Source organism: Pseudomonas sp. M5A4_2d, from assembly GCF_053345295.1.
Genome location: NZ_JBKEZW010000004.1, coordinates 57672 through 279700, shown reverse-complemented (window position 1 = coordinate 279700; position 222029 = coordinate 57672). Strand labels below are relative to the sequence as shown.

Genomic DNA, 222029 nt, shown 5'->3' with positions numbered 1-222029 from the left:
CATGGCTTCCGGCGTCAGCAGGATCTGGTAGCTGTAGCCGTTCCAGGTTTCCAGGCGAATGGCCGGGTCGGCGGCCACCGCCACTTGCAGGGCGCGGATGTACCACGGCCCTTGCATGGCCTGGAATTGCTTGTCCAACGCCACCTGGCGATCGAGCAAGGTGCCCAGGCTGTTGGCATCGCTCTGGAACACCGGGTCATCACTGGCGCGGTAATGCGCCACCAGCGCCTTCAAGTCACCATTGAAGAACTGCCGTGCGGTGCTTTCAAACCCGCTGAGGCCGGTCTGGGCCTCGATCAGGTGGGCCTCGACGCGTTTGGCATAGTCGTTGATAAACCCCGGCACCTGCACGCCGACCAACAAGCCAATCGCAAATAGCACCAACCGCAGATAACTCAGCAACATGGTCGATATCCTTACTCGGTGATGCCCTGGCTGACGCATTCACCGCGTCGCCACAGGCTCCATTGGCCCGGTTCGTAGCGGGTCCAGTTTTCATTGTCGGTCAACGGCTCGGTAGCAATGACCGTCACCACATCATTTGGCGTGGTTTCGGCCTGAAAATCGACGATCACGTCGACATCTTTCAAACGCGCCGGGCCAAAGGGTGCGCGCCGGGTAATCTGCGCCAATTTGGTGGAGCAGTAGCAAAACAGCCAGTCACCGTCGCTGAGCAGGCAGTTGAACACGCCTTTGCTGCGGTATTCGGCGCAGGCGGCGATCAAATCCGGCAGTACTTGTTCGATGTCCACCGGTTCCGGGAAGGCTTCGCGCACACGGTTGAGCAGGTCACAGAAGGCCGCTTCGCTGTCGGTGTCGCCTACCGGGCGGTAGAACGTGGCGCGGGGGTTGAAGTCCGCCAGTTGGCCGTTATGGGCGAAGCACCAATTGCGGCCCCACAGCTCGCGCACGAACGGGTGGGTATTGGCCAGGCTCACCTTGCCCACATTGGCCTGGCGGATATGGCCAATTACCACTTCACTTTTGATCGGGTAACGCTGCACCAGCAGCGCCACTTCCGACTCGCTGCTGGCGGCCGGGTCCTGGAACAGACGCAGGCCACGGCCTTCGTAAAAGGCGATGCCCCAACCGTCGCGGTGGGGGCCGGTACGCCCGCCCCGCTGCATCAGCCCGGTAAAGCTGAACACGATATCGGTGGGGACGTTGGCACTCATGCCCAATAATTCACACATGCCAGGGCTCTCGCTGCAGGGCGTACAACGTTAAAGGCGCGGTTCGACCCGCATACCGCCGACCGGCGCCGGGCGGCGGTAGGGCTCGTCGTCTTCGTCCACGGGCTCGGCGGCCAGCGCCGCATCGGCAGCGGCCTTGCGCTCACGGCGGGCGTTGGCGGCGCGCTCGATGGGCCAGCGGATCAACACAAAGACGATATACACGCCTAACGCGATCATCGTGTACATAAACAGGTCGGAGATGGCGCGCCAGGCGTTATTACCGACATGCAGCACCAGGTCCAGGGCGGTAATCGCCACCGCCGGTGCGAACTGGGTCTTGACCGGGTCGACGATGGTCGGGCTGAACAGCAGCACCGCCATCAGCAATTGCAGCGGCTCGCGCAGCCAGCGCCAGATCCAGCGGGTCATGCGCCACCATACCAACAGGCAGCCCAAAGCGGCGAAGGCGTAAAGGCCCCAAGCGGTCAGATAGTCGTTCTCGGTCATGGTGTCCATGGCAAGGTAGGCAAACAGGCGGCTATGATAACGGCTTTTGCGTGTCTCGGCTGCAATGCCTGCCACCATCCGCCAGACAGAGAGTAGTCCATGCCTTCATCGCCCCACATCACTGCCGCCCCGATTGCTCGCAAGGCCGAAGGCCAGGACCCGTACGCCTGGCTGCAGGCGCGTGACACGGCTGAAGTCCTCGATTACCTCAAAGCCGAAAACGCCTGGCAGGAAGCGCAGCTCGCCAACCAGGCAGACCTGCGCGAAAGCCTGTTCGAAGAGATCAAGGGGCGCATTCTCGAAACCGACTTGTCCCTGCCCTCGCCGTGGGGGCCGTACCTGTATTACACGCGCACCACTGCGGGTGACGAATATGCCCGCCACTACCGTTGCCGCCGCCCGGCGGATGACAGCAATGCGGTGGACGAAAGCAGCGAAGAACTGCTGCTCGACCCCAACGTGCTGGCCAATGGCGGCTTTTTCTCCCTCGGCGCGTTCAGCATCAGCCCCGACCACCAGCGCCTGGCCTACAGCCTCGACACCAGCGGTGAAGAGATTTACACCCTGTACGTGAAGGAACTGGCCACCGGTAAAGTCAGCGAACTGGAGTTTGAAGACTGCGACGGCAGCATGACGTGGGCCAATGACAGCCTGACCCTGTTCTTCGGCGAGCTGGACGACACCCACCGCCCGCACAAACTGTATCGCTACCGCCTGGACGGAACGGCGGCGCAGGAAGTGTTCCACGAGCCTGACGGACGCTTCTTCCTGCATTGCTACCGCTCCAGCTCCGAGCGCCAGTTGCTGCTGGCCCTGGGCAGCAAGACCACCAGCGAAATCTGGGCCCTGGACGCCGACCAGCCGCACCTGGACTTCACCTGCCTGGCACCACGGGTCGAGGACCATGAATACGATGTCGACCACGGCATGCGCGACGGCGAATGGACCTGGTTTATCCGCAGCAACCGTGACGGCATCAACTACGCGCTGTTCGTCGCCGCCGATACCGGCGGTGTGCCGACCGAAGACCAGTGGCAAAACCTGATCCCCCACAGCGATGACGTGATGCTCGATGGCGTGACCCTCAACGCCAGCGCCATGACCTTGAGCCTGCGCATCGGCGGCCTGCCGGTGATCGAAGTGCACCCACAGGGCCTGCCTACCTATCGGGTGGAATTGCCTGACGCCGCCTACAGCCTTTATGTACAGAACAGCCTGGAATTCCCGAGCGACAAGATCCGCCTGCGTTATGAAGCCCTGAACCGCCCGGCCCAGGTGCGTCAGCTTGAATTGGCGACAGGCGCGCAAGTCGTGCTCAAGGAAACCCCGGTGCTTGGCGTGTTCAACGCCGACGACTACGTCAGCCAGCGTCTGTGGGCCACGTCGGCCGATGGCACCCAAGTGCCGATCAGCCTGGTGGTCAAGCGCGACCAACTGGGCCAGCCGACGCCGCTGTACCTGTACGGCTACGGCGCCTACGGCCAAAGCCTCGACCCGTGGTTCTCGCATGCACGCCTGAGCCTGCTGGACCGGGGCGTGGCGTTTGCCATCGCGCATGTACGCGGTGGCGGTGAGCTGGGTGAAGCCTGGTACCGCAACGGCAAGCAGGAACACAAACAAAACACCTTCAGCGACTTTATCGCCTGCGCCGAGCACTTGATCGCCGAGGGGCTGACCACCTCCAAGCAACTGGCTATCAGCGGCGGCAGTGCGGGCGGCCTGTTGATCGGCGCGGTGCTCAATCAGCGCCCGGCGCTGTTCCAGGCGGCCATTGCGGAAGTGCCGTTCGTCGATGTGCTCAACACCATGCTCGACCCGGAACTGCCGCTGACCATCACCGAGTACGACGAGTGGGGCAACCCTGAAGAACCTGAGGTGTATGAGCGCATCAAGGCCTATGCGCCTTACGAAAACGTCAGTGCCCAGGCCTATCCGGCCCTGCTCGTGATCGCCGGGTACAACGACAGCCGCGTGCAGTACTGGGAAGCGGCCAAGTGGGTGGCCAGGTTGCGTGACACCAAGACGGACGACAACCTGCTGCTGCTCAAGACCGAATTGGGCGCCGGCCACGGCGGCATGAGCGGCCGTTACCAGGGATTACGTGACGTAGCGCTCGAATATGCATTTGTGTTCAAGGCGCTGGGGTTGATTTAGGAACTTAGCGCGGCGGTCCTGTCTGAACACAGGACCGCCTACTCGATTGATGGATCAAGATTAGTCATGCCCCAACCCACATTACTCAACAATGAAATCCGCGACATGCTTATGGACTGCGGCCTGTTCGACCCCTTGTTGCCGGAAGATTTTCACGTGGCGGCGGGCTACTTCAATATCAGCAGCATTGCCCAGGGCGAGGTGATTTTCCTTGAAGGCGATGCCGGCACCTTTATGTGCATCCTCCACAGTGGGCAGGTGGCCGTGCAGAAAACCAACCACGAAGGCCAGCGCCTCACCATCGCCACCCTGCGCAGTGGCCGGGCGTTTGGCGAGATGGCGGTGCTGGATGGCGAACGGCGTTCTGCCAGTTGCATCGCGGCAAGTGACAGCGTGTTGCTGAACCTGGGCAAGGATTCCCTGGAAAAAATGCTCAACGAAGCCCCCAGGGTGGCGGCCAAGATCATCCGCGCGATTGCCATTGCCTTGTCCAAGCGCCTGCGCATGGCCGACGGGCAATTACTGTCTCAACAGTTTTAACCGCCAGGGGTCTTTGGCTTGCTGTCGTTTTGCAGCAGGCCAGGCACCGTCTGATCTTTTGGCGGTGTCGGTAACACGATCGGCACCAATGCAGGTGAACCGTTCGCCGTGGCTTTGGGCGCGACAGGCGGGGTGACTTGCGGATACAGCGTCGGCGTTGGCGTGCCCGGCGCACCGGGGGTTGGCGCGGGTGCGACCGGCACGGTTTGCACCTCTTGCGCCTGCGCCGCGCCCAAGGTGAGCGCGCTCAACACAATGACCGTTAGAATGCTGCACTTCATCGATGGCTCCATGGCCTGACCGGAATATCGTAAGGCTACTCCCAACCGCGCAAGAATGCCCTTCCCAATGAGATTTCCATGAAACGTTTCGTTCTGCTGGACACCACTCCGATCCCCGACAACGGCGGCGCCTTGTGCCTGTTCGAATACGGCGAGGATTTTGTCATCAAGATCCAGGGCGGCGATGGCGGCCAGTTGATGAACACGCGCATGCACGGTTCCGAAGACGCGCTGGCGGAAATCCCCTGCCGTAAAGTCGCCGGGCGCCCGGGTTCGCGGGTGTTGATCGGCGGGTTAGGCATGGGTTTTACCCTGGCCTCGGCCCTCAAGCACTTGGGCAAGACCGCCGAAGTGGTCGTCGCCGAGTTGGTGCCCGGCGTAGTGGAATGGAACCGTGGGCCGCTGGGCGAAAAATCCGGCCGCCCGCTGCTCGACCCGCGCACGGTGATTCGCATGGAAGACGTGGCCAACGTGCTGCAGGCCGAGCCTCAGGGTTTTGACGCAATCATGCTCGACGTCGACAACGGCCCCGAAGGCCTCACGCAAAAAGCCAACAGCTGGCTCTACTCCGCCGGTGGCCTGGCTGCGTGCGCAAAGGCCCTGCGCCCCAAAGGCGTGCTCGCCGTATGGTCCGCCAGCGCCGACAAGCTGTTCAGCGACAAACTGCGCAAAGCCGGTTTCAAGGCCGAGGAAGTGCAGGTGTTTGCCCATGGCAACAAGGGCACCCGGCATACCATCTGGGTTGCCGAAAAGCTCAAGGGCTGAGCCGCGACTCCCCTGTGGGAGCTGGCGTGCCTGCGATGGCTTCAACTCGGTACGCCGGATACACCGAGGTGACAGCATTGCAGGCAAGCCAGCTCCCACATTTAGGGTCCCCGTCAGTTACGGGCTTTGCGATAATCAATCAAGTACGGCACTTTTTTGTCGAAGGTCTTTTCCAGCTCACGTTGGTCAAGCGTGGTCATGCCGCCCAATTGATGGGCGGTAAAACCGCTGTCACCGACCTGTGAGCCCGGTGCCAGGCTGACCATGCGCTTGGCCACGGCTTCAATTGCGTCCTTGTAGCCGCCCTTCTTGTTCAGGTTGAAAGCGCTCAAATCAATTTGCGTGCGTAGCCAGTTGCCCCAGTAAAACTCCAGGAATTCCGGTGCGATCGCGCCATCGTCCGGCTTGCCGTAGGCGGCCTTGCGCGTGAAATACACCAGGCTGCGGAAAGTGTCGTCCTGCAAGCTCTTGAAGCCCAAGTGCGCCGGCAACTGTGCAGGTGGCAGGGTGCGGCCCTGGTTGTCCTTGAGCCAGACTTTGCGGGCAGCCTCCATGCGTTGCCAGAACGTGGCCAGGTCAGGGCTGTTGCTGAAATCGTCGGTCACCTTGACCCACATTTTCAACTGAGGGCCACCGCCGGGCACTTCCCACAAGGTGGTGAAGCTGTGGTGACCGTCGGTCAGGTACAGCTGGCCTGCGGGGCCGACCACCACGGTTTTCATGTCCTCGGGGTGAGTGCCCACCGGGTCCTTGCAGGTGAAGCTCGCCGGTTGGTGCAAGTCGGCCTTTTTGGGTACGTTGTCGGCGGCGCCCTGCCCGTTGGTTTCACAGTATTCGTCGAACACCTTGGCGGGCTTGTCGGCGAACAGCCCCAGGCTGTAGTCAATCTGGTCGAACCCCACCACGGCCTGAGTCGGGTGCAGTTGTTCAAGGGACACCTCGATCACCTGGCCGGGCTTGGGCGTGGAGAACGCGTGGGCTTGAGCCGTCAAGGCGCAGAGCAGGAGTGCAACGGTCCATGTGTGCAGACGCATAAATTTCAGATCCCGGTGAATGGCGTGATCCGATACTACAAACGATTGCCGCTGCCAGGCTGTACCGTTGCTGAAAAAGCCAGCGGTGTTTTACAGCGCGAGCGGCTAGAATCTATGTTATCCGTGACCCACCAAATAGCCAGGAGCCATGATGAGCTCGACCAACCCGCCCTCCCACACCGCCAAGCTGGACCGCATCCTCGCCGATGCCCAGCGCGACCGGGAAATGGGCTACCGCGACAAAGCCTTGAAAATGTACCCGCACGTGTGCGGCCGCTGCGCCCGTGAATTCGCCGGCAAACGCTTGAGCGAGCTGACCGTGCACCACCGCAACCACAATCATGATGACAACCCCCAGGACGGCTCCAACTGGGAGCTGTTGTGCCTGTACTGCCACGATAACGAACACTCGCGCTACACCGACCAGCAGTATTTCGGCGAAGGCTCCACCAGCAGCCCGACCATTGCCAAGGCCACGCACAACCCGTTTGCGGCGTTGGCGGGGTTGATGAAGAAAGACGACTGACGTTCGTCGCTGCCTGTACGGCCACCATCGCAGACAAGCCAGCTCCCACAGGGGAACACATTCCAATGGTGGTAGCTGGCTTGCCTGCGATAGCGATGGCCCAAGCACGACATCGCTCCCAGGCCGTATAATCGCCGTTTTTCTCCAAGGCACCCTTCCCCGTGGGCAATAAACGCTACAGCTGCATCGGTCTGTATAACCCCAAATCCCCCGAAAACGTCGGTTCGGTGATGCGCGCCGCCGGTTGCTACGGCGTGGCCTCGGTGTTCTACACCGGCGTGCGTTACGAGCGCGCCCGGGACTTCATCACCGACACCAAGAAGGTCCACCACGATATTCCGTTGATCGGCATCGACGACCTGAAAAAAATCCTGCCGCTGGGCTGTATTCCGGTGGCTGTAGAACTGGTCGAGGGCGCCCGCCCACTGCCGGAATACACCCACCCCGACCGCGCGTTGTATATCTTCGGCCCCGAAGACGGCTCCCTCGACAAAGAGATCCGCGACTGGTGTGAAGACGTGGTGTACATCCCGACCACCGGCTGCATGAACCTCGCCGCCACCGTCAATGTGGTGCTCTACGACCGACTGGCCAAGGGCAACAACACCCGCTCGGGCCCCAAATACTGATTTTTCGGGAACATCCGGCGTCTGCAAACAGTCAGCTACTAACACTTGCCCTTGTTGGAGACAGATCATGAGCGACAGCAAAATCCTGCGACCTATCATCGAACACGCGCCCTTTGACACCCAGCCCACCCAAAATGTGCACGGTTGGGAACGCATCGGTTCGGTAGCCGGCGGCGTGATGATGGTCGGCAAAGGCCTGCGCCGTGGCGGGATCTTCGGCCTGATTCAGGTGGCGATTGGGGGTGTGGCGCTGGTGCGCGGCGTCACCGGGCACAGCTCGCTCAAAGACAAGCTGGAGCAGGGCCGCCAGGAAATGAACAGCGTGCGCACGAAGATCGAGCGGGCCGGGCAAGAGTTGAAAAACCTGAAGACCAAGGCGGAAGTGGCGGCTGAGAAGGCCACTAAAACGGCCGACTAGTACACTTCTGCGATCAGTTGGAGATCCAAATGTGGGAGCGGGCTTGCTCGCGAAAGCGGTGTATCAGTCAGTACATCTTTAACTGACAGACCGTATTCGCGAGCAAGCCCGCTCCCACATTTTTGATGGGTGTATGGCTTAAGCTCAGCGCAGTAGCTTGGTGTCCAGCACCACCGACGACTCGCCGATCACACTCTCCGCCAGCTGCACAAACTCCGCAGTGGTGATGCTGTTCGCACGCATCACCGCCTGCGCCAGGTCATCCAGCGAACGTTTGTTGTGGGTTTTCACCCGAATCTCGCGATCCAACTCCTGCAACACCACCACCGCCCGCGCCACGGTTGCCGCACTGACATGCTCGCCCCTGAGCGTGGTGACGTCTTTGCCTTCCTTGCTCAATCGCGCCTGGATCGCGGCGTAGCGCTCATCGGTGATGCCGCCGGCACGCCGCACCAGTTCAATGGCGTAATACTCCCCCAAGCCTTCGCCGATCCAGTCACTGCTGTGGTGGTCGTTGAAGCGGCCGATGGCTTGCACCACTTCGCGAATCAACGGGCTACTGCCATTTTCACTCACCAGCGGCGTGCGGCTGCTGAGGTAGATCGAGTCGCGGGACGAAAACACGCCACGGCGCATCGGGTCGCTGGCGCCCACCACCAGCAGTTTGGCCGGGTGGCGCGGGAACGCAGCGTCAACCTGGGGCCAGACAAAGGTCAGCAACGTCAACACATCCATGCGCCGCATGGCCTGGCCCTTGGGCGAGGCGACGGTGACTTCGGTCTCCCCCAGGCGCACGCGGCGGCTGCCCAGCGTGCCGGCGAGCATCCAGCCCGTAGGCCGGTCGAACAACCGGGAAACGTTGTCGATACGGAATTTGTTCTTGCCGATACGCGGCCAGGGCGTCTCGATGCTTTTCCAGCCTGCCGGCAACTCGAATATCAAGCGCGAGACCAGCTCCACGCCGTCCTGCTGGTCGAGCCGCGCCGTCGGCACCAGGTCTTCACCCCGAAACAGCGCCCAACTCGGCGTCATCCGCGCTTCATACATTCCCGGTTTGCGAGCGTGAGTGAGCCGTACACGGTAGGTCAGGCTGGCTTTGTCGGCGCTGGGTTGCCACAGGCCACGGTGCCCGCTGACGCGCCATTGGCCATCGGCCTTGAAGTCGCTGTAGTCGCCGTCGTGGCCCAGGTCGAAGTCAAGACTGCGCACCGCCGAGCCCTGGGACAGGCTCACGCGTACTTCGGCCTGATCGCTCTGGGGCAGCAGTTTGACGTGATAGTCGAGGTCGACTTTCTTCGCGCACCACGCGGGTAGGCTCAGCGCCAGCAACACGAAAGAGGCCGCCAGCTTGGTTGCCACTGTCATACACACTCCTTTTTCAGCCTGCGCGAAAGATCAGGTGATCCTCCCAGTCGTCTTCGGGCACGCTGCCTTCGGCGAGCATTCGGCCGGACTGGGAAATGCGTTCGTGGTGCACGGCATCACGGTCGCCGCAAACCAGGTGGTGCCACAGCGGCAGGTCTTTGCGTTCGCTGACCAAGCGGTAGCCGCAGGTCGGCGGCAGCCATTTGAACTGATCGGCCTGGCCCGGCGTGAGCTGGATGCAATCAGGCACCGAGGCGCGGCGGTTGGGGTAGTCGGTGCACTGGCAGGTGTTCAGGTCCAGCAGCTTGCAGGCGATGCGCGTGTAATAGACGCTGTTGTCGTCCTCATCCTCAAGCTTTTGCAGGCAGCACAGGCCACAGCCGTCGCACAACGACTCCCACTCCTCCTGGTCGAGGTGTTCAAGGGTTTTGCGTATCCAGAAAGGTTCGACTTTGGCGGCCATGGCTCTACATCAGTATCGGTCGGTGAAAAGGCCGCCAGTCTAGTGCCCAAGGCCCTTGGGGCCAAGCGCTTACGACTGCCGGTATGACAAGACTTGTCAGGCTTGGGGCGGCGCAGTAGCTTTGAGCCCCGGTTTTTCATCAGGATCTGTCCATGAGCAATAACCCACGCGTTGCCGATTACCCGATCCACACCCAGTTTACCGAGCGCTGGTCGCCCCGCGCCTTTACCGGCGAGAGCATCCCGCAGGAAACCCTGCTGAGCTTCTTCGAAGCCGCGCGTTGGGCGCCGTCGGCCTACAACTCGCAGCCATGGCGTTTTCTCTACGCGCGCCGTGACACGCCGAACTGGGAACGCTTCCTGGGCCTGCTCAATGAATTCAACCGTGGCTGGGCGCAACACGCGTCGGCGCTGGTGATCATCGCCTCGAAAACCGACTTCACCGCCCCCGGCGCCACCGAAGAAACCCCGGCGCTGTGGCACACCTTCGACACCGGCTCGGCCTGGGGCCACCTGGCGCTGCAAGCCAGCCTTAGCGGCTGGCATACCCATGGCATGGCCGGCTTCGATCAGGCGTTGACCCGCAAAGAGCTGAAGATTCCAGAAGGGTATGCGCTGCACGCGGCGGTGGCCGTCGGCAAGCTGGGCGACAAATCGAGCTTGCCTGAATACCTGCAAGGCCGTGAAGCGCCAAGCCCGCGTAGGCCGCTGAGCGAGCTGGTGTCGGAAGGTGACTTCAGCCTGTAAGCCTTGCCGATATCCCTGTGGGAGCGGGCTTGCCCGCGATAGCGATGGGTCAGTCACTGCATGGCAAGCTGATACACCGTCATCGCGAGCAAGCCCGCTCGCACATTTTGATTTGTGGTGATTTTAATAACCGCGCTCGAAATCCACTTCGCCGCGCAAGGCTTCCTTGGCCTCATACGCCCGCAGGTTCTGCACAAACAACTCCACCATCATCAGCGGCGAGGTCGGCGCCGAGCTGTGGCCGGTCAACAGCAGGCCCCAGGCGGTCCAGAACGGATGGCGTTGCGGCAGGGGTTCCTGGCGGCAGACGTCGATCACCGCGCCAGCCAGGTGCCCTTCTTTCAGGGCTTCGACCAGGTCGGCATCGACCACGGCCACGCCACGCCCGACATTGATAAACACCCCGGTCGGTTTGAATTGCTTGAACAGCGCAGCGTCGTACAAGTCATGGGTATTGGGCGTATTGGGCAGCAGGTTGATCACGTAGTCCACCTCCCCCACCAATCGGCCCAATTGATCCAGCGCGGCGACTTCGATAAACGGCGCCTGCTCACGCGCGGTGCTGGCGATGCCGTAGAGCTTGACGCCAAACGGCAGCAGAAAATCGGCAACACGCTGGCCAATATCGCCGGTGCCGACGATCAGCGCCTTGCGTCCCGCCAGGCTCTGGCCCAGGCGGTTGTCCCACTTGCGCTCGACCTGGCTGACCAACCGCGCGAGCACTTCCCGCTCGTGGCCGAGCATATAAGTGAGCACAAACTCGGCCATGACCTGGCCAAAGATACCGACCGCACGGGTCAGGCGGTAGTCGCGCGGCAAACCTTCGGCCAGCAGCGGCGTGACACCGGCCCAGGTCGATTGCAGCCACTGCGGCTGATGACCTTGGCGCAACAGGGTAGCAAGCAAATCCGGCTGGCCGAGCCATACCGGGCAATCGGCGGCCAGGCGCGACAGTTCGGCCGAGTCGCCGCTGGTCAGCACCTCGACGTCCGGTGCCGCTTCACTGAGCAATTGGGCGTAGAGCGGGTAATCCTGTTCAGCAATCAGAACACGCATGGTTCAAACCTTTCAAAAACACTGCAGACGGCCGCCCGCATCCATACGGCCACCACCCACTTATACGTTTGCGTTGAAGACGGTGCCCTGGACAGGGCACTGACTGATCACATCGGGTCGTTGCGGCGCAGCAGCTCTTCGGGCAAGTGTTCGATGTACTCGTCCTCGGCCGGTGGCATTTGCAGGTGATAGCCCTGCTTGTCGAGGTTTTCCAGGACCACGGTGATGTCCTCGCGGGACAGCTTGCGCTCCGGCGTCAGCACCATTTCGAACGCGAGATGGGCCTTGCCGAAGGCTTCCATCAACGGTTCCGGAACACGCTCCAGCGCATCACTTTTCAGCACGTAGAGGTACATCCCGTCTTTTTTCAAGCTGCGATAGATGGAGCAAATACGTTTCAAGGCTGTTCTCCGGCAGTGGCCAGGCTGTCGAGCAGCGCCTGGCCCATCAACTCGCGGCGCCAGCCACGCAGCGAGTCTGGCAATTTATAAGGCCCATCGGGGTAGCCACTTTTGACCAGGGCTTCGAGGGTTTTCTTGCGCAGCATCAGTTCCGGCGCCATGTCCAGGCGTTCGGCTTCGGCCTGGCCCAGGGCGCGCAGTTGCTTGATCAGCGTGGCGGCGTCCACCGGCAGCGGTTCAGCCACAGCGGGCGGCCATTGGTCCATGGACACACTGCCGGCACGCTTGATCAGGTCCAGCAGGAACTGGCCATCCTGACGCACGGTGCGCGGGTGCATGTCTTCGATTTTGCCCAGTGCGGCGAGGTTATCCGGCTGGGTTTTGGCCAGGGGCCACAACGAGTGTTCACGAATGATGCGGTTGCGCGGCAGGTCACGGGCACGGGCTTGCTGCTCGCGCCAGGCGCACAGTTCGCGCAGCACGGCGAGCTGGGCACGGGACAGCTTCCACGCCAGCTTGGCGTCGCGATACACCTCGTACGGGTCGACTTCACGGCGCAGGTTCGCTACCAGTTCGGCGCCGTCGTCCAGGACCCACGCATATTTGTCGTCTGACAGTCGCGGGCGAAGTCTGGTGTAGACCTCGGCCAGGTGCACCGCGTCTTCGGCGGCGTAGCTCACTTGCGTCTCGGACAATGGCCGCTGCAGCCAGTCCGAGCGGGTTTCACCCTTGGGCAGTTCGATATCCAGCACGGCTTGCACCAGGCGCGAGTAGCCCATGGAGAAGCCGAGGTTCAGGTACGCCGCCGCCAACTGCGTGTCGAACAACGGCACCGGCAGGCTGCCGGTCAGGCGCAACAACACTTCCAGGTCTTCGCTGCACGCGTGTACCACTTTGATCACCGCTGGGTTCTCCAGCAAGGCGGCCAAGGGTTGCCAGTTGTCGATGGTCAGGGGGTCGATCAGGTAAGCACGGATGCCATCGCCGATCTGGATCAGCCCGGCAATGGGATAAAAGGTGTCGACCCGCATGAATTCGGTGTCGAGGGCGACGAATGGCAACTGCTGCCATTCGGCGCAATGCTGGCCGAGGCTATCGTTGTCGCAGATCCAGTGAATATCGATGGCCACACGGCTCTCCCTTGAAGAATGGCGCGCAGTATATATCGCGAAAGGGACTTGCGAGCATCCGCAGTGCACACGCCATCATGAAAACCCCTACAAGAGGCGAAGAATAGTCCGATAGGAGGGAGTTAGCCTCTCTTACGCAGAACGTAAACGCGCCACAGCTTGGAGCCCGGCAGGAATTCCTGATGATTGAGGACTTTAAAACCCGCCAGGCGGAACTCATCCTCTACCGGCGTACGAGCGTTTACCGAGACAATCACCGTGTCACGGCTGACTCGGTGAAATTCGCGCAACAACGCCAATCGCACGTCACTGCTGGGTACATGGCGAAACAATTCAAGGCAGAAAATGCAGTCCACCGCATTCGCCGACAGGCCGATGGAAAACGCTGAGCCCTGGAACGTTTTGACACGTTTGAGCAACGCCGCCGGGTGATGCGTGCATGCGTGGTCGAGCATGTCCTGGGAGTTGTCCGAGGCCAGGATTACCCGGTTGATGTGTTCGGCCAATACGGGCCAGAACCGTCCCGAGCCACAGGCCAGATCAAGGATCAGCCCCGGTTCGCCCGCGACTTTCAACGCCTGGCGCACCAACCGGTCATCGCGCCACGCGGCCAGCCGCTTGAGCAGCGCGGGCGGGCGCGTGTCGCCGCAGACCCTGGCGTGCTCGCGGTCGCAGCGTTCGGCGAATTCAATCTCGATAGAAGATGGAGAGGGTGACGACATCACGGGCTCATGTGTGTGAAACGGTAGTGAATGACCTTGATTCGTAGCTTAACCAGCACAACGTGAAAAAAAGGTCGAAACCACCGTTGCCTTAAACCCGTCACGCCGAGTGCAGGTACCAACGCCAATCCTGCTCGCCCACTTCCCCCATGAACTGGCGGTATTCGGCGCGTTTTACCGCCAGGTACACACCCAGGAACTCGCTGCCGAACGCATCCCGTGCCCAGCTTGAACCTTCCAGTGCACGCAGCGTGGTGAGCCAGTCGGTGGGCAACCGTTCATTGGCCTGGGCGTAGCCGTTACCTTGCACGGGAGCGCCAGGATCGCGTTGTTCACGGATGCCACGATGGATACCGGCGAGGATCGCGGCAGCCGCCAGGTAAGGGTTGGCGTCGGCGCCGCAGATACGGTGTTCGATATGCCGCGAATTCGCCGGGCCACCGGGTACGCGCAGGCTGACCGTGCGGTTGTCCACGCCCCACGTGGCGGCCAGTGGCGCGTAGCTGTTGGCCTGGAAGCGGCGGTAGGAGTTGGCGTTGGGGCAGAACATCAGTAGCGAATCGAGCAAGGTACTGAGCATGCCGCCCACCGCCTGACGCAGCAACGGTGTGCCATCGGCGGCCTCACTGGCGAACAGGTTATGGCCGTGGGCATCGGCCAGGCTGACGTGCATGTGCATGCCGGTGCCGGCCAGGTCATCGAACGGTTTGGCCATGAAACAGGCCGTCATCCCGTGCTTATGGGCGACCCCCTTGACCAAGCGTTTATAACGCACGGCTTCGTCCATCGCTTGCAGCGCGTCGGCACGATGCTCCAGGGTTATTTCCACCTGGCCCGGGGCGTATTCGGAAATCGCCGTACGCGCCGGGATACCTTGCAGTTTGCAGGCGCTATAAAGGTCGGCAAGGAACGGCTCGATCTGCTCCAGCTCGCGCAAGCCATACACCTGGGTCGAGCGCGGGCGATTGCCGTCTACATCCCGCGCCGGTTGCGGGCGGCCGTTGCTGTCGGGCTTCTGGTCGAGCAGGTAAAACTCCAGCTCCGCCGCCATCACCGGGTAATAACCGTCGGCTTTCAGGCCGTCGATCACCCTGGCCAACACATGCCGCGGGTCGGCCACGGTAGCGGGCAGGCCTTCGGTGGGGTGCATGCTGACTTGCACCGCCGCCGTCGGGATCAGGCGCCACGGCATGCGCTGCAAACTGCCGCTGACCGGGTAGGCGCGGCAGTCGATATCGCCGACTTCCCACACCAGCCCGGAGTTTTCCACGTCATCGCCATTAATCGTCAGGCCAAGGATAGTGCTGGGTAACGGCCGACCACTTTCGTACACCGCCAGCAGCTCATCGCGGTGCAGCAACTTGCCGCGCGGTACGCCGTTGTTGTCGAGGATAAACAGCTCGAACATCTCGATGTCCGGGTTCTGCTCAAGGAAAGATCGGGCTTCGTGCAGGCTCGCAAAAACACTCATGGGAATTCTCATACGTTTGCGTCAGGCAGGCGCACAGGCGCTGCCGGGCAGATGCGCACAGGTGCGCGTCATCCATGGGGCGGATCAACGTAGGAGAAAAGTATCTGGTGGGCGTGCGTGTCGGCAGTGGAACAGGGCCCAGAAAGCCAGCTCGGAAGGTAGCGCCTCGACATCGGCCGGACGGCTCGGCGTAAAGGCGCCAGGCAATGTCGCGGGGTGAGTGTCGGGGGAATCGTCCATGCGCAAATCACAGTGAGCCAGATGCCCGGCAGCGTCACACGCCTGCACAGGCGGTTAAATTCAGGGTTGATGGAGTTTGGTTGCAACCTGGCTAAACATTCCGTAGCCCTTGCTACCTTGTCGCTCAGCTGGAAATAATGATCGCCCCGATCATGCCCCCAAGGATTCGACCGCATGAAAGCTTTTCTAGCCCTGTGCACACTGGCGAGTGTGGCAACCACCGCCCTGGCCGACACCCCCACCTCGCGCCTCGATGACGTGCTGCAGCGCGGCACGCTCACGGTCTGCACCACCGGCGACTACAAGCCCTACTCGTCACTGCGCGCCGATGGCCGTTATGAAGGCATCGACATTGCCATGGCCGAATCCCTGGCCAAGAGCTTGAATGCGAAAATCACCTGGGTGCCCAGCACCTGGAAAACCCTGATGCCGGACTTCCTGGCACAGCGCTGCGACATTGCCGTGGGCGGTATTTCGGTGTCCCTTGAGCGCCAGAAAAAAGCCTTCTTCAGCCAGGCCCTTGGCGTCGACGGCAAGATCCCGCTGGTGCGCTGCGCCGATGTGCAGCGTTACCAGACCGTCGAGCAGATCAACCAGCCGCAGGTGCGCGTGATTGAACCGGCGGGCGGCACCAATGAAGTGTTTGCGCGCGCACATCTGGGCCAGGCGCAAATCCGCCTGCACGATAACGTGACGATCTTCGACGAGCTGCTCGCAGGCAAGGCCGACGTGATGATCACCGACGCCAGCGAGGCGCGCTTCCAGCAGAAGCTCAAGCCCGGGCTGTGCGCGGTCAACCCCGAGCGGCAAATGCAGTACAGCGAAAAAGCCTTCCTGCTGCCCCGCGATGATGTGGCATGGAAAAGCTATGTCGACCAATGGCTGCATTTGAGCGTGGCCACCGGGGTGTACGACGGCATCGTCAACCAGTGGCTGGCGGCGCCCTGAGCGGGAGCGACTACGCTGTTGTCACACCAACAATAATGAGGGATGGGGAATGAAGGGACTCTTGCGAATCACCTGGCTGCTGCTGTTGTGTTTCAGCCAGGTGCACGCGGCGACTCAGAATGAGGACGCCCAGGCCGCCAAAGCCTTGCTGGAAAGGGCCTTGGCCTTTTACCAGAGCAATGGCGACAAGGCGTTCGCCGCGTTCAGCCGTCAGGGCGAGTTTGTCGACCATGACCGCTATGTGTTCGTGGTCGATACCCAGGGCGTGTTGCTGGCCAGCGGCGGGCCGTCCTCCGCCTTGATCGGCCGTGATGTGTTCGAGCAACTCGGGCCGGATTTGCAAGCCTCGTTCAAACAGGCACTGACCGTCCCCGAGGGCCAGGGCATCCAACAGGCCGACTACCGCTGGCAGAACTGGAACGATGGCAAGGTTGAGCACAAACACGTGTTCTATCAACGTGTGGGCGAACGCATCCTGGCGGTGGGTTACTACCTGCCACGGGCCACGCCGGAACATGCACGCGCGTTGCGCGACAAGGCGGTAACGGCGCTGGTCAAGGATGAAGCCGGCACGCTCAAGGCGATCAACTCATTGCAGGGTGGGTTCCTGCAGGATGACTTGTATGTGTTTGTGATCGACCTGAATACCGGGCGCTACGTAGCGCATGGCACGAACGTGCGGCTGGTCAATACCGACTTCGGCAAGATCAAGGACCCCGACGGCAAGCCGGTGGGTGAGCCGATCCTCAAGATAATGGCTGAGCAAGACCAGGGTGAGTACAAGTACCGCTGGAAAAACCCGGTGACCGACAAGGTCGAGAACAAGCACGCTTACCTGCGCAAGGCCGGGCATTTCATGGTGGCGGTCGGGTATTACAGCCCCTGATCTGCATTGAAAGGCGATTGACTGTGGGTGCCGGCAAGCCAGCGCCCACCGTTTGATCATGGTTGTATCAGTTACTTGGCTTTGTCTTCGCGGCCGCGCAGCACACGGTTCGGCATGGCAATCGCTGCCGCCAACCCCAACAGCGACACTGCCGCACTCACCATCAACAAATGCCGGAACGTCACTGCCAACTCCCCGCGTAGCGCATCTTGCGCTGGGCCTGGGGCGGCGTTCAGGCCGTCAAGCAGCACATTCCCGGAACTGCCTTCGGCCACCAACGCACCGCTGGCCAAATGCGCAAAACTCGAGTCCTGCAACAACGCCAGCAACAGCGCCGACATGCAGGCCACGCCCACTGCCCCACCCAACGAGCGGAACAGGTTGGTGGTACTGGTAGCGACGCCGATATCGCGCTGCTCCACCGAATTCTGCGTCCCGACCAACGACGTCGGAAACTGCATACCGGCAGCAATCCCACACAGCAGCATAAACACCGCCGTCAGCCCAACCGCCTGCGGCGCACTGTAGGCCATGCCGAGAATCGCGAAAGGACTCAACAGCGCCCCCGTGAGGATCATCGGTTTATAGCGCCCGGTCACCGAGGTCATCCGCCCGGCGAAATAAGCGCCCATCGGCAACCCCATGGCCAGCGGCAACAGGTGCAATGCGGCACTGTCGGCACCGGAGCCGGTCACCGTCTGATAACGCAAAGGCATCAACACTGTCAGGGAAATCGCCTGGAAGCTGGTGAAGAAAATCGTGCACCAGCACAGCACCGCGCTGCGGTTGGCGAACAGGTGCATCGGCAACAAGGGCTCGCGCGCACGGCGTTCGTGCCAGACAAACACGCTGAGCGCCACCAGGGCACACATCAGCAGCCCCAGCACTTGCTCGTCACGCCAATGATGGCCCTGGCCGATTTCAGTAATGCCCAACAGCAAGGCCGTCAGGCCAATGATCATCAGCACGGTGCCGAGGTAATCGATAACCGGTTTGCGCTGCGGCACCGGCAGCCCCACCAGGGTGCGATGGGCCACGTACCAGGCACCGGCACCCAGCGGCAGGTTGATCAAAAACACCCAGCGCCAGGACAGGTACTCGGTCATATACCCGCCCAGCACCGGCCCGGCCACGCTGGCCACCGCGTACATGCTGCTGAAGTAGCCTTGATAACGCCCGCGCTCACGGGGTGGAATAATGTCGCCGATGATCGCCTGGCTTACCGAGATCATGCCGCCGGCGCCAATGCCCTGGAGAATCCGCGCCAGCACCAGTTGTTCCATGCTCTGCGCCATACCGCAGAACAGTGACGCCAGGGTGAACACGCCCATGCCGATCAGCATCATCGGGCGACGCCCGTACAAATCACCCAGCTTGCCGTAGATCGGCACTGCCACCGTCATCGCCACCATGTAGCCGGAGATCACCCAGGCCAGCAGGTTGACGTCATGAAACTGCGCGGAAATAGCCGGCATGGACACGGCCACAATGGTCTGGTCCAGGGCGCCGAGAAAGATCGCCATCATCAAGGCGGCAAGGACGCTGCGTACGGCGGGAACGGGTTGAGCAGGCTGATTGAGATTGGTCACGGCATAACCTTCGAGCAGGGCCCGCTGGAAAAGGCAGCCAGCGGGAATGCTCGATACGATAGCAGGCTACTCGATAGCTTCGTAAGGAAGCCCGACGTAATTTTCTGCGATGGTTGTGCGACCCGCCTCGGAGCCGATGAAGTACGCGAGCTCACTCTCGGCAATGCGCTGGCTGAACCCGTCTGCCTCCGGGAATTGGTGCAACATCGAGGTCATCCACCAGGAAAACCGTTCGGCCTTCCATACCCGGCGCAGGCAGATCGCCGAGTACTTGTCCAACAGCTCCACCCGCCCCTCGCGATAGACCTTGAGCAAGATCCGAAACAGCGTACTCACGTCGCTGGCCGCCAGGTTCAAGCCCTTGGCCCCGGTGGGCGGCACGATATGCGCGGCGTCCCCCAGCAGGAACAGGCGCCCGTATTGCATCGGCTCCACCACGAAGCTGCGCAGCGGCGCGATGCTTTTCTCGATTGATGGCCCGGTAACCAGTTGGGCCGCCAGCGCACTGGGCAAACGGGTTTTCAGCTCATCCCAGAAGCGCTCATCCGACCATTCATCCAGCGCTTCTTCAACCGGCACTTGCAGGTAATACCGGCTGCGGGTCGGCGAGCGCATGCTGCACAGGGCAAAGCCACGCGCATGTTTGGCGTACACCAGCTCGTCATGCACCGGCGGTGTGTCGGCGAGGACGCCCAGCCAACCGAAGGGATAGACGCGCTCGAAGACGTTCAACGATTGCGCCGGAATCGACTGGCGCGCCACACCGTGAAAACCATCACAGCCAGCGATGTAATCGCACTCCAGGCGAAAAGCTTCACCCTGATGCTCGAAGGTCAGCCAGGGTCGATCACTTTTGAGGTCATGGGGCTGCACGTTCTGCGTTTCGTATAGAGTGATGGCACCGGCCGCTTCGCGGGCGGCCATCAGGTCGCGGGTGACTTCGGTCTGGCCGTAGATCATTACCGACTGGCCGCCGGTCAGCGCCTTGAGGTCGATATGGGTGAGCTCGCCATTGAGTGCCAGTTCGAAACCGTCATGCACCAGCCCTTCGGCGTCCATGCGTCGGCTGACGCCCGCCTCGCGCAGCAGGTCGACCATGCCTTGTTCCAGCACCCCGGCACGGATGCGGCCTTGCACGTAGTCGGCGCTCTGGCGCTCTAGAATGAGGGTCTGGATACCCGCGTTGTGCAGTAACTGGCCGAGCAGCAATCCGGAGGGACCGGCGCCAATAATGGCGACTTGGGTTTTTAGCGTTTTCATTATTTTTATGGCTCGCAAGCTTCACCCGAACGGATCAAGTGAAAGAGTTGTCATTGGTCTTGTGGCTGACATTTTTCACTTGAGCGGGCAGCATAAGAAGGTGAAAACTGCGCCAAAGCCTGCGCTTTTTGCCAATCGGGGCGATTACCGCACCACTATCCTGAGTATCGGATTGAAACCATGACCAAAACCGCGATTCCGGTCTTCAAGCTTTACGGGGAAAGCCAGCAATGGCCGACACCCGATTTGTTGCACTGCGAAACCATCTCCCGGCGGAGTCGGGAATACCAGTGGGAAATCCAGCCCCACCGGCACGCGGATCTGTGCCAGTTGTTGTACGTACACAAAGGCCAGGCACAACTGGAAATCGAAGGCCAGCGCACCACGCTGAGCGAGTCGACCTTGCAGGTGTTGCCGCCCCTGTGTGTGCATGGGTTTCGTTTTTCCGAGGATGTGGAAGGTTATGTAGTGACCCTGGCGGCGCCGCTGGTCAGCCACTTGCAGGCGCAACTGGGTGCAACGGTTGACGGTTTGCAGGCACTCGGCAATTACCCGGCCGGCAAGGACAACGACTACCTCAACAGCCTGTTCACCCGCCTGCAGAGCGAATACGCCGATGAGCAACCGGCGCGCGACATGATGATGCACGCGCTGGTCAGCGTGCTGCTGGTATGGATCAGCCGCCAGGCTATCCAGCGCCGCCACCCGCGAGCACCGCGTGGCCGTGAATATTTCCGGCGCTTTACCCAATTGGTCGAACAACACTACCGTGAACACCCGAAGATCGAGGACCTGGCCCACAAGCTGGGCATCTCGGTCTCACACCTGAACGGTACGTGTCGGGAATTGGGCGGGCAGCCGGCGCTGCAGATCATGCATGACCGCCAGCTCCTGGAAGCCAAGCGCCTGCTGACCTACACCAGCATGACGATCAATGAGATGTCGGAGGTGTTGGGGTTCTCCGACCCGACCAACTTCTCACGGCTGTTCCGCCGCCGGGTCGGGTTTTCGCCCAAGGCATTTCGCGAGCAACTGAAGGCCGAGCAGCCTACCTGAGCGCGCTGAAACTGCCGGTGCGCGGAACGCACAGGTCCTGATGGCAGCTGATCGCAAAGGTCGGCTGCATGCGGGTCTGTTCAACCCGGTAGGCCGCCGTGCCGTACAGCGCGGTCGCCAAGGCGGACAGGATGAAAATCATCAGGTACTTTCTGATTTTTAGAGTCATGGCACACCTCTGAATGAATCGACTCGGTGCTGTTTAAAGCATAGGTCAGTCAGGGCGAGTTGCCATTATTGGGCGCTATTCAAGATGTTTATGTCGGATCAGAGCCCAATGTCCCAGGTCGGTTCTTCCGGAAACCTGAGCACCAAAAAATCCAACAGGCTGCGCAGCGCCGAAGGCATGTGTTTGCGCGAGGCGTACACCGCGTAGATGTTCATCTGCCGAGGCTCGGCCTCGGGCAACAGGCGTACCAGTTCGCCACGGCGAATGTAGTCGCCCGCCTGGTAACTGGGAAGCATCGAAACCCCTGCCCCGGCCAGGGTCACGCGCAACAAGGTACTGGCCTCGTTGGAGGTGATATTGCCGGTTATCGGCACCGAGACGTGCTCGCCGTTTTCTTCGAAATGCCACAGGCTTTTGCCAAAGTAAGAGTGAGTCAGGCAGTTGTGCCGGGCAAGGTCTTCGACTTTCTGCGGGGCCGGGTGCTCCAGCAGATACGCAGGCGTCGCACAGACCACTGAACGACAGACGGTCAACCGCCGTGCGATGAGATTTGGGTCCAGGTCATTGCTGGTACGGATGGCCAGGTCGATGCGCTCGTCCACCAGGTTCACCGTGCGGTCAAGCATCTGCAAGTCGACCGTCACCAGGGGGTAGCGCTGGACGTACTCGGCAATCGCGTCGGCCAACTGCGCCTGGCCGAACGAGGTGCTGACGCTCAACCGCAACAGGCCACGGGGCGCGTCATCAGGCTCGCTGACTGCGGCTTGCATGTCGCAGCACAGTTCCAGCAACTGTCGGCAGCGCGGCAGGGTTTCACCACCGGCGGCGGTCAGACTGAGTTTGCGCGTGGTGCGGTGCAGCAGGCGCGCGCCGACCCAATCTTCCAGCTCGGCCAAGTAACGTGAGACCACCGGGCGCGACAGGTCCAGATGATCGGCAGCGGCCGATTGGCTGCCCAGGTCCACCACGGTCACAAACACCCGCATTGCTTGGAGACGATCCATGATTTGCACGCTTTTAGAAACAAACTATGTTCCAGCATCGCATTTTTTGTTGCGTTTAGTGCAACTAAGCTCTGTGCATCACTTAACGATTACTGGAGCTGCCCCCGATGCTATCCACTCTCAAGCGCCTGACCCTGACGACTGCCGCGCTGGCCTTCGCCGCCCACGCTTCGGCGGCAGAGCTGAAACTCGACGTGTATAACCCAGGTGAAGCAGCCATCTTCCCCGTCAGCTCTGTGCTGGTCAGCGGCGCGAAAGACGCGATTCTGGTGGACGCGCAATTCGGCAAAGGCCAGGCCGAGCAGCTTGTGCAAAAGATCCGCGCCAGCGGCAAGCACCTGACCACCATCTACATCAGCCATGGCGACCCGGACTACTACTTCGGCCTCGACACCCTGACCGCCGCCTTCCCCGACGCCAAGGTACTGGCACCGCAACCAGTGGTCGACCATATCAAGGCGACCGTGGCCGGCAAGCTGGAATTCTGGGGGCCGAAAATGGGGGCCGACAAACCGGCTAAAACCATCGTGCCACAGGTGCTTGAAGGCCATAGCCTGAGCCTGGAAGGCCAGCAGCTGGAAGTCATCGGGCTGGACGGCCCACAGCCGGATCGCAGCTTTGTATGGATTCCTTCGATCAAGGCCGTGGTTGGCGGTGTCGTGGTCGCCGAGAACATTCACCTGTGGATGGCCGACACCCAGAGCGCACAGTCGCACAAAGACTGGCTGGCTACGCTGCAACGTATTGAACAGTTGAAACCGAACACGGTGATTCCAGGCCATTACCTGGGTAACCCATCGCTGAAGTCTGTGGCTTTTACCGCCGACTACATCAAGGCGTTCGACATTGAGACCGCCAAGGCCAAGGACTCCGCTGCCCTGATCGCGGCCATGAAAAAGCGTTACCCCACCCTCGCCGACGAAAGCTCACTGGAACTGAGTGCCAAAGTCGCCAAGGGCGAAATGAAGTGGTGAATGGTTTTAACCCTTTAACGAACTGGAGAACGTCATGAGCAAGATTGCAATCATTGGGGCCACCGGCCGTGCCGGTAGCCAACTGCTGGAAGAAGCGTTGCGCCGTGGGCATACCGTCACCGCCCTCGCCCGTAATACCGACAAACTGGCCGCCCGCCCGGGTGTCACCGTTAAACAAGTCGATGCCCTGGATGCGCAAGCCTTGCAACAGGCCATTAGCGGCAACGATGTGGTGATCAGTGCGGCGCACTTTGCCACCCTGCCGGCCAGCGCCGTGATCGGCCCGGTGAAGAAAGCGGGTGTGAAACGCTTGCTGGTGGTGGGCGGTGCCGGTTCGCTGCTGTTGCCAGGCGGCAGCCGCGTGATCGACAGCCCGGGCTTCCCGGCAGAGTACAAGGCCGAAGCCAGCGCGGGGGCTGAGTTTCTGGCAACGCTGCGTGAGGAAAAGGAACTGGATTGGACCTTCCTGTCGCCGTCGGCAGAGTTCGTAGAAACCGAGCGCACCGGGAAATTCCGCCTGGGTCAGGATGATTTGCTGGTCAGTAGCGACGGCCGTAGCTGGATCAGCTTTGCCGACTACGCCATCGCGCTGATCGACGAAGTAGAAACGCCGAAGCACTCGCGCCAGCGTTTCACGGTCGGCTACTGACCGAGCGCGGTCAACACGATGGGAGCGGGCTTGCTCGCGAAGGCGCTGGTTCAGTTAGAGCATCGTTAACTGACACATCGCTTTCGCGAGCAAGCCCGCTCTCACATTTGGATCTTCAGTGCCAAGACTGTTGTGCCTGGCTCACCAACCAATCCATCAGTGCTTCCAGCCCAGCCGACGGCTCAGTCCCCGGCGGATACACCAGGTAATAGCCCATCCCCGTCGGCACCCGCAGTTCAAACGGCGTCGCCAACCGCCCGGCCTTCACATCCTCGCCAATCAACGCACTGTCGCCAATCGCCACCCCGGACCCTTGGGAGGCCACCGTCATTGCCAAATCCAATGTCTCGAAATGATGCCCCTGGGCCAGGTTGCTCAAGCGCGTATTGGCTGCCTTCAACCACAACGCCCAATCGCGCTCATCGCGTGTGGGGTGCAGCAGCACCTGTTGCTGCAAATCCGCCGCTGTGTGCAAACCATCGAGCAAAGCAGGCGCGCAAACCGGCGTGAGTTGCTCATCAAACAAGTGCCGCGCCTCGCTCGACTGCTCGGCGATGGGCGCATAGATCACTGCCGCGTCGAATTGCTCGCGGCGAAAGTCCACGGTGTAGGCCACGGTGGTGGTGAGTTCCACCGGCACATCCGGGCGCTCCTTTTGCCACTGCATCAAGCGCGGCAGCAGCCAGCGCATCACGCAAGTGGAGGCCTTGAGCTGCAGGGTCTGGCGGCGACGGCCGATTTGCTCCACGGCATCGCCGATCAGGCCGAACACCTGCTGTGCGCGTAACGACCATTCTCGGCCTTCTTCGGTCAGGCTCAAGCCCCGCGCCTGGCGCTGGAACAAGGCGTAGCCCAAATGGCGCTCCAACCCGGCAATCTGCCGGCTCACCGCACCTTGGGTGATGTGCAGGTGTTCGGCGGCGCGGGTGAAGTTGCAGCACTGGGCCGTGACCCAGAAGGTGTGCAACGCAGGCAGCGGCGGAAGGCGTTTCATCGGGCTCAGCCATGACGTGGAGACATGGCTAGTATGACTTTTTATCGATTGTTGCCGCTACGGGCCAACCGGTCCAATACCGCCTCGAATCCATCACAAGAGCGACATGTATGGCCACCTGCGGCGAAGTATTGGTCAACCTCCTGGAAAGCTACGGCGTGGACCAGGTGTTCGGCATCCCCGGCGTGCACACCGTGGAGCTGTACCGCGGCCTGGCGCGTTCGCGCATCCGGCACGTCACTCCGCGCCACGAGCAGGGCGCAGGCTTTATGGCCGACGGCTACGCGCGCACCAGCGGCAAGCCAGGGGTGTGTTTCATCATCACCGGCCCGGGCATGACCAACATCACCACCGCCATGGGCCAGGCCTATGCCGACTCGATCCCCATGCTGGTGATTTCCAGCGTGCAATCGCGCAGCCAATTGGGCGGCGGACGCGGCAAGTTGCACGAGCTGCCGAACCAGGGCGCGATGATCGCGGGCGTCGCCGCGTTCTCCCATACCTTGATGTCGGCAGCGGAGTTGCCTGGCGTATTGGCGCGCGCGTTTGCGCTGTTCCAGGCCGGTCGACCGCGCCCGGTGCATATCGAGATTCCACTGGATGTGCTGGTCGAAAACGCCGATGCACTGCTCGACATTATGCCTGTCAGCGTCGCGCGCGCCGGTGCGGCGCCGTCGGCGGTCAAGCAGATGAGCCAATTGCTCGCGGCCGCCAAACGCCCGTTGATCCTCGCCGGTGGCGGCGCCATTGATGCCGCCGCGCCACTGATGCACCTGGCCGAAACCCTCGGCGCACCGACGGCCCTGACCATCAATGCCAAGGGCATGCTGGCGTCCACACACCCATTGCTGATCGGCTCGACCCAAACGCTTGTCGCCACCCGCGCCCTCGTCGCCGAAGCCGATGTGGTGCTGGCCATCGGCACGGAGCTGGCGGAAACCGACTATGACGTGACCTTCGCCGGCGGCTTTGAGATTCCAGGTTTACTGCTGCGGATCGACATCGACCCCGACCAGACCGTGCGCAACTACCCGCCGCATGTCGCGCTGGTGGCCGATGCACAAATAGCCGCCGAAGCCTTGCTGGCGGAACTGACAACCGCGCCATTGCCCGCTCGCCACAGCGACTGGGGCACTCAGCGCGTCGCCCGTTTGTGGGCCGAATTGACGCCCGCCTGGGACGCCGCCACGCGCGCGCAAACCCTGTTCCTCAACACCGTCCTGGAGGAACTGCCCGATGCCGTGCTGGTGGGCGATTCCACCCAACCGGTGTACAGCGGCAACCTGACCCTGAACCTCGACCACCCACGCCGCTGGTTCAACTCATCCACCGGCTACGGCACCTTGGGTTACGCCCTGCCTGCGGCCATCGGCGCCTGGTTGGGGCGCGGCGACGGGCAGCCGGTGGTGTGCCTGATCGGCGACGGCGGCCTGCAGTTCACCCTGCCGGAACTGGCCAGCGCGGTGGAAGCGCGCGTGCCGGTGATCGTGCTGCTGTGGAATAACCAGGGCTACGAGGAGATCAAGAAATACATGGTTAACCGTTCCATCGAGCCGGTCGGCGTGGACATCTACACCCCGGACTTCATCGGCGTGGCCACGGCCTTGGGCTGCGCTGCCGAAAGCATCCAGGGCATCGAGCCACTGCGCACGGCATTGCGCGCCGCCGCCGATCGCCAGGGGCCGACGCTGATTGAAATCGACCAGGCGCTCTGGATGAAGGCGGTAGCGGTATGAGCACAGTATTGAACGGTGTGTTTATCGGTGGGGAATGGCGGACGGGCCATGAAGTGCTGGAGGTGATCAACCCGGCCACCGAGGCGACGTTGGCCCACGTCAGCGTGGGTGATGCGAGCGCCGTGAGCCAAGCGGTCGGCGCGGCCAGTGCGGCTTTCATCGACTGGTCGAAAAGCACCGGCAGTGATCGCGGCGCCCTGCTGCGCAAGGTCGCCCGGGGCGTGAGCGAGCAACGCGAACACTTGATGCGGCTGCAATCGAGCAACAGCGGCAAGCCTCTGTTTGAAGCGGGCATGGATGTGGATGACGTGGTCGCCACCTTCGACTACTACGCCGGCATCGCCGAAGAGATGGACGCCGGGCAAGACCGCCCGGTGGCACTGCCCGCCGATGATTTCTGCGCGCGCCTGCGACGAGAGCCGTGCGGCGTGGTGGGGCTGATCGTGCCGTGGAATTTCCCGATGGTCACCACCGCCTGGAAACTCGCCCCGGCGCTGGCTGCCGGCTGTTGCGTGGTGCTCAAGCCGTCGGAAGTTACGCCGCTCGCGGAGCTGCACCTGGCGCGGATTATTGCTGAGGCAGGGTTCCCGGCCGGGGTGTTCAATCTGGTCTGCGGCGCCGGCTTGGCAGTCGGTGCACCGCTGGCAGCGGACCGTCGAGTCGCGAAGATTTCCTTCACCGGCAGTAACGCCGTCGGCGTGCAGGTGATGCAACGTGCCGCTGAAACCATCAAGGGTGTAAGCCTGGAATTGGGGGGTAAATCCTCATTGCTGGTATTGGCCGATGCCGACCTCGACCTGGCAGTGGAACTGGCCTGTGGCGGCGGCTTTTTCAACGCCGGGCAGATCTGTTCCGCCACCAGCCGCGTGCTGGTAGCGGACAGCCTCGCGGATGAATTCCTGCAGCGTTTGCAGGCGCGGGCTGAAGGGATTCGTGTGGCGGACCCGTTTGTCGACGATGTGGAAATGGGCGCGTTGATTAACCGGGCGCAGTATCAGCGGGTGCTGGGGCACATTCAACGCGGCGTTCACGATGGCGCGCGGTTGTTGTGTGGCGGTGATCGCCCGGCGGACTTGGCGAAGGGCTATTTCATTCGCCCGACGGTATTCACCGATGTGCCGTTGGACAGTGCCTTGTGGAACGAAGAGATCTTCGGCCCGGTGCTGTGTGTACGCCGTTTTGCCTCCGAGGAAGAGGCCATTGCGTTGGCCAACGACAGCGATTTCGGCCTGGTGGCCAGTGTGGTGAGCACCGATGCCGAAACCGCCGACCGCGTGGCCAATGCCTTGCAGGCCGGGCTGGTATGGATCAACGCGCCGCAGGTAATCTTCCCGCAGACGGCATGGGGCGGTTACAAACAGAGCAGCATCGGCCGCGAGTTGGGCCCGTGGGGGCTGGCGGCGTTTCAGGAGATCAAGCATGTGATTCGCTCCCACTAACGACGAAGGTCCCCTGTGGGAGCGGGCTTGCCCGCGAATGCGGTGTATCAGGCAATGAATCTGTGACTGACACACCGCTTTCGCGAGCAAGCCCACCTTTCGATTGGCGGTGTCTCAGTCATCTGCAATTTTTAGATAGCCCCAACGACTTTCTGATTTGCCCCCCCCTCCCCGTGCGTGGCCTGATTCGCCCTTGTCTATTCAAGGCCCGCCCATGGAAAACGTTCACGCAAAACCCGCCACCGCTGTCTGGCTGATGATCAGCGTTGTACTGGTCGCCCTTAATCTGCGCCCGTCGATGGCCGCCATTGGCCCGCTGTTGTCGTCGATTCGCACGGATGTGCCGTTGAGTTTCAGCAGCGCGGCGTTGCTGACCATGCTGCCGGTCATGGCCATGGGCCTGGCGATGTTCTTTGGCATGGGCCTGGCCAAGCGTTTTGGCGAGCACCGCAGCATTGTGATGTCGCTGGCAGTCATTGGCCTCGCCACGCTCTCACGGCTGTTTCTGGATTCGGCGCTGGAGCTGATCGTCAGCGCAATCGCTGCCGGCGTGGGCATTGCGATGATCCAGGCCGTGATGCCGGCGCTGATCAAGTCGCGGTTCAGCGATAACGTTTCGCTGTTCATGGGCCTCTACGTCACCGCCATCATGGGCGGCGCGGCGCTGGCAGCTTCGTTCTCGCCATTCGTGCAAGTGCAGACCGGCAGCTGGCGCATCGGCCTGGCGATCTGGGCCGTGTTGGCGTTGTTGGCCCTAGTGTTCTGGTATGCCCAGCGCTCGGTGCTGCCGCCGTTGACGCACGCCGACGCCGGTGCGCAGGAATCGTTTTTGGGCAATCGCCGGGCCTGGTTGCTGGCGGTCTTTTTTGGTCTTGGTACCGCGTCCTACACCTGTGTACTGGCATGGCTGGCGCCGTATTACGTCGAGCAAGGCTGGAGCGAACAGAGCGCCGGTTTGCTGCTGGGGTTCTTGACCGCGATGGAAGTGGTGTCCGGGCTGATTACCCCGGCCATCGCCAACCGCCGCCAGGACAAACGCGGTGTGGTGGCGGTGCTGCTGGTGCTGATCATCGTGGGGTTCGGCGGCCTGATCCTGAGCCCGCAACACGTGAGCCTGTTGTGGCCATGCCTGCTGGGCCTGGGCATTGGCGGCCTGTTTCCGATGAGCCTGATCCTGTCCCTCGACCACCTCGACAACCCTCGCCGCGCCGGCGGCCTGACCGCGTTTGTGCAAGGCATCGGCTATCTGATCGCTGGCCTGTCACCCCTTATCGCCGGGATGATCCGCGACCAATTGGGCAGCTTCGAATGGGCATGGTGGTCGCTGACCGCGGTGATCGTCGTGATGCTGTTGATCGTCACGCAGTTCAACCCAAAGCATTACGCGCAACATATCCGCTGACGTCGTGTTGCCAACATTTTTTGTCCCAAGCCAAACATAGAAACGACCTACAGCACTTTCTATTGGCACGACCGTTCCGTTAAGCTTTTGCCCTTGTCGCGCGCTGCCTCAGTGCCAAGGCTTACCGGACGGAATGGATGCTAAACAGTAATTTGCTCAGAAAGCTCGATATGCAGGACTTGATGGTGTTTATCGCCGTCTACGACCAGAGCAGCGTTACCGAGGTGTCTGAAACGTTGTTCGTCAGCCAGTCCACCGTGAGCTACAGCCTGAAGAAACTGCGCACCAGTTTTGAAGATGAGCTGTTTATCAACACGCGGGCGGGCATGCGCCCTACGTACAAAGCCACCACCATGTACGAGCATGTGCAGAAGATCCTGGAAAGCATCAACCTGTGTCATGCCGGTGGCCAGGCCTTCGACCCGACGCAGAAGGCCGTGACCTTCAATGTGTGCGCCCCGGAATACTTCGAGCAGTTGATCCTGCCGCGCCTGTTGAAGAACTTCGACCACGCCGACCTGCCGGTGATCGTCAATGTGCAAAAGCTGGAAACCGAGATCCCCGCCGACGACCTGCGTGAAGGCCGCCTCGACCTGGTGATTTGCTTCGGCCCGCACTTTCACCGCGCCCACAAAGACTTCAAGACCCAGATGCTGCTGGAAGACGACCTGGTGTGCGTGTTCGATAAACGCTCGGCACCGCGCGAGCCGACGTTCAGCCTGCAATCGTTCGTCGAGCGGCGCCACGTGTTCCCCACGCCGTGGACGTCCGACACCAACATGATTGACGGCTGGCTTACACGCCAGGCCCACAAGCGCCAGGTCATCGCCCGGGCCAACAGCTACAGCGCGGCCTTGAAGATGATCACCGGCACTGACTTCATCGTTACCCTGCCGCGCCGCGTACAAAAGCTGCTGGCCCCGGCCACGGTGTTCGGCCATTGCGAAGCGCCCAACGGTTTACCGGGGTTCACACTGGACATGCAGTGGAACGAAACCAGTGAGCAGGACCGCGCCAACACATGGTTTCGCGAGCAGGTGGTGAAGGTGTGTGCGGACCAGGGGCTACTGTAACCCTTAGCCGATCGCTACCTTGCTGTAGGAATCGCGATCCATGTCCACCAGTTGGACACTGAGTTGAACCTGCGCATCCGCCGGCCAATCACCCAGGTCCTGCAATGCCGCCAACAGGCTTTGCGACAGCTGCTGCTTGACCTGCGGTGACCGCCCGCTGAGCAGCGACAGCTTCACCGCGATAAAGCCGCGCGGGCCGAGGGAGGTGCCGACCTGGAAACTCTCGACCTTCACGGCGCGGCTTTTGATATCGAACTCGGAACCGAACTGCCCGGATGCCATCAGCACGTTGTTGAGCCGCAGCAGCGTCTTCTCGACGGCAAGGCCTGTGAGGTTGGCGGTGTATTCCAGGTGCAGGTGCGGCATGAAAAGCTCCGAATGGTTGTAGGAAAAGAGTCATACGTATAGCACGCAGCCGAACTGATTCGGAGCGCTTTCAATGTGAAACTTCGGTCACGCTGCGCAACGAGCGGTTTTCCCAAAACGCTACGATCACCAATACAGCGGTGGTCAGCGCCCCCAGTGCCAAGGCCGAAAACACCTGCGATAACCCCAGCAGCAACAGCACCAGCAACATCAGCAACCCGCCCAGGTGAGAAAACGGCGGCAACGGCCGGTCACTCATCACCCACTTGAACAGCGCACTGCCCAACAGAAACACCCCGGGGCCGGCGATGATCGCCATGACACCCGCCTGGCTGGCATGCCCCGGATGCACCAGCACCAGCTCATCAGCCACTGCACTCACAATGATCCCGGCGACGATCAATACGTGCAGGTAGGTGTAGGCAATTCGTGCCTGGCGACCCGGGTCGGCAGAACTGGCGATACGGTGATGGGCGCGCTCGGCGCCGCTGTCAAAATAGATCCACCACAGGGCAATGCTGCCCACCACCGCCACCAGAAATGCGCCCAGGCCTTCCATGCTCCAGGGCAACTGCGCGAAGGTGGCGCCGGTCACCAGCAATGATTCGCCCAGGGCGATGATCACAAACAGGCCGCAACGTTCGGCCATGTGGTTGCCTTCCACATTCCAGTCCGCCAGTGTCGAACACCCGAGCCCCGGCACCCAGAAATACACCGACGGCGAGACCAGCTCAATCAACAGCGCCAGCGCCCAGAACGCCAGGCGCTGCTCACCTTCGAACAGCGCGCCAGTGACCCAGAACACCGCGGAACAGAGCATCCACGCCAGGATCCGCTGGAAATTACGGGTCATGTTGAGTGACTCGCCGCGCACGGCCCACAACGCGAACAGCGTGCGGCCTACTTGCATAAAGACGTAGGCACCGGCAAACAGCAAACCGCGGTCGGTAAATGCCTTGGGAATCGACGAGGACAACAGCAGGCCGGCCACCATCAAGCCGAACAGGCCGATGCGAATCGGGATTTTCTCCGGGTCGAGCCAGTTGGTGACCCATGAGGTGAAGATCCACACCCACCAGACCGCGACCATCATCAACGCCACCTGCACCGCGCCGCCGAGGGTCAGATGGGCCAGCAGCGAATGGGACAGTTGGGTCACGGCAAACACGAACACCAGGTCGAAAAACAGCTCGACCATGCCCACCTTGCCGCTGTCATGGCTGCCGCGTCCGCGCAGCAAGGAACGGGATAGGATCATCGGTGGCTCTCCCTGAAGGGCTTATCTCAAGATTTTGGCGCCAGCACCGGCAGCATGTCCCGCTCGCTCATAAATGCCTCCAGCCTTGAACGCATCCAACGTTCCGCCGGGTCGGTGTCGACATGGCTGAGCCAAACCATGGACAAGTCCAGGGTCGGGGTTTCGAATGGAAATGGCTCGCAAAACAGGTGCCCGCCGGCCGCCATGGCCTGGGCCGTGTAGTCCGGCAGGCTGGCGATCATGTCGGTGCCGGCGAGCAACGCCGGCAGCGCACTGTACTGCGGCACGGACAACACCACATGACGCTTGCGACCAATCTCCGCCAGCCATTCATCGGCAAACCCGGACACGTTGGCGGTGTGGGACACCAGTACATGCGGGCGGGCGCAATATTCGTCGAGCGTCAGCGGTTTGTCCGAGGCGTCGGCCCGCAACAGGCAGGGGCGGATATGCCGCAACAGTTTACGCTTGGCATTTGCCGGCAGGCCGCGTGTCTGGGTGATGCCAACGGTGATATCGCCTGAAGCCAGCAGGTCGGGGATACGCCAGTAATCCACGTGCTGCACCACAAATACCACCAGCGGCGCCTCCTGGCGCAAGGCCCGCAGCAAGGGCGGCAGCAGGCCGAACTCAACGTCATCGGACAGCCCGATGCGGAAGGTCATGGTGCTCTGGGTGGGGTCAAAATCGTGGGTCAGGCTCAAGGCCGATGACAGGGAATCGAGGGCCGGCGACAGGTGCTGGATGATCTCTTCGGCACGGGCGGTGGGCTCCATGCGGTGGCCGACGCGAATAAACAGCGGGTCATTGAACAAGGTGCGCAAACGGTTGAGGGCCGAGCTGATGGTGGGCTGGCCGAGAAACAGCTTCTCCGCCACACGCGTCACATTGCGCTCGAGCATCAGTGCTTCGAAGACCACCATCAGGTTGATGTCGGCCTTGCGTAATTCATTGCGATTCATCGGCGCCCGCCCCTTTCCCCAAGACAAGCCGCAGTTTAGAAAGGCCAGGGGGCTGCGTCTATGTGCGCACTGTTCATCGGGTGGCTTTGGCGCTATAAATCAGCGTTTGAAGGTCACAGGAACACACTCGTGCTGGTCATTCTCGCCTTGGCCATTGTCGTGGCCGGGTACTGCCTCTGGGTTGTCAGGTTTCTCGCACACCCCACCGAGAGGACGTTGCTGCGGGTGTTTATCGGCCTGTGCCTGGCGGCAGTGGTGGCCTATTGGGTACTGGCGCTGGGCTTTCCTGTTTCCGCGCTGGTTTCATAAGCCAATACCTGTCTTTTAATACGCTGACTCTCTGAGCAAGGACTGCTTAACCATGAAATTCGCCTACACCATCATCTATGTGCCGGACGTGGCCGCATCACTGGCATTCTTCGAAAAGACCTTCGGTTTCAGTCGCCGATTCCTGCATGAATCGGGCACCTATGGCGAATTGGAAACCGGCGACACCACCCTCTCGTTTGCCGCCCATGAATTGGGCGAACTGAATTTCGAGGGCGGGCACATAGCGGCGCATGCCTCTAAAAAGCCTTTGGGAATGGAGGTTGGGTTCGTGACCGAAGATGTGTTCGTCGCCCATGCCAAGGCGCTCATGCATGGCGCAAAGGAGCTGTCGCCGCCCAGCACCAAGCCTTGGGGGCAAGTGGTGTCGTATGTGCGTTGCCCGGATGGCACGTTGGTGGAGTTGTGTACGCCGATTCAAGGCTGAATATGGAATTAAAGTGGGAGCCGGCTTGCCAGCTCCCACCGTTTGATCATCATTGCCTGGATATTCAGGGTTTCAGCGGGCGCTCCTGATCCCGCTCGGAAAGCTCATGCCCGTCATCTGGATGCTTCCAGGTCTGCGGCTTTTCTTCCTCATGCCGTCGCTCGGGTTGCTCGCGCGCCGACTCATCCTGACGCTTCTGTTCGTTAGCCATTGCCACCTCCCATCCGTAAGAATTGGTCACACCTTAAGCATAGAACAGGGTGTGGATTTTTGACGCGACTGACGATTGATAGCCTTGGCGCATCAATACATCCAAATTACTCACTTATCATTTCTAAATGTGTCAGCCACTATCCGCGGTCTTAAGCGAAACAAGCACTTTAAAAAGAACGCTGGAGACACAAAATCATGACTAGCCCTTCCCGGCCCGACTCTGCCCGCTCGAAAGTTGGTGCGGTATTCCGCGTTACTTCGGGCAACTTCCTCGAACAGTTCGACTTCTTTCTGTTCGGCTTCTACGCCACCTATATCGCTGCCGCGTTCTTCCCCGCCGCCAATGAGTTTGCGTCATTAATGATGACCTTCGCCGTCTTCGGTGCAGGCTTCCTGATGCGTCCACTGGGCGCGATCATTTTGGGTGCCTATATCGACGACGTGGGTCGCCGCAAAGGGTTGATCGTGACGCTGTCGATCATGGCCAGCGGGACCTTGCTGATCGTGCTGGTGCCGGGTTATCAAACCATCGGTCTGTGGGCACCGTTGCTGGTGTTGCTGGGCCGCTTGCTGCAAGGCTTCTCTGCCGGTGCAGAACTGGGGGGTGTCTCGGTTTACCTCTCCGAAATGGCCACACCCGGGCGCAAAGGCTTCTACACCAGCTGGCAGTCGGGCAGCCAACAGATCTCCATCGTGGTCGCGGCCGCCTTGGGCTATGGCCTGAACGTCTGGATGCAACCGGCCGTGGTGGCCGATTGGGGCTGGCGCATTCCGTTCGCCATCGGCTGCGTGATCATCCCGTTCATCTTCGTGCTGCGCCGTAACCTGCAGGAAACCGAAGAGTTCGCCAATCGCAAGCATCGCCCGACCATGCGCGAAGTGCTGGCGACCCTGGTGAAAAACTGGACCATGGTCATCGGCGGCATGCTGATGGTGGCCATGACCACCACCGCGTTCTACCTGATTACCGTGTATGCGCCGACCTTCGGCAAGACCGTGCTGCAACTGAGCACCTCCGATGCACTGCTGGTGACGTTGCTGGTAGCCGTGTCGAACTTTGTCTGGCTGCCGATCGGCGGCACCCTGAGCGACCGCTTCGGCCGCAAGCCGGTGCTGGTGGCGATGACCGCCCTGACCGTTATCACCGCGTACCCGGCGCTGTCGTTCGTGGTGAACGCGCCAAGCTTCGCGCATATGCTGGAAACCCTGCTGTGGTTCTCGTTCCTGTACGGCATGTACAACGGCGCAATGATTCCGGCCCTGACCGAAATCATGCCGGTGGAAGTGCGCGTGGCGGGCTTCTCCCTGGCCTATAGCCTGGCGACGGCGATCTTCGGTGGGTTCACCCCGGCGATCTCCACCTGGTTCATTCACATCACCGAAGACAAGGCTTCGCCGGCCTACTGGATGATGTTTGCCGCGTTGTGCGCCTTGTGTTCGACCCTGGCGTTGTATCGTCGCGCCAATACCCGTGGGCAGGTGATGCAGGGGGCTGCGTGATGAAGCCGTTGTTCAAAACCCTGGCGGCCCTGGCCCTAGGCGCCCTGGCGCTGACGGCACAGGCCGAAGAACTCAAGGTGATGACCTCCGGTGGTTTCACCGCCGCGTATAAATTGCTGGGCCCGCAATACGCCCAGCAAAGCGGTGACACCCTCGACACTATCCTCGGCCCGTCGATGGGCAAGGCGCCGGAAGCGATTCCCAACCGCCTGGCCCGTGGCGAACATGCCGACGTGGTGATCATGGTCGGTTATGCCCTGGATGACTTGATCAAACAGGGCAAGGTCGACCCTGCGTCCCGCGTCGAACTGGCGGACTCGCGCATTGGCATGGTGGTGAAGGAAGGCGCGGCCAAGCCTGCAATCGGCACCGATGCCGAGTTGAAAGCAGTGCTGAGCAAGGCCAAGTCCGTGGCGTACTCGGACAGCGCCAGCGGTGTGTATGTCGAGAAGGAGCTGTTCAAGAAGCTCGGCATGCCGGCCAAAGGCACGATGATCGAACGCCTCCCGGTTGCCGAACAGGTCGCCAAGGGTGATTACGAGGTGGGCTTGCAGCAGGTGGCGGAATTGTTGCCGGTGCCGGGCGTGACCTACGTCGGCAAGATCCCGGAAGACGTGCAGTCGGTGACGCGCTTTGCCGCGGGCATACCGGTCAACGCCGACCACCCGGCCCAGGCCAAGGCGTTGCTGCATTACCTGGCCTCGCCCGAAGCGCAACCGGTGGTGCAATCCACCGGCCTGGACTCGGTATCACGCTGACCGAAACGGCATCTCCCGTACCAACCGTTCCAACTCCAGCGCCGCTGGCGGCAATGTCCGCCCGCGGCGTTTTATCAGGCCCACATGGCGCATCACCTGCGGCTCGACCAACGGCACACTCACCAGGATGGGATGGGTGCCCGCCGGCATCGCAATCGACGGCACCATCGCCACCCCCAACCCCGCCTCCACCAGCCCGATCATTGTGGTCACGTGGTGGGTCTCGCAAATACTCGGTTTTTTCACGCGCACGCCACGCAAGGCCTGGTCCAGCAGGAAGCGGTTGCCTGAGGTTTTGTCCACGGTGATGTAGTCGTGCTCATAAGCTTCGGCCCAGGTCACGCTCGCGCGCTCGGCCAACGGATGACCACGGCGACAGGCCAGCACATAGCGCTCCTGAAACAGCAGCTCGAACTCCACCTCGTCGGCCAGGCTGCCACTGAAACTCACGCCGAAATCTGCCTCGCCACTTTCCACCGCGTTGCACACCTCACCGGCACTGGCATCCAGCACCCGCAGGCGAATCTTCGGGTACAGCTTGTGGAATTCGGAGATTACGTGGGGCATGAAGTAGTAAGCGGTGGACGGCACACAGGCGATGGTGACGTTACCCATGCGCGTGGACGCCACGTTACTGATGCCCATCAAGGCGGTATCAAGGTCGTCGAGTATGCGCTCCACCTGGGGCAGGAACGCTCGCCCGACCATGGTCAGGCTGACCCGCCGCGTGGTGCGCTCGAACAACTTTACATCGAGGGCGGACTCAAGCTTTTCGATACGCCGGCTGAGAGCCGGCTGCGAGATACGGATGGCCTCGGCGGCACCCCGAAAACTGCCCTTGTCCACCACGGCGCGGAAGGCTTGGAGGTCGTTGAGGTCGAAGTTGATGTTCACGGGAAGGCCAGTGTGGTCGATTTGAGGGGCATTATCGTATGGGCGGTGATGGGGCGCCATGCGTGACGGGGCCGGTTTGTATTAATAACCCTGCTACAAATATGAAGTCATACATATCAGTGGGTTATTCGCCCGCCGGCGCCACACAGTCGGCAAAAAGCGTCAATACTTTCGACCTGACCTACTCAACGGGAGAGAAAGACGCTCATGGAAACCTGCCAGAACCCCCACCCTTTTTGGACCGACGACGAGACGCCATCGAGCGGTATCGGTCAGTTGCTTCTTGCAACACGCCAATGGACCAGCAGGATTGAATCCTACTCAACACCTGCGGACGTCGACATGCGCTCAACCCAGCAAATGAGCATCACCCTGCCACTCGAGATGGCCGCCCTGGTCAAAGCCAAGGTCGCTGCCGGTGAATACGCGACCGAGAGTGAAGTCATACGCGACGGCCTGAGGGTGCTGCTGGCGCGTGACCGCGCGATGGAGGACTGGTTGCGCGACCAGGTGATCCCTGCGGCTGCCGCTCTCACGGCCGACCCTGGCCGGGCACTGTCCGCCGAGCAGGTTCGCGAACACATGGCGACAAAACGTCAGCGAAAGAGTACCGAAAAACCGTGAGTCATTCGGTAGCCTTTGCGCCTGAGGCGTTAGCCCAGCTTGACGCCCTCGAAGACTACATCAGCGATACCGAATCCCCAGTGGTAGCGGGACGCTTTGTTGACAACCTCATCAGCTACTGCGAAAGCCTTTGCGTGTTGCCCTTGCGCGGCACCCGCCGTGACGATCTGCTACCCACGTTGCGCATCACCCATTACCGGCATACCACCGCCATCGCATTCAGGGTCGCCGCCGATACTCATGCGGTGTCGATCCTGGGAGTGTTTTACGGTGGCCAGGATTATGCCGCGCGGTTCCAGAGTCACGGCGCACACGCCCCCTCGGCAGACGCGTGAGATCTCAGCGACGCTGACCGACAGCTTGATCAATAAACAAGGAAGATAAAAATGACTGACACCGGATCCCTGCATCAATTTCTGCGATGGGGGTTAAGTCTGATCGGCTTGATGGGTAGTGCAACCTTGGGCTTTTTCGCCTGGCAAAGCTTCTACCCCGTGAGCGCGGCGGCCGGCTGGAGTGTTCAAACCGTGCACAGCGATGTGCCCAAAGCGGCCTCGCTGATGCCTATGCCTGACGGCTCGCTGATGGTCAGCCAGGAACTCAACGATGCGAAAGGCAGCATCGTGCGCATCCATCCCGACGGGCAACGCGAAGTGGTGGTCGGCAGCCTGTCCAAACCTGACGGCATGTTCGCAACCCACGGCGGCTGGGTGTTCAGCCAGGAAACCGGCGACGCCCCCGTCAGCTTTCTCAAGGAGGGTGTCGTCACTGAGCTGTTCCGGGGTGAAAACGTTCAAGGCCTGTGGGTCGAGGGTGATGACCTCTACGCCATCGAAGACCGCAAGGACAATGGGCGGCTATTGCGTTATCGCTGGAGCGACCAATCCCTGACCGTCGTGCGCGACCAGTTGCACGAAGGCGAATCCGTTACCCGTTGCACCGACGGCCGAATGCTCTACACGGAAAAGAAAAAAGGTGTGGTACGGGAGCTGACCGAAGACGGCAGCGACCCTGTGGTGATGGCGGGCCTGAACAAACCGACGTTTTTGATGTGCGATGAACGCGGGCTGTGGGTCAATGAAGACTCGACGCATCGGGCAAGGTTGCTGCTGATCGACAAACAGGGGCAGCAACAGACGATTCTGTCGTTCTTGAAGGCGCCGCAGTCGATTGTGCGAACGGGGGACGGTACTTATTTACTGGCAGAAGGTGGTCGTAACCGAGTATTGAAACTGGTGAGCACATCGCTGGCGATTGCCAGCGACAGCCTACAGCACTAGCCCAGCCCAAGCCCAAACAATGGCTACTGGCAAGTCCCACCCTTGTGGTGCGACCCAGTGCCACCCACCGGGTGCGTGCCTTTCGGGCACGCCACCGCGAACATCGGACTAACGGCCAATACCACCAGCAACCCTACCAACGACAACGTCTTCATAACATCCTCCGTGACGATCACAATGCGTGATGGCACAAGGATATCATACTGCTATTGCGCAGTCCTCGGCCGGGGGCTGTTGTCAGAACAACACGCTCTAGTCGCGACGAAATACAGCCATCACGGGTGATGGCTGTACCCTGCGAGTTCACTCATATGTTTCAAGCCTGTGGCGCGGCAGCAATGGCTTCGGCCAGGTCTTCGTACTCTTCGCAGGTGGTGCTGCACAAGGCTTTGATTTTCACCAATTGCTCTTGCGCCAAGTCGACGCGGCCCTTGATCACGTAGGCCTCACCCAAGTACTCGCGAACCTGGGCGTAGTTGGGGTCGAGCGCGACCGACTTCAGGTAATAACTGATGCCTTCATCGGTACGCCCCAGTTTGCGCGTGGCGTAGCCGCGGTAGTTGAGGGCCTTGGCGGTGTTCGGGTTTTGCAGGGTATCAAGCAAGGCCAGCGCCTCGTCATAGCGCCCATCTTTCGCCAGGCGGTAGGCATAGTCGGTACGGTCGGTGTCTGAGGTGGCTTTGCTGGTTTGCAGCACGCATTTTCCGGTCTTGGTGTCCCAGACCTGGCCTTTGGGGCAGTTGGGCTTGGGCGGTGCCGACTCATCACCGGAGGCATAGGCTTGGCCTGCGAGCAAAGCTGCGCCCAGGCAAGCCCCGAATAAAAGTGCAGTGCGGTATCCAACGGCGTGTTCGTGGCGGATCTTCATGGTGGTCATGCTCCGTAACGATAGGGAAGTACAGCAGCAGATAGCACAATGCGCCGTTTCCATCAGCAGGTTAAGCCTCGGGTGACTGCCGGCCTTTGGGCGATTCGCGCCGAGCAGCCGGACGCCATTCACTGAGACGCAAATAATAGAGGCGAGCCCGCCGAGAAAACCGGGACACCCGGCTACGAAAAAGCCCCATAGCTTATTTGGCTACGGGGCTTTTTCAGGTAATTGAGGAGCGTGTAATTCAGTTTCCCCGTTCTTTATTGGCTTGGGAGAGAACCGAGGCAGCAAGGGATTTTGTAGCGTCGCTGTATTTATCGCTTTGAAGCGCCTTCCCGGCTTTCTCCTCCATCTCTGCACTCGTCTGCTTATCGTTACCGCTCTGAGCCAACGCTGAAGCAGCAAGGCTTTTGGCAATGGCTGAGGAATTGGGGTTGCTGAGCGTTTCCGCGGCCAGACTGGCCATGTTATCGGAGGTTCTTTTGATGTTTTTGCTCATGCTGCATGTCCTTTGCGGTGTGGGATTTTCTACCTGAAAATGCCTCAAAACCAAGATAGGCAGTTACCGTGAGAGCCGCAACGCGCTGTTTGTAGGCAACATTGGAGAAACCGGTACGAAAAGCGCAATCGTCCCGTAGGGCGTCGAATCGATTGCACTGATGGTTATTATCGAAACGATCGCCTGTGTAATTAGCAAAACCAATTCCTATAATCGCCTCCACTTTTCCTGCCCGTGCATCGCTTGATTTCAAGCGACATTCCCCTATGGAACCCAACACCATGCCAAGCGTCAGCCAGGCCTCCAGCGGCCGCCCTGAACATAATCAACAGAGTGTCAAACAGCAGTGGCTGGCGATTCTCTCGGTTGCCGTGGGTGCCTTCGCCCTGGTGACCAGTGAGTTTCTGCCCGTGGGCGTACTCAACGACGTCGCCAGCGACCTCGGCATCAGTGCCGGTCATGCCGGCCTGATGGTCACCCTGCCCGGCATCATGGCCGCCCTCGCTGCGCCTTTGCTGTCGGTGAGCATTGGCGCCATGGACCGGCGTTACCTGCTGATTGGCCTGACGCTGATCATGATCATCGCCAACACGGTCGTGGCCTACGCCAGCGACTTCAACCTACTGCTGTTCGGCCGCGTGCTGCTGGGTATCAGCATCGGTGGTTTCTGGGCAACGGCCATCGCCCTCAGCGGCCGCCTGGCCCCCAAGGGCGTGGGCGTAGCGAAGGCGACCTCAATCATCATGATGGGGGTGACCCTGGCCACGGTACTGGGCGTGCCCGTGGGTACGTGGCTGAGTGGCCTGATGGGCTGGCGCATGACCTTTCTGGTCACCGCAATCGTGGGCGTACCGGTGCTGCTGGCGCAGGTATTCCTGCTACCGCGACTCACCCCGGAAAAGGCTATTCAGATCCGTGATCTGCCAGCCTTGTTTATCAACCCGCAAGCACGGGTCGGCTTGATCGCTGTCTTGCTGATCGGCCTGGCGCACTTTGCTGCATACACCTATGTTGCGCCCTTCTTCAAAAACAGTTCCGGCTTCGACGGCCCGACAATTGGCTCACTGCTACTGCTCTACGGCGTGGCCGGGGTGATGGGCAATGTCTTTGCCGGTTTCGCCGCCAACCGCAGCGTGCGTCACACCCTGCTGCTGGTCGCACTGATGATCGGCACCAGCACCGCCCTGCTCCCCTACTTCGCCACCGGCATGACCGGCGCCGCAATGCTGATCGCACTCTGGGGCTTCGCCTTCGGCGCCTTCCCGGCTTGCGCCAGTATTTGGATGTTTGTCGTCGCCCCCAAGGACGTCGAACGCGGCATGCCACTGTTCGTTGCCTTGTTCCAGGTGATCATCGCTTTGGGGTCGTTCTTCGGCGGCCAAATTGTCGATCAAATGGGTAGCGCGGTGTTGTTGAGCCTGGCGACAGCGTTGGTGGGCTGTGGCTTTGTAACGGTGCTGGTGCTGGGGCGTAATGTGAGCAATAGCTTGGTGGCCCAGCCTGGCTGACCGGACGACAGAAACGAAATAGCCCTACTCGAAGGCAAAGAAAAGCCCGGCACTTCTGCCGGGCTTTTTCGTACCGCTCTAAGCTCGCCGTTTGATTGCGACCTTCGACCACAGGGTAAAGGCGACGGGTGGTGTCCAGCCTGAGTTTGATGCGTGCTCTTGCAGGCACAAATACCTGTTGCCCTCGTAAGTCACGCCATCCCCCTTGCGATACCGATGGTCCAATTGCCATTCAGGATACTCGGGGTCGGTTACGTCTCCGGCGGTTCTAACGCTCAGGCTCATGCTGGGAAGCGACTCTTTTCCCAAAGAGTCGGTTGCCGTAACAAAGTAACTGTACTGCGTGTTCGGGGTTAGACCCGAGTCTTCCCGCGTCAAGTTCGCCGTCTGACCTATGGGGGTCCCGTTGCGGTACAGCGTGTATGTTTGAATTGGACGAGGGCCGGCTGCGGCCCCCCAACTCAAGGTCACGCGGGTTTCAGTCACGTCCTTGTAGGACAAATTGGCGGGAGCCGTTGGCCGGTCGCCGATACCTGTATCACCGTGAATCAACGGGGCATAGCGATTGTAGAACTCCCAATCGTAAGGGACATTGTCCCTGCTGACGCCATTGTCCCAGTTGATCGACCAGGTCATCAGTCCTTTGATGGAATGGCCGGCAGCATCGAGACGTTTAAACGCATTAACCACCGCAGCAGGCTCAATGACATAGCCTGTCGCCGCAGCGTCAATGTTGGTCGGTAAGCCAATGACGAACTTGTCCGCGGGGATGGCGATGTAGTCCCGAGTGCCGGTGACCAGGCTCTCGGTCAGGTAGTAAAGAAAGTCCTCCTTCATCGCATCATTGTTCTGCGCAATCCAGACGCCCTGACCGTTATTGAATTCTTGAACCCAGATCCCATCGCCACCTTGGTTGTAGTATTGAGGCGCAATGAAATCGTAGTAGCCCTCGAGCGCCTGAATGTAATCAACGTACTTGCCGCCCGCCCGGAGATAGGGAAACTCAGGCGCCATACTGATAATAAAATGCTTGCCCTCACCCTTGTAGTGATCCTTGACCAGTTTCAAGGCTGTCGGCAGCACCGTCTTGTTGTCAGCGAAATCAATGGCACTTTGCTCAAGGTCGATATCCAACCCATCGAAGCCGTATATTTCAACCAAGCGGATGATCTCATTGGCCAGAGGTTGTTCATCCCCTTTGTGCAACTCGATATGAGCGTCGGCACCGCCCAACGAGATCAAGACAGCCCTGCCCTGACTGTTCAGCACGCCCACCTGGCGGCGAAACTCGTCGTCCGAGAGGTTATAGGGTTTGAACGTAGGAATGCCCTGGCCTTTCATAAAAGCAACGGCAACAACGTTGTAGTCCTTGGGTATATCCACCAGTTCTAGATTAGCGAAATGCCCACCTTGATAACCGTCACTGTGGCCCGCTGGCCAGTTATGCCAAAAGCCCATCAGGATTTTTTTATTGGCGATGTCAGGCATCAAAGAAGCTGAATCATTTATGGTTGACTTCAGTAATGAAAAATTAATCTTAGACATTGTTCTATTCCTTCAGAACGATACTAGGAGCCGTACATGGCCCGAGATTATTGACACCTCATCTCTTTGATGAATTGGCGCCTCACGCTAGAGTGAGCCCCTAAGGCTAGCGCAAGCTTTTAGATTGTCCATCATAAAAAATAAATTCGACGACAAAAGAAGAAAACACAAGGCGGCGAACGCCGGCCGACACAGGCACCTCACCCTTCTCTACCGCCAAGAACACGGGCGAAACAGTAGTGCAAGACGTTAGCAACCGATTACATTTCGGATACCCATGTAAAAGTATTAGGCTAGGGGTTTTAGCTAGAAGCATGGACAGCGTGAAAATATAGACTAAGGTGAGATACGCCTAGTGAAACACGCACTTACATTCTGATTGAGCACTAACAGTCAGGACACTTGCGCAGCGCAGGGCACATATTTTTTTGCAAGGAGGCGCACAAATATGAGTACCCCAACAGGCAACTCTAGCTTTATTACAATAACGGAAGACAACAAGACATTTTCAACCTTACAGAAAGGCTTCAATCTCCGTTGGCCGCCAAGCCCCGGAACGGGAGCGAAACGAATCTACGTGTGCAAAACACCAGAAGAAGTAATGGACGCTGCAAATGAAGCCCTCTCACAAGGCTTTCGGATCACCGTAAGGAGCGGAGCACATTGCTATGAAGGCTTCGTGTCGAACCAATTAAACAACGAAAATCTAGCCATTATTGACGTGGGCGAACTTAAAGGTTTTTCTCATGATACGGATGGCAATATTCAACCGCTCTATAAACATGACAGTCATACCCCCACCCATTACCAATACGCTGCTTTCACAGGTAGCCAGAACTGGGATGGTTATGTGGCAATGTACAAACAGAGCGGCAAGACGATACCTGGCGGTTCGTGTTACTCCGTGGGGCTCGGAGGCCACATCAGCGGCGGTGGCTACGGTTTACTGTCGCGCCTTCAGGGGTTGACGGTCGACTGGGTAACCGGCGTGGACATCCTGATTCCGGACCCCGCCAATAGCGGCAGATCGTTAATCCCCGTCCATGTCACCCCCCATTCAAATCTCAAACTGCATCGAGAGCTTTTCAAGGCTTGCTGCGGAGCCGGTGGCGGAAATTTCGGCATCATTATTCGTTACTACTTCAACGACCTGCCCGAGGCGCCACAAAAAGCGTATTGGACAACGCTCTCCTGGGACTGGTCTGACTTTGACACCATCAGTTTTAGAACATTTTTGCGTGGCTATCACGACTGGTTCGCCAAAAACGATTCAGATGCAACCTCGCCTATTTTATCAAAAGCCAACGGTGGTCTATTCAGCCTGCTGAAACTGAATCACATCGACGCCAACCCCAAAATCATTCTTGCCATCCAATACACGGGATGCGATGGCCTGGTGGGCGATCATGAGCGAGATGCTCCCTTTAACGATTTTCTCTCGGCTATAAACAGTGCCGCACCGGGCCACGGTAAGTTCTACGACGGTTTTGTATTACCCAACATCGCGCCAAGACCGCATAGCATGGCTGGCAGAGCTATCAGCCAAGCGTCGCCTGGATTGCTCATGGATTGGTTCTATATCACCCAGATGATTAATGGATCAGGAAACAATCAAAGAGGAAAGTATAAGTCTGCCTACCAAGTCGATAACTTTACCGACGAAGAATGCGATGCATTTTATAACAATCTGAGCACCCCTTCCCAACATGGGACATTCAGCCAATCCCTTGTCCAAATTGATTCTTATGGTGGGAGAATCAATAGCCTGGGCCAAGGAAACACGGCTGTTCCACAGCGTAAGTCAATATTAAAGTCTCAATATCAAACCTACTGGACTGACCCCGCTCAAGACAACATTCAACTCGCATGGATCAATAAAATCTACGAAGACGTCCATGCCAGTCAACCCAATCAGCGACCGGGCGTCGAGGGGCGATATGAAGGCTGCTACATCAACTATCCGGATGTCGACATGCTAGTGGTAAACGGCAGGCCTGATGACAGTTGGCTGGAACTTTACTATGGAGACTCGGGATTGGTAGATGAGTTGATTTCCCTGAAAAACCAGGTAGACCCTAACAACCTTTTCAGGCACCAGATGTCGATACCGCTAACAAGAGACAGTCAAAGGCGATGAAGGCTGCCGACAGGCACAAGCGCCAGAAGCAGCCCCTTCTGCAGGCCTACTCCAACAGGGCTGCGCTCCCAGAGAACGACTGAAATGCGGCTTACGCAAGAAAACAGGGAGGCTGGAGTGGTAGAAACAAGTACGAGCATCTGAAAACAAAAAAGCCCCGTCGCTTATTCAGCGACGGGGCTTTTTCTATGTAATGGCGGAGAGATAGGGATTCGAACCCTAGGTACCGGTGAAGGTACAACGGATTTCGAATCCGTCCCATTCGGCCACTCTGGCATCTCTCCAACGGCGCGCATCATAACAGTGTGTTTCGCGGAAGCAAACCCCAAAAGCGATTTTTTTCCGTTCTATCAGATGCTTGCGTCGATTAAAGCGGTACGCCGAGGCGCTTGGCGACTTCTTCGTAGGCTTCGATAACGTCACCGAGGCCCTGGCGGAAGCGGTCTTTGTCCATCTTCTTCTTGGTGTCTTTGTCCCACAGACGGCAGCCGTCCGGGCTGAATTCGTCGCCCAGGACGATGGAGCCGTCGTGGAACACGCCGAATTCCAGTTTGAAGTCGACCAGCAGCAGGCCTGCGTCGTCGAACAGCTTGCTCAGCACGTCGTTGACCTTGAGGGACAACTCCTTCATGCGTACCAGCTGCTCAGCGGTGCCCCAGCCGAACGCCACGACGTGGGATTCGTTGATGAACGGGTCGCCCTTGGCGTCGTCCTTCAGGAACAGCTCGAAGGTGTAAGGGTTGAGCTTGAGGCCCTCTTCCACGCCCAGGCGCTTGACCAGGCTGCCGGCGGCGTAGTTACGCACGACGCATTCGACCGGGATCATGTCCAGCTTCTTCACCAGGCATTCGTTGTCGCCCAGCAGTTTGTCGAATTGGGTCGGAATGCCGGCCGCTTCGAGTTTCTGCATGATGAAGGCGTTGAACTTGTTGTTCACCATGCCTTTGCGATCAAGTTGTTCGATGCGCTTGCCGTCGAACGCCGAGGTGTCGTTACGAAACAGCAGGATCAGGCGGTTGGCGTCGTCGGTCTTGTACACCGACTTGGCTTTGCCGCGGTAGAGTTCTTCACGTTTTTCCATGATGGGCTCCGCTTGCTAAATGGTGGGCTAGGCGATGTGTCGCCAGTCGAGCCCTGAATCTTGATCGGCCAGTTGCAGCCAGTCCGGATCGCACCCGAGGGTGTCGACAAAACATTGCCGGGCCAGCTGCGGCAGGTTGTTCTTGCTGCTCAGGTGGGCCAGGACCAGGTGTTGCAAGTCTTGCCAGCCCAACTCATACACCAGGTACGCCGCCTGGTGGTTGTTCAAATGTCCAAGCTCGCCGCCCACCCGTTGCTTGAGAAAGTACGGGTAATGACCACGTGCCAGCAGGTCTCGGCAGTGGTTGGACTCGATCATCAATGCATCCAAGTCACGGTAACCGTCCAGTACCTTTGAGCAGTAGGAACCCAGGTCGGTGAGCACGCCGAAACGTCGCTCTCCGTCACTGAATACGTACTGCGTCGGCTCCTGGGCGTCGTGCGCTACGGCAACCACATTGATGCTCAACGCACCAATCTGCAGCGTCTCGCCACCGGCCAGGAAACCTGCGGGTTCTATGGGTTTGCGCATCCCGCGCAAGGTGCCGCGACTCAGGTACACCGGAAGATTGTAGCGCCGAGACAGCAAACCCACGCCATGCACGTGGTCGGCATGTTCGTGGGTCACCAGAATCGCGCTCAGCTGCGCGGGGTTTACCCCCAGGCGCAGCAGGCGCCGCTCGGTTTCCCGCAGGGAGAAACCACAATCCACCAGCACGTACGTGTCGTCATGAGCGACCAGCGTGCCGTTCCCTTGGCTACCGCTGCCGAGAACGGCAAAGCGCATCGGATCAGCCCAGGTTGTCCTGAATCACGCCCAACACTTTGCGTGCTGTTTCAGCAGGCGCAACGGTGTTGATGTTCTTCTCGACAGTAACTTGCACGCTCTCGCCAACCTTGCTCAGACGAACCTGGTAACGCTCGGCGCGGGTTTCGATCTCTTCCTTGGTCGGCTTGCTGCCGAATAACTTGCCGAAGAAGCCTGGCTCGTCGTCTTTCTTCTCGGCCTTTTCAGCCACGTTGATGTAGTACAGGCCCAGGCTGCGGTTGATGTCTTCAACGCGCCAAGGACCTTGCTCCAACGCACGGCCAACACTGGCCCAGGCGCGGTCGAGGTCTTCACCCAGGGTCAGCACCACGTTGCCGCTGCCGTCTTCGGTGAGGCTGACGCGGTTAGGCGTGTCGAAGTTACCGGCGGCGAGCAGGGAGACTGAACCACCCTTCTCGGAGATACGGCTCATGCTGGCCAGCATCTCGTCGACCAGCGCGGCGTCAACGCCCATGTTGACCGAACGCGGGGTGAAATCGACGTTGGCAGTGCTGCCGGCAGGACGCTCGGCGCTGACCACGTAGACTTCACTGGTATTGCGTTGCACGCCTGGCTCGATACGCACACGCACACGGGCTTCGCTGTCGGCGGCTACACCACCGGCCTGCAGGCGCTTGGCCATGTTGGCGGACAGTTCGCTGCCGTGCTGCCACGCCGTGGTGAACTCACCGGTTTGCGGACGCTGCTGATCAATGCGGAAACCGTTGTCCTGGAAAAACTGCACCGCCACCGGCCAGACTTCGGCAGGTGGGCGCTGAGCGATGATCCAGCGGTTGTCGCCGCTCTTCTGCAGGCTGTAGTCACTGGCGTCAGCCACGGCCGAGATCGGCTGTGGACGCGGCACCACGTACTCACCCTTGGTGGTGTCGTCGGCGACGTTGCGCGGGATCGGCAGCAACGGGTCAAGGCGCTTGGCGACATTGACGTCGGGCGGCAGTTGCATCGGTTTGGTTGCTTGTGCTTCCAGGTAATCGCTACCGCGGTCACGGAAGTAACCATCCGGGCCCCAAATCCAACCGCAGCCACTGGTGCTGGAGATAATCAAGGCAAGTGCGGAAAGTCCGGCCAATCGCTTCATGCGTAGTGCTTCCTCAATTAAACCAGGACGCCGGACTGGCGCAGGGCCTGTCGCAGCGGTTCGTGACAGGCTTCGCTGAGCCGGGTGAGCGGCAGACGGATACCGTCCGGCATCAAGCCCATCTCAAACAGCGCCCATTTCACAGGAATAGGGTTGGATTCGATAAAGAGTGTCTTGTTGAGCGGCATCAGTTGCTCGTGGATCGCACGCGCTTTCACGGCGTCACCGGCGATGGCAGCGGCGCACATGTCGCTCATGGCACGCGGGGCAACGTTGGCGGTCACCGAGATGTTGCCTTTGCCACCCAGCAGGATCAGTTCGACCGCCGTGGCGTCGTCACCGGAATACACCAGGAAGTCGCTGCTCACGCCGGCCAGGATGTCCTTGGCGCGTTGCAGGTCGCCGGTGGCTTCCTTGATACCGATGATGTTCGGTACGGTGGACAGGCGAATCACGGTCTCGGCCTTCATGTCGCAGGCAGTGCGGCCGGGCACGTTGTAAAGGATTTGCGGGATATCAACGGCTTCGGCAATGGTGCGGAAGTGCTGGTACAGGCCTTCCTGGGTCGGCTTGTTGTAGTACGGGGTCACCAGCAGGCAAGCATCGGCGCCGGCTTTCTTGGCGTTTTTTGTCAGCTCGATCGCTTCACGCGTCGAGTTGGCGCCCGTACCGGCGATCACGGCGATACGACCCGCGACGCGCTTGACCACGAATTCGATCACCTGAATGTGTTCTTCCACATCAAGGGTGGCCGATTCACCTGTGGTGCCGACCGCCACAATGGCGTTGGTGCCCTCTTGCAGGTGGAAGTCCACCAGTTTGCCCAGGCTATCCCAGTCGAGATGACCTTGTGCATCCATGGGTGTGACCAGTGCCACCATACTGCCCGCAATCATGCAACCGCTCCTGCCGGAAAAAGAGAGCCGTAATGGTACTGGCGCCAAGATGCTTGTACAAGCGAAGTACCGCCTGAGGATGCGTTCTGGATCAACTAAACGACGGGCAATGCCATCATTGGGCCGAAGCGTTGCTTGAAGCACGCTGAAATCAGACCGATCACGCAATGAAAACGCCACCTCCTATCCCTTGGCGACGCTTTTCGCTACCCTTCATGCTTTGATCGATACAGCCCTCACCGTATCGACCGCTCATCGTTTTAGGAAGGCTGCATGTCCACCCCCACAGTTCGCGAACAATTCCTTGTTATCAGTGCCCTCGGCGCCAACCCCATGGAGCTGACCAACGTCCTGTGCCGCGCCAGCCATGAAAACCGCTGCGCCGTTGTGACCTCCCGCCTGACCCGTCATGGCGAGTGCAGTGCGTTGGTGCTGCAGATTTCCGGCACCTGGGATGCCCTGGCGCGTCTGGAAACCGGCCTGCCGGGCTTGGCGAAGAAGCACGACTTCACGGTCAACGTGGTGCGCAGTGCGGCGTTGGAAAACCGCCCACAAGCCCTGCCTTATGTAGCGTACGTCAGCTCGGCCTACCGCTCGGACATCGTCAACGAGCTGTGCCAGTTCTTTATCGACCATAACGTCGAACTGGAAAACCTGACCTGCGACACTTACCAGGCGCCACAAACCGGCGGCACCATGCTCAACGCAACGTTCACCGTGACCTTGCCGGCCGGCGTGCAGATCAGCTGGCTGCGCGACCAGTTCCTGGATTTCGCCGATGCCCTGAACCTCGATGCGCTGATCGAGCCGTGGCGCCCACAAAACCCAATGTAAGGAAGAACTCATGCCGGTAGCCATCGACAAACCCGTGGCCGATTTCGAAGCCCAGGCCACCAGCGGCCAGACCTTCAGCCTCGCTGCACTCAAGGGCAAGCAGGTGGTGATCTACTTCTATCCGAAGGACAGCACCCCGGGCTGCACCACTGAAGGCCAGGGTTTTCGTGACCAGTACGCGGCGTTCAAGGCCGCCAACACCGAAGTGTTTGGCGTGTCGCGTGACAGCGTGAAATCCCACGAGAACTTCAAGAGCAAGCAGGCGTTTCCCTTTGAGCTGATCAGCGACAAGGACGAAGCGGTTTGCCAGTTGTTTGATGTGATCAAGCTGAAGAAGCTGTATGGCAAGGAATACCTGGGGGTTGATCGCAGCACTTTCCTGATCGACAAGGAGGGCGTGCTGCGTCAGGAATGGCGCGGTGTGAAAGTGCCGGGCCATGTGGACGCCGTTTTGGCGGCGGCACAGGCCCTGGACAAGGCCTGACGCGTGAGGGGCGAACACTGGATGTTCGCCCCAACCGTTACAACAAAGGCGCAACCACCGGCTCTTTTCGTGGCCAGGCATCCAGCACGGCTTTGAACAACGTCGCCAGTGGAATCGCGAAGAATACGCCCCAGAATCCCCACAACCCACCAAACAACAACACTGCACAGATGATCGCCACCGGGTGCAGGTTGACGGCCTCGGAAAACAGCAGCGGTACCAGTACGTTGCCATCCAGGGTCTGGATAATGCCGTACACCGCCATCAGGTAGATGAACTGGTCACTCCAGCCCCACTGAAACAATGCGATCAACATCACCGGCACCGTCACCACCACCGCGCCGACATACGGCACCACCACCGACACGCCCACCAGCAACGCCAGCAGCGCCGCATAGTTCAGCCCGAGCGCGACAAATGCGATGTAGGTGACGCCTCCACAGATAACAATCTCAATCACTTTGCCGCGAATGTAGTTGGCGATCTGCCGGTTCATCTCTTCGGCCACGCGGGTAATGAGCGCGCGTTCACGCGGCAGGTAACCGCTGACCCAGCGGCCGATCATCGCGCGGTCCTTGAGGAAGAAAAACACCAGGATCGGTACCAGCACCAGGTAGATCATGATGTTGACCAGCAGCGGCAGGCTGGACAGGGAAAACGTCAGCGCCCACTGCCCGAATTTTCCGATCTCGCCACGCGCCACTTCGATGGCTTGCAGCACTTGCTCATCCGACACCAGGTGCGGGTAGCGTTCCGGCAACAACAGCAACAGTGACTGCCACTTGGCGAGCATCCCCGGCAACTCGTTGAACAGGGTGATCAACTGATGCCACAGCAATGGCAAGACCACCACGATAAACACCACCAGCAACCCCATGAACAAGGCGAACACCAGGCCCACCGCAACGCCGCCCGGCAAGCGCAACCGCTCCAGGGTAGTGACCAGGCCTTGCATCAGGTAAGCCAGCACCATCCCTGCCAGCACTGGCGCGAGCATGCCGCCCAAGGTGAGCACGGCCGTGAAGGCCAGGAACAGCAGGACCGCCAGCACCACGGCTTCTTCGTCGGAGAAGTAGCGCTGAATCCAGTCTCGTAACACTTTGAACATCAATCAACCTCGGGTGAAGGGGCAAACGGCTCAGGCCTTGCGCAACCAGTAACGGTACACACCGGCGGCGTCTTCTTCGTGCAATAGAGTATGCCCGGCCAACCTCGCGAAGGTCCGGAAATCGCGCTGGGAGCCAGCGTCTGTGGCGATGACCTTAAGCACTGCACCGCTGGCCAACCGATTGAGTTCCAACTTGGCCTTGAGCAAAGGCAACGGGCAATTGAGGCCACTGGCATCGAGTTCGGCATCAAAGGCTACAGCGTCGGTCATGGTTTACTCCGGACAGGCGATTGGGGTGCTTAGAATATCTGGTCCGAAGCTCAGTGTCCGGCTACAGTAAGCTCTTTGTCGAAAGGCTCTGTGCATGACTTTTTTGCGCCCTACCCTGCTGACGCTGGCCTGCCTGCTGGCCTCTCCGGGCTTCGCTGACGACCTGCCGTCACTTGGCGACGCCAGTTCTGCCATTGTCTCTCCGCAACAGGAATTCCAACTGGGCCGTGCCTGGCTTGCCTACCTGCGGGGCCAGGTCTCGCAGCTCAATGATCCACAACTCAAGGATTACGTTGAAACCAGCGTGTACAAGCTGGTGGAAACCAGCCAGGTCAATGACCGACGCCTGGAATTCATCCTGATCAACAGCCCGCAACTCAACGCCTTTGCTGCGCCAGGCGGGATTGTCGGGGTCAACGGCGGCCTGTTCCTCAATGCCCAGACCGAAGGTGAATATGCCTCGGTGCTCGCCCACGAATTGGCTCACTTGTCCCAACGCCACTTTGCCCGTGGCGTGGAAGCTCAGTCGCGCATGCAGCTACCGATGATGGCGGCTTTGCTCGGCGGGATTATCGCTGCCGCAGCGGGTGCGGGCGATGCGGGGATTGCCGCGATTGCCGGCAGCCAGGCGGCGGCCATCCAGGAGCAGCGCCGGTTCTCCCGCCAGAACGAGCAGGAAGCTGACCGTATCGGCATTCTCAACCTGGAAAAAGCCGGTTACGACCCGCGCTCCATGCCCACCATGTTTGAACGCCTGATGCGCCAATACCGTTTCGACGCCAAGCCGCCGGAATTCCTGCTGACGCACCCGGTGACCGAGTCGCGGATCGCCGACACCCGCAACCGCGCCGAGCAAGCCAAACCCGGCGGCACGGAAGACAGTTTGCGCTATCAGCTGATTCGCGCACGGGTGCAGTTGCAATACGAAGACACCCCGGGCCTCGCCGCCAAACGCTTCCAGGCGCAGCTGGACGAGAACCCGAAAAACGATGTAGCGCGTTATGGCCTGGCAATAGCCCAGATCAAAGGCACTCAGTACAAAGAGGCACGGGAAAGCTTGCAGCCATTGTTGGCCAAGGCGCCCAACGACATCACCTACAACCTGGCGCAGATCGAGTTGGATATGGCCAATAACCGCTTGCCCGATGCCCAGCAACGCACTGATCGGATGCTCACCCAGTACCCCGGCAACTATCCGCTGAATCAGGTGCGGGTGGACTTGCTGATCAAGCAGAACCGTATCGCCGATGCGGAAAAGGCCTTGGACGGGCTACTCAAATCACGTCCGGATGATCCGGATGTGTGGTACCAGGTTGCCGAGACACGTGGCCTGTCCGGCAACATCATCGGCCTGCATCAGGCCCGCGCCGAGTACTTTGCATTGGTGGGTGACTTCAAGCAGGCCATTCAACAACTGGACTTCGCCAAGCGCCGCGCCGGCAGCAACTTCCCACTGTCCTCACGAATAGATGCCCGCCAGCGTGAGTTGATCGAGCAAGAACGCTTGGTAAAAGGGATGATGAGCTAAACCCATCGCCCACAAAAAAGCCCCGCCTTCGTTAACCGAAGACGGGGCTTTTTGTTGGGATGCAGGCTGGCGAGTTACTCGGTCAGCTTGAAGGTGATGAAGCTTGCACGCCCCTGACGCAGTACGCGCATCGACACCGAGCGATTCTTCGGCAACGCCTTGGCAATGTCGGCGAACTCCTTGGTGGAGTTGATCGCCTGGTTATTCAAGTGGGTAATCACGTCGCCCGGTTGCAGGCCGATCAAGGCGGCTGGGCCGTCCTGAACTTCCTTGATCACAACACCGCTCTTGAGGTCGAAGCTCTTCTTCTGCTCCTCGCTCAGCTCAACCACGGCAATGCCCAGGCGATTGCTGCTGCGCTCGGCGCCCGGTTTGGCGTTGCCCAGAGCATCCAGGGTTGCGCCCTCTTCCGGGATCGCGCCAACGGTCAGTTCAACGGTCTGGCGCTTGCCATCACGAATCACTTCCAGCTTGGCTTTGCTGCCCGCTTTCAGGGCACCGACCAGATGCGGCAAGTCGGCCGACATGATGATCGGCTGACCATTCATGCTCAGGATCACGTCGCCCACTTGCAGACCGCCTTTGGCAGCCGGGCCGTCGTCCTGGATTTGCGCGACCAGCGCACCGGCCGGTTTGTCGAGGCCGAACGATTCAGCCAAGTCTTTGTTCACTTCCTGGATCACTACGCCCAACCAGCCACGGCTGACCTTGCCACCGGCTTTGAGCTGATTGGAAACGTCCATGGCCACATCGATCGGAATGGCAAAGGACACGCCCATGAAGCCACCGGAGCGGGTGTAGATCTGCGAGTTGATCCCGACCACTTCGCCCGCCAGGTTGAACAGCGGACCACCGGAGTTACCCGGGTTGATCGGCACGTCGGTCTGGATGAACGGCACGTAGTTTTCGTTAGGCAGGCTACGACCGATAGCACTGACAATGCCCTGGGTAACGGTATGGTCGAAACCAAACGGAGAGCCGATAGCGACCACCCACTGCCCGGCTTTCAGATCCTGGGATTTGCCCAGTTTCAGCACCGGCAGGTCTTTACCATCGATTTTCAGCAAGGCTACGTCAGAACGCGGGTCAGTACCGACCAGCTTGGCTTTCAGCTCACTGCGATCAGCCAGGCGAACGAGGATCTCGTCAGCGTCGGCAATGACATGGTTGTTGGTGAGGATATAGCCATCAGGCGAAATGATAAAACCCGAGCCCAGGGACTGAGCTTCACGCTGGCCACCGCCACCGCCACCACGCGGGGAACGCTGTTGCGGCATGCCACGCTCGAAGAACTCGCGCAGCATTGGCGGCAAGCCTTCAAGGTCCGGCATCTGCTGGTTCGAGACTTTGCGCTCCGGCAGTTTCTGCGTGGTGCTGATGTTCACCACGGCAGGCGAAGCCTGCTCCACCAGTTGGGTGAAATCAGGCAGCTCGGCCGCTTGCGCGGACACGGCCTGACCCAGCACCAGCACCGTGGCGACTATGGATAGGTAAGACTTCAAACGTGGTATCGACATACAGCTCCCGTTACGACGAGCAGGGTTGAGCGACAGGGTTCAAGAAACGCCGAAAACTGCGACCGGCTTCCTTGTTCCGCGAACAAAATAAGGTCAGGACCTACAGGCCCTGACCTATAAAAAACATGTGGATTTTTTGCAAGTGAAAATACTGATCCAGAGATTTCATGCTCACAGCTCCCAACCAAGCATCGGCTCACATTGAAAGATCAGGATGAACATAAGATTAACGATTCACGGCTTGGCGGCGGTCTTTTCGCCGCGCACCGACAGCGCGATACGCTCAGCGGTGCCGATAGGGATTTCTCCGACAACCGTCACCATGACTTCGCCATCTACGGTGTTCAGGCGGCGAGACACGGCAACAGTCGGACCGAGTTGGGTGCGTGTTTCGCTCACGCTCGCACCATCGGTCGATTCAAGAAACACTGAAAAGCGCGCCAGCCCGTCGCCATACATCAGGCTGTCGACGGTGGTTTTGGTCTGGGTATCTTTTCGCGAGATGCTGTTAGTGAGCTGGAAGCCAGGGGGCAACCAGTCCAAGTGCCATGCCTGGGTGGCGGGTACTTCGGGCGCTTTACCGTTCGAAACGGCTACAGCCGTGCACTCGCCACTGGGCTGCAAATCGCGATCCGTTAGTGCTGGCGACGTGTTCAGCCGCGTGAACTGAAAGCGCTCCAACAACTGGCCCTGATCATTGAGCAACAAAGATTTAAGCGGCAGCCCGGTTTCACGATCCAGGTGCAACTCGAAGCCATAACGGTATTGATCGCGCGGAGTGATCGACACAATCACCGCATTACGACCAGCCACACGAGATTTGCCAATGACGGCCAGTTCGTAGAATTGGGTGAGTTTTAGCGGGTCGAGTGCGCGCGAAGGCGCGTCAGGCGAATTGCCAAGGCCGGCAACCAATGTGCCACTGACACATTGAGTTTTTCCATTTACCCGCACCAGTTCCTGGGCAGAACCATCGAGCTGCAACAGCCGCTCACGGACTTGACCGTCCTGGACACGATGCCAGATGTCATGGGTAGAAAAACTGCCGTTACGCTCGTAGACGAACGTACCTGCAAAGCTTTGCTGCTGCTCTGCACGCCCAAGTCGAGTCAGCCAGTCTTGGGCTTCGTCGGCATGGGCGGATAGTGCAAAACAACCACTGAGCAAAAGCGTAAGGAGCGGTATGGCGCGCATAGGGCCCCTTAGCGGTTTAGCGGTTTTCCAGGCTTGCTGCACGAGCGTATGGCAGAGCGCTTTCAGTGCCTTTCAGTGCCGATTCCTGTGCGTGTTGGCGCAGGTAGCCTGGAAGACGCTGGTCCTGCCAGCCGGATTGCCCTTGAAGTACACCATTGGCCATGGGACCTGTGGTATCAGAGCTTTCCTTGTAGCCGGCCAGTACCGCTGGGCCTTTGACTTGCGGACCGGCCATGACCGGTTGCTGAGTCTGCTGGGCCAGTTCGGCACCGGCGATTTCGTCCTGGTTGTACAGGCGAACACCGGCCAACACGGCAACAGTCACCGAGGCAGCAACTGCCAGGCGACCCAGGCTACGCCAAGGGCCACGAGCAGCTTTTGCCGGAACGGCTTCATCAGCCAGCGCGGCAGAAACGGCCGCAGCAATATCCAGACGAGGGATTAGAAGATCCTTGTGCATCACCGCCCGAGCGACTTGGTAACGAGACCAGGTATCACGGGTTTCGGCATCATCAAATGCATTGAGCACTCGACGAAGTTCCAGTTCATCCGCTTCGTTATCCATCACTGCGGACAGCGATTCCTGCAGGGCATCACGACTCATGGCGGTTCCTCTCTTGGCTGTCGCCGCTGTCTTTAGTTTTCCTGCAACAACGGTTGCAAGGCTTTATCGATGGCTTCCCGGGCCCGGAAAATCCGTGACCTTACAGTCCCCACCGGACACTGCATGACGCTCGCAATGTCTTCGTAACTCAGACCATCGAATTCGCGTAAAGTTAACGCCGTACGCAAATCTTCTGGCAGTTGCTGAATTGTGCGATGAACGGTGCCTTCGATCTCGTCGCGCAGCAACGCACGCTCCGGCGACTCGAGATCTTTGAGGCCGTGATCACCATCGTAAAATTCTGCATCTTCTGAACTTACATCGCTATCAGGTGGGCGGCGTCCGCGAGACACCAGATAGTTCTTCGCCGTGTTAATGGCGATACGGTATAGCCACGTGTAAAACGCACTATCACCGCGGAAATTGCCAAGTGCACGGTACGCCTTGATAAAGGCTTCCTGTGCAACGTCCTGCGCTTCATGGGTGTCGTGCACAAACCGCACGATCAACCCGAGAATTTTGTGCTGGTATTTCAGCACTAGCAGATCAAATGCGCGCTTGTCGCCGCGTTGAACGCGCTCGACCAGCTGCTGATCCTCTTCCTGGGTTAGCATGAACACTCCTCGTTGTACTTGAAGGAGGCTTGCATAACTAAACGATCAGGCTTGCAAACATAGACTAGGACTTTTCGCAAAAGTTCTCCCCCTCCAAGCAAGTTTCCGGCATGCACTGATTTGGCACACACGAAAAACGCAGCGCGGGCTAGGCCGGCTGCGCGAATAATCTTGTCGCCGGTCTTCTGACGCGTCCAATGCTCCCGACGGGCCAATAAACTCAACGTTTTCCCAGCTTTCGGGCAACCTGCTATTGAGTCGGGGCTTATGCAAAAAGTTCCCACCTCAATAACCAGTCAGTCAGCCCCTCGCCGTGCACCGTAATTTCACATTGCCACGAATGCCCGGCTATTGTGCCGATCCCCCCCTCTATATACTAGTGGCCCGTGTGACCCTTTGATTCGCCGATCCAGGCGTCCTGTTTGCGCCAACCCCTGTGGATCGCTTTTTGCGGAATCCTTCAAATGAGCCAACAGTTTCAACACGATGTTCTGGTGATTGGCAGCGGCGCGGCCGGCTTGAGCCTGGCACTGACCCTGCCCAGCCACCTGCGCATTGCCGTCCTGAGCAAGGGTGATCTGGCCAACGGCTCGACATTTTGGGCCCAAGGCGGTGTAGCGGCGGTACTGGACGACACCGATACAGTGCAATCCCACGTCGAGGACACCCTCAACGCCGGCGGCGGCCTGTGCAACGAAGACGCCGTGCGCTTCACCGTCGAGCACAGCCGCGAAGCCATCCAATGGCTGATCGACCAGGGCGTGCCGTTCACCCGCGACGAACACGCTGGCAGTGACGACGGCGGCTTCGAGTTTCACCTGACCCGTGAAGGCGGCCACAGCCATCGCCGCATCATCCATGCCGCCGACGCCACCGGCGCGGCGATCTTCAAGACCCTGCTCGACCAGGCCCGCCAACGCCCCAACATCGAATTGCTGGAGCAGCGTGTCGCCGTCGACCTGATCACGGAAAAACGCCTGGGCCTGGACGGCGAACGCTGCCTCGGCGCGTACGTACTCAATCGTGCCAGCGGCGAAGTCGACACCTACGGCGCACGCTTCACCATTCTCGCCTCGGGCGGCGCGGCCAAGGTCTACCTCTATACCAGCAACCCCGATGGCGCCTGCGGTGATGGCATCGCCATGGCGTGGCGTTCGGGCTGCCGGGTGGCCAATCTGGAATTCAATCAGTTCCACCCCACCTGCCTGTATCACCCGCAAGCCAAGAGTTTCCTGATCACCGAAGCCCTGCGCGGTGAAGGCGCACACCTGAAACTGCCGAATGGTGAGCGTTTCATGCAGCGCTTCGACCCACGCGCAGAATTAGCACCACGGGATATCGTCGCCCGCGCCATCGACCACGAAATGAAGCGCCTGGGCATCGACTGCGTCTACCTCGATATCAGCCACAAGCCCGAAGCCTTCATCAAGACTCACTTCCCCACCGTCTACGAGCGCTGCCTGGCGTTCAACATCGATATCACCAAAGGCCCGATCCCCGTGGTGCCGGCCGCGCACTACACCTGCGGCGGCGTGATGGTCGACCAGCATGGCCGCACCGACGTACCCGGCCTGTATGCGATTGGCGAAACCAGCTTTACCGGCCTGCATGGCGCCAACCGCATGGCGAGCAACTCACTGCTCGAATGTTTTGTCTACGCCCGCTCTGCGGCAGCCGACATCCTCGAGCAACTGCCACGCATCCCCGTGCCCGCCGCCTTGCCGCGCTGGGACGCCAGCCAGGTGACCGACTCGGACGAAGACGTGATCATCGCCCACAACTGGGACGAACTGCGCCGTTTCATGTGGGACTACGTCGGCATTGTGCGTACCAACAAGCGCCTGCAACGCGCTCAACACCGCGTGCGGTTGCTGCTGGATGAGATTGACGAGTTCTACAGCAACTATAAGGTCAGCCGCGACTTGATTGAGTTGCGCAACCTGGCCCAAGTCGCCGAACTGATGATCCGCTCAGCCATGGAGCGCAAGGAAAGTCGCGGCCTGCATTACACCCTCGACTACCCGCAGATGCTGCCTGAGGCCCGCGACACTATTCTGGTGCCAACCACCTACGGCGGCTGAACTTCAAGCGTACCCGCAGGCGCCGATGCACATCGGCGGCCTGCGAATCCATCGGCACACAGATCGAGCGCACCCGCCATTCGCCCTGCACCCGATAGCGCAGCACCACGATCAGCGGCAATGCCAGGCTATCTGGACGTAGCTGAACACTGTGCCAGCCTCGCTCATGGCTGAACAACTGCCAGCCATCTTCGTCGCGGCGCAGGCCACGAATCGACGAACGGTGGGTCAGCAGGATATGACGCGGTAAGACCCACGCAGCGTGAGCCAGGCACAACAAAATGCCAACGCTGGAGAAAGGTAAGTCAACAACAAGCAAGGCACCCAGCGCGAACACCTGGGCAAGCAGATACGCCGCCAGCAACAGCCGAGAGGCCTGCCAGCGGCATTCGAAGCGATTACTTGGGCTGGACACGGTCCAGAATCTTACGAACCATGCGCTGCAGCTCCGGATCTTCAGATTCGGCGCGCTCCATGAACCAGCCGAACATGTCCTGGTCTTCGCAAGTCAGCAGCCGCTCGTAGAGTTCGCGATCCACCTGATTGAGCGTCTTGTACACCTCTCTGGTGAAAGGCACCAACAACACATCCAACTCCAGCATGCCGCGACGGCTGTGCCAGTAGAGGCGATTGATTTCTACTTCTTCGACCATGGAGCGCTCCTCAAATAGGGCGCAAGTATACAGCCCCGACGGCAGCGGACCAGTCGGCTTTGGTCGCCTCATACGGAAACTATCCATTTACCGAACGCCCCTCTATGATGCACGCATGACTTTTTGACCTGCGATGACCCATGGCCGACTCTGCTTTTTTCTGCGCCCTGCACCACGAAGGCGTTCTCGCCGTCCGCGGCTCCGACGCTGCCAAGTTCCTGCAAGGGCAACTGACCTGCAACCTCAACTACCTGAGCGACACCCAGGCCAGCCTGGGCGCGCGCTGCACGCAAAAAGGCCGCATGCAGTCGAGTTTTCGCATCCTCCTGCAAGGTGATGGCGTGCTCATGGCCATGGCCACCGAACTGCTCGAACCGCAACTGGCCGATCTGAAAAAATACGCAGTGTTCTCCAAATCCAAGCTCACCGACGAAAGCGCCGCCTGGGTACGTTTCGGCCTGTCGAATGCGGACCAGGCCCTGGCCAGCCTCGGCCTTGAGCTGCCAGCCGAAACCGACAGCGTCGCCCGCACAGACACACTGATCGCCATTCGCGTCTCACCCGCCCGCGCTGAACTCTGGGTGCCGGCCGAGCAAGCGGAAACCGTACGCAATCAATTGGCCAGCCAACTGCAACATGCTGACTTGAATGAATGGCTGCTGGGCCAGATCCGCGCCGGCATTGGCCAGGTCATGCCGCAAACCCGCGAACTGTTCATCCCGCAGATGCTCAACCTGCAAGCCGTCGGCGGCGTCAGCTTCAAGAAAGGCTGCTACACCGGTCAGGAAATCGTCGCGCGCATGCAGTATTTGGGCAAGCTCAAGCGTCGCCTCTACCGCTTGAGCCTCAATGCGGCCGAACTGCCCGAGCCAGGCACTGCGCTGTTCTCGCCCAACCACAACAGCGCGATCGGGGAAGTCGTGATCGCGGCAAAAGCTGATCAATCGATTGAACTTCTGGCCGTGCTGCAAGCCGAAGCAGCCGAGAGCGGCGATGTGCACTTAGGCACCCTGGAAGGACCCGGTTTGCACCTGCTCGACGTGCCTTACCAACTGGATCGCGATAAAGAGATCCAGCGTTAATCGCCGTACCTTTTATGCAACACCCTAGAGAGCATGAATGAACAAGCTGGCGGAAAAAGTCCAACAGGCTTTGGTGATGGCCATCGACAACGATGACCTGGTTCTGCCGACATTACCGGAAGTGGCCCTGAAAATTCGTCAGGCCGCCGAAGACCCGGAGATCAGCATCAGCCACTTGAGCAAAGTGATCGGTCGCGATACCGCCCTGTCGGCGCGCCTGATCAAAGTGGTCAACAGCCCGCTGCTGCGCGCGACCCAGGAAGTCACCGACCTGCACACCGCCATCACCCGGCTGGGCACCAACTACAGCAGCAACCTGGCCATCGGCCTGGTGATGGAACAAATCTTCCACGCCCGCTCCGAAGTCGTTGAGCTGAAAATGCGCGAAGTGTGGCGCCGTAGCCTGGAAGTGGCCGGTGTGAGTTATGTCTTGTGCCGCAGCCACAGCCATCTCAAGCCGGACCAGGCGGCCCTCGGCGGGCTGGTGCATCAGATTGGCGTGCTGCCCATTCTCACGTACGCCGAAGATCATTACGAACTGCTCGCCGACCCTGTCAGCCTCAACCATGTTATCGAGAGCATCCACCCGTTGCTTGGGGACAAACTGCTCGGTGGCTGGGACTTCCCGGAGATGCTGGCGAAGCTGCCCGGGCAATACCTGGACCTGGAGCGCGACTCTGCGAGCCTGGACTACATCGATCTGGTGCAGGTCGCCGTGCTGTATTGCCACCGAGGCACCGATCATCCGCTGGCGAATGTGCCCGTTTCCAGCCTGCCGGCGATCAAGAAACTGCGGCTCGACCCCTACAGCGAGGCCCTGCGTGCCGAGTTGGATGAGGCGCGCTCGATGTTTTACTGATCAACCCGCGATAAAACTCACCCGCACCTTCAATCCCGCCAACTCACCATCATGCAGGCTGATCTGCGCCAGGTGCGCGCGGCAGATCTCCCCGACAATCGCCAGCCCCAAACCCGAGCCCATGCCCTGCTGGCTGCGGCGATAAAAACGTTCAAATACCCGGTCCCGCTCATCCAGCGGGATGCCTGGGCCATCATCTTCGACTTCCAGAATGGCTGGCGCCGAAACCCGCAGGATCACATTGCCGCCCGAGGGTGTGTGGGCCAGCGCGTTGTCGACCAGGTTGCTCAGTAACTCATTCAACAAGGTCGGCTCGCCGCGCAACCACACGGGTTCATCTGCCTCCAACGCCAGGGCGACGCCGCGTGCATGGGCCAACGGTGCCATGGCCATACCCAGCTCCCGCGCCAGTTGGCTGAGGTCGAGCAATTGCGCGCCACCTTCGGCAATCGCCCGCGCGCCATTTTCGATGCGCGCCAGCGATAACAATTGGTTGGCCAGGTGAGTCAAACGGTCGGTACCTTGGGCGGCGGTTTCCAGCGTACTGCGCCATGTCGCCGGATCGTCGCTGCGCAGGCCCAGCTCCAGCCGGGCCTTGAGCGCCGCCAGCGGGGTTCGCAGTTCGTGCGCGGCGTCGGCGATAAACTGCGCCTGTCGCTCAAACTGGCCGCGCAAACGCTCGGTGAAGTGGTTAAGGGAACGCACCAGTGGGCCGAACTCGTGTTGCACCTCCACCAGCGGTAACGGCCGCAAGTCGTCAGGCTGACGCTCTTCCACTGCCGTACGCAGACGCTCCAACGGCCGCAGCGCCGCACTCACGGCATACCACACCAGCAGCAACGCGCCGACGGCCAACATCCCCAAACGCAATAACGTGTCGGCCAACAGGCTGCGGGCCATGCTCTCGCGCGCCTCATCGGTTTCCGCGACACGAATTTCCGCCATGCCATTCATGTTCGGCTCGGAGACCGCTTTGAGCAGGCTGACCACGCGTACATGCTGGCCCTGGTACATGGCGTTATAGAACCGCGCCAACGCCGGGTAGTCGTCGGTGCGCGGCGTGCCGGGCGGCGGGCCCGGGAGGTTTTCGTAGCCCGAAATCAGCTTCTGATTGATGTCATTGACCTGATAATAAATGCGCCCGGCGCTGTCGTAGGCGAAGGTGTCCAGCGCCACATAAGGCACATTCGCGCTCAAGGTGCCGTCCACCTGGGTCAACCCGGCGGCGATGGTACGCGCCGAGGCCAGCAAGGTGCGGTCGTAGGCGGTGTCGGCGGCTTCGCGCCCATTCCAGTAGGCACTCATGCCGCTGGCCAGCATCAACACCACCAGCAACAGCGCCAGGTTCCACAGCAGGCGCCAGCGCAGGCTGCTGGGCTTATGCATCGCGCGCTTCCAGCAAATAGCCGAGGCCGCGGAACGTCACAATGGCGATGGGTTGGCCATCGAGCTTCTTGCGCAGGCGGTGCACATAGATTTCGATGGCGTCGGGGCTGGCTTCTTCATCCAGGCCGAAGACCTGAGAGGCCAGTTGCTCTTTGCTCATCACGCGGCCGGGCCGGGCGATCAGCGCTTCAAGCACCGCCTGCTCGCGGGAAGTAAATGTCATCAGTTCGCCGCCAACCGTGAAGCGCCGGGTATCCAGGTCGTAGACCAGCACGCCGCACGCCTGTTGGCGCTCCCCGCCCAACACACTGCGGCGCAACAGTGCCTTGACCCGTGCTTCCAGCTCGGTCAGTTCAAAGGGCTTGGCGAGATAATCATCGGCACCCAGGTTCAGGCCATGCACGCGGTCTTTCACATCACTGCGCGCCGTGAGCATCAGCACGGGCAGATTTTTCCCACGCGCCCGCAAACGCGCCAACACCTCAAAACCATCCATGCGCGGTAGCCCTACATCGAGGATCACCACCGCGTATTCCTCGCTGCTCAAGGCCAGGTCCGCGGCCACCCCATCGTGCAACACGTCGACGGTCAAACCCGTGCTCTTGAGCGCCTGGGCAACACTTTCGGCGAGTTGCAAATGGTCTTCAACCAAGAGGACACGCATGGCTATTCACCTCATTCGGGCATGGTCGACGCCACGCTTTGGCGGGCAGTTTACAGGCGCCGCCTGCCCTGTGAAGCCCGAAAACATTGAAAGACAGCTGAAAGGTTAGTGAAAGCTTCGCCCTTTAGCATCCAGCCACGGTGGGTAGTGCCCGCCGAGCTACCTGATCCGTAGCGCCAGAAAAACGCCTCGAAGCGTTTTCGCCAAAATAAGAATAATAACGGAGTGCACAACGATGCTGTCGACACAGCCCCAGGCTTGCCCGCCTGTTCGTTTTTCTCGCCTTGCCCACACCGCCCTTGCCAGTGCCACTGCCCTTGCCGGCTTCTCGCCGCTGAGTCAGGCTGCCTTCTTCGAAGACAGCAGCGGCACCCTGGAAACCCGCAACATGTACTTCAACCGCGACTTTCGCGACGGCACGAGTGCGCAGCAATCCAAGCGCGATGAATGGGCCCAGGGCTTCATGCTTAACCTGCAATCGGGCTACACCGACGGCACCGTCGGCTTCGGCGTGGATGCATTGGGCATGCTCGGCGTCAAGCTCGACTCCAGCCCCGACCGCACCGGCTCTGGCTTGCTGCCCACCGACAATGGTCGGGCTGTCGACGAATACTCCAAACTTGGCCTGACCGGTAAAGTGAAGATCTCCGCCACCGAGCTCAAAATCGGTGCGCTGATCCCCGAACTGCCGATCCTCAAGCCCAATGACGGGCGCATTCTGCCGCAGACCTTCAACGGCGGATTGCTCACGTCCAAAGAATTCAAGAACCTGGTGTTTACCGGTGGCCGCCTGGACAAAGCCAAGGACCGCGACTCCACCGACTACGAAGACATCGCCCTCAACAACAAGAACAGCCGCTTCGTCAGCGGCGCCACCGGCAAGCACTTCAACTTCGGTGGCGTGGACTACAAATTCGCCGACAAGATCACCGGCAGCTACCACTTCGCCCAACTCGACGACGTCTACCGCCAGCACTTCCTCGGCCTCGTGGCCTCACGCCCGATGGGGCCTGGCACCTTCGGCGCCGACCTGCGCCTGGCCATCAGCGATGACACCGGCAGCGCCCGTGGCGGCAAGATCGACAACAAATCCCTCAACGGCCTGTTCAGCTATGCCCTCAACGGCCACAAGCTCAGCGCCGGCTACCAGCACATGTCTGGCGATAGCGCCTTTCCCTACGTGGATGGGAGCGATCCGTACCTTGTCAACTTCGTGCAGATCAACGACTTTGCCGGCGCCGAAGAACGCTCCTGGCAAGCGCGCTACGACTACGATTTCGCCAAGCTCGGGATTCCCGGCCTGAGTTTCATGAGCCGTTACCTGTCGGGTGACAACATCAAGCTCAGGAACGGTGAGACCGGCAAAGAGTGGGAACGCAACAGCGAGATCCGCTACATCGTGCAAAGCGGCACATTCAAGGATGTCGCCCTGCGCCTGCGTAACGCCACGTACCGTTCCAACTATTCGGCCCGTGATGCGGATGAAGTGCGCGTGCTGGTGAGTTATAGCCTCGCACTTTGGTAAGTAGCCTCTAATAACAACAAAGACGGAGATAAAAATGACCTATTCACTGCGTAAATTGGCCCTCGCCGCCGGCTGCATGCTGTTTGCCGGCCAACTGCTGGCCACCGACGAACCCAAACGCCCGGAGTGCATCGCCCCGGCCTCACCCGGCGGTGGTTTTGACCTGACCTGCAAACTGGCGCAAAGCGCGCTGGTCAACGAGAAGTTGCTGAGCAAGCCGATGCGCGTCACCTACATGCCCGGCGGCGTGGGCGCGGTGGCCTATAACGCGGTGGTAGCACAGCGCCCGGCGGATGCGGGCACGCTGGTGGCCTGGTCCAGCGGTTCACTGTTGAACCTGGCCCAAGGCAAATTCGGTCGTTTCGATGAAAGCGCCGTGCGTTGGTTGGCGGCGGTGGGCACCAGTTACGGTGCCATTGCCGTCAAAAGCGATTCGCCCTACAAGACCCTCGACGATCTCGTAAAAGCCTTGAAGAAAGATCCAGGCAGCGTAGTGATCGGTTCCGGTGGCACCGTCGGCAGCCAGGACTGGATGCAAACTGCGCTGATCGCCAAGGCCGCCGGGATCAACCCGCGTGAGCTGCGCTATGTGGCCCTAGAAGGCGGCGGCGAAATCGCCACCGCCCTGCTCGGTGGCCATATCCAGGTGGGCAGTACCGACATTTCCGACTCCATGCCGCACATCCTCAGCGGCGACATGCGCCTGCTCGCCGTGTTCGCCGAAGAGCGCCTGGACGAACCGGAAATGAAGAATATTCCTACAGCCAAAGAGCAAGGCTACGACATCGTCTGGCCGGTAGTTCGCGGCTTCTACCTCGGGCCAAAAGTCAGCGACGCCGACTACGCGTGGTGGAAAGAGGCGTTCGACAAACTGCTGGCCTCCGAAGACTTCGCCAAGCTGCGTGACCAGCGCGAGCTGTTCCCGTTCGCCCTGACCGGCCCGGAGCTGGACACCTATGTGAAGAAACAGGTGGCGGACTACAAAGTGCTGGCCAAAGAGTTCGGCCTGATCCAGTAAACGCCCCTCCGTGGGAGCGGGCTTGCCCGCGAAAGACTTCAACGATGACGCGTGCTGCCTGGATACACGCGGCGTCCTTGCGTTCTTCGTGAGCAAGCTTGCGCCTACAAGAGTCTCCAAGGAGTTTCCTATGCTCTTACAACGCATTTTCGCCTCGGTGATGCTGCTGGCCTGCGCCGGTCTCGCGCTGATGGCCTGGCCGTATCAGGCGGCATTTTCCTACGAGCCGGTCGGGCCTCGTGCCTACCCACTGCTGATGCTCGGGCTGATGAGCCTGGGCCTGATCTACATGCTGTTCCGCCCACAACCGACCAAGCACACCGAGGAAGAACCCGCCCTGGACCGCGACACGCTGGTCAAGATCGGTATCTGCGTCACGTTGTTGATCGTGTTTGCCGCGACCTTCGAGTCCCTGGGTTTCATCCTCAGCAGCATGCTGATCGGCATCCCGATGGCACGCCTGTATGGCGGCCGCTGGTTGCCGAGCGTGGTGATCGTCACCTTGATGGCTATCGGCCTTTACCTGCTGTTCGATAAAGCCATGGATGTACCGCTGCCCCTCGGCCTGCTTGAAGTTCTGGAGAACTGATATGGATACGTTCAGCTATTTGGGCCAGGGCTTCGGCGTTGCACTGACCCCTTATAACCTGGTGACCGCCCTGTGCGGCACCTTGATCGGCACCGTGGTCGGCCTGCTGCCGGGCCTGGGCCCGATCAACGGCGTGGCCTTGTTGATCCCCATCGCGTTCGCCCTGGGCCTGCCGCCGGAATCGGCGTTGATCCTGCTGGCAGCGGTGTATCTGGGCTGCGAGTACGGCGGCCGTATCAGTTCGATCCTGTTGAACATCCCTGGCGAAGCCTCCACCGTGATGACCACCCTCGACGGCTACCCGATGGCCCGCAAAGGCCTGGCCGGTGTAGCGCTGTCGTTGTCGGCATGGAGTTCATTCATCGGCGCGTTCATCGCCACCTGCGGCATGGTGCTGTTTGCGCCTTTGTTGGCCAAATGGGCGATTGCCTTCGGCCCGGCGGAATATTTCGTACTGATGGTCTTCGCGATTGTCTGCCTCGGCGGCATGGCCGGTGACAAACCGCTGAAGACATTTGTTGCAGCGCTGATCGGCCTGTTCCTCTCGGCCGTCGGTATCGACGCCAACAGCGGCGTGTACCGCTTTACCGGCGACAACATCCACCTCACCGATGGCATTCAATTTGTGGTGTTGGTGCTGGGCCTGTTCTCCATCAGCGAGATTCTTTTGCTGCTGGAAAAAACCCACCGTGGCCAGGAAGCGGTGAAGGCCACCGGGCGGATGATGTTCAACCTGAAGGAAGCTTCCTCGGTGTTCGTGGTTAACATCCGCTGCGGCCTGCTGGGCTTCATCATGGGCGTATTGCCAGGTGCCGGTGCAACGCTGGCGTCAGCAGTTGCCTACATGACCGAGAAACGCCTGGCCGGTGCCAGCGGCAAATTCGGCCAGGGTGACATGCGCGGCCTCGCTGCGCCGGAAACCGCGATCGGCGCTTCCGCGTGCGGCGCGCTGGTGCCGATGCTGACCCTGGGCGTGCCAGGTTCGGGCACCACGGCGGTGATGATCGGCGCCCTGTCGCTGTACAACATCACCCCCGGCCCACTGCTGTTCCAACAACAGCCGGACATCGTCTGGGGCCTGATCGCGTCGTTGTTTGTCGCCAACATCATGCTGGTGATCCTCAACATCCCGATGATCCGCATCTTCACGCGCATCCTCGCCGTGCCGAACTGGGCGCTGGTGCCAGTGATCGCCATCATCACTGCAATCGGTGTGTACGCGGTTCACGCCACCACCTTCGACCTGTTCCTGATGGTCGGCATCGGCATCTTCGGCTACCTCCTGCGCAAGCTGGACTTCCCGCTGTCGCCGGTGCTGCTGGGCTTTATCCTCGGTGGCCTGATGGAGCAGAACCTGCGCCGCGCACTGTCGATCTCCAACGGTGCGCTGGACATCCTCTGGTCAAGCCCGATCACCTTCGGGGTGTGGGTGCTGACCGTGCTGATGCTGGCCTTCCCGCTGGTGCGTATCTACCGTAAACGTGCCCTGCAGCGTCGTGCCCTGGCCGATGTCTGAGGTCACCTTTAAACAATGGTGGGCAACACCGCTGGTCGGCCTGGCCGGCGGTTACCTGGCCAGCCTCGTCGGCTGGCCTTTGCCGTATATGGTCGGCTCGTTGCTGGCGATCATTCTGGTGCGCTGCCTGACGCCGTGGCAGTTGGCGGAGATTCCCGGCGGGCGCAAATGCGGCCAATGGGTGGTGGGCATCGGCATCGGCCTGCACTTCACCCCGGTGGTGATCGAGCAGGTGATGAGCCACTTCGGCCTGATTTTCTTCGGCGCGCTGATCACCAGCGTGTCGAGCATCGTCGGCGTGTGGTTGATGCGCCGCAGCGGTGAAGACCGCGCCACTGCGTTTTTCTCCAGCATGCCGGGCGGCTCCGGGGAGATGGTCAACCTCGGCGCACGCAACGGCGCGGTGCTCAGCCGTGTCGCGGCAGGGCAGAGTTTGCGCGTGCTGGTGGTGGTGCTGTGTGTGCCCGCGATCTTCAAGTATTTGCTGGAAGGCGGTGCGCCGCAGTTTCATCCGGCGCCCGTGAGCTGGACGTGGCTGGCGCTGCTGTTTCCGCTTGGCGCACTGGTGGCCTGGGGCTGGCAGCGTTTGCGCCAGCCCAACCCGTGGTTGTTCGGGCCGCTGCTGGTCAGCGCGACTGCCAGTGTTGTCTGGGACTTGCATATCGGCTTGCCCGACGGCGGCAGCCAGATCGGTCAATGGCTGATCGGCAGCGGTTTGGGCTGCCACTTCAACCGTCAGTTCTTTCGTCGGGCACCGTCGTTCATGGCGCGTACGCTGGTAGGTACGGCGTTGACCATGGCGCTGGCGACATTGGCGGCAGTGGGCTTGAGCGCCCTGACGCAATTGGACTTGCGCTCACTGACGCTGGGCATGATGCCGGGCGGCATTGCCGAAATGAGCCTCACCGCCGAGACCTTGCAACTGTCGGTGCCTTTGGTAACGGCGATGCAGGTCATGCGCTTGTTGTTTGTGCTGTTTCTGGCGGAGCCGCTGTTCCGGCACTGGAACCGCCAGCCGGAATAAGTTTAAAGCCTTCACTGAATTCCAAGGTGGGAGCTGGCTTGCCTGCGATGCAGGCACCTCGATGTTTCAGTCAGACCGAGGTGATGCCATCGCAGGCAAGCCAGCTCCTACATTGGACGGTGTTGAGCCTTAGAGTGACGGCAACCGCCACTCAATCGGCGCCTCACCATTCTGCTCAAGAAACTTGTTGGTCCGGCTGAAATGCCCGCACCCCAGAAACCCGCGATACGCCGAAAGCGGCGATGGATGCACCGACGTAAGCACCAGGTGTTTGGTCGCATCCACCAGCTTTTGTTTGCCCTGCGCGTGGGCGCCCCACAACAGGAACACCAGGTGCGGCTGATGCTCACTGACCACTTCGATAACTCGGTCGGTAAAGAACTGCCAGCCTTTACCCGCATGCGCGTTGGCATTGGCGCGCTCCACGGTCATGGTGGTGTTGAGCATCAGCACGCCCTGATCGGCCCAGCTTTGCAGGCAACCGTGGTTGGGAATGTCGATGTTCAGGTCGCGCTTGAGCTCTTTGTAAATATTCACCAGGGACGGCGGCGTCGGCACCCCCGGTTGCACCGAAAAACACAGACCATGGGCCTGGCCAGGGCCGTGGTACGGGTCTTGGCCGAGGATCACCACCTTGACCTTGTCCAGCGGCGTGGAGTTAAGCGCATTGAAAATCAGCGGGCCCGGCGGGTAAATCTCTTTGCCGGCGGCATGCTCCTGGCGCAGGAATTCGCGCAGTTCGGCCATGTAGGGCTTGTCGAACTCATCCCGCAGGGCATGTTTCCAGCTGGGTTCGAGTTTGATACGGTCGCCTTCGGTCATGGTGTGTTCATCGTGTAAAAAAGAATGGGCGAACCCTAGGAAAGCCGACCCCGCTTGTCAATTGATCTGATACACAACCGGCACTTTCCGTTGAAGCGATCATACTGAACCTTCACTTTCTCGATTGAGGTCACGATGAACCTGCACTTCGAAGAGCTGACCGGCAGCGACGGTGCCCGCCTCGGCATCGCCAGCCTGGACGCTGAAAAGTCTCTCAATGCGCTCTCCTTGCCCATGATCCTGGCCTTGAGCGATCGCCTGGATGCCTGGGCCAAAGACCCCAATATCGTCTGCGTGCTGCTACGCGGCAATGGGCCAAAAGCCTTTTGCGCCGGCGGTGAAGTCCGCAGCCTGGCCGAGGCCTGCCGTGAACTCCCCGGCGAAGTGCCTGCCCTGGCCGCGCAGTTCTTCGCTGCCGAATACCGCCTCGACTATCGCCTGCATACCTACCCAAAACCACTGATTTGCTGGGGCCACGGCTATGTATTGGGCGGCGGCATGGGCCTGCTGCAAAGCGCGTCGGTGCGTATCGTCACGCCGAGCAGTCGCTTGGCAATGCCCGAGATCAGCATCGGGCTGTACCCGGATGTAGGGGCCAGTTGGTTCCTGTCGCGGCTGCCGGGCAAACTCGGTTTATTCCTTGGCCTCACCGGTGCGCACATCAATGGCCGTGATGCGCTGGACCTGGGCCTGGCCGATCGTTTCCTGCGCGATGACCAACAAGAAGAATTGATAGAAGGCCTGCTGCAACTGAACTGGCAGGAACAAACCGCAGCGCAGCTCAACAGCCTGCTCAAGGCGCTGGCCCAGGAGGCCGTCAGCCAGCAACCCGAGGCGCAATGGCTACCACGCCGTGCGCAAATCGATGAATGGCTCGATGTGGGAGATGTGCGGTGTGCCTGGCGAGCCTTGAGCCCGTTGCGCGAGCATGCCGACCCTCTCTTCAGCCGCGCCGGCAAGACACTCAGTGAAGGTTGCCCGCTGACTGCGCACCTGGTGTGGGAACAGATCCAGCGGGCTCGGCACCTGTCTTTGGCCCAAGTGTTCCAGATGGAATACACCTTGAGTCTCAATTGCTGCCGTTACCCGGAGTTCAGCGAAGGCGTGCGGGCGCGTTTGATCGACAAGGACCAGCAGCCCCATTGGCATTGGCCCGATATCAACACAGTCCCGGACGCCGTAGTCCAGGCACACTTTACCAAGGCGTGGGAAGGCAGAAACCCCCTGGCCGACTTATCAGACTACTGACAGGTGATCAGTGCAGCCGCCTGACCGTGAATGAACAATTGTCCGGCTGGCTGTCCTGGCAGATGCAGACGTCCTGATTCAACGGATCAGTGGTGAGTTGCCAATGCAAAGTGGCGGTGAGCGACATGGTGTCGAGCTTCCCCGGCGTGTCATACCGCAAAGCCATAATCTGGCCGTTGCCCATGCGGTATAGGCACTTGTCCAGGTGGCCGTTTTCCCGCTCCTGCCCTTTGCCCGGCGTGAAGAGTGCGCCAATGAAACGATCGGAAAAATCATCCACGTCGACCTTGGGGCTTTGCCACAGCGACTGCCCACGGGTTCCCTGGACACGCACAACGGCGCTCCCACAGTGAACTGCATCTGAAACACTGACGATAGCTGTTAAAACTGACAGTACCGATAAACCGCAGCGCAAAAAAAGCGGCGCTTGATGCGCCGCCTCACGTCCAGACCTGCTACCGGTGGCCGCCGCGCCCCCCTCCATGATCAGATCCACGACCTCGGCCACCATTGCCCCAGTGACCGCCTCCCCAGCCCTGGTTCGGGTACGGCCGGTAAGCAGGCCTTGGGTAATAACGCGGCGCTGGCTGGTAGTAACGTGGCGCCGGCTGGTAGTAACGTGGCGGCGCGTAGTAACTGCGTCCATACGAGTAGGTGGGGCCACCGTAGTAATAGGCTGGGGCCGGTGCGGTATAGACCTCCGAGCGATAGTAAGTGGCGGCGCCATCGTAATAAGGCACACACGCAGAAAGGGTCAGGCCGAATAAAGCGCTAAGCAGCAGTCGTCGATACATGGCGGCCTCCTGGACCGCGGGAGAGCACCTCCAGCGACGCTGGAGGGCGGCATTCATCTTTCACTGAATGACAAAACATCTGACATCAAAAACCGAATCTGGTGCGTTTCTGTAACAACTTGGTACATCTGCGCTGCAGCCAGGTGTCGTCCGGCTCGCCAACGCCCTGGGACTGACCTTTTCCAACAACCGGGTTTCTGTCAGCACTACGGCATCCACGCTGAATGGCCTGGCGAGCAAGTTCCAGCGGTAATCGCCTCATTACTGTGCGCCGGCGCACCGACCTGACGCACAACCCTTCGCGCGCAAGCCCCACGGCGCCCCTGCCCGGCTGAAAAGCCGGGCGCTTGCCTCACTTGGCACGACTCTCGCTTTACCTCCCTCGTGCAGGATTTATTACAGGTTCGCGGCACCACAATTTGCAATGGCTGACTAGGGTTCCGGCTCGCTGATCGCGAGTGGCTGGTCCGAGAGTTGGCGACCTCCAGTTGAGGTTACACGGCGGGATAAAAGCCCGGGAGACAAGCCACCGTTCACGGTGCCGCGTTGCTCCTGCTCGCCCTTGATCAACTGGAGAAGCCCCATGCCCTCAATCCGTTTACCCGCCCTGCTCGCCGCCGCCTTTGCCGCCGTAATGAGCGTTCAAATCCAAGCCGCCACCAAAGACCACTTCAGTGTGTGCTGGACCATCTACGCCGGTTGGATGCCGTGGGAATACGCTGGCAGCCAAGGCATCCTCGACAAGTGGGCCAAGAAGTACGGCATCAAGATCGACATGGTGCAGCTCAATGACTATGTCGAATCCATCAACCAGTACACCGCCGGCCAGTTCGACGGCTGCACCATGACCAATATGGACGCCCTGACCATTCCTGCCGCCGGAGGCGTGGACAGCACCGCGCTGGTGGTCAGCGACTTCTCCAACGGCAACGATGGCGTGGTGATCAAGGGCACCGGCAAGACCGTGGCTGACCTCAAGGGCATGAACGTCAACCTGGTGGAACTCTCGGTGTCCCACTACCTGCTGGCCCGCGCCCTGGAGTCGGCCGATCTCACCGAAAAAGACTTGAAAGTAGTCAACACCTCCGACGCCGATATCGCCGCGGCCTTCAACACCGACCAGGTGCAAGCCGTCACCACCTGGAACCCGATGCTCTCTGAGATCAAGGCCAAACCGGGCGTCACCGAAGTGTTCGACTCCAGCAAAGTGCCCGGCGAAATCATGGACATGATGGTGGTCAACACCCAGACCCTCAAAGACAACCCCAAGCTGGGCAAAGCGTTGACCGGCGCCTGGTTCGAAGTGGTTGCGCTGATGAACGCCAAAAACGCTGCCAGCACCGACGCGCTGGAGCACATGGCCAAAGCCTCCGGCACCGACCTCAAGGGTTTCCAGTCGCAACTGGACACCACCAAGCTGTTCGCCACGCCCAAGGAAGCCCTGGCCTTCGCCACCAGCGCGCAGTTGCCCGCCACCATGCGCAAGGTCGCCGAGTTCTCGTTTGAACACGGCCTGCTCGGCGAAGGTGCCAAGGACACCAGCGCCGTGGGCATGAGCTTCGCCAACGGCGTGACCAGCGGCGACAAAACCAACCTCAAGCTGCAGTTCGACCCCCGCTACGTGCAGATGGCCGCCGACGGCACGCTGTAAGAGGACCCGGCCATGCGCCTGATCAACCGTCACCCGGAACGCTCCAGCCGCCTGTTGTTGGTGATGCTGCCGTTCGCCCTGCTGCTGTTCGCCTACTTTTTGGGCTCGGCCGAGCGCCTGGCGGACAACCCCAACGACAAGCTGCTGCCCAGCGCCGTACAAATGGGCGACGCCATAAAGCGCCTGGCGTTCAGCGCCGACACCCGCACCGGTGAATACGTGCTGTGGCAAGACAGCGCGTCGAGCCTGCGCCGCCTGGCCATCGGCCTGGGTATCAGTGCCCTCGCCGGTCTGTGCCTGGGCATCGCCGCCGGAACGCTGCCGCTGTTTGGCGCGCCGTTGTCGCCGCTGCTCACGGTGCTCTCGATGGTGCCGCCGCTGGCGATCCTGCCGATTCTGTTCATCGTGTTCGGGTTGGGGGAATTGTCCAAGGTGATGCTGATCGTCATCGGCATCACACCGGCCCTGGCGCGCGATCTGGAACAGCGCGCCCGGGAAATTCCCGTCGAGTTGCTGGTCAAGGCGCAGACCCTCGGCGCCTCCACCTGGACCTTGATGCTGCGCGTGGTGCTCCCGCAATTGCTACCGCGCCTGCTGATCTCACTGCGGTTGATGCTCGGCTCGGCGTGGTTGTTCCTGATCGCCGCCGAAGCCATCGCTTCCACCGACGGTTTGGGCTACCGGATTTTCTTGGTGCGCCGCTACCTGGCGATGGACGTGATTTTGCCTTACGTAGTGTGGATCACCCTGCTCGCTTGGCTGATGGACTGGGGCCTCAAAACCCTGACCCGGCGTGCGTTCCCCTGGTACGAAGGAGCGCGGGCATGAGCTTTATCAGCGTCAACAATGTGTGGCAGCGCTATGGCGACCAGGTCGTACTTGAAGGGCTCAACCTGCAGGTCGATGAGGGTGAGTTCTGCACGCTGGTCGGCACCTCGGGCTGCGGTAAATCCACCTTCCTGCGCCTGCTGCTGGGCCAGGAAACTGCGAGCAAGGGCCAGATTCTGCTGGATGGCCAGGCGCTCGCCGCCGAGCCGGATGCGAGCCGTGGCGTGGTGTTCCAGCGCTACTCTGTGTTCCCGCATTTGACCGTACTGGATAACGTCGCCCTCGGCCTTGAGCTGCCCCGCTCGCCGTTGCTGGGGCGGCTGTTCGGCAGCGCCAAACACCACGCACGGGAACAGGCTGCGGCACTGCTGCTCAAGGTCGGCCTGGGCCACGCGCTGGACAAATACCCGGCGCAGCTCTCCGGCGGCATGCAACAACGCCTGGCCATCGCCCAGGCCCTGATCATGAAACCTCGCGTATTGCTGCTGGACGAACCCTTCGGCGCCCTCGACCCGGGCATTCGTAAAGACATGCACCAGTTGCTGCTGGCGCTGTGGCGCGAAACCCGGCTGACGGTGTTCATGGTCACCCACGACCTGAGTGAAGGCTTCAGCCTCGGCACGCGCTTGCTGGTGTTCGACAAGGTTCGCCTCGACCCCCACGCACCCGGCGCCTATGGCGCCCGCATCACCTACGACATCCCTTTGAACAGCGAGCGCCGCAAAGCGCTCGCCGCCGAACTTGGAGCCACTTCCAAATGACCGATTCCACTCAACTGTTCCCCCCGTTCGCGGAAGAAATGCTGCCCGGCGGCGGCCACCGCTCCTTCGTGCTCAAGCGCGGCCAACTGCTGCGCCTCACCGACATTCGTGGCGGTGCCAACGTCAGCCTGACCCTGCTCAACGCCAACGAAAAAACCGAGCGCCTGAACCTGCCCGACAGCCTCAAGTGCCAACACACCGCCAAGCTCACCAGCGGCCACTGCCTGTACTCGGACATGGGCCGCGTGCTGGCCGCCATTACCGCCGACACCTGCGGCTGGAGTGACAGCATCGGCGGTGTGTTGTGTGCGTCCGAAGTGGCCGAGAAATACGGCCAGGGCCGCTATCAGGAGCTGCGCAACGGCTTCTTTCGCAACGGCACCGATAACCTGCTGGTGGAATTGGGCAAGTGGGGGCTGGGGCTGTCCGACCTGCTGATGACCCTCAACCTGTTCAGCCGCGTCAGCGTAGAGAGCGACGGTGGCTTGCACTTCGTGCCGGGCAATTCCAAGGCTGGCGACTACATCGAGCTCTACGCGCCGATGGACACGCTGGTGGTGCTGACCGCCTTGCAACATCCGATGGACCCCAACCCGAACTACGCCCCACAGCCGCTGAAACTCAGCTGGATGAACGCCGACCCCAGTGTCGCCGAACACTGCCGCACCTCGCGCCCGGAAAACGAGCGCGGCTTTATCAACACCGACCGCCTGTTCGCCTGAGGAACTGCCATGTCTATCGCACTGAAACACCCGGACGCGGCCGTGTACCGCGCCACTATTCCCGCCGGCGAGCCCTGGCTGATGGAGGTCAAGGCCGGCCAGACCTTGCGCATCCTCGACCTTGAAGGCAACCAGGCTGTCGACACGTTGTTCTACAGCCTTAAAAACCCACGCGAGCGCTACGACGTGCAGCGCACGTTACGTCGGCAAAACAGCGTGTACCTGGGCACCGGCAGCGTGCTGTATTCCAACCTTGGCCAGCCGATGCTGACCCTCGTCGACGACACCTGCGGGCGCCACGACACCCTCGGTGGCGCCTGTGCCCAAGAGAGCAACACCGTGCGCTATGCCCTGGAAAAACGCTACATGCACAGCTGCCGCGATAACTACCTGCGCGCCTGCGCCCACGACGGTCGGCTGGGTAAAAGCGACATTGGGCCGAACATCAATTTCTTCATGAATGTGCCGGTCACGGCCGACGGCGGGTTGACCTTTGAAGACGGTATTTCCGCCCCCGGCAAGTACGTCGACCTGCGCGCGGAAATGGATGTGATCGTGCTTATTTCCAACTGCCCGCAACTGAACAATCCGTGCAACGCCTACAACCCGACCCCTGCGGAGTTACTGGTATGGAACTGAAACTCAAGCGCCTGCGTAAATGGTTGTTCACGCTGTGCCAATCCCGCGCCGGGCAGTGCCTGCAAAAACGCTGAAGGTTCCCTGTGGGAGCTGGCTTGCCTGCGATGGCGGTGAATCATCCAATAAATAAGGGGACAGACACACCGCCATCGCGGGCAAGCCCGCTCCCACAGTTGACCGCTTTCACCACCCGAGATTTGCGCCATGGACGACCCTGGCGCGTACCCCAATTGGCGGGACGGCCCGCAGGGTTTTGCCATGTTCGAAAAACTCTTGATCGCCAACCGTGGCGCCATCGCCTGCCGCATCCTGCGCACCTTGCGTGAGCTGCACGTCAAAGGCGTCGCCGTGTACGCCGAAGCCGATGCGGCCAGCCTGCATATCCAGCAGGCCGACGAAGCCTATAGCCTCGGTGAAGGCGCGGCGGCCAATACCTACCTGGCGGTGGAAAAAATCCTCGCCACCGCCAAGGCCTGTGGGGCCAGGGCGATTCATCCCGGCTACGGCTTCCTCTCGGAAAACGCCGCCTTCGCCGAAGCCTGCGAAAACGCGGGTATCGCCTTTGTCGGGCCGACGCCTGAACAACTGCGCGTATTCGGTCTCAAGCACACCGCGCGGGCCTTGGCCAAGCAACACCAGATCCCGTTGCTGGAAGGCACCGAGCTGCTGGACAGCCTTGATGCAGCGCTGTCAGCGGCCGACACGGTGGGCTATCCAGTCATGCTCAAAAGCACCGCCGGCGGTGGTGGCATTGGCATGCGCGTGTGCCACAGCGCAGCCGAGTTGAGCGACGCCTTCGAGGCAGTCAAACGCCTGGGGCAGAACAATTTCAGCGACGCCGGTGTGTTCATCGAGAAGTACATCGAGCACGCTCGCCATCTGGAAGTGCAGGTGTTCGGCGACGGCACTGGAGAGGTGATCGCCCTCGGCGTGCGCGACTGCTCCGTGCAACGGCGCAACCAGAAAGTCCTCGAAGAAACCCCCGCACCGAACCTGCCCGAAGGCATGGCTGAGGCCTTGTGCTCGGCCGCTATCACCCTGGCCAAAGCCGTGAACTACCGCAGCGCCGGCACCGTGGAATTTATCTTTGACAGCGCCGATGGTCGCTTCTACTTCCTGGAAGTGAACACGCGCCTGCAGGTGGAACACGGCGTCACCGAGCAAGTGTGGGGCGTGGACCTGGTGCGCTGGATGGTGCAACTGGCGGCGGGTGAATTACCGCCATTGAGTGGGCTTGCGCTGCACCCCCGTGGCCATGCCATTCAAGCGCGACTGTATGCGGAAGACCCGGGCAAGGATTTCCAGCCGAGCCCTGGCCTGTTGACCCGCGTGGACTTCCCGGCTACCGAGGGGTTGCGGATCGATACCTGGGTAGAAGCCGGTTGCGAGATTCCAGCGTACTTCGACCCGATGATCGCCAAGCTCATTACATGGGCGCCGACCCGCGAACAGGCGCGCCTGGATTTGCATCAGGCCTTGAGCGACAGCCAGCTCTACGGCGTGGAAACCAACCGCGACTACCTGCGCCAGATTTTGCTGGCCACGCCCTTCGCCAGCGGTCGGCCATGGACGCGCTGCCTGGAAGGCCTGGTCTACAGCGCCGACACCTTTGAGGTGCTCAGCGCCGGCACGCAAACCAGTGTGCAGGACTACCCGGGGCGCCTCGGGTACTGGGCCGTCGGCGTGCCGCCGTCCGGGCCGATGGACAGCCGTGCGCTGCGCTTGGGTAATCGCCTGTTGGGCAATAGCGACGGCGCCGCCGCGTTGGAAATCACCATGAGCGGGCCGACGGTGCGCTTCAATTGTGCTGCCGTTGTGGCAGTGACGGGCGCCGATATTCCACTGTTGCTGAACGAGCAAGCGGTGCCGATGAATACCGCGCTGTTGATTGAGCCCGGTGCGGTCTTAAGCCTTGGCAGCCTCGCAGGACCAGGCGCGCGCAGTTACCTGTGCGTGCGTGGCGGGCTGCAAGTGCCGGACTACCTGGGCAGCAAAAGCACCTTCACCCTTGGCCAGTTCGGCGGGCATGGCGGGCGGGCTTTGCGCGCGGGTGATGTGCTGCACGTGTTGCCATTGCAGGACACAAGCGCGGGGCAACGCCTGGTCGCCGAACCCTTGGCGCAAACACGCACGCTGCGAGTGATTTATGGCCCGCACGGTGCGCCGGAATACTTCAAGCCCGAGTACATCGACACCTTCTTCGCCACCCAATGGGAAGTGCATTTCAACTCCAGCCGCACCGGCGTGCGGCTGATCGGGCCGAAGCCTGTTTGGGCGCGCACGGACGGCGGCGAAGCGGGGCTGCACCCGTCGAACATCCATGACAATCCCTACGCGATAGGGGCAGTGGATTTTACTGGCGACATGCCGGTGATCCTCGGGCCGGATGGGCCAAGCCTGGGCGGGTTTGTGTGCCCGGTGACGGTGATCGAGGCGGACCTCTGGCAGCTGGGGCAGCTCAAGGCTGGTGACAAGCTGCGCTTCGAGCCGGTGAACATTCAGACCGCCCGTGATCTCGCCTTGAAATGGGATCAATGTGGGAGCGGGCTTGCCTGCGATAGCAGCCACTCGGTACTTCAAGCAGACCCCAGTGATGCCATCGCGGGCAAGCCCGGCGCCCACACTGGCCACCCTCCACTTAACCTCGAGTCGCCTGTGGTGCTGGACATCGGCCAAGCCGACACCCGCCTCGTCGCGCGCCTCGCCGGCGACACCCACCTGCTGCTGGAAATTGGCGCCGCCGAACTCGACCTGGTACTGCGCTTTCGCGCCCACGCCCTGATGCAGGCGCTTGAAGCCCGCGCCCTGCACGGCGTGATCGACCTGACGCCGGGCATCCGCACCCTGCAAATCCACTACCAGCCCGAACAACTGCCACTGGCCGACCTGCTGCCGCTGATCACCACGCACTGGGCCGCCGTGTGCGCCACGCCGAACCTGCAAGTGCCCTCGCGCATCGTGCATTTGCCACTGTCGTGGGACGACCCGGCGTGCCAGCTGGCGATCGAAAAATACATGACCACCGTGCGCAAGGACGCGCCGTGGTGCCCGAGCAACCTGGAGTTCATCCGGCGCATCAACGACCTGGCCAACCTCGATGAAGTACGCCACACCGTGTTCGACGCCAGCTACCTGGTGATGGGGCTGGGCGACGTCTACCTCGGCGCGCCGGTGGCGACCCCGCTGGACCCGCGCCACCGCCTGGTGACCACCAAATACAACCCGGCCCGCACCTGGACCGCCGAAAACTCGGTGGGCATCGGCGGCGCTTACCTGTGCGTGTATGGCATGGAGGGCCCGGGCGGCTATCAGTTTGTCGGGCGCACGTTACAGATGTGGAACCGCTACCGGGAAGTTGCAGCATTTGACGGCAAGCCGTGGTTGTTGCGGTTCTTTGACCAGATACGGTTCTACCCGGTGAGCAGCGATGAGTTAGTGCAAATTCGTCGCGATTTCCCTCTGGGGCGCTTTGAGCTGGGCATCGAGCACAGCCAGTTGAACCTGGCGGATTACCAGGATTTTCTCGCGCGGGAGGCCTCAAGTATCGACGCGTTTCGCGCGCACCAGCAGCACGCTTTTAATGCCGAGCGCGAACGCTGGATCGCCAGCGGCCAGGCGCATTACGACAGTGAAGAACTGGCCGCGCCAATCGGCGCAGACGCGCCTCTACAGGCCAACGAAGTCAGCGTCGACAGCCCTCTCGCCGGCAACCTCTGGCAAGTCCAGGTGGCGACGGGTGATCAAGTGTCGGCCGGCGATGTGCTGGTGGTTCTTGAGTCCATGAAGATGGAAATCCCGGTAGTGGCACCCTTCGCCGGTACCGTGCGCGAGATTCCGGTGCAACCCGGCAGCGGCATCAGCGCCGGGCAACGGGTGGTGGTGCTGGAACGTGACTGACTTTTCTTTTTCGACAGGCGGACAAGCCATGAATCTGCAACTGGACAACCTGCGCAATGCCTACCTCAGCGGCGACACCACACCCCGCGATCTGGTGCTGCAATTGCGCGAAAAAGCTGCGCAGTTGAACCCCGACTATCACCTGTTTATCCACCTGCTCAGCGTGGCGGAACTGGAGCCGTACCTGGCGGCACTGGACGCTCGCGAACCGTCCGAACTGCCGCTGTTCGGCGTGCCGTTTGCGATCAAGGACAACATCGACCTGGCGGGCATTCCCACCACAGCGGCGTGCCCGGCCTTTGCCTATGTGCCGACGCGCAGCGCGACGATTGTCGAGCAACTGATCGCCCTGGGCGCGGTGCCGCTGGGCAAGACCAACCTGGATCAATTCGCCACCGGGCTCAATGGCAGCCGCTCGCCCTATGGCGCCTGCCCCAACAGTGTGTTGCCGGAGTATCCATCGGGCGGCTCCAGCGCGGGGTCGTCGCTGGCCGTCGCCCTGGGCGTGGCGAGTTTTGCCCTGGGCACCGACACCGCCGGTTCCGGGCGGGTGCCGGCGGCGCTGAATAACCTGGTGGGGCTCAAGGCGAGTAAAGGGCTGATTTCCACGGCGGGCGTGGTGCCGGCGTGCCGTACGCTGGATTGCGTCACCACCTTTACCCGCACCGCGCGCGAAGCCAGCCAGTTGCTGGCGTTGACCGCCAGGCTGGACTCTCTGGACGCCTACAGCCGCCAGAACCCGGCCTGGAATGATGCCTCGGCGTTCGGAACGCCGAAGCCGTTTCGCTTTGGCGTACCCCGCGAGCAGGACCTGGAGTTCTTCGGCTGCGAGCAAGGCCCACAGCTGTTCCAGCAGGCCATCGCGCGCTTGATTGCCCTCGGCGGCGAGCCCGTCACGCTGGACCTGTCGCCCTTCCTCGAAGCCGCACGCCTGCTCTACGAAGGGCCGTGGGTGGCCGAGCGCTACAGCGTCGCGGGTGAATTGATGGCGCGTGATCCAGAAGCGGTGCTGCCGGTGATTCGTGCCGTGTTGGCCAAGGCGCCAGCGGTGAGCGGCGTCGACACCTTCCGTGCTCAGTACCGTCTGCAAAGCTTGAAAGCGCAATGTGACCTCTTGCTGAAAGCACTCGATTGCGTGCTGACGCCGACCATCGGTCGCCCGGTCACGCTGGAAGAACTGCGTGCCGAACCGGTGCTGCGCAATGCCGAACTGGGCTACTACACCAACTTCATGAACTTGCTCGACTACGCGGCCGTCGCCGTGCCCAGCGGCTTGATGGAAAACGGTTTGCCCTGGGGCGTGACGCTGTTTGGTCGGGCGTTTACCGATCAATACCTGCTGGGTGTAGCCGATGCGTTGCAACGCCAGCAGGATGCGTCACTGGGCGCACCGGCAAGCAGCGCCAGCCACGACGTCACGCGGCTGGTGGTGTGCGGCGCGCACCTGCAAGGGCTGGCGCTTAACCCGCAATTATTACGCCGGGGCGCCCGCTTGCTGGAGCGCACCCACAGCTCAGCGGACTATCAATTGTTCGCCCTGGCCGGCGGGCCACCTTATCGCCCCGGCATGCTGCGGGTGAGCGAGGGTGGCGTGGCCATCGAGGTGGAAGTGTGGGAGCTGCCGAGCGGCGAACTCGGGTCATTCCTGACCGGCATCCCTGCGCCCTTGGGCATCGGCAAGGTGCAACTGGCGGACGGGCGCTGGGAAAGTGGGTTCATCTGCGAGCCCTACGGTTTGACGGGTGCCCTGGATATCAGCCACTTCGGCGGCTGGCGTGGCTACCTGCACAGCTTGCAATAGCGCGGCGGCGCTGTATCGTGCGGGGAACTGCATAGCCCTGCCCGATACAGCCTGAACCGACCGATGACCACGCCAAACCTCTGCCCCGCCTGTGGTGCCCGCAACGACTGCGCCCTGGCCGACCCGCGCACCGCCGACCAGGCCTGCTGGTGCTACAGCGTCGCCATTGACCCGGCGGTGCTCGAAGCCCTGCCCGACGAACTGCGCAACACCGCTTGCCTGTGCCCGCGTTGCGCGCAGGTGGATGCGCAATTGCGTGAGGCGGGTTCAGCGTAATGCGCGTTGATCGTTTCCTCAGCAATTTGCCGCGTTTCAATCGCCAGCAAGTTCGCTTGCTGCTGATTGAGCGACGGGTGACGGTGGATGGTGTGGCCGCCAGCGATCCGCACCATGACGTGCGCGAATTCAGCCGCGTGTGCGTTGACGATGAGGTTGTGCAGGCCGGCAAACCGGCGCGTTATTTCATGCTGCACAAACCTCAAGGCTGTGTCAGCGCCACCTCGGACCCGCAACACGTCACGGTCCTCGACTTGCTGGATGAACCCGACAAGGGCGAACTGCATATTGCCGGCCGCCTGGATTTCAACACCACCGGGCTGATGCTGATCACCAACGACGGCCAGTGGTCACGGCGCCTGACCCAGCCGCAGACCAAATTGCCCAAGGTTTACCTCGTACAAACCGAGCAGGCCATCGGCCCGGAGTACGCGGTGACGTTTGCTGCGGGTCTGTATTTCGCGTTTGAAGACCTCACCACCCAACCCGCCGAGCTGGAACTGCTAGGGCCAAGGACAGCGCGGCTGAGCATCATCGAAGGCCGCTATCATCAGGTGAAGCGTATGTTCGGGCATTTTGATAACAAGGTGATCGGCCTGCACCGTGAGCGAATGGGGCCTTTGGTGCTGGATGCATCCCTTGCTGCGGGTGAATATCGGGCGCTGAGTGACGACGAAATCGCCCAAGTCTGACGACCGTTCGGCCGGTGATGGCAAAAAACCAGCCTATTGCCTTGCGAGGCGGCGGCTGTGCTGCTTGAATCAAGACGTCAGCCAAATTATGACTGGCGAGTCGCCTATAACCTCCAAGAAACACCTTGCCCCGCCCGCGCTTGATCTACGGGCTTCCCAGGCAAACAGCCCGCCATAACAACACCTCTCGGCCAGCCGCCATCGGACCGATATGGGCCCTCCTCTTCCAGGCGTATGCCTACCTGTCACAAAGCTCGTGCAGAGTGATCTGCGCGCACTACCCGCTTGCCAGGAGTCTTACGACATGAGGCCAGAAATCGCTGTGCTGGATATACAGGGTCAGTATCGGGTTTACACGGAGTTCTATCGCGCGGACGCAGCTGCCAAGACCATTATCCTGGTCAACGGCTCCATGGCCACCACGGCGTCCTTCGCCCAAACCGTGAAAAGCCTGTACCCGCAATTCAACGTGGTTTTGTACGACCAGCCCTACGCCGGTCGCTCCAAAATCCATAATCGCCATGAGAAGATGCTGACGAAGGAAATCGAAGGCCAGCTGCTGCTGGAACTCATCGACCACTTCGCCGCTGAACACGTGCTGTCGTTTTCCTGGGGCGGCGCGGCCACCCTGGTTGCCCTCGCCCACCGGCCGCGGCGCGTGGAAAAGGCGGTGATCAGCTCGTTCTCCCCAGTGATCAACGCGCCCATGCGCGACTACCTTGAACGTGGCGTCGACTACCTCGGCAACCTCGACCGCGACCGCGTCGGCCACCTGGTCAACAGCACCATCGGCAAACACCTGCCGTCGCTGTTCAAACGCTTTAACTACAAACACGTCAGTAGCCTGGCCGAGCACGAATATGGGCAGATGCACTTCCACATCAGCCACGTACTCAACAGCGATCGGCTGTGCTACCTCAAGGCGGCCCGGCAGATCGACATTCCAGTGCTGTTTTTGAATGGCGAATGGGACGAATACACCAGCGCCCAGGACGCCAAGTTGTTTGGCCAGCATGTGGCCAACAGCAGCTTCAGCACCATCCAGGCGACCGGGCATTTTCTGGACATGGAACACAAAGCAGCATGCCGGGATAGCCGAGAGGCCGTGGTGGGCTTTTTGAAACCGGAGCGGCAGGTTAGCCGATTGCGCTATCACCCAGGGCAGACGCAGCATGCCTTTGCGATCTGAACCGCTTATGTGGGAGCCGGGCTTGCCCGCGATGCAAGCGCCTCGGTGTATCAGTTGCACTCAGGTGACGCCATCGCAGGCAAGCCCGCTCCCACACAAGCTTGCGCGAGCATGGGGTCCGTTCGTCGACTGGCTGGATGAACGCAACCCACACATTTTTCGAAGAAAAACTTCAAATCCCGGCGAACATCTGGTACAAAGTCAGCCGCTCTGAGCGGGTATAGTTTAGTGGCAAAACGAAAGCTTCCCAAGCTTTAGTTGAGGGTTCGATTCCCTCTACCCGCTCCACTCAAATAGTGCACTCACGTCAGGATAGTTCTGACGAGGGATGCGTAAAAAACCGGTCCCTGGTGACCGGTTTTTTTATGGGCGCGATTTGAGGTATCGGTCATTCGTCCGGTAAAACCTGTACAAATCAATATTTCTGTACAAGTATCAAGTCTGAGCGTTGGCACTTCGCCACGTACGATCCCGGAGCCGGGCAATGACACGTCTACTGGTTTCATTGTTACTGGTGTTGAGTCTAACCAGCTGCGGCAGCGTAGGGGTCGACCACTACGCCGACCAGCAGCCGCAGTTGGACCTGCAACGCTTCTTCAGCAAACCCGTCAAGGCGTGGGGGATTTTCCAGAAGCGCTCGGGGGAAGTGGCCAAGCGCTTTGAAGTGAATATCACCAGCCGGCGCGAGGGCAACGCTCTAATTCTTGACGAACGGTTCCTGTACAGCGATGGCACGCGCCAGCAGCGAGTGTGGACGTTGACACCCGATGGCCCTGGCCGCTGGCGCGGGCGCGCCGGTGATGTGGTCGGCGAGGCGATCGGCGAAGTGGCGGGTAACGCACTGCGTTGGCGCTATCGACTCAACCTGCCAGTGGACGGTTCGGTGTACGAAGTCAGCTTGGATGACTGGATGTACTTGATGGACGAGGACACTTTGATCAACCGTTCCAGCATGACCAAATTCGGCGTCGAATGGGGCCAGATCACGTTGTTCTTCCGTCGCCAATGAACGACCGAGAGTGAGGGTGAATCATGAATATGAAAATGCTGACCGAACTGGCGGTAAAAGGCGAAGTGCGTGAGCTGGAACTGCTGTCGCTTGAGGGTGGTTTCTACATCGCGCGCGTCAGGTTGGATCATGTCGAGATGACGTTGCTGGACGATGATGCCAAGCCGATGCGTATCGGCTCCACCACGCATTTGCGCGACCTGTTGCAACGGGTTCCGCCGTTTCCCTGCGTGCTGGTGCAGCAGTGCGTGCACGATGAAATGTGCGGAGCACGGGAAGGGCCGATCGGCGCGTTGCGCATTCCGTTTACGTTGACCTCGTCCCTTTAAGGCGCCTTGCGTTTTTGGGCTCCCCTCCCCCTTGGTATGGGCGGCCTGGGAAGGCAAGCCTGTTGCGGTGCGCGTAAGAACCTACGCGGCGCGGTCCACGCGGTCCTGCGCCGCTTCCACCAGCATCAGCCCCAATTCAATCATTTGCTGAATGGCCAGGGCCAGGTAGCGATGGTGGGCGGGCAGGCTGTCGGCGAACTCGTTAGTCATGGCGCCAGCACCGGCAATGGTTTCGTAGGCGTTGGCGAGCAACGCTTCGGTGTTGGCTTCGGGGCGGACGCTGAACAGGGTTGCGGTAGGGTTACAGGAATCGGTACACATCGGTTGATCCTCGGTCAGGACCACCCCTCAAAGAGTAAGGGTGGCAGCTGTACGCAGGTTAGTAGACCGGGGAAATTCATCCGAAAACCGGCGCGCCCGAAGACGCCCTGCGTACAGTTACCAATAAGCACAGGCATGAAAGTGCCTGACGATAAGGACAGCCGTACGCCGGATAAATTTTCATCGGGCTACTAAACCCGACCGCTGATGGGCAGCGGCAGACGAACCTTAAAGAGCTCGCCCAAGACGCACAACTGAGACGATTCTGAGCGTTGTGTAGGCAATGCCGCAAGATACGAAACGACTCCCGACTCACCCAACGAGTTGCAACCTCCGGCAACAGAACACCCTGCAGATACGTTTGAACTCAACGTCTCGCGCACATCATTATTCTTAGCCATACCGGCCGACTGGCTAAACAAGGTGGCTAACATGAAGCGAAAACTGACACCGTTTGACATGGCTGGCGTGCTAGACAGTGAAGAAGCCATTAACGAATATTTAGTTCAAGTCCAGGCTGACGCTGATATTGCTGAGCATCTCAGAGCAATCGCATTTATCGCACAAGCTCGCGAAACGCTGACTCAGGCCAAACGAACACAAAACCCCGCAAATAGCCGGTTTCCATCGACCTGAAATTATTCTTTTCAGAGACTTATCGATGCCCCAGAGCGGCCAATACGTGATCCGGATCATTGTATAAGGCACGCAATAATGCCTTTGCCGGCCCCTCTGGTTCACGTCGCCCCTGCTCCCAGTTTTGAAGCGTTCCCACCGGCACATCAATTGCCTTCGCAAAGCGTGCTTGTGAAAGTCCTGTGGCTTGTCGAATCTCTTTTACCTTCAACGCATCAACAAAAAACTCGCGGGATGGGGCGCGCTCACCCCGTGCGATTTCGTCCATCTGGGTCATGCTTTCGACCAGACGATTGAACAGTTTTTTCTCCATCACTCCCACCTTCGGTTAATTTCGCTCAGCACGCTCTTTTCCACCGCAGAGAGATCATCTTTGATGCCCTTTCGATAGATCAGGATCAATCGAATTTGATAGGCCATGCAGAGGTGGTAATAGATCACTCTGACACCACCCCTCTTGCCCCTCCCCTGCACAGCTCAGCGGATCTTTCTCAGACCATTGGTCCCTTGGATGACATCACCAGCAGTCGGGTTTTCGGCAAGAAATTCCTGGAACTCACCGTAGCTTTCCTCACTCAGTAGCGCTGGCAGATCCTCGGTAAATACGGGTGATTCGACAAATATCATACCTACGACCATGCGTCATTGGCGCATAGCACGCTTATTCGGATCGTTTCCTATCACGCAACAGCCACTCGTCACTGATTGATAGGCATTCGAAAAGTGCGCCGGGATTTTTGAAGCGCGAACTTTACAACCATGCAGCCCATGCAATTACGTAGGACGGAACTGAGTTTTCCATCCGAAACGAGCCAGTCAACGGTCCACGGTTATCCCCCGCTGCACCACCCACGCCAACGGCAACGTCACACACAACATCCCCGCCAGCACCATCACCGCCAGCGGCACACCCAACGCATCGCCTAACCCGCCAAACACCACCGGCGCCAGCGCCCCGCCGCCTATCGTGCCGGTGTAGAACACCGCAAAAGCCTGCTCGCGTTTGCCGGCGCCGGCCAGGTCCGGTACGGCGCCATAAAGCACCGAAGACGTGCCGTTCAGCACCAGGCCCAACACCGGCAACATCACCATCAAGCCACTCAGCGGCAGGTACACGGCGGCGACGATCAGCAGTGCCGTGCTGGTTTCCGTCAGCCATACGGTTTTCATCATGCCGATGCGGGCACCGAGGTAGCCGCAGAACAATTTGCCGAACGCACCGCCGATGAACAGCAGGGTCAAGGCCAGGCCAATACCCGCCGTACCCGCACCTTTGGCTTGCAGCAGGAACGGCAGGAACGTGAGGAAGCCCATGCGCACGGCACTGTCGAGGGTGCCGGTGAGGATCAGCGCACGCAGGCCAATGACCGAGCCGGTTCCGTTGAGCGGCCTGGCGTTTTTTGTGGCGGCGGATTCGCCAACGTGAGTAGGCACCCACCACCACAGCAACCCCGCCGCCGCCAACCCGAGCAACCCCAGCAGTGTCGCGCTGGCACGCCAACTGATGACAGTGAGCAGCAAGCCAACCAACCCCGGGATCAGGGTTTTGCCGATGTCGCCGGAAAAGTTGTACTGCGATAACGCTTGCTTGACCCCGCCACCGTCCTCATAAGCATCGGTAATCATCGAAGAGGCCAGCGGGTGTTGGGTACTCGCTCCCAGCCCACCCAATAGCAACGCCAGCAACAACATGCCAAGCCCGGTGGCTTGCCCCACCAATAAGTAAGCGATACCCGCCAACGCGGTGCCGCCCACCAGCAACGGTACACGGCCCCAACGTTTGGCGGCGCGGCTGGCCATGAGTTGGAACACGGCCATCATCCCGGAGTAGGCGCCGCGCAACAGGCCGATTTGGGCGTAGGACAAGGCGAATTGCGCCTGCCAGATCGGCAGCAGCACGTAGATGACGTCGGTGAGGCCATCGTGTACGGCGTGGGCGCCGCAACCGGTAATCAGCGCGCGGCGGCGCATGGATGTTTCGCGGGCAGGCACGGCGACGGTGTCGTTCATGGGGTTTGAATCAACTCAGGTTGATGAGGCTTCCAGCCGGTCAGGGCGATCAGCAGGGTCAGCAGTTGAAAACCGATAATCAGTGCCACGCAGCCGGCCCAGCCCCACTGTTCCCAGATCAATGCCGGTGCGATGGCACCGCAACTGCCGCCCAGGTAGTAACACGTGAGGTAAACCCCCACGGCGCCAGCCTTGTTGTCACCGGCGGTGGCGGTAATGAACGCATTGGCAGCGGCCTGGGCGAGGAACACGCCCGTGGAACTGAGCGCCAGGCCCACTACGATGCAGCCCAGCGAAGGCACCAGGGTCAGCGCCGAGCCACTGACGCCGAGCACGGCGGCGATACCCAGCAGCTCGGCGTGGGGCCGGGCTTTGCTGAAGCGGCCCGCAATGGGAATCACGATCAAGGCCAGCAAAAACACCATGTAAAGCGTGCCCAACGCTGCAGGTCCCAGGTTGAACGGCGGCAAGCCAAGGTACAAACCCGCGTAAGTAAAGGCCGCGACTTGGGAGAACAACACGCAAAAACCTACGCCGTAGGCGGCCAACAAAGGTTTGCGGAGAACGCCCGAGGATGAGGTTTTAAATCGATCGGTTCGCAACCGGGCAGCGGGTAACAGGAACTGGATAAACCCGCCCACCATCAGGCTCAGTACCGCCAACAATTCGAAGGCTTCCCGCCAGCCTACGTACTCAGTCATCACCCCCGTGACAAAGCGCCCGGCGAACCCGCCCAACACGGTACCCGCCACATAAAGGCTGGTGACTTCGGTGACCGTGCCGCCACGCCAACGGTCACCGATGTAGGCCACACTGGTCGCGAACACAACCGGAATCAACAGACCTTGCACGCACCGCCATACCAGTACTTCGGCAAAGCTGTCGGCATACGCGGTCATCAGTGCGGGCACCGCCAACAACAGCGCGGCCACGCTGATTACGGTACGTTGCTCGAAGCGCCCGGTCAGCCGGCTGACAAAGGGTGCAGTGACTGCAACGGCCAGGGTGGTGACCGTGATGCTCCAACCCGCGGCCTTGGCGCTGATATGAAACTGCGCGGCAAAGGTCTGCAGGATGCTCTGGGTGGCATAGAGGTTAAGAAACGCCGCGCAGCCACACAGGAACAGGGCAAGCCGGGCACAATGCAGGCGCGGTTTCATGAAACCTCTCGTTTTATTTTGTGAGGTCTTTATAGAATGGCCGGCGGGTCTTAAACCAATACCGATTTCGAACCGATCAATACCCAGGGATCAGGATGCTCGACCTACGCAAGCTGCGTTACTTTCTGACGGTCGCCGAAGAATTGCACTTTGGCCGCGCAGCACTTCGCCTGCACCTGGCGCAGCCGCCGCTGACCCGGCAGATTTCAGCGCTGGAGGCGGAGTTGGGGTTCAAGCTGTTTGATCGCACCAGCCGCACGGTGACCCTCACCGCTCAGGGCCGTTCGTTCCTGCCCTATGCACGCGGGGTGTTGGAGCAGGTGGCGTTGGCGCAGGTCATCGCCGGCAAACTGGCGGCGGGCACTGCGGGGCAATTGTCGCTGGGTTATGTCAGCTCAATCGCCTTGTCGGATCTGTTCAGCCAGGCGATCCAGGCCTTTGCGCAACGCTTTCCCGAGGTGCAGTTGACCTTGGTGGAATGCGCGTCCGGCAGCCTCGGCGTGCAAGTGGCTGACGGGCGGCTGGATATCGGGCTAAGTCGCCTATTGCCGCAGAATCAAGAGGTGCAAGCACGATCGCTCGGTGAGGAACGCTTGGTGGCGGCCGTATCCAGTGACAGCCCTTTGGCCGGCCAGCCGGATGTCAGTTTGGCGCAGCTCAGTGCATACCCGTTGATTCTGTTTCCGTCGGATTATGGGTCGGGATTGAACCAGTCCATCGAGCAACTTTATCGACACCACGGTGTGCCCCTGCGTGCCGGGCCGACCGGACGGCAGATCACCTCGATCATTGCGCTGGTGGCCGCCGGGCAAGGCGTGGCATTGGTGCCGGAATGCACGCAGGGCTTGATGAATAAGGGCGTTACGTATAAGCCGATGGCTGAGGCAGATGCCTGTGCTCAGTTGCTGGTGCTGACCCCTACGGCAAGAAAAAGCGTATTGGCTGATGCGTTTCTCGCGGTTCTTGCGCAGTCTTCACACACCCGGTAACCCTTCGAAAAACCTCGCAATACCTCTCTCCAACGCCATTCCTGCGCGCTCATACACTGCCTACAACGCTTACCGAAACAACAGTCATCGACCGTTGGTAGGTAGAGTGTTGATAATTTATCTTCAGTGGTTATAGTCACCACCAACACACACCACAAGGAGGTGATGTGGATAGTCGATATTTGATAGGTCACATTGTTGCGTACGGCGGGTACCTGGTGCGCACCCGAGGCAGTCATCATCACTTCAAACACCCGACAAAACCGGGGCTGGTGACGATTCCTCATCCAAAGAAGGACCTGTTGGACAAAACCGCCAAGAGCATTTTGAAACAGGCTCTGTTGAGCTAACCGTCCCTGGAGGGCAATAGACATGCTTTACCCCATCGCAATTTCAACCGGCGACGAGGATCACGCCTGGGGTGTGGAAGTCCCGGATATTCCTGGCTGCTACTCAGCCGGGGAAGACCTCGACGACGCCATGGCCATGGCCCGGGAAGCGATCGAAGGGCACTTCGAAATCCTCGCGGAGGATGGCGCGCCGATCCCCACCGCGCAAAAAGTTACCCTGCACGCGGCAAACCCACAGTACGCCGGCTGCACGTGGGCCGTGGTGGACATTGATGTCACCAAGTACCTGGGCAAGGCTCAGAAACTCAACATTACCCTGCCGGGTTATCTGTTGAATCGTATTGATGAATACGTGCTGAATCACCCGGAAGAAAAAAGCCGTTCGGGGTTTCTGGCATCCGCGGCGCTCAAGGTTCTGCAGCAGGAAGGATGATCAGTCACGCCGAGTAACGCCGCTAGCGGCTTTGAATTTGACCGCAAGAAACGTAGTTTGCCGATGAGCGTGTCGCCTTAGGCTAGAACCACACTCACCCAGCAGGAGTCCGCTCATGTCTTACCAATTCAAGCTCATGCCCTCCCCCGTCGGCCAGCTCACCCTGGTGGCGCGCGATGGCAAACTCAATGCCATCCTGTGGGAAAAAGAGCGCGCCAACCGCGTGCGCCTGGGTGAGTTGCGCGAGGCTAACGACAGCTCTGTGCTCTTGGCAGCCGAGCAACAATTGAAGGAGTATTTCGCCGGCACCCGCCACCAATTCGAACTGGAACTGGACTTCACCGGCACCGAGTTCCAGAAGCAAGTCTGGCAGGCGCTGCTGACCATCCCCTTTGGCGAAACCCGCAGCTACAGCCAGATCGCCCAGCAGATTGGTAACCCGAAAGCCGTGCGTGCAGTGGGCGCTGCCAACGGGCGCAATCCCATCTCGATCATTGCGCCCTGCCATCGGGTGATAGGCGCCTCAGGCGGGCTGACCGGGTTTGCCGGTGGGCTGGAGGCCAAACAGTATTTGCTCGCGCTGGAAGGTGCCGGTCAGGCAGAACTGGCGTTCTAGGGACGGGCGACAAAAACGTACAACGTTGCTCACCCTTTTAATTGTAAAAAGAAATTTCAAAGCGCGGCTGCGGTCCATAATTTCATCACCCACCCTTTGAGGAAAACGGTCATGAAATTCTCCGCAGTCTCGCAGTCTCTGTCCCGCTGGGCAGGCAGTGCCCGGACGTTCTACGCAGCCGTCGCACTGATTTTCCTGTGGAGCCTGAGCGGGCCTTATTTCCATTACAACGACACCTGGCAGCTGATCATCAATACCTCGACCACCATCATTACCTTCCTGATGGTGTTTCTGATCCAGAACACGCAAAACCGCGACAACGACATCCTGCATATCAAGATTGATGAGCTGCTGCGCGTGTCCAAGGATGCACAAAACGCCGTGCTGAGCCTGGATGGCCTGGACCGCAAAGAACTGGAAAAACTGCGCAACGAATACCGCAGCATCGGGGCGACGGGCAGTGTCAGCCTGAACAGCAGTTGCGGTGAAGCAGTAGACGATGCAGTACCGAGTAAAACCGATCTGAACCAGGCATAAAAAAACGGCGGTTGGAGATGCTCCAACCGCCGTTTTTCACTTCAAGTGACGGCTTCAACCGTCGCCCTGATGACCTTTACCGTAGGTCGATGCCAAGGCACGGGCCTTCTGCAGACGCTCTTCCAATCTAGGCAGCGTCTCATCTACCAGGGCCTTTATCTCCGGTACATCCGATGCCGCGCCTTCCCGTTTGAACAAGGCGATGGCGTCTTCGTTTTCCTTGACCTGCTGCGCCGTGTAGGCAGCGTCAAAGGAGTCGCCGTCCTTGAGTTCAGGCATCAGGGTTTCAGCTTTGTCGACGATCTTCTCGCGCGGGGCCACCGGCAAGTCGAGCTTCTTGGCAATCGCAGCCAGATGCTGGTTGGCCAGGGTGCGCTCATTGATCACCTCGATGGTGTAGTCCTTGATTTCCTGGGACGAGGTTTTGGCGTGGGCCATGCGACTGGTTTCGATATCGGCCATACCTTTGGCCGAAGCCTGCTCGATGAATTCAGCAGGCGACTGGGCGAAAGCATTGCTGGCGCCGAGGCCCAGCAGCATCGCGAAACTGGCGGTGCGTAACCGGATAGCCATGCGGCTCATGATGGGTTCCTCCAGGGCAAAAATAGGTGCGAGAACACACACCTCGCCCTGAATTCGAATTTTCAGGGCGGCAAAGGTTTAGAAAAAACTTGCCAGTGCGACGAACGGTCGTCGTTGCCTCACGCCGGTTTGCTGCCAAACAGGCCCGGTAATGCGTGCGCTAGCGCGTTAATGGCGAAGCCGATAAACATCACGCCGCAGAGCTTGGTGATCAGGATTTCATGGCGCTGATACACCGTACGCACGCGTTGGGCGCCGACCACAGCGATCAGAATCGCGTAGGCCAGCAGACCACCGACAAAGCTCAGGACGATTAATGACGGCAGCATTGCCCAGGTCAGCAGTTCGGCGCGGCTGGACAGCAATGCAGTGAAAGTCGCCACCGCCACCGGGTAGGCCTTCGGGTTGGTCAAGCCAAACAAAATGCCGTGCCAAAACGGATGCCGCGCAGCGCCCTGAGGGGCATCACTGCTACGCCGTTGAGTGCGAATGGCGCGCCAGCCGAGCCAGAACAAATACAACCCACTGAGCACACCCAACACATCAAATGCACTGCTACCGACTTCCCGCGCGCCAACAATGGCGATCAGCGCCGTACTGCACCACACCACATCCCCGAGCAAATGCCCGCACAGGAAACCCGCCCCGGCGCGACGCCCGCGCGCAGCACCGATACCGAACACGGCCAGTACCCCCGGGCCAGGCGTAATGCCGTAGATAAAACCCGAAGCGAGGACGGCGAGCAGCAAGGATGGGGTCATGGGCGCGACTCTGACAGACGGTTAAGAGGTGCAGGGATTCTGCACGTTCTGGTGCTACGGGTAAAACTTCATGCCTGCGTAAGGCTTGGCACGACAGGCTTGCAGACGCGACGCCAAGTCACCGACATGGGCCTCAAGCTTGTGCCCATCGGGGTCGAGAAAATAGAACGAGGCACCTTCACTGCGGTTGTCGCGCCACTCCTGCACACCGCCGGCTCGCAGGCGCGCCACCAGTGTGCTGAAATCACCGGCATCCGCCGTGAACGCGTAGTGAGTGTATTCAGCTACGGGTGCCGACAGGCGCGATGGATCAAGCGACAAACACAGCCACAAACCGGGCAACGAGAGGTAGGCGCCGTTGTCCCAGGTGGCGTCGAGCTGAAGCTGCAACAGCTCATGGTAGAAGCTGACGCTGCGGTTCACATCGGTCACGGCAAGGGTCAGGTGGTTGAGGCCTGAGAGCATGGTGTTGTTCCTGTTATTGGAGGCCTTCGGACAATACACCCTGCACCTGCCCAATCAACCACTGCAAACCCGAATCCCCGCCCCGGCGCGCATGCCACGCCAGTTCAAAGGCAAACGAGGGAATATGAAACGGCGGCGGCACGGCCAACAGCTGCTGCTGATCAATGTTGAGCAAGCCTCTGGATGAGACGGTCAGAATCAGGTCCGTGCCCTGGATCAACTGCGGCGCCACGCCCCAGTGCGGCAGGCTGATCGCCACATGCCGCCGCTCACGAATGGCCGTCAACGCGCGCTCGATTTCCGGGGTACCACTGCCACGCATTTCCAGCAGCACATGCGGGCGCGACAGGTAGGTGGGCAGGTCGAGCGTGCCACTTTGCGCCAGGCTGTGGCGGTCCACCAGGCAGGTGTAATGCTCCTCGAACAAAGGCGTGGTGCGCAGTTCGGCGGGCATATCGGGGAAGACGCCGGCAGCCAGGTCGATATCGCCATTGAGCACGCCGTCCACCATCCCTTCACGGCTGGCCTGGATAATTTGCAGGTCGATGCCGGGGGCTTCACGGCGCAACGTGCGCACCAGATCAGGCAGAAAAATGGCCGCGCTGTAGTCCGACATCGCCACGCGAAACCTGCGTTTGGCTGACGCCGGGTCAAAGCGATTCGGCGCCAACAGTGCCTGCACTTGGGCCAAGGCTTCGGCCAACGGCGTCGCCAATTCCAGGGCACGCGCCGTCGGCACCAGCGTGCCGCCCTGGCGTACCAGCAACGGGTCACTCAACACGTCTCGCAGCCGGGCCAACGCGTGGCTGACCGCCGGCTGGCTCAGGTGCAAACGCTCGGCAGCGCGGGTGACGTGTTGCTCGCTGAGCAAGGCATCCAGAATCACCAACAGGTTAAGGTCGATGCGGCGAAGATCATTCATCAGATGCATGCTCGGCATAAGAACTTTGAATTTAAATTTGCGCGACGAATAGCCTAGAGTCCAGAAAAACCTTTGGGAGATTCGAAATGACGACGTTGCATTGGGTAGGTTTGTTGGCGCTGGCGGTGATTGCGGGAGCGGTGGTGCCGTTTCAAAGTGCGATCAATGCCAACCTCGGGCGCGGCCTCGGTCACCCGTTGTGGGCCACGTTGGCGTCCCTGCTGGTGAGCATAATCGTGTTGCTGCCGGTGATGCTGGCCCTGCGTTTACCGCTGCCGAGCCTGAGCTTTATCAGCAAGGCACCGCTGTGGATGTGGGCCGGTGGCGCGTTTGGCGTGTGCTTTATTTCCCTGGCGTTGATGTTGCTGCCCAAGTTGGGCGCGTCGGGGTTTATTGCACTGGCCATGGCCGGTCAGATTCTCGCCTCGCTGCTGCTCGATCACTTTGGCCTGTTCGGCCTGGTCGAGCGCCAACTCACAACGCCCCGTGTGCTGGGGGCGTTGTTGTTGATAGGCGGGGTGGCGTTGATTCAATTCAGCAGCACGCCCGCCCAGGCATTGGCAACGGCGGGCTGATCAACCCCGATCCAACGTGCGCAGCTTTTGCGGCAAGCCCCACAGCAGCAGCGCCGCCGCCAACAGTGCGCACACGCCGATCACATACAGCGCCGGGGTGGTGCTGCCGGTGAGGTCCTTGATCCGCCCCACCATCACCGGGCTGACGATGCCGCCGAACTGGCCCAAGGTGTTGATCACCGCAATGCCTCCGGCTGCACCGGCACCGGCGCCGGCCAGTAGCTTGGGGGGCAGGGTCCAGAACGTCGGGATCGAGGCGATAATGCCGGCGCCCAACATGCCCAGGGCGATGATCAGGAAGGTGGTGTGGTCGGCAAAGATCCCGGCACTGAAAAAGCCAATCGCACCGAGCACCACCAAGCCGCAGACAAACTTGCGGCGCTCGCCGGTGGCGTCCGACAGCCGCCCGATCACCACCATGCTGATCGCCCCGCACACATACGGAATCGCCGTGAGCAGGCCAATCATCACCGGGCTCTGGGTGCCCGCGCTGCGGATCAGTTGCGGTGCCCAGAAGTTGAGGCCATAGGACGCCACCTGGATCAGGAAGTAGATAAACCCGAGCATCAGGAACCCAGGAATGCGGATCGCCGACAGCAGCGAACCACCGTGCGCGTTCGGCTCATGCTGGGCGATACGGCTGGACAGCAAGGTCTTTTCCGCAGGCGTCAGCCAATGGGCGTCTTCAATCCGGTCCTTGAGCAACGTCAGCACCAGAAAACCCAGGCCGATGCAGGGCAAGCCGCCGAGCAGGAACAACCAGTGCCAACCGCGCATCTGTAGCACGCCGTCGAGATGTTCCAAGACCAGCCCCGAGAACGGCGCGCCGACCAATCCTGCGAACGCCGAAGCCAGGAACAGCAACGAGGTGATGCGCCCGCGAAAGTGCTGCGGGAACCACAACGTCAGGTAATACAACACGCCCGGCGCAAACCCCGCTTCCATCGCACCGATGATGAAGCGCAGGCCGTAGAACTGCCATTCGGCAGTGACAAACACCATGGCCGCCGTGGCCAGGCCCCACGACATCATGATCCGCGCGATCCAGCGGCGGGCGCCGACCTTGTACAGCATCATGTTGCTCGGCACTTCGAAAATCACATAGCCCACCACAAACAACCCGGCGCCCAGGCCGTAAGCGGTGTCACTCAGGCTCAGGTCGGTTTGCAACTGGAACTTGGCGAAGCTGATGTTGATGCGGTCAAAAAACGCAAACAGGTAACACACCATGATCAGCGGCATCAGGCGCCAGGCGACCTTGCTGACCAGGGCTTTTTCGGCATCGATTTCCGCGGCCGGGCGCACGCCTGCCTCTAACGTATTAGTGCTCATGCTTTCTCTCCAGCGGGCTGCTCAAAGGCGCCCGATTGTTTTTGTTGTCTGGTGCGGCGTTACAGCGTGGCGATGTAAGCGGGTGGTGAATGCAGGTCGCAATTGCGCCCCGCCTTGGCCACCTGGCCGGGCAGCTCATGGCCGAGCAGGGCCGGCAAGCGGCGGGACATATGCAACAAGTGCGGCAGGTCGATGCCGGTGTGAATCCCCACCTCTTCACACAGGTTGACCAGGTCTTCGGTGCAGATATTGCCCGACGCACCCGGCGCAAACGGGCAGCCGCCGAGGCCGCCCAGGGCTGCATCAAAACGGCGGGCGCCGGCTTCGTAAGCCGCCAGCACATTGCACAAACCCAGGCCGCGGGTGTTGTGAAAATGCAGGGTCAAGTCGCTGGCGGGGACGCGCTGCAACACGCGCTTGACCAGCCGTTCTACCTGGCGCGGATTGGCCATGCCCGTGGTGTCGGCCAGGGTGATGCCCTGGATGCCCAACTCGCGGTAGGCATCGACGATTTGCAGCACACGGTCTTCATCAATCCTGCCTTCGAACGGGCAACCGAAGGTAGTGGCAATGCTGCCATTGAGGCGCACCGGGTAGTCGGCAGCAAAGCTGACAATGTCTTCAAATGCCGCCAACGAGGCCTCGCAGCGCATGCGCATATTCGCCAGGTTGTGGGTCTGGCTGGCGGACATCACCAGGTTCAGCTCATCGGCCCGCGACTCAATGGCGCGCTGCGCGCCTTTGAGGTTGGGGATCAGCGCGACATAGATAACGCCGGGGCGCCGGTGGATGCCCTGGAACACTTGCTCGCCATCGCGCAAGGCGGGAATGGCCTTGGGCGAGACAAACGAACCGGCTTCGATCCGCGAAAAACCGGCCAGGGACAGCTGGTCGATCAACGCAATCTTGTCGGCCGTCTCGACCCAGGTGGGCTCGATTTGCAAGCCATCGCGCGGGGACACTTCCTGCACGATCAGCGGGTCGCAATAGTCGGTGATCATTGCACCACTCCCGAGGTTTTCAGGCGTTGGATATCAGCGTCTGTCAGGCCGAGGCCAGCGAGGATGTCGTCAGTGTGCTGGCCAAGCGTCGGACCCTGCCAGTTCACGGCGCCCGGGGTTTCGGAAAGCTTGGGCACGATGCCGGGCATCTTCACTGAAACGCCACCGGGCAGTTCGGCATTGAGCAGCATGTCGCGCGCCTGGTAGTGCGGGTCGCTGACGATGTCAGCCACTGAGTAGATACGCCCGGCCGGCACTTCAGCGGCTTGCAAGGCACTGAGCACCTGGTCGATGGGCTGGCTGCTGGTCCAGTGGGTGATTGCCGCGTCGAGCAAGCCACTTTTGGCTGCGCGACCATCGTTGTGGGCGAATTCGGGCGCTTCGGCCAGGTCGGCGCGGCCAATGGTGTGCATCAGGCGCTTGTAGATCGGGTCGCTGTTACCGGCGATTACCACATACGCGCCGTCGGCGGTCAGGTAGGTATTGGACGGCGCAATGCCGGGCAAGGCGCCGCCGCTGCGCTCACGCACATGGCCGAGCATGTCGTATTCGGGCACCAGGCTTTCCATCAGGTTGAACACACTTTCGGCCAGCGACACATCGACAATCTGCCCGTCGCCCTGCCCGGTCTTGACCCGCAGCAGCGACATCAACGCGCCAATCACACCGTGCAGTGACGCGAGGGAATCGCCCAGGCTCACACCCACCCGCGCCGGAGGCGAATCCGGGTTGCCGGTGGTGTAGCGGATGCCGCCCATCGCCTCGCCGATGGCACCAAAGCCCGGGCGGTCGCGATAAGGGCCCGTCTGGCCGTAGCCGGAAATACGCACCAGGGTCAGCTTGGGGTTGAGGGCGTGCAACACGTCCCAGCCCAGGCCGAGCTTTTCCAGGCCGCCGGGGCGCAGGTTTTCGATCAGCACGTCGGCGTCACCGAGCAGTTGCTTGATCAAGCCCAGGCCTTCAGGTGACTTGAGGTCCAGCGCCAGGGACTTCTTGTTGCGCGATTGCAGGTACCACCACAGCGACGTGCCTTCGTGCAGCTTTCGCCATTTGCGAAGCGGGTCGCCCTGGCCCATGGCTTCGATCTTGATCACCTCGGCGCCAAACTCGGCCATCAGCCGGGCGGCGAACGGCGCGGCAATCAGGGTGCCGATCTCGATCACCTTGATACCGCTCAACGGAGCCGTCATGGGGTGTCCCTCTTATTCTTGGAATGTGCGACCAAGGCTAGAGGACAAGGGGACGATAAATCCAACCGTCAGTTGGCAAGAAGCGTTCGCGAAACACGAACACTCAGATAATCGAACAGTAACCGACTGACCGGCGACAACTGCGCCTCATCGCGCACCACCACGATCAAGCGGCGATCCGACCAAGTATCCGTCAGCGGCACGGCGTGCAACCCCAACGCACGACCAAACAGTTCATAGGCCTTTTGCGGGAGGATGCCGATGCCCATATTCGCCTGGACCATCCGGCACATCGCATCAAACCCCGGCACATGGATGCGCAGGCGCAGCATCTTGCCCGCCTCGCGTGCGGCGGCGTGGGTGCGCATATTGATGGAGCTGGCGGCATGCAGGCCGACGTAATCGCTGTCGAGGGTTTCAGCGAATGCCAAGGTCTGGCGTGTGGCCAACGGATGATCCGCCGGCATCAGCACCACCAGTTTGTCGTGGCGATAAATCACGCTGGGCAGGCCTTTGGTGTCGGTGTCACTGGAGCAAATCCCCAGGTCCGCGACCCCATCCAGCACGCCTTGCACCACGCCATTGCTGGGGCGCTCTTCCAGGTCGGTTTTCACTTCGGGGTGCCGTGCGGAAAAATCGCGCAGGTCCTCTGGAAGGAACTGAATGATCGCCGACAGATTCGCCAGCATCCGCACATAACCGCGCACGCCGTGGCTATGTTCACCCAGTTCCAGGCCCATTTTTTCGACGTTGAACAGCATCTGCCGCGCATGGTGCAACAGGGTTTCGCCCGCAGCGGTCAGGTCCATCCCCTTGGCGCGACGCACAAACAGACTCACGCCCAGTACCTGTTCCAACTCCATCAGGCGCTTGCTCGCCGCCGAGACCGCAATGGCTTCACGGGCAGCCGCGCGGGTCAGCGTGCCTTCTTCGAACACCGCAACGAACAGTTGCAAGGTGATCAGGTCCAGGCGACGCACCAGGCTCTTGTGCAACATCAGCGACGCTCGGAGGCCAAGCGATTGATCTGCGCCTGTTCCACCACTACATGCGGCGCACCGTGGCGCACCGCCGCCAACATGGCCTGGCCGACGGTCTCGGTGCTGACCACCCAGCCTGGCTTGGCGCGACGCACAAACGAGAGCAACGGCCCGAGCACGGTATAGAAGGCTTGGTACAACGGCGTCTTCGAGCGCACGCCATGCAAGGGCTGGATAACCCCCGGCCGAAACAGGTACACCGCCTTGAACGGCAGACGCAGCAAGGCGTTTTCTGTCTTGCCTTTGATACGCGCCCACATCGACTTGCCTGCCTCGGAGCTGTCGGTGCCGGCACCGGACACGTAGATAAACGTCATTTGCGGGTTGAGCCGCGCCAGGGTACTGGCGGCGACCAGCGTCAGGTCATAAGTGAGGTGGGTGTACCGGGTTTCATTCATGCCTGCCGACGAAACGCCGAGGCAGAAAAAGCACGCGTCAAACCCTTGCAGCAAGTTTTCCAGGGGCTGGAAATCCAGCATATCGCTGTGCAACACCTGGTGCAGCTTGCCGTGCTCCTGGGTCAACGGGGTGCGGCCGACGGCGACGACTTCCTGTACGTCAGCCGCCAGCAGGCACTCGCGCAGCACGCCTTGGCCGACCATGCCGGTGGCGCCGAATAGGAGAACTCTCATTGGGGGACCTCAGCGGCAAGCCGCAAGCTTCATGCTCAAGTTGAATGCAGTTCAGCTCGTAGCTTAACGCTTGCAGCATGCGACTGCTCCTTTTAGAACGCGCTGCGAAAGATCTCCTCAATCTGACGCTGATCGGCCCGCCGTGGGTTGGTCAGGCCACACGCATCCTTCAACGCATTGGTCGCCAGCAGCGGAATGTCCTGCAGCTTGGCGCCCAGCTCGCGCAGCCCGGCCGGAATCTCGACATCCTGGGCCAACGTGCGAATGGCGGCGATAGCCGCCTGGGCGCCCTCTTCCGGAGTAATGCCCTTGATATCGGCGCCCAATGCACGCGCCACGTCGCTCAAGCGTTCGGCGCTGACACTGGCGTTGAAGCTTTGTACATGCGGCAGCAACACCGCGTTGCACACGCCATGGGGCAAGTCGTACAGGCCGCCGAGTTGGTGGGCCATGGCGTGCACAAAACCCAGGGACGCATTGTTGAACGCCATCCCGGCAAGAAATTGCGCATAGGCCATGTTTTCCCGTGCAGCCTTGTCGGTGCCATCGTGCACCGCCAGGCGCAGGTTGGCGCTGATCAGTTCGATGGCCTTGATCGCGCAGGCGTCGGTGATCGGCGTGGCAGCAGTGGACACGTAAGCTTCGATGGCATGGGTCAAGGCGTCCATGCCGGTGGCGGCGGTGAGGCCCTTGGTCATGCCGACCATCAGCGCCGGGTCGTTGACCGACAGCAGCGGCGTGACGTTGCGGTCGACGATGGCCATTTTCACGTGGCGGGTTTCGTCGGTGATGATGCAGAAGCGGGTCATCTCGCTGGCGGTGCCGGCGGTGGTGTTGATGGCCACCAGTGGCAGTTGCGGCTTACTGGACTGATCGACACCTTCGTAGTCGCCGATATGCCCGCCATTGGTGGCGCACAGCGCGATCCCCTTGGCGCAGTCATGGGGCGAACCGCCGCCCAGCGACACGACGAAATCACAGGCATTTGCTTCCAGCAACACCAGGCCTTTCTCGACGTTCTCCACATTGGGGTTAGCTTTGGCGCCGTCGTAAATCACCGAGTCGATGTCCTGCATCGCCAGCTTCTCGGCGATCATGCTGGCCACGCCGGCCTTGGCGAGACCCGCGTCGGTGACGATCAGCGCCTTGCGAAAGCCGTAGTTGCGGATGGCGGTCATGGCTTCGTCGAGGCAGTCGGTGCCCATGATGTTGACGGCGGGAATGAAAAAGGTGCTGCTCATGGCGAATCCTCAGAGGCGTTATGCCAACAGGATCAACCTGACTTGCCTGCGGCATCTTGACCAAGATCAACTCCGGCTCGTGATAAAGTCACCACCCAGCCGATTTCGAGTAGACCCGCCGCAATGATGGATTTCCAGGATATTGACGCCCACCTTGAAGACTGGAGCGCGCTGCGCAGCAGCGTGGACTTCAATGGGATTCTGATCGGCAACGGCGCCAGCCGGGCGATTTGGGAAGACTTTGCCTACGACTCGCTGTTCGAAAACGCGCGCACCGTCGAAGAAAAACCCCTGAGCCAATCCGAGCTGAGTGTGTTTGACGCCCTGCAAACCCGCAGTTTCGAACAAGCACTGGGCGCACTGAAAACCACCAGCCGGGTCAACAAAGCCCTGGCGGTCAGCTCAGCCGCGCCGCGCAATCGCTACTATGCGATCAAGGAAGCGTTGATCAACACCATCCACGCCGTGCACATTCCATGGCGCCTGGTGCAGCCCTCGACCCTGGCGACGATCAACGCGGAACTGGCCAACTACGCCACCGTGTTCACCAGTAACTACGACCTGCTCAACTACTGGGCGATCCTGCACACCCCGGGCATTGATGACCTGTTCCGCAGCGCCGACGCCAGCTTCGACCTGCGCAACACCCACACCGAGGCCACGCGCATCCTCTACCTGCACGGCGGCCTGCACCTGGTGCGCAACCTCGACGGTACGGCGCGCAAATTGCCCTCCACCGACAGCACCTTGCTCAGCAGTTTTGCGATCAACAATACGATCAAGACCCTGGACGATGTGCCGTTGTTTGTCAGCGAAGGCAAGGTGGAAGAGAAGCTCAAGACCATCCGCAGCTCGGACTATCTGTCGTTCTGTTATGAGCAGTTGCTCAGCCATGAGGGCGCACTGTGCATCTTCGGCCATGATTTGGGGCCGCAGGATAAACACCTGGTGGATGCGCTTCGCCAGGCCAGGCTGACCACGCTGGCGATTTCGGTATCGGGGCGCAGCGACGGGTTTATTCGTCAGCAGAAGCGCCGGTATTCGGCGTTGTTTGAGGGCAGTGGTGTGGCGCTGAAGTTTTTTGCGGCACGGACACATCCTTTGGGTAATTCGGCGCTCTCGGTGCCGGTCGAGCGCTGATCACCTGCAACAAAGAAGGTCAAATGTGGGAGCGGGCTTGCCTGCGATAGCGGTGGGTCAGCAAACCGTGTGTCAACTGGCAGACCGCTATCGCAGGCAAGCCAGCTCCCACATTGACTGCATTTCAACTAGTGATCGCAGTCATTCCTCAGCGCTGTGCACCACGACCAACAACTGCGCCTGCACCTCCCCCACCGAGCGAAGCCGGTGGGGCTTTTGCGCGTTGAAGTGCAGCGCGTCACCCCGCTCCAGAATCACCCGCTCGTTCATGAAATCCACTTCCACCTGGCCTTCATGCACGAATAAAAATTCCTCTCCCAGATGCTCCTTGAAGGTCTTGTCGGTGAACTCAGCCGGCGGGTAGATGATGAACGGCAGCAGGCTGCGCTCACTGACCTGATGCGCGAGCACCGCATAACCCGGCGCAGTGTCCGGCCGCTCATGGGCACGCACCAGGCTGTAGCTGTCGAGGCTGACGCTGTCTTCGCTGAACAGTTCTTCGACCTTCACGTTCAAGGCCTTGGCCAGTTTCAGCGCGGCGGCAATCGACGGCGTATTGAGCCCGCGCTCGACTTTCGACAGGTAGCTTTTGGTCATCCCGGACTTTTCGGCCAAGGACTCCAACGTTACGCCAAGTTTTTTTCTCAATAATTTCAAACGGATAGACATTTGATGCGGTTAATCCATGCAGAAAAGCGAGAGCCGCGCTTGCCAATGACACAAAGTGTCATATAGCATCTTTAGTGTCATTTGCGTTCACCCAACAGCCTTGCTCGCGCTGGAGACCCGCAAATCCGACGTCCATTGAACCACCCAAAGGACACCGATATGGCCAAGACATTAGCACTCTCAAAAGACCAACTGGTCAAGCAAGCGCTGATTCAGATGCAAAATTCCCTGGCGGATAATACGTGGACCGACCGGCAAAAGCTGGCGCTCACGTGCCGCATTCTGTTCGAACACGGTCACGACTCCGGCCTGGCCGGGCAGATCACCGCACGAGGCCCCACGCCTGGCACTTATTACACCCAGCAACTGGGCCTGGGTTTTGACGAAATCACCGCCAGCAACCTATTGCTGGTCAATGAGGACCTGGAAGTTTTGGAAGGCCACGGCATTCCCAACCCGGCCAACCGCTTTCACACCTGGGTGTACCGTGGGCGGCCGGATGTGAACTGCATCATCCATACGCACCCCACTCATATTGCCGCGCTGTCGATGTTGGAAGTACCGCTGCAGGTGTCGCACATGGACCTCTGCCCGCTGTACGAAGACTGCGCTTTTTTGGAAGCCTGGCCGGGAGTGCCGGTGGGTAATGAAGAAGGGGAAATCATCACCACGGCGCTCGGCGACAAACGCGCGATTTTGCTCTCGCATCACGGCCAACTGTCCACCGGGGCGAGCATCGAAGAAGCCTGTGTGATCGCGCAGTTGATCGAGCGCGCGGCCAAGTTGCAGTTGCTGGCGATGGCGGCGGGCACGATCAAGCCGATCCTGCCGGCGCTGGGGCGCGAGGCTCATGACTGGATCTCCAAGCCCAAGCGCCACGGCGCCGCGTTCAATTACTACGCCCGGCAGAGCCTGCGCCAACACGCCGACTGCTTGAACTGATTGCCCTTTTTCGACTGGAGACTTCCCATGTCCACACCCACTATTCACGGCATCATCGGCTACACCATCACGCCGTTCAGCGCCGACGGTCAACGCATTGACCTCGACGCCCTGGGCCGCTCCATCGACCGTTTGATCGACAGTGGCGTGCACGCCATCGCGCCCTTGGGCAGTACCGGCGAGGGCGCCTACCTGAGCGACGCCGAGTGGGATGAAGTCAGTGCCTACAGCCTCGCGAAAATCGCCAGGCGCGTACCGACTATCGTCAGTGTGTCCGACCTGACCACCGCCAAGGCCGTGCGTCGGGCCCGTTACGCCGAGGCCAATGGCGCCGACGTGGTGATGGTACTGCCGGCCTCGTACTGGAAACTCAGCGAAGCGGAAATTCTCGCCCACTATGCCGCGATTGGCGACAGCGTCGGCGTGCCGATCATGCTCTACAACAACCCGGCTACCAGCGGCACAGACATGTCGGTGGAGTTGATTCTGCGCATCATCAAGCAGGTCGAAAACGTGACCATGGTCAAGGAGAGCACCGGCGATATTCAGCGCATGCACCAGTTGCATCGTCACAGCGATGTACCGTTTTACAACGGCTGCAACCCGCTGGCGCTGGAAGCTTTCGCGGCAGGTGCCAAGGGTTGGTGCACGGCGGCGCCGAACCTGATCGCGCAGCTCAACCTGGCGTTGTACGAGGCGGTGTTGGCCAATGATCTGACCAAGGCGCGGGCCCTGTTCTATCGCCAGTTACCGCTGCTGGAATTCATCCTCAAGGGAGGTTTGCCGGCGACGATCAAGGCTGGGTTGCGTTTGACCGGGTTGGAAGCGGGTGATCCAAGGTTGCCGGTGTTCCCATTGGGTGAAGCGGGGGTCGAGCAGCTGAAAGCATTACTCCGCTAGGACTACAACCTAATGTGGGAGCGGGCTTGCTCGCGAAAGCGGTGTGTCAGTCAACCCAAATGTCGACTGTCATGCCGCCTTCGCGAGCAAGCCCGCTCCCACATTTTAAATGCGCCATTCGTTATACCGCGACAAATGACAATAGTTCTCGATATCATTCATGGCTTTTCTACGTCGTGCTTCGTCAAGAAGGATAGCCATGTCTCGTCCCAAGCCCGACCCGTTGTCGGCCGATGCCTTTCGCGGGTTTTATGCAGATATTCTGTATTTCCTGCGCAAGCGCACGGACAACGCCAGCGACGCGGCGGACATGACCCAGGATGTCTTTACCCAGTGGCTGGACTACCGCGACCGCGCGAAGGTCGAGCAGCCACGGGCGTTTCTGTTCCAGATGGCGCGCAACCTGCTGCGCGATCACTGGCGTAAACAGAAGGTACGGCAGACCGCCCACGCTGAGCCGGCCGACAGGGACGCCGAGCCGGTCACCGACGAGCAAAATGACCCGATGGCCGCCGCGCAGCGCCTGCAACGCCTGGAACAGTTGAAAGAAGTCCTCGCCGAACTCTCGCCCCGCAGGCGAGAAGCCCTTATGCTGCACCGCTTCGAAGGCCTGAGCCAGACGCAGATCGCCGAGCGCATGGGCATTTCGACCAGCATGGTGGAAAAGCACATCGCTTTTGCCCTGCTGCATTGCAAGCGACGTCTTCACATTGACCCCGGCACGGAGCAGCCAGAATGAACCGCTTGAGCGACATCGACGCCCTGGACATCGAAGCGAGCGACTCCATTGACGCCCAAGCCGCCAGCTGGTTCGCGCGCAACCGCAATGACGCGGGGCGTGCCGACCGCAAAGCCTTTGCCGCCTGGCAGGCTGAGCCCGCTCATGCACGCGCCTATGCCGAATTCGAGCAACTGTGGGCCGACCTCGCCCAGTTGCAGCAACTGAACCAACCCGTGCCACTGCCCGCGCGCAAACCCTCGATCTGGCGCCCCGCCCTGGCCGTGGCGGCCGCGCTGGTCTGCACAGTGCTGACCACCCACATCGGCGCGCCTCGCGAGCTCTACCACAGCCAAATCGCCGGGCATGCCAAAGGCATGCGCACGCTCAATCTGCCCGATGGCAGCACGCTGTATGTGAATGCCAACACCCATCTGCGGGTAGATTTCAGCGCCCATCAACGCATCCTTCATCTGGACAAGGGCCAGTTGTACATCGAGGTCGCTGCCGACAAGGAGCGGCCGCTGTACGTGCAGGCCGGCGAGGCGAACGTGCGGGTGGTCGGCACCGGGTTTGATGTGCGGCGCAGCCAGCAACAACTGGTGGTCAGCGTCGCCCATGGTCAGGTCGCCTTCGCGGCGGACGCCAAAAGCCCCGTCACCTTGCTCGGCGCGCAGCAACGCGCAACTTACAGCTACGCCAAAGGCACTGTTCAACAGCAAACCCTCACGGGCGAAGACGTCGCCGATTGGCGCAGCGGGCACCTGTCCTTTCGCAATCGCGACCTGGCCAGCCTCATTGATGAGCTGAGCCTCTACCGGCCCCAGGCCCCGTTGCAGGTCAGCAAAGCCGTGGCGCAACTTAAGCTCTCGGGCAATCTGGATGTGAATGACCCGGACGCCCTGCTCAATGCCCTGCCTGCCCTGCTCCCGGTAAAAACCGTGGCGTCGGCCGATGGCATCGTGAGAATTGAACCGATCAAGTAAGGCTCGCCCTCCATTTGAGAATATTTTGCATTCGCAGGTGTGGAATTTTTTGCCTGCGCCGTCTTCCTCCCGACTGTGTTTGATACGCACACCTTTTTGGCTATTTAGCCACCCCGGGGGATTCCATGTTTCGCGCGCCTTGCCACGCTTCGCACCTGTTTCTTCGACCGTCCCTGATTGCTACCTGCATGGCGTTCAGCCTCAGTGCCCAGGCCGAGACGTTCAAGCTGCAACTGCCCGCCCAGTCCCTGGCCACCTCGTTGAGCCAAGTGGCGCAGCAGGCGAAAATCCAGCTGCTGTTCAATGAAACATTGCTCAAGAACGTGCAGGCGCCGGCGCTCAATGGTGAGTTCACCCCGGAAGTGGCGATTCGCACCTTGCTGAAAAACGGCGAATTCACCCTGATCAGGGTCGGTACCACTTACGTCGTGCGCCCCGACGAAGGCAAGACCACCCACAGCGGCGCGATCCAGCTCGACGCTCTCAGCGTGATAGGCACGGGTAACGAAGTCGACGCCAGCACCGTCAACCGCTCCACCCTGACCCAGGCCGACATCGACCGCTACCAGTCCAACAACATCCCCAGCCTGTTGCAGACCTTGCCCGGCGTGAGCCAGGGCGGTTCGCTGAAACCCGGCGGCCAGACCATCAACATCCGCGGTTTCGGCGATGCCGAAGACGTGCCGCTGACCGTCGACGGCGCCACCAAGAGCGGCTTCGAGCGCTACCAGCAAGGCACCGTGTTTATCGAGCCGGAGTTGATCAAAAGCATCGAGGTCGAGAAAGGCCCCAACTCGCCGTTCACCGGCAACGGCGGTTTTGGCGGCACGGTCAACATGACCACCAAGGACGCCCCGGACCTGCTCCAGGACGGTCGCAACAGCGGCGCAATGCTCAAATACGGTTACTCCAGCAACGACCACGAACAGGTCTACAGCAGTGCCGTGTATGGCCGCACCGACGACGGCCGTTTTGACGCGCTGGCCTACCTGACCCAGCGCGACGGCGGTGATATGAAGGTGGCCGCCAAGTTGCCCAACGACAACAACGAGTACCCGGTCAACCCGCAGCGCTTGCCCAACAGTGCCCAGGATGTGGACGGCAAGCTGTTCAAGGTCAACGCGCACTTCACCGATGAGCACAGCGTTGGCCTGTCCTACTCGCGTTCCCACAGCAATCGCTGGACGCCGTTCTCCGCCGCCAGCTACCCGACGCCGCCGACCCAGGCCAACATCGACCGCTATGGCTACGAAGGTGCGTTGAAGCGTTTTTTAGCCCACCGCGACACTGTCGACACCACCTGGTCGGGCAAGTATGAATACACGCCGCTGGATAATCCGCTGGTGGACCTGACCGTCAAATATTCCCAGTCCAACACCGACCAGACCGACGAGCGCGACGCCAGCGCGTTTTTCCAACTGGCCACCGGCGGGCGCAAGATGGACACCGCCTACACCGACAAGCACCTCGACATCCGCAACGTCAGCCTGTTCGACACCGGGCCGTTGCAGCATGCGGTGACCGTCGGCGGGCAGATTCGCAGGCACATCCGCGAAACCGAGATGTGGATGCCTGGTGCCACGTACAACACCGCGCGCTATAACTATGGGCATTTCCAGCCGGGCTTCATGCCCCACGGCAAGGTCGATACCCACAGCTTCTTTGTCCAGGATGCGGTGACCGTCGGCGATGTGACCATCACCCCGTCCCTGCGCTACGACCACGTGCGCAACGGCGGCGAAGGCAACGATGCGCCGTACTACAACAACCCCGATCCGTCCTTCGGCCACGATTACAGCGACCGCACCTACACCGGCTGGTCACCGCGCCTGGCGCTGTTCTGGAACGTCACCCCGCACCTTGGGCTGTTCGCCAACTGGAGCAAAACCTGGCGCGCACCGGTCATCGACGAACAGTACGAAGTGCAAGGCCTGGGCAGCCGCACGGCCACCAGCGTCGACCTCGACCCCGAGCGCATCACGTCGATCACCGTGGGCAGTGTCGTCAGCTACGATAACGTGCTTGCCCAGGACGACAACCTGCAAGTGCGCACCACCGTGTTCCACAACAAAGTCGAAGACGAAATCTTCAAGGCCACCGGCGTCGGCTGCCAGAACCAGGCGATCAATGGCGGCACCATTTCCAGCGCCTGCCCATCGGGGGCGATGCCCAACTACCGCAACATCGGCGGCCTGACCATCAAGGGCTTTGAGCTCGAATCGTTCTACAACTCCACCTACCTGTTCGGCTCGGTGTCGTTCGCCTACGCCAAAGGTGAACACGAAGGCGCCTATACCAACCCATGGGGCCCGGACGTGCCGGCACGTGACATTCCACCGACCAAATGGGTGCTGGTACTGGGCACCCACATTCCAGCCTGGGATGCCCAAGTGGGCTGGATGGGCCAGTTCATCGGCGCAACCGATCGCTTGCCGAGTGACAAATATTCCGGCGGCCCCGGCAGCAGTTTGGGCGACCTGTTCTACGACCAATACGGCAATAAGGCCTACAACACCCAAGGCCTGTTCGCCAAATGGAAACCGCAACAGGCTTACCTCAAAGGTACCGAGGTCAACTTCACCGTGGACAACCTGTTCAACAACAACTTCCGTCCGGCCTTGAGCGGCGACCGCGCCTACATCAAAGGCCGAGATGCGAAGATCAGCGTCACGCGGTTCTTCTGAGGTTAGGGGTGCAGCCGGCGATGCAGATTTCTCGGTCTGTCAGCACAACCGAGGCGATCCCTTCGCAGCCTCGCTGGAGCTCGACAGCTCCCACAGTAGATCGCGAGCGAATGGAGATCCAATGTGGGAGCTGTCGAGCTTCAGCGAGGCTGCTAAGGCGGCGGCACTGCCAACAGAGCGATTGAAACTGTACGGATAAATCCGCACCCAGCTGTAGGCCCGCTACTGGCAGGGGTTGTGGCTAGATGGGCTTCCCTTGAAGCCCTGCAGATTTCGGTCCCCATCATGAGCTCGCGCGAAAACACCGGCATGGCCCTCGGCCTGCTGGGCGTCATCATCTTCAGCCTGACCCTGCCCTTCACCCGCATCGTGGTGCAGGAAATCCACCCGTTGCTCAACGGCCTGGGTCGCGCGTTGTTCGCGGCGGTTCCGGCAGCGGCGCTGTTGCTGTGGCGCCGTGAGCGCTGGCCGACCTGGCGCCAGGTACGCGGGTTGTGCCTGGTCATCGCCGGCGTGATTCTCGGTTTCCCGGTGCTGTCGGCCTGGGCCATGCAAACCTTGCCGGCGTCTCATGGCGCGCTGGTCAACGGCCTGCAACCCCTGTGCGTGGCGCTGTACGCGGCGTGGCTGTCCCACGAGCGGCCGTCGAAAGCCTTCTGGGCCTGTGCGGCGTTGGGCAGTGCGTTGGTATTGAGTTACGCGTTGATCACCGGTGCCGGCAGTATCCAGGCGGGTGATTTGTTGATGCTCGGCGCCATTGCCGTGGGCGGCCTGGGTTATGCCGAAGGTGGCCGGCTGGCCAAAGAAATGGGCGGCTGGCAGGTGATCTGCTGGGCGCTGGTGCTGTCGACGCCGGTGTTGATCGGCCCGGTGTGGTACCTGGCGGCGCAGCATCAAGGGGCGATTTCCATGCGCACCTGGTGGGCGTTTGGCTATGTGTCGCTGTTCTCGCAGTTCCTGGGATTTTTTGCCTGGTACGCCGGGCTGGCCATGGGCGGCATTGCACGGGTCAGTCAAATTCAGCTGTTACAGATTTTCTTCACCATCGCGTTTTCGGCGTTGTTCTTTGGTGAGCACATCGAGCCGATTACCTGGCTGTTTGCCTGTGGTGTGATCGTGACAGTGATGCTCGGGCGCAAGACGGCGGTGCAACCTGCGCCGACCTCAAAGATGAATGCGGCCTAAATGTGGGAGCGGGCTTGCTCGCGAAAACGCAGTGTCAGCCAACCTATCAGGCGGCTGATGCACCGCATTCGCGAGCAAGCCCGCTCCCACACTTTGGTCCTGTTTTCAGCCTAAATAACCCTCTGCACGCAGCAGGGTTTCCAGGCAGTGTTCGCTGATCCGGTAGAACGCCTTCAGCGCCTGGATTTTTTCCAACAGTTGCGCGTTGTCGATCGGCTCCGTGCGTTTGACCGCCAGAATCATCTTGTTCTTGTTGGTGTGTTCCAACGAGATGAACTCGAACACCTTGGTCTCATAACCGCAGGCTTCGAGGTACAACGCCCGCAGGCTGTCGGTGACCATTTCCGCCTGTTGGCCCAGGTGCAGGCCGTATTGCAGCATCGGCTTTAGCAGCACCGGGCTCTGGATTTGCAGACGAATCTGTTTGTGGCAGCACGGCGAGCACATGATGATCGACGCGCCGGAGCGAATGCCGGTGTGGATCGCGTAATCGGTGGCGATGTCGCAGGCATGCAGGGCGATCATCACGTCCAGTTCGCTCGGCGCGACGCTGCGCACATCACCGCATTTGAACACCAGCCCCGGGTGTTCCAGGCGCGCGGCGGCGGCGTTGCACAGGGTTACCATGTCTTCGCGCAGCTCAACACCTGTCACCTCGCCCTCGGCCTTGAGGGTGTTGCGCAGGTAATCGTGAATGGCGAAGGTCAGGTAGCCCTTGCCCGAACCAAAGTCAGCGACGCGCACCGGCCGGTCCAGTTTCAACGGTGACGAAGTCAGCGCATGGCTGAACACTTCGATGAATTTATTGATCTGCTTCCACTTGCGCGACATCGATGGGATCAGCGCCTGCCTGGCGTCGGTTACGCCCAGGTCAGCGAGGAACGGCCGCGTCAGGTCCAGGAAGCGATTTTTCTCGCGGTTATGCTCCGCGGACGGCGCCTCACGCAGTTGCTGCGGCTTGCTTTTGAACAGCGAGCTTTTGTTCTTCTTGCTGTACTCCAACTGGGCTTCATCCGTCAGCGACAGCAAGTGCGCGTTCTTGAACGACGCCGGCAGCAGCTCGGCAATCGCTGCCACGCCGTCCGCCAGCGGGAAGTTCTTGGTGATGTCGCGCGTCTTGTAGCGGTAGACGAAGGACAGGCACGGCTGCTCCTTGACCGTCACTGGCTTGATGATCAGCCGCTGCAGCTCGGCCTCTTCACCGACGTACTTGGCCAGTACCAGCTTGATAAACGCATGCTGCGCGAGGCTTGCGCTCAGCAGTTCGATGAACTGGGCGTGATGATCCGGCGCAGGGCTGGCAGGTTGAGCAGTGACGGACATGAACAAAAACGCCTCGGGCTGGGAATGCCGGGCATTTTAGGGGGGATAGACGTTGAGGGCACGGGGTTATTTGATCAACGGTCACTCAGCCGCCGCAAATCAAATGTGGGAGCTGCTTTGTGTGGGAGCTGGTTTGCCTGCGATGCTGGCACCGCGGTCCATCAGGCAAACCGAGGTGAGGCCATCGCGGGCAAGCCCGGCTCCCACAGAAAAGCAGCTCCCAAATAGGCTCAGGGGAATTTGGGTTATTCGAGCACGATCAGTCGGTTGGGTAGTTCATTACGCGTCTGCGTCACCGGCACATGCACCTTGAGCAACTCGCCACAGGCTTCAATACACGCAATAAACCCGGCCAGCGTTTGCCCCTGTTTTACCTGCTGGGTAAACGCCTTGACGATGCCATCCCAACTGCTGTTATCCAGGTGTTTGGAAATGCCCTCGTCCACCAGGATTTCCACATACCGCTCCGCCTCGCAGACAAAAATCAGCACGCCGGTGCCGCCCAGCGTGTGGTGCAGGTTCTGCTCCAGAAACTGCCGGCGTGCCAGGTTTGACGCGCGCCAATGGCGTACCGAACGCGGGATCAAGCGGGTGGTGACCTTGGGCAGGCGAAACACCAGGCACAGCACAATAAACGTCGCCCACTGCGCCAACAGCAAGGTGTACATGGTCAGGTAGCCCGACAAGTAATGCACCACGCCAGGCACCACCAACGCAATCAGGCTGGCCCATAGCAGCGGGATGTAAGCGTAATCGTCGGCGCGGGCCGCCAGCACGGTGACCAGTTCGGCGTCGGTGGTTTTTTCAACCCGGGCGATCGCTTCGGCGACTTGGCGCTGCTCGTGTTCAGTCAGTAATGCCATGGTTGTAGATGCTCTTTTCTAGTTATTGTCATTACCCGCCGCACGTTCATTACCAGCCACCTGAGGCACCGCCGCCGCCGAAACCACCGCCGCCGCCTCGGAAGCCACCACCACCACCGCCGCCACCGCCACCGCCGCCGCGCCCACTGCTGCTGAGGATCGCCAGCAAGATAGCGCCAACCGGTAGGCCCAAGCGATTGCACAGCCATAACACGCCGATCAGCAGGATAAACAAGCCGATGGAAAACCCGGGATTATCCTTGGCGAAATTCGCATCCGCCACATGGGCCGGCACCGCCAGCGGCTCACCGCCCACCACTTGCACTATTGCCGCCACGCCGTCGCTGATGCCCTGGCTGTAATTACCGGCCTTGAACTTGGGCGCAATCACCTGGTTGATGATCACCCATGACTGCGCATCGGTCAGCACGCCTTCAAGGCCATAACCGACTTCGATGCGCAATTTGTGCTCATCACGCGCGACGATCAACAGTGCGCCGTTGTCCTTGCCCTTCTGGCCGATGCCCCATTGGCGACCCAATTGGTAACCGTAGTCTTCAATCGGCACGCCTTGCAGGTCGGGGACGGTGACCACCACGATCTGGTCGCCGGACGTTTGTTCCAACGCCTGCAACTGCTGGGTAATCTGCGCGTGCGTTGCCGGGTCGATCATCTGCGCGGCGTCCACCACCCGCCCGGTCAATGCCGGAAAGGTCAGCGCCGCCTGGGCCACACCGACGCACGCCAGCAACCACAGCGCCAAGCCTATCCGTAATAAACGCATCGACACCTCAGAGAAGCCTTATTTGAACTTCACTTGCGGCGCTTTATCAGCGTCGGCACTGGTGGCTTCAAACGTGGCGCGGATCGGCAAGTCGCTGTACATCACGCTGTGCCACAGGCGACCCGGGAAGGTGCGGATCTCGGTGTTGTAAGCCTGCACTGCCTGGATGAAGTCGCGACGGGCCACGGCAATACGGTTTTCCGTGCCTTCAAGCTGGGATTGCAGCGCCAGGAAGTTCTGGTTGGCCTTCAGGTCCGGGTAACGCTCGGACACCACCATCAAACGGCTGAGGGCACCGCTCAGGCCATCCTGGGCTTGCTGGAATTGCTTGAGTTTTTCCGGGTTGTCGAGGGTACTGGCGTCCACCTGGATCGAGGTGGCCTTGGCCCGCGCCTCAATCACGGCGGTGAGGGTGTCTTGTTCATGGGCGGCGTAGCCCTTGACCACTTCCACCAGGTTGGGGATCAGGTCAGCACGGCGTTGGTATTGGTTCTGCACCTGGCCCCAGGCGGCTTTGGCCTGTTCATCCAGGGTCGGAATCGTATTGATGCCACAACCGCTCAGCACGCTGCTGATCAGTAGCAGAGCCGCGGCCTTGAAGCCCCAGCGGTAATGTTGTGCTACTTGCATGGTGTCTCTCCTGCCCAAACTTGATGGAATTTGACGACTCACCCTATAAACCGCGCGCTTGGGGCATAATCCGCCACCACCACTGGAATGCATTGAGCCAATCAGCTAAAAGATGCCCAGCGCGATGTAGAGTTCAGAAGTGTGCGGTATTTATCTGAACAACACCCGAACAACAATAGACGCTCCCCACATTTTGGCCGATCAGCGTAATCGCTGCGCAGTGAGCCGAAAAAGGATATTCATGAAGAAGCTGTGTTTGCTCGGCCTTGTTGCCACTCTGGCCACTCACCCCGTATGGGCAGAAACAAAGCCTGCTGCGCTTAAAGACAAGGACGCCTTCGTCAGCGACCTGCTCAAGCAGATGACCCTGGATGAAAAGATCGGCCAATTGCGCCTGATCAGCATCGGCCCTGAAATGCCCCGCGAGCTGATCCGCAAGGAAATTGCCGCCGGCCGTATCGGTGGCACCTTCAACTCGATCACCCGCCCGGAAAACCGTCCGATGCAGGACGCGGCCATGCGCAGCCGGTTGAAGATCCCGATGTTCTTCGCCTATGACGTGATCCACGGCCACCGCACGATTTTCCCGATCAGCCTGGCCCTGGCCTCCAGCTGGGACATGGACGCCATCGGCCGCTCCGGGCGTATCGCCGCCCAGGAAGCCGCCGCCGACAGCCTCGACATCACCTTTGCGCCGATGGTCGATATCTCCCGCGACCCACGCTGGGGCCGCACGTCCGAAGGCTTCGGCGAAGACACGTGTCTGGTCTCGCGCATTGCCGAAGTGATGGTCAAGGCCTTCCAGGGCACCAGCCCCGCCAATGCCGACAGCATCATGGCCAGCGTCAAGCACTTCGCCCTGTACGGCGCGGTGGAAGGCGGTCGCGACTACAACGTGGTCGACATGAGCCCGGTCAAGATGTACCAGGACTACCTGCCGCCGTACCACGCGGCGATCAAGGCCGGTTCCGGCGGCGTGATGGTGGCATTGAACTCGATCAACGGTGTACCCGCCACGGCCAACACCTGGCTGATGAACGACCTGCTGCGCAAAGACTGGGGCTTCAAAGGCCTGGCCGTGAGTGACCACGGCGCGATCTTCGAGCTGATCAAGCACGGCGTGGCCAAGGACGGGCGTGAAGCCGCCAAGCTGGCGATCAAGGCCGGCATCGACATGAGCATGAACGACTCGCTGTACGGCAAGGAATTACCCGGCCTGCTCAAGTCCGGCGAGATCGAGCAAAGCGACATCGACAATGCCGTGCGTGAAGTGCTCGGCGCCAAGTACGACATGGGCCTGTTCAAAGACCCGTACCTGCGTATCGGCAAGGCCGAGGATGACCCGGCCGACACCTATGCCGACAGCCGCCTGCACCGCAGCGATGCCCGCGATATCGCGCGCCGCAGCCTGGTCTTGCTGAAAAACCAGAACAACACTTTGCCGCTGAAAAAGTCCGCAACCATCGCCCTGGTTGGGCCATTGGCCAAGGCACCGATCGACATGATGGGCAGTTGGGCGGCTGCCGGTAAGCCTGAACAATCGGTGACCCTGCTGGACGGCATGAACGCCGTGATCGGCGAGAAAGGCAAAGTGATCTATGCCCGTGGCGCCAACATCACTAACGACAAGGCGGTGGTCGACTACCTCAACTTCCTCAACTTCGATGCGCCGGAAGTGGTGGATGACACGCGCTCTTCGCAAGTGATGATCGACGAAGCGGTGAAAGCCGCGAAGGACGCTGACGTGGTCGTGGCTGCCGTGGGTGAATCCCGTGGCATGTCCCACGAATCCTCGAGCCGTACCGACCTGAACATCCCACAAAGCCAACGCGACCTGATCAAGGCCCTTAAGGCCACCGGCAAGCCTTTGGTGTTGGTATTGATGAACGGTCGCCCACTGTCGATTCTCGATGAGAACAAGCAGGCTGACGCGATCCTGGAAACCTGGTTCGCCGGCACCGAAGGCGGCAACGCCATCGCCGACGTGCTGTTCGGCGACTACAACCCGTCAGGCAAGCTGCCGATCACCTTCCCACGCTCGGTGGGGCAGATTCCGACCTACTACAACCACCTGAGCATCGGCCGGCCGTTCACCCCAGGCAAGCCGGGTAACTACACCTCGCAGTATTTCGATGACGTCACCGGCCCCCTGTTCCCGTTTGGTTATGGCCTGAGCTACACCACGTTCAGCTTGTCGGACATGGCGCTGTCGTCCACCACGTTGAATAAAACCGGCAAGCTCGACGCCAGCGTCACGCTGAAAAACACCGGCAAGGTAGACGGCGAAACCGTGGTGCAGTTGTATATCCAGGACGTGGCCGGCTCGATGATCCGCCCGATCAAAGAGCTGAAGAACTTCCAGAAAGTCATGCTCAAAGCCGGTGAAGAACGCACGTTGCACTTCACCATCACCGAGGAAGACTTGAAGTTCTACAACACCCAGCTCAAGTTCGCCGCAGAACCGGGCGAGTTCAATGTACAGATCGGGTTGGACTCCCAGGATGTGCAGCAGCAGACATTCGAGCTGCTCTGATCTAAAACTGTAAATGCGGTCAGTGTGGGAGCTGGCTTGCCTGCGATAGCGGTGGAACATTCACCATCGCTATCGCAGGCAAGCCAACTCCCACATTTGACTTCAGTGGCTGACTTACCCCCGCCGATCCAACAGATTCACCACCAACCGATCAATCCACCCCCACACCCGCTGCTTCACGCGCCGCCACAGCGGCCGCGCCTTCCACGCCTCCAGACTCACTGCCTGGCTCTGGGCAAAATCGCGCTCGAAACTGCCCGCCACGGCCAGCGTCAACTCAGGGTCCAATGCCTCCAGGTTGGCTTCCAGATTGAAGCGCAAATTCCAATGGTCGAAATTGCACGAGCCGATGCTCACCCAATCATCTACCAGCACCATTTTGAGGTGCAGAAAGCACGGCTGGTATTCAAAGATCTGCACACCCGCACGCAGCAAACGCGGGTAATAACGATGCCCGGCGTAACGTACGGAGGGGTGATCGGTGCGTGGGCCGGTGAGCAGCAAACGCACATCCACGCCGCGTCCGGCCGCACGGCGCAAGGCACGGCGCACGCTCCAGGTCGGCAAAAAATACGGCGTCGCCAGCCAGATGCGTTGCTGGCTACTGTTCAATGCGCGAATCAGCGACTGCAAAATATCGCGGTGCTGGCGGGCGTCGGCATAGGCCACGCGGCCAAGACCCGGCCCGGCCGCAGGCACCTTGGGCAGGCGCGGCAAACCAAAATGGGTAGAGGGCTTCCACGCGCGGCGCGCCACATTGGCATGCCATTGGCGTTCGAACAGTGCTTGCCAGTCCAGCACCAGTGGGCCGCTGATTTGCACCATCACCTCATGCCACTCGGCGGTGTCCTGCCCCGGCGTCCAGAACTCATCCGTGACGCCCGTCCCCCCCACCAGCGCGATGCTCTGGTCGATCAGCAACAGTTTGCGATGGTCGCGGTACAGGTTTCGCACCCACCGCCGCCAGCTCAAGCGATTGTAAAACCGCAGCTCCACGCCCGCATCGGTCAGGCGTTTGCGCAGCCCCAGCGTAAACGCCAAACTGCCGTAATCATCAAACAGGCAACGCACGAGCACGCCGCGTTCGGCGGCCAGCACCAACGCCTGCACCATGGCTTCGGCGCATGCGCCGGCTTCCACCAGGTACAACTCCAGCTCGACTTGCTGCTCGGCGCGGGCAATGCCCACCAGCATCTGCGGAAAGAAACTCGGCCCGTCGACCAGCAACTCGAACCGGTTGGCGCTGCGCCACGGAAACACTGCGCCGCTCATCTCAGCGCGCCGTAAAGATCAGTACCGCACCCACCGGCACCGACAAACTGATCGACTTAAGCCCCGCCGCCTTACGCAACGCCGCCACGCCCGGCGCCAGCTCGAAATCCTCGGCATGCAACACCACCGGCTCCAGGGTCACCACCTGGAAACGGCGGTCATCCAGGCGGGTGGCCAACAACTCGGCACTGTAGGTTTGGGTCTTGCCACGCAGGGTGACGCTCAGCGGCAGGCGCAATTCCACCTGCGCGCCGGGGGCCAGGTCATTGATGGGTTGCAGGTTGATCTGCGCACGAATCAACGCTTCGGGGAAGGTCTTGATCTGGAACAGTTCATTGCGCATGCGCTCATCGCGCAGCGGGATGCCACTGTTGATCGACTCCAGCTCCACTTCCAATTGCGCTGCGCCCTGGCTGTCGACTTTGCCGTGCAACACCAGGAAGCGATGCACTTCAGCGATTTCAGTATTTTTGGTGGTGACAAACGACAGCCGCGAGGACTCGTTATCCAGGTACCAATCGGCGTGGGCAGGCAGGGCTGCACAGGTCAGCAGCGTGAAAGCCAGAGGTTTGGCATTGAACATAAAGACTCATGGGGAAAAAAACCTGGACGAACCTTAAGCGCAATATCACAAACGGTGCAAATCCAATGTGGGCGCTGGCTTGCCTGCGATAGCGGTAGGTCAGTCAACATCACGTTTGTCCGTGCCGCCGTCATCGCAGGCAAGCCAGCTCCCACAGGAGATTTGGGTGTTTCAGGGGGTCAGGCGACAACCCTGGCGCTCACCCAGCCACCTTGCCGTGTGCGTGCGCCCCAACCCACTCGCCGTTACTTCACTGCGTTCCGGCGTGTCGATGAAGCGGCTGACGGGCACGTACTGCTTCACATACCCCAGGCAATAAGCAGCCGGATTGTTCTCCACATACCGGCACGAGCAGTACTCCTTGGCCGTGTACGCCGCGATGATGTCGGGGAAGGCTTGCAGGTTGACGCGCTCGTGCCAGATCCAACCCAGCAGGGCGATTAACAGCAGCAGGAAAACGCTGATAAACGGGTGACGGCGGATCATGGTTGCACCGCCGCAAGCACGCGTTTGAGCAGTTCGTTATGGCGGTAGCTGCCGTCGCGGTCATCGCCGTAGCGCACGATCACCAAATGTTCATCCGGCATCACAAACAACGCCTGGCCCCAGTGGCCCAGGGCGGCGAAAGTGTCGGCGGGGGCGTCGGGCCACGGTCGGGCGGCGCCCTGCACTTCGCGGTTGAGCCACCATTGGCCGCCGGGCACGGCTTCGTCCTGGCCGGCTTTGTATTTGTCGAAGGGTTGGCGGTTGAAGGCGACCCACTCTTTAGGCAGCAATTGCTGCTCACCCCAACGGCCGTCGCGCGCCATCAGCAGGCCGACGCGTGCCAGGTCGCGGGCGGTGAGGTAGGCGTAGGACGAAGCGACGAAGGTCTCGTCGGCATCGGTTTCCCAGGTAGCGTTGTGAATGCCCAGCGGCTTGAACAGCGCCTCCCACGGGTAATTCACATAGGCCTTGTGGCCGAGCATGCCTTTGAGGGCGGCGGACAAGATATTGCTGTCGCCGCTGGAATAACGGAAGGCCTGGCCCGGTGCGGCGGCGGCCTCGGTATCGGCGGCGAACTCGGCCATGTCGGCGCGGCCACGGGTGTAGAGCATCGCCACCACCGAGGATTTCAGCGGCGCGTATTCATAGTCTTCCTGCCAGGCCAGGCCCGAGGCCCAGTGCAGCAGGTCGGCCAGGGTGACCTTGGGGTGTTGTTTCATCGGCGGGTAGAAGCGCGCCGCCGGGTCGGTGAGTTTGAAGCGGTTTTCGCCGTAGGCCACGCCGAGCACGGTGGCCATCAGGCTTTTGCTGATCGACCAGGTCAGGTGCGGGGTGCCAGCGGTGGTGGGTGCGGCGTAGCGTTCGTAGATGATCACGCCATCGCGGATCACCAGCAGCGCGTCGGTGCGAATGCCTTGGCGGGTGGCGTCGTCACGGGTTGGAAAAGCGTAGGCATTGAGGGCTTCGACAGCGGGACCGTCGAGCGGTGTGCCCTTGGCCCAATCCTTGTCAGGCCAAGTTTCGGCGCGGGCGGTGACGGTGGCTAACAGCAGGGCAACGCACAACAGGCCTCGGACCATGGACACAAACTCAAGGGGGGCATTCAAGCCCGCGAGCCTAGCCTGGATGAGTGACAGTTTTGCTACGCGAGTCTTGAGTGGATGCATGTTAATTGTGGGAGGGGGCTTGCTCCCGATGGCAGTGGCTCAGTCAGCTTATCTGTAACTGATCCACCGTCATCGGGAGCAAGCCCCCTCCCACATTTGGATCGCGCTGCATCCGGTAGAAGGCGCCCTGCCGCGGCTGTCATCTAAGCGTCACTGGAACTTCATGGAGATGACACCGAGCCTACATAGCCTGAGTTTGGACAAACAAGTCGACCGGCCGGAACGTGGCTGGCACTCGGAGATTCGCCATGACTCAGATCGCCCGCATCAGCGACACCGGCAATGAACGCCGTCTGCAAGCCGAACGCCTGATTGGCGCGCAGGCATTGCAGGAAGCCCAGGCCCTGCGGTTCAACGTGTTCAGCGGCGAGTTCAACGCCAAGCTGAAAGGCGCGGAACTGGGTCTGGACATGGATGACTATGATGTTCACTGCAGCCACATTGGCGTGCGGGACTTGAACAGCGGTCGATTGGTGGCCACTACCCGTTTACTCGATCACCAGGCCGCCAGCACCCTGGGCCGGTTCTACAGCGAAGAAGAATTCAGCCTGCATGGTTTGCTGCACTTGCAAGGCCCGATCCTGGAGATCGGCCGCACCTGCGTCGACCCGGCCTATCGCAATGGCGGCACCATTGCCGTGTTGTGGGGCGAGTTGGCCGAGGTGTTAAATCAGGGCGGCTACAGCTACCTGATGGGCTGCGCGAGCATCCCGATGCACGACGGCGGCATCCAGGCCCATGCGATCATGCAGCGCCTGCGCGAACGCTACCTGTGCAACGAACACCTGCGCGCCGAGCCGAAAAGACCACTGCCAGCGCTGGACCTGCCGTCCAACGTCATCGCGGAAATGCCGCCGCTGCTCAAGGCCTATATGCGCCTGGGTGCGAAGATCTGCGGCGAGCCGTGCTGGGATGAAGATTTCCAGGTGGCCGACGTGTTCATCCTGCTCAAGCGCGATGAGTTGTGCCCGCGTTACGCGCGCCACTTCAAGGCGGCCATGTAATGGGCCGCCTGCGCGTGTACGGGCGCATCGCCCGGGTGCTGCTGGTGGTGGCGCTGGGCTTGAGCATGGCCAGTGTGTTTGGTGTGTTCGAGCGTTTGGGTGTGGCCAATTCGATGGTGCGGCGCCAGCGCTGGTCGCGGTTTTTTATGGCGCGGCTGACCAACGCCCTGCCCTTTCGCGTGACAGTGCACGGTGAACTGCCGACGCAGCCAATGCTGTGGGTGAGCAATCACGTGTCCTGGACCGATATTCCGTTGCTGGGCGCTGTGGCGCCGATGTCGTTTCTGTCCAAGGCCGAAGTGCGCACCTGGCCGGTGGCCGGCTGGTTGGCGGCCAAGGCCGGCAGCCTGTTTATCCGCCGGGGTTCGGGCGACAGCCAGTTGATCCGCAAGCAGATGACCCGTCATCTGGAGCAACAGCACCCGCTGCTGATGTTCCCGGAAGGCACCACCACCGACGGGCGCAGCCTGCGTACCTTTCACGGGCGCTTGCTGGCCAGTGCGATTGACGCGGACGTGTCGCTGCAACCGGTGGCAATTCGTTACCTGCGCGACGGGCAAGTAGACGCGCTGGCACCGTTTATTGGCGATGACGATTTGCTCTCGCACCTGATGCGCCTGTTTGGCAATGACCAGGGAGACGTGGAAATCCATGTGCTCACGCCGATTGCCTGCGCCGGGCAGGAACGCGCAGCGCTGGCGTTCCAGGCACAGCAGGCGGTGCAGAAGGCGTTGTTCGGGCCGTTGCCGGAAACTGAGCAGGTGGCGGTGCGACCGGCGTTTGCTGCCTAAAGCGGGCACGGTCAAAAAATGTGGGAGCGGGCTTGCTCGCGAATGCAGTCTGTCAGCAACAAATAGGCTGACTGATACACCGCATTCGCGAGCAAGCCCGCTCCCACATTTAGATCCCACTAATCAGATGGGCTTGTGCGAATTTCTGCAATTCAGGGTAGAACACCCGGAAGTCTTCGCTCAACGGCTCATACAAAACCCGCAACTCCTGCATCGCATGGCCCAATTCCTGAGGCTGCGTCAGGCGCCGCGAGATCCCACGCAACACCTGCTCCATCACCGCGAACTCACGGTACGAGCCCAGCCAATCATCCGCTGCCATATACGGCGCAATCTGCGCCAGCCGCCCCGGCAACTGGGGTTCGGCGGCCAGTACGCGATACACCTGCGACGTGAAGTGCTCCAGCGGCTGGTCGGCATACAGCGCCCAATCCCGCGCCAGGCAATGGTCGAAAAACACATCGAGGACGATCCCGGCATAGCGCTTGCGGGTCAGGCTGAAGCGTGACAACGCCGCCCCTACCAACGGGTGGCTGTCGGTGAAACGGTCGATCGAGCGATGCAACTGAATCGCCGACTCGATTTGCGGGCTGAACTGCCCCTGCAGGCGGCCTTTGACGAAATCACCATAGAGGCTGCCCAGCAGTTGCGCAGGAAGTTGGCCGCCCAGGTGCAGATGTGCGAGATAATTCATGGCGCGCAGTTTAGCACTGCCGTCAACGTATCGTTATAACCCGATATATCGATTTGGCCTGGCCTAAGACCAAAATCATATTGGTATATCGGGATATACCGATTTAAAGTTCGCCTCATCGCGATATAACGCTTTACGAAACCGAGCACCCGCCATGTCCATCGACCTCGACGAAATAATAAAAGCACTGGCACACCCAGTACGACGAGACATTCTCACCTGGCTCAAAGACCCGAAAGTGCAGTTCCCAGAGCAATTGCACAACCACGAATACGGCATCTGCGCCGGGCAGATCGACCAGCGCTGCGGCTTGTCCCAGTCGACCGTGTCGGCCCACCTGGCCACCCTGCAACGGGCCGGGTTGATCAGCAGCCAGAAGGCCGGACAGTGGCACTTTTTCAAGCGTAATGAGGAAGTGATCCAAGCGTTCCTCGCGGCGCTCACGACTGAACTCAGCGCTGAAATCATCGAACCGCTGTAACCAAGGAAACGATAATGCCCCTCTCGCTACTCATACTGGCCCTGAGCGCCTTCGCCATCGGCACCACCGAGTTCGTCATCATGGGCTTGCTGCCCGATGTGGCGGCGGACCTGGGTGTGTCGATTCCCGGCGCCGGCTGGCTGGTCACTGGCTACGCATTGGGCGTGGCCATCGGCGCGCCCTTCATGGCACTGGCCACCGCCAGGCTGCCACGCAAGGCCGCCCTCGTAGCGTTGATGGGCATCTTTATTGTCGGCAACCTGCTCTGTGCTTTGGCCAGTGACTACAACGTGCTGATGGTTGCCCGTGTGGTCACCGCGTTGTGCCACGGCGCCTTCTTTGGTATCGGTTCGGTGGTCGCCGCCAACCTGGTGCCGGCCAACAAGCGTGCTTCCGCTGTAGCCTTGATGTTCACCGGCCTGACCCTGGCCAACGTACTCGGCGTGCCGCTGGGTACCGCGCTGGGCCAGGAAGCCGGCTGGCGCTCGACCTTCTGGGCAGTGACCGTCATTGGGGTGGTGGCGCTGATCGGCCTGATTCGCTTCCTGCCGGCCAAGCGCGACGAAGAAAAACTCGACATGCGCGCCGAACTGGCCGCCCTCAAGGGCGCCGGCATCTGGTTGTCGCTGACCATGACCGCGCTGTTCGCCGCCTCCATGTTCACCCTCTTCACCTATGTCGCGCCGCTGCTCGGCGACGTCACCGGCGTGTCGCCCAAAGGCGTGACCTGGACCCTGCTGCTGATCGGCCTGGGCCTCACCGTGGGCAACATCATCGGCGGCAAGCTGGCGGACAAGCGCCTGGCGGCCACCCTGATCGGCGTGTTCATCAGCATGGCGGTGGTCTCCACGGTGTTGACCTGGACCAGCGTCGCAGTGATCCCGACTGAAATCACCCTGTTCCTGTGGGCCGCCGCCTCGTTCGCCGCCGTACCGGCGCTGCAAATCAACGTGGTGACCTTCGGCAAGGCGGCACCGAACCTGGTGTCCACCCTGAACATCGGCGCCTTCAACATCGGCAACGCCCTGGGCGCCTGGGTTGGCGGCAGTGTGATTGCCCACGGTTTCGGCCTGACCAGCGTGCCTCTGGCCGCTGCGGCCCTGGCGATTCTTGCCCTGCTGGTGACCCTGATTACTTTCCGTCAGAGCGGCGATGCCGACCTGGCCCCTGCGACCAACTGATCAATCCACTTAAAGAGAAGGGTGTTATCCCATGACGACTATTTTCGATCCGATCAAACTGGGCGACCTGGAACTGTCGAACCGCATCATCATGGCACCGCTGACCCGCTGCCGCGCTGATGCCGGTCGCGTGCCCAACGCGCTGATGGCCGAGTATTACGTGCAACGCGCTTCCGCCGGGCTAATCCTCAGCGAAGCCACTTCCGTGACGCCGCTGGGCGTGGGCTACCCGGACACTCCGGGTATCTGGTCCAACGACCAGGTGCGCGGTTGGGCCAATGTGACCAAGGCCGTACACGGCGCAGGCGGCAAGATCGTCTTGCAACTGTGGCACGTTGGCCGGATCTCCCACGCGTCCTACCTGAACGGCGAAACCCCGGTGGCACCAAGCGCCATCCAGCCCAAAGGCCACGTGAGCCTGGTGCGTCCGCTGGCCGACTACCCAACGCCGCGCGCCCTGGAAACCGCTGAAATCGCCGACATCGTCGATGCTTACCGCGTCGGTGCTGAAAACGCCAAGGCCGCAGGCTTTGACGGCGTGGAAATCCACGGCGCCAACGGTTACCTGCTCGACCAGTTCCTGCAGAGCAGCACCAACAAACGTACCGACAACTACGGTGGTTCCCTGGAAAACCGTGCGCGCCTGCTGCTGGAAGTGACTGACGCCGCCATCGAAGTCTGGGGCGCCGGCCGTGTAGGTGTGCACCTGGCACCGCGCGCCGACTCCCATGACATGGGCGACGACAACCTGGCCGAAACCTTCACCTACGTCGCCAGCGAACTTGGCAAGCGTGGCATCGCGTTCATTTGCTCGCGTGAAAAAGAAGCCGGCGACAGCCTCGGCCCGCAACTGAAAAAAGCCTTCGGCGGCCCGTACATCGCCAACGAACGCTTCACCAAAGACAGCGCCAATGCCTGGCTGGCTTCCGGTAAGGCTGATGCGGTGGCGTTTGGCGTACCGTTCATTGCCAACCCGGACCTGCCGGCGCGCCTGAAGGCCGATGCGCCATTGAATGAAGCGCACCCGGAAACCTTCTACGCCAAGGGCCCGGTCGGTTACATCGACTACCCGACACTGGCGCTCTGATCGTCTGAAACGCAAAAAGCCCCGGTTCGCAGGAACCGGGGCTTTTTACTGCGCCCTGGAATACACCAGAGATCTGAGGTGGTAGCGGCTTGTGTGGGACCGGGCTTGCTCGCGAATGCGGTGGATCAGTTAGCACACCTGTAGCTGACAGACCGTATTCGTGAGCAAACCCGCTTACACATTTGGAATGCGCACCAGCGCTGGGAAACATTCCTTCACAGCCTTGCAACAATATCGCTACAAAATACTTAGGCGGCTACCTATCAACCGCCCGCCAGCCCGTATATAAAGTCACCCCACCAATCGCTCGAAGGGACGATCGACTGTGTCTCGTCTTTACTGTTGACACAACTGGACGTAATTACGCACTTTGTCTTAATTGCGCAGGCTGGGACTCAGGCGCAGCATGTCCAGCCCTGCATCAACCCAGCGTTCAGCCTGCTGATGCAGTTGAAAGCTATCGGGCACCAGCAGCCACTGGCCAATGATCCCGTTGATATAGGCATGCATGCACACCGCCCCACGGGTGGTGTCGAGATTTTCCGGAAGTTGCCCGCGATGGATCGCGTTACGCAAGGTCAGGCCGATACGTAGGTTGCATTCCAGGCTATGGGTCTGGCGCTGGCGACGCATGTCACACATTTCATCGGTGAACTCGCACTTATGAAACAAAATCTCGTTGATGCGCCGTGTTTTCGGGTCCAGAGCCACCTGATGAAACAAATGAATCAACAACTTGCGCATACAGCCAAGCGGGTCGACTTCATCCTCGCTCTCACTGGCCCGGGCCAACTCGTCCAACGGTTCGTGCAGCGTGTCGAGCAGTGCCTGCAGCAAATCGGACTTGTTACTGAAATGCCAATAGATAGCCCCGCGCGTCACCCCGGCCAACGCAGCGATGTCCGCCAGCGTAGTCCGCGCAACGCCCCGCTCATAAAAGGCTTGCTCGGCGGCTTGGAGAATTTGGCTGCGCGTTTCCTGAGCTTCCTCTTTGGTGCGACGAACCATGGCAGTAAAACCTCAATCAAAACACGTGGGACTATCGGTAACGCTGCTTTAATAGGCGGTAACGATCATCTGAATAATTGTGGGACGACACCGTCATGGGCGCCGAACGTACTAAAATCGAGGCTTTGGCGGTTGCTTTGTCAACAATCCGCGAAGCCTGTCAAGAGTTTACAAACAACCATGAACGTAAGTATATTGCGTAGCAAGCTACTTATCTACTCACAGCTTGTTTTTTACCCTTCCACACTTCTTGTGCGCATTCTGCGCGCCTGACCCGAGGATCTTCATGCAACTTAAGCCAGCTGTTACCGCTCTGGTCACTGCCGTCGCCCTGGCATCGCTGCTCAGCGGATGTAAAAAGGAAGAAGCGGCTCCGCCCGCTCAAACCCCTCAGGTCGGCGTGGTCACCATTCAACCGCAAGCCTTTACCCTGACCACCGAGCTGCCGGGCCGCACCACGGCCTACCGCATCGCGGAGGTTCGTCCTCAGGTCAATGGCATCATTCTCAAGCGCCTGTTCAAGGAAGGTGGCGACGTGAAGGAAGGGCAACAGCTCTACCAGATCGACCCGTCGGTGTATGAAGCCACCCTGAAAAGCGCACAAGCGAGCCTGACCCAAACCAAGTCGATCACCGACCGCTACAAGCAGTTGGTCGATGAGCAAGCCGTCAGCCGTCAGGAATACGACACGGCCGTTGCCAACCGCATGACGTCGGAAGCCAACGTGCAAACCGCCCAGATCAACGTGCGCTACACCAAAGTGTTCGCGCCGATCTCCGGGCGTATTGGCCGTTCTTCGGTCACCGAAGGCGCACTGGTGAGCAATGGCCAGGCCGATGCCATGGCCGTGATCCAGCAACTGGACCCGATCTACGTCGACGTCACGCAGTCCTCGGCAGAAATGCTCAAACTGCGCCGCGATCTGGCAAGCGGTCAGCTGGAAAAAGCCGGCGAAAACGCTGCCAAGGTCAAGCTGACCCTGGAAGACGGCACCGCCTACGGCCAGGACGGCAAGCTGGAGTTCTCCGAAGTGTCGGTCGACCAGACCACCGGTTCCGTGACCCTGCGCGCCGTGTTCCCGAACCCTGAACACACCCTGCTGCCGGGCATGTTCGTCCACGCCCAGCTGCAAGCCGGCGTGAACAGCAAGGCTATCCTGGCACCGCAGCAAGGCGTGACCCGCGACCTGAAGGGCACTCCAACGGCGCTGATCGTCAACGCCGACAACAAGGTCGAGCAGCGTGAGCTGGTGGCCAACCGTACGTACGGTGCCTACTGGCTGGTGGAAAAAGGCTTGAACGCCGGTGACCGTGTGATCACAGAAGGCTTGCAGTACGTCAAGCCGGGCGTCGAGGTCAAGGTCAAGCCGGCCGACAACGCTAAGCCTGCTGACGCCGGCAGTGCTGCTGCTCCTGCTGCCGCTGCTGGCAAAGGGGAGTAATCCATGTCGAAATTTTTTATCGACCGCCCCATTTTCGCCTGGGTTATTGCCCTGGTGATCATGCTGGTCGGGGCACTTTCGATCATGAAGTTGCCCATCAACCAATACCCGGCCATCGCGCCGACCGCCATCGACATCCAGGTGACCTACCCAGGTGCGTCCGCACAAACCGTGCAGGACACCGTGGTTCAGGTCATCGAGCAACAGCTCAACGGTATCGACAACCTGCGTTATGTTTCCTCGGACAGTAACTCCGACGGCAGCATGACCATCACCGTGACGTTCAACCAGGGTACCAACCCGGATATCGCCCAGGTTCAGGTGCAGAACAAGTTGAACCTGGCGACCCCACTGCTGCCGCAAGAAGTGCAGCAGCAGGGTATCCGCGTGACCAAGTCGGTGAAGAACTTCCTGATGGTGATCGGTCTGGTGTCGGAAGACGGCAGCATGACCAAGGACGACCTGTCCAACTACATCGTGTCGAACATCCAGGACCCGATTTCGCGGACCGCGGGTGTAGGTGACTTCCAGGTGTTCGGTTCGCAGTACGCCATGCGTATCTGGCTGGACCCGGGCAAGCTGAACAACTACCAGCTCACGCCGGTGGATGTGAGCACCGCGATTTCTGCACAGAACGTGCAGGTGGCTACCGGCCAACTGGGCGGCCTGCCTGCCCTGCCCGGCACCCAGCTGAACGCCACTATCATTGGCAAGACCCGCCTGCAGACTGCCGAGCAGTTCGGCAATATCCTGATGAAGGTCAATACCGACGGCTCACAGGTACGCCTGAAGGATGTTGCCCGTATTGAGCTCGGCGGCCAGAACTACAGCATCGCTGCGCAGTTCAACGGCAAGCCGGCTTCCGGTATGGCGATCAAGCTGGCTTCGGGCGCCAACGCCCTCGACACCGGCAAGGCCATCCGCGCCACCGTCGCGTCGCTCGAACCGTTCTTCCCGCCTGGGATGAAGGCGGTGGTGCCGTATGACACCACCCCAGTCGTGACCGAATCGATCTCCGGCGTAGTCGATACCCTGGTCGAAGCGATCGTGCTGGTGTTCCTGGTGATGTTCCTGTTCCTGCAGAACTTCCGCGCGACCATCATCACTACCATGACCGTACCCGTGGTGTTGCTGGGTACCTTCGGGATCCTGGCGGCGTTCGGTTTCACCATCAACACCCTGACCATGTTCGGCATGATCCTGGCCATCGGCTTGCTGGTGGATGACGCCATCGTCGTGGTGGAAAACGTCGAGCGGGTGATGGCCGAGGAGCACCTGTCGCCCAAGGAGGCGACGGTCAAGTCCATGGGCCAGATCCAGGGCGCCCTGGTGGGTATTGCCCTGGTGCTGTCGGCGGTTCTGTTGCCGATGGCGTTCTTCGGTGGTTCCACCGGTGTGATTTACAAACAGTTCTCCATCACCATCGTTTCGGCCATGGCGTTGTCGGTACTGGTTGCGCTGATCTTCACCCCGGCCTTGTGCGCCACCATGCTCAAGCCGATCGACCCGGAAAAACACGGCCAACCCAAGCGTGGTTTCTTCGGCTGGTTCAACCGCACCTTCGACCGTGGCGTACTGAGCTACGAGCGCGGCGTGGGTAACATGATCAAGCACAAGATCCCGGCGTTCCTGGTGTACGCACTGATCATCGCCGGCATGATCTGGCTGTTCATGCGCATCCCTGCGGCGTTCCTGCCCGATGAAGACCAGGGCGTGATCTTTGCCCAGGTGCAGACGCCGGTAGGTTCCACGGCTGAACGTACGCAAAAAGTCATCGACGATATGCGTGCATTCCTGCTCAACGACAAGGAAGGCGAGCCGGGCGAAGGCAAAGGCGTGAAATCGGTGTTTACCGTAAACGGCTTCAACTTCGCCGGTCGTGGCCAAAGTTCGGGCCTGGCCTTTGTGATGCTCAAGCCGTGGGGCGAGCGTGACGCTTCCAACTCGGTGTTCGAGATCGCCAAGCGCGCCCAGGGCTACTTCATGCAGACCTTCAAGGACGCCATGGTATTTGCCATCGTTCCGCCGTCTGTACTGGAACTGGGTAACGCCACCGGCTTCGACGTGTTCCTGCAAGACCAGGGCGGTGTCGGCCACGATAAATTGATGGCGGCGCGTAACCAGTTCCTGGGTATGGCAGCACAAAGCAAGATTCTGGCAGGTGTGCGCCCCAACGGCGTGAACGATGAGCCGCAGTACGAGCTCACCGTCGACGACGAGAAGGCCAGTGCCCAAGGCATCACCCTGTCGAACATCAACCAGACCCTGGCGATCGCCCTGGGTGGCAGCTATGTCAACGACTTCATCGACCGCGGTCGGGTGAAGAAGGTGTACGTGCAAGGTGAAGCCGCCAGCCGCATGTCGCCTGAAGACCTGAACAAATGGTACGTGCGTAGCGACTCCGGGAAGATGGTGCCGTTGTCCGCCATCGCTTCGGGCAAGTGGATCTTCGGTTCGCCGAAACTCTCGCGCTACAACGGTGTTGCGGCGATGGAAGTCCTCGGTACGCCGGCGCCGGGCTACAGTACCGGTGACGCCATGGCCGAAGTCGAACGTATTGCCAAGCAACTGCCGGCAGGTGTCGGCTATGCGTGGACCGGCCTGTCGTATGAAGAACGCCTGTCCGGCTCCCAGGCACCTGCGCTGTACGCCTTGTCGCTGCTGGTGGTGTTCCTCTGCCTCGCTGCACTGTACGAAAGCTGGTCGATCCCGATCGCAGTGATCCTGGTAGTGCCGCTGGGGGTTGTGGGTGCGTTGATGGCGACCAGCATGCGCGGGTTGTCCAACGACGTGTTCTTCCAGGTGGGCCTGTTGGTGACGGTGGGCTTGGCGGCGAAAAACGCCATCCTGATCGTGGAGTTTGCCAAAGAGCTCCACGAACAGGGCAAAGGCATCGTCGAGGCGGCCATCGAGGCGTCCCGCATGCGTCTGCGGCCGATCATCATGACCTCCATGGCGTTCGTCCTCGGCGTATTGCCACTGGCGATCTCCACCGGCGCCGGCTCAGGCAGCCAGCATGCCATCGGTACCGGCGTAATTGGCGGTATGATCACCGCCACCGTCCTGGCGATCTTCTGGGTCCCACTGTTCTTCGCGACCGTATCGGCCGCGGGCGAACGTAAAAAGACGGTTACTACTGAAACTCCTAAAGAGGCTGGCCAATGAGCAAGTCGCTACTTTCCCTAGCCGTCACGGCATTCGTGCTCAGTGGCTGCTCGCTGATACCTGACTATCAGCGCCCCGAAGCGCCGGTGGCTGCTCAGTTCCCGCAGGGGCCGGCGTATTCGTCGGCCCAGGCGCCGGGCCAGGCCGCTGCCGAGCAGGGCTGGAAGCAGTTTTTCCATGACCCTGCCCTGCAACAGCTGATCCAGACCGCGCTGGTGAACAACCGTGACCTGCGGGTCGCGGCCCTGAACATCGACGCCTATGCGGCGCAATACCAGATCCAGCGTGCCGACCTGTTCCCGGCCGTATCGGCAACCGGCAGCGGCAGCCGTTCGCGCACCCCGGCCAAACTGTCGCAGACCGGCGAATCGACCATTGCCAGCCAATACTCGGCTGGCCTGGGGATCAGCTCGTATGAGCTGGACCTGTTCGGCCGCGTGCGCAGCCTGAGTGAAGAAGCGCTGCAAAAGTACTTCGCCACTGAAGAAGCACGTCGCAGCACTCAGATCAGCCTGGTGGCCAGCGTGGCCAACGCCTACCTGACCTGGCAGGCCGACAAGGAACTGCTCAAGCTGACCCAGGACACCCTGGGCGCATTCGAGCAGAGCTACAAGCTCACCACGCGCAGCAACGAAGTCGGCGTGGCCTCGGCCCTCGACCTCAGCCAAGCGCGCACCTCGGTGGAAAATGCCCGCGTGCAATTGGCGCGTTACACCCGCCAGGTGGCTCAGGACGAAAACAGCCTGACCCTGCTGCTGGGCACCGGCCTGCCGGCGAATATCGCCAGCAAGCCGCTGTCGGATGACCTGCTCAGCGAAGTGCCGGCCGGGTTGCCCTCCGACCTGCTGCAACGTCGTCCCGACATTGTGCAGGCCGAGTACAACCTCAAGGCTGCCAACGCCAATATCGGCGCGGCCCGCGCTGCGTTCTTCCCAAGCATCAGCCTGACCGCCAGCGCCGGCACTGCAAGCCCGACCCTGGGCGGCCTGTTCAAAGGCGGCTCGGGTACCTGGTCGTTCGCCCCGCAGATCAACATCCCGATCTTCAACGCCGGTAGCCTGCGCGCAAGCCTGGACTACTCGAAGATCCAGAAAGAGATCAACGTGGCCAACTACGAGAAGGCGATTCAGACCGGCTTCCAGGAAGTCTCCGACGGCCTCGCCGCGCGTGAGACCTACAAGCAGCAACTGGATGCCCAGCGTGGTTTTGTCGCCGCCAACCAGGATTACTACCGCCTGGCCGAGCGTCGCTACCGCATTGGTGTCGACAGCAACCTGACCTTCCTCGACGCCCAACGCCAACTGTTCAGTGCCCAGCAATCGCTGATCACCGACCGCTTGGCGCAGCTGAACAGCGAGGTCAACCTGTACAAGGCCCTCGGCGGTGGCTGGAATGAGCAGACCGCGAAGAACGAGCCGTTGAAAGAAGAAGCACCGGCACTGAAGTTGTTCTGATAGTGCTGTTGTGAAAAAAACCGCTTCCCTCACAGGAAGCGGTTTTTTTATATCCCGACATTTTGGTCATCATCCGAATGAGCCTATGTACTGACCTGAAGCATCGAGCACTTGATCTCCATCTCTTTGCCCTGTTTGTCATCCCAACCGATCGAGAAGCTGACATTGATCGATGTCTTGCCGGCTTTGTCGGTGTAAATGTTATTGACGTCTAAATTGCCCCAATAAATGCTGGGGAGATGCTCAACGTAGCCTTCCAAACCAAAGCTGGCCCGTACAGGCAAGGATTTCGGACCGATGGGATACGTCATTCCCGGTTTCAACAGGAGCTGATCGGCTTCAAGGGTCAATTCATTTCTCGAGCCAGGGCTGTCTTCAATCCCCAAGCGAATGCGCAGCTGATAGCCCTCGATATAGGACTCCAACTCAAGGTTATCGAAGTTAATCGGAATCGGCTTCTTGTGCCGAATGATCAAGCTCGCGTCGAACTCATCCGAAGACGTTAAACACTTACCCATATATGATCCAAAGTTCATGACCTCTTCTCCCTTAAACCCCTGGAAAGCAACTGCTACCGCCTCGAAAATAGGCGCTTGAATGCCAAGTTTCTACTGTCAAACCTGACAGTAGACAGCCGCCCCGGTACGCCAGAAGCTGACGAGTTGACGCAGCACAATTACGTTCGATCATCGCCCACAACCCGCCCTCCCCCACTTTCATCGCCCCCACACCGCCAAGCACCATGGCCGGCACCTGCATAACCCCAATAACAACAGGTCCAACGCCATGAGCACTTTCCACCCGCGCCAGCTATTGCTGGCGACCGCTGTCGCCAGTCTTGCCCTTCCCGTGGTCGCCGAGGAACACGGCTTTCTCGAAGACGCCAGCGCCAACCTCAACGTGCGCAACTTCTTCTTCAACCGCAATTACACCAACCCGACCAAAACCCAGGGCGGCGCGCAGGAATGGACGCAAAGTTTCATCCTCGACGCCAAGTCCGGCTTTACTCAGGGCACAGTGGGTTTCGGGCTGGACGTGCTGGGTTTGTACTCACAAAAGCTTGATGGCGGGCGCGGCACCGGCGGCACCCAGTTGTTGCCGCTGGACCACGACGGTCGCCCGGCGGATAACTTCGGGCGACTCGGCGTTGCCTTCAAAACGCGGATTTCCAAGACCGAACTGAAGGTCGGCGAGTGGATGCCGGTGCTGCCTATCCTGCGCGCCGACGACGGCCGTTCCCTGCCGCAAACCCTGCGCGGCGGGCAGATCACCTCAAGGGAAATTGCCGGCCTGACCCTCTATGGCGGCCAGTTCCGGGCCAACAGCCCGCGCGACGACAGCAGCATGTCGGACATGTCGATGTCCGGCAAAGCCGCTTTCACCTCCGACCGTTTCAACTTCCAGGGCGGCGAATACGCATTCAACGACAAGCGCACCCAAATCGGCGTGTGGAACGCCCAGCTCAAGGACATCTACCGCCAGCAATACATCAACCTGACCCACAGCCAGCCCATCGGCGACTGGACCCTGGGCGCCAATCTGGGGTTTTTCTATGGCACGGATGACGGCAGCGCCCGCGCAGGTGACCTGGACAACAAAACCTGGTCCGGCCTGTTTTCGGCCCGCTACGGGGGCAACACGTTCTACGTCGGCCTGCAAAAACTCACCGGCAACAGTGCGTGGATGCGCGTCAACGGCACCAGCGGTGGCACCCTGGCCAACGACAGTTACAACTCCAGCTACGACAACGCCCAGGAGAAATCCTGGCAAGTGCGCCACGACTACAACTTCGCCGCCCTCGGCGTACCGGGCCTGACGCTGATGAACCGCTATATCAGCGGCAGCAACGTGCACACCGGCACCATCACCGACGGCAAGGAATGGGGCCGCGAGAGCGAATTGGGCTACACCGTGCAAAGCGGTGCGCTCAGGGACCTCAACGTACGCTGGCGCAATTCCACGATGCGCAGGGACTACAGCAACAACGAGTTCGACGAAAACCGGTTGATCGTCAGCTACCCGATAAGTCTGCTGTAAACCGGCGCCAAACTTACTGTATGGTTCGCGCCTGCCGCTGCTGATCCGCCCAGCAGCGGCCTCCATTCGAGCCCGTGCACACCATGAAATCTTTCGCCATCGCAATCGCCCTGGCGCTGAGCCTCAGCGGCTGTATTGGTGCGCCCATCGCCTTGACGCCGCAGACCGCCGAGCGTCTGCAGGCCCAGGCGCCGATCCGTTTTCTGCTGACCTTCGATGACGGCCCCAGCGCCTCCGGCTATAACAACCCAAGCCGCTCGGTGATGGCTGACCTTGCGAAAAACCCGGTGCTGCCAGGCATCAAGGCGGTGTTCTTCCTGCAGACCGAAGCGTCCCGTTCCGGCGGTAGCCCGCGCGGGCGCAAGACCATGGAACGTGAATACGCCGCCGGGCATGTCCTGGCCTTCCACACAGCCACAGCGTTTCATACCAACCACCGCTGGCTGAATGACGCCGAACTTGAACGCACGCTCACCCAGGGCGCGGCCGACATTGCGTCGATCACCGGTGCCTCACCGGCACTGGTACGCCCGCCCTTCTGGAACTACGACAGGCGCACCTTCAGCGCCTACCAGCGCCACGGCATGCACGTATTGTTGACGGACCTGAGTGCCAATGACGGCAAGATCTGGGGCTTCAACGGCAGCCCGCGTCGCCGCGCGAATTTGTATCGGCAACTGTCGGTGGTACGCGAACGCATCGCCTTGGGCGAACTGCCGACGGTGGACGGCGTGATACCGGTCGTGGTGACCTTCCACGATATCAACCGCTACACCGCGCGGCATATGCAGGAGTACTTACAGATCCTGATGGACAGTGCCCGGATCAACGGCATGAAAACCGCCGCCGAGCCGTTCTACACCGACCCTGCCGTACTGGAACGTGCAGCACTGGCGCGGACGGTGAAGGCTGTAGATGAAGAAGTGCATCTGCCAGGCGTGTGGAATTGGATATGGGACGCCGACTCACACTGACACACTGAAATGCGTGTGGGAGCGGGCTTGCCCGCTCCCACATTTGAGCGCATTTCACATTCAGTTCTGCTGGCGTGACTCGACGCCCAGCTCATCCCACACCGACTCGGCCAGGTGAAACGTCGCGTTCGCCGCCGGGATCCCGCAGTAGATCGCGCTCTGCATCAGCACCTCCTTGATCTCGGCGCGGGTCACGCCATTACTGGCGGCAGCACGTAGATGCAATTTCAACTCTTCACTGCGGTTCATCCCAATCAGCATGGCGATGGTGATCAGGCTGCGGGTATGCCGAGGCAGGCCGGGGCGGGTCCAGATATCACCCCAGGCATGGCGGGTGATCATTTCCTGGAACTCGCTGTTGAACTCGGTCAGGGCATTGAGGCTGCGGTCGACATGGGCATCGCCCAGCACGTCGCGGCGCACTTGCAGGCCATCGGCATAACGTTGTTTCTCGTCCACAAAAAGCTCCTTAGCGGGCCAGCAGGAATTCCAGCACGCGGTTGCTGAAATCAGCGCCGGCCTGAACATTGGACAGGTGCGCCGCGTAGAACTCGGCGTACTCGGCGCCCTTCACCTGCTGCTGGATAAAGTGACCACCGGCTGGCGGGGTGACAGCATCTTCGGTGCCGGCAATGACCAGGGTCGGCACCTGAATTTTCGGTAGTTGCTCACGCAAATCCGCATCGCGCACCGCCGCGCAATTGGCCGCATAACCCTCAGGTGAGGTGGCAGCGAGCATGTCGGTAATCTGCCTGGCCTGGTGCGGGTTAGCGGCGGCGAAATCGGCGGTGAACCAGCGTGCAATTGAAGCATCGCGAAGTGCGACCATCGCTGCCGCGCCATCGCGTAACACCATGTCGATACGTGGGTTCCAGATGTCCGGGGTGCCGATCTTCGCGGCGGTGTTACACACCACCAGGCGCTGCAGGCGGTGACCGGCATTGATGCCCAACCACTGACCGATCAGGCCGCCCATGGACAGCCCGCAAAAATGCGCACGCTGGATATCCAGCGCATCCAGCAGCGCGATCACGTCGCGGCCAAGTTGCTCAATGCTGTAGGGGCCCTTGGTTACCAGGGATTTGCCGTGGCCACGGGTGTCTAGCCGCAGCACCCGAAAATGCTCGGTGAAGGCCGGGATCTGGATGTCCCACATATGCAAGTCAGTGCCCAACGAGTTGGACAGCACCAACACCGGCGCGTCGACCGGACCTTCCAATTGGTAATGCAGTTCGCCCTCGGCGAGTTGTACAAAGGCCACAGCGGTCTCCTTACGCGGTCAATGCAAAATGGTCGGTCACCGCACGGGTGACCCAAGTGTGGGCCTGGCCCAGGTAGTGGGCCGGGTCGAGTAGACGGTCCAGTTCGGCCGCCGACAGCTCCGCGGTGACCTGCGGCTCATCCGCCAGCACCGCGCGCAAATGGCGCCGTTCGGCGACGGCGCGTTTGCAGCATTGTTCCAGCAGGTGGTGCGCGGTCTCGCGCCCCAGGCGCTGGGAAAGCACAATGCTGACGGCTTCGGCCAGCACCAGGCCCTGGGTCAAATCAAGGTTGTGCGCCATACGCTCGGGGTCGACTTCCAATCCTTCGCTGACCAGCAACGCCTGTTTCAAGGCGCCGGACACCAACCGGCAAATCTGCGGCAGGGTTTCCCATTCGGCATGCCAGAGGCCCAAGCTGCGCTCGTGTTCCTGGGGCATGGCACTGAACATCGTCGCCACCAGACCCGGTACACGTGTGGCGGCGCTGATCAGCACAGCCGCGCCGACCGGGTTGCGTTTGTGCGGCATGGTCGACGAGCCACCTTTACCCGGCGCCGACGGCTCGAACACCTCCGCCGCCTCGGTCTGCATCAACAAGCTGATATCACGCCCCACTTTGCCCAGGCTGCCGGCGATCAAGCCGAGCACGCTGGCGAATTCCACCAGTCGGTCACGTTGGGTGTGCCAGGGTTGCTCGGGCACGCTCAGTTGCAACTCAGCCGCCAAGGCTTCGGCGACGGGCATGGCGTGTTCGCCGAGCGCCGCCAGGGTTCCTGACGCACCGCCGAACTGCAGCACCAGCAAGCGTGGTTTCAGTTCGACAAGGCGCTGACGACTGCGCGTCACTGCGCCCAGCCAACCGGCAATTTTCATCCCCAGCGTCACCGGTGTGGCGTGCTGCAACCAGGTACGGCCGGCCAACGGCACCTGCGCATAACGCTGGGCTTGAACAGCAAGCACCTCGCCCAATTGCGCCAGGTCCGTTTCGATCAACCCCACCGCGCGCCGCAATTGCAGGACCAGGCCGGTGTCCATCACGTCCTGGCTGGTCGCGCCCAAATGCACATAACGCTCGGCCCCTGCGTCTTCAATGGCAATCAATTTGCCCAGCGCCTTCACCAGCGGAATCGCTGAATTGCCCGCCGTGGCAATCGCCACGCCGAGGGCATCCACGTCATACAAAGACGCCAGGCACGCCTGGGCAATCGGTGCAACGGCGGCCTGCGGAATCAACCCGACCCGGGCCTGCGCCCGGGCCAGTGCCGCTTCGAAATCCAGCATGCCCTGCAAACGCCCCTGATCGCAGAACACCTCGGCCATGCTGTCAGCGGTGAAGTAAGCGTCGAACAGTTGATTGCTCGTGCGCAGTGTCATAACTCATCCCTTACAGATCGTGATGCAGGTACGCCGCCTCTTTCGGCAGGCGCAAGCTGAACAGGAAGGCCACCGCCATCATCGCGGTGACGTACCAATAGAAAGTGTTTTCCATGCCGATGGACTTCAGGCTCAGCGCGACGACTTCCGCCGAACCGCCGAACACCGCATTCGCCACCGCATAGGCCAGGCCCACGCCCAACGCACGCACCTGGGGCGGGAACATCTCCGCTTTGACCAGGCCGCTGATGGAGGTGTAGAAGCTGACAATCGCCAGGGCCAGGGTGATCAGCACAAAGGCCAGGAACGGGCTGGTGACAGTTTTCAAGGTCAGCAGGATCGGTACGGTGAACAGGGTGCCAAGGCCAGCAAACCAGAGCATCGAATTACGTCGGCCGATCTTGTCCGCCAACATGCCGAACAGCGGTTGCATGCACATATACAGGAACAGCGCGCCGGTCATGATGTAGCTCGACGTCTTCGCGTGCATGCCCACGGTGTTGACCAAATACTTCTGCATGTAAGTGGTGAACGTGTAGAAAATCAGCGAGCCGCCGGCGGTGTAGCCCAGCACCGTCACGAACGCTTTACCGTGGTCGCGAAACAGCGCGACGATACTGCCGGCGTCCTTGTCCTGACGCATTTCCTTGCTGGTGGTTTCTTTGAGCGTGCGACGCAGCAGCAGGGAGATTACCGCGGCAATCGCGCCGATCACGAACGGAATCCGCCAGCCCCAGGCGCGCAATTCGTCTTCAGTGAGGACTTGTTGCAGGATCACCACCACCAGCACCGCCAGTAATTGGCCGCCGATCAGCGTCACGTATTGGAACGAAGCGAAGAAGCCACGCTGGCCCTTGAGTGCAACTTCACTCATGTAGGTTGCCGTGGTGCCGTATTCGCCACCCACTGACAACCCCTGGAACAGCCGTGCTACCAGCAGCAAGGCCGGGGCCCAGGCGCCAATGTCTTTGTAAGTGGGCAAAAAGGCGATGACCAGGGAGCCGGCGCACATCATCAGCACCGAGATCATCATCGAGTTTTTGCGCCCGTGCTTGTCGGCCACCCGGCCAAACAGCCAGCCGCCGATAGGCCGCATCAGGAACCCGGCGGCGAACACGCCGGCGGTGTTGAGCAGTTGGACCGTTGGGTCGTCCGACGGAAAAAACGCCGGTGCGAAGTAAATGGCGCAGAACGCGTAGACGTAGAAGTCGAACCATTCGACGAGGTTGCCGGAGGAAGCACCGACAATCGCAAAAATCCGTTTGCTGCGTTCTTCTCCGGTGTAGTGACTCGTTTTTGTTGTCATGTTTTTTCACTCAGTGGGAACGGTTATAGCCTAGACATACTTTGCAACAACCATGTTCCGCAAGCAGACTTTTGGATATCGGTTGCCGCAAAGGGCCTCATCGCGAGCAAGCCCGGCTCCCACATACCTGTGGGAGCTGGCCTACCTGCGATGGGCCCTCAAGCCGACTCAGTAGTCGAAGAACACCGTTTCCTTATCCGTGCCCTGCAAAATCACATTCCACTGATGCACACCGTTTGCATCCGCCTTGGCTATCAAGGTACTGCGCCGCTCTGCCGGCACACACGCCAGCAAAGGGTCATCGCCATTGAGCGCTTCACCCTCAAAATAAATCCGCGTCAGCAAGTGCTTCACCAACCCACGCGCAAACACCAGCACCACCAGGTGCGGCGCCTGGGTGGTGCCCGCGAGCCCCGGCACGCTGCCCGGCTTGATGGTGGTAAACCGAAAACGCCCTTCGGCATCCACCGGCACCCGGCCAAAGCCTTCGAAGTGCGGGTCGACAGCCTTTTCCTGCTCATCCTCCGGGTGGTCGTACTTGCCGGCGGCATTGGCCTGCCAGACTTCGAGCATGGCGTCGTTGACGACATCACCGTTGCCGTCCACCACTTGCCCGCTGATCGCCACGCGCTCGCCCAGTGTCGCGGGCACGGTCAAGTCTTCGCGGTTCAGCCAGGTCAGGCCAATGTGGTAATACGGCCCGACGGTGTGGGACGTGGTCGCATTGAGTGTCATCTCATTTCTCCATCGGCGTGGCGTCGCGGCCGCGCAGGACGATGTCCCAGCGGTAGCCGAGGGCATAGGAAGGAATGGTTTTTTCCAGGTCGAAGCGGGCGATCAAGCGCTGCTTGGCCGAGGTGTCCGGCACACAGTTATAGATCGGGTCATATTCAAGCAAAGGGTCGCCGGGGAAGTACATCTGCGTCACCAGACGGGTCAGCACACTCGGGCCGAACAGCGAAAAGTGGATATGCGCCGGGCGCCACGCATTGTGGTGGTTGCCCCACGGGTAGGCGCCGGGCTTGATGGTCTGGAACTGATACCAACCTTCGGCATCGGTGACGGTGCGCCCGGTGCCGGTGAAGTTCGGGTCCAGCGGCGCGTCGTGTAGGTCACGCTGGTGGTTGTAGCGACCGGCGGCATTGGCCTGCCAGATCTCCACCAGAATGCCCGGTACCGGCAGGCCGTTTTCATCCAGCACGCGGCCATGGATGATGATGCGTTCGCCTTGGGGCTCGCCGTCGTGCTGGGCGGTGAGGTCGTTATCCTTCTCGTTAATCCGCTCGGCGCCGATGGTTGGACCGGTGATTTCCGACAAGGAATGGGGCAGGAACACCAACGGCTTGGACGGCGAACGCAGGTTCGTCGACTGGTAGGCCGGGTGCAGGTAATCCGGTTGAGTGCCCGCTTGCGGGCGCCGATATCCAGGCTTGTCACTCATGGAGCAATCCTCTCTTGTTAGATGCGTTCAATCGCCAGGGCCAGGCCTTGGCCGACGCCCACACACATGGTCGCCAGGCCTTTGCGGCCGCCGGTTTTTTCCAGCTGGTGCAGCGCCGTCAAGACCAAACGCGCGCCGCTCATGCCCAAGGGATGGCCAAGGGCGATGGCGCCGCCGTTCGGGTTCACCTGCGGCGCGTCATCTGCAATACCCAACTCACGCAGTACCGCCAGGCCCTGGCTGGCAAAGGCTTCGTTGAGTTCGATCACGTCAAAGTCGGTGACCGCCAGCCCGAGGCGCTCCACCAGTTTGCGTACCGCCGGCACCGGGCCGATGCCCATCACGCGCGGCGCGACACCGGCACTGGCCATGCCCAATACCCGAGCGCGGGCGGTGAGGCCGTGTTTCTTCACCGCTTCGGCCGAGGCCAAAATCAGCGCCGCCGCGCCATCGTTCACGCCGGAAGCATTGCCGGCAGTCACGGTTTTGTCCGGGCCATTCACCGGTTTGAGTTTGGCCAGGGCCTCAAGCGTGGTGTCCGCGCGCGGGTGTTCATCCTGCTCAACAACGGTTTCGCCTTTTTTATGGGCGACGCGCACCGGCACGATTTCTTCAGCGAAGAACCCGGCGGCTTGCGCGACGGCGGTACGTTGCTGGCTGCGCAGGGCAAAGGCGTCCTGGTCGGCGCGTGACACCTTATAGTCGTCAGCGACGTTATCGCCGGTCTGCGGCATGGCATCCACGCCGTATTGGGCCTTCATCAGCGGGTTGATAAAACGCCAGCCGATGGTGGTGTCTTCCAGTTTCATGGCGCGTGAAAAGGCCGCGTCGGCTTTACCCATCACGAACGGTGCGCGTGACATCGACTCGACGCCACCGGCAATCGCCAGCTCCATTTCACCGCTGGCAATGGCGCGAAACGCCGTGCCTATGGCGTCCATGCCCGAAGCGCACAGGCGGTTGAGGGTCACACCCGGAATGCTCTCCGGCAGGCCCGCCAGCAACAGCGCCATGCGCGCGATGTTGCGGTTGTCTTCCCCGGCCTGGTTGGCGCAGCCGAGAAACACCTCATCAACGGCAGTCCAATCCACCGAGGGGTTGCGCTCGACCAATGCCTTGATCGGCAACGCGGCCAAGTCATCGGCGCGTACCGTGGACAAACCACCGCCAAACCGGCCGATGGGCGTGCGGATAGCGTCACAGATAAATACGTCGCGCATCAGGCTTCTCCCGGCGCTTGGCCATGGGCGGCGGCGGTGCGTGCTTCGAGGTCACGCAAGGCGGTGAGTTCTACGTCGGTCGGTTCGGCGGTGGTGCTCACCTGGTCGGCAAACCGAATCGCCCAACCGGTGGCCGCGATCACTTGCTCACGGGTCACGCCCGGGTGCAACGCGGTCACCACAAACTCGTGGCTGCCCTCTTCCGGTTCCATGATGCACAGGTCGGTAATAATCCCGACAGGACCGGCACCCGGCAGGCCCAGGCGTTTGCGCGAATCGCCCCCTTCGCCGTGGCCGACCGACGTGATGAAGTCCAGCTTCTCGACAAACGAACGGGCCGACTGCTTGAGGATGATCAGCACGCTCTTGGCTGAGCCGGCAATCTCCGGCGCGCCACCGGCACCAGGCAGGCGCACTTTGGGATGGTGATAATCGCCGACCACGGTGGTGTTGATATTGCCGAAGCGGTCGACCTGAGCGGCGCCGAGGAAGCCGACGTCAATGCGCCCGCCTTGCAGCCAATAGCGAAAAATCTCACCGGTCGGTACCACGGTGTCAGCGGTTTCCGCCAGTTCGCCATCGCCAATAGACAGGGGCAATACAGACGGCTTGGCACCGATCGGGCCGGATTCGTAGATCAACACCACATCCGGCGACGAGGTCAGGCGCGCCAGGTTGGCGGCCTTGGAGGGCAAGCCAATGCCGACGAAGCACACCGAGCCGTTTTTGAGGCGGCGCGCGGCGGCGACGGTCATCATTTCATTGGTCGAGTAAGCCATTACTTGGCCTCCTGCGCGGCGGCCAGCTTGGCCTGGAATTCACTGAAGTCGGCGGTGCCGTGGATGTATTCGTCGATCCAGGCGGTAAAGGTCCCACGGTCGCGGGCGATCGGGTCCCACGCCTGATAGAAACGATTGTCACGCTCGTTGTAACCGTGGGCGTAGGACGGGTGCGCACCGCCGGGCACGTGGCACACCGCAGTCAGGGCCCAGGTCGGCAGCACACAGCTGTTCATCGGTGCGTTCAAGTCATCGACGATTTCTTCCACCGTGACGATGCAACGCTTGGCCGCCAACGCTGCTTCCTTTTGCACGCCGAGAATGCCCCAGAGCAACACGTTACCTTTGCGGTCGGCCTTTTGGGCGTGGATCACGGTGATGTCCGGACGTACCGACGGCACCGCCGCCAGCACTTCGCCGGTGAACGGGCAGGTCACGGTTTTGATCAACGGGTTGACCTTGGGCAGGTCGGAACCGGCGTAGGCGCGCAGTACCGCGAACGGCAGGCCCGAGGCACCGGCGACGTAGGCATTGGCCAGGTCGGCATGGCTGTGTTCTTCGATCTCCAACGGTTGCGGCCATTGCTTCTCGACGGCGTCGCGCAGGCGATGCAGGGAACCCACACCCGGGTTGCCGCCCCAGGAGAAAATCAACTTGCGAGCGCAGCCGGCGCCGATCAACTGGTCGTAGATCAGGTCAGGCGTCATACGCACCAGCGTCAGGTCTTTCTTGCCCTGACGAATGATTTCATGACCCGCTGCGGTAGGGATCAGGTGAGTAAAGCCTTCCAGTGCGACGGTATCGCCGTCGTTCACGAATTGCTTCACGGCGTCACGCAGCGCGAGAATTTCAGCCATGGGGTTGGGCTCCCGGTGTGGATCGAAAAAGGCGCTGAGGTGGCGCCGAAGTGCCTGAAGGTTAAGCCGGGGCAATGGGCCGAACAATCCGATAATCGACTCAGTGTTCGATTATCGAACGGATTGTTGTCTAGCTAATCTTTTCTGAAAAACAGCCCTTCGCCCGTCGGCGCGGTCTATGTGGGAGCTGGCTTGTCCGCGATTGCATCGATTCGGCTCACCTGTGGACCGTGTCGTTTGCATCGCCGGCAAGCCAGTTCCCACAAGAATGGCGACCATCCTTATGTGGCATCCGCATGGCTGACCATGCCTTTGATCACCACTGCGGCTGTGGCCAGTGCGGCCGGGATCACCAGTGCCGTCAGCACTTGCTCGAAGTTCCAGCCCAGGCCCAGCAACGTGGCGCCCATCCACGCGCCGAGGATCGCGCCGAAGCGGCCGATGCCGAGCATCCACGACACGCCCGTGGCGCGGCCCTGGGTCGGGTAGAAGCGTGCGGCCAGGGATGGCATTGCCGATTGCGCACCGTTGACACACATCCCGGCGATCAGCACCAAGGTCGCCAGCAGTGTGATATTGCCCAGGCTCTGCCCTACCGCGTAGGCAAACACCCCGGCAAGCAGATAGAAAATGCCGATGACTTTGTGCGGATTGAACCGGTCCATTGCCCAGCCCACACCCACCGCACTCAGTACCCCTCCGAACTGGAACAATGCACCGATAAATGCGGCCTGTTCCATGCTGGCGCCACTGTCGCGCATCAAGGTTGGCAGCCAACTGGTCAACAGGTAAACAATCACCAGGCCCATGAAGTAGGTAAGCCACAGCAACAAGGTGCCGGCGCTGTAGGTGCCGGAAAAGATCACCGCAAACACGTTGCGGGCCTTGACGGTTTTTTGCTCGGGCACGCTGAAACTACTGGCCTGGGCGACAAGGCTGGGCTCAATGGGTGACAAGGCCTTGCGCACTCGGTCGGTGCCGCGATTGCGCACCACCAGGTAGCGCGCCGACTCCGGCAGCCACACCAGCAGCACCACCGCCAGGATCAATGGCAGGATGCCGCCGATCAGCAGCAAACTATGCCAGCCGAACGCCGGGATCAGCTTGGCCGAGATAAACCCGCCACCGGCCATGCCCAGGTTGAATCCACAGAACATGCTGGTCACCAGCAGCGATTTATGGCGCTCGGGAGTGTATTCGGAGAGCAACGTAGTGGCGTTCGGCATACCCGCGCCCAGGCCCAGGCCGGTCAGGAAGCGCAACACCAGCAACTGATCGACATTAGCGCTGTAGGCCGAAGCCAAACTGAACGCGCCAAATACCAGGACCGCACTTACCAACACGACTTTGCGGCCGAAACGGTCAGCCAGCGGGCCGGAACCGAGTGCGCCGAACACCATGCCGATCAACGCAGCACTCATCACCGGGCCGAGGCTGGCGCGGTCGATGCCCCAGTCCTGGGACAGCGCGGGCGCAATAAACCCCATGGCGGCGGTGTCGAGGCCATCAAGGAACACAATCAGGAAACACAGGATCACCACGCGCCATTGATAGCGCGACAGCGGCTGGGCATTGATAAAGGACTGCACGTCCAGGTTAATACCGACAGAAGGCTGATTCATTATTGTTATTTCCACACCGATGGCGGGCTGACGACCTGGGGCCGTCATTATTATTGGGGCGACGCTGATAGCGCTGCCGCACATTAATAAGCCTTGGGAAACACCGTCAATTGATCAAGCCTGGATCTGTGCGGTCACCGAACACCTTAGGCAAACAGTTGCGCACTTAACTCGCGACTGGCACTGAGCATACTCGGCAGGAAACGCTGCTCCAGCTCACTGCGGCTGACCCGCCCGGCGTGAGTGCTGACATTGAGCGCGGCCAACACCTGGCCAGAGGCGTCATACACCGGCACGGCGATGGAGCGCAGGCCCTGCTCCAGTTCCTGGTCAACGATGCACCAGCCTTGCTGACGCACTTGTTGCAGGCACTCGAACAACGCTTCGGGGGTGGTCAGGGTACGGCTGGTCTTGGTGTGCAGCTCGGCGTGGTCGAGGTAGTCCTGCAGCGAGGCGTCATCCAGCGCCGCGAGCAGGATTCGGCCCATGGAGGTGCAATAGGCCGGCAAGCGCCCGCCAACCGACAGGTCCACGGAAATCAGGCGCTGAGTGGTGGCGGAACGCGCGATATAAAGGATGTCGTCGCCTTCCAGTGTCGCCATGTTGCAGGCTTCGTGCAGTTGCTCGCTCATGCGGTCCAGATACGGCTGGGCCGACACGGCCAGTGGCGTGGACGACAAATAGGCATGGCCCAGGGTCAAGACTTTGGGCAACAGCGAATAGGTGCGCCCATCGGTGGTGGCATAACCGAGCTTGATCAAGGTGTGCAGGCAACGACGCACTGCGGCACGGGGGATTTCGGTACGGTGGCTGATCTGGGCAATGGTCAGGTGGCGCTTGCGCTCCTGAAACGCCTGGACCACGGCCAGGCCACGGGCCAGGGAGGTCATGAAGTCCGGATCACCGGTAAACGCCTGGATGCGCTTGGCCGGTGAAGCCACGATCGGCGGCGCCACTGACGCGAAGGAGTTGCGCAATTGATCGTTCATTTCAGGGTCCTTTCTCTTATTTTCAACCGCTGGGAGGTTTGGCCGCTATTACAAGCCGCGCCAGCCGGTATGTACAAGGCGCCACCGGCAACATTGGGCGATTATCGGACGATCATGCGATTATCGCAATTTGGTGGGCGCGCGCGGGTAAGCCCCGACACCCCAAGTTTAGGGTTTGTCTGATAGCGCCATAAAGTTCGAGTATTCATGCTGACATTTAGAAACGTGCACATTGATGACGGCGCTTTTTGCAAATACCGACGCTCGCATGTAACAAAACCCTCACACAACATTGACGCTTTTTAACTTCATGATGATAGTGTTATTCAAATGCGCCGCTATAATGCAACCTGTGCAGAGGTCAGCCCGGTATCACAATCGGGATTGGAGCTCACCAGGCGATGCCCGTCGCATGCATCACAGGTCACACGTACTCGCTTAAAAGATCTGCCCTTTGGCCGCCTTTCAAACTTGAATGGTTCTACCGTTCAATTTGAAACACCCCGAGGACGCCTTTCAGGCATGACACTGCACAATCAATAAACTCAACTCATCTCAATTAGGTAACACTGTGACGAAAGACGAACTGCGCGCGGAACTTGAGCGCCAGGAACAACGTTACAAGGACGTTTACGGCGGGGAAGTCACCACCTACGCCGCGCAGCCTGAGCCGGAGCGCAAACCATGGCGCAAGCGCGCCAGTTTGCTGGATCAGGCATTTGCCCAGGAAATCCAAAAGATTGAACAGGAACTCAAAGCCGAAGAGCCCTAAGCACTTCGATCAGAGTCTCCAGGGTCTTGCTGTCTCTGCCGGCCTACCACCGGCGGAGGGCACCTCGCATTGACACGAGACTGGTCAGCGTCCTGCTGCGATCAGCGAAATTTCATACAAATGTTTCAGACATGACGTTTGCATGACAAAACCCCGTCTTTTTGACCCGGCACTTTATAAATCAAAGACTTGCCAAACCCCCGAAAACCCTGGGATGCGCCGCTTTCGCCGATATTTTTTCAATGAAGATTGTTACCGATGAGCAGCTAATGCATCGATTACTGAGGTTTTCTGGCATAATCGCGCCCCCTTACGACCGGGTCAGAAAACCTTCATGATCGATTTATTCAGCGGACTGGATGCTTGGGTTCTAGTGAGCCTGTTGCTCGCCCTTGCCTTTGTCCTCGCCTTCGAGTTCATCAATGGCTTTCATGACACCGCTAACGCGGTGGCCACAGTCATCTATACCAAAGCCATGCCGCCGCACCTGGCCGTGTTCTTCTCCGGGGTGTTCAACTTCCTCGGCGTGTTGCTCGGTGGTGTCGGTGTCGCCTACGCCATCGTGCACTTGCTGCCGGTGGAGTTGCTGATCAATGTGAATACCGGCCATGGCCTGGCCATGGTCTTCTCGTTATTGGCAGCGGCGATCACCTGGAACCTGGGCACCTGGTACTTCGGTATCCCGGCCTCCAGCTCCCACACCCTGATCGGCTCGATCCTCGGTGTCGGCCTGGCCAATGCCCTGATCAACGATATCCCCCTGGCTGACGGTGTGAACTGGCAGAAAGCGGTCGATATCGGTGCCTCCCTGGTGTTCTCGCCGATGGCTGGCTTCCTGGTCGCCGCCCTGGTGCTGCTCGGCCTGAAGTGGTGGCGCCCGCTGTCGAAAATGCACAAGACCCCGGACCAGCGCCGCAAGCTTGACGACAAGAAGCACCCGCCGTTCTGGAACCGCCTGGTGCTGGTGATTTCCGCAATGGCCGTGAGCTTCGTGCACGGTTCCAACGATGGTCAGAAAGGGATCGGCCTGATCATGCTGGTGTTGATCGGTATCGTGCCGGCGCAGTTCGTACTCGACCTGGGCAGCACCACCTACCAGATCGAACGGACTCGCGACGCCACCGTGCATTTGAGCCAGTTCTACCAGCGTAACAACGCCACGCTCGGCGAGTTCCTGGCACTGGGTAAAAGTGTGAAGGACGACCTGCCGGGCAAGTTTCAGTGCAACCCGCAACAGACTGAGCCAACCATCAGCGCGCTGATGGAGACGCTAAAAGGTGTGTCCGACTACCATTCGTTGACCTCCGACCACCGGATTGAAGTGCGCCGCTACCTGCTGTGCCTCGACGACACCGCGAAGAAAGTCGGCAAGCTGCCGGGCCTGGATGCGCGTGAGAAGTCCGACCTCGACAAGCTGCGCAAAGACCTGACCGCCACCACCGAATACGCGCCGTTCTGGGTGATCCTTGCGGTCGCACTGGCCTTGGGCCTGGGCACCATGGTGGGCTGGAAACGTGTGGTGCTGACCATCGGTGAGAAGATCGGCAAGCAGGGCATGACCTATGCCCAGGGCATGTCGGCGCAGATCACCACGGCGAGCATGATTGGCCTGGCCAACATCTTCAGCCTGCCGGTTTCCACGACTCACGTACTGTCTTCCGGCGTTGCCGGCACCATGGTTGCCAATAAAAGCGGTCTGCAAGGCGGCACGGTGAAGACCATTCTGATGGCTTGGGTGTTGACCTTGCCGGCAACCGTAGGCCTGTCAGCCGGGTTGTTCTGGCTAGCTTCAAAGGCGCTGGGTAGTTGATAGCGAACCGTTGAAAAAGAAGGTGCGACCTCAATGAGGATCGCACCTTTTTTTATGCCGTCTATTAATGAGTACGACTAAATTCGATGCAAAAAAAAGGGCGACCGAAGTCGCCCAAAATGCCTTGCGTGCTCATGTAATCCGGAAAGACTTAGGGTTCTTTACGCTTATTCGCGTCTTTCCAGATAAAAATTCCAAACCCTACAAAAAACAGCACCATGAGGCCGACAGTCAGCACCCCGGCAAACACCACATTATCGAAAAACATGACCGGCCTCCTGCTCATGCCCTGTTGCGATAGGGCTAAGTTAATAGAGAAGGCGGATTGGAAAATTGACCGGGATCAATGTCGCCCGCGACGGGGCTTAAAGAAGGGTAATAACTGACCTGCATCAACAGATGCAGGTTGTTTCAACGCTTTTTCGGCTTGTTCTTGGGCTTTTTCTTAACTTTGCCAAGCGGCATCGCCTGCTCAAATGCCTGGCGAACTTCATTCAGGCGCTTGTCATTCAAGTCATGCACACGTTTGGCGCGTTCGGCATTCAGGTCGATCAGTTTGTCGTCTTCACTCATGGCGGGGCTTACGTCGTGGCGGGAATGGCTCAATAATGCGGCCTCTCCCGCTCAACGGCAAATGCCAGGGTAAAAATCCTCGTACTTCCCTCTCCGGGCGCTTATTTATCACGCTCAAACGTAATGATGGAACGTGTAGTCCCCGGCCAATTGGGCATTTGGCGCCACGGCGTCAGCACTTCCAACGTGTCGCCCCGGACCTGAAAATCGCGGCATTGCACCGTCCCCACCCATTCCGGATTCCAGGCAGAATCAACCTCTGTGCACCATTGGTTGCCCTCGACCCGCTCAATACCGGTATAAGCCACCAGCGTGTTCAACAGCACTGATTTTTCTGCGTCAGAAGAGCCGGCTTTTCTTCCCTCACCGGTCAACACGAAAGCCACTCGATGATCTGCGGTAAAAATAACGCGCCCGGAAGGACGGCTGCCCATCGCCGGGATTTTCTCACGGGTATCCTGGGACTCGACCTGATAGCCGACCAGCTTCCAGGCCCCAACCAGCGGTGACTCATTCGCTGCTGCGGCCGCGCAAAGGCCCATTGAAATAGCCAACCCGATCACATTTGCCTTTATAGGGTTTTTCATCGCTCTACCGTCTCAAAAAAAGACACAGAGCTTTGCGCACAGCTGCCCGGGGGGATGTAAGACATATCCCCAAACTACGACAGAGGAATCTGCGGGCGACAAAAGGAAGCATATCGCCCAAAATCGACACATTCCCCACTTACCCTGTAGGCGCACTCAGTTGGCACTGCACAATGACCTTCCGCCGCTGCTGGCCTTGCGTGCTTTTGAGGCGGTGGCGCGGCACTTGAGTTTTATCAAGGCCGCGAATGAGTTGTCGGTAACCCAGAGCGCACTCAGCCACCAAGTGCAAAAGCTCGAACAGCACCTGGGCAAACCGCTGTTTATCCGACGCACCCGTGCAATCGATCTGACCGCCGATGGCCAACGCTACTACGACGAAATCCGCCCCGCCCTCGACGCCATTGCCGCCGCCACCCGCACCCAACGGGTGGCGCCCCGTGCCACGGTGTTGCGTGTCGGCCTGCTGGCATCTTTCGCCACCCTGTGGCTTGCACCGCGCCTGGCCGGGTTTCTCAACCGCTACCCGCATATCCAGGTGGAGTTGCTGCCGGCGATTCAATTAGCCAACGTCGCCGCCGCCGAGGTCGACCTGGCCATCCGTTATGGCAAGGGCGATTGGCCCGATGTGCAAACCACCCGGCTGATGCCTGAAGTGATCTCACCCGTGTGCAGCCCGGCCTTCAAGGCCAACCAGCTGGCCAACGGCGCGCTGTTGATGGCCACCTCGCACCGACCCTTTGAATGGACGGATTGGTCCGCGCATTTCCAAGTCGACCTCAAGCACCATCCGCGCGTGATGTTGCACGACTACAACATCGTGGTCGAAGCCGCCGTGGCCGGCCAGGGCATCGCCATGGGCCGTCACCGCCTGATCGAGCGCAAGCTGGCGGACGGCAGCCTGGTGGAAGCCTTTGAATGGCCGCCCTATCACAGCGAAATCGGCTACTGGCTGATAACCCCCCAAGGCCCCTCCAGCGAATCGGCCGAGTGCTTCAGCCAATGGCTGAAGGAAACCTGCGCCGACGCGTGAGTTATTTCGATACGTCGAGTGAGATCTATCCGTTTGTCGCCCATCGCCACAGCCAACATGCTGAAACCTCCCACCCCAAGAGGATTCAACATGACCGACTCCATCCGCCAACGCGTGCAAGCCCTTGGCCTGACGCTGCCAACGCCCAGCCAGCCGGCGGCCAATTACATCAATTATGTGGTCAGCCAGAACCAGCTGTTCATTTCCGGGCAAATCCCCATGATCGATGGCAAACCCGCCTACGTCGGTCGGCTGGGCGAATCCCTCAGCGATGAAGAAGGCGCCCAGGCGGCAGAACTGGCGGCGCTGGGCCTGTTGGGCCAACTGAGCGATGCGCTGGGTGATGACCTTGCGCGCGCGGTGCGTATCTTGCGCCTGGGGGTGTTCATTGCGAGCAGCGCCGACTTTCAGCGCCAAAGCGTGGTGGCCAACGGCGCCTCGAACCTGCTGGTCAACGCCCTCGGCGACAAGGGCCGGCATGTGCGCACTGCTGTAGGTGTTTCCAGCCTGCCGGCGGGCGTGGCAGTGGAGGTTGATGCGATTTTCGAGCTGCAACCGTGAGCCCGCCCGACGTCCAGCAACTGCGCGACGACACGCCCGGCTGCCAGTCGGGCATTGTGCATTTCAACCACGCCGGTGCCTCGCTGCCCAGCCAGGCCACCCTCGACGCGATCATCGACCAATTACAGCGCGAAGCCCGCGACGGCCCGATGGAGGCCGGCGAGCATGGCGCCGTCCTGATCGAAAAAGCCCGGCGTGCGGCCGGGCAACTGCTCAATGCGCCCACTGCCTCGATTGCTTTTGCCAGCAGTGGCTCGACCGCCTGGAGCATGGCGTTCCAGGCCTTGGGCCCCTGGAAACCAGGCGAACGCATTCTGGTCGGCCGCCATGAATGGGGCGGCAACCTGGCGAGTATGCAACGGGCAGTGCAGTCCGGCGCCCAGGTGGACGTCATTCCTTGCGATGCAACCGGCGCGGTCTGCCCGGTGGCGCTGGAGTCGATGATCGATGCCAGCGTCAAGCTGATCGATTTGACCTGGCTACCGGCCAACGGCGGCCTGATCAACCCCGCCCAGGCGATCGGGGAAGTGGCCAAGCGCCACGGCATCGCCTATTTCATCGACGCCGGCCAAGCCGTGGGGCAACTGCCGGTAGACGTGCAGGCGCTGCATTGCGATGTGCTCAAGTCAGCGGGGCGCAAACACCTGCGCGGGCCACGCGGTACGGCGCTGATGTATGTACGGCCGGACTTCCTCCAGCGCCTGAATCCGGCCCAGCGCGATGTGTTTTCAGCCCCCTGGACCGTCGACGGTTTCCACTTGCGCAACGACGCCCGGCGCTTTGAAACCAGCGAAGTGTCCTACGCCTTACTGGCGGGTTTAGGCAATGCATTACAGGAGGTCAATCGACTGGGCGTAGAGAGGACGTGGGAAAGGGTCTTGCAGATCAGCGGGCAAATCCGGGAAGCCTTGCGTCAGATTCCGGGAATTTCCCTGCACGACTTGGGCGTCAACCACTCAGGACTGATTGCCTTTAACCTGGCTGGCTGGGATGCCTTCGAACTCAAACGACGCTTGGGGCTGAAGCGCATCAATATCGGCGCCAATGGCGTGGCCTACACCCCACTGGACATGCAGGCACGTGGCCTGACCAATATCGCGAGAGTGTCCGTCAGCCCGCTCAACACCGAGCACGACATCGAACGACTGCTCGCGGCGCTGTATGAGTTGCGCGATTAAACCTCGACGTCCACCCACAAACCCTGGCGCGGCGCATCTTCGATCAGCGGCACCACGGGCACGGTATTGTCGGCATTCAATACATCGCCGGGAATCGCCAGGTGTTCCTCAGGGTCTTCGTCGGCTTCGCGCCGACGCTTCTGCTGCTCTTGCTGGCGGCGTTGTTCCTCGCGCAACAGCAAGGTCGCCTGCTCGGAATCGCCCTTTTTCAGGTCGATCGTGCTTTCGTTGGAGCCGGCTTGTACTGGCACCACGGGCGGGATATCCGGCTTCTGGCGCACCGGGTCAAGTTGTGATGTGACCGGCACGACGCTGACGGGCAGCATGGGTGGCAGCATAATAATTACTCTCCTGATCAACAGGCTGTCGGCGGGTTGCAGGGCGACTTGAGCGCAAGCTCGCCAAGCTGTGACCCAGTCGACACTCGCAAGTGCCCGCCACCCGTCGATCCAGCTTTCGAACCCGCGCGTTAACGGAGTAGTTTTTGTCAGAGTCCTTTGGCTGAGGGCCTTGTTCCGTTAAGATAGTCGGCTTTTTCACGGCGGGAGTCAGGCAGCATGGCGCAGCAGTATCAACCGGGGCAACGCTGGATTAGTGACAGCGAAGCAGAGCTGGGGTTAGGCACCGTTCTGGCACAGGACGGCCGCTTGTTGACCGTGCTCTATCCGGCCACTGGCGACACTCGTCAGTATGCGCTACGGAATGCGCCCCTCACTCGTGTGAGGTTTTCGCCGGGTGACTCCATCACCCATTTCGAAGGCTGGAAAATGACCGTACAGGAAGTCGACGACGTCGACGGCCTGCTGGTCTACCACGGCCTCAATGGGCAGAACGAGCAGGTCACCCTGCCGGAAACTCAACTGTCCAACTTCATCCAGTTCCGCCTGGCCAGCGACCGTCTGTTCGCCGGGCAGATTGACCCGTTGGCCTGGTTCTCGCTGCGCTACCACACGCTGGAACACACCAGCCGCCAGTTGCAATCCTCGCTGTGGGGCCTGGGCGGCGTGCGTGCGCAACCTATTGCTCACCAACTGCACATCGCCCGTGAAGTCGCTGACCGTATCGCGCCACGGGTATTGCTGGCGGACGAAGTGGGCCTGGGTAAAACCATCGAAGCCGGCCTGGTGATTCATCGCCAGTTGCTGTCGGGCCGCGCCAACCGCGTGCTGATCCTGGTCCCGGAAAACCTGCAGCATCAGTGGCTGGTGGAAATGCGCCGCCGCTTCAACCTGCAGGTTGCACTGTTCGACGAAGAACGCTTTATCGAAAGCGATGCCGCCAACCCGTTCGAAGACACCCAGCTTGCGCTGGTGGCGCTGGAGTGGCTGGTTGACGACGAGAAGGCCCAGGACGCGCTGTTCGCGGCCGGCTGGGACTTGCTGGTGGTCGACGAAGCGCACCACCTGGTCTGGCACGAAGAGAAAGCCAGCCCTGAGTACACACTGGTCGAACAACTGGCCGAAGTGATTCCGGGCGTGCTGCTGCTCACCGCAACCCCTGAGCAACTGGGCCAGGACAGCCACTTCGCGCGTCTGCGCCTGCTGGACCCGAACCGTTTCCACGACCTGCACGCCTTCCGCGCCGAGAGCGAAAACTATCGCCCGGTGGCCGAAGCCGTTCAGGAGCTGCTGGACAAGGGCCGCCTCTCGCCGGCCGCCCACAAAACCATCCAGGGTTTCCTCGGCAACGAAGGCGAAGCCCTGCTGACCGCCGTCAACGATGGCGACGCCGAAGCCAGCGCCCGTTTGGTACGCGAACTGCTGGACCGCCACGGCACCGGCCGCGTGCTGTTCCGCAACACCCGTGCCGCCGTGCAAGGGTTCCCGGAGCGCAAGCTGCACGCCTACCCGCTGCCGAACCCGGACGAATACCTCGAGTTGCCGCTGGGCGAACACGCCGAGTTGTACCCGGAAGTCAGCTTCCAGTCGCAGCCGGACATTGAGGAAGAAAACCGCTGGTGGCGCTTCGACCCGCGCGTCGAGTGGCTGATCGACCAGCTGAAAATGCTCAAGCGCACCAAAGTGCTGGTGATCTGCGCCCACGCCGAAACCGCCATGGACCTGGAAGACGCCCTGCGCGTGCGTTCCGGCATCCCGGCCACGGTGTTCCACGAGGGCATGAACATCCTCGAGCGTGACCGCGCTGCCGCTTACTTTGCCGATGAAGAATTTGGCGCCCAGGTGCTGATCTGCTCCGAAATCGGCAGTGAAGGCCGCAACTTCCAGTTCTCCCACCACCTGGTGCTGTTCGACCTGCCGTCCCACCCCGACCTGCTGGAACAGCGGATCGGCCGTCTGGACCGGATCGGCCAGAAGCATGTGATCGAACTGCACGTGCCGTACCTGGAAACCAGCCCGCAAGAGCGTCTGTTCCAGTGGTACCACGAGGCGCTGAACGCGTTCCTCAATACCTGCCCGACCGGTAACGCCTTGCAGCATCAGTTCGGCCCACGCCTGCTGCCGCTGCTGGAAAACGCCGACGACGGCGAGTGGCAAGCCCTGATCGACGAAGCCCGTGCCGAACGCGAGCGCCTGGAGCAAGAGCTGCACACCGGTCGCGACCGCTTGCTGGAGCTCAACTCCGGCGGTGCGGGTGAAGGCGATGCACTGGTGGAAGACATCCTTGAGCAAGACGATCAGTTCGCCCTGCCGATCTACATGGAAACCCTGTTCGACGCGTTCGGCATCGACAGCGAAGACCATTCGGAAAACGCACTGATCCTCAAGCCCAGCGAAAAAATGCTCGACGCCAGCTTCCCGCTGGGTGACGACGAAGGTGTGACCATCACCTACGACCGCAACCAGGCGCTGTCGCGCGAAGACATGCAGTTCATCACCTGGGAACACCCAATGGTGCAGGGCGGCATGGACCTGGTGCTGTCCGGTTCCATGGGCAACACCGCCGTGGCGCTGATCAAGAACAAGGCGCTCAAGCCGGGCACCGTGTTGCTGGAACTGCTCTACGTCAGTGAAGTGGTTGCGCCGCGCTCGCTGCAACTGGGCCGCTACCTGCCACCAGCCGCCTTGCGCTGCCTGCTGGATGCCAATGGCAATGACTTGTCCGGCCGCGTGTCGTTTGAAACCCTGAACGACCAACTGGAAAGCGTGCCACGCGCCAGCGCCAACAAGTTCGTGCAGGCCCAGCGCGATCAGCTGACGCCGCGCATCAACGCCGGCGAAGAAAAGATCACCCCGCGCCACGCCGAGCGTGTGGCCGAGGCGAAGCGCCGCCTGGCAGCGGATACCGACGAAGAGCTGGCGCGCCTGACCGCGTTGCAAGCGGTCAACCCGACCGTACGCGACAGCGAACTGGTTGCCCTGCGCCAGCAACGCGAGCAAGGCCTGGCCATGCTCGACAAAGCGGCGCTGCGACTGGAAGCGATTCGGGTGTTGGTGGCGGGTTGATGACCGCCCTGCCCTGCTAAAAAGAAGGCCCGCGCAATGCGGGCCTTTTGCATGCTTTTGAGAATATCGTTGCCTTTAAGAGCCTCTTCGCGAGCAAGCCCGCTCCCACATTATTCGGTGATCGACTTGGCAACTCGGTCAAAGGTGGGAGCGGGCTTGCCCGCGAAAGGGTCAACTCGTCATCAGGCCGTAGCCGCAGCAGCCGGCACCTCCACCGCCCCCAGCCCATCCTTCATCCGCTTGGCATCACGCACAAAACTGCGCGACGCCTGGAACAGAAACAGCATGGTCAAGAACAGCGCCACCGGAATCAGGTACATGGCGTCGTGCAAGCCCACAGCCTTATAGGCCTCAGTCATCTGCGCAGCCCCATCGGCATACATCGCCGAATGAGCAAAGTGATCAGAAAGCCCGCCCACCACCACCGGTCCCATGCCACCGCCCAGCAAATACAACCCGGCAAAGAACAACGCCATCGCCGTGGCGCGCAGGCGCGGTTCGACCACGTCCTGAATCGCCGTGTACACGCAGGTGTAGAAGTTATAAGCGAATAACCAGCCCACACTGAACAGCGCCACAAACACACCAATCTCGATGCGCCCGGCATGCAAGGCCCAGGCGGTGGTGACGGTGGAGATGATCAGGCTGCACGCCGCGAACAGCAGTCGGCCATTGGCCACGCGCTGATGGATCTTGTCGGCAATCCAGCCGCCCAGCGTCAGGCCCACCAAGCCGGTCAAGCCGACGATCACCCCGGTGGCAACCGCAGCGTCCTGCAACGGCATCAGGAAGTAGCGCTGCAACATTGGCACCAGGAACGAGTTGCACGCATAGGTGGCGAAGTTGAAACACAGCCCGGCCAACACCAGCCAGAGGAAGGTCGGCACCGCCAGCACGCGGCGGATCGGACGGTCGACGCGTTCCTGGGAGACCTGCACGGTTTCTGCGGCGCCGCGTTTGGGCTCTTTGATATAGAACATGAATACCGCCAGGATCATTCCCGGCACGGCGGCGATAAAGAACGGCGCGCGCCAGCTGTCGAACGCCTTGACCATCGCGCCAATGGTGAAGAATGCCAGCAGGAGCCCCAAAGGCAGGCCCAGCATGAAAATGCCCATGGCCCGGGCGCGCCGGTGGGCGGGAAACAGGTCGCCAATCAGCGAGTTGGCCGCCGGTGCATAGCTGGCTTCACCAATGCCGATGCCCATGCGCACCAGCAGGAAGGTCCAGAAACTGCCGACCATGCCGTTGATCGCCGTCAGCCCGCTCCAGGCGAACAGGCCCCAGCCCATCAGTTTGCTGCGTGAGCCCGTGTCGGCCATACGCCCCAGCGGCAGGCCGGCGATGGCGTAGACAATGGTGAAGGCGGTGCCGATGATTCCGAGCTGAAAGTCGCTCAGGTGCCACTCCATGCGGATGGGCTCGATGATGATGGCGGGAATGGTGCGGTCGAAGAAATTGAACAGGTTGGCGAGGAACAGCAGGAACAGAATGCGCCAGGCATTCGCCGCTTGGGTCGAGTTCTGCATGGGTCCGTCTCTTTTATTGTTATGAGAGCTGCGATGCCCGATGCATCCTGCTCAGGTATCTGCAACATAGTCAGGCAGGCGGCCGTTGTCTGTAATGATTCGTAAAGCTGATAGGGCGTAATTTCGCCCGGACCTTCACCCGGAACTGCGGGGGTTTTCCTACGAAAATATAAGTGCTCACCCCCCTTCCCAACCGCCATGGCAAGATTAGAATGGCGAGCCTTCCTGTAACACCCCATCCTACTTTTCTTATCGATGACGCCCATGTCCGAAGCCAGTCCGTGTCTGAGTTGCGGTGCCTGCTGTTCATACTTTCGTGTGTCTTTCTTCTGGGGAGAGTGCGCCTCATCGGGGGGCACGGTGCCCGATGATTTGGTGGTTCAGATCAATCCCACACGCGTGGCGATGATCGGTACCGACCAGAAACCCGCGCGTTGCTGCAGCCTTGAAGGGGAAGTCGGCAAAGGCACCCGCTGCACAATCTATGAGCAACGGTCGAGCCCCTGCCGCGAGTTCGACGCGTCGTGGAGCCAGGGCGAGCAAAACGTCGACTGCGATTCAGCACGTGCCGCCTTTGGCTTGCCGCCATTGGAAGCGCCTTTCGAGCTGGAACTACCCATCAGCGCTTAGCAGCAAACGCTATGACCGGCATGCCAAAATCATTGTAGTCAAAGTGCCATTATCCCTGGCAATTCCCGCGAGGCTTCTATACTGGAGTTCATAGGCCATTGCTCAAGGCAATGACGTACTGACTTTGACGGGACATGCTATGGAATGGCTAGGTATGTATTTTTTTACCGACCTTCCAGAGAACGGGCACTTATTACTCAATTGCAGTCATAACCCCTTTCTGGTGTTGCTGGCCTACCTGGTCGCTTGCGCGGCCGGGTTCGGTACGTTGGACATGGCCGAACGTGTCGGCCATGTAGAAGACCCTACTGCCCGCCGCCATTGGCGCTGGCTCGGTGCAGGGTGCCTCGCGGGCGGTATCTGGTCGACTCACTTCATCAGCATGCTGGCTTTCCAGGCACCTATTGCCATTCATTACGAAATGATCATGACGTTCGCCTCGCTGGTGATCGCCTTGATTGCCTCGTTGTTTGCCATGCAAACCCTCAGCCATGCCCACCTGCGGTTTCATCAGTATTTACTGGCGTCGGTGTGGATGGGGCTCGGTATCGCCTTGATGCACTATGTGGGCATGTCGGCCATGCGCTCTCAGGCCCAAGTGTATTTCGAGCCGGGGCTGTTCTTGGCATCGGTCGCCATTGCCATTGGTGCCAGCCTGACCGCATTGCTGCTGTCGTGCTACCTGCGCAACGGCGCCGGCGTTTTCCATCAATTGCTCAAATACGCCGCGAGCCTGGTGCTGGGCGCCGGAATCCTGAGCATGCACTTCACCGGCATGGCCGCTATGCAAATGCTGGTGCCCAGCGGGGCCGACCTCGCGTTACCGCTGGACAACAACCCCATTCAACTTGGCCTGTCAGTGGCGGTTATCACCCTGCTGGTGATCGGCAGCAGCGTCAGTGCCGCCCTGGCGGACAAAAAGCTGCAGCACAAGGAACGCGACCTGCGCCGGGTCAACGCCCTGCTCAGCGAACTCGACCAGGCCCGCGCCTCACTGCAACAGGTTGCCCATTACGACGCGTTGACCAGCCTGCTTAACCGCCGGGGGTTCAACCAGATTTTCGCTGAGAAAGTCGCCGAAAAAACGGCAAACAACGGCATGATGGCGGTGATATTCCTGGATATTGACCACTTCAAGCGTATCAATGACAGCCTGGGTCATGACGCCGGCGATCAGCTGTTAACGGTATTGGCCGGGCATATCAAAGGCTCGGTACGCAGCCACGAAGACGTGGTCGCACGGTTTGGTGGGGACGAATTTTGCATTTTGATCAACATTCATCATCGCGACGAAGCGCGGCACATGGCGCAGCGGATCATGCAGAAGATGAAGGAGCCGGTCGAACTCGCCGGTCGGCGCATGGTAATGACCACCAGCATCGGCATCAGCCTGTTTCCCGAAGACGGCCTGACCTGCGAGGAGCTGCTGAAAACCGCTGACCTGGCGCTGTATCAGTCCAAGGACGCCGGGCGCAACAACCTCAACTTCTTCAGCTCCAACCTTAAGACCCGTGCTTTCCTTGAGCTGCAACTGGAAGAGGAATTGCGCGCAGCCCTGCGTAGCCGCAACGAGTTGGTGCTGTTTTATCAACCGATCTTCGACATGAAACTCGGCAAGGTCACTCGCCTGGAAGCCCTGGTGCGCTGGCAACATCCGCAACACGGGCTGCTGGCCCCGGACCGGTTTATCGACATCGCCGAAAGCAATGGGTTGATCGCCGAACTGGACCACTGGGTGTTGCGTCAGGCCTGCCATGATTTAAGCCTGCTGACCGACCGGGGCTACAGCGAACTGACCATGGCCGTGAACTGCTCGGCCCTCAACCTGACCCGTGACGAGTTGGCAGATGAAATCGAAGCAGCCCTGCGCTTCGCCGGAATTGCCGCCAACCGCCTGGAACTGGAAGTCACCGAAAACGCGCTGATGGGCAATATCAGCAGCACGCTCGCGCTGTTGCGGCAAATTCGTGCCTTGGGGGTTTCGCTCGCCATCGATGATTTTGGCACCGGCTACTCATCGCTGGCTTACCTCAAACGCCTACCGATCAATACCTTGAAGATCGACCGTTCATTTATCCAGGACATTCCCAAGTCCACCGCCGATATCGAGATCGTCCAGGCGATTATCGGCATGGCCCACACCCTGCACCTGCAGGTGGTCACCGAAGGCGTGGAAACCCAGGCACAGTTCGAACTGCTGCTCAAACATGGCGGTGATTTCATTCAGGGCTACCTGCTCAGTCCGGCGGTCCCCTTCAGCGACATCGTCGGCGTGATCCAGGGCATCCAGATGAACAACCCGCTCTACCCTTTCAGCGTGGAAGGCAACAAAGAGGCCCCTGTGCCGAAAGCCCCCACCCCAACCCGTATCAGCCCCACGTCGACGGTAAGGCCAATTCGCTGACGCCGATTCTTTGGCATTTCGCCATCATTTGACTAAAGAACGCCGACGAACGGCCGATTCATCAGAGTCCGGCCACGATTCCCCTTGAAAAACCAGGGTTAAACCCGACCGTCCCGGACTCAGACGCACTGTAAAGTCGCGAACTCTCATTCAATGATGGCTCCTTGATTTTTTAAGCCATCTGTCCAGGTACATGGCGCACAATGACTTCCAAAAATAACTCTGCCACCGAGATCATCGACGTGTTGCCGACAGCTCCTGCGGAAAAATCCTCAGGTTCCAAGTCATTGAGCAGCGCCCGCCCGCTGGCCACCCAGCAGTACTTGTACTTCACCGAAACCAATACCGACCGCATCCTCGATAACCTCGACGGCCTGCGCGACATGGTATTCCCGCGCCCGCCCCAGCAAGAAGGTGACGGCGACCCGCGCAACGAGCAGGAATTTCCCTCGGTGTGCCTGATCGGCCTGGGCCGCTGCGGTTCGAACATCGCGCTGGACGTGGCGGAGTTGGTGTACAACGCGCGCAAGTTCTACCTGAACGAATTCAGCACGGAAGACAAATCGGCGGACAAGGGCTATAGCCCGGCCCAATGGATCCGAAACAACCTGCGCTTGGGCGGCGGCAAGGCCACCAAGCCGGTGTTCCTGGTGGAACCGCTGGTGATGCTGGGTGACCTGGACAAGGACATCGCCGGGCGCATTCGTTTTTCGCGCAAGGGCGAAAAAAGCGGTTTCCTGCGCGACTACAGCAAGATGAAAATAATGGACCTCTCGGAAGTCCATGCCGGTGGCGCCGGTAACGCGCCGATCCTGGGCCAGTACCTGGCCAAGATCATCCTCAATAAAGACACCCAGCGTTTTTCCAGCCCTGACTGGAAGATGATTCACTCGTACCTGATCGACTCCTGCGGCATCAAGGCCAACCAGTCGCGCCTGTACTTCTCGATCTTCAGCGCCGGCGGCGGTACGGGTTCGGGCATGGCCTCGGAGTTTGGCCTGGCCCAGCAGCACTCGTACATGAACAAGACGTTCGACACCAAACCCGCCGACGAGCACGACAGCAAGAGCGGCCACGCGTTTGTCTTCGAGCCGATCTTCACCAGCGGCATCTGTGTGCTGCCGAATATCTCCGATCACCGCAGCGAAATGTCCGAGGCCCTGCACATCAACGCCGGGCGGTTGTTGTGCAAATACCTGTCGGAAGAATGGGACTTCTCTTACAACTTCGACAATGAAGACAGCAGCGAAGCCAGTGTGAAGGGACGTATCCGGCCATGGAACGCGATGATGCTGATCTCCAACGACATCATGCGTTACGCCGAAGAGAGCGATGACGGCAATATCCAGAACATTGACGTCAATGCCATGGAAAAACACGCCAACCAGTACATCTCCCAGCAGATCTTCAACATCCTCACTGCGCAGGCGGTGACGACCGATTACGACCAGAACTACTTCCGGCGTGCCGGTATCGACATTGGCGAAACCATCCGCCTGGATGCCAACGACCTGTTTATGAGCCTGGCAGGACCGGTAGCGATTGCCTATGCCGAGTCCGTGGTGCCGGAAACCCCGGTGCCGTCGAATGACAAGTTCAAGGTCTTCGATAAAGAGCCACAGCGGCTGAATATCGATGACTTGTTTTTCCGCTCCATCGACCTGCCACACTTCAACAAAGTGACCCAGGCCATCGAAGGTATCAGCCTGTTGCCGATCGAGTCCAAGCGCTACAAGGCGTCACTGGAGCAATACAAGAATTCCGGCTACGACGCAGCCGCCCTGCATGACCTGCACTTCTTCAAGAACTGCTCGTCGGTGGTGTCGATTGTGTCCTTGCCCAAGGACTACAAGCTGTCCTACATGGACTTGAACCGGCTCAAGACGCACCTCAATAGCCTGTTTCCCAACACCACGCTCAAGCGTTATGCGCTGGTGATCGGGGCGTCGGCCAACTTGTCGCTGACAACGCTGATCGCCAAGAGCCCGTGCCTGTCGGATGACTTCCTGACGTTGATCGTGGCCTTTATCAAGCGTTGCTTTGCGCGTAACCCGTACCGGTTTGATGACACGCTGGATAATTCGATCCTGGACTTCATCATCCATGAGGACTTCGATGAAGACCGGATTGATGAGCTGCTCAACGAGTTCGAAAACCCGGCGAAGATTCTGGACACCAACTGGTACGCGATCAAACCGATGTATGAGAAGAAGTATCGGGAGTTGATCAACGACAAGGATAAGTTTGTGTCGATCAATGACATTCGCCTGTCACGGGATTGTGTGAAGAAGGCGATCAAGTATTTGCGTGAGATTTATCGTCACCGGATTGGCAAGACCAAGGTGATTTCGTTGAACAACCATACTGGCAAGACTGCCTAGACCGGGTCGCGCCCTTCGCGAGCAAGCCCGCTCCCACATTTTGACCGTATTCCTACAGGAAATACCCGGTACAAATGTGGGTGTGGGCTTGCTCGCGAAAGCGCTCTGCCAGCCACCGCAAACCTGCAACTTTGCCACACCCGGAAACAATTCCCCCGGCCTTGCGCCACTCACAAAACTGTTCCCGTGACGCGCACGTCACCCTTACCTGTGACCTTTCTCTACGGCAAGATGCCATCACGGCGCTTGCGGTTACTCCGCTACACACTTCTACAGGCTGAAACCGCGCACCTTTTTCGTGCAGAGCCTTCTTACGCTGCCCTTTCCTGGATCAAAATCCACGGCGAAACCACCACCGCCCATAAGCCCGGATCCCGTTCCACCAGGTCCAATGCCCGCGTCGCAGACACTTCGCCAAGGCTCCCCGCAGCCAGCCACGCAGCGACTTTCTCACGGTTATCCTCGGCCATTCCCTCGGCCGCTTCGATCAAATCCAGGTCGGCGTCGACCCACAATAGGGCACCCTTGGCAAAGAACGGTTCAAGCTCCTTCCAGGAAATTTCGGCGGTTTCGCCGAGCAGCTTGGCATAGAGGGTGCTAGGTTCTTGCGTCATGGGAATTCACCTGAAGTAAAAATCGGCGCAATCATAACGTCCGGGCTCAGGCAGAAAAACCCAGTTGCAAATGAGGCATCGATAGAAAGTGTCAGAAAAGCCAAGGATTGCCCGAGACTCTGGCATAACCCCGCCGCAATTCTGTCTTTTTCTTTCATTTAAGCGACATACCCGGGTTTTGCCCCCAGCAGCCAGCTTTTCAAGCGATCAACCGGCGCTCTACACTGTACCGGTACAGTTGCCAGGGCAATGCCGGGGGGATATCCGAGATATCTGATCCGGTTCTGCAGCTCACAAGGCCGCTAGAACTATAAAAAATACAACAGTAAGAGTGGAGCACTATGAATAAGGCTACTAAGCAGATTTCCAAACTGTTTGCCGCTATGGTCCTGGCTGGGGTTGCCGGCCATTCGTTCGCAGCTGACACCATCAAGATCGGCATCGCCGGCCCTAAAACCGGTCCTGTAACGCAATATGGCGACATGCAGTTCATGGGTGCCAAGCAGGCGATTGCCGACATCAACGCCAAGGGCGGCGTCGATGGCAAAATGCTCGAAGCCAAAGAATACGACGACGCTTGCGATCCTAAACAAGCCGTGGCCGTAGCCAACAAAGTGGTCAACGACGGCGTCAAGTTCGTAGTCGGTCACCTCTGCTCCAGCTCCACTCAGCCAGCGTCCGACATTTATGAAGACGAAGGCGTGATCATGATTACCCCGGCTGCCACCAGCCCGGAAATCACTTCCCGTGGCTACAAGCTGATTTTCCGCACCATCGGCCTGGACAGCGCCCAGGGTCCTGCAGCCGGCAACTACATCGCCGACCACGTGAAGCCGAAAGTGGTTGCGGTCATTCACGACAAGCAGCAGTACGGTGAAGGCATCGCCACCGCCGTTAAACAGACCCTCGAAAAGAAAGGCGTGAAAGTTGCTCTCTTCGAAGGCATCAACGCTGGCGACAAAGACTTCGGCTCGCTCATCCAGAAGCTCAAGCAAGCCAACGTCGACTTCGTCTACTACGGCGGCTACCACCCTGAACTGGGCCTGATCCTGCGCCAAGCCAAGGAAAAAGGCGTGAACGCCAAGTTCATGGGCCCTGAAGGCGTCGGCAACGACTCCATCTCGCAAATCGCCCAGGGCGCTTCCGAAGGCCTGCTGGTGACCCTGCCGAAGTCTTTCGACACTGATCCTGCCAACAAGGCAATCGTTGAAGAGTTCACCAAGAACAAGCAGGACCCAACCGGTCCGTTCGTGTTCCCAGCGTACTCGGCTGTTGAAGTGATCGCCGGTGGTATCGCTGCCGCTAAGAGCGAAGACACCGCCAAAGTGGCTGCTGCCATCCACGCCGGTACTTTCAAGACCCCAACGGGCGACCTGAGCTTTGACGCCAAGGGCGACCTGAAGGACTTTAAGTTCGTGGTCTACGAATGGCACTTCGGCAAACCAAAAACCGAAGTTTCCCCTCAGTAAGCCAGGCGTTACTGGTCAACAAGCCCACTGTGCAAGCAGTGGGCTTTGTTTTACGAGGTTTATGGGCCTGACACCCGCGATCCGGGCGCTGGCTCACCTGAAAATCTTAAAACCGTCACCAGCGGTTCGCTGGCAAACGCTTCGTGCAACCTGCTCATAGAACAGGGCACCGAGCCGGAAATGACTCCACCAGTGAAATGCGTATCGGGTTTTTAGGAGCGCTGTAATGCCTGAGATCTATCATTTTTTCCAAACGCTGGTTAACGGCATGACCGTTGGCAGCACCTATGCATTGATAGCCATTGGCTACACAATGGTTTACGGCATCATTGGAATGATTAACTTCGCCCATGGCGAGGTGTACATGATTGGTTCCTACGTGGCCTTCATCGCCCTTGCCGGGCTGGCCATGATGGGTATCCATTCCCTGCCGCTGTTGATGACCGCTGCGTTCCTTGCATCGATCATCGTGACCAGTGCCTATGGCTACAGTATCGAGCGTGTTGCCTACCGTCCCTTGCGTGGCAGCAACCGTTTGATCCCGCTGATTTCCGCCATCGGCATGTCGATTTTCCTGCAGAACACCGTATTGCTGTCCCAGGACTCCAAGGATAAGTCCATTCCCAACCTGATCCCGGGGAGCATCTCCTTCGGCCCAGGTGGCGCACAAGAAGTGCTGATTTCGTACATGCAGATCCTGGTCTTCGTCGTCACCCTGGTGGCCATGCTGGGCCTGACCCTGTTCATCTCCCGCTCCCGTCTGGGGCGCGCCTGCCGGGCTTGCGCCGAAGACATCAAGATGGCCAACCTGCTGGGCATCAACACCAACAACATCATCGCCCTGACCTTCGTGATCGGTGCTGCGCTGGCGGCCGTCGCGGCTGTGCTGCTGAGCATGCAGTACGGCGTGATCAACCCCAACGCCGGTTTCCTGGTAGGCCTCAAGGCCTTTACCGCGGCGGTCTTGGGCGGCATCGGCAGTATCCCGGGCGCGATGCTCGGCGGGCTGGTGCTGGGTGTGGCTGAAGCCTTTGGTGCCGATATCTTCGGCGACCAATACAAGGACGTCGTGGCGTTCGGCCTCTTGGTTCTGGTGCTGTTGTTCCGTCCGACCGGCATTCTGGGCCGTCCGGAGGTTGAGAAAGTATGAGCAGATATCTTAAATCGGCGTTTTTCAGCGCCTTGCTGGTATGGGCCGTGGCCTTTCCGGTACTCGGGCTCAAGCTGAGCATTGTCGGCATCAACCTGGAAGTACATGGCACCGGTCCCGTGACCTTGACCATCATTGCCCTGTGCTCGGTGCTGATGTTCCTGCGCGTGCTGTTCACCCTGCAGGTCGGTGCTTTGTTCAAGGGCAACCGTGGCCCGTTGGTGTCGCCCAAGGTCAGCCAATTCCTGACGCTGCCGCGTACTCAGCGCTATATCATCATCGGCCTGATCGTGGCTGCGTTGATCTGGCCGTTCTTCGGTTCCCGTGGTGCGGTGGATATCGCAACGCTGATCCTGATCTACGTGTTGCTGGGCCTGGGCCTGAACATCGTAGTCGGCCTGGCCGGCCTGCTCGACCTGGGCTACGTGGGCTTCTACGCCGTGGGTGCCTATACCTACGCGTTGCTGTCGCACTACCTGGGCTGGGGCTTCTGGATCTGCCTGCCACTGGCCGGTATGGCGGCGGCCACGTTTGGCTTCCTGCTGGGCTTTCCGGTGTTGCGCTTGCGCGGTGACTATTTGGCGATCGTGACCCTGGGCTTCGGTGAAATCATCCGACTGTTCCTGCGCAACCTCACCGACATCACTGGCGGCCCCAACGGTATCAGCAGCATCCCCAAGCCGACGTTCTTCGGATTGTCCTTCGACCGCACCGCAGCCGAAGGCATGCAGACCTTCCACGAGTACTTCGGGATCGACTACAACCCGGTGAGCAAAGTGGTGTTCCTGTACCTGGTGGCGTTGTTGCTGGCGCTGGCGGCACTGTTCGTGATCAACCGTTTGCTGCGCATGCCGATTGGCCGTGCGTGGGAAGCGCTGCGCGAAGATGAAATCGCCTGCCGTGCGTTAGGCATGAACCCCACCGTCATCAAACTCTCGGCATTCACCCTCGGGGCAACATTCGCCGGTTTCGCTGGCAGCTTCTTCGCCGCTCGCCAAGGTTTGGTGACCCCGGAGTCGTTCACCTTTATCGAGTCGGCGATCATCCTCGCCATCGTGGTACTGGGTGGCATGGGCTCGCAACTGGGTGTAATCCTGGCGGCGATCGTGATGATCCTGCTGCCGGAAATGATGCGTGAGTTCAGCGAATACCGCATGTTGATGTTCGGCGCCATGATGGTGCTGATGATGATCTGGCGTCCTCAAGGCCTGCTGCCCATGCAACGTCCACACATGGAGCTGCGCAAATGAGCCGCGAGATCCTGAAAGTCGAAAACTTGAGCATGCGCTTCGGCGGCTTGCTGGCGGTCAACGGCGTGGCCCTGACCGTAAAAGAGAAACAAGTGGTGGCGCTGATCGGCCCGAACGGCGCCGGCAAGACCACAGTGTTCAACTGCCTCACCGGCTTCTACAAGCCGAGCGGTGGCAGCATCCTGCTGGACGGCCAGCCGATCCAGGGCCTGGCCGGTCACGAGATCGCCCGCAAGGGCGTGGTGCGCACCTTCCAGAACGTACGGTTGTTCAAGGACATGACGGCGGTCGAGAACCTGCTGATTGCCCAACACCGTCACTTGAACACCAACTTCTTTGCAGGCCTGTTCAAGACCCCGGCGTTCCGCAAAAGCGAGCGCGAAGCCATGGAGTACGCCGAGTACTGGCTGGACAAGGTCAACCTCACCGAGTTTGCCAACCGTCCTGCTGGCACCCTGGCCTACGGTCAGCAACGTCGTCTGGAAATCGCCCGCTGCATGATGACCCGCCCGCGGATCCTCATGCTCGACGAACCGGCCGCTGGCCTGAACCCCAAGGAAACCGAAGACCTCAAGGCGCTGATCAGCGTGCTGCGTGAGGAAAACAACGCCACGGTGCTGTTGATTGAACACGACATGAAACTGGTCATGAGCATTTCCGACCACATCGTAGTGATCAACCAGGGCACGCCGCTGGCCGACGGCACGCCGGAGCAGATCCGCGACAACCCGGAAGTGATCAAAGCCTATTTGGGGGAAGCGTAAAATGCTGCAATTCGAAAACGTTTCCACTTTCTACGGCAAGATCCAGGCGCTGCACAGCGTCAACGTGGAAGTGCGCCAAGGTGAAATCGTCACGCTGATCGGCGCCAACGGTGCCGGCAAGTCGACCTTGCTGATGACCCTGTGCGGTTCGCCGCAGGCCCACAGCGGCAGCATCCGCTACATGGGTGAAGAACTGGTGGGCCAGGCCTCCTCCGAGATCATGCGCAAGAGCATTGCCGTGGTGCCCGAAGGCCGCCGTGTGTTCTCGCGCCTGACGGTGGAAGAGAACCTGGCCATGGGCGGGTTCTTTACCGACAAGGGCGACTACCAGGAGCAGATGGACAAGGTGCTGCACCTGTTCCCCAGGCTCAAGGAACGCTTCAGCCAGCGCGGCGGCACCATGTCCGGCGGCGAGCAGCAAATGCTCGCCATCGGCCGGGCGCTGATGAGCAAGCCCAAGCTATTGCTGCTGGACGAGCCTTCACTGGGACTGGCACCGATCATCATCCAGCAGATCTTCGATATCATCGAACAACTGCGCAAGGACGGTGTGACGGTATTCCTGGTGGAGCAGAACGCCAACCAGGCGCTGAAAATCGCCGACCGCGCCTACGTGCTGGAAAACGGCCGGGTGGTGATGCAGGGCACCGGGGAGCAATTGCTGACGGATCCGAAGGTGCGTGAAGCCTATCTCGGTGGCTGAGCCATTGAGGTAACAAAAAAACGGCCTTCGGGCCGTTTTTTTTATCGCGGTTCAAAGCGTCGCGACCAACTCCCCCTTACTCGCGCGCTGGCCTGCCAGCATCAATGCCCCGCCCAATAGCAACAAGCCCGCCGCCAGGAAGATATACGCGCCGTACACATCCAGCGGCGCGTCGAAATAGGCTATGACACGCTGTGCCACATTTAACGTCTGAGAGCACACCAGCGTACCGGTTAATGAGGCGATGGCCAGCACCGGCGTGACCGTTGCGGACACACGCCCCATGTAACCTTCCGGCACGGCTTCCTGGAGCATCGGCCCTTGCACAATCGCAAACACCGAGAAGAACAACCCACAGCTGAACATCAGCGCCCAGGCCAAGTAAAACGGCGGATGCAGCGAATACGCCAGGTAGCTGAACCCCATGCACAGCAACGCAAGGGTAAAGGCCTGGCGCGTGCTCAATGACTTCAACACCGGCCGGACCAGCACGGCAGCAATCAACCCGCCGACAGGGAACGCCGCGAGAATCAGACCGTATTCATAAGGGCTCAAGCCCAAGGTTTTGAATGCATACAAGGACAATGCGACATTATTGACCCCCAAGGAAAACCCGTATAACGCCACACCGATCAACAACGTCCTAATCGAGGCGTGCCCCCAGGAAAACCGTAGCCCTGCAAGCACTCCATGCCAGAAGGGCAGCCGCTGTTGCTCGGCCAGCAAGGTCAGGCGCAGGCCCTGGGTAGACGCTATGCACAGGGCCGAACAGGCAAAAGCCAGCACATTGATCAGCAGTGCCAGGGCGGGGCCCACCCACACAAATAATGCCGGCCCAAGGGACGCCGACAACACTGAAATGCCCGTCAGGGAAAACATCGCCTTGGCCGATGCCTCAACGCGTCGTGCCGAAGGGATGACCACTTGCATGATCGCCTGGCGTGACGGGTTGAAAAACTGTGCAGCCGTGCTGTTCACCAACAACAAGAGCAGAACGCCGACGAGCACTTGCATCGGGTCCAGCCCGGCCAGTGAATAGATCACGAAAAAGATCAGGAAGTTGAGCACCCGAATCCCATCCGCCGCGATCATCACGTACAGCGGGGCCATCCGATCGACCCAAGCCCCGGCCAGTGGGGCCACCAATACACGCGGAATAGCAGAGGCCGCCACCGCCAGGCCTACAGCCGTCGGCAAGAACGCACTGTCGTGAAACAAGTCAGTCACCAGCCACACAATGACGGTGCTCTCGAAAACAAACTCGCCAAACGATGAGAGGGCTTGCCCCAGCCACAAGAATGAGAAATTTCTGCTGATGAAAAAATCTGCAAAGCGGTTCTTCACAGCCACATTACCTTATTGGTCGTAAATACGTTCAAAGGACTCGAGCAACCCCTGGGCACAGGACTTGACGGGTTCGGACATACCGAATCTGGCAGCGATTTCGAGGGCCGCCACCGCATTCTTGTTACCTTTAACCGCTTCCCCGATAGCGGTCAGATCCCGCCAATGCTCCCAGGATGGATCAAAGGGAATAAGCGGCGGATGCCTGTCCCGCCAGTAAAACCCCCAGGTCCGCCACCCTTCGTAGAACGTTTGCCAATCCTGGGTCAACAGCGGCTTGGCAAAATTACTGAGTGCCAAAGGCTCAGCGAGCGGCTGAAACCGTGCCTCGATACTGCAACGCCAACCTTTGCCGGTATTGGTCGCCCCCCCATGCGGGGTAAACGTATTGAACAGCAGTACATCACCCGGACGTAATGCGAAAACGTTTTTTGCGCCCAGCACGCCGGGGCAGACTTGCCATCCTGATGGGTTGAGTGCCAGCTCGAGCGGTAACAGGGTTTCACCTGGTTTTTTTGTGTAAACCGGCAGCGATCCCGACCCTTCATCGACATTAAAAAAGGGTGCCCACAGGGTGATCTGCTGGCCACTGCCCTGCAATTCCGGAAAGTCCTGGTGAACGCCCGGTGAGGAGTGCATGGAAGAATCCAAGGGTGCCAAACCGCGCACCCATTTGATCGGATGAACGAACACCTCATCGGTGTCGAAGAGCAGCTTCATCACCTCAATCACCTTGGGCGCTTGAAAGAGTTCTTCGGTCAATTCGCTGCGCATGACGTCGACAAACTTCAGAAAGTCCGGATCAGCCTGCTCTGGTTCCTTGAAGCGCGGCTGGCCAATCTCGGTGAAACCATCGGTTATTCGATGCTTGCGCAATTGCTGGATTACTTTTTCAGCGAGCAGTGCCAATTTCTGGCGATCGAGTAACTCGCGAACAACGACATAACCCTCTCGCTCGTAGGCGTCCTTCAGCGGCGAAAGTCCGTTCATTTTTGCAACTCCTTGCAACGCACTCAGCCTGGAAAAACCAGCCGGATGGCATAAAGAACATCCCTTTCTTCCGTCAGGCGCAGCATATTTGACGCTGTTTCTTCGTGTACAGCCGGCGTCATTCTCGCCGCCAGCCCTTGATGCTGCCCCTCCAACAACAGGGCATGCCCTACACGCCCTACATCCAGCAACGCTTTGGCGTAGGCAATATCAGGATCGCCGAATGCTGCAACAGCAAATTGCCAATTGATCCCAAGTAACACCGTAATGCCTTTGCCCCCGGCCCATCCTTGGCCCTGAATGATCTTGGCGACCACCTCGCTGTCACTGGCGCGGTCCGAACGCTTGAGCGCTCTGGGCGTATGGTCCAGTAACCATGCTGCATCCGCCCAGCCCTGTACTCCCTGGGTAACGATTCCAGCAAACAGATGTGTTTCCTGGGCCAATGCCTGATAGAGGCACCTGAGTACCGCCTCCAGCACCGAAGAAGGAACGTCGCGCTCGGCAACAGACGTAAAGCTGCGTCTTGAAATAGCGCGCTTGACGTCATAGCCGGTCACCAGCTTATCCAGCAGGTAACGATGGCTTTGAAGGGCCTGCGGCTGGGCGACCTGATCAGCCTGCAATTGCTTCAGGAACACATAAGGGCGTTCCCAGTTATGGGTATCCCACGTGTTGGGTATTGAAACTTCACTGCCGTGTTGGCTGACATATCTCATTAATTCCACCCTTCCAGCAAACCGATGGAAAACGCAGGAAGGCCGTCATCCAAAGACTCGTCGGTGAAGTTTTTTGCGTACTCGAAGTCCACGACAAAGCGTGATGTGTAGTGCCAGTTGCAATAACTGGCCAACGCCGACAATTGCGCCTCCGCATGACCGGCATCGACGAGCAAGGCGCGAAAACTTCGGGGGTCACGGTAGCGGAACATTGATCGCCTTACGGCTGCACACAGTACCAGCCTCACCACCCAGTCGGCATCCGAACTTGAAATGCGTTCGGCCTCCATTGAGTCGGGCAACTGTGGGGTAATTAATTTAAGCGAACTATCGATCGGGGAGAAATAGTAGACGCCCGGCTCAATGATCGACGAACGATGTATTTCGACAAAACATTCCGTGGGGTGCCGGGCGCCGCCGGAAGGAATGGACTTCTTGAGTAATTCAACTTGATGATAATCACGCTCGCCGTCGTAATACGCCGGTTGGTGCAAACGCACGCCAAACGTCCCGGACATAATCATACTGAACTGATAGAAAACAGAGTTTCTTAATTCATCAATGTCCAGATTAATGGCGTCAATGAGCGCAACATCATTGCCTGACTCAATACTCAACTCGACAGCGGGATACGCATGTTCCTTGACGTAGGCTGCCATGATCTGAGCATCTGCCTCCAACGCCGAAAGGCCTTGGGACATGTCCAGAAAAGGGTGATTCTGGGTCGCACGGTGATAGCCGGACTTGGGCTGCGCCAGCGCAGGCAGGCAAACATGGGCCAGCAAGGTGTCAATGCCAGCCTCACTGAGAGTGTTATCACGCGCAATGGCTTCCTTTACCAGATCGGCATTGACCGCCTGGCCGCAGTGCTCGGCAATGACCTTGCCCAAACCCTTGGAAATCTTGACGCCATTATGGCCTGACGAATAGTCAACCCAACAGTCTTCTTTACCGTCGTCAAACACTAATGCCGCGGGATTTATATGATACATGACCTGCTCCTTGAAAGACCTGGAGAGCGAACTCTCCAGGCCCGCTGCTTCTTACTTAGCCACTTTCACTGGCTTAGGCTGGGAAGGCAGTTTTACGTGCATCAGGTTGCAGGTAGCACTTTGCAGGAGAGCGACTTTTACTTCTTTCATCGTTAAATTCCTTCTTTTAGTTTAACTGGAACATATCCAGAAGAGGGGTTCCTGAATTGCGCATTTCATTTATTGCCGGCCAAAACAAACTAAACAGCCGACCCATAAAAGTCAAACCGAAAAAGACTTAAATTTATAACTGGCTGTTCCGCATATACAAAATTATTGTAAACCCCCGATAACGGGGACACAGCCATATTCCACCCAAAAAAATATCAGATTAAAAACATCCGACAAGCGCATGACTCGCGCCCTTCCCCATTCAAACGTCCACGACACATAGGCATCACCCCCCACATAGGGCCTAAACAACACCGCCCGCTTTCTTTTGAGCTATCGAAAATCCGCCACTTATATTTAAAAACTAGGATCTACTAAATTAAGCGATCTGTACTAAAACCCTATCAGATGAAACGTTACCCGTTACCGAAAACAGCGTTAACCGAACGGCGTTCATTACGGCCTTTATATGGCTTGGTAAATAGCCACGCAAGGAAACAGCTCAACGCCCGAGCCCGAGCATTCAGGGGCGAGTGATCGCGGCGGCTGGCGAACTGAAATTTTTTTGTCAGCCGCTGTAACGCATGGCGGTGCCCCAACTCTAGAGGGGTAAGCAAGCAAAAACGCTTCCTTACCCAACCTCACTGCTGGAGTTACACCATGACTACTAAATCCCGTTCGCTGTCCGCCGCCACCCTCGTTCTGGCCCTGGGTTCGGCCCTGAGCCTGTCCGCCCTTACAAGCACCGCGCACGCCGCCGATGACATGCAGAAATGCTTTGGTGTCGCCGAAGCCGGCAAGAACGATTGCGCCGCAGGCGCCGGCACTTCCTGCGCCGGCACCTCGAAAGTCAAAGACCAGGCCAACGCCTGGAAGCTGGTCCCAGCCGGCACCTGTACCAAAACCCCAAGCGCCACCTCGCCGACCGGTTTCGGCCAGGAAGCTGCCTTCACCGCCAAGTCCTGAAACAGCCCTCAGCCTGAGTAATGATGATGACGCTTTCCCCCCAACACACGGTCTCACCTGCTCAGGCGCCCGGCCTCCCTTACAGGGCCGGGCTGGGGTTGAAGAACGAGCACTTCATCGAAGTGCTCGAGACCTCACCCGACATCGGCTTTTTTGAAGTGCACGCCGAAAACTACATGGTGGCCGGCGGCCCGTTCCATCACTACCTGGGTTTGATCCGCGAGCAGTACCCACTGTCGTTGCACGGCGTGGGCCTGTCCATCGGCGGCGAAGGCCCGTTGAACCGTGAGCACCTGGCACGGTTGGCCACGCTGATCGAACGCTATCAACCCCACTCTTTTTCCGAACACCTGGCCTGGTCCAGCCATGGCCCGGTGTTTCTCAACGACTTGCTGCCCCTGGCTTACGATGCCGCCACCCTGAAACGGGTGTGCGAACACATCGATCAGGTGCAAAGCACCCTCAAGCAGCCGATGCTGCTGGAGAATCCGTCGACCTATCTGCAATTCCAACGCTCGACCCTGGACGAGACAGACTTCATCAGCGAGATCATCCGCCGCACCGGTTGCGGCCTGCTGCTGGACGTCAACAACGTCTATGTGTCGTGCATCAATCACCAGCGAGATCCACTTTCCTACATTGACGCACTGCCTTTGCGCGCCGTGGGAGAGATTCATCTGGCCGGGTTTGCCGAAGACACAGACAGCCTGGGCGATCGCCTGCTGATCGATGACCATGGCGCGCCCATCGATAACGCCGTGTGGCAGTTATACGAACAGGTGCTCGCGCGTACCGGCCCGGTGGCCACGCTGATTGAGCGCGATAACCAAGTGCCAGCCTTCAGCGTACTGCACGCCGAAGCCCAACACGCCGACTGGCATCTGTCGCAGGTGAACAACCCATGAGCCATCAAGCAGCATTTGCCAGTGCCCTGCTCGCACCCGACCCGATCTGCCCCGATGGCCTGTTCAGCAGCAATGGCGCCGATCCGGCCAGCCGCTTTGCGGTGTATCGCAACAATGTCCACAGCGCGTTGATCAATGCGCTGGTGACGGCCTATCCCGTCACGTTGCAATTGGTCGGCGAGGCATTCTTTCGCGCCATGGCCACCCTTTATGTGCAGGCCTGCCCGCCCAACAGCCCACTGATCAGTGAATACGGCAGCAGCTTTGCCGACTTTATCCAGGGCTTCGAGCCGGCTGCCAGCGTGCCCTACCTGGCCGATGTCGCGCGCCTGGAACGCTTGCGGGTGTGCGCTTACCACGCGGCGGACATTGAGCCACTGCAACAACAGACCTTGTTGCAGGCACTGCAAGCCCAAACCCATGTGGGCGAACTACGCCTGCAACTGCACCCCTCCCTCGCCACCTTGAACTCCGCCTACGCGATTGTCGCCATCTGGGCCGCGCACCAGACCGAGGGTGCCATTGCCAGCTTGAATGCCTGGCACGCCCAAAGTGCCTTGGTGTTACGCCAGGGGCTGGCCGTCAAGGTATTCGCCATAGACGCGGGTTCGGTCGCGTTCATCAACAGCCTCAACCACGGCGCTGGCCTGGAAATGGCTGTGACCCAGGCCCTGGAAGCCTCCAGCGAATTCGACCTGAACCAGTGCCTGACCCTGCTGATCAGCTACGACGCCATCACTCATTTGCACACAGAACAAAAGGTATCGCCATGAACACATCCCCTTCGTGCCTGGTAAAACGGGTCATCGCGCTTTTCGAGAAAATCCCCTACAGCCTGATCGCCTTTCTCGCGCGGTTTTCGATTGCAGCGGTTTTCTGGAAGTCCGGGCAGACCAAAGTCGAAGGCTTTGCCATCGACCTGATCAGCGGCACCTTCCAACTGGGCGAACCACGACTCGCCGCCTCCACCCTGCCGCTGTTTCGCAGTGAATATCACGTGCCTCTGCTGTCGCCGGAAGTGGCCGCGCACATGGCCGCCTTCGCCGAGCACTTTTTTCCGGTGTTGATTCTGGTGGGGTTTGCCACACGCTTCTCGGCCCTGGCCCTGATCGGCATGACCCTGACCATTCAACTCTTTGTCTACCCGGACGCCTACCCGACCCACGGCACCTGGATCGCCTTGCTGCTACTGCTGGTCGCCAAAGGCCCGGGGCGCCTGTCGATCGATCACCTGATAGCACGTCGCTACCGTTAAAGCCGGTCCAACGCTTCACCGCTGCGTTTGAACCAATCCACCAGGTAATCGGCGAGCACCTGAGTGCGGCGCGGCAAGCCACCCTGATACGGGTGAACCAGATACATCGGCATGCTGCGCGTCTGATAATCGCGCAGGAGCCAGCGCAATCGGCCGTCAGCCAGTTCCGCAGGTAAAACGTAGGACGGCAGGCGGGCGATGCCGGCGCCCACCAGTGCGGCTTTTTTCAACAGGTTGTAGTGGTTGGAAGCAAATGTGCCGCTGACCCGCACACGCAGTAGTTCGTGTTGCTGGTGGTACAGCCATTCTTCACGCCCGCTGTAGTGACTGTTCAGCAGGCAGGTATGGGCTGCCAGGTCCGCCGGGGTCAGCGGCTCGCCGTGCTGTTCCAGATAAGCCGGGCTGGCGCACGTCATCTCATGCCAGGCCAGCAATGGCTTGGCCACCAGGCGCTCGTTTTCGATGGCCCCCATGCGCACGCCCAAATCAAAGCCATCCCGCGCCAGATCCCGGTAGCTGTTGCTCAATTCCAGTTCGATCTGCACCTGCGGGTACTGCTTGGAAAACTCCAGCAGCAAACCATCGAAGAAGGTTTCCCCCAACGACACCGGAACCGTCATACGCACCGGCCCGGCCAGATCGTCCTTGAGCCGCGCCAATGCCTGTCGGGCGCGCTCCACTTGTACCACCAGCGCCTGGGCCTGGGGCAACAACGCCGCACCGGCTGCGGTCAGGCTGAGCTTGCGAGTGGTGCGGTGCAGCAACACCACGCAAAACCGCGCTTCCAGTTGGCTGATGCGCTTGGACAGCTGGCCCTTGCTGCACCCCAACTGCTCGGCCGCCACGGTGAAACTGCCGGCTTCGATCAGCACGGCAAACGCCGCCAGGTCATCCATATCGCTCACGGATTGTTTCCATTTGAAAACCAAAGGTTGCCTATTAGCACGTTTATCCACCCGAAAAGCCACACTAGACTGAAACCTCACTTACCCCTGGAGGAACAGCACGATGAAAATCCTATTGATTGGTGCCAGCGGCACGGTCGGCTCGGCCGTCAAGGCAGAACTCGCCCAGCGTCACGACGTGATCAGCATCGGTCGCACCCATGGCGACTTCCAGGTGGATATCAGCGACAGCGCTTCAATCCGCAAGCTATTCGAACAGACCGGCAAGTTCGATGCCCTGGTCTGCGCGGCCGGCAGTGTGAATTTCGTGCCGTTGGGTGACATGAGCGAAACCGATTTTGAACTGGGCCTGCGCGACAAGCTGATGGGCCAGGTCAACCTGCTGTTGATCGGCCGCGAATACGCCAACGACGGCGCCTCGTTCACCTTCACCAGCGGCATTCTCAACCGTGACCCGATCCGCACCGGTGCATCTGCCGCACTGGTCAACGGCGCACTGGATGCATTCGTCAAAGCCGCCGCGATCGAGCTGCCACGGGGCTTGCGCGTCAACTCCGTGAGCCCGACCGTCCTGCTGGAAGCCATGGACAGCTACGCCCCCTACTTCCGTGGCTACAAACCTGCACCCGGTGCTGATGTGGCGTTGGCCTACGCGAAAAGTGTCGAGGGCTTGCAAACCGGCCAGACCTTTATCGTCGGCTGAATTTTGTGTCTGTCAGAAATTCCTGAAGCCGGCCGACGGGCTTGTGGTGCGGCGTCAGCCTGCGTAACGTGGCGGCACTTGTTTGGAGACCCGATAAATGCGCGCCGCCCGTACCCTTGCTCTGTTTGCCCTGCTGCCCCTGTTCACCGCTTGCCAGATGTTCGAGAGCGAGCCGGCCAAACCGTCGACTGCGGGGCTGACCCGCATGCAGGGTGAATTGACGGCGGTGGCCGGCAAACTGTTGTTCCAGCCTTGCGGCGACAAACGCAACTACGTGGTCAACGACACCGGCGGCACCAGCATCCTGCAGGAGGCCGCCTCCCTGGCCGGCCAACAGGGTGTGCTGTTTGCCGACTTGCGCGGCAAGTTCTCCGGTGTCGCCAGCGGCACACAGGGTTCGGTAGACCTTCAGCAGCTGTATCGGGTAGAGCGCTCGACCTCGGCCTGCAATGACCCGGACTTCAAGCGCATGACCCTGCGGGCCAACGGCCACAAACCCGCCTGGGCGATGAACGTCACCGCCAAGGGCATGGTGCTCGAGCGTGAAGGCCAGCCACCACTGGCGGTGCCCTATGTAGAAGAGCAAATGGGCGACGGCCGCTTTAACCTGATGACGGAAGCCAACAACCAACACATCGAACTATGGGTGGCGCCGCAACGCTGCATCGACAGCGTCAGCGGCAGCTTGCAACACATGACCGCCGAGTTGCGAGTCAACGGCCAGGTACAACGGGGTTGCGCATCGTTCGGCGGCTCTCGGGACGACTGAATCAACCCCGCGCTGTTTTAACATGACGAAATACCGCCATTGGGGCTTATAATCGCCGGTTTGCAAAACAGCCGGCCTCTTTTCCCGCCGCCTACCGGATCCCGTCATGTTACGAATCACCGAACTCAAGCTGCCCATCGACCATCCCGAAGAAGACCTGCGGCCTGCCATCGTGCAGCGCCTGGGCATCGCCAGTGATGACCTGCTCGATTTCACCCTGTTCAAACGCAGCTACGACGCCCGTAAAAAATCGTCGGAGCTGTGCTTCATCTACACCATCGACCTGAACGTGAAAGGCGAAGCCGCACTGCTGCTCAAGTTCGCCGATGATCGCAACGTCAACCCGGCACCGGATGTCAGCTACAAGGTGGTGGGCCAGGCGCCGCAAGGCCTGGTTGAACGGCCGATCGTGGTGGGTTTTGGTCCGTGCGGGATCTTCGCCGGGCTGCTGCTGGCGCAGATGGGCTTCAAGCCGATCATCCTCGAACGCGGCAAGGAAGTGCGCCAGCGCACCAAGGACACCTGGGGCCTGTGGCGCAAAAACGTGCTCAACCCGGAGTCCAACGTGCAGTTCGGCGAAGGCGGCGCCGGGACCTTTTCCGACGGCAAGCTCTACAGCCAGATCAAGGACCCGAAATTCCACGGTCGCAAAGTGCTGCACGAGTTCGTCAAAGCCGGTGCACCGGAAGAAATCCTCTACGTCAGCAAGCCGCACATTGGTACATTCCGCCTGACCGGCGTGGTGGAAAACATGCGCGAGCAGATCATCGCCCTGGGCGGTGAAGTGCGTTTCGAACAGCGGGTCACCGACGTGCTGATCGAAGATGGCCAGTTGAACGGCGTTGTGGTGGATGGCGGTGAGCAGATCCTCTCCAAGCACGTGATCCTCGCCCTCGGCCACAGCGCCCGCGACACGTTCCGCATGCTCCACGGCCGTGGCGTGTACATGGAGGCCAAGCCGTTTTCCGTCGGTTTCCGTATTGAACACCCGCAGTCGCTGATCGACGCTGCGCGCCTGGGCAAATACGCCGGGCACCCAAAGCTCGGCGCTGCCGACTACAAGCTGGTGCACCACGCCAAGAACGGCCGCTCGGTCTACAGCTTCTGCATGTGCCCGGGCGGTACGGTGGTAGCGGCCACTTCCGAGCCCAATCGTGTCGTCACCAACGGCATGAGCCAGTATTCGCGTAACGAACGCAATGCCAACTCCGGCATCGTGGTCGGCATCACACCGGAAGTGGACTACCCAGGTGGCCCGCTGGCCGGCATCGAGTTGCAGGAGCGCCTGGAGTCCCACGCCTACATCCTCGGTGGCAGCAACTACGAGGCACCGGCGCAACTGGTGGGTGATTTCATCGCTGGCAAGCCGTCCACCGCCATCGGCAGCGTGGAGCCGTCCTACAAACCGGGTGTGGCACTGGGTGACCTGGCCCTGGCATTGCCGGACTTCGCCATTGAGGCGATTCGTGAAGCATTGCCGGCGTTCGAGAAACAGATCAAAGGCTACTCGCTGCACGACGCCGTGTTGACCGGTATCGAGACGCGCACCTCGTCACCACTGCGGATTACCCGCGACGAGTCGATGCAAAGCTTGAACGTGAAAGGCCTGTTCCCGGCGGGTGAAGGCGCTGGTTACGCCGGTGGGATTCTGTCGGCGGGTGTTGACGGAATTCGGATTGCCGAGGCATTGGCGCGGGATATGCTCGGCATCGAGGCCTGACGCAGAATCTGAACAGACTGCAGTTCCAATGTGGGAGCTGGCTTGCCTGCGATGACGGTGGTTCAGTCGATAAATTCGGCGACTGAGACTCTGCGATCGCAGGCAAGCCAGCTCCCACATTGGGTTTTGCGTCGTATCAGATGTTTGCGCGCAGGACGCTCTCCGGCAGCGGCTCGCCCCGTTCGACACTCGCCGCAACGGCCGCGATCAAACCGTCAAGTGCATAGCCCTGCCCCGCCAGCCACGCCTGATCGTAGTAAGTGGTGGCATAGCGCTCACCCCCATCACACAAGATCGCCACGATCGACCCCGACTCCCCTGCCGCTTTCATCTGCTGCGCGGCCATCAAGGCGCCGATCAGGTTAGTCCCGCTGGACCCGCCAACCCGCCGCCCCAGCCGTTCGGCCAGGTAATGCATGGCGGCCAGTGACAGCGCGTCCGGCACCTTGACCATCGCATCAATCACCCTGGGCAGAAACGACGCCTCAACCCGTGGCCGGCCGATCCCTTCGATGCGCGAACCGCAATCCAGGCGCAGGCTGGCATCGCCTGTCTGGTAGTAATCAAAGAACACCGAGCGCTCGGCATCGGCACACAAGACGCGGGTGCAATGCTGGCGATAACGCACATAGCGTCCCAGGGTGGCGGTCGTGCCGCCGGTGCCGGGGCTGGAAATCAACCAGCTCGGTTCGGGGTAATGCTCAAAGCGCATCTGCTGGAAGATCGACTCGGCGATGTTGTTGTTCGCCCGCCAGTCCGTCGCCCGCTCGGCGTAGGTGAATTGGTCCATGAAGTGACCGCCACTTTCCTTCGCCAACCGTTCGGACTCGGCGTATATCTGCGTCGGATCATTCACCAGATGGCTCTTGCCACCGTAGAAGGCGATCTGCGCAATCTTCTCCTTCGACGTAGTGGCCGGCATCACCGCAATAAACGGCAGGCCGAGCAAGCGTGCAAAGTACGCTTCGGAGATCGCCGTCGAACCGCTGGACGCCTCGATCACCGGCGCACCCGGTTTGAGCCAGCCGTTACACAAGGCATACAGGAACAGCGAACGCGCCAGCCGATGCTTGAGGCTGCCGGTGGGGTGGCTGGACTCATCCTTGAAGTACAACTCGATACCCGGCAACCCCGGCAACGGCAAAGGGATCAGGTGTGTGTCGGCGCTGCGCTGAAAGTCCGCCTCAATGATGCGAATGGCTTCACGGGCCCAGTTACGGTGGTCGCTCATAGGGTGCGTCTCTAAAGATTTCAGCCCCAATTTTAGGGGGTTTCCTACACTGCACACAGATACAGTGACGTCTCAATTAGACACACAATTGCTAGGCTTCGGCGCATCACCGATCCTGACCGTTGCTTATAACAAATAAGAATATAACTTTTGTTTTAACAACTAACGGTACGGGTTAGGGTACCCACCTATTGAACCTGGATTGGAGAGCATCCCTTGCCTCTGCGTAGCACTTTCACCCGTTTCTTCCAGCTGGAAGCCGCCAGCGGTCTGTTGTTGATCGCCGCTGCCGCCTTGGCGCTGATCATTAATAACTCACCGTTGTCGCACCTCTACGGCGCCTTCCTCGACACCCCGGTAGTGGCGCAGATTGGCGCACTCAAAATCGCCAAGCCCGCTTTGCTATGGATCAACGATGGCCTGATGGCCCTGTTCTTCCTGCTGATCGGCCTGGAGGTGAAGCGCGAGCTGCTCGACGGCCACCTGTCCAAGCCCTCGCAAGTGGTCTTGCCCGGTGCGGCGGCCATTGGCGGCATGGTGGTGCCCGCGCTGATCTACTGGGCGATCAACAAGGATTACCCCGCCGCGCTCGCAGGCTGGGCGATCCCCATGGCCACCGACATCGCTTTTGCACTCGGCGTCCTGGCGCTGCTGGGCAAGCGCGTGCCGGTGTCGCTGAAACTGTTCCTGATGACGCTGGCCATCATCGACGATCTCGGTGCAATCATCGTCATCGCCGTGTTCTATTCAGCCGACCTGTCGGGCGCCGCCCTGGCAGGTGCGGGCGCCTGCTTGGTTGCCTTGATCGCGATGAACCGCCTGGGCGTGATCAAACTCGGGCCCTATATGATCATAGGGCTGATCCTGTGGGTCTGTGTGCTCAAGAGCGGCGTCCACGCCACCCTGGCCGGTGTGACCTTGGCGTTCTGCATTCCGCTGCGCACCAAAAACGCCGAACCTTCGCCATTGCTGACCCTGGAGCACGCGTTGCACCCGTGGGTGGCCTACGCCATCCTGCCATTGTTCGCGTTCGCCAATGCGGGCGTATCCCTCACCGGCGTGAGCATGGAAAGCTTCACCCATCACGTGCCCCTGGGCATCGCCGCCGGCCTGTTGATCGGCAAGACCGTTGGTGTGTTCGGCCTCACCTGGCTGGCCATCAAGACCGGCCTTGCCGCCCTGCCCAGTGGCGCGAACTGGGGCCAGGTGTTCGGCGTGGCGATCCTGTGCGGTATCGGCTTCACCATGAGCCTGTTTGTCGGCTCCCTGGCCTTTGTGCCGGGCGCCAGCGAATTCGCCGGCGAGGATCGAATGGGGATTCTGACCGGGTCGATCCTGGCGGCGTGTATTGGCTATGCAGTGACGGCGATGGCGAGCCGCAAGAAAGCCTGACCCCAACCTGAAACACCTAAAAACCCCAGCCGGTCACCCGGTTGGGTTTTTCTTTTTGCGCCGCCAACGTTTAGCCACTAATCCGGCTACCACGCCTAAAGACTTTCGGTTAGCCGCCGACTAGAGGGTATGGCGATCTCACCGTCCGCGCCTGGGACACCCGCCCGACACTGCCTCCAACGCGTTTCCAGCCCGAGCGACATTCCCATGTTCCTGAGAAATATAAGAATCGCTGCCAGAGCCTTCATCGGCTTCGCCGCTATTGCATCACTGAGTGTGTTTCTCGGCCTGTTTGCGCTCAAACAGATTGGCGAAGTCCAGTCACAGGCTGCCGACATTCAGAACAACTGGATGCAGCGCGTCAGGATCCTGGCCTTGGCCAATGCTTCGCTCGACCGTTATCGCCTGGGAGAGATGGCGCACATCCTGTCGTCCAGCGATGCCGACATGCAGACCTACGAAGACAAATCCGCCGGCCGCCTGAAAAGCGTCAAGGAGCAGCTTGCCCAATATGCAGCGCTGCTGCGCACCTCTGAGGAAAAATCACGCCTCGATGTGTTCAACCAAAGCCTCGATGCGTATGCGAAGAATCACGCCGAGATGCTCAAACGCTCGCGCTCGGGCGACAAGGCCGGCGCCCGCGACTTTCTCAACAGTATTCGAGAAAGTTATGAGCAGATGACCAAGAACTTCGACCAACTGATAGACCTGGCCAACAAAGGCGCAGAACAAGCCGGCCAGACATCCGTAGCGGCCTACCAGCATGCCGTGAATGGCATCTCAATCGTGATTCTGCTGGTGAGTGGCGGCACCGTATTGGTGGCCTGGTTGCTGACCCGAAGCATTACCGGCCCCATCATTGAAGCGGTACACGTAGCCGAAACCATCGCCAGGGGCGATCTCACCCAGCCCATCAACCCTACGGGCAACGACGAAGCCACCCGCCTGCTCCGGGCACAAGAGACCATGCGCAACAACCTGGTGCAGACCCTGCGACAAATAACCGGCTCATCCAGCCAATTGGCCGCAGCGGCCGAAGAACTGAATGCCGTCACCGCCGAAGGCAGCCGGGACTTGCAACAGCAACATGGCGAGATCGAACAGGCGGCCACTGCCGTCACCCAGATGACCACCGCCATTGAAGAGGTCGCCAGGAACGCGGCCTCGACCTCCGACCTGTCCCAGGAGTCGCGAAGCATTGCCTTGAAAGGCCAGCAGCGCATGGTCGAGGCGCTGAACGCCATCCAGGCCTTGACCCGTGGCGTGGAGGTCAGCTCCGGGCAAGTGGGCGGTCTGGCTGAGCAGGCCAAGGGTATCGGCAAAGTGCTGGATGTTATCCGCACCATTGCCGAGCAAACCAACCTGCTGGCACTGAATGCGGCCATCGAAGCTGCGCGTGCCGGTGAGGCCGGCCGTGGTTTTGCCGTGGTCGCCGACGAAGTGCGCGCCCTGGCTCACCGCACTGCCCAATCGACCCAGGAAATCGAACAAATGATTGGCAGTATCCAGACCAACACGGCCAGTACCGTCAACACCATGCTCGACAGCAGCACCATGACCCAGCAAACCCTTGGCTTGGCCGAACTGGCACAGCAAGCGCTGGCGGATATTCTTGCCGCCAACAATGAGATCAATGACCGAAACCTGGTGATTACCACGGCGGCTGCTGAGCAAGCCGACGTTGCCCGGGCGGTTGATCGCAATTTGCTGAATATTCAACAACTGTCGATTCAGTCCGCTGAAGGCTCGACCCAAACAACCGCCGCCTCGCAATCCCTCGCCAGCCTGGCGCATGAATTGAACACGATGGTGAAGCACTTCCAGATTTGAAATGACAGGGTAAAAAACCAAAAGGCCGCTTCGGTTTTAGCCGAAGCGGCCTGTTAACTTGATGCATCATTGCCATCGTTTTTCGTCAGCGACTCCTGTGGCTGGCGCCTCGTGTTATGGCAGCTGTGCGCGGGATACCTTCGGGTATGCCGAGTTTCAAGTTCTCGGTCCGCGAACCTGCGTACAGCTGCCACCTTCCATCGCGTCGCGGCGATCAGGGGCGGCTCCAGCCAATCATTTCGAGCCCGACACCGCCTGGCCAAATCGTTACGGGCCACAGTTTTCGATCAACTCAGCCGCCAACACAGAGGCCTTGTTGGTAAATGCATACGAAACCCTGATAGGCGCCAACGGGCTGACCTCTGATTTGGCAGACACCGTGGACGGAAAAACACGCAGCCAATTGTTAGCCATTGGGCAGTTACTGGAACTGGCGGGGCTTTTAGTCGACCGAGCAATGGAGCAGCAGTGCCCTGTCTAATGAAGCTAAAAGCGCTTGGCTTCAATTTGTAGACATCCTGCCCCCTAAAACAAAAACCCCAACCGGTCACCCGGTTGGGGTTTTTTGTGTTTCTACCGCCGGCGCTTAGCGAGTAACGCGGCTGGTGCCGTTAACGGTCATGATGCGCACACGGTCGCCGATGCGGAAGACTTCGTTGGGATCAACAGCCTGAACGTAGGCGCGCATGCTGCCATCGTCTTCACGAACGGTGACTTCAACGCCCTGGGTACGGGTCAGGCCTTCTTCAGCGGCGGAACCCAGCAGACCACCGGCAACAGCACCGATAACGCCAGTGACGATACTGCCACGGCCACCGCCAATAGCACTGCCGCCAACGCCGCCAACCACTGCACCGGCAACACCGCCGATTGGGGTTTTGGTGCCTTCGATTTTCACCGGACGCAGGGATTCAATGGTGCCCATGCGAACGGTCTGTACACGACGCGCTTCGTCACGGGAGTACGAGTCGCCGGTCAGACTCGAGGCGCAGCCACCCAACAGCAACGACAGGGTGGTAAAGCAGGCAACTAGTAAAACGGACTTACGCATAGCATCAACTCCAAAGGACAGGTATTCATTAGACGCCGCAGCTTGGCGCCTGTCACGGCAAGCACGCCAGAAAATTGCTTTCATTCAGCCCTAGTACAGACTGCCAGTACCAGAAAAATCGACGAACGGTAGCGCTCGCCTTATTCCGAAGATCGTCATGAAAGCGTTCTTCATTGTAGTCGCGCAAGCGAACACGCCGAAGCCTCCTGTGTGGAGACTTCGGTGTGAGGGTCAGCATTCAGAGGGAATAAAGAAAGATGAAACTCAGGGCGCCAGGCGCTCGCGCGTCCATTCGCCGTCTTGCAGGCGATAGTTCAGACGGTCATGCAGGCGGCTGGCGCGGCCTTGCCAGAACTCGATGCGCTCGGGCAACAAACGGTAGCCACCCCAATGCTCGGGGCAGTCGGGCTGGGTATCGCTGAAACGCTGTTCGGTCGCCTTGAGCAGGTCCTGCAGCTCTTCACGGTCACGTATGACTTTGCTTTGCGGCGACGCCCAGGCGCCAAGACGGCTGCCCAAAGGCCGAACCTGATAATAAGCATCCGACTCTTCAGGCGTAACCTTGACCACCCGCCCTTCGATGCGCACCTGGCGCTCCAGAGTGGGCCAGAAGAAAGTCATGGCCGCAAACGGTCGCGCCGCGAGTTGTTCACCCTTGGCGCTCTGATAGTTGGTGAAGAAGGTAAAGCCCTGCGCGTCCAGGCCCTTGAGCAACAGGATGCGGCAGTGCGGGCGACCGTCCTGATCAACCGTTGCCAACGTCATGGCATTGGCCTCCACCGGTGGCTGCTCGGTTTTTACCGCCTCGCCAAACCATTGGTGGAACAACGCAAACGGCTCGCCCGGTGCCTGGGCCTCGCTCAAACCGTCACGTGTGTAGTCACGGCGCATATCGGCCAGTGCCTGGGTCATGCGGCTTTATCCTTCTGTTTCAACGGATCAGTTTTTCGCCTGGTCATTTGCAGCCGGGGCGTCAGCCTTCGGTGCTGCTTTCTTCGCGGCAGGCTTGGCAGCGGCTTTTTTCGCAGCTGGCTTGGCGGCGGCTTTCTTGGCCGGGGCCTTTTTCGCCGGAGCCGCTTTTTTCGCAGCCGGAGCCGGTGCAGGAGCTGGCGCAGTTTGCACAGCGACCATGTCAGCGACCGGTGGTTTGCCCGAGTTGTACTTGCTCAGCAACGCCAACATAGTTGTACGCTGAGTGAACAGGATTTCCATGCGACGATTCAGCGCACGGCCCTGGTTGCTGTCGTTGGCGGCACGCGGCATAAGGTCACCCATGCCACGCATCATCAGGCGATCCTGTTTCAAACCGCTGAGGCTGAAAATCGAAGCGATGGACTGCGCGCGCTCGCGGGTCAACGCCTGGCTCACCGGTTCGGCACCATTGGTGTCGACGTGGCCGAGCACCAGCACAGCGGTCTTCGGATCGCCTTCAACCGCCTTGGCAACGCGAGTGAACGGGCCGAGGGTAACCGGCAGCAACATGGCTGGACGTTTCGGGTTGTAGGAGCCATCAACCGGCGCAATCACAACGAGTACGTTCTCGCGACGCTCCAGTTGCAGGTTGCTGTCCTTGATGGCGGCGCGCAGGCGCGGCTCATAGTCGTCCAGCCAGGCTTGGGTGATTTTCGGGTCCGGCATCGGCACGTTGGTCACATCGACCTTGGCCAGTGGCTTCGGCTTGCTTTCGAAAGGCCACCACCATTTGGTCTCGGTGTCGGTCTTGGCGACAGCCGGCGCAGCGTCCGGGGTAGAAGCCGGGGTTGCAGCCTTGAGGTCGGCTTTCAGGTCGGCCTTGGCATCGGCGGCCTTTTCATCAGCGCTCTTGGAGAAGAATGGCCACCAGCTGGAACCGGTGTCAGCCTTGGCGACCGGAGCAGGTGCAGCGGCAGCGGCAGGCGCTGGAGCAGCAGCTGCGGCAGCAACCGGCGCGACAGGCTTGGCGCCCGCAGCAGGTTTGGCATCCGGTTTGGCGTCGGTTTGGGTCACTGCGTCCTTGGTAGCAGCCTTATCAGATCCAAATGACCACCAATGCCCACCTTCGGCATCATTTTGTGGAGTTTGTGCGCAGCCAGTAATAGTGAGGCACAGCGCCAGTGCCAAGGACTTGTTCGATAACATGAGATATCCACAAAATGAGAAAAAACCAGGGGGTCTGGGTGACCCGTTAAACAGACGCTTACAGAACATTAAAGTTACAAAATTTCGTTCAGCGCCTTCTTATACTTGCCTTTGTAACAAAAAAACGTGAAACAGCAAGCTCTTTACAGACAACCGGCCAATATTCCGACCAACTTCTGTGCACGCGGGTCCATAAGTACATAAGGCCCCAGTGTATTAGTCACGAAACCAAACGCTACATCATGTTCAGGGTCGGCAAACCCCACCGAACCACCGGCGCCCGGGTGCCCAAACGCACGTGGGCCAAGGCCGAACGTGGCGTTGGGCAATTGCGGCTGATCCAACATGCAGCCCAACCCGAAACGGGTTTGGGTCAATAAGGTTTTATCCGGCCCGATACTGTGTTCGCGGGTCAATTGTTCGAGCATGTCCGCTTCGAGCAAACTACCGTCCAACAAACCGCTATAAAAACCCGCCAGGCTGCGCGCATTACCGTGACCATTTGCCGCTGGCTGCTGCATGCGCCGCCATTCGGGCTTATTAGTGCTGGTCAGAATAGACGGTGGATTGGCAAATGCACGCGTAGTCATGGCGTTCGGTTCGCGCATCATTACTTGAAGTAACCGTTGCGCGGCTTCATCGCCCATATTGCCTTTGCTGCGCGCTATATGTGCAACACGATAAAACTCTTCGTCCGCCAACCCGACATGGAAGTCCAGGCCCAGGGGCCGCGCAACCCGCGCCACAATCGACTCACCCGGCCCGCGCCCATCGGCACGGCGCAGCAATTCGCCGACCAGCCAGCCGTAAGTGATGGCTTCGTAGCCATGCCCTTGGCCCGGCGTCCACCACGGGGCCTCGGCCGCGAGGGTGTCGACCATCAATTGCCAGTCATACAGGGCTTCGGTGGGCAGCATCTCGCGAATCGCCGGCAGCCCGGCCTGGTGGCAGAGCAACTGGCGCAAGGTGATGGTTTCTTTACCGGCCGCCGCAAACTCGGGCCAGTAGTTGGCGACAGGGGCGTCGAGTTGCAACTTGCCCTCGGCCACCAATTGCAGGGCCGTAACGGCGGTGAAGGTCTTGGTGCAGGAAAACAGGTTGACGATGGTGTCGCTGTGCCAGGCCTCAGCGCCATCCTTGTCGGCGGTACCCGCCCACAGGTCGACGACGGTTTCGCCGCCGATCTGGATACACAGCCCGGCACCACGCTCCTGCGGGTCATCGAACAACGCTGCGAACGCTTCACGTACCGCTTCGAACTGGAGCTCGTAATGACCCTGAATCTGCACCTAAGCCGCCTTGGAAAACACCGTAAGAATTGGCCGACATTGTTCCAGTCCTTGGGGGTTTTGTGAACCCGTCAACGATGAATCAATGGCCATTCCCAGCGTGCCCGCCAGCATGCCCGGCGCCCTGCCCCGGGCCTTTGCCTTCATGCCCCGACTTCCCGCCTTCATGCTCACGCACCACGCTGGCCGCCTTGGCCTTTTCAGCCTCTTTGCCCAGTTGATCCACCGCTGCCAGGTTGCTTTTACGCACGCTGTCGACAAAGCCCTGGAACGGCACATCGGTGATGCCCACCAGCCCGAAGTGGCCGTTTTCGCCGTCGAGCAGACGCCCGGTCACCGGCTGGTCCAGATACTGGAACCAATGCACACCGACAATCGACGGCTCGGCCATGGCCTGTTTGAGGAAGTTGCTGTACGCCGCACCGCGGTCTTCTTCCCGGGCCAGTTGAGTGACGCCGCCCCAGAACGGGCCACGGTCTGCCGAGCCAAAGTTGAACTCGGTGATCAGCACCGGTTTGTCCAGCGCGTGCAAGGCGGCGAAGTCATAACCGTCCTGGGGCTTGAGGGTGTACATGTTGAAGCTCAGTACATCGCAATACTGGGCGCAGGACGCCACGGATTCAGGCGTGCTGACGGCATACCGGCCACCCAGCAACAAATGGTTGGGCGCGTGCCATTTCAGCGAGTCGGAGATGGTCTTGAAGTAGGCATCGGCGAAGGTCTTCTGGAAGTATTTAAAGTCAGCTTCGATTTCCGGATGCTCGGGACTCGGCATCGGCGGCTCGAACCCAGGGTCTTCCATCAGCTCCCAGCCGGACAAATGGATACCCCAGGCTTTCGACAGGCCATCTTCGTTGCGGTACTTGTCGCGCAGTTGCTTGAGGAACGCGCGCTTGGCCGGTACGTCGGTGGTCATGCGCAGGGTGCCGTAGGCCAAGGCGTAACGGGATTTCGGATCATCACCCGGACCGGCCCAGGCCAGCTCGTTGTCGGCAAAAAAGCCGATCAGCCAGGGATCATCGCGGTGATCGCGGGCAGCAATGGCCACGGCGCGCTCGGTGGCCATGGCAAACCGCGGGTCGAACGGGTCGGGCATGCCGCCCCACCAGTCGGTGCCGGTGCTGATGCTGGCGTAGTCACCGACAATCGACAGCGGCAAGGTGTACGGCACGCGGTCGGCGGTGGCCAACGCTTCGTCGCTCCAGTTGCCTACGGTGTTGAAACCCCAGGCTTGCAGACGGTCGAGGGTGTGGGTGACCCAGCGCTTCTGGTCGAACCCATCAGTCCCGTAGGCACGCTGCAAATTGGCGCCGTAAAAATCGTACCAACGCCCTACATTGAAGCCACGGCCCTGGTCGGCGCCGTTGCCGCCACGGTTATCGCCGCTTCCGTAATACTTGTCGAACGGCTCGCCGACCTTGGGCAACGCGGCAAACATCCACTCGCGCCCGGCCACGTAGGTCTGGTTGTCGTCTGGGGCCACGGTGTTGACGCCCAGGGAGTAGAACGGATGGCCTTGCGGCGTCACCAGGTACCAACGACCGTCACGCTTCTCGGTGCGGAAAAACCCGCTCGCTTCAAACGCCGGGCCTTTGTTCCAGCCACCATATTGATCAAGCGCTGATTTATCGCGCTCGGCCAACCAACCCTTGAGCTGTTGTTGCTCCTTGGCGGCGGCGGCCTTGAGTTGCTCGTCACTGCTGACTTTCTCCGGCCAGCGCGTGCGAGTGGACTGGCCATAGGCATCGACCAATTCGCTGTAGGCCGCCTTCAGCACCGGCTCGCTGTCCTGCACACCGAAGCGCTCCAGCAGGATGCTTTGGGCAGCATTGGGCTTGATCATCGACAACGTCACCGACGCCACTTGGCTGCGGTCAATCTCACCGGCGCTGCCGGCCAGCAGTACGCGCTGGCCATCTACGGTGATTGGCATCGGCGGGCCGGCCTTCATGCCTTGGCTCAGCGGCGAGTTGGCTTGCAGCGGGATCAACAAGGTCTGCACCGGGCCGGCCGGCAGGTCGATGCGGCTGACCAGGGTCTTGCCGTCCGTGCTCTGCACTTTCACGTACAGGGTCAGCGCCCAGTCCATGGCGCTCTGGATACGCAGACTCATGGCGCCGGATTGCGACCAGTCCCACACGCCGGTCTGCGGGCTAAGCACCAGGCTCGGTTCGGCCGCCGGGTTGAAGGTGATGCGGCGCAGCACTTCGCCTTCGGCGGTTTGCTCGGCATTGTATTGGGGCAAGCTGGCGTCCTGGGTCGCCACCTTGACCACATCGGCAGGCCGGACGAAGTTGAACAGCGTTTGTTGCCCGGCAGGCGCAGCCATCAAGGGCGCGGTGAACAACAAGGCAAACAGAGCGGGCAGCGTGCGAATCATACGAACAAGGTTCTCCCAAACGGCCGGTGACTGGCCTGATGACATAAAGCGTTGGCAGTGAGATAGACCACGAAGTGGGCGAGTTCGCCCACGGTGGCTTAAGAAATTTCGCGCCTGAACGGCGGCAAGGCATTGAGGATAGCTTTACCGTAGCGCTGAGTGACCAAACGGCGGTCGAGCAAGGTGATGGTGCCCCGGTCCTCTTCGGTGCGCAGCAAGCGACCGCAGGCCTGGACCAGCTTCAAGGACGCATCCGGCACCGAGATTTCCATGAACGGGTTACCGCCCCGCGCTTCGATCCATTCGGCCAGGGCCGCCTCGACCGGATCATCCGGCACCGAAAACGGGATTTTGGCGATCACTACGTGCTCACAGTAGGCGCCGGGCAAGTCCACACCTTCGGCGAAGCTGGCCAGGCCGAACAACACGCTCGAATCCCCACCGTCGACCCGCGCCTTGTGCTTGTTCAGGGTCTCCTGCTTGGACAGGTTGCCCTGGATAAACACTTGCTTGCGCCAGTCGCGGTCGAGGCCGTCGAACACGTCCTGCATCTGTTTACGCGAGGAAAACAGCACCAGCGTGCCGCGCGAACCTTCGACCAGCTCCGGCAGGTCGCGGATGATCGCGGCCGTGTGCGCCGCTGCATCCCGCGGGTCGGCCTTGAGGTCCGGCACCCGTAGCACGCCCGCGTCGGCGTGATGAAACGGGCTCGGCACCACGGCGGTGACGGCTTTTTTCGGCAGGCCGGCACGCATGCGGAATCGATCGAAGGTGCCTAGGGCCGTCAGCGTGGCCGACGTTACCAGGCAGCCGTAGGCCACGTTCCACAGGTTGCGGCGCAGCATTTCGGCGGCAAGGATCGGGCTGGCGTTGACCTCGATATCAAACAGCGCGCCGCTTTCCGACAGGGTCAGCCAGCGCGCCATCGGCGGGTTGTCTTCCGGGTCTTCAACGGTGAAGGCGGTCCACAGCTCCCAATTACCTTGGGAACGCGACAGCAGGCTGCCGAACAACGGGTACCATTCTTCGGCCTGGTTGCTGGCGATGCCGATGTTGACCTCGCCGTCCATGCCTTCCTTGAGCAGGTCAGTCAAACGCGTGAACAGGTCGGTCAGGCGCGAAAAGCCCTTTTTCAGCTCGATGCCCATTTCGCGCATGTGCTCGGGGATCAGCCCGCCGACAAAGCGGTGACGTGGCCGCTCACGGCCTTCCACATCCTCACCGGGCTTGAAGTCGGCAACCTGCTCGCAGGCGCTGAACATGAATTGCTGCTGGGTCTTGATCTCTCGCGCCAGCTCCGGCACTTGCTCGATCAGCTTGCCCAGGTCGCCGGGCAGCGGGTGCTGGGCCAGCAGTTTGGTGAGGTTCTTGGCGGTGGTTTCCAGCCAATCGGCTGTGGAGCGCAGGCGTGTGTAGTGGGCAAAGTGGCCGATGGCTTTATCCGGCAGGTGGTGGCCTTCGTCGAATACGTAAAGGGTGTCGCGCGGGTCCGGCAATACGGCACCGCCGCCCAGGGCCAGGTCAGCCAGGACCATGTCGTGGTTGGTAACGATCACATCGACCTTGCCCATGCCTTCGCGGGCCTTGTAGAAGGCGCACTGCCCGAAGTTGGGGCAATGGCGGTTGGTGCATTGGCTGTGATCGGTCGTCAGGCGCGCCCAGTCGGCATCTTCCAAAGCAGTGGGCCAGCTGTCGCGGTCGCCGTCCCATTTATTGCCGGCGAGCTTCTCGATCATGCTGGTAAACAGCTTCTGGCTGACTTCATCAACCTCGATCTTGAAACCTTCTTCTTCGAACAGCGAAGCCGTGGCGGTTTGTGCGTGACCTTCCTGCAACAATACGTCGAGCTTGGACAGGCACATGTAGCGGCCACGGCCCTTGGCCAGGGCGAAGGTGAAGTTCAGGCCGCTGTTGCGCATCAGGTCGGGCAGGTCTTTGTAGACGATCTGCTCTTGCAGGGCGACAGTGGCGGTGGCGATCACCAGGCGCTTGCCGGCAGCCTTGGCGGTAGGGATCGCGGCCAGGCTATAGGCCACGGTCTTGCCGGTACCGGTGCCGGCCTCGACGGCCACGACCGCGGGGTCGCCACTGCGCCGACCTTCGTCGTCGGTGTCGATATCCCCGAGGACTTTGGCCACTTCGGCGATCATCAGGCGTTGGCCGTAGCGCGGTTTCAAGCTCTTGGCTTCGAGAAAACGCGAATAGGCGCCCTGGATCGTGGTTTTGAGTTCAGTGCTGATCATGGATTGTCGGGCGCAAAAAACGCTGGATAAATTTTCAGTGGTTCGGATCGGCCGCTATCATACCCCGCTAATTAATCCCGCGCAGAACGGAGTACCACAATGACCGCGTTTAGCCTCGCTTACACCCTGCATGTACTGGCCGCCCTGATCTGGGTCGGCGGTATGTTTTTCGCCTGGATGATCCTGCGCCCCGCCGCCATGGCGGCACTTGAGGGCCCTGCCCGACTCAAGCTGTGGGCGAATGTGTTTCAACGTTTTTTCGTATGGGTCTGGGTCGCGGTGCTGGTTTTGCCGATCAGCGGCATCGGCCTGTTGCAATTGCGCTTCAGCGGTTTTGAAACCGCACCGCGTTATGTGCAGGTGATGATGGGCTTATATCTGGTGATGACGGCGCTGTTTATCCGCATCCAGGCGTTGAAGTTCCCGGAACTGCGCGCAGCGGTGGCGGCTGAGGATTGGCCGGTGGGTGCGGCTGCGCTGGGGCAGATTCGCAAGCTGGTGGGAATCAATTTGATTGTGGGGCTGGTGGTGGTAGCAATTGCTTCGGCTCGCCCGATGTTCTGAGGCGACCTTGAGTCCGCCATCGCGGGCAAGCCCGGCTCCCACATTGAAATGCAATCACCTGTGGGAGCCGGGCTTGCCCGCGATAGCGTCAGACCCGTCGACTCAGAGCCGCTGAATAGTCACAGCACCTGCAGGCCCAGCCGGCCCCGGTTGCCCTTCCAGCCCTGGCCGTCCCTTATCGCCGCCATCGGCGCGATACACCACACAACCTTTGGACTGCCCACCTTTGCCGGGCTTACCCGCTGTCCCCGCCAAACCGCCAGCTCCGCCATCGACCCAGACCTTGATCTGCTCAGCCGGGAAGCTCTGCGGTAACTCGACCCGCACTTGCGCCCCTGCCGCGCCTGGCAGGCCATCGCCGCCGTTATCACCATTGGCGCCACGCCCGGCCGAACCCCAGGTGCAACCCGGGTCCACACCGTTGGCGCCATCCAGGCCGGCATACCCTTGGGCGCCGGCGCCGCCTCGGGCATCCACCGATAATTCGTCGGCGGTCAGGGCATTGATGCGCAGGACCAGGTCCCGCCCGGCCTTGGCCGGCCGTTCATGGGTGCCCGGGGCGCCGCGCGAGGTGATCTGGCTGCCATGCTCCAGTTGCGCATTGCGCACCTGCAATTGCAGCGCGGTATTGCCGGGGGCGATGGTGATACGCGCTTCGCGGCCCAGGTGCAGCTCATCCACGCTGACCTGGCTGATCGTAGCCGGGACCAACAATGTGCCGTAGTCCGCCACATCCAGGCGTTCAAGCTGCAAAACGCTGGTGCTGCTGGGCAAACGCATCAGCGAGTTGGTTTCAACACTGACACTCTGGGCCAGGGCGATAGGGCTGACCAACAGGGCCAACAGAAAAACCTTACGCATGATTGGCCTCCTTGTTCGTTTCATTAAACGCTGCAGGCGCCGACAGGCCCCGCACATGGAACATCCCCACCAGCAGAATTTGCAAGCGGTCACGCCAGGGGTGGGCACGGTGCTTCACGCTGCTGTTGAACAACAGCAGCTCCAACAGGTGGGTAAGAAACAACAGACTGCCGGCCAGGCTGACCAACAGGTGGAACGGATTAGTCAGCGGCCGGAACAGATTGACCAGCACCACGCCCCAGAACAGCAACGTCAGACATTTTCCCAGCCCCCAAAACACTTTCATCCCGCATGCCCCTGCCTATTATTCTTTGGGCGCACAGTACCGACTTCTGCAGGCGATTTGCCAGTGAAGGATGAAAAAACTTGATGGGGATCGCCGGCAATGCCCCTGTGGCTCGCACAGGGGCAAGGGTTGTCAGCGGTTGATCTGGATTTCCACGCGGCGGTTCAATGCACGCCCCTCAGCGGTTTTGTTATCTGCTACCGGGTGGCTTTCGCCCGCACCGGTCACCGACACAAAGTTACTGCGCGGTACACCGGAACTGATCAAGTAGTCCGTGACCGAGTGGGCGCGTTTTTCCGAGAGTTTCTGGTTGTAGGCGTCTTTACCGACGCTGTCGGTATGCCCACTGACCCGCAGTTGCGCGCTCGGGGCTTCTTTTTTCAGGCGAGTGGCAATAACGTCGAGTTTGGTTTTATCCGCCGCCGTCAGCTTGGCCGAATCGAACTGGAAGTGCACATCGCGAATCACGATGGTCTCTTCCTTGACCACGACGACTTCCTCAACCACTGCTGCCTGCACGGGCGCGGGCGGGCAACCGTTGGCATCGACCTGCACGCCTTTCGGCGTGCCTGGGCACTTGTCGCGGCTATCAGGTACACCGTCGCCGTCTTCGTCGCCGTCACCATGTACCCAGCAATAGGCGCCGGCCATGCCGCCGACCAGCAACGCGCCATAGCCCGCGTACGCAGAACTTTTTGTGGCGCCAATCGCAGCGCCGGTCACACCACCGACGGCTGCACAGGTAGGCCAATCGGTTTTTTGCAACCCTGCGCAACCTGTCAATACTCCGGTTAGCAGAACCAAGGGTAGAGCTGTCCGCATGATGCTCATGTGCTTTCTCCTGAGGGTATCGGCGGGGGCCGATGGGTGGAGTAAAGACCGCTCTTTTCATCTGCGCCAGTACGCCACACCCCCGGTTTCATTGAGGATCGCTGCACTTGCCGGACTTTTCGGCGCCGCCCGCTCTAGGCCCGCACGCTCAGCCGCGCTAGTCTCTAGGGTCCTGATGTGAGGATCTCTGATGACCGCTGGCATTTCTTCCCGTACACCCCAGCAAGCCCTGGCCGCCTTGCTCGATTTACACCAACCCAAACGCCTGTTGCTGTTGGGTGCCAGCCAGTTTCCCGCGCTGGAGGCCTTTCAAGCCGAGCATCCGCAGACCCAAGTGGCGATCGCGCCGCCCGGGCCGTTACCGGCGGAACTGGCGGCGCAGCGTTTTGACCTGGCGTTGGTGGTCGATTGCCTGGAGCACCTGTCAAAACCGCAAGGCTTGACCTTGCTGGGCGGCATTCGCAACCTCAACAGCAGCCGCATTGCCGTGCTGGTGGACCTGAGCGCCTGCGGCTGGAAGGACACCGACTTCTTCTCCCTGGCTCTGCAAGCCGGTGAGCGGTTCCAGCGCGATGAGCAGGTTCTGACGCTGTTCACCTATGATCTGCTTGACTATAAACAGGTGCCGGACTGGCTCAACGCCCGCTTCTGGGCCAACCCGGAAAACTTCGGAAAGTATTGGTGGTAACCATGAGTACATCCATATGCCCCTGCGGCAGTGGCAACCTGCTGGATGCCTGCTGCGGCCATTATCACGCCGGCCACCCCGCGCCCTGCGCCTCCGCGCTGATGCGTTCGCGCTACAGCGCCTATGTGATGGGCCTGGTGGACTACCTGGTGGCCACCACCGTGCCTGCGCAGCAAGCCGGCCTGGACCGCGCCGCCATCGGCGCCTGGAGTGCCCAGAGCACTTGGCTGGGCCTTGAGGTGGAAAGCTCGGAGGTGTTCGGCGGCCAGCCGGAACATGCCTTCGTGACCTTTACTGCACGCTGGCACGACGGCAGCGGAGAACACAGCCACCGTGAGCAATCTTCTTTCGTACAGAATGATGGGCGCTGGTACTTCATTGACCCGACGGTTGAGGTGAAGGCCGGGCGCAATGATGTATGTTTGTGTGGCAGTGGGCAGAAATTCAAGAAGTGCTGTTCCAGCTACCTCTAATCAACTCAAGGATAACGCCATGCTCCGGATGTACAGCTTGATGCTGGCGTTGACCCTGAGTCTGACCGGCTGTGCGTCGTGGTTCGAAGACGACGCGCCCGCGCCTCACGTCTCGCTGGTGAAAGTCGAATTGGTACGGGCCAAGTTGCTGGAGCAGAAGTTCAAGCTGTACTTTCGCGTGGACAATCGCGACGACGCGGACCTCACCGTGCGCGGGTTGATCTACAAAGTCAGCCTGGGCGATTTTGTACTGACCGAAGGCGAGTCCAACGAATGGCTGACCATACCGCCGCGAAGCCATGGGTTTTTCCGGGTGTCGGTGCGTACCAACCTCTGGCCACAGATACGCGATGTGGTGCAGATGTTGAAAAACCCCACCAAGCCCGTCCCTTATCGCCTGGAGGGCGAGCTGAAAACCGGATTATTCATCGGTAATGACGTGCAGGTCGCCCACAATGGCGAGATAATCCCCGGCGATTTTATTCCGGAGCGACATCGATGACTCAGCAACCCCATGTCCATGGTCCTGACTGCAACCACGATCACGATCACGATCACCATGATCACGACCACGGCCATGTCCACGGCCCGAACTGCGGCCACGCTCACCAGGAGCCGGTGCGCAACGCCTTGAAAGACGTTGGTCGCAACGATCCTTGCCCATGCGGCAGCGAGAAGAAATTCAAGAAGTGCCACGGCGCCTGATGCCCTGATTGCAGTCAGTGGGGGAGCTGGCTTGCCTGCGATGGCGATCTGACAGATAAAGATGTGTCAGCTGAACCACCGCTATCGCAGGCAAGCCAGCTCCCACATTTGTCCTGTGTTGCCAACTCAGGATTTGCGCCACAACTGCAACACCACCTCCAGTCCCCCGCCTTCGCGATTACTCAAACTCAACCGCCCTTCATGCGCCCGAGCAATGGCGTGCGCAATGCTCAACCCCGGCCCATACCCGCCCGTCTCGGCATTGCGTGAGCCTTCCACTTGCCGAGGTGTATGGCGTGCAGGTGCGGATTGAGCGGTGCTCACAACAGTCGTTGCAGATGCTGGCGGACAGCGCGGTGTGAAATGCTTCTAACGGTAGACCTAAATGTTTCATTGAATTTTTGCGCCTCCAACATCACCTATACCTACAGGCATTCGCTCATTTGGAGAGCTTCATGATCGACCTGTATTACTGGACTACCCCCAACGGTCACAAAGTATCGCTGTTCCTGGAAGAAGCCGGCCTACCCTACAAGGTGCACCCGATCAACATTGGCCAGGGCGACCAGTTCAAGCCGGACTTCCTGAAGATCGCTCCCAACAACCGCATTCCGGCCATCGTCGATCAGAACCCGACCGACGGCGGCGCGCCGATTTCGCTGTTTGAATCCGGCGCTATCCTGCTGTACCTCGCGGAAAAAACCGGCCAGTTCATTCCAAAAGACCTGCGCGGTCGCCAGGAAGCGCTGCAATGGCTGTTCTGGCAAATGGGTGGGCTGGGGCCGATGGCCGGGCAGAACCATCACTTCAGCCAGTTCGCGCCAGAGAAAATCCCCTACGCGATCAAACGCTATGTAGATGAAACCGCGCGTCTGTACGGCGTGCTGGACCGGCGTCTGGCGGACCGTCCATTCGTGGCGGGCGAAGCGTACAGCATTGCTGACATGGCGATTTACCCGTGGATTGTTTCCCACAAATGGCAGAGCCAGCGTCTGGAGGATTTCCCCCACGTTCATCGCTGGTTCAACCGCATCAAAGAGCGGCCGGCGACGGTTCGGGCGTATGAACTGGTACAGAAAGTGAATCCGCCGAAATCCTGATTCAAAGTCTTCCTCGGTCAAAATGTGGGAGCAGGCTTGCTCGCGAATGCGGTGGTTCAGTCAGACCTTCATAGACTGACACACCGCATTCGCGAGCAAGCCCGCTCCTACATTTGATTTGCGCAAGACCCAAACTCCTGCTTGCGTCGTTTCGCCGCGCTCACTAACGTAGCGCCTTTAATGACGCTACCCCCCGCAGGAGCTTTGCCATGGCCTCGCCAGCCCTCTCACATTTTCTTCCCCGGTTCGGCGTTGCCGCGGCAGTAGCCAGTGCATTAAGCCTGGCCGGTTGCCAGATCCAGAGCACCCAGGACACCCTGCCTCCCGTTGCCGGCGTGCAGCCGATCAAAGGCCTGGCACAGAATGTTTCGGTGCGCCGCAATGCCCAGGGCATGCCGCTGATCGAAAGCAACACCTTCCATGACGCGCTGTTCAGCCTTGGTTATGTGCACGCCAGCGATCGGATCACGCAGATGGTCACCTTGCGCCTGCTGGCTCAGGGCCGTCTGGCGGAAATGTCCGGGCCAGAGGTGCTGGATGTCGACCGCTTCATGCGCGCCGTTAACCTGAAAAAAAGCGCCGGCGAGCTGTATAACGCCTCGTCACCGCGCCTCAAGCGCTTCTTTGAAGTGTATGCCCGTGGCGTCAACGCCTACCTGTTCCGCTACCGCGACAAGCTGCCGCCGGACCTGGCCCAGACGGGCTACAAGCCTGAGTACTGGAAGCCGGAAGATTCGGCGCTGCTGTTCTGCCTGCTGAATTTCAGCGAGTCGAGCAACCTGCAGGAGGAGTTGTCATCGCTGGTGCTCGCGCAAAAAGTCGGTGTCGACAAACTCGCCTGGCTCACCCCAAGCGCGCCGGATGAACCGATCCCACTGGCCGAAACCGACAAGCTCAAAGGCGTGAACCTCAGCCAGATCACCGGCCTGGCCGGTTTGGAAAGCGTCGGTCAGCAACTGAGCAGCTTGAATGCTCTGGCCGTCACCACGTCAAGCAACTGGGCCATTGGCCCGCAACGCAGCCGCAGCGGCAAAAGCTTGCTGGCCAGCGACCTCGCGGCCCAGCCACAAGCACCGTCGCCGTGGAACTACGTGCAGATTCGCGCGCCGAAATACCAGGCGGTCGGCGCCTCGATTGCCGGCCTGCCGACCCTGCTGTCGGGCTTCAACGGCAAAGTGGCGTGGAGCATGAGTGCGGTCAAAGGCGATACCCAGGACCTGTTCCTGGAGAAGGTCAAGCGCCAGGGCAGCGCGTTGTACTACGAGAACAACGGCAAATGGCTGCCGGCCGCCGTGCGCAATGAAACCTACCTCGCCAAGGGCCAGCGGCCGATTCGCGAAGTGGTGTACGAAACCCGCCACGGCGCCCTGCTCAACAGCAGCCAGGCCCTGACCAGCGGTTTCGGCCTGGCCCTGCAAACCGCCGATTTCAAGGATGACAAGAGCCTGGATGCGTTCTTCGACCTGTCCCGCGCACAAAGTGCCGGCAAGGCCTCGGATGCGACCCGGGAAATCCGCGCCATCGCACTGAACATGATTTTCGCCGACGCCAGCAGCATTGGCTGGCAAGTCACCGGCCGCTTCCCCAACCGCCGCGAAGGCGAAGGCCTGCTGCCCTCGCCGGGCTGGGACGCGCGTTTTGACTGGGACGGTTACGCCGACGCGATGCTGCACCCGTATGATCAAGACCCGGCCCAAGGCTGGATCGGCACCGCCAACCAACGCACCGCGCCACGCGGCTATGGCATGCAGCTGTCCAACTCTTGGGATGCACCGGAGCGCAGCGAGCGTCTGGCGCAACTGGCCAACGCCGGCAAGCATGACACCCGCAGCATGATCGCCATGCAGTACGACCAGACCACCTTATTCGCCGCCAAGCTCAAAACCATGTTCCAGGCGCCGGGTATGGCCCAGCCGCTGAAACAGGCAATCGATGCATTGCCGGCGGCCGAAGCGGCCAAGGCACGCGAGGCGCTGAATCGCCTGATGGCCTTTGATGGCCGTCTGGCGCCGACTTCCGCCGACGCGGCGATCTACGAGCTGTTCCTGCAGGAAAGCACCAAACAGATCTTCCTCGACGAACTCGGCCCGGAAAACAGCGCCAGCTGGAAAGCCTTTATCAGCAATGCCAACGTGTCCTACTCCGCCAACGCAGACCACCTGCTGGGCCGCGAAGACAGCCCGTTCTGGGATGACGTGCGCACCGCGCAAAAAGAAGACAAGCCGGCGATCCTTGCCCGCAGCCTCGCCGCCGCAATCAGCGCCGGCGACAGCCAACTCGGTGGCGATCACAAGGCCTGGCAGTGGGGCAAGTTGCACAGCACCACCTGGAAAAACACCAGCGGCCAAGTGATTCGTGGCCCATTCGCCAGTGGCGGCGACCACAACACCTTGAACCCGGCACCTTACAGCTGGGGCCAAGACTTCGCGACGACCCAAGTGCCGGCGCTGCGCATGATCATCGACTTCGGCCAGGCCGAACCGATGATGGGCCAGGGCGGCATCGGCCAGTCCGGCAACCCGGCCAGCCCGAACTATGCGAACGGCATCGACCCGTCGCTCAAGGCGCAATACCTGAGCTTCCCGATGCAGCCGCAGAACTTTGACAAGGTGTATGGGAAGACCCGGTTGACCCTGACGCCTGGCAAGTAACCCGGTTTCTGACTGACGAAACCGGATCAAAAATGTGGGAGCGGGCTTGCTCGCGAATGCGGTCGATCAGTCACTGAATAGTTGGCTGAACCACCGCATTCGCGAGCAAGCCCGCTCCCACATTGACCTTATGCATTCCGATAGAACTTCTCGCCCCACCGTCCCCTCATACCTGATAAGCCCATCGCCCCCGGCACGCCCATGGACCTTGTCATCGCCCGGCCCGAAGGCCTCTACTGCCCCGCCGGAGATTTTTACATCGACCCCTGGCGGCCGGTGGAGCGCTCGGTCATCACTCACGCCCACGGCGATCACGCCCGCACGGGCAACCAGCACTATCTGGCGGCCGCGCCCGGCGAAGGCATTCTGCGCTCGCGGTTGGGCCAGGACATCAACCTGCAAACCCTGGCCTACGGTGAAAAACTCGTACACCACGGCGTCACGTTGAGCTTTCACCCCGCCGGGCATGTGCTCGGTTCAGCCCAGGTGCGCCTGGAATACCAGGGCGAAGTCTGGGTGGCATCCGGTGACTACAAGGTCGAACCCGACGGCACGTGCGCCCCCTTTGAGCCGGTGCGTTGCCACACCTTTATCACCGAATCGACGTTTGGCCTGCCGATCTACCGTTGGCAGCCCCAGACGCAGATTTTCGCCGGGATCAATGCCTGGTGGCAGGCCAATATCGCCGCCGGCAAGGCCAGCGTGCTGTTCTGTTATTCCTTCGGCAAAGCCCAGCGCATTCTGCATGGCATCGATGCCAGCATCGGCCCGATCCTCAGCCACGGTGCGGTCGAACCGTTGAACCGCGTGTACCGCGAGGCCGGCGTCTACATCCCCGAAACCCTTTACGCCGGCGACTTTAAAAAAACCGACCCGCTGCTGCGCCAAGCCTTGATCATTGCGCCACCTTCCGCCGGAGGCAGCAGCTGGATACGCCGCTTCGGCGACTACAGTGACGCGTTCGCCAGTGGCTGGATGCGCCTGCGCGGCACCCGGCGACGGCGCGGTGTGGACCGGGGCTTTGTGCTGTCGGACCACGCCGATTGGCCAGGCCTGTTGTGGGCCATCGAACAAACCGGCGCCGAACGGGTGATGGTCACCCACGGCTCCGTAGGCGTATTGGTGCGCCACCTGCGCGAAAAAGGCCTGGACGCCCAGGGCTTCACCACCGAATACGGTGATGATGAAGAAGAGGCCACGGCATGAAAGCGTTCGCCGAGTTGTACGCCAACCTCGACGCCACCACTTCCAGCAACGCCAAGCTCGCCGCGCTGCAAACCTACTTCCGCCAAGCACCGCCACAGGATGCTGCGTGGGCGGTGTACTTCCTGTCCGGCGGGCGGCCTCGTCAACTGGTCCCCACGCGCCTGCTGCGGGACATGGCCACCGAAGCGTCGGGCATCGAACCCTGGTTATTCGAGGAGAGTTACCAGTCAGTCGGCGACCTGGCGGAGACCATTTCCCTGCTGTTACCGGAATCGACCTACACCTCGGAAGACGGTCTGGCGGTATGGCTGGAAGAAAAGCTCCTGCCCCTGCGCGGTCTGCCACCACTGGAACTGGCCGAACGCCTGCCCGCGTTGTGGGCGCAGCTGGATCAACCCAGCCTGATGGTGTGCATCAAATTGATCACCGGCAGTTTTCGCGTGGGCGTGTCTAAATTGCTGGTCACCCGCGCCCTTGCCGCCATGGCCGACCTCGACAGCAAACGGGTGGCCCAGCGCTTGGTGGGCTACACCGACCTGTCCAACCGTCCGACAGCCGAAGGCTACCTTAAGCTGATCGCCGCCGAATCGTGCGACGAACATGCGCAACGCGGCGGACAGCCTTATCCCTTTTTCCTCGCCCATGGGTTGGCACAACCGGTGGAGCAATTCGACGCCCTGCTCGGCCCGCCCGCCGACTGGCAGGTGGAATGGAAATGGGATGGCATCCGCGCGCAGCTGGTCAAGCGTGAGGGTCGCCTATGGGTCTGGTCTCGGGGTGAAGAGCTGGTCACCGAGCGATTCCCTGAACTGCACAGCCTGGTGAGTGGCCTGCCGGATGGCACCGTGATCGACGGCGAAATCGTGGTGTGGAAGGACGCAGTGCAACCTTTCGCACTGCTGCAACAGCGCATTGGCCGTAAAACCTTGAGCAAGAAAATCCTCGAGGAGGCACCGGTCGCTGTATTGGCCTACGACCTGCTGGAGTATCAGGGCGAAGATTGGCGCAGCCACACCCAGGCCGAGCGCCGCGCCCAGCTTGAGCACGTGATTGCCCAGTGCAACCAACCGGTACTGCTGCCATCGCCGCTGCTGACCGGTAACAGTTGGGCGGACCTCGCCCGACAACGTGAGAGCTCTCGCCGCCTCGGCGTGGAAGGCATGATGCTCAAGGCGCGTGATGGCCTCTACGGCGTAGGCCGCACCAAGGACATGGGCGTGTGGTGGAAATGGAAAGTCGACCCGTTCAGCGTCGACGCCGTGTTGATTTACGCCCAGCGCGGCCATGGCCGACGTGCCAGCCTGTATAGCGACTACACCTTCGCGGTGTGGGACGGCCCGCCCGGAACTGAACGCACGCTGGTGCCCTTCGCCAAGGCGTATTCAGGCCTGACCGACGAAGAAATGCGCAAGGTCGACGCCATCGTGCGCAAAACCACGGTGGAAAAATTCGGCCCGGTCAGCAGTGTGACGCCGAGCATGGTGTTTGAGCTGGGGTTCGAAGGGATCGCCCTCTCCAAGCGGCACAAAAGCGGGATTGCAGTGCGGTTTCCCAGAATGCTGCGCTGGCGCCAGGATAAGGCGGTGGATGAGGCCGACAATCTGGGAACGCTGCAGGACTTACTGGTCTGACTCTTCTTCACCAACACCATCAATCATCGTGGGAGCCGGACTTGCCCGCGATGGCAGTGGGTCAACTGAAGAGGAGTTAGCTGACCTACCGCCCTCACAGGTAAGCCTGCTCCGACATTTTTATCTTCGGACGCCTCTAAATGGTGCACTGAAAAATCAATGCCCGTTTTCGGGCGTCTCCTACACTCAGAACTCCCTCGTCGTTCCTTTTAAAACGATCATTCGGAACGACATTCGGAACTATGGTGCAGAAATTGCTACTTGTGATCCGTCTGACACCGTTCAGTAACAGTCATAAACGCGCCACAAGCGCTTATCTTGGTTTCCAGGGATTACATAATGAAAAAAGCATTGCTGACCCTTTCTGCACTGGCTCTGTGCATGGCTGCTGGTGTTGCTACAGCCAAGGAATACAAGGAATTGCGTTTTGGTGTCGATCCTTCCTACGCGCCGTTCGAATCCAAGGCCGCCGACGGCAGCCTGGTAGGCTTCGATATCGACCTGGGCAATGCGATCTGCGCCGAGCTGAAGGTCAAGTGCAAGTGGGTCGAAAGTGACTTTGACGGCATGATTCCAGGCCTCAACGCCAACAAGTTCGACGGCGTGATTTCCTCGATGACCGTGACCGAAGCCCGTGAAAAGGCGATCGACTTCTCCAGCGAGCTGTTCTCCGGCCCGACTTCGTTGGTGTTCAAGAAAGGCGCGAACTACTCCACCCCTGAGTCGCTCAAGGGCAAATCCGTGGGTTACGAGCAAGGCACCATCCAGGAAGCCTACGCCAAGGCCGTACTGGATAAAGCCGGTGTAACCACCAAGGCTTACGCCAACCAGGACCAGGTGTACGCCGACCTGACTTCCGGCCGTCTCGACGCTTCGGTGCAGGACATGCTGCAAGCCGAACTGGGCTTTTTGAAGTCGCCAGCGGGCGCTGACTACGAAGTCAGCAAGGCCATCGACGACCCACTGCTGCCAGCCAAAACTGCGGTCGGTATCAAAAAAGGTAACAAAGACCTCAAGGCCCTGCTCGATAAAGGTATCAAAGCGTTACACGATGATGGCACCTACGCCACCATCCAGAAGAAACACTTCGGCGATCTGAACCTGTACAGCGGTAAATAACACCCCGGCGCCCACCTGTTTCAGGTGGGCGCTTTTTTATCGCCATAGGTCCTGAATTCATGTTTGAAGATCTTTTGCAAACCCTGGGGCTGAGTGCCTTCAGTTTGAAGGGGTTCGGCCCGCTGTTGCTGCAAGGTACGTGGATGACCGTGAAACTGTCGGTCGCCTCCCTGGCCGTCAGCGTCCTGCTGGGCCTGATCGGCGCCAGCGCGAAACTGTCCAGCGTCAGCCTGATCCGCATCCCCGCCCAGCTCTACACCACCTTGATTCGCGGCGTGCCCGACCTGGTGCTGATGTTGCTGATTTTCTACAGCCTGCAAATCTGGCTGACCGGTTTTACTGACTTCATGGAATGGGACTACATCGAAATTGACCCATTCAGCGCCGGGGTTATCACCCTGGGCTTCATCTACGGTGCCTATTTCACCGAGACCTTTCGCGGCGCAATCCTCGCGGTGCCACGTGGCCAGCTCGAAGCGGCGACTGCCTATGGGCTTACCCGCGGGCAGCGGTTCCGCTTCGTGACCTTCCCGCAGATGATGCGCTTTGCCTTGCCGGGCATCGGCAACAACTGGATGGTGATGCTCAAGGCCACCGCGCTGGTGTCGATCATCGGCCTGGCGGACCTGGTCAAGGCCGCCCAGGATGCGGGCAAGAGCACCTATCAACTGTTCTATTTCCTGGTGCTCGCCGCGTTGATTTACTTGTTGATCACCAGCGCCTCAAACTTCGTCCTGCGTCGGCTTGAACGTCGCTACTCCGCTGGGTCCAGGGAGGCCGTGCGATGATCGAACTTCTGCAGCAATACTGGCGCCCTTTCCTTTATAGCGACGGCCAGCACATCACCGGGCTGGCGATGACCATGTGGCTGCTCAGCGCCTCGCTGGTCTTTGGTTTTCTGGTATCGATCCCGCTGTCCATCGCCCGCGTGTCGCGCAAACGCTCTATTCGCTGGCCGGTGCAGTTCTACACCTACCTGTTTCGTGGCACGCCGCTCTATATCCAACTGCTGATCTGCTACACCGGGATCTACAGCATTGCCGCAGTGCGGGCACAGCCGGTGCTGGATGCGTTCTTTCGCGATGCGATGAACTGCACCATCCTGGCGTTCGCCCTCAACACCTGCGCCTACACCACCGAGATTTTCGCCGGGTCGATCCGCAGCATGGCCCACGGTGAAGTCGAAGCGGCCAAGGCCTATGGCCTGAGCGGCTGGAAGCTGTATGCCTATGTGATCATGCCGTCGGCCCTGCGCCGCTCATTGCCGTACTACAGCAATGAAGTGATCCTGATGCTGCACTCGACCACGGTGGCCTTTACCGCGACGGTGCCGGACATTCTCAAGGTTGCCCGGGACGCAAACTCGGCCACCTACATGACCTTTCAATCATTCGGTATCGCGGCGCTGATCTACCTGACCGTAACCTTTGCCCTGGTCGGTCTGTTTCGTTTGGCAGAGCGCCGCTGGCTGGCCTTCCTCGGGCCGAGCCACTAAGGAGCATTCATGCGTCATCAGGTACACGAACTGATCGCGCCGGTGCCAGGTACGGCGCGGCAGATTCACAGTTTCCATTTCGGCCCGGAACAGGCTGAAGGCAAGGTCTACATCCAGTCATCGCTGCATGCCGATGAACTGCCGGGCATGCTGGTGGCCTGGCACCTCAAGGCGTGCCTGGCGAAACTGGCGGCGGCCGGGCGTTTGCGCAGCGAAATCGTGCTGGTGCCCATCGCCAACCCGGTGGGCCTGGAACAGGTGTTGATGGACATTCCACTGGGTCGCTACGAGCTGGAAAGCGGGCAGAACTTCAATCGCCTGTTTGTCGACCTCAGCGACGAGGTTGGTAATCAGGTCGAAGACCTGCTGGGAGAGGATCCCAAGCACAACGTCGAACTCATTCGCGACGCGCTGAGCCTGGCCCTTGCGGCGTACACCGCCGAAACCCAGTTGCAATCCCAGCGCCTGGTGCTGCAACGCCTGGCCTGCGACGCTGACATGGTGCTGGACCTGCATTGCGACTTCGAAGCCGTGGCGCACCTGTACACCACGCCCGACGCCTGGCCGCAGGTGGAGCCACTGGCACGCTATATCGGCTCGGAAGCCAACTTGCTCGCCACCGATTCCGGCGGGCAGTCTTTTGATGAGTGTTTCACCCTGGTGTGGTGGCAGTTGCAGCAACGCTTCGGCGAGCGGTTCCCGATCCCCATGGGCAGCTTTTCGGTGACCGTCGAACTGCGCGGCCAAGGCGACGTCAACCACGGCCTGGCCAGCCTCGATTGCCAGGCGATCATCGACTACTTGATTCACTTCGGCGCCATTGCCGGCGACGCAGCGCCATTGCCCGACCTGCCTTACCCGGCCACCCCGCTGGCAGGTGTCGAGCCGGTCACTACGCCTGTCGGCGGCTTGCTGGTGTTTTGCGCCCTGCCCGGTGAATACCTGGAGGCTGGGCAACTGATCGCTGAAATCATCGACCCTATTACTGACCGCGTAACGCCCGTGCACTGCAAAAACGCCGGCCTGCTTTACGCCCGTTCGCTGCGGCGCATGGCCACTGCCGGGATGGTGATCAGCCATGTCGCAGGCCATGAGGCCTACCGCAGCGGCTACCTACTTTCGCCTTGAGGATGCACGCCCCATGTACAAATTGACCGTTGAAGGCCTGCATAAAAGCTATGGCGACAATGAAGTGCTCAAAGGTGTTTCGCTCAAGGCCAAGACCGGTGACGTGATCAGCCTGATCGGCGCCAGTGGCTCGGGCAAAAGCACCTTTTTGCGCTGCATCAACTTTCTGGAAACCCCCAACGACGGCGCGATGACCCTCGACGGCCAGCAGATCCGCATGGTCAGCGACCGCCACGGCATGCGCGTGGCCGACGACGCCGAACTGCAACGCCTGCGCACACGGCTGGCGATGGTGTTCCAGCATTTCAACTTGTGGAGCCACATGAGCGTGCTGGAAAACATCACCATGGCCCCGCGCCGGGTGCTGGGTTGCAGCAAGAAGGACGCCGAAGACCGCGCCCGTCGCTACCTGGACAAGGTGGGTTTGCCGGCGCGCGTGGCCGATCAATACCCGGCGTTCCTGTCCGGTGGCCAGCAGCAGCGGGTGGCCATCGCCCGCGCCCTGGCCATGGAACCCGAGGTGATGCTGTTCGACGAACCCACCTCGGCCCTCGACCCGGAACTCGTGGGTGAAGTGCTTAAAGTGATTCAGGGGCTGGCCGAGGAAGGCCGCACCATGATCATGGTTACCCACGAAATGAGCTTTGCCCGCAAGGTGTCGAGCCAGGTGCTGTTCCTGCACAAGGGCCTGGTGGAAGAGCAAGGCACGCCCGAGGATGTGCTGGGCAACCCGAAGAGTGAGCGCCTGCAGCAGTTTTTGAGCGGTAATTTGAAGTAAACCTTTGCGGCGCCTGGAGGGTCTTTGAAAGAGAACCTCCAGAGCGTCAGCCGCCCTATGGCAAAACCCGTCGACTTCGCAAAACAATGGTTTGCCGCCAAGGGCTGGAAGCCGTTCGCCTTTCAAAAGGCCGTATGGGCAGCGGTCAAAGAGGGCCAATCGGGGTTGCTGCATGCCAGCACCGGCGCGGGTAAAACCTATGCACTGTGGTTTGCCGCCCTCAATCGTTTCGCCATCACTCGCCCGCCCACCATCGGCAAACGCAAAGCGCCTGCTGAGCCGCTCACCGTGTTGTGGATCACGCCCATGCGCGCATTGGCCGCCGACACTGCACGCGCCCTGGAAGCGCCGCTTGCGGCCTTGCAGATTCCCTGGAGCGTCGGCCTGCGCACCGGCGACACCAGCAGCAGCGAACGCGCACGCCAGACCCGTCGCCAGCCCACCGCGCTGGTCACCACACCGGAAAGCCTTACGTTGATGCTGGCGCGTGCCGACAGTGAAACGAGCCTGGCGCACCTGCGCATGGTGATCGTGGATGAGTGGCATGAACTGATCGGCAATAAACGCGGCGTACAACTGCAACTGGCGTTGGCGCGTTTGCGGCGCTGGCATCCGGAACTCGTGGTGTGGGGGATTTCGGCAACGCTGGGTAATCAGGCCCACGCATTGGAGGTCCTGGTCCCACAAGGCGGCGGCATCAATGTGCAGGGGCAAACGGCGAAAGAGCTGAAGGTCGACACCCTCTTGCCGCCCATCGCTGAGCGTTTCCCCTGGTCCGGGCATATCGGTTTGAAAATGTTGCCGCAGGTCGTGGCCGAAGTGGATACCAGCAGCAGTTGCCTGGTGTTTACCAATACGCGGGCGCAGTCGGAGATTTGGTACCAGGCGTTGCTGGAAGCGCGCCCGGATTGGGCCGGCGTGATTGCCCTGCACCATGGCTCGCTGTCCCGGGAGACGCGTGACTGGGTGGAACGGGCCTTGAAGGACGGCCAGCTCAAAGCGGTGGTGTGTACTTCCAGCCTGGACCTGGGCGTGGACTTCCTGCCGGTGGAGCGGGTGCTGCAGATCGGCTCGGCCAAAGGCGTGGCGCGCTTGATGCAGCGCGCCGGGCGCTCGGGGCATGCGCCGGGACGGCCGTCACGGGTGACGCTGGTGCCAACCCACAGCCTCGAACTGGTGGAAGCCGCTGCGGCCCAGGATGCAATCGCCCAGCGGCGCATTGAAGCCCGAGAATCGCCTTACAAACCTTTGGATGTGCTCGTACAACACTTGGTGAGCATGGCCCTGGGCGGTGGTTTTACCCCCCAGGCGCTGCTGGCGGAGGTGCGCGGTGCCTGGGCGTATCGCGACCTCACAGACGCTGATTGGGCCTGGACGCTGGGGTTTGTGCGCCATGGTGGCCTGTCACTGACTGCCTACCCGGATTATCGCCGTGTGGAGCCCGACGAACAGGGTATCTGGCGTGTCCCGGATGCCCGCCTGGCGCGCCGTCACCGCATGAGCGTGGGCACTATCGTCAGCGACGCGAGTATTCAGCTGAAATTCTGGAGCAAGGGCGGTGGCGGCAAGAACCTGGGCAGTGTCGAGGAAGGCTTTATCGCCCGGCTCAAACCCGGTGATGGTTTTCTGTTTGCCGGGCGTTTGCTGGAGCTGGTGCGGGTGGAAAACATGACCGCCTATGTGCGACGCAGCACCGCGAAAAAAGCTGCCGTGCCGCGCTGGAATGGCGGGCGCATGCCGCTCTCCAATGAGTTGGCCCAAGCGGTGGTTGAGCGTTTTGATGCCGCCGCGCACGGGCGTTATGACGGCCCGGAGATGCGGGCGGTGCAACCGTTACTGCAAATCCAGTTGCGCTGGTCGGGCCTGCCAACGCGCGAGCATTTACTGGCCGAAGCCCTGAAATCGCGGGAGGGCTGGCACCTGTTTCTTTACCCGTTTGCGGGGCGCCAGGTGCATCTGGGGGTGGCGAGTTTGTTGGCGTGGCGGGTCAGCCAACTGCAGCCGGTGACCTTTTCGATTGCCGTGAATGATTACGGGCTGGAACTGTTGAGTGCCACGCCGGTGGATTGGCCTCGTTTACTGAACGAGGCGCTGCTGAGTCCGGCGAACTTGTTATTGGATGTAGCGGCCAGCCTCAACGCGGGTGAACTGGCCCTGCGCCGCTTTCGCGAAATCGCACGCATCGCCGGGCTGGTGTTTGCCGGCTACCCCGGCGCGCCGAAAAGCACCCGTCAGGTGCAGGCTTCCAGCGGCTTGTTCTATGAAGTGTTCAAGCAATATGACCCGCAGAATCTGCTGCTGACCCAGGCCGGGGAAGAAGTCCTGCGGGACGAGTTGGATATTCGTCGCCTGGAAGACACTCTGCGCCATCTGGTGGCGCTGAAGCTGGACCTGCATGTGATCGAACGGCCTACACCGTTGGCCTTCCCACTGCTGGTTGAGCGGATGCGCGAAAGTATGAGCTCGGAAAAGCTGTCGGAGCGCATTGCGCGGATGGTCAGGGACCTGGAAAAAGTCGCGGATAACGGGGAGCGCTAAGGGTGTACTCAGTGATGCTTGAGGGTGAGGACGTGTGGTTGCTGGCTGAGAAGGCGCTGTACTGGCCTGCTCGCCAGTGCCTGCTGATTGCCGATGCGCATTTTGGCAAAGCGTCGGCCTATCGCAGCCTGGGGCAGCCGGTGCCACAGGGCACCACCTCGGAAAACCTTCAACGCCTGGACCGGCTGTTGTCGGCCTTGCCGTGCGAGCAGGTGATCTTTCTCGGGGACTTCCTGCACGGCCCCGGCTCTCACGCCAGCGGCACCCTGAGCGCCTTGAGAGCCTGGCGAGCGTGCAATCGCGACCTGAGCCTGACCTTGATTCGTGGCAATCACGATAAACGCGCAGGCGACCCGCCTGCCGACTTGAGGATTGAGGTGGTTCCCGAGCCGCTGCTGATGGGGCCGTTTGCGTTGCAGCATGAGCCGGACGCCCACGCCAGCCACCATGTACTGGCGGGGCATGTGCATCCGGTGTATCGGTTGCGTGGCAAAGGCCGCCAGAGTCTACGGCTGCCGTGCTTTCAGATCGGCTCGCGTATCAGCTTGCTGCCGGCGTTTGGCGCATTTACAGGTGGCTTTGCAGTGGAACAGAGCATGGATCAACAGATCTTTGTGATCGGCGATGAGGACGTCTGGCCGGTGCGCTGACGTGCCGGCCATGTCCCTTGCCCTGACGAATCAGGCGACAGGCGCGGGTGGCGGCTCATCCGGAAGCGTCGGCTCACCGGGCTCGGTGGGTTGCTGGGGCCAATCTTCGTCTGGTTGACCAGGGATGCCGCCCGCATACGCAGGGTCGGCCATCAGGGACCAGGCCAAAACACCAATCTGGTTGGGTTCAAGCCGGGCGAGTTCAGCGCTGATACGCGGGTCAATCTTCATAAAGGACTCCTCAAGCGTGGCTCGGTGCGTTTTGCACGCACCGAGGCAGTACACCCAATAGAGTCAATTCCCGCGGACTAATTCCCTTTACGTGTAAGACCTTTCGATCAAGCGCGCGGGAGAGTAACGCCACGCTGGCCCTGATACTTGCCGGCGCGGTCTTTATAGGACACTTCACAGGCTTCGTCGGACTGCAGGAACAGCATCTGCGCCACGCCTTCGTTGGCGTAGATCTTGGCTGGCAACGTGGTGGTATTGGAGAACTCCAGGGTCACATGGCCTTCCCACTCTGGCTCAAGCGGCGTCACGTTAACGATGATGCCGCAGCGCGCGTAGGTGCTTTTACCCAAGCAGATGGTCAGCACGTCACGGGGAATACGGAAGAATTCCACGGTGCGCGCCAGGGCAAAGGAGTTTGGCGGAATGATGCACACGTCGCTCTTGACATCGACGAAGCTCTTTTCGTCGAAGTTTTTCGGATCGACGATGGCGGAGTTGATGTTGGTGAACACCTTGAATTCATCGGCGCAGCGTACGTCGTAGCCGTAGCTGGATACACCGTAGGAAATCACGGGAGCCGCGCCTTCGCCACGGATCTGGCGTTCAACGAAGGGTTCGATCATGCCGTGCTCTTGCGCCATGCGGCGAATCCACTTGTCCGATTTGATGCTCATGGCGGGTGTCCTGAATAGCGAGGTGGAAAAATTCTGTTGGGCATCTTACCGGGGCCAGCCGTGGGGTTCAAAGGGCGTGGGGTTTTTCTTGATGAATGCACTGCCTGCTATAGGGCACAGCCCGTCGGGCCGGGGCCCGCGCTGCAGCGCTTGATGACTGTAAATACCACCGCCAGTCACGAAAATAGAGAAACCTTCGGAAATACCATTGGCACGTTCCTGAAAAAGGGTTAAGGTGGCGCCACTGTGCTGCTTGTGTCACTGAGAATCTCTACACGATATGTTGAATTTCGATCCAACCATCTCCAAGAATTTTTCCTGCTCTTTGCACTCAGTCTCGGCCAGGGCTTTTCCTGAGTCGCAGTTAACTTTGTCCAAGGAGATACACCATGTCTAATCGCCAAACTGGTACCGTTAAGTGGTTCAACGATGAAAAAGGCTTCGGCTTCATCACTCCACAATCCGGTGACGACCTGTTCGTTCACTTCAAAGCTATCCAATCCGACGGCTTCAAAAGCCTGAAAGAAGGCCAACAGGTTTCTTTCATCGCTACCCGCGGCCAGAAAGGCATGCAAGCTGAAGAAGTTCAAGTTATCTAACTTGTACTGACTTAGTCAAAAAAACCCCGCCCTTAAAAGCGGGGTTTTTTTATGCCTGGAATTTGGCTCTACGCCAATAGAATTCCGGGCACAAAAAAATGTGGGAGCGTGCTTTATGTGGGAGCTGGCTTGCCTGCGATAGCATCTACTCGGTGTAACTGATGAACCGAGGTGATGCTATCGCAGGCTAGCCAGCTCCCACACAAGCCTACTCCCACATTTCGTATAGCGTCTTTACTGGAACAGCGACTCACTCGACAAGCCATTCTTCTCGAGGATCTCACGCAAGCGCTTGAGGCCCTCTACCTGGATCTGCCGCACCCGCTCACGGGTCAGGCCAATTTCCAGGCCTACATCCTCCAGGGTGCTGCTCTCATGGCCACGCAGGCCGAAGCGGCGAATCACCACTTCACGCTGCTTATCCGTGAGTTCAGACAGCCACTGGTCAATGCTTTGGGAAAGATCATCGTCCTGCAACAGCTCGCAAGGATCCGTCGGGCGATCATCCGTCAGGGTGTCCAGCAGGGTTTTATCCGAATCCGGACCCAGCGAGACGTCGACCGAAGACACACGCTCATTCAAGCCAAGCATGCGCTTGACCTCCCCCACCGGTTTTTCCAGCAGGTTGGCGATTTCTTCAGGCGAAGGTTCATGATCGAGTTTTTGTGTGAGCTCACGCGCCGCCCGCAGGTAGACGTTGAGCTCTTTGACCACATGGATCGGCAACCGAATCGTACGGGTCTGATTCATGATCGCCCGTTCGATGGTCTGGCGGATCCACCAGGTGGCATAAGTTGAAAAGCGGAAGCCCCGCTCAGGGTCGAACTTCTCCACCGCCCGGATCAAGCCCAGGTTGCCCTCTTCGATCAGGTCCAACAGGGACAGACCACGATTGACATAACGCCGGGCGATTTTCACCACCAGCCGCAGGTTACTTTCAATCATGCGCTTGCGCCCAGCCGGATCACCCTTTTGCGACAAGCGCGCAAAATGGACTTCTTCTTCGGGAGTCAGCAGAGGGGAAAAGCCGATCTCATTGAGGTACAACTGCGTTGCGTCGAGCGCCCGCGTGTAGTCAATGTACTTGTGTTGCTTTAACGCGGTGGCGTTCTTGGATTTGGTGCGAACTGAAGGTGTAGCAGACCCTTCATCATTCGACATCGATTCCTTATCGGTGAGTATCTCCATTTCAAGGAGAACCTCATCGTCGATGTCAAACTCCGGCGCTTCTTTACTGAGAGCCATTGTTATAGTCCTTTGGTGAGTTCGACCTCAAGCTCGAGCGACGCCTATATCCTTGGCAACGCTGGAGCCTGTTCCTTCTACGCGAGGGAACAGGCTGTGCAACACATCAACGACGGGGTAGGAATTGCAGCGGATCTACAGGTTTCCCTTGGCGGCGAATCTCAAAGTGCAGTTTCACCCGGTCTGTACCAGTTGACCCCATTTCGGCAATTGTCTGTCCGACTTTGACCTGCTGCCCCTCCCGAACCAACAGCCTACGGTTGTGACCGTAAGCACTGACGTAGGTATCGCTGTGTTTGATGATGACCAGTTCGCCGTAGCCCCGTAAACCACTCCCGGCGTAAACCACTGTCCCATCAGACGCAGCTAAAACAGGCTGTCCCAAATCCCCGGCGATATCAATGCCTTTATTCAAACTACCGTTTGAAGAGAATTTTCCAATCAATACACCGTTTGAAGGCCATCCCCAACCAGTCGGAGCAGGCCCCGCAGGCGGCAACGGCGCGGGTGCCGGCTTGCTCGCGACCGTAGACGTGGCGGTGCCTGCAGGCCGGGTGATGATGGTCGTCCTGCTCGAAGACGACGGCGAAGATCCGGAATTTGTCACAACTGCCGTAGGCGTTGAACCCGTGCGCCCATCGAAGCGGATGGTTTGCCCCGGATGTATCGTATAGGGAACAGGAATATTGTTACGCGCTGCGAGCGCCTTGTAATCCCACCCATAACGGAAGGCGATCGAGAACATCGTGTCCCCCTTTCGCACTACATATTGCCCGGTGGTGACCGTCGGCTTTTGCGGCACGGCACTGTTTCGGTCGACAACCCGAGCGCTGCTGGATGGGGAGCTTGAGCAACCCGCCAACAAGGAACTCAAGACAAGGCCAAGCACCAGTCGCTGAAAGCTTGTTTTACTCATACGCTGCGCAAGACCTGTGAGACTCACCCGCCGCTCCCTTTGTGGTGGCTGAACATGAACGCCTGTATCAGGCTTGAAATATGACGCAAGTATAACTGGGCATTGGCTTTTTACCGGCACACGACTGAAACGAAAAATTCATCATGTTTAATCACGGTTTCCAATCATGTTGACTCTATAAGCCCCGCTGTAAGACACATCCCCACCCACAGAATTCACTGTTTGCGAATAAATGATCAGGCCAGCGGGCCATTGAGCAACGGTACGAAGCGCACAGCGCCCAGCACATGCCGGGAAAAGCCTTCTTCCTCCCGGATAATGAGCATCAATTGTTGCACTTCGCCGGAGCCCACCGGGATGACCAACCGCCCGCCAGGCGCCAGTTGATCGAGCAACGCTTGCGGTACGTCAGTCGCGACGGCCGTGACGATAATGCCGTTATAAGGCGCCAGCGCAGGCCAACCTTCCCAACCATCGCCCCAACGGAACACCACGTTGCGCAGGTTGAGCTCCACCAGGCGCTCCTTGGCGCGATCCTGCAGGACCTTGATGCGCTCCACCGAGAACACCCGTTCCACCAGTTGCGACAGCACCGCAGTCTGGTAACCCGAACCGGTGCCGATCTCCAGCACCTTGTCCAACGGCCCAGCCGCCAGCAGCAGTTCACTCATGCGCGCGACCATATAAGGCTGCGAGATGGTCTGGTTGTGGCCAATCGGCAACGCGGTGTCTTCATAGGCACGATGGGCCAGGGCCTCATCGACAAACAGGTGCCGCGGCGTGCGCCGGATGACTTCCAGCACCTGGGCGTTGGACAGCCCTTCTTCGTACAGGCGCTGGATCAAACGCTCGCGGGTACGCTGGGAGGTCATCCCGATGCCACGGCGCAACAGGTCGTCTTGTTCACGCGCCATCAACGCAGCCCCTCGAGCCAGCCATCCAGACTACTGAAGGCATCACTGAAGGTGCGATCAAGCTGCAACGGGGTAATCGAAACATAACCTTGCATCACCGCATGAAAGTCCGTGCCCGGCCCACCGTCCTCGGCGTCACCCGCTGCGGCGATCCAATAGCCTTCCTTGCCACGCGGATCGACCACTTTCAATGGCGCCGCCGCCCGGGCACGATGGCCCAGGCGCGTCAGCTGGATGCCGCGAATATGGTCGAGGGGCAAATTGGGAATGTTGACGTTGAGCACCGTACGCGGCGGCAAGTCCAGCGAACCGTGGGCTTCCACCAGCTTGCGCGCGAAGTACGCCGCCGTCGCCAGGTTATCCAATTGCCGTGAGGCAAACGAGAAGGCGAACGAGGTGCGGCCCAGGAATCGCCCCTCAAGGGCTGCCGCCACGGTACCGGAATACAACACGTCATCGCCCAGGTTGGCGCCGAGGTTGATGCCCGATACCACCAGGTCGGGCTCCTGCTCCAACAAACTGTTGATTGCCAGGTGCACGCAATCGGTAGGAGTACCGTTCACACTGATAAAGCCATTAGCCAGAACGTGCGGGTGCAACGGACGGTCGAGCGTCAGCGAACTGCTGGCGCCGCTCTTGTCCTGGTCCGGGGCAACCACCACGCACTCGGCGTAATCTTCCAGCGCTGCATAAAGCGCGGCAAGACCGGGTGCGGTGGCACCGTCATCGTTTGATATCAGAATACGCATGGGTTGTCCGTCGGCCCCACCGACACCAGATCAACAAGCTCGCGCACCAACACAGTGGCGAAGCATCCGGCCGGCAGGACGAATTCCAATTGCAGAATGTCAGGACCGGGATAATGCCACGTCAACCCGCCAATGGGCAGTCGAAGAATGCGACGTTCCTGGCTCATACCGGCATTCACCAGCCAATCGCGCAGGTCGGCTTCGCTGGCGGCGACCGCCTGTTCCAGCGCATGGGTTGCACCGGTCGCCGGCGAATCACCCTCGCCCCACTGCGGCCCGGTCGGGTGCAGGTCCAGAATCGCCAGGCGTGGGTCGCTGCATTCAGCCTCCCCCGCCGGGAAAAAACTGCGGCTGTCGGTAAACGCCAACAGGTCGCCCACCTGGGCACGCTGCCAGGAGCCGTCGGCGACACGCGCGGCCAACACTTTGTTGAACAGAAAGCTACGCGCGGTGGACAGCAACCGCGAACGCACATTGCGCTGTTCAGGCAAGGCCTTGCGCGCCGCCCATGCACGGGCGTCCACCACGTTGCCACCGTTGTGGCCAAAGCGCTGGGTGCCGAAATAATTAGGAATGCCGTGCTGGGCAATCAGCTGCAAACGCGCGTCGATAGCGGCGGTGTCCCCGACCAACTGGGTGAGGCGCAGGGTAAAGCCGTTGGCCGCATGCGCACCGCGTTGCAGCTTGCGCTTGTGGCGGGCGCTTTTAAGGATCTTGAGGGTGTCGTTTTCCGCACCGCTCATGTCCGGGTCGGCCTTGCCTGGCAGTTGCACGCTGAACCACTGGCGGGTCAACGCCTGGCGGTCCTTGAGCCCGGCATAGCTGACGGTGCGCAACGGCACGCCAGCGGCCTTGGCGATTCGCCGTGCAGCTTCTTCGGTATTCAGGCCACGCTTTTCAACCCACAGCCACAGGTGCTCACCGTCGCCGGTCAGCGGGATATCGAGCACTTCGTCGACCTGGAAATCTTCCGCCGTAGCCTTCAGGACCGCGCTGCCCAGCGCCTCGCCATAGGCCCGCGGGCCCAACAGTTCCAGGTCGTTCATGCGCGCAGCAACAAGGCGACGGAGTGCACCGCGATGCCCTCTTCACGACCGGTAAACCCGAGCTTTTCGGTGGTGGTGGCTTTCACGTTCACTTGATCCAATTCAATTTGCAGGTCCGCGGCAATCAGTGCGCGCATCGACTCAATGTGGGGCGCCATTTTCGGCGCCTGGGCCACGATGGTGTTATCGACGTTGCCGACTTTCCAACCCTTGGCGTGGATCAGGCCGACCACATGGCGCAGCAACACACGGCTGTCCGCGCCCTTGAAGGAAGGGTCGGTGTCCGGAAAGTGTTTGCCGA

225 protein-coding genes, 2 tRNA genes, 3 pseudogenes and 1 riboswitch (2 of these 231 cut by a window edge) are annotated in these 222029 nt (G+C 60.3%); of the genes and pseudogenes, 117 read left to right on the top strand and 113 right to left on the bottom strand.

Going from position 1 to position 222029, the window contains the following annotated elements:
• The 3 genes in view from ACLBW8_RS14435 to ACLBW8_RS14425 are tightly spaced (at most 30 nt apart) and all read right to left on the bottom strand, a layout consistent with a single transcriptional unit that may run on beyond the window.
• Positions 1–405 carry the 5' portion of a DUF2937 family protein gene (locus ACLBW8_RS14435; RefSeq protein ID WP_064451363.1) on the bottom strand. Its footprint begins 138 nt before the window's first position, so 405 of the gene's 543 nt are visible here — the first part of the coding sequence; its start codon is at positions 403–405; its stop codon lies beyond the left edge, outside the window.
• A gap of 11 nt (positions 406–416) precedes the next feature.
• On the bottom strand, positions 417–1193 hold the full coding sequence (locus tag ACLBW8_RS14430) for a class II glutamine amidotransferase (RefSeq protein WP_064451362.1): 777 nt from the start codon (positions 1191–1193) through the stop codon (positions 417–419).
• Between the two features lie 30 nt (positions 1194–1223).
• Complete coding sequence (locus ACLBW8_RS14425) at positions 1224–1760, bottom strand: MFS transporter (protein WP_221294215.1); 537 nt, start codon at positions 1758–1760, stop codon at positions 1224–1226.
• A 21-nt stretch (positions 1761–1781) separates the two neighbouring features.
• On the opposite strand from ACLBW8_RS14425, the gene ACLBW8_RS14420 reads away from it, so the two are divergent.
• Both ACLBW8_RS14420 and ACLBW8_RS14415 read left to right on the top strand, forming a co-directional pair.
• Complete coding sequence (locus ACLBW8_RS14420) at positions 1782–3836, top strand: S9 family peptidase (RefSeq protein WP_447805632.1); 2055 nt, start codon at positions 1782–1784, stop codon at positions 3834–3836.
• 66 nt (positions 3837–3902) lie between these two features.
• Positions 3903–4376: a cyclic nucleotide-binding domain-containing protein gene (locus tag ACLBW8_RS14415; protein ID WP_064451359.1), complete on the top strand. Its 474-nt coding sequence runs from the start codon at positions 3903–3905 to the stop codon at positions 4374–4376.
• Here ACLBW8_RS14415 and ACLBW8_RS14410 read toward each other — a convergent pair.
• The gene (locus tag ACLBW8_RS14410; protein WP_053255010.1) at positions 4373–4657 is read right to left on the bottom strand and encodes a hypothetical protein; all 285 of its coding nucleotides are present in this window, start codon (positions 4655–4657) and stop codon (positions 4373–4375) included. The genes ACLBW8_RS14415 and ACLBW8_RS14410 overlap by 4 nt on opposite strands.
• 78 nt (positions 4658–4735) lie before the next feature.
• On the opposite strand from ACLBW8_RS14410, the gene ACLBW8_RS14405 reads away from it, so the two are divergent.
• The gene (locus tag ACLBW8_RS14405) at positions 4736–5422 is read left to right on the top strand and encodes a spermidine synthase (protein ID WP_447805631.1); all 687 of its coding nucleotides are present in this window, start codon (positions 4736–4738) and stop codon (positions 5420–5422) included.
• Between the two features lie 113 nt (positions 5423–5535).
• On the opposite strand, the gene ACLBW8_RS14400 is transcribed toward ACLBW8_RS14405, so the two are convergent.
• Entirely contained in the window at positions 5536–6456 is a 921-nt protein-coding gene (locus ACLBW8_RS14400) for a ParB/Srx family N-terminal domain-containing protein (protein ID WP_262667301.1), read from the bottom strand.
• Positions 6457–6607: 151 nt separating this feature from the next.
• Between ACLBW8_RS14400 and ACLBW8_RS14395 the strand changes: the two genes are divergently transcribed.
• From ACLBW8_RS14395 to ACLBW8_RS14385, 3 genes are all read left to right on the top strand, one after another.
• Positions 6608–6982: a YajD family HNH nuclease gene (locus ACLBW8_RS14395; RefSeq protein WP_003210675.1), complete on the top strand. Its 375-nt coding sequence runs from the start codon at positions 6608–6610 to the stop codon at positions 6980–6982.
• Between the two features lie 161 nt (positions 6983–7143).
• On the top strand, positions 7144–7611 hold the full coding sequence (locus tag ACLBW8_RS14390) for an RNA methyltransferase (RefSeq protein ID WP_003189607.1): 468 nt from the start codon (positions 7144–7146) through the stop codon (positions 7609–7611).
• 67 nt (positions 7612–7678) lie between these two features.
• Positions 7679–8029 (top strand): YgaP family membrane protein, encoded by a 351-nt coding sequence (locus ACLBW8_RS14385; protein WP_064451356.1) that lies wholly within the window; start codon positions 7679–7681, stop codon positions 8027–8029.
• A gap of 144 nt (positions 8030–8173) precedes the next feature.
• On the opposite strand, the gene ACLBW8_RS14380 is transcribed toward ACLBW8_RS14385, so the two are convergent.
• Positions 8174–9394, bottom strand: a complete 1221-nt coding sequence (locus ACLBW8_RS14380; protein WP_447805630.1) for a hypothetical protein — start codon at positions 9392–9394, stop codon at positions 8174–8176.
• A gap of 13 nt (positions 9395–9407) precedes the next feature.
• On the bottom strand, positions 9408–9857 hold the full coding sequence (locus ACLBW8_RS14375) for a YcgN family cysteine cluster protein (protein WP_064451354.1): 450 nt from the start codon (positions 9855–9857) through the stop codon (positions 9408–9410).
• Between the two features lie 152 nt (positions 9858–10009).
• On the opposite strand from ACLBW8_RS14375, the gene ACLBW8_RS14370 reads away from it, so the two are divergent.
• Complete coding sequence (locus ACLBW8_RS14370; protein WP_064451353.1) at positions 10010–10603, top strand: nitroreductase family protein; 594 nt, start codon at positions 10010–10012, stop codon at positions 10601–10603.
• Between the two features lie 123 nt (positions 10604–10726).
• On the opposite strand, the gene ACLBW8_RS14365 is transcribed toward ACLBW8_RS14370, so the two are convergent.
• From ACLBW8_RS14365 to ACLBW8_RS14345, 5 genes are all read right to left on the bottom strand, one after another.
• Complete coding sequence (locus tag ACLBW8_RS14365) at positions 10727–11659, bottom strand: D-2-hydroxyacid dehydrogenase (protein ID WP_447805629.1); 933 nt, start codon at positions 11657–11659, stop codon at positions 10727–10729.
• A 107-nt stretch (positions 11660–11766) separates the two neighbouring features.
• The gene (locus ACLBW8_RS14360) at positions 11767–12060 is read right to left on the bottom strand and encodes a YcgL domain-containing protein (protein WP_053255002.1); all 294 of its coding nucleotides are present in this window, start codon (positions 12058–12060) and stop codon (positions 11767–11769) included.
• Positions 12057–13190, bottom strand: coding sequence for a ribonuclease D (gene rnd, locus ACLBW8_RS14355; RefSeq protein WP_064451351.1), 1134 nt, complete (start codon positions 13188–13190; stop codon positions 12057–12059). Before rnd ends, ACLBW8_RS14360 begins: the two co-directional genes overlap by 4 nt.
• A 122-nt stretch (positions 13191–13312) precedes the next feature.
• Positions 13313–13912, bottom strand: a complete 600-nt coding sequence (locus ACLBW8_RS14350) for a class I SAM-dependent methyltransferase (RefSeq protein WP_128586689.1) — start codon at positions 13910–13912, stop codon at positions 13313–13315.
• A 100-nt stretch (positions 13913–14012) separates the two neighbouring features.
• A complete protein-coding gene (locus ACLBW8_RS14345) occupies positions 14013–15383 on the bottom strand; it encodes a glutamine synthetase family protein (protein WP_447805628.1) in 1371 nt (456 codons plus the stop codon).
• Positions 15384–15797: 414 nt separating this feature from the next.
• On the opposite strand from ACLBW8_RS14345, the gene ACLBW8_RS14340 reads away from it, so the two are divergent.
• Both ACLBW8_RS14340 and ACLBW8_RS14335 read left to right on the top strand, forming a co-directional pair.
• Positions 15798–16571 (top strand): transporter substrate-binding domain-containing protein, encoded by a 774-nt coding sequence (locus tag ACLBW8_RS14340; RefSeq protein WP_447805627.1) that lies wholly within the window; start codon positions 15798–15800, stop codon positions 16569–16571.
• A 49-nt stretch (positions 16572–16620) separates the two neighbouring features.
• The gene (locus ACLBW8_RS14335; protein WP_447805626.1) at positions 16621–17457 is read left to right on the top strand and encodes a cache domain-containing protein; all 837 of its coding nucleotides are present in this window, start codon (positions 16621–16623) and stop codon (positions 17455–17457) included.
• A 71-nt stretch (positions 17458–17528) separates the two neighbouring features.
• Here ACLBW8_RS14335 and ACLBW8_RS14330 read toward each other — a convergent pair whose 3' ends face one another.
• Both ACLBW8_RS14330 and pobA read right to left on the bottom strand, forming a co-directional pair.
• Positions 17529–19046, bottom strand: a complete 1518-nt coding sequence (locus tag ACLBW8_RS14330) for an MDR family MFS transporter (protein ID WP_447805625.1) — start codon at positions 19044–19046, stop codon at positions 17529–17531.
• 66 nt (positions 19047–19112) lie between these two features.
• The gene (gene pobA, locus ACLBW8_RS14325; protein ID WP_447805624.1) at positions 19113–20306 is read right to left on the bottom strand and encodes a 4-hydroxybenzoate 3-monooxygenase; all 1194 of its coding nucleotides are present in this window, start codon (positions 20304–20306) and stop codon (positions 19113–19115) included.
• Between the two features lie 180 nt (positions 20307–20486).
• Between pobA and ACLBW8_RS14320 the strand changes: the two genes are divergently transcribed.
• On the top strand, positions 20487–21362 hold the full coding sequence (locus ACLBW8_RS14320) for a helix-turn-helix domain-containing protein (RefSeq protein ID WP_447805623.1): 876 nt from the start codon (positions 20487–20489) through the stop codon (positions 21360–21362).
• Here ACLBW8_RS14320 and ACLBW8_RS14315 read toward each other — a convergent pair.
• Together ACLBW8_RS14315 and ACLBW8_RS14310 are read right to left on the bottom strand one after the other, a co-directional pair.
• On the bottom strand, positions 21355–21531 hold the full coding sequence (locus tag ACLBW8_RS14315; RefSeq protein WP_167353682.1) for a hypothetical protein: 177 nt from the start codon (positions 21529–21531) through the stop codon (positions 21355–21357). The genes ACLBW8_RS14320 and ACLBW8_RS14315 overlap by 8 nt on opposite strands.
• Before the next feature lie 98 nt (positions 21532–21629).
• On the bottom strand, positions 21630–22535 hold the full coding sequence (locus tag ACLBW8_RS14310; protein WP_447805622.1) for a LysR family transcriptional regulator: 906 nt from the start codon (positions 22533–22535) through the stop codon (positions 21630–21632).
• Between the two features lie 107 nt (positions 22536–22642).
• Here ACLBW8_RS14310 and ACLBW8_RS14305 point away from each other — a divergent pair, with 107 nt between their 5' ends.
• Together ACLBW8_RS14305 and ACLBW8_RS14300 are read left to right on the top strand one after the other, a co-directional pair.
• The gene (locus ACLBW8_RS14305) at positions 22643–23509 is read left to right on the top strand and encodes an MBL fold metallo-hydrolase (protein ID WP_447805621.1); all 867 of its coding nucleotides are present in this window, start codon (positions 22643–22645) and stop codon (positions 23507–23509) included.
• A gap of 34 nt (positions 23510–23543) precedes the next feature.
• Positions 23544–24158, top strand: a complete 615-nt coding sequence (locus ACLBW8_RS14300) for an NAD(P)-dependent oxidoreductase (RefSeq protein ID WP_447805620.1) — start codon at positions 23544–23546, stop codon at positions 24156–24158.
• Positions 24159–24273: 115 nt separating this feature from the next.
• Here ACLBW8_RS14300 and ACLBW8_RS14295 read toward each other — a convergent pair whose 3' ends face one another.
• Positions 24274–25152 (bottom strand): LysR substrate-binding domain-containing protein, encoded by an 879-nt coding sequence (locus tag ACLBW8_RS14295; protein WP_221294206.1) that lies wholly within the window; start codon positions 25150–25152, stop codon positions 24274–24276.
• A gap of 110 nt (positions 25153–25262) precedes the next feature.
• On the opposite strand from ACLBW8_RS14295, the gene ACLBW8_RS14290 reads away from it, so the two are divergent.
• From ACLBW8_RS14290 to ACLBW8_RS14275, 4 genes are all read left to right on the top strand, one after another.
• Positions 25263–26888 (top strand): 5-guanidino-2-oxopentanoate decarboxylase, encoded by a 1626-nt coding sequence (locus ACLBW8_RS14290; RefSeq protein WP_447805619.1) that lies wholly within the window; start codon positions 25263–25265, stop codon positions 26886–26888.
• Positions 26885–28327, top strand: a complete 1443-nt coding sequence (locus ACLBW8_RS14285; protein WP_447805618.1) for an aldehyde dehydrogenase family protein — start codon at positions 26885–26887, stop codon at positions 28325–28327. The genes ACLBW8_RS14290 and ACLBW8_RS14285 overlap by 4 nt, the downstream gene beginning before the upstream one ends.
• Before the next feature lie 214 nt (positions 28328–28541).
• Positions 28542–29729 carry a cyanate transporter gene (locus ACLBW8_RS14280; RefSeq protein WP_447805617.1) on the top strand — a complete coding sequence of 396 codons (1188 nt, stop codon included), beginning with the start codon at positions 28542–28544 and terminating at the stop codon, positions 29727–29729.
• Positions 29730–29866: 137 nt separating this feature from the next.
• A complete protein-coding gene (locus tag ACLBW8_RS14275) occupies positions 29867–30802 on the top strand; it encodes a LysR family transcriptional regulator (RefSeq protein ID WP_262667293.1) in 936 nt (311 codons plus the stop codon).
• Between the two features lie 3 nt (positions 30803–30805).
• Here ACLBW8_RS14275 and ACLBW8_RS14270 read toward each other — a convergent pair whose 3' ends face one another.
• From ACLBW8_RS14270 to ACLBW8_RS14260, 3 genes are all read right to left on the bottom strand, one after another.
• The gene (locus ACLBW8_RS14270) at positions 30806–31168 is read right to left on the bottom strand and encodes a 5-carboxymethyl-2-hydroxymuconate Delta-isomerase (RefSeq protein ID WP_064451335.1); all 363 of its coding nucleotides are present in this window, start codon (positions 31166–31168) and stop codon (positions 30806–30808) included.
• A gap of 70 nt (positions 31169–31238) precedes the next feature.
• Complete coding sequence (locus tag ACLBW8_RS14265) at positions 31239–32426, bottom strand: low temperature requirement protein A (RefSeq protein WP_447805616.1); 1188 nt, start codon at positions 32424–32426, stop codon at positions 31239–31241.
• Between the two features lie 26 nt (positions 32427–32452).
• Positions 32453–33388, bottom strand: a complete 936-nt coding sequence (locus ACLBW8_RS14260; RefSeq protein WP_064451333.1) for a LysR substrate-binding domain-containing protein — start codon at positions 33386–33388, stop codon at positions 32453–32455.
• Positions 33389–33517: 129 nt separating this feature from the next.
• Between ACLBW8_RS14260 and ACLBW8_RS14255 the strand changes: the two genes are divergently transcribed.
• Both ACLBW8_RS14255 and ACLBW8_RS14250 read left to right on the top strand, forming a co-directional pair.
• Complete coding sequence (locus ACLBW8_RS14255) at positions 33518–33697, top strand: hypothetical protein (RefSeq protein WP_447805615.1); 180 nt, start codon at positions 33518–33520, stop codon at positions 33695–33697.
• Positions 33698–33749: 52 nt separating this feature from the next.
• Positions 33750–34142, top strand: coding sequence for a VOC family protein (locus ACLBW8_RS14250; RefSeq protein ID WP_064451331.1), 393 nt, complete (start codon positions 33750–33752; stop codon positions 34140–34142).
• A 64-nt stretch (positions 34143–34206) separates the two neighbouring features.
• Here ACLBW8_RS14250 and ACLBW8_RS14245 read toward each other — a convergent pair whose 3' ends face one another.
• The gene (locus tag ACLBW8_RS14245; protein WP_167353680.1) at positions 34207–34353 is read right to left on the bottom strand and encodes a hypothetical protein; all 147 of its coding nucleotides are present in this window, start codon (positions 34351–34353) and stop codon (positions 34207–34209) included.
• A gap of 197 nt (positions 34354–34550) precedes the next feature.
• On the opposite strand from ACLBW8_RS14245, the gene tcuC reads away from it, so the two are divergent.
• Entirely contained in the window at positions 34551–35855 is a 1305-nt protein-coding gene (gene tcuC, locus ACLBW8_RS14240) for an MFS transporter (protein ID WP_128586705.1), read from the top strand.
• The gene (locus tag ACLBW8_RS14235; protein ID WP_447805614.1) at positions 35855–36613 is read left to right on the top strand and encodes a substrate-binding domain-containing protein; all 759 of its coding nucleotides are present in this window, start codon (positions 35855–35857) and stop codon (positions 36611–36613) included. The genes tcuC and ACLBW8_RS14235 overlap by 1 nt, the downstream gene beginning before the upstream one ends.
• On the opposite strand, the gene ACLBW8_RS14230 is transcribed toward ACLBW8_RS14235, so the two are convergent.
• Positions 36605–37507, bottom strand: a complete 903-nt coding sequence (locus tag ACLBW8_RS14230) for a LysR family transcriptional regulator (protein WP_064451328.1) — start codon at positions 37505–37507, stop codon at positions 36605–36607. The genes ACLBW8_RS14235 and ACLBW8_RS14230 overlap by 9 nt on opposite strands.
• Positions 37508–37849: 342 nt before the next feature.
• Between ACLBW8_RS14230 and ACLBW8_RS14225 the strand changes: the two genes are divergently transcribed.
• The 3 genes from ACLBW8_RS14225 (at position 37850) to ACLBW8_RS14215 (ending at position 39411) form a co-directional block, all read left to right on the top strand.
• The gene (locus ACLBW8_RS14225) at positions 37850–38131 is read left to right on the top strand and encodes a type II toxin-antitoxin system ParD family antitoxin (RefSeq protein ID WP_259745791.1); all 282 of its coding nucleotides are present in this window, start codon (positions 37850–37852) and stop codon (positions 38129–38131) included.
• A complete protein-coding gene (locus tag ACLBW8_RS14220) occupies positions 38128–38466 on the top strand; it encodes a type II toxin-antitoxin system RelE/ParE family toxin (RefSeq protein ID WP_447805613.1) in 339 nt (112 codons plus the stop codon). Before ACLBW8_RS14225 ends, ACLBW8_RS14220 begins: the two co-directional genes overlap by 4 nt.
• Before the next feature lie 111 nt (positions 38467–38577).
• Positions 38578–39411: a hypothetical protein gene (locus ACLBW8_RS14215; RefSeq protein WP_410524795.1), complete on the top strand. Its 834-nt coding sequence runs from the start codon at positions 38578–38580 to the stop codon at positions 39409–39411.
• A 23-nt stretch (positions 39412–39434) separates the two neighbouring features.
• Here ACLBW8_RS14215 and ACLBW8_RS14210 read toward each other — a convergent pair whose 3' ends face one another.
• The 4 genes from ACLBW8_RS14210 to ACLBW8_RS14195 form a co-directional block, all read right to left on the bottom strand.
• Positions 39435–39566, bottom strand: coding sequence for a hypothetical protein (locus ACLBW8_RS14210; protein ID WP_257784296.1), 132 nt, complete (start codon positions 39564–39566; stop codon positions 39435–39437).
• 161 nt (positions 39567–39727) lie between these two features.
• Positions 39728–40279 carry a tetratricopeptide repeat protein gene (locus ACLBW8_RS14205; protein WP_221294194.1) on the bottom strand — a complete coding sequence of 184 codons (552 nt, stop codon included), beginning with the start codon at positions 40277–40279 and terminating at the stop codon, positions 39728–39730.
• Positions 40280–40526: 247 nt separating this feature from the next.
• Positions 40527–40781 (bottom strand): hypothetical protein, encoded by a 255-nt coding sequence (locus ACLBW8_RS14200; RefSeq protein ID WP_447805612.1) that lies wholly within the window; start codon positions 40779–40781, stop codon positions 40527–40529.
• Positions 40750–41034 (bottom strand): hypothetical protein, encoded by a 285-nt coding sequence (locus ACLBW8_RS14195; protein WP_447805611.1) that lies wholly within the window; start codon positions 41032–41034, stop codon positions 40750–40752. The genes ACLBW8_RS14200 and ACLBW8_RS14195 overlap by 32 nt, the downstream gene beginning before the upstream one ends.
• Positions 41035–41062: 28 nt before the next feature.
• Here ACLBW8_RS14195 and ACLBW8_RS14190 point away from each other — a divergent pair, with 28 nt between their 5' ends.
• Positions 41063–42289: an MFS transporter gene (locus tag ACLBW8_RS14190; RefSeq protein WP_447805663.1), complete on the top strand. Its 1227-nt coding sequence runs from the start codon at positions 41063–41065 to the stop codon at positions 42287–42289.
• A gap of 78 nt (positions 42290–42367) precedes the next feature.
• Here the strand turns inward: ACLBW8_RS14190 and ACLBW8_RS14185 are convergent, their stop codons facing one another.
• Positions 42368–43834, bottom strand: coding sequence for a carbohydrate-binding protein (locus tag ACLBW8_RS14185; RefSeq protein ID WP_447805610.1), 1467 nt, complete (start codon positions 43832–43834; stop codon positions 42368–42370).
• A 448-nt stretch (positions 43835–44282) separates the two neighbouring features.
• Between ACLBW8_RS14185 and ACLBW8_RS14180 the strand changes: the two genes are divergently transcribed.
• Positions 44283–45971 (top strand): FAD-binding protein, encoded by a 1689-nt coding sequence (locus ACLBW8_RS14180; protein ID WP_447805609.1) that lies wholly within the window; start codon positions 44283–44285, stop codon positions 45969–45971.
• Between the two features lie 194 nt (positions 45972–46165).
• Here the strand turns inward: ACLBW8_RS14180 and ACLBW8_RS14175 are convergent.
• The 5 genes from ACLBW8_RS14175 to dapA form a co-directional block, all read right to left on the bottom strand.
• Positions 46166–46255, bottom strand: a tRNA-Ser gene (locus ACLBW8_RS14175).
• 83 nt (positions 46256–46338) lie between these two features.
• Entirely contained in the window at positions 46339–47052 is a 714-nt protein-coding gene (gene purC, locus ACLBW8_RS14170; RefSeq protein ID WP_073521641.1) for a phosphoribosylaminoimidazolesuccinocarboxamide synthase, read from the bottom strand.
• Between the two features lie 27 nt (positions 47053–47079).
• A complete protein-coding gene (locus tag ACLBW8_RS14165) occupies positions 47080–47838 on the bottom strand; it encodes an MBL fold metallo-hydrolase (RefSeq protein WP_064451320.1) in 759 nt (252 codons plus the stop codon).
• A gap of 4 nt (positions 47839–47842) precedes the next feature.
• On the bottom strand, positions 47843–48958 hold the full coding sequence (bamC, locus tag ACLBW8_RS14160; protein ID WP_064451319.1) for an outer membrane protein assembly factor BamC: 1116 nt from the start codon (positions 48956–48958) through the stop codon (positions 47843–47845).
• A 17-nt stretch (positions 48959–48975) separates the two neighbouring features.
• Positions 48976–49854 (bottom strand): 4-hydroxy-tetrahydrodipicolinate synthase, encoded by an 879-nt coding sequence (gene dapA, locus ACLBW8_RS14155; protein ID WP_064451318.1) that lies wholly within the window; start codon positions 49852–49854, stop codon positions 48976–48978.
• Between the two features lie 273 nt (positions 49855–50127).
• Between dapA and ACLBW8_RS14150 the strand changes: the two genes are divergently transcribed.
• Together ACLBW8_RS14150 and ACLBW8_RS14145 are read left to right on the top strand one after the other, a co-directional pair.
• Positions 50128–50688: a glycine cleavage system protein R gene (locus tag ACLBW8_RS14150; protein WP_003172487.1), complete on the top strand. Its 561-nt coding sequence runs from the start codon at positions 50128–50130 to the stop codon at positions 50686–50688.
• Between the two features lie 10 nt (positions 50689–50698).
• Positions 50699–51172, top strand: coding sequence for a peroxiredoxin (locus ACLBW8_RS14145; RefSeq protein ID WP_064451317.1), 474 nt, complete (start codon positions 50699–50701; stop codon positions 51170–51172).
• Between the two features lie 37 nt (positions 51173–51209).
• On the opposite strand, the gene ACLBW8_RS14140 is transcribed toward ACLBW8_RS14145, so the two are convergent.
• Together ACLBW8_RS14140 and ACLBW8_RS14135 are read right to left on the bottom strand one after the other, a co-directional pair.
• Positions 51210–52280 (bottom strand): AI-2E family transporter, encoded by a 1071-nt coding sequence (locus ACLBW8_RS14140; protein WP_064451316.1) that lies wholly within the window; start codon positions 52278–52280, stop codon positions 51210–51212.
• A 30-nt stretch (positions 52281–52310) separates the two neighbouring features.
• Positions 52311–52550, bottom strand: a complete 240-nt coding sequence (locus tag ACLBW8_RS14135; protein WP_064451315.1) for a sulfurtransferase TusA family protein — start codon at positions 52548–52550, stop codon at positions 52311–52313.
• A gap of 94 nt (positions 52551–52644) precedes the next feature.
• Here ACLBW8_RS14135 and ACLBW8_RS14130 point away from each other — a divergent pair, with 94 nt between their 5' ends.
• Positions 52645–54078, top strand: a complete 1434-nt coding sequence (locus tag ACLBW8_RS14130) for a M48 family metalloprotease (RefSeq protein WP_064451314.1) — start codon at positions 52645–52647, stop codon at positions 54076–54078.
• 74 nt (positions 54079–54152) lie between these two features.
• Here the strand turns inward: ACLBW8_RS14130 and ACLBW8_RS14125 are convergent, their stop codons facing one another.
• The 4 genes from ACLBW8_RS14125 to rpoE form a co-directional block, all read right to left on the bottom strand.
• A complete protein-coding gene (locus ACLBW8_RS14125; protein WP_064451313.1) occupies positions 54153–55595 on the bottom strand; it encodes a DegQ family serine endoprotease in 1443 nt (480 codons plus the stop codon).
• A 234-nt stretch (positions 55596–55829) separates the two neighbouring features.
• Positions 55830–56789 (bottom strand): MucB/RseB C-terminal domain-containing protein, encoded by a 960-nt coding sequence (locus ACLBW8_RS14120; RefSeq protein WP_447805608.1) that lies wholly within the window; start codon positions 56787–56789, stop codon positions 55830–55832.
• Positions 56790–56805: 16 nt separating this feature from the next.
• Positions 56806–57393, bottom strand: a complete 588-nt coding sequence (locus tag ACLBW8_RS14115) for a sigma-E factor negative regulatory protein (protein ID WP_003172479.1) — start codon at positions 57391–57393, stop codon at positions 56806–56808.
• A gap of 32 nt (positions 57394–57425) precedes the next feature.
• The gene (rpoE, locus tag ACLBW8_RS14110; RefSeq protein WP_003172477.1) at positions 57426–58007 is read right to left on the bottom strand and encodes an RNA polymerase sigma factor RpoE; all 582 of its coding nucleotides are present in this window, start codon (positions 58005–58007) and stop codon (positions 57426–57428) included.
• A gap of 464 nt (positions 58008–58471) precedes the next feature.
• Here rpoE and nadB point away from each other — a divergent pair, with 464 nt between their 5' ends.
• Positions 58472–60088 carry an L-aspartate oxidase gene (gene nadB / locus ACLBW8_RS14105; protein WP_053254895.1) on the top strand — a complete coding sequence of 539 codons (1617 nt, stop codon included), beginning with the start codon at positions 58472–58474 and terminating at the stop codon, positions 60086–60088.
• Here the strand turns inward: nadB and ACLBW8_RS14100 are convergent.
• On the bottom strand, positions 60057–60503 hold the full coding sequence (locus ACLBW8_RS14100; protein WP_064451310.1) for a protein YgfX: 447 nt from the start codon (positions 60501–60503) through the stop codon (positions 60057–60059). The two genes, nadB and ACLBW8_RS14100, sit on opposite strands and share 32 nt — an antisense overlap.
• Entirely contained in the window at positions 60487–60741 is a 255-nt protein-coding gene (locus ACLBW8_RS14095) for an FAD assembly factor SdhE (RefSeq protein WP_053254893.1), read from the bottom strand. The genes ACLBW8_RS14100 and ACLBW8_RS14095 overlap by 17 nt, the downstream gene beginning before the upstream one ends.
• Before the next feature lie 140 nt (positions 60742–60881).
• Here ACLBW8_RS14095 and ygfZ point away from each other — a divergent pair, with 140 nt between their 5' ends.
• On the top strand, positions 60882–61823 hold the full coding sequence (ygfZ, locus tag ACLBW8_RS14090; protein ID WP_128586727.1) for a CAF17-like 4Fe-4S cluster assembly/insertion protein YgfZ: 942 nt from the start codon (positions 60882–60884) through the stop codon (positions 61821–61823).
• Positions 61824–61860: 37 nt separating this feature from the next.
• Positions 61861–62682 (top strand): HDOD domain-containing protein, encoded by an 822-nt coding sequence (locus tag ACLBW8_RS14085; protein ID WP_064451308.1) that lies wholly within the window; start codon positions 61861–61863, stop codon positions 62680–62682.
• Here ACLBW8_RS14085 and ACLBW8_RS14080 read toward each other — a convergent pair whose 3' ends face one another.
• Together ACLBW8_RS14080 and ACLBW8_RS14075 are read right to left on the bottom strand one after the other, a co-directional pair.
• On the bottom strand, positions 62683–64068 hold the full coding sequence (locus tag ACLBW8_RS14080) for a sensor histidine kinase (protein WP_447805607.1): 1386 nt from the start codon (positions 64066–64068) through the stop codon (positions 62683–62685).
• Complete coding sequence (locus tag ACLBW8_RS14075; RefSeq protein ID WP_064451306.1) at positions 64061–64732, bottom strand: response regulator; 672 nt, start codon at positions 64730–64732, stop codon at positions 64061–64063. The genes ACLBW8_RS14080 and ACLBW8_RS14075 overlap by 8 nt, the downstream gene beginning before the upstream one ends.
• Before the next feature lie 235 nt (positions 64733–64967).
• Here ACLBW8_RS14075 and ACLBW8_RS14070 point away from each other — a divergent pair, with 235 nt between their 5' ends.
• From ACLBW8_RS14070 to ACLBW8_RS14050, 5 genes are all read left to right on the top strand, one after another.
• Positions 64968–66257, top strand: coding sequence for an OprD family porin (locus ACLBW8_RS14070; protein ID WP_064451305.1), 1290 nt, complete (start codon positions 64968–64970; stop codon positions 66255–66257).
• A 34-nt stretch (positions 66258–66291) separates the two neighbouring features.
• Positions 66292–67275 (top strand): Bug family tripartite tricarboxylate transporter substrate binding protein, encoded by a 984-nt coding sequence (locus ACLBW8_RS14065; RefSeq protein WP_447805606.1) that lies wholly within the window; start codon positions 66292–66294, stop codon positions 67273–67275.
• 130 nt (positions 67276–67405) lie between these two features.
• Complete coding sequence (locus ACLBW8_RS14060) at positions 67406–67864, top strand: tripartite tricarboxylate transporter TctB family protein (RefSeq protein ID WP_064451303.1); 459 nt, start codon at positions 67406–67408, stop codon at positions 67862–67864.
• A 1-nt stretch (position 67865) separates the two neighbouring features.
• On the top strand, positions 67866–69380 hold the full coding sequence (locus ACLBW8_RS14055; RefSeq protein WP_064451302.1) for a tripartite tricarboxylate transporter permease: 1515 nt from the start codon (positions 67866–67868) through the stop codon (positions 69378–69380).
• Positions 69373–70404: an AbrB family transcriptional regulator gene (locus ACLBW8_RS14050; RefSeq protein ID WP_064451301.1), complete on the top strand. Its 1032-nt coding sequence runs from the start codon at positions 69373–69375 to the stop codon at positions 70402–70404. Before ACLBW8_RS14055 ends, ACLBW8_RS14050 begins: the two co-directional genes overlap by 8 nt.
• A 129-nt stretch (positions 70405–70533) precedes the next feature.
• Here ACLBW8_RS14050 and ung read toward each other — a convergent pair whose 3' ends face one another.
• On the bottom strand, positions 70534–71226 hold the full coding sequence (ung, locus tag ACLBW8_RS14045; protein WP_447805605.1) for a uracil-DNA glycosylase: 693 nt from the start codon (positions 71224–71226) through the stop codon (positions 70534–70536).
• A gap of 135 nt (positions 71227–71361) precedes the next feature.
• Between ung and ACLBW8_RS14040 the strand changes: the two genes are divergently transcribed.
• A complete protein-coding gene (locus ACLBW8_RS14040) occupies positions 71362–72474 on the top strand; it encodes an enoyl-CoA hydratase/isomerase family protein (RefSeq protein WP_447805604.1) in 1113 nt (370 codons plus the stop codon).
• 7 nt (positions 72475–72481) lie between these two features.
• On the opposite strand, the gene ACLBW8_RS14035 is transcribed toward ACLBW8_RS14040, so the two are convergent.
• Together ACLBW8_RS14035 and ACLBW8_RS14030 are read right to left on the bottom strand one after the other, a co-directional pair.
• A complete protein-coding gene (locus tag ACLBW8_RS14035; protein ID WP_447805603.1) occupies positions 72482–72970 on the bottom strand; it encodes a DUF3757 domain-containing protein in 489 nt (162 codons plus the stop codon).
• On the bottom strand, positions 72930–73268 hold the full coding sequence (locus tag ACLBW8_RS14030; protein WP_447805602.1) for a hypothetical protein: 339 nt from the start codon (positions 73266–73268) through the stop codon (positions 72930–72932). The genes ACLBW8_RS14035 and ACLBW8_RS14030 overlap by 41 nt, the downstream gene beginning before the upstream one ends.
• 421 nt (positions 73269–73689) lie before the next feature.
• Positions 73690–73791, top strand: a riboswitch (guanidine-I (ykkC/yxkD leader).
• Positions 73792–73851: 60 nt separating this feature from the next.
• On the opposite strand from ACLBW8_RS14030, the gene ACLBW8_RS14025 reads away from it, so the two are divergent.
• The 13 genes from ACLBW8_RS14025 (at position 73852) to ACLBW8_RS13965 (ending at position 87062) form a co-directional block, all read left to right on the top strand.
• A complete protein-coding gene (locus ACLBW8_RS14025; protein WP_447805601.1) occupies positions 73852–74919 on the top strand; it encodes a putative urea ABC transporter substrate-binding protein in 1068 nt (355 codons plus the stop codon).
• A gap of 12 nt (positions 74920–74931) precedes the next feature.
• A complete protein-coding gene (locus ACLBW8_RS14020) occupies positions 74932–75747 on the top strand; it encodes an ABC transporter permease (protein WP_064451296.1) in 816 nt (271 codons plus the stop codon).
• Positions 75744–76508: an ABC transporter ATP-binding protein gene (locus ACLBW8_RS14015; protein WP_064451295.1), complete on the top strand. Its 765-nt coding sequence runs from the start codon at positions 75744–75746 to the stop codon at positions 76506–76508. Before ACLBW8_RS14020 ends, ACLBW8_RS14015 begins: the two co-directional genes overlap by 4 nt.
• Positions 76505–77230, top strand: coding sequence for an urea amidolyase associated protein UAAP1 (locus ACLBW8_RS14010; protein ID WP_064451294.1), 726 nt, complete (start codon positions 76505–76507; stop codon positions 77228–77230). The genes ACLBW8_RS14015 and ACLBW8_RS14010 overlap by 4 nt, the downstream gene beginning before the upstream one ends.
• A 9-nt stretch (positions 77231–77239) precedes the next feature.
• Positions 77240–77869: an urea amidolyase associated protein UAAP2 gene (locus tag ACLBW8_RS14005; RefSeq protein WP_064451293.1), complete on the top strand. Its 630-nt coding sequence runs from the start codon at positions 77240–77242 to the stop codon at positions 77867–77869.
• Positions 77870–78127: 258 nt separating this feature from the next.
• A complete protein-coding gene (gene uca / locus ACLBW8_RS14000) occupies positions 78128–81766 on the top strand; it encodes an urea carboxylase (protein WP_447805662.1) in 3639 nt (1212 codons plus the stop codon).
• Between the two features lie 28 nt (positions 81767–81794).
• Positions 81795–83567 (top strand): allophanate hydrolase, encoded by a 1773-nt coding sequence (atzF, locus tag ACLBW8_RS13995; RefSeq protein WP_447805600.1) that lies wholly within the window; start codon positions 81795–81797, stop codon positions 83565–83567.
• A 63-nt stretch (positions 83568–83630) separates the two neighbouring features.
• Positions 83631–83843 carry a cysteine-rich CWC family protein gene (locus tag ACLBW8_RS13990; RefSeq protein ID WP_447805599.1) on the top strand — a complete coding sequence of 71 codons (213 nt, stop codon included), beginning with the start codon at positions 83631–83633 and terminating at the stop codon, positions 83841–83843.
• Entirely contained in the window at positions 83843–84535 is a 693-nt protein-coding gene (locus ACLBW8_RS13985) for a 16S rRNA pseudouridine(516) synthase (protein WP_447805598.1), read from the top strand. Before ACLBW8_RS13990 ends, ACLBW8_RS13985 begins: the two co-directional genes overlap by 1 nt.
• Positions 84536–84839: 304 nt before the next feature.
• Positions 84840–85724, top strand: coding sequence for an alpha/beta fold hydrolase (locus ACLBW8_RS13980; protein WP_447805597.1), 885 nt, complete (start codon positions 84840–84842; stop codon positions 85722–85724).
• Between the two features lie 214 nt (positions 85725–85938).
• Positions 85939–86012 (top strand) — tRNA-Gly (locus ACLBW8_RS13975).
• Between the two features lie 196 nt (positions 86013–86208).
• Positions 86209–86733, top strand: coding sequence for a DUF3833 domain-containing protein (locus ACLBW8_RS13970; protein WP_064451288.1), 525 nt, complete (start codon positions 86209–86211; stop codon positions 86731–86733).
• A 23-nt stretch (positions 86734–86756) separates the two neighbouring features.
• Positions 86757–87062, top strand: coding sequence for a DUF6482 family protein (locus ACLBW8_RS13965; RefSeq protein WP_221294183.1), 306 nt, complete (start codon positions 86757–86759; stop codon positions 87060–87062).
• A gap of 81 nt (positions 87063–87143) precedes the next feature.
• On the opposite strand, the gene ACLBW8_RS13960 is transcribed toward ACLBW8_RS13965, so the two are convergent.
• On the bottom strand, positions 87144–87383 hold the full coding sequence (locus ACLBW8_RS13960) for a DUF6124 family protein (RefSeq protein WP_064451286.1): 240 nt from the start codon (positions 87381–87383) through the stop codon (positions 87144–87146).
• Positions 87384–87815: 432 nt separating this feature from the next.
• Here ACLBW8_RS13960 and ACLBW8_RS13955 point away from each other — a divergent pair, with 432 nt between their 5' ends.
• On the top strand, positions 87816–88019 hold the full coding sequence (locus ACLBW8_RS13955) for a hypothetical protein (RefSeq protein ID WP_447805596.1): 204 nt from the start codon (positions 87816–87818) through the stop codon (positions 88017–88019).
• 19 nt (positions 88020–88038) lie between these two features.
• Here ACLBW8_RS13955 and ACLBW8_RS13950 read toward each other — a convergent pair whose 3' ends face one another.
• The 4 genes and pseudogenes from ACLBW8_RS13950 to ACLBW8_RS13935 all read right to left on the bottom strand — a co-directional run bounded on the left by ACLBW8_RS13950 (position 88039) and on the right by ACLBW8_RS13935 (position 91189).
• The gene (locus ACLBW8_RS13950) at positions 88039–88332 is read right to left on the bottom strand and encodes a helix-turn-helix domain-containing protein (protein ID WP_064451284.1); all 294 of its coding nucleotides are present in this window, start codon (positions 88330–88332) and stop codon (positions 88039–88041) included.
• A pseudogene (locus ACLBW8_RS13945) lies at positions 88332–88646 on the bottom strand (hypothetical protein). Before ACLBW8_RS13945 ends, ACLBW8_RS13950 begins: the two are co-directional and overlap by 1 nt.
• Positions 88647–88835: 189 nt before the next feature.
• The gene (locus tag ACLBW8_RS13940; RefSeq protein ID WP_447805595.1) at positions 88836–90029 is read right to left on the bottom strand and encodes an MFS transporter; all 1194 of its coding nucleotides are present in this window, start codon (positions 90027–90029) and stop codon (positions 88836–88838) included.
• A complete protein-coding gene (locus ACLBW8_RS13935) occupies positions 90026–91189 on the bottom strand; it encodes an MFS transporter (protein WP_447805594.1) in 1164 nt (387 codons plus the stop codon). The genes ACLBW8_RS13940 and ACLBW8_RS13935 overlap by 4 nt, the downstream gene beginning before the upstream one ends.
• A 95-nt stretch (positions 91190–91284) precedes the next feature.
• On the opposite strand from ACLBW8_RS13935, the gene ACLBW8_RS13930 reads away from it, so the two are divergent.
• The 5 genes from ACLBW8_RS13930 to ACLBW8_RS13910 all read left to right on the top strand — a co-directional run bounded on the left by ACLBW8_RS13930 (position 91285) and on the right by ACLBW8_RS13910 (position 94114).
• Positions 91285–92178, top strand: a complete 894-nt coding sequence (locus ACLBW8_RS13930) for a LysR family transcriptional regulator (protein WP_447805593.1) — start codon at positions 91285–91287, stop codon at positions 92176–92178.
• A 167-nt stretch (positions 92179–92345) separates the two neighbouring features.
• Complete coding sequence (locus ACLBW8_RS13925) at positions 92346–92528, top strand: type II toxin-antitoxin system HicA family toxin (RefSeq protein WP_447805592.1); 183 nt, start codon at positions 92346–92348, stop codon at positions 92526–92528.
• Between the two features lie 22 nt (positions 92529–92550).
• The gene (locus ACLBW8_RS13920) at positions 92551–92961 is read left to right on the top strand and encodes a type II toxin-antitoxin system HicB family antitoxin (RefSeq protein ID WP_128586742.1); all 411 of its coding nucleotides are present in this window, start codon (positions 92551–92553) and stop codon (positions 92959–92961) included.
• A gap of 115 nt (positions 92962–93076) precedes the next feature.
• Complete coding sequence (locus tag ACLBW8_RS13915) at positions 93077–93577, top strand: methylated-DNA--[protein]-cysteine S-methyltransferase (protein ID WP_221294176.1); 501 nt, start codon at positions 93077–93079, stop codon at positions 93575–93577.
• 111 nt (positions 93578–93688) lie between these two features.
• Positions 93689–94114, top strand: coding sequence for a low affinity iron permease family protein (locus tag ACLBW8_RS13910; RefSeq protein ID WP_064451276.1), 426 nt, complete (start codon positions 93689–93691; stop codon positions 94112–94114).
• A gap of 54 nt (positions 94115–94168) precedes the next feature.
• On the opposite strand, the gene ACLBW8_RS13905 is transcribed toward ACLBW8_RS13910, so the two are convergent.
• The 4 genes from ACLBW8_RS13905 to ACLBW8_RS13890 all read right to left on the bottom strand — a co-directional run bounded on the left by ACLBW8_RS13905 (position 94169) and on the right by ACLBW8_RS13890 (position 96853).
• Positions 94169–94696 carry a DUF4142 domain-containing protein gene (locus tag ACLBW8_RS13905; protein ID WP_064451275.1) on the bottom strand — a complete coding sequence of 176 codons (528 nt, stop codon included), beginning with the start codon at positions 94694–94696 and terminating at the stop codon, positions 94169–94171.
• Between the two features lie 119 nt (positions 94697–94815).
• Positions 94816–95457, bottom strand: coding sequence for a LysE family translocator (locus ACLBW8_RS13900; RefSeq protein WP_447805591.1), 642 nt, complete (start codon positions 95455–95457; stop codon positions 94816–94818).
• 54 nt (positions 95458–95511) lie between these two features.
• Positions 95512–95922: a fosfomycin resistance glutathione transferase gene (fos, locus tag ACLBW8_RS13895; protein ID WP_447805590.1), complete on the bottom strand. Its 411-nt coding sequence runs from the start codon at positions 95920–95922 to the stop codon at positions 95512–95514.
• 13 nt (positions 95923–95935) lie between these two features.
• Positions 95936–96853 carry a LysR family transcriptional regulator gene (locus ACLBW8_RS13890; RefSeq protein ID WP_447805589.1) on the bottom strand — a complete coding sequence of 306 codons (918 nt, stop codon included), beginning with the start codon at positions 96851–96853 and terminating at the stop codon, positions 95936–95938.
• Between the two features lie 77 nt (positions 96854–96930).
• On the opposite strand from ACLBW8_RS13890, the gene ACLBW8_RS13885 reads away from it, so the two are divergent.
• The gene (locus ACLBW8_RS13885) at positions 96931–97419 is read left to right on the top strand and encodes a DMT family transporter (RefSeq protein WP_447805588.1); all 489 of its coding nucleotides are present in this window, start codon (positions 96931–96933) and stop codon (positions 97417–97419) included.
• Here ACLBW8_RS13885 and ACLBW8_RS13880 read toward each other — a convergent pair whose 3' ends face one another.
• From ACLBW8_RS13880 to yiaY, 6 genes are all read right to left on the bottom strand, one after another.
• The gene (locus ACLBW8_RS13880) at positions 97420–98751 is read right to left on the bottom strand and encodes an MFS transporter (RefSeq protein ID WP_447805587.1); all 1332 of its coding nucleotides are present in this window, start codon (positions 98749–98751) and stop codon (positions 97420–97422) included.
• Positions 98752–98810: 59 nt separating this feature from the next.
• Complete coding sequence (locus ACLBW8_RS13875) at positions 98811–99752, bottom strand: hydroxymethylglutaryl-CoA lyase (protein ID WP_064451269.1); 942 nt, start codon at positions 99750–99752, stop codon at positions 98811–98813.
• Positions 99749–100942: a CaiB/BaiF CoA transferase family protein gene (locus ACLBW8_RS13870; protein WP_064451268.1), complete on the bottom strand. Its 1194-nt coding sequence runs from the start codon at positions 100940–100942 to the stop codon at positions 99749–99751. Before ACLBW8_RS13870 ends, ACLBW8_RS13875 begins: the two co-directional genes overlap by 4 nt.
• A gap of 68 nt (positions 100943–101010) precedes the next feature.
• Positions 101011–101940 (bottom strand): LysR family transcriptional regulator, encoded by a 930-nt coding sequence (locus ACLBW8_RS13865; RefSeq protein WP_262667264.1) that lies wholly within the window; start codon positions 101938–101940, stop codon positions 101011–101013.
• Entirely contained in the window at positions 101940–102614 is a 675-nt protein-coding gene (locus ACLBW8_RS13860; RefSeq protein WP_447805586.1) for an NAD(P)H-binding protein, read from the bottom strand. Before ACLBW8_RS13860 ends, ACLBW8_RS13865 begins: the two co-directional genes overlap by 1 nt.
• 92 nt (positions 102615–102706) lie before the next feature.
• A complete protein-coding gene (gene yiaY, locus ACLBW8_RS13855) occupies positions 102707–103855 on the bottom strand; it encodes an L-threonine dehydrogenase (RefSeq protein ID WP_447805585.1) in 1149 nt (382 codons plus the stop codon).
• Positions 103856–103978: 123 nt separating this feature from the next.
• Here yiaY and ACLBW8_RS13850 point away from each other — a divergent pair, with 123 nt between their 5' ends.
• Positions 103979–104995: a DUF4917 family protein gene (locus ACLBW8_RS13850; RefSeq protein ID WP_447805584.1), complete on the top strand. Its 1017-nt coding sequence runs from the start codon at positions 103979–103981 to the stop codon at positions 104993–104995.
• Between the two features lie 141 nt (positions 104996–105136).
• On the opposite strand, the gene ACLBW8_RS13845 is transcribed toward ACLBW8_RS13850, so the two are convergent.
• Positions 105137–105664: a helix-turn-helix domain-containing protein gene (locus ACLBW8_RS13845; protein WP_064451263.1), complete on the bottom strand. Its 528-nt coding sequence runs from the start codon at positions 105662–105664 to the stop codon at positions 105137–105139.
• 159 nt (positions 105665–105823) lie between these two features.
• Here ACLBW8_RS13845 and ACLBW8_RS13840 point away from each other — a divergent pair, with 159 nt between their 5' ends.
• The 6 genes from ACLBW8_RS13840 to ACLBW8_RS13815 all read left to right on the top strand — a co-directional run bounded on the left by ACLBW8_RS13840 (position 105824) and on the right by ACLBW8_RS13815 (position 113079).
• Positions 105824–106606 (top strand): aldolase, encoded by a 783-nt coding sequence (locus ACLBW8_RS13840; protein ID WP_262667262.1) that lies wholly within the window; start codon positions 105824–105826, stop codon positions 106604–106606.
• Positions 106607–106633: 27 nt separating this feature from the next.
• Positions 106634–107506, top strand: a complete 873-nt coding sequence (locus tag ACLBW8_RS13835) for a dihydrodipicolinate synthase family protein (RefSeq protein ID WP_447805583.1) — start codon at positions 106634–106636, stop codon at positions 107504–107506.
• Positions 107507–107705: 199 nt separating this feature from the next.
• The gene (locus tag ACLBW8_RS13830) at positions 107706–108245 is read left to right on the top strand and encodes an RNA polymerase sigma factor (RefSeq protein ID WP_447805582.1); all 540 of its coding nucleotides are present in this window, start codon (positions 107706–107708) and stop codon (positions 108243–108245) included.
• Complete coding sequence (locus ACLBW8_RS13825; protein WP_447805581.1) at positions 108242–109210, top strand: FecR family protein; 969 nt, start codon at positions 108242–108244, stop codon at positions 109208–109210. The genes ACLBW8_RS13830 and ACLBW8_RS13825 overlap by 4 nt, the downstream gene beginning before the upstream one ends.
• Positions 109211–109335: 125 nt before the next feature.
• The gene (locus ACLBW8_RS13820; protein ID WP_447805580.1) at positions 109336–111894 is read left to right on the top strand and encodes a TonB-dependent hemoglobin/transferrin/lactoferrin family receptor; all 2559 of its coding nucleotides are present in this window, start codon (positions 109336–109338) and stop codon (positions 111892–111894) included.
• A 285-nt stretch (positions 111895–112179) separates the two neighbouring features.
• Positions 112180–113079 (top strand): DMT family transporter, encoded by a 900-nt coding sequence (locus ACLBW8_RS13815; protein ID WP_447805579.1) that lies wholly within the window; start codon positions 112180–112182, stop codon positions 113077–113079.
• Positions 113080–113184: 105 nt separating this feature from the next.
• On the opposite strand, the gene ACLBW8_RS13810 is transcribed toward ACLBW8_RS13815, so the two are convergent.
• The 4 genes from ACLBW8_RS13810 to ACLBW8_RS13795 all read right to left on the bottom strand — a co-directional run bounded on the left by ACLBW8_RS13810 (position 113185) and on the right by ACLBW8_RS13795 (position 116679).
• Positions 113185–114402, bottom strand: coding sequence for a class I SAM-dependent methyltransferase (locus tag ACLBW8_RS13810; protein WP_447805578.1), 1218 nt, complete (start codon positions 114400–114402; stop codon positions 113185–113187).
• Positions 114403–114647: 245 nt separating this feature from the next.
• Positions 114648–115265 carry a TPM domain-containing protein gene (locus ACLBW8_RS13805; RefSeq protein WP_064451255.1) on the bottom strand — a complete coding sequence of 206 codons (618 nt, stop codon included), beginning with the start codon at positions 115263–115265 and terminating at the stop codon, positions 114648–114650.
• A 49-nt stretch (positions 115266–115314) separates the two neighbouring features.
• Entirely contained in the window at positions 115315–116049 is a 735-nt protein-coding gene (locus ACLBW8_RS13800) for a TPM domain-containing protein (RefSeq protein WP_447805577.1), read from the bottom strand.
• Between the two features lie 18 nt (positions 116050–116067).
• Positions 116068–116679 carry a LemA family protein gene (locus tag ACLBW8_RS13795; RefSeq protein WP_064451253.1) on the bottom strand — a complete coding sequence of 204 codons (612 nt, stop codon included), beginning with the start codon at positions 116677–116679 and terminating at the stop codon, positions 116068–116070.
• A gap of 241 nt (positions 116680–116920) precedes the next feature.
• Here ACLBW8_RS13795 and bglX point away from each other — a divergent pair, with 241 nt between their 5' ends.
• A complete protein-coding gene (gene bglX / locus ACLBW8_RS13790) occupies positions 116921–119212 on the top strand; it encodes a beta-glucosidase BglX (protein WP_447805576.1) in 2292 nt (763 codons plus the stop codon).
• 114 nt (positions 119213–119326) lie between these two features.
• Here the strand turns inward: bglX and ACLBW8_RS13785 are convergent, their stop codons facing one another.
• The 4 genes from ACLBW8_RS13785 to ACLBW8_RS13770 form a co-directional block, all read right to left on the bottom strand.
• The gene (locus tag ACLBW8_RS13785; RefSeq protein ID WP_432750531.1) at positions 119327–120484 is read right to left on the bottom strand and encodes a phospholipase D-like domain-containing protein; all 1158 of its coding nucleotides are present in this window, start codon (positions 120482–120484) and stop codon (positions 119327–119329) included.
• 1 nt (position 120485) lies between these two features.
• Positions 120486–121067: a YceI family protein gene (locus ACLBW8_RS13780; RefSeq protein ID WP_064451250.1), complete on the bottom strand. Its 582-nt coding sequence runs from the start codon at positions 121065–121067 to the stop codon at positions 120486–120488.
• Positions 121068–121238: 171 nt separating this feature from the next.
• Positions 121239–121553: an amidase gene (locus tag ACLBW8_RS13775; protein ID WP_447805575.1), complete on the bottom strand. Its 315-nt coding sequence runs from the start codon at positions 121551–121553 to the stop codon at positions 121239–121241.
• On the bottom strand, positions 121550–122632 hold the full coding sequence (locus tag ACLBW8_RS13770; protein WP_447805661.1) for a serine hydrolase domain-containing protein: 1083 nt from the start codon (positions 122630–122632) through the stop codon (positions 121550–121552). The genes ACLBW8_RS13775 and ACLBW8_RS13770 overlap by 4 nt, the downstream gene beginning before the upstream one ends.
• Before the next feature lie 335 nt (positions 122633–122967).
• Here ACLBW8_RS13770 and olsB point away from each other — a divergent pair, with 335 nt between their 5' ends.
• Together olsB and ACLBW8_RS13760 are read left to right on the top strand one after the other, a co-directional pair.
• Entirely contained in the window at positions 122968–123723 is a 756-nt protein-coding gene (olsB, locus tag ACLBW8_RS13765) for an L-ornithine N(alpha)-acyltransferase (RefSeq protein ID WP_064451247.1), read from the top strand.
• Positions 123723–124514, top strand: a complete 792-nt coding sequence (locus tag ACLBW8_RS13760) for a lysophospholipid acyltransferase family protein (protein WP_221294161.1) — start codon at positions 123723–123725, stop codon at positions 124512–124514. Before olsB ends, ACLBW8_RS13760 begins: the two co-directional genes overlap by 1 nt.
• A gap of 109 nt (positions 124515–124623) precedes the next feature.
• Here the strand turns inward: ACLBW8_RS13760 and ACLBW8_RS13755 are convergent, their stop codons facing one another.
• On the bottom strand, positions 124624–125208 hold the full coding sequence (locus ACLBW8_RS13755) for an acyl carrier protein phosphodiesterase (RefSeq protein ID WP_447805574.1): 585 nt from the start codon (positions 125206–125208) through the stop codon (positions 124624–124626).
• A 154-nt stretch (positions 125209–125362) separates the two neighbouring features.
• On the opposite strand from ACLBW8_RS13755, the gene ACLBW8_RS13750 reads away from it, so the two are divergent.
• Genes ACLBW8_RS13750 through ACLBW8_RS13740 form a run of 3 tightly spaced genes read left to right on the top strand, consistent with a single transcriptional unit; the run spans position 125363 to position 127957 of the window.
• Positions 125363–125689: an ArsR/SmtB family transcription factor gene (locus tag ACLBW8_RS13750; protein ID WP_053254831.1), complete on the top strand. Its 327-nt coding sequence runs from the start codon at positions 125363–125365 to the stop codon at positions 125687–125689.
• A 14-nt stretch (positions 125690–125703) separates the two neighbouring features.
• Positions 125704–126870: an MFS transporter gene (locus ACLBW8_RS13745; protein ID WP_407016511.1), complete on the top strand. Its 1167-nt coding sequence runs from the start codon at positions 125704–125706 to the stop codon at positions 126868–126870.
• A gap of 31 nt (positions 126871–126901) precedes the next feature.
• Positions 126902–127957, top strand: a complete 1056-nt coding sequence (locus ACLBW8_RS13740) for an alkene reductase (protein WP_447805573.1) — start codon at positions 126902–126904, stop codon at positions 127955–127957.
• Between the two features lie 375 nt (positions 127958–128332).
• On the opposite strand, the gene ACLBW8_RS13735 is transcribed toward ACLBW8_RS13740, so the two are convergent.
• Positions 128333–128965, bottom strand: a complete 633-nt coding sequence (locus ACLBW8_RS13735; RefSeq protein ID WP_064451242.1) for a TetR family transcriptional regulator — start codon at positions 128963–128965, stop codon at positions 128333–128335.
• A gap of 286 nt (positions 128966–129251) precedes the next feature.
• Here ACLBW8_RS13735 and ACLBW8_RS13730 point away from each other — a divergent pair, with 286 nt between their 5' ends.
• The 3 genes from ACLBW8_RS13730 to adeC are packed head-to-tail and all read left to right on the top strand — an operon-like array spanning position 129252 to position 135025.
• A complete protein-coding gene (locus ACLBW8_RS13730) occupies positions 129252–130406 on the top strand; it encodes an efflux RND transporter periplasmic adaptor subunit (RefSeq protein ID WP_064451241.1) in 1155 nt (384 codons plus the stop codon).
• A 3-nt stretch (positions 130407–130409) separates the two neighbouring features.
• Entirely contained in the window at positions 130410–133571 is a 3162-nt protein-coding gene (locus ACLBW8_RS13725) for an efflux RND transporter permease subunit (RefSeq protein ID WP_447805572.1), read from the top strand.
• The gene (gene adeC, locus ACLBW8_RS13720; protein WP_064451239.1) at positions 133568–135025 is read left to right on the top strand and encodes an AdeC/AdeK/OprM family multidrug efflux complex outer membrane factor; all 1458 of its coding nucleotides are present in this window, start codon (positions 133568–133570) and stop codon (positions 135023–135025) included. The genes ACLBW8_RS13725 and adeC overlap by 4 nt, the downstream gene beginning before the upstream one ends.
• 83 nt (positions 135026–135108) lie before the next feature.
• Here the strand turns inward: adeC and ACLBW8_RS13715 are convergent, their stop codons facing one another.
• Positions 135109–135561, bottom strand: a complete 453-nt coding sequence (locus ACLBW8_RS13715) for a hypothetical protein (RefSeq protein WP_447805571.1) — start codon at positions 135559–135561, stop codon at positions 135109–135111.
• 250 nt (positions 135562–135811) lie between these two features.
• On the opposite strand from ACLBW8_RS13715, the gene ACLBW8_RS13710 reads away from it, so the two are divergent.
• Positions 135812–137062, top strand: a complete 1251-nt coding sequence (locus ACLBW8_RS13710; RefSeq protein WP_064451237.1) for an OprD family porin — start codon at positions 135812–135814, stop codon at positions 137060–137062.
• 83 nt (positions 137063–137145) lie between these two features.
• Positions 137146–138036, top strand: a complete 891-nt coding sequence (locus ACLBW8_RS13705; RefSeq protein WP_262667254.1) for a polysaccharide deacetylase family protein — start codon at positions 137146–137148, stop codon at positions 138034–138036.
• Positions 138037–138096: 60 nt separating this feature from the next.
• On the opposite strand, the gene pcaC is transcribed toward ACLBW8_RS13705, so the two are convergent.
• From pcaC to pcaR, 11 genes are all read right to left on the bottom strand, one after another.
• On the bottom strand, positions 138097–138495 hold the full coding sequence (gene pcaC / locus ACLBW8_RS13700) for a 4-carboxymuconolactone decarboxylase (RefSeq protein ID WP_064451235.1): 399 nt from the start codon (positions 138493–138495) through the stop codon (positions 138097–138099).
• A 10-nt stretch (positions 138496–138505) separates the two neighbouring features.
• The gene (gene pcaD, locus ACLBW8_RS13695) at positions 138506–139297 is read right to left on the bottom strand and encodes a 3-oxoadipate enol-lactonase (protein ID WP_064451234.1); all 792 of its coding nucleotides are present in this window, start codon (positions 139295–139297) and stop codon (positions 138506–138508) included.
• Between the two features lie 10 nt (positions 139298–139307).
• Positions 139308–140672, bottom strand: a complete 1365-nt coding sequence (locus tag ACLBW8_RS13690; protein ID WP_447805570.1) for a 3-carboxy-cis,cis-muconate cycloisomerase — start codon at positions 140670–140672, stop codon at positions 139308–139310.
• Positions 140673–140682: 10 nt separating this feature from the next.
• Positions 140683–141978: an MFS family transporter gene (locus ACLBW8_RS13685; RefSeq protein ID WP_262667251.1), complete on the bottom strand. Its 1296-nt coding sequence runs from the start codon at positions 141976–141978 to the stop codon at positions 140683–140685.
• 168 nt (positions 141979–142146) lie between these two features.
• Positions 142147–142713 carry a protocatechuate 3,4-dioxygenase subunit alpha gene (pcaG, locus tag ACLBW8_RS13680; RefSeq protein ID WP_064451231.1) on the bottom strand — a complete coding sequence of 189 codons (567 nt, stop codon included), beginning with the start codon at positions 142711–142713 and terminating at the stop codon, positions 142147–142149.
• Between the two features lies 1 nt (position 142714).
• Positions 142715–143419, bottom strand: coding sequence for a protocatechuate 3,4-dioxygenase subunit beta (gene pcaH / locus ACLBW8_RS13675; protein ID WP_064451230.1), 705 nt, complete (start codon positions 143417–143419; stop codon positions 142715–142717).
• Positions 143420–143436: 17 nt separating this feature from the next.
• Entirely contained in the window at positions 143437–144642 is a 1206-nt protein-coding gene (pcaF, locus tag ACLBW8_RS13670) for a 3-oxoadipyl-CoA thiolase (RefSeq protein ID WP_208604464.1), read from the bottom strand.
• On the bottom strand, positions 144639–145418 hold the full coding sequence (locus tag ACLBW8_RS13665) for a CoA-transferase subunit beta (protein ID WP_447805569.1): 780 nt from the start codon (positions 145416–145418) through the stop codon (positions 144639–144641). Before ACLBW8_RS13665 ends, pcaF begins: the two co-directional genes overlap by 4 nt.
• Positions 145418–146275, bottom strand: a complete 858-nt coding sequence (locus tag ACLBW8_RS13660) for a CoA transferase subunit A (RefSeq protein ID WP_064451227.1) — start codon at positions 146273–146275, stop codon at positions 145418–145420. Before ACLBW8_RS13660 ends, ACLBW8_RS13665 begins: the two co-directional genes overlap by 1 nt.
• 281 nt (positions 146276–146556) lie before the next feature.
• On the bottom strand, positions 146557–147897 hold the full coding sequence (locus tag ACLBW8_RS13655; protein WP_064451226.1) for an MFS transporter: 1341 nt from the start codon (positions 147895–147897) through the stop codon (positions 146557–146559).
• Positions 147898–148043: 146 nt separating this feature from the next.
• A complete protein-coding gene (pcaR, locus tag ACLBW8_RS13650) occupies positions 148044–148886 on the bottom strand; it encodes a pca regulon transcriptional regulator PcaR (protein WP_128586809.1) in 843 nt (280 codons plus the stop codon).
• A gap of 571 nt (positions 148887–149457) precedes the next feature.
• Here pcaR and ACLBW8_RS13645 point away from each other — a divergent pair.
• Both ACLBW8_RS13645 and ACLBW8_RS13640 read left to right on the top strand, forming a co-directional pair.
• A complete protein-coding gene (locus ACLBW8_RS13645; protein ID WP_003172389.1) occupies positions 149458–149658 on the top strand; it encodes a hypothetical protein in 201 nt (66 codons plus the stop codon).
• A 334-nt stretch (positions 149659–149992) separates the two neighbouring features.
• Positions 149993–151468: an inorganic phosphate transporter gene (locus ACLBW8_RS13640; RefSeq protein WP_064451224.1), complete on the top strand. Its 1476-nt coding sequence runs from the start codon at positions 149993–149995 to the stop codon at positions 151466–151468.
• Positions 151469–151619: 151 nt separating this feature from the next.
• On the opposite strand, the gene ccoM is transcribed toward ACLBW8_RS13640, so the two are convergent.
• The 3 genes from ccoM to ACLBW8_RS13625 form a co-directional block, all read right to left on the bottom strand.
• On the bottom strand, positions 151620–151736 hold the full coding sequence (gene ccoM / locus ACLBW8_RS13635) for a cytochrome c oxidase subunit CcoM (RefSeq protein ID WP_301280094.1): 117 nt from the start codon (positions 151734–151736) through the stop codon (positions 151620–151622).
• A 143-nt stretch (positions 151737–151879) separates the two neighbouring features.
• Positions 151880–152041: a hypothetical protein gene (locus tag ACLBW8_RS13630; protein WP_017137225.1), complete on the bottom strand. Its 162-nt coding sequence runs from the start codon at positions 152039–152041 to the stop codon at positions 151880–151882.
• 101 nt (positions 152042–152142) lie between these two features.
• Positions 152143–152628, bottom strand: a complete 486-nt coding sequence (locus ACLBW8_RS13625) for a lipocalin-like domain-containing protein (protein ID WP_128586814.1) — start codon at positions 152626–152628, stop codon at positions 152143–152145.
• A 160-nt stretch (positions 152629–152788) separates the two neighbouring features.
• On the opposite strand from ACLBW8_RS13625, the gene ACLBW8_RS13620 reads away from it, so the two are divergent.
• The 3 genes from ACLBW8_RS13620 to ACLBW8_RS13610 all read left to right on the top strand — a co-directional run bounded on the left by ACLBW8_RS13620 (position 152789) and on the right by ACLBW8_RS13610 (position 155400).
• Complete coding sequence (locus tag ACLBW8_RS13620) at positions 152789–153661, top strand: LysR substrate-binding domain-containing protein (protein ID WP_447805568.1); 873 nt, start codon at positions 152789–152791, stop codon at positions 153659–153661.
• 90 nt (positions 153662–153751) lie between these two features.
• A complete protein-coding gene (locus ACLBW8_RS13615) occupies positions 153752–154222 on the top strand; it encodes a RidA family protein (RefSeq protein WP_447805567.1) in 471 nt (156 codons plus the stop codon).
• Positions 154219–155400, top strand: coding sequence for an aminotransferase class V-fold PLP-dependent enzyme (locus ACLBW8_RS13610; protein ID WP_447805566.1), 1182 nt, complete (start codon positions 154219–154221; stop codon positions 155398–155400). The genes ACLBW8_RS13615 and ACLBW8_RS13610 overlap by 4 nt, the downstream gene beginning before the upstream one ends.
• Here ACLBW8_RS13610 and ACLBW8_RS13605 read toward each other — a convergent pair.
• Positions 155397–155738: an aspartate-semialdehyde dehydrogenase gene (locus ACLBW8_RS13605; RefSeq protein WP_447805565.1), complete on the bottom strand. Its 342-nt coding sequence runs from the start codon at positions 155736–155738 to the stop codon at positions 155397–155399. The two genes, ACLBW8_RS13610 and ACLBW8_RS13605, sit on opposite strands and share 4 nt — an antisense overlap.
• Positions 155739–155957: 219 nt before the next feature.
• On the opposite strand from ACLBW8_RS13605, the gene rapA reads away from it, so the two are divergent.
• On the top strand, positions 155958–158804 hold the full coding sequence (gene rapA, locus ACLBW8_RS13600) for an RNA polymerase-associated protein RapA (RefSeq protein WP_447805564.1): 2847 nt from the start codon (positions 155958–155960) through the stop codon (positions 158802–158804).
• 182 nt (positions 158805–158986) lie between these two features.
• On the opposite strand, the gene ACLBW8_RS13595 is transcribed toward rapA, so the two are convergent.
• Positions 158987–160333, bottom strand: a complete 1347-nt coding sequence (locus tag ACLBW8_RS13595; protein ID WP_064451217.1) for a spinster family MFS transporter — start codon at positions 160331–160333, stop codon at positions 158987–158989.
• A 264-nt stretch (positions 160334–160597) separates the two neighbouring features.
• Here ACLBW8_RS13595 and ACLBW8_RS13590 point away from each other — a divergent pair, with 264 nt between their 5' ends.
• The 3 genes from ACLBW8_RS13590 (at position 160598) to ACLBW8_RS13580 (ending at position 165748) form a co-directional block, all read left to right on the top strand.
• Positions 160598–160963, top strand: a complete 366-nt coding sequence (locus tag ACLBW8_RS13590; protein ID WP_064451216.1) for a YkgJ family cysteine cluster protein — start codon at positions 160598–160600, stop codon at positions 160961–160963.
• Between the two features lie 139 nt (positions 160964–161102).
• Positions 161103–163367, top strand: coding sequence for a putative bifunctional diguanylate cyclase/phosphodiesterase (locus ACLBW8_RS13585; protein ID WP_447805563.1), 2265 nt, complete (start codon positions 161103–161105; stop codon positions 163365–163367).
• 203 nt (positions 163368–163570) lie between these two features.
• Complete coding sequence (locus ACLBW8_RS13580; protein ID WP_447805562.1) at positions 163571–165748, top strand: hypothetical protein; 2178 nt, start codon at positions 163571–163573, stop codon at positions 165746–165748.
• 311 nt (positions 165749–166059) lie between these two features.
• Here ACLBW8_RS13580 and ACLBW8_RS13575 read toward each other — a convergent pair whose 3' ends face one another.
• The gene (locus ACLBW8_RS13575; RefSeq protein ID WP_432750544.1) at positions 166060–166362 is read right to left on the bottom strand and encodes a DUF2288 domain-containing protein; all 303 of its coding nucleotides are present in this window, start codon (positions 166360–166362) and stop codon (positions 166060–166062) included.
• Positions 166363–166703: 341 nt separating this feature from the next.
• On the opposite strand from ACLBW8_RS13575, the gene ACLBW8_RS13570 reads away from it, so the two are divergent.
• From ACLBW8_RS13570 to ACLBW8_RS13550, 5 genes are all read left to right on the top strand, one after another.
• Positions 166704–167831: a branched-chain amino acid ABC transporter substrate-binding protein gene (locus ACLBW8_RS13570; protein ID WP_064451212.1), complete on the top strand. Its 1128-nt coding sequence runs from the start codon at positions 166704–166706 to the stop codon at positions 167829–167831.
• 226 nt (positions 167832–168057) lie between these two features.
• A complete protein-coding gene (gene livH, locus ACLBW8_RS13565; RefSeq protein WP_221294148.1) occupies positions 168058–168981 on the top strand; it encodes a high-affinity branched-chain amino acid ABC transporter permease LivH in 924 nt (307 codons plus the stop codon).
• Positions 168978–170231, top strand: coding sequence for a high-affinity branched-chain amino acid ABC transporter permease LivM (locus ACLBW8_RS13560; RefSeq protein ID WP_447805561.1), 1254 nt, complete (start codon positions 168978–168980; stop codon positions 170229–170231). The genes livH and ACLBW8_RS13560 overlap by 4 nt, the downstream gene beginning before the upstream one ends.
• Positions 170228–170995 carry a high-affinity branched-chain amino acid ABC transporter ATP-binding protein LivG gene (livG, locus tag ACLBW8_RS13555; RefSeq protein ID WP_016975067.1) on the top strand — a complete coding sequence of 256 codons (768 nt, stop codon included), beginning with the start codon at positions 170228–170230 and terminating at the stop codon, positions 170993–170995. Before ACLBW8_RS13560 ends, livG begins: the two co-directional genes overlap by 4 nt.
• Position 170996: 1 nt before the next feature.
• Complete coding sequence (locus ACLBW8_RS13550; protein ID WP_017137209.1) at positions 170997–171698, top strand: ABC transporter ATP-binding protein; 702 nt, start codon at positions 170997–170999, stop codon at positions 171696–171698.
• Between the two features lie 51 nt (positions 171699–171749).
• Here ACLBW8_RS13550 and ACLBW8_RS13545 read toward each other — a convergent pair whose 3' ends face one another.
• From ACLBW8_RS13545 to ACLBW8_RS13530, 4 genes are read right to left on the bottom strand one after another with little or no spacing between them, the layout of a single operon-like run.
• Entirely contained in the window at positions 171750–173042 is a 1293-nt protein-coding gene (locus tag ACLBW8_RS13545) for an MFS transporter (protein WP_447805560.1), read from the bottom strand.
• A 12-nt stretch (positions 173043–173054) separates the two neighbouring features.
• Positions 173055–174032: a phytanoyl-CoA dioxygenase family protein gene (locus ACLBW8_RS13540; RefSeq protein WP_447805559.1), complete on the bottom strand. Its 978-nt coding sequence runs from the start codon at positions 174030–174032 to the stop codon at positions 173055–173057.
• A gap of 23 nt (positions 174033–174055) precedes the next feature.
• Positions 174056–174751: a hypothetical protein gene (locus ACLBW8_RS13535; protein ID WP_447805558.1), complete on the bottom strand. Its 696-nt coding sequence runs from the start codon at positions 174749–174751 to the stop codon at positions 174056–174058.
• Positions 174751–175743 carry a hypothetical protein gene (locus tag ACLBW8_RS13530; RefSeq protein ID WP_447805557.1) on the bottom strand — a complete coding sequence of 331 codons (993 nt, stop codon included), beginning with the start codon at positions 175741–175743 and terminating at the stop codon, positions 174751–174753. The genes ACLBW8_RS13535 and ACLBW8_RS13530 overlap by 1 nt, the downstream gene beginning before the upstream one ends.
• A gap of 810 nt (positions 175744–176553) precedes the next feature.
• Between ACLBW8_RS13530 and ACLBW8_RS13525 the strand changes: the two genes are divergently transcribed.
• Genes ACLBW8_RS13525 through ACLBW8_RS13510 form a run of 4 tightly spaced genes read left to right on the top strand, consistent with a single transcriptional unit; the run spans position 176554 to position 179019 of the window.
• Positions 176554–176859, top strand: coding sequence for a BufA1 family periplasmic bufferin-type metallophore (locus ACLBW8_RS13525; RefSeq protein WP_064451205.1), 306 nt, complete (start codon positions 176554–176556; stop codon positions 176857–176859).
• Positions 176860–176882: 23 nt separating this feature from the next.
• A complete protein-coding gene (gene bufB, locus ACLBW8_RS13520; protein ID WP_407016525.1) occupies positions 176883–177764 on the top strand; it encodes an MNIO family bufferin maturase in 882 nt (293 codons plus the stop codon).
• On the top strand, positions 177761–178537 hold the full coding sequence (locus ACLBW8_RS13515) for an HvfC/BufC N-terminal domain-containing protein (RefSeq protein WP_407016526.1): 777 nt from the start codon (positions 177761–177763) through the stop codon (positions 178535–178537). Before bufB ends, ACLBW8_RS13515 begins: the two co-directional genes overlap by 4 nt.
• Complete coding sequence (locus ACLBW8_RS13510; protein ID WP_064451202.1) at positions 178534–179019, top strand: DoxX family protein; 486 nt, start codon at positions 178534–178536, stop codon at positions 179017–179019. Before ACLBW8_RS13515 ends, ACLBW8_RS13510 begins: the two co-directional genes overlap by 4 nt.
• Here ACLBW8_RS13510 and ACLBW8_RS13505 read toward each other — a convergent pair.
• Positions 179016–179924 (bottom strand): LysR family transcriptional regulator, encoded by a 909-nt coding sequence (locus tag ACLBW8_RS13505; RefSeq protein ID WP_447805556.1) that lies wholly within the window; start codon positions 179922–179924, stop codon positions 179016–179018. The two genes, ACLBW8_RS13510 and ACLBW8_RS13505, sit on opposite strands and share 4 nt — an antisense overlap.
• 103 nt (positions 179925–180027) lie before the next feature.
• Here ACLBW8_RS13505 and ACLBW8_RS13500 point away from each other — a divergent pair, with 103 nt between their 5' ends.
• The 3 genes from ACLBW8_RS13500 (at position 180028) to ACLBW8_RS13490 (ending at position 183116) form a co-directional block, all read left to right on the top strand.
• Positions 180028–180627 (top strand): short chain dehydrogenase, encoded by a 600-nt coding sequence (locus tag ACLBW8_RS13500; protein ID WP_447805555.1) that lies wholly within the window; start codon positions 180028–180030, stop codon positions 180625–180627.
• 97 nt (positions 180628–180724) lie between these two features.
• On the top strand, positions 180725–181396 hold the full coding sequence (locus ACLBW8_RS13495; protein WP_064451199.1) for a COG3650 family protein: 672 nt from the start codon (positions 180725–180727) through the stop codon (positions 181394–181396).
• 106 nt (positions 181397–181502) lie between these two features.
• Positions 181503–183116 carry an NAD(P)/FAD-dependent oxidoreductase gene (locus ACLBW8_RS13490; protein WP_064451198.1) on the top strand — a complete coding sequence of 538 codons (1614 nt, stop codon included), beginning with the start codon at positions 181503–181505 and terminating at the stop codon, positions 183114–183116.
• A gap of 136 nt (positions 183117–183252) precedes the next feature.
• On the opposite strand, the gene ACLBW8_RS13485 is transcribed toward ACLBW8_RS13490, so the two are convergent.
• Complete coding sequence (locus tag ACLBW8_RS13485; protein ID WP_064451197.1) at positions 183253–184347, bottom strand: PLP-dependent cysteine synthase family protein; 1095 nt, start codon at positions 184345–184347, stop codon at positions 183253–183255.
• Positions 184348–184563: 216 nt separating this feature from the next.
• Between ACLBW8_RS13485 and nhaA the strand changes: the two genes are divergently transcribed.
• The 3 genes from nhaA to ACLBW8_RS13470 all read left to right on the top strand — a co-directional run bounded on the left by nhaA (position 184564) and on the right by ACLBW8_RS13470 (position 188050).
• The gene (gene nhaA / locus ACLBW8_RS13480) at positions 184564–185739 is read left to right on the top strand and encodes a Na+/H+ antiporter NhaA (protein ID WP_064451196.1); all 1176 of its coding nucleotides are present in this window, start codon (positions 184564–184566) and stop codon (positions 185737–185739) included.
• 207 nt (positions 185740–185946) lie between these two features.
• A complete protein-coding gene (locus ACLBW8_RS13475; RefSeq protein ID WP_064451195.1) occupies positions 185947–187569 on the top strand; it encodes a methyl-accepting chemotaxis protein in 1623 nt (540 codons plus the stop codon).
• Positions 187570–187630: 61 nt separating this feature from the next.
• On the top strand, positions 187631–188050 hold the full coding sequence (locus ACLBW8_RS13470) for a DUF6124 family protein (protein WP_447805554.1): 420 nt from the start codon (positions 187631–187633) through the stop codon (positions 188048–188050).
• A gap of 105 nt (positions 188051–188155) precedes the next feature.
• Here the strand turns inward: ACLBW8_RS13470 and ACLBW8_RS13465 are convergent, their stop codons facing one another.
• From ACLBW8_RS13465 to dinG, 6 genes are all read right to left on the bottom strand, one after another.
• Positions 188156–188620 (bottom strand): outer membrane lipoprotein, encoded by a 465-nt coding sequence (locus ACLBW8_RS13465; RefSeq protein WP_010176704.1) that lies wholly within the window; start codon positions 188618–188620, stop codon positions 188156–188158.
• 264 nt (positions 188621–188884) lie between these two features.
• Positions 188885–189532 carry a pyridoxamine 5'-phosphate oxidase gene (gene pdxH / locus ACLBW8_RS13460; protein ID WP_221294141.1) on the bottom strand — a complete coding sequence of 216 codons (648 nt, stop codon included), beginning with the start codon at positions 189530–189532 and terminating at the stop codon, positions 188885–188887.
• 27 nt (positions 189533–189559) lie between these two features.
• A complete protein-coding gene (locus tag ACLBW8_RS13455) occupies positions 189560–190738 on the bottom strand; it encodes an OmpA family protein (protein WP_262667237.1) in 1179 nt (392 codons plus the stop codon).
• A gap of 143 nt (positions 190739–190881) precedes the next feature.
• Entirely contained in the window at positions 190882–192027 is a 1146-nt protein-coding gene (locus tag ACLBW8_RS13450; protein ID WP_064451192.1) for a serine hydrolase domain-containing protein, read from the bottom strand.
• Positions 192028–192109: 82 nt separating this feature from the next.
• A complete protein-coding gene (locus ACLBW8_RS13445) occupies positions 192110–194407 on the bottom strand; it encodes a beta-galactosidase (RefSeq protein ID WP_447805553.1) in 2298 nt (765 codons plus the stop codon).
• A 98-nt stretch (positions 194408–194505) separates the two neighbouring features.
• Positions 194506–196650, bottom strand: coding sequence for an ATP-dependent DNA helicase DinG (gene dinG, locus ACLBW8_RS13440; protein ID WP_053254777.1), 2145 nt, complete (start codon positions 196648–196650; stop codon positions 194506–194508).
• Between the two features lie 99 nt (positions 196651–196749).
• Here dinG and ACLBW8_RS13435 point away from each other — a divergent pair, with 99 nt between their 5' ends.
• Entirely contained in the window at positions 196750–197214 is a 465-nt protein-coding gene (locus ACLBW8_RS13435) for a CopD family protein (RefSeq protein ID WP_447805552.1), read from the top strand.
• A 102-nt stretch (positions 197215–197316) separates the two neighbouring features.
• On the opposite strand, the gene ACLBW8_RS13430 is transcribed toward ACLBW8_RS13435, so the two are convergent.
• From ACLBW8_RS13430 to ACLBW8_RS13420, 3 genes are all read right to left on the bottom strand, one after another.
• Entirely contained in the window at positions 197317–198075 is a 759-nt protein-coding gene (locus ACLBW8_RS13430) for a hypothetical protein (RefSeq protein ID WP_064451188.1), read from the bottom strand.
• Positions 198068–198361, bottom strand: a complete 294-nt coding sequence (locus ACLBW8_RS13425) for a DUF1145 domain-containing protein (protein WP_064451187.1) — start codon at positions 198359–198361, stop codon at positions 198068–198070. Before ACLBW8_RS13425 ends, ACLBW8_RS13430 begins: the two co-directional genes overlap by 8 nt.
• A gap of 132 nt (positions 198362–198493) precedes the next feature.
• Positions 198494–199192, bottom strand: coding sequence for an OmpA family protein (locus tag ACLBW8_RS13420; RefSeq protein ID WP_262667235.1), 699 nt, complete (start codon positions 199190–199192; stop codon positions 198494–198496).
• Between the two features lie 190 nt (positions 199193–199382).
• On the opposite strand from ACLBW8_RS13420, the gene ACLBW8_RS13415 reads away from it, so the two are divergent.
• Genes ACLBW8_RS13415 through ACLBW8_RS13400 form a run of 4 tightly spaced genes read left to right on the top strand, consistent with a single transcriptional unit; the run spans position 199383 to position 201058 of the window.
• Positions 199383–199880: a DUF6231 family protein gene (locus tag ACLBW8_RS13415; RefSeq protein WP_064451185.1), complete on the top strand. Its 498-nt coding sequence runs from the start codon at positions 199383–199385 to the stop codon at positions 199878–199880.
• A 2-nt stretch (positions 199881–199882) separates the two neighbouring features.
• Positions 199883–200353: a YchJ family protein gene (locus tag ACLBW8_RS13410; protein ID WP_447805551.1), complete on the top strand. Its 471-nt coding sequence runs from the start codon at positions 199883–199885 to the stop codon at positions 200351–200353.
• 19 nt (positions 200354–200372) lie between these two features.
• A complete protein-coding gene (locus ACLBW8_RS13405; protein WP_064451183.1) occupies positions 200373–200855 on the top strand; it encodes an LEA type 2 family protein in 483 nt (160 codons plus the stop codon).
• Positions 200852–201058 (top strand): SEC-C metal-binding domain-containing protein, encoded by a 207-nt coding sequence (locus ACLBW8_RS13400; protein ID WP_034137262.1) that lies wholly within the window; start codon positions 200852–200854, stop codon positions 201056–201058. The genes ACLBW8_RS13405 and ACLBW8_RS13400 overlap by 4 nt, the downstream gene beginning before the upstream one ends.
• Positions 201059–201184: 126 nt before the next feature.
• Here ACLBW8_RS13400 and ACLBW8_RS13395 read toward each other — a convergent pair.
• Positions 201185–201340 (bottom strand): annotated as a pseudogene (locus ACLBW8_RS13395) (ATP-binding protein); the annotation flags it as partial.
• Between ACLBW8_RS13395 and ACLBW8_RS13390 the strand changes: the two are divergent.
• From ACLBW8_RS13390 to pdeM, 12 genes and pseudogenes are all read left to right on the top strand, one after another.
• Positions 201340–201420 (top strand): annotated as a pseudogene (locus tag ACLBW8_RS13390) (ABC transporter ATP-binding protein); the annotation flags it as partial. The pseudogenes ACLBW8_RS13395 and ACLBW8_RS13390 sit on opposite strands and share 1 nt — an antisense overlap.
• A 93-nt stretch (positions 201421–201513) precedes the next feature.
• A complete protein-coding gene (locus ACLBW8_RS13385; protein ID WP_064451182.1) occupies positions 201514–202158 on the top strand; it encodes a glutathione binding-like protein in 645 nt (214 codons plus the stop codon).
• Positions 202159–202367: 209 nt separating this feature from the next.
• Positions 202368–204809 carry a penicillin acylase family protein gene (locus ACLBW8_RS13380; RefSeq protein WP_064451181.1) on the top strand — a complete coding sequence of 814 codons (2442 nt, stop codon included), beginning with the start codon at positions 202368–202370 and terminating at the stop codon, positions 204807–204809.
• Positions 204810–205010: 201 nt separating this feature from the next.
• Positions 205011–206015 carry a ligase-associated DNA damage response exonuclease gene (locus tag ACLBW8_RS13375; protein WP_447805550.1) on the top strand — a complete coding sequence of 335 codons (1005 nt, stop codon included), beginning with the start codon at positions 205011–205013 and terminating at the stop codon, positions 206013–206015.
• Entirely contained in the window at positions 206012–207646 is a 1635-nt protein-coding gene (locus ACLBW8_RS13370) for an ATP-dependent DNA ligase (protein ID WP_447805549.1), read from the top strand. Before ACLBW8_RS13375 ends, ACLBW8_RS13370 begins: the two co-directional genes overlap by 4 nt.
• Before the next feature lie 339 nt (positions 207647–207985).
• Positions 207986–208765 carry a transporter substrate-binding domain-containing protein gene (locus ACLBW8_RS13365; RefSeq protein WP_017254762.1) on the top strand — a complete coding sequence of 260 codons (780 nt, stop codon included), beginning with the start codon at positions 207986–207988 and terminating at the stop codon, positions 208763–208765.
• 59 nt (positions 208766–208824) lie between these two features.
• Positions 208825–209553, top strand: a complete 729-nt coding sequence (locus tag ACLBW8_RS13360; protein WP_221294137.1) for an ABC transporter permease — start codon at positions 208825–208827, stop codon at positions 209551–209553.
• A complete protein-coding gene (locus ACLBW8_RS13355) occupies positions 209550–210260 on the top strand; it encodes an ABC transporter permease (protein ID WP_221294136.1) in 711 nt (236 codons plus the stop codon). Before ACLBW8_RS13360 ends, ACLBW8_RS13355 begins: the two co-directional genes overlap by 4 nt.
• A gap of 9 nt (positions 210261–210269) precedes the next feature.
• Complete coding sequence (locus tag ACLBW8_RS13350) at positions 210270–211388, top strand: succinylglutamate desuccinylase/aspartoacylase family protein (RefSeq protein WP_447805548.1); 1119 nt, start codon at positions 210270–210272, stop codon at positions 211386–211388.
• Positions 211389–211401: 13 nt separating this feature from the next.
• On the top strand, positions 211402–212166 hold the full coding sequence (locus tag ACLBW8_RS13345) for an ABC transporter ATP-binding protein (protein ID WP_064451175.1): 765 nt from the start codon (positions 211402–211404) through the stop codon (positions 212164–212166).
• Between the two features lie 57 nt (positions 212167–212223).
• On the top strand, positions 212224–214704 hold the full coding sequence (locus ACLBW8_RS13340) for a ligase-associated DNA damage response DEXH box helicase (RefSeq protein WP_447805547.1): 2481 nt from the start codon (positions 212224–212226) through the stop codon (positions 214702–214704).
• Between the two features lie 14 nt (positions 214705–214718).
• Entirely contained in the window at positions 214719–215354 is a 636-nt protein-coding gene (pdeM, locus tag ACLBW8_RS13335) for a ligase-associated DNA damage response endonuclease PdeM (RefSeq protein ID WP_447805546.1), read from the top strand.
• 30 nt (positions 215355–215384) lie between these two features.
• Here pdeM and ACLBW8_RS13330 read toward each other — a convergent pair whose 3' ends face one another.
• A complete protein-coding gene (locus tag ACLBW8_RS13330) occupies positions 215385–215585 on the bottom strand; it encodes a hypothetical protein (RefSeq protein ID WP_027604457.1) in 201 nt (66 codons plus the stop codon).
• Positions 215586–215692: 107 nt separating this feature from the next.
• On the bottom strand, positions 215693–216259 hold the full coding sequence (gene dcd / locus ACLBW8_RS13325) for a dCTP deaminase (protein WP_017137166.1): 567 nt from the start codon (positions 216257–216259) through the stop codon (positions 215693–215695).
• 389 nt (positions 216260–216648) lie between these two features.
• Here dcd and ACLBW8_RS13320 point away from each other — a divergent pair, with 389 nt between their 5' ends.
• Positions 216649–216858: a cold-shock protein gene (locus tag ACLBW8_RS13320; RefSeq protein WP_002554837.1), complete on the top strand. Its 210-nt coding sequence runs from the start codon at positions 216649–216651 to the stop codon at positions 216856–216858.
• Positions 216859–217092: 234 nt separating this feature from the next.
• Here the strand turns inward: ACLBW8_RS13320 and rpoS are convergent, their stop codons facing one another.
• From rpoS to ispF, 6 genes are all read right to left on the bottom strand, one after another.
• Positions 217093–218103, bottom strand: a complete 1011-nt coding sequence (gene rpoS, locus ACLBW8_RS13315; protein WP_064451173.1) for an RNA polymerase sigma factor RpoS — start codon at positions 218101–218103, stop codon at positions 217093–217095.
• Positions 218104–218209: 106 nt separating this feature from the next.
• On the bottom strand, positions 218210–219046 hold the full coding sequence (locus ACLBW8_RS13310) for a peptidoglycan DD-metalloendopeptidase family protein (RefSeq protein ID WP_447805545.1): 837 nt from the start codon (positions 219044–219046) through the stop codon (positions 218210–218212).
• Between the two features lie 209 nt (positions 219047–219255).
• Positions 219256–219891 carry a protein-L-isoaspartate(D-aspartate) O-methyltransferase gene (locus tag ACLBW8_RS13305; protein WP_010176736.1) on the bottom strand — a complete coding sequence of 212 codons (636 nt, stop codon included), beginning with the start codon at positions 219889–219891 and terminating at the stop codon, positions 219256–219258.
• A gap of 41 nt (positions 219892–219932) precedes the next feature.
• Positions 219933–220682, bottom strand: a complete 750-nt coding sequence (gene surE / locus ACLBW8_RS13300) for a 5'/3'-nucleotidase SurE (RefSeq protein ID WP_069552039.1) — start codon at positions 220680–220682, stop codon at positions 219933–219935.
• Complete coding sequence (truD, locus tag ACLBW8_RS13295) at positions 220670–221728, bottom strand: tRNA pseudouridine(13) synthase TruD (RefSeq protein WP_262667229.1); 1059 nt, start codon at positions 221726–221728, stop codon at positions 220670–220672. Before truD ends, surE begins: the two co-directional genes overlap by 13 nt.
• On the bottom strand, positions 221725–222029 hold the 3' portion of the coding sequence (ispF, locus tag ACLBW8_RS13290; protein WP_064451170.1) for a 2-C-methyl-D-erythritol 2,4-cyclodiphosphate synthase. 169 nt of this gene lie beyond the right edge of the window; the window shows 305 of its 474 coding nt (coding positions 170–474); its start codon lies beyond the right edge, outside the window — the gene reads right to left on this strand; the stop codon is at positions 221725–221727. Before ispF ends, truD begins: the two co-directional genes overlap by 4 nt.

Coding starts and splice junctions, on each gene's coding strand:
- ACLBW8_RS14430 (WP_064451362.1), bottom strand. CDS start 1,193: ATGTGTGAATTATTGGGCATGAGTGCCAACGTCCCCACCGATATCGTG.
- ACLBW8_RS14425 (WP_221294215.1), bottom strand. CDS start 1,760: ATGGTGGCAGGCATTGCAGCCGAGACACGCAAAAGCCGTTATCATAGC.
- ACLBW8_RS14420 (WP_447805632.1), top strand. CDS start 1,782: ATGCCTTCATCGCCCCACATCACTGCCGCCCCGATTGCTCGCAAGGCC.
- ACLBW8_RS14415 (WP_064451359.1), top strand. CDS start 3,903: ATGCCCCAACCCACATTACTCAACAATGAAATCCGCGACATGCTTATG.
- ACLBW8_RS14410 (WP_053255010.1), bottom strand. CDS start 4,657: ATGAAGTGCAGCATTCTAACGGTCATTGTGTTGAGCGCGCTCACCTTG.
- ACLBW8_RS14405 (WP_447805631.1), top strand. CDS start 4,736: ATGAAACGTTTCGTTCTGCTGGACACCACTCCGATCCCCGACAACGGC.
- ACLBW8_RS14400 (WP_262667301.1), bottom strand. CDS start 6,456: ATGCGTCTGCACACATGGACCGTTGCACTCCTGCTCTGCGCCTTGACG.
- ACLBW8_RS14395 (WP_003210675.1), top strand. CDS start 6,608: ATGAGCTCGACCAACCCGCCCTCCCACACCGCCAAGCTGGACCGCATC.
- ACLBW8_RS14385 (WP_064451356.1), top strand. CDS start 7,679: ATGAGCGACAGCAAAATCCTGCGACCTATCATCGAACACGCGCCCTTT.
- ACLBW8_RS14380 (WP_447805630.1), bottom strand. CDS start 9,394: ATGACAGTGGCAACCAAGCTGGCGGCCTCTTTCGTGTTGCTGGCGCTG.
- ACLBW8_RS14375 (WP_064451354.1), bottom strand. CDS start 9,857: ATGGCCGCCAAAGTCGAACCTTTCTGGATACGCAAAACCCTTGAACAC.
- ACLBW8_RS14370 (WP_064451353.1), top strand. CDS start 10,010: ATGAGCAATAACCCACGCGTTGCCGATTACCCGATCCACACCCAGTTT.
- ACLBW8_RS14365 (WP_447805629.1), bottom strand. CDS start 11,659: ATGCGTGTTCTGATTGCTGAACAGGATTACCCGCTCTACGCCCAATTG.
- ACLBW8_RS14350 (WP_128586689.1), bottom strand. CDS start 13,912: ATGTCGTCACCCTCTCCATCTTCTATCGAGATTGAATTCGCCGAACGC.
- ACLBW8_RS14345 (WP_447805628.1), bottom strand. CDS start 15,383: ATGAGTGTTTTTGCGAGCCTGCACGAAGCCCGATCTTTCCTTGAGCAG.
- ACLBW8_RS14340 (WP_447805627.1), top strand. CDS start 15,798: ATGAAAGCTTTTCTAGCCCTGTGCACACTGGCGAGTGTGGCAACCACC.
- ACLBW8_RS14335 (WP_447805626.1), top strand. CDS start 16,621: ATGAAGGGACTCTTGCGAATCACCTGGCTGCTGCTGTTGTGTTTCAGC.
- pobA (WP_447805624.1), bottom strand. CDS start 20,306: ATGAAAACGCTAAAAACCCAAGTCGCCATTATTGGCGCCGGTCCCTCC.
- ACLBW8_RS14320 (WP_447805623.1), top strand. CDS start 20,487: ATGACCAAAACCGCGATTCCGGTCTTCAAGCTTTACGGGGAAAGCCAG.
- ACLBW8_RS14315 (WP_167353682.1), bottom strand. CDS start 21,531: ATGACTCTAAAAATCAGAAAGTACCTGATGATTTTCATCCTGTCCGCC.
- ACLBW8_RS14310 (WP_447805622.1), bottom strand. CDS start 22,535: ATGGATCGTCTCCAAGCAATGCGGGTGTTTGTGACCGTGGTGGACCTG.
- ACLBW8_RS14305 (WP_447805621.1), top strand. CDS start 22,643: ATGCTATCCACTCTCAAGCGCCTGACCCTGACGACTGCCGCGCTGGCC.
- ACLBW8_RS14300 (WP_447805620.1), top strand. CDS start 23,544: ATGAGCAAGATTGCAATCATTGGGGCCACCGGCCGTGCCGGTAGCCAA.
- ACLBW8_RS14295 (WP_221294206.1), bottom strand. CDS start 25,152: ATGAAACGCCTTCCGCCGCTGCCTGCGTTGCACACCTTCTGGGTCACG.
- ACLBW8_RS14290 (WP_447805619.1), top strand. CDS start 25,263: ATGGCCACCTGCGGCGAAGTATTGGTCAACCTCCTGGAAAGCTACGGC.
- ACLBW8_RS14285 (WP_447805618.1), top strand. CDS start 26,885: ATGAGCACAGTATTGAACGGTGTGTTTATCGGTGGGGAATGGCGGACG.
- ACLBW8_RS14280 (WP_447805617.1), top strand. CDS start 28,542: ATGGAAAACGTTCACGCAAAACCCGCCACCGCTGTCTGGCTGATGATC.
- ACLBW8_RS14275 (WP_262667293.1), top strand. CDS start 29,867: ATGCTAAACAGTAATTTGCTCAGAAAGCTCGATATGCAGGACTTGATG.
- ACLBW8_RS14270 (WP_064451335.1), bottom strand. CDS start 31,168: ATGCCGCACCTGCACCTGGAATACACCGCCAACCTCACAGGCCTTGCC.
- ACLBW8_RS14265 (WP_447805616.1), bottom strand. CDS start 32,426: ATGATCCTATCCCGTTCCTTGCTGCGCGGACGCGGCAGCCATGACAGC.
- ACLBW8_RS14260 (WP_064451333.1), bottom strand. CDS start 33,388: ATGAATCGCAATGAATTACGCAAGGCCGACATCAACCTGATGGTGGTC.
- ACLBW8_RS14250 (WP_064451331.1), top strand. CDS start 33,750: ATGAAATTCGCCTACACCATCATCTATGTGCCGGACGTGGCCGCATCA.
- ACLBW8_RS14245 (WP_167353680.1), bottom strand. CDS start 34,353: ATGGCTAACGAACAGAAGCGTCAGGATGAGTCGGCGCGCGAGCAACCC.
- tcuC (WP_128586705.1), top strand. CDS start 34,551: ATGACTAGCCCTTCCCGGCCCGACTCTGCCCGCTCGAAAGTTGGTGCG.
- ACLBW8_RS14235 (WP_447805614.1), top strand. CDS start 35,855: ATGAAGCCGTTGTTCAAAACCCTGGCGGCCCTGGCCCTAGGCGCCCTG.
- ACLBW8_RS14225 (WP_259745791.1), top strand. CDS start 37,850: ATGCGCTCAACCCAGCAAATGAGCATCACCCTGCCACTCGAGATGGCC.
- ACLBW8_RS14215 (WP_410524795.1), top strand. CDS start 38,578: ATGGGTAGTGCAACCTTGGGCTTTTTCGCCTGGCAAAGCTTCTACCCC.
- ACLBW8_RS14210 (WP_257784296.1), bottom strand. CDS start 39,566: ATGAAGACGTTGTCGTTGGTAGGGTTGCTGGTGGTATTGGCCGTTAGT.
- ACLBW8_RS14205 (WP_221294194.1), bottom strand. CDS start 40,279: ATGAAGATCCGCCACGAACACGCCGTTGGATACCGCACTGCACTTTTA.
- ACLBW8_RS14200 (WP_447805612.1), bottom strand. CDS start 40,781: ATGAGCAAAAACATCAAAAGAACCTCCGATAACATGGCCAGTCTGGCC.
- ACLBW8_RS14190 (WP_447805663.1), top strand. CDS start 41,063: ATGCCAAGCGTCAGCCAGGCCTCCAGCGGCCGCCCTGAACATAATCAA.
- ACLBW8_RS14185 (WP_447805610.1), bottom strand. CDS start 43,834: ATGTCTAAGATTAATTTTTCATTACTGAAGTCAACCATAAATGATTCA.
- ACLBW8_RS14180 (WP_447805609.1), top strand. CDS start 44,283: ATGAGTACCCCAACAGGCAACTCTAGCTTTATTACAATAACGGAAGAC.
- purC (WP_073521641.1), bottom strand. CDS start 47,052: ATGGAAAAACGTGAAGAACTCTACCGCGGCAAAGCCAAGTCGGTGTAC.
- ACLBW8_RS14165 (WP_064451320.1), bottom strand. CDS start 47,838: ATGCGCTTTGCCGTTCTCGGCAGCGGTAGCCAAGGGAACGGCACGCTG.
- bamC (WP_064451319.1), bottom strand. CDS start 48,958: ATGAAGCGATTGGCCGGACTTTCCGCACTTGCCTTGATTATCTCCAGC.
- dapA (WP_064451318.1), bottom strand. CDS start 49,854: ATGATTGCGGGCAGTATGGTGGCACTGGTCACACCCATGGATGCACAA.
- ACLBW8_RS14150 (WP_003172487.1), top strand. CDS start 50,128: ATGTCCACCCCCACAGTTCGCGAACAATTCCTTGTTATCAGTGCCCTC.
- ACLBW8_RS14145 (WP_064451317.1), top strand. CDS start 50,699: ATGCCGGTAGCCATCGACAAACCCGTGGCCGATTTCGAAGCCCAGGCC.
- ACLBW8_RS14140 (WP_064451316.1), bottom strand. CDS start 52,280: ATGTTCAAAGTGTTACGAGACTGGATTCAGCGCTACTTCTCCGACGAA.
- ACLBW8_RS14135 (WP_064451315.1), bottom strand. CDS start 52,550: ATGACCGACGCTGTAGCCTTTGATGCCGAACTCGATGCCAGTGGCCTC.
- ACLBW8_RS14130 (WP_064451314.1), top strand. CDS start 52,645: ATGACTTTTTTGCGCCCTACCCTGCTGACGCTGGCCTGCCTGCTGGCC.
- ACLBW8_RS14125 (WP_064451313.1), bottom strand. CDS start 55,595: ATGTCGATACCACGTTTGAAGTCTTACCTATCCATAGTCGCCACGGTG.
- ACLBW8_RS14120 (WP_447805608.1), bottom strand. CDS start 56,789: ATGCGCGCCATACCGCTCCTTACGCTTTTGCTCAGTGGTTGTTTTGCA.
- ACLBW8_RS14115 (WP_003172479.1), bottom strand. CDS start 57,393: ATGAGTCGTGATGCCCTGCAGGAATCGCTGTCCGCAGTGATGGATAAC.
- rpoE (WP_003172477.1), bottom strand. CDS start 58,007: ATGCTAACCCAGGAAGAGGATCAGCAGCTGGTCGAGCGCGTTCAACGC.
- nadB (WP_053254895.1), top strand. CDS start 58,472: ATGAGCCAACAGTTTCAACACGATGTTCTGGTGATTGGCAGCGGCGCG.
- ACLBW8_RS14095 (WP_053254893.1), bottom strand. CDS start 60,741: ATGGTCGAAGAAGTAGAAATCAATCGCCTCTACTGGCACAGCCGTCGC.
- ygfZ (WP_128586727.1), top strand. CDS start 60,882: ATGGCCGACTCTGCTTTTTTCTGCGCCCTGCACCACGAAGGCGTTCTC.
- ACLBW8_RS14085 (WP_064451308.1), top strand. CDS start 61,861: ATGAACAAGCTGGCGGAAAAAGTCCAACAGGCTTTGGTGATGGCCATC.
- ACLBW8_RS14080 (WP_447805607.1), bottom strand. CDS start 64,068: ATGCATAAGCCCAGCAGCCTGCGCTGGCGCCTGCTGTGGAACCTGGCG.
- ACLBW8_RS14075 (WP_064451306.1), bottom strand. CDS start 64,732: ATGCGTGTCCTCTTGGTTGAAGACCATTTGCAACTCGCCGAAAGTGTT.
- ACLBW8_RS14070 (WP_064451305.1), top strand. CDS start 64,968: ATGCTGTCGACACAGCCCCAGGCTTGCCCGCCTGTTCGTTTTTCTCGC.
- ACLBW8_RS14065 (WP_447805606.1), top strand. CDS start 66,292: ATGACCTATTCACTGCGTAAATTGGCCCTCGCCGCCGGCTGCATGCTG.
- ACLBW8_RS14060 (WP_064451303.1), top strand. CDS start 67,406: ATGCTCTTACAACGCATTTTCGCCTCGGTGATGCTGCTGGCCTGCGCC.
- ACLBW8_RS14055 (WP_064451302.1), top strand. CDS start 67,866: ATGGATACGTTCAGCTATTTGGGCCAGGGCTTCGGCGTTGCACTGACC.
- ACLBW8_RS14050 (WP_064451301.1), top strand. CDS start 69,373: ATGTCTGAGGTCACCTTTAAACAATGGTGGGCAACACCGCTGGTCGGC.
- ung (WP_447805605.1), bottom strand. CDS start 71,226: ATGACCGAAGGCGACCGTATCAAACTCGAACCCAGCTGGAAACATGCC.
- ACLBW8_RS14040 (WP_447805604.1), top strand. CDS start 71,362: ATGAACCTGCACTTCGAAGAGCTGACCGGCAGCGACGGTGCCCGCCTC.
- ACLBW8_RS14030 (WP_447805602.1), bottom strand. CDS start 73,268: ATGTATCGACGACTGCTGCTTAGCGCTTTATTCGGCCTGACCCTTTCT.
- ACLBW8_RS14025 (WP_447805601.1), top strand. CDS start 73,852: ATGCCCTCAATCCGTTTACCCGCCCTGCTCGCCGCCGCCTTTGCCGCC.
- ACLBW8_RS14020 (WP_064451296.1), top strand. CDS start 74,932: ATGCGCCTGATCAACCGTCACCCGGAACGCTCCAGCCGCCTGTTGTTG.
- ACLBW8_RS14015 (WP_064451295.1), top strand. CDS start 75,744: ATGAGCTTTATCAGCGTCAACAATGTGTGGCAGCGCTATGGCGACCAG.
- ACLBW8_RS14010 (WP_064451294.1), top strand. CDS start 76,505: ATGACCGATTCCACTCAACTGTTCCCCCCGTTCGCGGAAGAAATGCTG.
- ACLBW8_RS14005 (WP_064451293.1), top strand. CDS start 77,240: ATGTCTATCGCACTGAAACACCCGGACGCGGCCGTGTACCGCGCCACT.
- uca (WP_447805662.1), top strand. CDS start 78,128: ATGTTCGAAAAACTCTTGATCGCCAACCGTGGCGCCATCGCCTGCCGC.
- atzF (WP_447805600.1), top strand. CDS start 81,795: ATGAATCTGCAACTGGACAACCTGCGCAATGCCTACCTCAGCGGCGAC.
- ACLBW8_RS13990 (WP_447805599.1), top strand. CDS start 83,631: ATGACCACGCCAAACCTCTGCCCCGCCTGTGGTGCCCGCAACGACTGC.
- ACLBW8_RS13985 (WP_447805598.1), top strand. CDS start 83,843: ATGCGCGTTGATCGTTTCCTCAGCAATTTGCCGCGTTTCAATCGCCAG.
- ACLBW8_RS13980 (WP_447805597.1), top strand. CDS start 84,840: ATGAGGCCAGAAATCGCTGTGCTGGATATACAGGGTCAGTATCGGGTT.
- ACLBW8_RS13970 (WP_064451288.1), top strand. CDS start 86,209: ATGACACGTCTACTGGTTTCATTGTTACTGGTGTTGAGTCTAACCAGC.
- ACLBW8_RS13965 (WP_221294183.1), top strand. CDS start 86,757: ATGAATATGAAAATGCTGACCGAACTGGCGGTAAAAGGCGAAGTGCGT.
- ACLBW8_RS13960 (WP_064451286.1), bottom strand. CDS start 87,383: ATGTGTACCGATTCCTGTAACCCTACCGCAACCCTGTTCAGCGTCCGC.
- ACLBW8_RS13955 (WP_447805596.1), top strand. CDS start 87,816: ATGAAGCGAAAACTGACACCGTTTGACATGGCTGGCGTGCTAGACAGT.
- ACLBW8_RS13950 (WP_064451284.1), bottom strand. CDS start 88,332: ATGGAGAAAAAACTGTTCAATCGTCTGGTCGAAAGCATGACCCAGATG.
- ACLBW8_RS13940 (WP_447805595.1), bottom strand. CDS start 90,029: ATGAACGACACCGTCGCCGTGCCTGCCCGCGAAACATCCATGCGCCGC.
- ACLBW8_RS13935 (WP_447805594.1), bottom strand. CDS start 91,189: ATGAAACCGCGCCTGCATTGTGCCCGGCTTGCCCTGTTCCTGTGTGGC.
- ACLBW8_RS13930 (WP_447805593.1), top strand. CDS start 91,285: ATGCTCGACCTACGCAAGCTGCGTTACTTTCTGACGGTCGCCGAAGAA.
- ACLBW8_RS13920 (WP_128586742.1), top strand. CDS start 92,551: ATGCTTTACCCCATCGCAATTTCAACCGGCGACGAGGATCACGCCTGG.
- ACLBW8_RS13915 (WP_221294176.1), top strand. CDS start 93,077: ATGTCTTACCAATTCAAGCTCATGCCCTCCCCCGTCGGCCAGCTCACC.
- ACLBW8_RS13910 (WP_064451276.1), top strand. CDS start 93,689: ATGAAATTCTCCGCAGTCTCGCAGTCTCTGTCCCGCTGGGCAGGCAGT.
- ACLBW8_RS13905 (WP_064451275.1), bottom strand. CDS start 94,696: ATGAGCCGCATGGCTATCCGGTTACGCACCGCCAGTTTCGCGATGCTG.
- ACLBW8_RS13900 (WP_447805591.1), bottom strand. CDS start 95,457: ATGACCCCATCCTTGCTGCTCGCCGTCCTCGCTTCGGGTTTTATCTAC.
- fos (WP_447805590.1), bottom strand. CDS start 95,922: ATGCTCTCAGGCCTCAACCACCTGACCCTTGCCGTGACCGATGTGAAC.
- ACLBW8_RS13890 (WP_447805589.1), bottom strand. CDS start 96,853: ATGCATCTGATGAATGATCTTCGCCGCATCGACCTTAACCTGTTGGTG.
- ACLBW8_RS13885 (WP_447805588.1), top strand. CDS start 96,931: ATGACGACGTTGCATTGGGTAGGTTTGTTGGCGCTGGCGGTGATTGCG.
- ACLBW8_RS13880 (WP_447805587.1), bottom strand. CDS start 98,751: ATGAGCACTAATACGTTAGAGGCAGGCGTGCGCCCGGCCGCGGAAATC.
- ACLBW8_RS13875 (WP_064451269.1), bottom strand. CDS start 99,752: ATGATCACCGACTATTGCGACCCGCTGATCGTGCAGGAAGTGTCCCCG.
- ACLBW8_RS13870 (WP_064451268.1), bottom strand. CDS start 100,942: ATGACGGCTCCGTTGAGCGGTATCAAGGTGATCGAGATCGGCACCCTG.
- ACLBW8_RS13865 (WP_262667264.1), bottom strand. CDS start 101,940: ATGTTGCACAAGAGCCTGGTGCGTCGCCTGGACCTGATCACCTTGCAA.
- ACLBW8_RS13860 (WP_447805586.1), bottom strand. CDS start 102,614: ATGAGAGTTCTCCTATTCGGCGCCACCGGCATGGTCGGCCAAGGCGTG.
- yiaY (WP_447805585.1), bottom strand. CDS start 103,855: ATGAGCAGCACCTTTTTCATTCCCGCCGTCAACATCATGGGCACCGAC.
- ACLBW8_RS13850 (WP_447805584.1), top strand. CDS start 103,979: ATGATGGATTTCCAGGATATTGACGCCCACCTTGAAGACTGGAGCGCG.
- ACLBW8_RS13845 (WP_064451263.1), bottom strand. CDS start 105,664: ATGTCTATCCGTTTGAAATTATTGAGAAAAAAACTTGGCGTAACGTTG.
- ACLBW8_RS13840 (WP_262667262.1), top strand. CDS start 105,824: ATGGCCAAGACATTAGCACTCTCAAAAGACCAACTGGTCAAGCAAGCG.
- ACLBW8_RS13835 (WP_447805583.1), top strand. CDS start 106,634: ATGTCCACACCCACTATTCACGGCATCATCGGCTACACCATCACGCCG.
- ACLBW8_RS13830 (WP_447805582.1), top strand. CDS start 107,706: ATGTCTCGTCCCAAGCCCGACCCGTTGTCGGCCGATGCCTTTCGCGGG.
- ACLBW8_RS13825 (WP_447805581.1), top strand. CDS start 108,242: ATGAACCGCTTGAGCGACATCGACGCCCTGGACATCGAAGCGAGCGAC.
- ACLBW8_RS13820 (WP_447805580.1), top strand. CDS start 109,336: ATGTTTCGCGCGCCTTGCCACGCTTCGCACCTGTTTCTTCGACCGTCC.
- ACLBW8_RS13815 (WP_447805579.1), top strand. CDS start 112,180: ATGAGCTCGCGCGAAAACACCGGCATGGCCCTCGGCCTGCTGGGCGTC.
- ACLBW8_RS13810 (WP_447805578.1), bottom strand. CDS start 114,402: ATGTCCGTCACTGCTCAACCTGCCAGCCCTGCGCCGGATCATCACGCC.
- ACLBW8_RS13805 (WP_064451255.1), bottom strand. CDS start 115,265: ATGGCATTACTGACTGAACACGAGCAGCGCCAAGTCGCCGAAGCGATC.
- ACLBW8_RS13800 (WP_447805577.1), bottom strand. CDS start 116,049: ATGCGTTTATTACGGATAGGCTTGGCGCTGTGGTTGCTGGCGTGCGTC.
- ACLBW8_RS13795 (WP_064451253.1), bottom strand. CDS start 116,679: ATGCAAGTAGCACAACATTACCGCTGGGGCTTCAAGGCCGCGGCTCTG.
- bglX (WP_447805576.1), top strand. CDS start 116,921: ATGAAGAAGCTGTGTTTGCTCGGCCTTGTTGCCACTCTGGCCACTCAC.
- ACLBW8_RS13785 (WP_432750531.1), bottom strand. CDS start 120,484: ATGAGCGGCGCAGTGTTTCCGTGGCGCAGCGCCAACCGGTTCGAGTTG.
- ACLBW8_RS13780 (WP_064451250.1), bottom strand. CDS start 121,067: ATGTTCAATGCCAAACCTCTGGCTTTCACGCTGCTGACCTGTGCAGCC.
- ACLBW8_RS13775 (WP_447805575.1), bottom strand. CDS start 121,553: ATGATCCGCCGTCACCCGTTTATCAGCGTTTTCCTGCTGCTGTTAATC.
- ACLBW8_RS13770 (WP_447805661.1), bottom strand. CDS start 122,632: ATGGTCCGAGGCCTGTTGTGCGTTGCCCTGCTGTTAGCCACCGTCACC.
- olsB (WP_064451247.1), top strand. CDS start 122,968: ATGACTCAGATCGCCCGCATCAGCGACACCGGCAATGAACGCCGTCTG.
- ACLBW8_RS13760 (WP_221294161.1), top strand. CDS start 123,723: ATGGGCCGCCTGCGCGTGTACGGGCGCATCGCCCGGGTGCTGCTGGTG.
- ACLBW8_RS13755 (WP_447805574.1), bottom strand. CDS start 125,208: ATGAATTATCTCGCACATCTGCACCTGGGCGGCCAACTTCCTGCGCAA.
- ACLBW8_RS13750 (WP_053254831.1), top strand. CDS start 125,363: ATGTCCATCGACCTCGACGAAATAATAAAAGCACTGGCACACCCAGTA.
- ACLBW8_RS13745 (WP_407016511.1), top strand. CDS start 125,704: ATGCCCCTCTCGCTACTCATACTGGCCCTGAGCGCCTTCGCCATCGGC.
- ACLBW8_RS13740 (WP_447805573.1), top strand. CDS start 126,902: ATGACGACTATTTTCGATCCGATCAAACTGGGCGACCTGGAACTGTCG.
- ACLBW8_RS13735 (WP_064451242.1), bottom strand. CDS start 128,965: ATGGTTCGTCGCACCAAAGAGGAAGCTCAGGAAACGCGCAGCCAAATT.
- ACLBW8_RS13730 (WP_064451241.1), top strand. CDS start 129,252: ATGCAACTTAAGCCAGCTGTTACCGCTCTGGTCACTGCCGTCGCCCTG.
- ACLBW8_RS13725 (WP_447805572.1), top strand. CDS start 130,410: ATGTCGAAATTTTTTATCGACCGCCCCATTTTCGCCTGGGTTATTGCC.
- adeC (WP_064451239.1), top strand. CDS start 133,568: ATGAGCAAGTCGCTACTTTCCCTAGCCGTCACGGCATTCGTGCTCAGT.
- ACLBW8_RS13715 (WP_447805571.1), bottom strand. CDS start 135,561: ATGAACTTTGGATCATATATGGGTAAGTGTTTAACGTCTTCGGATGAG.
- ACLBW8_RS13710 (WP_064451237.1), top strand. CDS start 135,812: ATGAGCACTTTCCACCCGCGCCAGCTATTGCTGGCGACCGCTGTCGCC.
- ACLBW8_RS13705 (WP_262667254.1), top strand. CDS start 137,146: ATGAAATCTTTCGCCATCGCAATCGCCCTGGCGCTGAGCCTCAGCGGC.
- ACLBW8_RS13690 (WP_447805570.1), bottom strand. CDS start 140,672: ATGACACTGCGCACGAGCAATCAACTGTTCGACGCTTACTTCACCGCT.
- ACLBW8_RS13685 (WP_262667251.1), bottom strand. CDS start 141,978: ATGACAACAAAAACGAGTCACTACACCGGAGAAGAACGCAGCAAACGG.
- pcaG (WP_064451231.1), bottom strand. CDS start 142,713: ATGACACTCAATGCGACCACGTCCCACACCGTCGGGCCGTATTACCAC.
- pcaH (WP_064451230.1), bottom strand. CDS start 143,419: ATGAGTGACAAGCCTGGATATCGGCGCCCGCAAGCGGGCACTCAACCG.
- ACLBW8_RS13665 (WP_447805569.1), bottom strand. CDS start 145,418: ATGGCTTACTCGACCAATGAAATGATGACCGTCGCCGCCGCGCGCCGC.
- ACLBW8_RS13660 (WP_064451227.1), bottom strand. CDS start 146,275: ATGGCTGAAATTCTCGCGCTGCGTGACGCCGTGAAGCAATTCGTGAAC.
- ACLBW8_RS13655 (WP_064451226.1), bottom strand. CDS start 147,897: ATGAATCAGCCTTCTGTCGGTATTAACCTGGACGTGCAGTCCTTTATC.
- pcaR (WP_128586809.1), bottom strand. CDS start 148,886: ATGAACGATCAATTGCGCAACTCCTTCGCGTCAGTGGCGCCGCCGATC.
- ACLBW8_RS13640 (WP_064451224.1), top strand. CDS start 149,993: ATGATCGATTTATTCAGCGGACTGGATGCTTGGGTTCTAGTGAGCCTG.
- ccoM (WP_301280094.1), bottom strand. CDS start 151,736: ATGTTTTTCGATAATGTGGTGTTTGCCGGGGTGCTGACTGTCGGCCTC.
- ACLBW8_RS13630 (WP_017137225.1), bottom strand. CDS start 152,041: ATGAGTGAAGACGACAAACTGATCGACCTGAATGCCGAACGCGCCAAA.
- ACLBW8_RS13625 (WP_128586814.1), bottom strand. CDS start 152,628: ATGAAAAACCCTATAAAGGCAAATGTGATCGGGTTGGCTATTTCAATG.
- ACLBW8_RS13615 (WP_447805567.1), top strand. CDS start 153,752: ATGACCGACTCCATCCGCCAACGCGTGCAAGCCCTTGGCCTGACGCTG.
- ACLBW8_RS13605 (WP_447805565.1), bottom strand. CDS start 155,738: ATGCTGCCACCCATGCTGCCCGTCAGCGTCGTGCCGGTCACATCACAA.
- rapA (WP_447805564.1), top strand. CDS start 155,958: ATGGCGCAGCAGTATCAACCGGGGCAACGCTGGATTAGTGACAGCGAA.
- ACLBW8_RS13595 (WP_064451217.1), bottom strand. CDS start 160,333: ATGCAGAACTCGACCCAAGCGGCGAATGCCTGGCGCATTCTGTTCCTG.
- ACLBW8_RS13590 (WP_064451216.1), top strand. CDS start 160,598: ATGTCCGAAGCCAGTCCGTGTCTGAGTTGCGGTGCCTGCTGTTCATAC.
- ACLBW8_RS13585 (WP_447805563.1), top strand. CDS start 161,103: ATGGAATGGCTAGGTATGTATTTTTTTACCGACCTTCCAGAGAACGGG.
- ACLBW8_RS13580 (WP_447805562.1), top strand. CDS start 163,571: ATGACTTCCAAAAATAACTCTGCCACCGAGATCATCGACGTGTTGCCG.
- ACLBW8_RS13575 (WP_432750544.1), bottom strand. CDS start 166,362: ATGACGCAAGAACCTAGCACCCTCTATGCCAAGCTGCTCGGCGAAACC.
- ACLBW8_RS13570 (WP_064451212.1), top strand. CDS start 166,704: ATGAATAAGGCTACTAAGCAGATTTCCAAACTGTTTGCCGCTATGGTC.
- livH (WP_221294148.1), top strand. CDS start 168,058: ATGCCTGAGATCTATCATTTTTTCCAAACGCTGGTTAACGGCATGACC.
- ACLBW8_RS13560 (WP_447805561.1), top strand. CDS start 168,978: ATGAGCAGATATCTTAAATCGGCGTTTTTCAGCGCCTTGCTGGTATGG.
- livG (WP_016975067.1), top strand. CDS start 170,228: ATGAGCCGCGAGATCCTGAAAGTCGAAAACTTGAGCATGCGCTTCGGC.
- ACLBW8_RS13550 (WP_017137209.1), top strand. CDS start 170,997: ATGCTGCAATTCGAAAACGTTTCCACTTTCTACGGCAAGATCCAGGCG.
- ACLBW8_RS13540 (WP_447805559.1), bottom strand. CDS start 174,032: ATGAACGGACTTTCGCCGCTGAAGGACGCCTACGAGCGAGAGGGTTAT.
- ACLBW8_RS13535 (WP_447805558.1), bottom strand. CDS start 174,751: ATGAGATATGTCAGCCAACACGGCAGTGAAGTTTCAATACCCAACACG.
- ACLBW8_RS13530 (WP_447805557.1), bottom strand. CDS start 175,743: ATGTATCATATAAATCCCGCGGCATTAGTGTTTGACGACGGTAAAGAA.
- ACLBW8_RS13525 (WP_064451205.1), top strand. CDS start 176,554: ATGACTACTAAATCCCGTTCGCTGTCCGCCGCCACCCTCGTTCTGGCC.
- bufB (WP_407016525.1), top strand. CDS start 176,883: ATGATGACGCTTTCCCCCCAACACACGGTCTCACCTGCTCAGGCGCCC.
- ACLBW8_RS13515 (WP_407016526.1), top strand. CDS start 177,761: ATGAGCCATCAAGCAGCATTTGCCAGTGCCCTGCTCGCACCCGACCCG.
- ACLBW8_RS13510 (WP_064451202.1), top strand. CDS start 178,534: ATGAACACATCCCCTTCGTGCCTGGTAAAACGGGTCATCGCGCTTTTC.
- ACLBW8_RS13500 (WP_447805555.1), top strand. CDS start 180,028: ATGAAAATCCTATTGATTGGTGCCAGCGGCACGGTCGGCTCGGCCGTC.
- ACLBW8_RS13495 (WP_064451199.1), top strand. CDS start 180,725: ATGCGCGCCGCCCGTACCCTTGCTCTGTTTGCCCTGCTGCCCCTGTTC.
- ACLBW8_RS13490 (WP_064451198.1), top strand. CDS start 181,503: ATGTTACGAATCACCGAACTCAAGCTGCCCATCGACCATCCCGAAGAA.
- ACLBW8_RS13485 (WP_064451197.1), bottom strand. CDS start 184,347: ATGAGCGACCACCGTAACTGGGCCCGTGAAGCCATTCGCATCATTGAG.
- ACLBW8_RS13475 (WP_064451195.1), top strand. CDS start 185,947: ATGTTCCTGAGAAATATAAGAATCGCTGCCAGAGCCTTCATCGGCTTC.
- ACLBW8_RS13470 (WP_447805554.1), top strand. CDS start 187,631: ATGCATCATTGCCATCGTTTTTCGTCAGCGACTCCTGTGGCTGGCGCC.
- ACLBW8_RS13465 (WP_010176704.1), bottom strand. CDS start 188,620: ATGCGTAAGTCCGTTTTACTAGTTGCCTGCTTTACCACCCTGTCGTTG.
- pdxH (WP_221294141.1), bottom strand. CDS start 189,532: ATGACCCAGGCACTGGCCGATATGCGCCGTGACTACACACGTGACGGT.
- ACLBW8_RS13455 (WP_262667237.1), bottom strand. CDS start 190,738: ATGTTATCGAACAAGTCCTTGGCACTGGCGCTGTGCCTCACTATTACT.
- ACLBW8_RS13445 (WP_447805553.1), bottom strand. CDS start 194,407: ATGATTCGCACGCTGCCCGCTCTGTTTGCCTTGTTGTTCACCGCGCCC.
- dinG (WP_053254777.1), bottom strand. CDS start 196,650: ATGATCAGCACTGAACTCAAAACCACGATCCAGGGCGCCTATTCGCGT.
- ACLBW8_RS13435 (WP_447805552.1), top strand. CDS start 196,750: ATGACCGCGTTTAGCCTCGCTTACACCCTGCATGTACTGGCCGCCCTG.
- ACLBW8_RS13430 (WP_064451188.1), bottom strand. CDS start 198,075: ATGCGTAAGGTTTTTCTGTTGGCCCTGTTGGTCAGCCCTATCGCCCTG.
- ACLBW8_RS13425 (WP_064451187.1), bottom strand. CDS start 198,361: ATGAAAGTGTTTTGGGGGCTGGGAAAATGTCTGACGTTGCTGTTCTGG.
- ACLBW8_RS13420 (WP_262667235.1), bottom strand. CDS start 199,192: ATGAGCATCATGCGGACAGCTCTACCCTTGGTTCTGCTAACCGGAGTA.
- ACLBW8_RS13415 (WP_064451185.1), top strand. CDS start 199,383: ATGACCGCTGGCATTTCTTCCCGTACACCCCAGCAAGCCCTGGCCGCC.
- ACLBW8_RS13410 (WP_447805551.1), top strand. CDS start 199,883: ATGAGTACATCCATATGCCCCTGCGGCAGTGGCAACCTGCTGGATGCC.
- ACLBW8_RS13405 (WP_064451183.1), top strand. CDS start 200,373: ATGCTCCGGATGTACAGCTTGATGCTGGCGTTGACCCTGAGTCTGACC.
- ACLBW8_RS13400 (WP_034137262.1), top strand. CDS start 200,852: ATGACTCAGCAACCCCATGTCCATGGTCCTGACTGCAACCACGATCAC.
- ACLBW8_RS13385 (WP_064451182.1), top strand. CDS start 201,514: ATGATCGACCTGTATTACTGGACTACCCCCAACGGTCACAAAGTATCG.
- ACLBW8_RS13380 (WP_064451181.1), top strand. CDS start 202,368: ATGGCCTCGCCAGCCCTCTCACATTTTCTTCCCCGGTTCGGCGTTGCC.
- ACLBW8_RS13375 (WP_447805550.1), top strand. CDS start 205,011: ATGGACCTTGTCATCGCCCGGCCCGAAGGCCTCTACTGCCCCGCCGGA.
- ACLBW8_RS13370 (WP_447805549.1), top strand. CDS start 206,012: ATGAAAGCGTTCGCCGAGTTGTACGCCAACCTCGACGCCACCACTTCC.
- ACLBW8_RS13365 (WP_017254762.1), top strand. CDS start 207,986: ATGAAAAAAGCATTGCTGACCCTTTCTGCACTGGCTCTGTGCATGGCT.
- ACLBW8_RS13360 (WP_221294137.1), top strand. CDS start 208,825: ATGTTTGAAGATCTTTTGCAAACCCTGGGGCTGAGTGCCTTCAGTTTG.
- ACLBW8_RS13355 (WP_221294136.1), top strand. CDS start 209,550: ATGATCGAACTTCTGCAGCAATACTGGCGCCCTTTCCTTTATAGCGAC.
- ACLBW8_RS13350 (WP_447805548.1), top strand. CDS start 210,270: ATGCGTCATCAGGTACACGAACTGATCGCGCCGGTGCCAGGTACGGCG.
- ACLBW8_RS13345 (WP_064451175.1), top strand. CDS start 211,402: ATGTACAAATTGACCGTTGAAGGCCTGCATAAAAGCTATGGCGACAAT.
- ACLBW8_RS13340 (WP_447805547.1), top strand. CDS start 212,224: ATGGCAAAACCCGTCGACTTCGCAAAACAATGGTTTGCCGCCAAGGGC.
- pdeM (WP_447805546.1), top strand. CDS start 214,719: ATGCTTGAGGGTGAGGACGTGTGGTTGCTGGCTGAGAAGGCGCTGTAC.
- ACLBW8_RS13330 (WP_027604457.1), bottom strand. CDS start 215,585: ATGAAGATTGACCCGCGTATCAGCGCTGAACTCGCCCGGCTTGAACCC.
- dcd (WP_017137166.1), bottom strand. CDS start 216,259: ATGAGCATCAAATCGGACAAGTGGATTCGCCGCATGGCGCAAGAGCAC.
- ACLBW8_RS13320 (WP_002554837.1), top strand. CDS start 216,649: ATGTCTAATCGCCAAACTGGTACCGTTAAGTGGTTCAACGATGAAAAA.
- rpoS (WP_064451173.1), bottom strand. CDS start 218,103: ATGGCTCTCAGTAAAGAAGCGCCGGAGTTTGACATCGACGATGAGGTT.
- ACLBW8_RS13305 (WP_010176736.1), bottom strand. CDS start 219,891: ATGACCTCCCAGCGTACCCGCGAGCGTTTGATCCAGCGCCTGTACGAA.
- surE (WP_069552039.1), bottom strand. CDS start 220,682: ATGCGTATTCTGATATCAAACGATGACGGTGCCACCGCACCCGGTCTT.
- truD (WP_262667229.1), bottom strand. CDS start 221,728: ATGAACGACCTGGAACTGTTGGGCCCGCGGGCCTATGGCGAGGCGCTG.